Raw genomic sequence first — 230,686 nt, forward strand, 5'->3', positions numbered from 1 at the left:
AGAATCCCCAGAACCAGACGACCGGACAGGTTAGCGATAGAAATGACGGTGACCGCATTTGCCGCCGTTGCCACATCCATATGCGCCAGGCTTTGTGCAATATCTTTCGCCACGCCAATCACATACAGCCCACTCATACACGCCGTCAGGAACATCACTGCCAGCATCCAGTACTGCGGTTTACGCATGGACTGCGCCAGGGTGTAGTCATTCTCAACCACGCCATTTTTCGTTTTCACTTCCTGATTCGGCGCGTCTTTCATCAGCGTGGAGCCAAATACGATCATCACCAGCACAATCGCGCCCCAAATCATGAAGGTTTTTTCCAGACCCACAGTGCTCAACAGTTGGCTGTCGATGAATTTAAAACCGAGGCTGCCAAGACCGTAAGAACCGATGGCAAAGGCGGAAATCAGCCCTTTACGCTCAGGGAACCATTTTACACAGTTGGAAAGTGTTAACAGGTAGCCTGCTCCATCCGCCAGACCGACCAATACACCGGCGCTCAGCCACAGCATAATCAGGCTGTCAGAGTGGGCGGTTAAGAAGAAGCCGACACCCAGTAAAATACCGGAGGCCATGGTGACGCGTTTCACGCCAAAACGTTCCTGCAGTTTCCCGGCGACGGAAGAAGAAATTGCCAGCCCGAGGCTCAGCAGGCCAAAGGAAAAGGCAACCTGACTCACTGGCGCATCAAGCTTAGAAGAGAGCGCACCGTTAAACAGGCTCCAGGTATAAACAGAACCTAAAGCAAATTGAGTAATGATGGTGCCGATCAGTGTCAGCCAGCGGGTACGCTGATAATCAGAAGTTTTCATGGCAGTCTTCCTGCATAAACAAAATGGGAAATTCTCTGCCAACAACCATACCGAAGCGCTTTTATGAGCAGGAGAAAACGGCATGAAATGCCGCCAGGACGGAATGAAATGCCTGGAATGTGGAATGAATGACGAGACAAAAAGTCGGGTTACTGAATTTTATCGCATGAGTTAGTACACGCTATCGCTGGAGTGCGTGTGATTGTTGATCTCAACATGTAATCAAGATGTTTATGTGCTGATTACTTACGTTAAAATTTGGCGCTCACTCCCATGGTGTACATATAGTCGCTGTTGTTGGTGCTGTTTTCAGCCTGCGAAAGCGCTGCGTAAGCCGCCATGTGCGGGTTCAACAGCATATCCGCACCGACGGTGACATCCACCCAGTTACCGTCCTGACCCGCTGCTGACATGCGGCTGAGACCCGACTGCGCCTTCCAGATATTCTCGCCAAACTGCTGGTTATAGCTGATTTGCGCCCACGGTCGCACATCACCGAACTGCGAATTGACTCGCCAGCCCAACGAGCTCACGCTGGCATGCCACAGCGGATCGTTCTGCGTTACCGAAGTCGCGCTGTCGCCAAATTCGTTGTAAGTAGATGTGGTTGAACCGTCATAATGCAGTGCGGCAACCGGACCGGTCGTTACCTGCCTGGACAGCGGGAAGTTCCAGCCCATACTCATGCCGCTGGTCGCATCCATAGGCGTCTCATCCGCAAGATTCACCACGGGACCCGCCACGTTCTGAGTGGAACGAATACGTTCTTCCAGAATGTCGTTATAACGTGGTTGGTGATCGCTGTCCCATGTATAACGTTCAGCCGTATGCCCTGACATAGCATCAACGATATATTCTTGTTGCCAGCCATATGCTGTATTGATGGACAGCGCACAAACTACGACGCTCGCCAGAGTTAACCTTTGGCGACCACTACTGTTTCTTATAATCATCAACGCGACTCCAGAAAAGAGCCGAATTCGGCGATATTATTGTCATTGTGTGAAGGATATCGGGCCCATCAGGCCCTGTATTAAATATTGTCTTTTTAGCTGGCGCGTCAAGGCGGGCCGAATGAAATTTTTACGCCAGTAAAAACAGCGAGGAAGAATATGCAGCGTTGCGGATGGGTCAGCCAGGATCCACTTTACATTGCCTACCACGACAAGGAATGGGGCGTCCCTGAAACTGATGGTAATAAACTGTTCGAAATGATCTGCCTGGAAGGTCAGCAGGCCGGGTTATCGTGGATTACCGTACTCAAGAAACGGGAAAATTATCGCCACGCTTTCCACCATTTTGATCCAGAAAAAGTGGCGGCCATGACCGAAGAGGATGTGGAAAGGCTGGTACTGGATGCCGGCATTATTCGTCATCGCGGAAAAATTCAGGCCATTATCGGCAACGCTCGCGCTTTTCTGACGATGGCGCAAAACGGAGAGTCGTTTAGCGAATTCGTCTGGTCATTTGTTGATAACCAACCGCAAGTGACTCGCGCCGCCAACCTGAGTGATATTCCCACCTCCACGCCTGCGTCAGACGCGCTGTCTAAAGCGTTAAAAAAACGCGGATTTAAGTTTGTCGGTACCACCATTTGTTACTCCTTTATGCAGGCGTGCGGCCTGGTCAACGACCATGTCACCAGCTGCATCTGTTATCCGGGAGAACAACATGATTCGTGAATCCAAGGCTGAAGATCTGCCGTCAATTCTGGCGCTGTGGATGGAAAGCACAATCCATGCCCATCCGTTTATCGAAGAGCGCTACTGGCGCGAAAGTGAATCCGTGGTGCGGGATGTTTATCTGCCAGCCGCGCAAACCTGGGTTTGGGAAGAAGAAGGCGAGCTCAAAGGCTTTGCCAGCGTGATTGATGACCGCTTTCTCGGCGCGCTGTTTGTCGCACCTGCCGCCATCAGAAGCGGGATCGGCAAAGCGCTGGTGCAGCATGTCCAGCAGCGCTTTTCGATACTCAGCCTTGAGGTCTACCAGAAGAATCAATCAGCGGTGAACTTCTACCATGCGCTGGGTTTTCGCATTGAAGACGGCGCATGGCAGGAAGAGACTCACCACCCCACGTGGATTATGGGCTGGCAGGCGGATCAAACGCCGTAAGCGCCAACATTGGTCCGCTATATTTTTCAAGCCACGCCAGCGCAGTATTGCCCGCGCAGCCATTCCCCAACTTCGAACTGGGGAGATCTTTGGTCAGCACGTTGACGGCGCCATTTTTACAAATACCGTTCACTGCGAGATCCAAATCAGGCCACGCGCCTTCATGAATACAGATGACGCCGGGTTTAATACCCGCCGTCACCACCGCGCCCGCCAGAACTTGCCCGCGCTGGTTCCACACCCTGACCGTATCGCCATCCGCAATGCCGCGCGCGTGGGCGTCCTGCGGATGAATCGTTATCGGCTCACGATCCGCTACCGCGTACTGCTCACGTAGCGCACTGTAGTTAAGCTGACTATGCAAACGGTGCGCCGGATGGGCGGAAAGCAGCTGTAGCTGGTCCGGTTCGGCGTTACCGAACCACTCATCCGGCTCCAGCCACATCGGGTGCCCCCCGCAGTCCGCGTAACCGTAACCTGCAATCCTCGCGGAGTAGATTTCAATTTTTCCGCTGTCCGTTTTCAGCGGATGCGCCTGCGGGTCGCGGCGAAAATCCGCAAAACGGATAAACTGTGCGCTGGCGGCGTTTTCCGGCATTTCGATCAGGGCGTTGCGCTGCCAAAACTCGGCGAAAGGCGGCAATGTCACCTGCTGACTGGCCCCACGTTGCCCGGCAATATTGTAAAAAGTCTCCAGCCACGCCAGTTCGCTTTTACCTTCGGTGAACCGTTCATATCCGCCCTTTTCCCAGCGCTCACTCAGCTCGGCAAAGACATCAAAATCATTTCGCGCTTCGTCCTGCGGCGGTACGACCTGCTTCATCGGCACCAGGTGCTGGTTGCTGTAATCGCCGGTCATGGTCAAATCATTACGCTCAAAGGAGGTGGTTGCTGGCAGCACGATATCGGCATGCTTTGCTGCTGCGGTCCAGAAACACTCCGAGATGACCACCAGCTCCGGTTTTTGCCAGGCGCGAATTAAACGGTTAGTGTCCTGATGATGGGTGAAGTTAGCGCCACCCGCCCACCACAACATGCGAATGTCCGGGAAATGACGGTCCATGCCGTTGTGCTGGTAAAAACCACCGGGGTTCTCCAGCGCTTCAACAATTCGTGCCACCGGAATTTTATCTACCGCGTCGGTGCCGCCTTTAACGCTGCCCTGCATTGAAGCCAGTACCGCAGCCCGGCGCGTTGGGTTGCCGCCGTTGGCAAAATGGTACGACAGCCCAAAACCGCCGCCTGGCGTCCCGATTTGTCCGAGCATGGCGGCCAGGGTGACAATCATCCAGTGTTTCTGCTCGCCATACTGTTGGCGCTGCATGCCCCATCCGGCCATCAGCATGGTGGTATTTTGGTGAAATATCGCCGCAAGTTCGCGTATCTTCGCCGCCGGAATGCCACAAATCTCTGCCGCCCATTCTGCCGTTTTTGCAACATCATCAGATTTACCCAGCAGATAGTCGGCAAAACGGTCATATCCGGTAGTACACCGAGCGAGAAAGTCCTCATCATGCCAGCCGTTTTCCACCAGCGTATGTGCGATGCCCAGCATCAGCGCTACGTCGGTCCCCATATGCGGGGCAATCCATTCCATCTTATCGCCAAAGAAATCGACGCTTTCCGATCGCATCGGATCGATACAGATCAACCGTTTACCGCTGTCGCGCAATGCCTCAAAGTACGCGAGGCCCTGCTCATCGGACGCGTTCCAGGCAATCTTGAGAGTGTTGAGCGGATTGGCGCTCCACAACACCACCACTTCGCTGTGCTCCAGCACCACCGGCCAGCTGGTTTGCTGCTGGTAAACTTCGTTCCCGCCCACCACGTACGGCATGATCGCCTGCGCAGCCCCCGTCGAGTAATCCCCCAGATGCCCGGTATAACCGCCCGCCAGCGCCATATAACGCTGTAACAGGGTCGCCGCTTTGTGTAACACGCCGTTGGAACGCCAGCCGTACGAACCGGCAAAAATTGAGGCCGGGCCGTAGCTGTCACGGATGCGTTTATGCTGCGTATGGATAAGATTCAGCGCGTCGTCCCAACTGACGCGAACAAACTCATCCTGCCCACGTACGCCCTGTGGGTTCTCCGGCGAGGCGAGAAACCCTTTACGCACCATCGGAAAACGTACCCGCGTTTTACTGTGAACCTGGTCGCGCACCACGGTTTGCAAAGAGTTGGGATGAGCGGTGGGCAGCGCGCCACGCGAGGAGAAAACCGTCTCACCATCAGTGTCGACGAGGATTGGTCCCCAGTGGGCGGCGGTTAACACCGAGTAATGTGCGGGTGAATTAGCCAAGATGGCGCTCCTGAATGCGATGTGACGGCTTATTTATTATGCCGTTCAATGTTACTTACAAATTTCAGAGTCTTCCCTGGAATTTTCTTCATGTTCACACGTCATAATCAACCGCCACGGTCGCTGTGGCAAAGAAGAAAAAGTCATTAAGGAATTAAGATGAAGAAACGTGTATTTGTTATTGCTGCCATCGTGAGCGGCGCCCTGGCGGTTTCTGGCTGCACAACAAACCCTTACACCGGCGAACGCGAAGCGGGTAAATCCGGCATTGGCGCAGGTATTGGCTCTCTGGTCGGCGCGGGCATTGGCGCACTCTCTTCTTCGAAGAAAGATCGCGGCAAAGGCGCACTGATTGGCGCAGCGGCTGGCGCGGCCGTTGGCGGTGGTATCGGCTATTACATGGACGTGCAGGAAGCGAAACTGCGCGAAAAAATGCAGGGAACGGGCGTCAGCGTGACGCGCAGTGGCGATAACATCATTCTGAACATGCCAAACAACGTCACCTTCGACAGCAGCAGTGCCAACCTGAAGCCTGCGGGTGCTAACACCCTGACCGGCGTGGCGATGGTACTGAAAGAGTATAATAAAACCGCCGTCAACGTGCTGGGCTTCACCGACAACACCGGTAGCCAGGATCTGAATATGCGTCTGTCGCAGCAGCGCGCAGACTCCGTTGCCAGCGCCTTGATCACTCAAGGGGTCGCAGCTAACCGCATCCGCACTCAGGGTATGGGCCCGGCAAATCCAATCGCCAGCAACAGCACAGCGGAAGGTAAAGCGCAAAACCGCCGCGTAGAAATTACCTTAAGCCCGATCCAGTAACGTTTTGTGCCGGATGGAGACAGTCCGCGTCCATCCGGCATGAAGCACTTGCCATCGTTGATTTTCGCGTTAAGGTGTTGTCACCAAATTCAGGGAAATCAGCGATGAGCAAATCAACACGGGCAACCATCAGCGATGTGGCGAAAGCTGCAAAAACCGGCAAGACCAGCATTTCACGTTATCTCAACGGTGAAAAGCACCTGCTTTCCGACGCGCTGCTGGCCCGCATTGAACAAGCCATTGCCGATCTCGACTACCGTCCCAGCCTGATGGCAAGAGGCCTGAAACACGGTCGTACCCGCCTGATTGGCCTGATCATCGCCGATATTACTAATCCCTACTCCGTCAACGTGCTAAGTGGTATTGAAGCCGCCTGCCGCGATAAAGGCTTTACTCCGCTGGTGTGTAACACCAACAACGAAGTGGATCAGGAACTGCATTATCTCGACCTGCTGCGCAGCTACCAGGTCGAAGGGATTGTGGTCAACGCCGTCGGGATGCGCGAAGAGGGGCTGAACCGCCTGCAACAGTCTGCGCTGCCGATGGTACTGATTGACCGTAAAATTCCCGATTTCGCCTGTGATATGGTCGGGCTGGATAACACCCAGGCGGCAACGGTTGCCACCGAACATCTGGTCGAACAAGGTTTTGAAGCCATCCTGTTCCTCAGCGAACCACTCGGCATGGTGAATACCCGCCGCGAACGCCTGAGCGCTTTTCGCACCACGCTCGCGCAATACCCCGGTGTTATCGCGCAAAATGCCGAAGTCCCGCTCACGGACAATACGCAACTGGACGACACCCTGCGCCAGTTTCACCAGCAGCATCGTGGCATGCGCAAAGCCGTTATCTCTGCCAACGGTGCCCTCACGCTACAAGTAGCCCGCGCCCTGAAACGCATTGGCCTCAACTGGGGGAGCGACATTGGCTTACTCGGCTTTGACGAACTGGAATGGGCAGAGCTGGCGGGCGTTGGTATTACCACGTTGAAACAACCCACCTGGCAGATTGGTTACACCGCCGTTGAGCAGGTTGTGCGCCGGATTGATGGCGGCTCCGCTGCCATTCAGGAACAGGTCTTCTCCGGCGAGCTGATCGTGCGAGGCTCTACCGCCCGTTAAATTACCTTCGTGATGGTGATCATAAATTCGACATCATGGGCTTTTCTTTGGAACCGGTTCCATCTAGCGTTATAACAAGAACGCTAGTTTGGAGTTTCCATGAAAAGAAAAATTATGGTGGTCACCGCCGCTTACGGCCACGACCAGGTACGGGCCGCAGGCGGGCAAACGGCAATGCTGCCCATCATCGCTGAAGCCGGTGCTGACGGCGTCGAAATCCGCCGCGAGCTATTAACCGACGCCGAGCTGAAGACACTGTCAACGATGGCTTCTGCGATCGAAATCTTCGGCCTGCTGGCCTGTTACTCAGCGCCTGAACCGTTGTTCCTTGAGGATGGTAACCTCAACCCCCGTCTTCCAGAACTACTTGAGGAAGCGCAGGCCTTGCAGGCACTGTGGTTAAAAGTCTCCCTCGGCCATTTTTCCCATACCGAACAGTTCGACGTTCTACGCCAATGGCTGGACAACAGCGGAATGGAGCTGGTTGTCGAGAACGATCAGACCGACTGCGGACGCCTGCAGCCAATGCAGCGCTTTAACGAAGCCTGTCAGGCGCAAAACCTGCCGATATCTCTGACCTTCGATATGGGCAACTGGCTGTGGGTGGGCGACTCCCCAGAAGAAGCAGCACAAAACCTGGCGTCAACCGTTGGCTATATCCATGTCAAAGCCGCAGTTGCATATCACGACAGCTACCGCGCCGTACCGCCTGATGAAGCCGATCCGCGCTGGCTGGCGCTGCTAAAAACGCTGCCCAACGATGTCCCACGCGGCATTGAGTTCCCCCTGGAAGGGCAGGATTTGGTGGCGGTTACCCGCCGCTACGTTGAGCTGTTACGCGAGGAGTAACGCATGAAAAATTCACTGGATGTGGTCACTATTGGTGAAGCGATGGCGATGTTTGTCGCCACGCAAACCGGCGAACTGGCGGATGTGGAGCAGTTTATCAAGCGCGTTGCAGGCGCTGAGCTTAACGTAGCGACCGGTCTTGCTCGTCTGGGCCTGAAGGTCGGTTGGGTGAGCCGCGTTGGCAACGACAGCTTTGGCCGTTTTATCGTTAAGTCGCTGGAAAAAGAAGGGATTGATGCGCAGGGAGTCACCCAGGACGGGCGTTACGCTACCGGCTTTCAGCTTAAATCTAAGGTTGAAAATGGAACCGATCCCATTGTGGAATATTTCCGTAAAGGTTCCGCTGCCAGCCACCTCAGCATTGAAGATTATCACGAGGCCTATTTCGCCAGCGCGCGCCACCTGCACCTGAGCGGCGTAGCAGCAGCACTTTCTGCCAGCTCTTATGAACTACTGGCGCATACCGCCCGCACCATGAAGGCCCAGGGGAAGACCATCTCGTTCGACCCGAACTTGCGCCCGGTATTGTGGAAAAGCGAAGCCGAAATGGTGGAAAAACTGAACCGCCTGGCATTTCAGGCAGACTGGGTTTTACCAGGGTTAAAAGAGGGCATGATTTTAACCGGTCAGCAAACGCCTGAAGCCATCGCCGACTTTTATCTGCGCCATGGCGTGAAGGCCGTGATCGTGAAAACCGGGGCTGATGGCGCCTGGTACAAAACCGCCAGCGGCGAACAAGGCTGCGTGGCACCGGTAAAAGTCGACAATGTGGTCGATACGGTCGGCGCAGGAGATGGCTTTGCCGTAGGCGTTATTAGCGCCCTGCTGGAAGGCCGCTCGCTGCATCAGGCGGTGACCCGCGGCAATAAAATTGGCGCACTGGCCATTCAGGTTCAGGGCGACAGCGAAGGATTACCCACACGTGAACAATTAGGGGAATAAACTCCCGGCCAACTCTGTACCCTACATACAGAGGCGGCGTATCAGCATAACCAGAGGGCAGTCTATGAATAGCTCAACTAATGCAGCAAAACGCTGGTGGTACATCATGCCAATCGTGTTTATCACGTATAGCCTGGCGTACCTTGACCGCGCGAACTTCAGCTTCGCCTCCGCCGCCGGTATCAACGAGGACCTCGGCATTACCAAGGGGATCTCTTCCCTGCTGGGCGCACTGTTTTTCCTCGGCTATTTCTTCTTTCAGATCCCGGGCGCAATTTACGCTGAACGCCGCAGCGTACGAAAACTGATTTTTGTCTGTCTGATCCTCTGGGGCGCATGCGCGTCGTTAACCGGCATGGTCAGCAATATTCCAATGCTTGCCGCCATCCGCTTTATTCTTGGCGTCGTTGAAGCCGCCGTGATGCCGGCAATGCTGATTTATATCAGCAACTGGTTTACGAAATCTGAACGCTCGCGCGCAAACACTTTCCTGATCCTCGGTAATCCGGTCACCGTCCTGTGGATGTCCGTGGTTTCCGGTTACCTGATTCAGGCGCTGGGCTGGCGGGAAATGTTCATCATCGAGGGCTTCCCGGCCATCATCTGGGCGTTCTGCTGGTGGGTGCTGGTAAAAGACAAACCGTCTCAGGTCGGTTGGCTGTCAGAATCTGAAAAAGCCGCCCTTCAGGCACAACTGGAAAAAGAGCAGCAAGGCATCAAAGCCGTACGTAACTATAGCGAGGCTTTCCGCTCACGTAACGTCATCCTGCTGTGTATGCAGTATTTCGCCTGGAGTATTGGCGTCTATGGTTTTGTCCTGTGGCTGCCGTCGATTATCCGCAACGGCGGCGCAAACCTGGGGATGGTGGAAGTTGGTTGGCTGTCATCCGTACCGTATCTGGCGGCAACGGCGGCGATGATCCTCGTTTCCTGGGCGTCCGATAAGCTGCAAAACCGTAAGCTGTTTGTCTGGCCACTGTTACTGATCGCGGCGTTCGCGTTTATCGGCTCCTGGGCCGTGGGCGCAGACCACTTCTGGATTTCTTACACGCTGTTGGTTATTGCAGGCGCGGCAATGTATGCCCCCTACGGTCCCTTCTTCGCCATCATCCCGGAAATGCTGCCGCGCAACGTCGCCGGCGGGGCCATGGCGCTGATTAACAGCATGGGCGCGCTAGGCTCATTCTTTGGTTCATGGTTTGTCGGCTACCTCAATGGCGCAACCGGCAGCCCGTCCGCCTCGTACATTTTTATGGGGGTAGCGCTTTTTGTCTCAGTATGGCTAACTCTAATTGTTAAGCCTGCTAATAATTCCCAAATTCCGGTTGGCGCACGCCACGCTTAAATTTTAACTTACGGAGATTCGCATGAAGCCGTCCATTATTCTCTATAAAGCGTTACCTGACGATTTACTGCATCGCCTGGAAGAGCATTTTACTGTGACTCAGGTGCCTAGCCTGCGCCCGGAAACGGTCACACAGCACGCCGACGCTTTTGCCAATGCAGAAGGTCTACTGGGCTCCAGTGAAGCCGTCAATACCGCTCTGCTGGAGAAAATGCCCAGGCTGCGTGCGACCTCCACGATTTCCGTAGGCTATGACAACTTCGACGTCGATGCCCTCAACGCACGTAAGGTGCTGCTGATGCACACGCCAACCGTGCTGACGGAAACCGTCGCCGATACGGTAATGGCGCTGGTGTTAAGCACCGCTCGCCGCGTAGTGGAAGTTGCCGAACGGGTAAAGGTCGGCGAATGGACCAAAAGTATCGGACCGGACTGGTTTGGTACCGATGTACACCACAAAACGCTGGGGATTGTCGGTATGGGCCGCATTGGGCTGGCGCTGGCACAACGTGCGCATTTCGGCTTTAGCATGCCGATTCTCTATAATGCGCGCCGTCATCATCAGGAAGCAGAAGAACGCTTTAATGCACGTTACTGCGACCTCGATACGCTGTTGCAGGAGTCTGATTTTGTCTGCCTGATCCTGCCGTTAACCGACGAAACGCATCATCTGTTCAGCACCGAGCAGTTTGCCAAAATGAAGTCTTCCGCCATTTTCATTAACGCCGGACGTGGCCCGGTGGTCGATGAAAAAGCGTTGATTGCCGCCCTGCAAAAAGGCGAAATTCATGCCGCTGGCCTGGATGTATTTGAGCAAGAGCCATTACCGGTAGACTCACCGCTGCTGTCACTGCCCAACGTGGTGGCCGTACCGCACATTGGTTCAGCCACGCACGAAACGCGCTACAACATGGCGGCCTGTGCGGTGGATAACTTAATCGATGCGCTGCAAGGACGCGTTGAGAAGAACTGCGTAAACCCGCAGGTCGCATCATAAACAAAAGGCCGGGTGCGCTTACGCTCACCCGGCCTTTCATGTATTACCGTATCTTAATTACTGAGCGGCATTCACCGCAGCAGTCCAGGCCTGATTAAATGCCTGATGCTGAGCAGCCAACGGGCCAATCAGCGTATTGTACTGACTTGCCTGCTGTGACGTTGGGAACTGGATACCGTTGGCGACAAAGCTCACCTGCGTATCCTGCTGCGCCACAAAATCACCAACCTGCACCAACTGCTGCGTGAAAATTTGCGCGGCAGGGATCAGCGGCTGTAAGGCCTCTGCTGGTGCAGTAACAACTTTGTTGTACACCTGATCAAAGACCGGCTTCAGATCTTCGCCCTGCTTCAGCGCGCCATGCGCAGCATCTGCCTGTAGTTTCGCATTCTGCAACTGTTGCCCTAATACACCTAGCGCACCATTTGCCTGACGCAGCGGTTCACGCTGAGTCACATAATCCTGAGGAACACGAATCGCATTTACGCTATCAACCACCGGGCGCAGACCGGAGTCCATCGCCTGATTAACCTGCTGCGAATAGCCATACAGAATCGCGTAATCGGACACAAACGGGCCAAACTGTTTTTTCTGATCGGCGGTCAGCGTTGGTAAACGCTCTCCGCTACGCATTGCAGTATTCTGCAGAAAATCGATAAACGCTTTGCGTTGATCGCCTTCTTTATCAAAACACCCACTCAGGCCAACTACCATTAAGAGCGCCAAAACAGGCGCAAACCAGCGAGAGCAGGACTTACCTGTCGCCATTTTAATACTCCTTTCACCCAAAAATGCGCACAACGACACCCGCGTGCCTGACGTTGACAAGGATAGTCCAGGTCAGCCCCGCAAGATACCCTTTCCGCGTAATCTTGTGGGGGAAAATAACCGTTCCCACCACCGTTCGTTTTGCTAAACAATGCTGCATTTACCACTCGGCGTCATATTTTAGTCATCTTTACAATCGGAATCGATCGTTCGGAGATCCCGACCTTTATCAGTTCGTTAGCCAGCAAAAGATTATCACCTGCGATCCGCTGAAACGAATCCATCACACAAACCTTAAATCCGGCTTCATTTTTTCCGACTACTCTTAATGAGCTTCGAAGAAATTCACGATCCCGCTGTGTGATTTGTAGGAGTTCTCAATGGAATACAAAGATCCTATGTTTGAACTGCTAAGCAGTCTGGAGCAGATTGTTTTTAAAGATGTATCGCAGACGGTCACTCTGCCGCAAAAAACCAACCCTTTCACCGAATTTGAACAGCTACGACGAGGGACAGGTTTAAAAACAGATGATTTTGCCCGAGTGATGGGCGTGACGGTCGCGATGGTTCATGAATGGGAGTCTAAACGCGTAAAGCCTTCCACTACCGAATTGAAGTTAATGCGCCTGATTCAGGCAGACCCTAGGTTAAGTAAGCAACTGATGGATTGAACTATTTTTCAATTTTGCTTAAGAACGGTCCTGTTACAGGGCCGTTCTCTTACGAAGGTTATCCACAAAAAAGAAAATAGTAGTTGCATCCACATGCGTAAAATGAGTTAATGCCCTCAACGGTTTGACGTACAGACCATTACAGCAGTTAGTAAGGCAAGTCCCTTCAAGAGTTATCGTTGATACCCTTCGTAGTGAGCATTTCCTTTACTGTTAAAAAATCTGTAAAGCACGCCATATCGCCGAAAGGCACACTTATTTTTTAAAAGGTAATACACTATGTCCGGTAAAATGACTGGTATCGTAAAATGGTTCAACGCTGACAAAGGTTTCGGCTTCATCACTCCTGACGATGGCTCTAAAGACGTGTTCGTACACTTCTCTGCTATCCAGAACGATGGCTACAAATCTCTGGACGAAGGTCAGAAAGTTTCCTTCACCATCGAAAGCGGCGCTAAAGGCCCGGCAGCTGGCAACGTAACCAGCCTGTAAGCTTAAAAAGCTCAAAAATTCTGAATCCCTGCCAAACGGCGGGGATTTTTTTTATCTGTACTTCGCAGCACATCCCACCTAAACGCTTCTTTGCATTACTTTACCCGTCGCCCCTTTGACCTTTCCCTAAGGGCAAGCTTTATAGTGAGCCAGTCTATATTCCACAATTTTCACAAGGAATTGAAGCTATGTCGAAATCCTCACTGCTGCTGATTTTAGGTTTGCTCACCACTGGTACTGCGTTCGCGGCAACGCCGGAAGCTACTTTTCTGGCCGAACACGGACTTAGCGGGAAATCCGTCGAACAAATCGTAGAAACGATCGATCAATCACCGCAGAGTCGCCCGCTGCCGTACTCAGCGTCCATCACCAGCACCGCGCTGAAGCTCTCTTCGGGCGATCAGGTTTATACCCTGCCGCTCGGTGACAAGTTCTATCTGTCGTTTGCCCCGTATGAATGGCAAACACATCCTTGCTTCAACCACAGCCTTTCTGGCTGCCAGGGCGAAATGCCGGAGAAGACATTCAATGTCAAAGTGACGGATAACAAGGGTGATGTGGTGGTACAAAAAGCGATGAAGAGCGGCCGTAATGGCTTTGTCGGGGTATGGCTACCGCGCAATATGGAAGGCACCATCGCAGTGAGCTACAACGGTAAAACGGCGAAGTATCCTATTAAGACGATGGAAGACAGCCAGACCTGTCTGACAAAATTGCAGTTGCGCTAATAACATAAAAAAATGCCGGATGGCGCAATGCTTATCCGGCCTACTGGTGTTTCTCTCGTAGGCCGGATAAGGCGAAGCCGCCATCCGGCATTTTCTAAGTCAGCGCAGGGCCGTTACTGCAGCAGAGAAATATCTGCCACGCGCAGGAACAGCTCGCGCAGTTTTTCGAGCATAGACAGACGGTTAATACGCAGATCTTTATCTTCTACGTTGACCATCACTTTCTCGAAGAACGCATCAACCGGTTCACGCAGTTCTGCCAACTCAACCAGCGCTTCCTGGTAACGACCGGCAGCGAAGACAGGCTCCAGCTTATCGCGCAGCACAACCACCTGCATTGCCAGCGCAATTTCTTCCGGCTCTTTCAGCGTCGCCGCATTCACGCGGTCATTCAGCGTCTCTTCAGACTTCGCAAGGATGTTCGATACACGCTTGTTCGCGGCAGCCAGCGCGGACGCGGCTTCCAGCGTACGGAAGTGCGAAACCGCCTTCATACGTGCGTCAAAATCAGCCGGACGAGTCGGACGACGTGCCAGTACGGCCTGAATGGTGTCGACGGTGTAACCTTCGTCCTGATACCAGGCGCGGAAGCGACCGAGCATAAAGTCGATAACGTCATCCACCACGTTGGCGTTGGTCAGCTTGTCACCATACAGACGAACCGCTTCTTCGGTCAGCGTTTGCAGATCCAGATTCAGGTTCTTCTCAACGATAATACGCAGCACACCCAGCGCAGCACGACGCAGCGCAAACGGGTCTTTGTCGCCTTTCGGATGCTGACCAATACCGAAGATACCAGCCAGGGTGTCCATCTTGTCAGCAATCGCCACGGCACAAGCTACCGGGTTCGACGGCAGATCATCACCGGCAAAACGCGGCTGATACTGTTCGTTCAGCGCCACGGCTACATCTTCCGCTTCGCCATCGTGACGCGCGTAGTGCATGCCCATCACACCCTGGGTGTCGGTGAACTCGAAGACCATGTTGGTCATCAGGTCACACTTGGACAGCAGGCCAGCACGCGTTGCGTGGTTAACATCAGCGCCAATCTGACCAGCAATCCAGCCCGCCAGAGCCTGGATACGGTCAGTCTTGTCGCGCAGCGTACCCAGTTGCTGTTGGAACAGCACGGTTTGCAGACGCGGCAGATGGTCTTCCAGACGTTTTTTACGGTCGGTATTGAAGAAGAACTCGGCATCCGCCAGGCGCGGACGAACGACTTTCTCGTTACCGGAGATAATCTGGATCGGATCTTTCGATTCGATGTTGGCAACGAAGATAAAGTTCGGCAGCAGTTTGCCGTCGTTCGCGTAAACCGGGAAGTACTTCTGGTCACCTTTCATGGTGTGTACCAGCGCTTCAGACGGAACTGCGAGGAATTTCTCTTCGAACTTCGCGGTCAGCACTACCGGCCATTCCACCAGCGAGGTGACTTCTTCCAGCAGGCTTTCGCTCAGATCAGCGTTACCGCCAATCTTACGCGCCGCTTCTTCAGCATCGGCTTTGATTTTCGCTTTACGCTCAGCGTAATCCGCAATTACTTTGCCGCGCTCACGCAGGATTTCCGGGTACTGATCGGCAGAATCGATGGTGAATTCCGGTTCGCCCATAAAGCGGTGCCCGCGGATCACGCGATCGGACTGAATGCCCAGAATCGTTGCCGGAATCACTTTGTCGCCCAGCAGCAGGGTCACGGTGTGAACCGGACGCACGAAGTGGACATCAGACGCGCCCCAGCGCATCAGTTTCGGGATAGGCAGCTTCGCCAGTGACGTGGCGATCATGTTTGGCAGCAGCGTTTCTGCGCTTTCGCCTTTTACATGCGCACGGTACAGCAACCATTCGCCTTTGTCGGTAGTCAGACGCTCAGCCTGATCAACCGTGATGCCGCAGCCACGTGCCCAACCTTCTGCCGCTTTGCTCGGTTTGCCTTCAGCGTCAAACGCCTGGGCAATGGCCGGACCGCGTTTTTCAACTTCGCGATCGGGTTGAGATTCCGCCAGATTCGCGACTTTCAGCGCCAGACGACGCGGCGCGGCGAACCACTCAACGTTGCCGTGCGCGATGCCAGCGTTATCCAGCTCCGCGGTAAAGTTTGCAGCAAAGGACTCAGCCAGGCTGCGCAGTGCTTTTGGTGGCAGCTCTTCAGTGCCGATTTCCACCAGAAAAGTTTTCTCAGACATGGCCGCCTCTTATTTGTCTTTGTTGCACATCGGGAAGCCAAGGGCTTCACGGGAAGCGTAGTAAGCTTCTGCCACTGCTTTAGTCAGGGTGCGAATGCGCAGGATATAGCGCTGACGCTCGGTGACGGAGATGGCTTTACGCGCATCCAGCAGGTTGAAGCTATGGGCGGCTTTCAGAATACGTTCATACGCAGGCAGCGGCAGCGGATTTTCCAGCGCCAGCAGCTGCTGCGCTTCTTTCTCGTACTGCTCGAAGCAGGTGAACAGGAAGTCCACGTCGGCGTATTCGAAGTTGTAGGTGGATTGCTCCACTTCGTTCTGATGGAACACGTCGCCGTAAGTGGTTTTACCCAGCGGGCCGTCGCTCCAGACCAGGTCGTAAACGCTGTCTACGCCCTGAATGTACATGGCCAGACGTTCCAGACCGTAGGTAATTTCCCCGGTTACTGGTTTACATTCCAGACCACCAACCTGCTGGAAGTAGGTGAACTGCGTCACTTCCATGCCGTTCAGCCACACTTCCCAACCCAGCCCCCAGGCACCCAGCGTCGGGTTTTCCCAGTTATCTTCCACGAAACGGATATCGTGAATGGTCGGGTCCATACCCAGTTCTTTCAGAGAACCCAGGTACAGCTCCTGAATGTTGTCCGGAGACGGCTTAATCACTACCTGGAACTGATAGTAGTGCTGTAAGCGGTTCGGGTTTTCGCCATAGCGGCCATCGGTCGGACGACGAGAAGGCTGCACATAAGCAGTCGCCATCGGCTCCGGCCCCAGCGCACGCAGGCAGGTCATTGGGTGAGATGTTCCCGCGCCGACTTCCATGTCCAATGGTTGAACGATGGTGCAGCCCTGGCGAGCCCAGTAATCCTGTAAGGTCAGGATCAAGCCCTGGAAGGTCCTGGTATCAAACTTTTGCATATTATTTCGTGCTGGATACGTGTGGATTTAAAGGAAGCGATCAGTATACCCGCTGGCTGCAAGATATACAGTACGAAACGGGAAAAAGGGGGAACTTAGCGCATGGAAAGGTGCAAAAACTGCCCGTCTGCATCAAAAGAACAGACAAAACTCTCTTTACGGAAGGTAGAACCACGCATCTCATAGCTGCCCTGGAATTGTTCCAGGCCGGAGATATCAATTTTCTGCGTGCCAGTGTTGTAGCGTTGCGCCGCCTCATTTTTGCACAATGACTCCATATCCAGCGAACGCGTGGCACTGACCTTAACCTTTTGCGCTTTCTGCGCAGGTGCAGACGGTTGAATGTCAGCGCACGCTACCAGCAAAAGGGTAGCGATCGCGGGAAAGAAATACTTCATCATCATTTTATTACCGCCTGGTTTGCTGGTCAGTCTTATTATTAGTGTCTGGAAACAGATCCTATTTTGAGAATCTCATCAGACCATCTCAAGCTTTAGCGTAAGAACTCGGATTATTCCAGTGAGCTACGTTCGCAAAATATCGGTCAGACTTTTTTTAATGGACACAGAGGAACTGATGCAGCCCAAAATTTTCTGGATTGATAACCTGCGCGGGATAGCCTGTTTAATGGTCGTGATGATCCACACCACAACCTGGTACATCACCAATGCGCAAAGCGTCAGCCCGTTGAATTGGGATCTGGCTAACGTGCTCAATTCAGCCTCTCGCGTCAGCGTTCCGCTGTTCTTTATGATTTCGGGCTATCTGTTCTTTGGTGAGCGTAGCGCCAAACCGCGCCATTTCCTGCGCATCGCGCTTTGCATTCTGTTTTACAGCAGCGTGGCGCTGGCCTATATCCTGCTGTTTACCTCGATCAACGCTGAGCTGTCGCTGAAGAACCTGCTGCAAAAGCCGGTGTTCTATCATCTGTGGTTTTTCTTCGCGATCGCCGTCATCTACCTGGTTTCTCCGCTGATACAGGTGAAAAATATCAGCGGCAAGATGCTACTGGCGCTCATGGTGGTGATTGGGGTGATTGCCAATCCCAACACCGTCTCGCAAAAAATCGGCGGCTTTGAGTGGCTCCCTGTCAACCTGTACATCAGTGGCGATACTTTCTATTACATCCTGTACGGCATGCTGGGCCGGGCGATTGGCATGATGGATACGCAAAAGCGTGCGCTCAGCTGGCTCTGTGCGACGGTATTTATTACCGCAGTATTTATTATTTCTCGTGGCACATTGCATGAACTGCGCTGGCGAGGCAATTTTGCCGATACCTGGTACCTCTACTGCGGCCCAGCGGTATTTATTTGCGCCGCCTCGCTCCTGACGCTGGTCAAAAATACGCTCAGCACACGTACTCTGCCGCTACTGGGCCTTATTTCTCGCCATTCATTGGGCATATATGGTTTTCATGCGCTGATCATTCACGCACTACGTACCAACGGAATTGAACTCAAAAACTGGCCACCGCTGGATATGCTGTGGATTTTCAGCGCCACGCTGGCGGGAAGCCTGCTGCTGTCCGTATTGTTGCAACGTATCGATACGCGCAGGCTGGTGAGTTAGGTGTCTCCAGGCAACGCCTGATTACGCGAACGCTGCAGTAAAAATTGCCCCATTAAACAGACGAAGAATGCTGCCGGGTATAACCCTATTTCAAAGGGCGCCAACGGGGCATTCCACACCCCCACCAGCAACAACCCTATCGTGATAAGCGCCACCATCTGACACACGGAAGCGAAGCGTTCATCAATTTGATTGAGATTTACTGCACGTTGATAGGCATACGTAACGAACATCCCCGTCATCAATGCCCCCAAAAAATACCCCTTGCCGCTCAGTAACGGGCATGCGCGCCATAAACCGATACTGTAAGTCAGTATGCCTGAGAGGAATAATATCCATGGCAACAGCCTGGTTGTCTTCATTGGGATCTCCTTATCCATCATGGATACAATATGAATAACCCGCTAAAGACAACACAGAAAAAAGCGACTACACAGGACTTTCAGAATACATCCATACGTGTAATTTATTATTTTTGTGGATATATGCATGCGGCAAATTCCCCTCTGCTAGCCAGAGGGGAAAGTGGTCAGGACATCAGCGGTTGTAATTGCTGATAGATACGACGGAAGGTTTCTCGACGCTGTTGATAACGAGCATGACGCTCCGCGTCAGGATAATGCGCCTGCTCCAGCGTAAGTTGAGGCAGTAACTCTGATAACGACGTTTGCGGATTCATGGCAACTTGCGCCAGGCGCGCCGCGCCGAGTGCAGGGCCAACGTCACCGCCGGTACGGTAATCCAGCTGCAATCCGCTGATGTCAGATAGCATCTGACGCCAGTATTCGCTACGTGCCCCGCCGCCGATCAGCGTAATGCTGGCGGGCTGAATGCCACAGGCATGTACCACGTCCATACCGTCAGCCAGCGCAAAACCCACACCTTCCAGCACCGCCTGTGCCAGTTCTGCCGGACCATGCTGATGCGTCAGACCGAAAAATACGCCCTTGGCCTGCGGATTGTTATGCGGCGTACGCTCGCCGGACAAATAAGGTAAAAACCAGACCGGCTCCGCGTGTTCATCCGCCTGTTGCGCAGCGTCAATCAACGCAGGAACGCTCACCAGTCCGGTTAATTTTGCCGCCCAGTCCAGACACGATGCCGCACTTAACATTACAGACATCAGATGCCATCGCTCAGGCAAAGCATGGCAAAAACTGTGAACCGCACTTTCCGGTTTGCTTAGGAAACCATCACTCACCGCAAAATAGACGCCGGATGTCCCCAGCGAAAGCATCGCCTGACCGGCATTCATCATGCCTACGCCAACCGCGCCCGCCGCGTTATCACCGCCTCCGGCAACCACCGCAACCTCCTCCATTCCCCAGGCTTTGGCGACGTCTGGCAATAAGGTTCCGGTAATCTCGCTGCCTTCATAGAGCGCAGGCATATGTGCGCGAGTCAGTTTACAGGCAGCCAGCATGACATCGCTCCAGTCACGCTTCGCGACATCCAGCCACATTGTCCCTGCCGCATCAGACATATCGCTGGCAAAATCACCGGTCATGCGCAAACGCAGGTAATCTTTCGGCAGCAGGACTTTATCAATCTGGTTGAAAATCTCCGGCTCGTGGCGTTGCACCCACAGCAGTTTTGGCGCGGTAAAGCCAGGCATCATCAGGTTGCCAGTGATCGCTCGAGACTGCGGAACCTGATTCTCCAGCATCACGCACTCTTCAGCACAGCGACCGTCGTTCCATAAGATAGCCGGACGCAATACCTTCTGTTGTTCATCCAGTAGCGTCGCACCGTGCATCTGCCCGGCAATCCCCAACGCTTTCACCTTGCGGAGTGAATGCTGCTGACCCAGTGCTTTTACCGCGCGATCCGTTGCCAGCCACCACTGCTCAGGGTCTTGTTCTGACCATAACGGATGCGGGCGCGAGACGGTGAGTTTCTCCGTTTGTGAAGCCACCACATCGCCCTGCTCATTGAGCAGAATGGCCTTTACGCCTGATGTGCCAAGATCTATCCCGATATACATAAGGCATCGTTCCTTAAAGAAAGGCCCGGTAGCGCTAGCTGACCGGGCTTACGGACGTTCTCAGAGACCCGTTATTTGTCGAACAAATAATGGTTTACCAGATTTTCCAGCAATTCCTGATGACCGCTCTGGTGCACTGGCGCCAGGTTGTGTTGTTCAGCGTACTGCGCAATTTCTGTCAGCGTCATCTGGCCTTTCAGAATTTGCTGGCCCAGCTCACCATTCCAACCGGCATAACGTTTAGCCACACGCTGATCCAGGCCACCGTCTTCAATCATACGGGCCGCAATTTTCAGCGACAGTGCCATGGTATCCATCGCGCCAATATGACCATAGAACAGATCGTATTTATCGGTGCTCTGACGACGTACTTTGGCATCAAAATTCAGGCCGCCGGTGGTGAAGCCACCCGCTTTCAGGATTTCGTACATCACCAAGGCATTCTCTTCTACGCTGTTCGGGAACTGGTCGGTATCCCAGCCCAGCTGTGCATCGCCGCGGTTGGCATCGACAGAGCCAAACAGACCCAGCGCGATAGCGGTGGCGATTTCGTGATGGAACGAATGGCCTGCAAGCGTAGCGTGGTTGGCTTCGATATTCAGTTTGATCTCTTTTTCCAGACCGAACTGCTTGAGGAATCCGTACACGGTCGCCGCATCGTAGTCGTACTGGTGCTTGGTCGGTTCCTGCGGTTTCGGCTCGATAAGCAAAGTGCCCTGGAAACCAGTTTTGTGTTTGTGTTCCACGACTAATTGCATGAAACGACCAATCTGCTCACGTTCCTGACGCAGATCGGTATTCAGCAGCGTTTCATAACCTTCACGACCGCCCCACAGAACGTAGTTTTCGCCGCCTAACTTATGCGTGGCATCCATGGCCGTAACCACCTGCGTGGCTGCCCAGCTGAACACTTCTGGATCTGGGTTTGTGGCCGCACCCGCACCGTAGCGTGGGTTAGTGAAGCAGTTTGCTGTACCCCACAGCAGCTTCACGCCGCTCTGTTCCTGTTTTGCCGCCAGCACATCAACCATCTGCGCAAAGTTGTTTTTGTACTCTTTCAAAGACGCACCTTCCGGCGAAACATCCACGTCATGGAAGCAGTAGTAAGGCACGTTCAGCTTGTGGAAAAACTCAAATGCCACATCCGCTTTGCGTTTCGCCAGCGCCAGAGCTTCACCAGGCTGCTGCCATGGACGATCGAAAGCGCCCATACCGAACATATCCGCCCCGTTCCAGCAGAAGGTATGCCAGTAGCAGGCAGCAAAACGCAGATGATCTTCCATGCGCTTGCCCAATACTATTTCGTCAGGGTTGTAATGGCGAAATGCGAGCGGGTTGGTGGATTGAGTGCCTTCAAAACGAACACGATCGAGTTGGTCAAAATAAGCCGGCATAATAAGCTCCATAATCAGGTAATACGGTAAGTAAACTGCGATGTAGCTATACTGGAATTTCCTGATTTATTGCTCAATTACGTTATTTCACACCGCTATTAAGAGAATACCCAAACGTGCGCTGGCTCCCAAAAAAACGCGCTGAAAAACGAAATAAAAAAGCGATCGCGATCGAAGGTTAGCCAATAAACAAAAAACCGTAATGCGCAGATAAAAAATGGCAATTGTCATCCCACTGGCAGTATGTGAATTTTGCGTAGCACCAGGCAAATAAGAAATTTGTCACGCTTCATCAAGCAGTCGTACCTGCGATTTTGCTAGTATCGACAGGCCCACGTTAACCTTTCCAGGACAGGTTATTATGTTTGATAAACGTCACCGCATCACTCTGTTATTTAATGCCAATAAAGCCTATGACCGCCAGGTGGTAGAAGGAGTGGGTGAATATTTACAGGCATCGCAATCCGAGTGGGATATATTCATTGAGGAAGATTTCCGCGCCCGTATCGATAATATTAAAGACTGGTTAGGCGACGGCGTTATTGCTGATTATGACGATGATGACATTGCACAATTACTTGCCGATGTGGAGGTTCCCATTATCGGCGTTGGAGGCTCCTACCATCTGGAGCAAGATTATCCCCCAGTTCATTACATCGCCACCGATAACCACGCGTTGGTAGAAAGCGCTTTCCTGCATCTGAAAGAGAAAGGGGTTAACCGCTTTGCGTTTTATGGTCTGCCTTCTTCAAGCGGCAAACGCTGGGCCGCGGAACGTGAATATGCGTTTTGCCAGCTGGTTGCCAAAGAGAAGTACCGCGGCGTTGTCTATCAGGGGCTGGAAACCGCACCGGAAAACTGGCAGCACGCGCAAAATCATCTGGCGGACTGGCTACAAACACTACCGCCGCAAACCGGTATTATCGCCGTTACCGACGCGCGGGCACGGCACGTCCTGCAAGTCTGCGAGCACCTACATATTCCAGTACCGGAAAAGCTGTGTGTGATTGGGATCGACAACGAAGAACTGACCCGCTATCTGTCGCGGGTGGCGCTGTCATCCGTGGCCCAGGGAGCCAGGCAGATGGGGTATCAGGCCGCTAAACTCTTACATCGTTTACTGGCAAATGAAGAGCTGCCGCTGCAACGTACACTGGTTCCTCCGGTGCGCGTCATTGAACGCCGCTCAACCGACTACCGTTCATTAACCGATCCGGCGGTGATTCAGGCGATGCACTTTATCCGCAACCATGCCTGTAAAGGTATTAAGGTTGAACAAGTGCTGGATTCAGTGGGGATTTCTCGTTCGAATCTGGAGAAGCGTTTTAAAGAAGAGGTCGGAGAGACTATCCACGCCGTGATTCATGCCGAAAAGCTGGAAAAAGCGCGCAGCCTGTTGATTTCTACCACGCTTTCAATCAACGAAATTTCACAGATGTGCGGCTATCCGTCTCTGCAATACTTTTATTCGGTCTTTAAGAAAGAGTATGACACGACGCCCAAAGAGTATCGCGATGTGAACAGCGAAGTGTTGCTGTGAGGAATATTGCCGGATGCGGCGAAGCCGCCATCCGGCACACAGAATTACATATGCGCGGCGATTAAACGCTGGTTATCCTGATACATTGCGAACAAATAGTTGTTGTAGCTCTGTCCTTTAGTGGAATAACCCTTCAGCTTATGAATCATCGCGGTAGCGGTGACTTCCTGATCGGCTTTACGCAGCTGCGCACGTGACTTACGGAAAGAAGAGTAAGCCGGATGCGTGTTCAGGTTAATGACGTAGGCATTCACCGACTCTTTCACCGATTCAAACTGTGAGTAGCCTTTCACTTTACCCGGTGCATTGTTACAACGACCTTTGCCACATTTCATGCCAAACAGGTTGTTGTTGCTACGCGCCAGCTTCGACGTACCCCAGCCACTTTCAGCCGCAGCCATGGTTGCCACCATACTGGTCGGGATAATGTCTACGCGCTCAAGCAGCGTATTCCACGGAATTTTACGCGTGTTGCCAGACCAGTTCACCTTGTAGCGCTTCGCGATGTCTTTCATACGCGTACGCTCAGTCGGTGACCAGCGGTTCTGGTACTGTTTTGAAATCAGCCAGTTACGGTCTGCCGTAATGGCAGCATTTTGACTGGTAATGTAAGGCATAACCGTCCGGAGAAACGCTTTTTTCCTTGGTGTTCCGGAAGGGTATTTTCGCAAATCAGGAAGTGAACTACTCTTTGCACTATTGCGAGAATACTCTTGTTTACTGCTTACCTGTGTATTACTTGTCTTGATTACCTGGGGCTTGTGACTCGTTGTCGCCGTGTGTGTCTTTGCCAGCACCTCACCCGAAAATGCAACGGTGAGTAACATAAGAATCATTGCCCCATATCGTCGAATGGGAGTCAATATCATTAGGTCTCCTGGTCGGATTTATACATTCCAACACCTTATATTTTTCACAAAAATGAGAGATGAATCTCAAATCATATCAAAAATAGCCGTCAAGAGCACCCAAAGGAATAGTCCAATTCTGAAACCATGTCACGCATTAACGGTTAAGGGTGCTATTAATTCGAAGAAAATGTGGAGGTTATCGCAAAATAAGTTCATTTTTTGCGCGCGATCGCTCACCCTCACTTCTCCTCCTGGCGGAATCGACTCAAAGGAGGAGTTTCCGGCCTGATTTCACTGGCAAACTGGCGAAAATCGCAGCACCAAGGACAGCATTATGAAACTTGCCGCCGTTGCGCTGGCGCTCATGCCCGGCATTGCCATCGCCTCATCATGGACTTCTCAGGGACTCCCCACCTTCGAAGCGGAAGGTACGGGTAAATTCGTCAGCCATGCAGCGTTGACGAAGGGTACTCGTCCTCTAATCCTGAATTTTGACCAACAGTGCTGGCAGCCTGCTGATGCAATAAAACTCAACCAGATGCTGTCGCTAAAACCGTGTGAAGGCGCCCCGCCGCAGTGGCGCTTATTCAAAGACGGCGATTACACGCTGGAAGTGGATACCCGCTCCGGAACGCCAACGTTGATGCTCTCGGTAAAAAGCGCCGCTGACCCTGTCACGACCCAGATTCGCCAGTGCCCGAAATGGGATGGTTCGCCGTTAACACTGGATGTGAGCCAGACCTTTCCGGAAGGTGCCGTGGTACGTGATTTCTACAGCCAGCAAACGGCAACGGTAAAAAATGGGTCGATTACCCTACAGCCTGCTGCAGCCAGTAACGGACTGTTGCTGCTGGAACGGGCGGAAACTGACGCCCCAGCCGCTTTCGACTGGCATAACGCTACGGTGTACTTCGTCCTGACGGATCGCTTTGTAAATGGTGACCCAAGCAACGACCACAGCTACGGGCGTCGCAACGACAACATGCAGGAAATTGGCACTTTCCACGGGGGCGATTTGCGCGGTCTGGCCAGCAAACTCGACTATCTACAACAGTTAGGCATCAACGCCCTGTGGATCAGCGCGCCGTTTGAGCAAATTCACGGCTGGGTCGGCGGTGGCACCAAAGGTGATTTCCCCCATTATGCTTACCACGGCTATTACACTCAGGACTGGACCACGCTCGACGCGAATATGGGTAATGAAGCTGACCTGCGTGCGCTGGTTGACGGTGCGCACCAGCGCGGCATTCGCATCCTGTTCGATGTCGTCATGAACCATACCGGCTACGCCACGCTGGCGGATATGCAGGAGTATCAGTTTGGGACCCTGTACTTGTCGGGCGATGAACTGAAAAACACGCTCGGTGAACACTGGACGGACTGGAAGCCAGCCGCCGGGCAAAGCTGGCACAGCTTTAATGATTACATCAACTTCAGCGATAAAGCAGGCTGGGAAAAATGGTGGGGGAAAAACTGGATCCGCACCGATATTGGCGATTACGACAATCCGGGTTTTGACGACCTGACCATGTCGCTGGCTTTCCTGCCCGATCTGAAAACCGAATCCACCACGCCTTCCGGGCTGCCAAACTTTTATCAACACAAACCGGATACGCACGCTAAAGCTATTGCTGGTTACACGCCCCGCGATTATCTGACCCACTGGCTCAGCCAGTGGGTGCGTGATTACGGGATTGACGGGTTTCGGGTCGATACCGCCAAACACGTCGAACTTCCCGCCTGGCAGCAGTTAAAAACACAGGCCAGCGCGGCACTGGTTGAATGGAAGAAAGCGAACCCGGATAAAGCGCTTGATGACAAACCTTTCTGGATGACCGGCGAGGCTTGGGGTCACGGCGTGATGCAAAGCGACTATTACCGTCACGGCTTTGATGCGATGATCAATTTCGACTATCAGGAACAGGCGGCAAAGGCCGTCGATTGTCTGGCGAGTATGGATGTCACCTGGCAACAGATGGCTGAAAAATTGCAGGATTTCAACGTTCTGAGCTATCTTTCCTCGCACGATACACGTCTGTTCCGCGAAGGTGGAGACAAAGCCGCCGAGCTATTGCTGCTGGCGCCAGGCGCGGTACAACTCTTTTACGGCGACGAGTCGGCCCGGCCCTTTGGACCAACAGGTTCAGACCCATTGCAGGGTACGCGCTCAGAAATGAACTGGCCGGATGTGACCGGGAAATCTGCCGCCAGCGTCGCTCACTGGCAACGCATCAGTCAGTTCCGGGCCAGACATCCCGCCATCGGTGCCGGTAAACAGACCACGCTGACATTGAAGCAGGGATACGGATTTATCCGCGAGCATGGCGACGATAAGGTGATGGTGGTGTGGGCCGGTCAGCCCTGATCCCAACAGGCTTCTCGCTGTGCATACAGCGGGAAGCTCAACACAAAATAAAAAACCAGCCAGGTAAACATCTGTAGCATAAAACATCAATCCAGCCCCTCCCCCCTGATTTGCACCCTGCCATAGGTAGCGCTATGGTTAGCCACTTTACTACTCAGTTCGACAGACCCCCTGCTATGACATTCTCACTTTTTGGCGACAAATTTACCCGCCATTCAGGCATCACCCGCCTGATGGAGGACCTCAACGACGGTTTACGCACCCCAGGCGCCATCATGCTCGGCGGTGGTAATCCGGCGCAAATTCCAGAGATGCAAAATTACTTCCAGTCTCTGCTGACAGATATGCTGGAAAACGGCAAAGCCACTGATGCGCTTTGCAATTATGACGGTCCGCAAGGGAAAACCGAGCTACTGTCTGAACTGGCGAAACTGCTACGTGAGAAGCAGGGTTGGGATATCGAACCACAAAATATTGCACTGACAAATGGCAGTCAGAGCGCGTTTTTCTACTTATTCAATCTGTTCGCCGGACGCCGCGCTGACGGAACAACGCAAAAAGTGTTATTCCCGTTAGCGCCGGAATACATTGGCTATGCCGATTCCGGGCTGGAAGAAGATCTCTTCGTCTCAGCACGTCCGAACATTGAGCTGCTACCGGAAGGCCAATTTAAGTATCACGTTGATTTTGAACACCTGCATATCGGTGAAGAAACGGGCATGATCTGCGTGTCGCGCCCCACTAACCCGACAGGCAACGTGATCACCGACGACGAGCTGATGAAGCTGGACCGGCTGGCCAACCAGCATGGGATCCCACTGGTGATTGATAACGCCTATGGCGTACCATTCCCAGGCATTATCTTTAGCGAAGCACGCCCGTTGTGGAACCCCAACATTGTGTTGTGCATGAGCCTTTCCAAGCTGGGTCTGCCAGGTTCCCGCTGCGGTATCATTATCGCGAATGAAAAAATCATCACTGCGATTACCAATATGAACGGCATCATCAGCCTTGCACCTGGCGGGATGGGACCGGCGATGATGTGCGAGATGATTAAACGTAACGATCTGCTGCGCCTGTCCGAAACGGTTATCAAGCCGTTTTACTATCAGCGCGTTCAGGAGACGATTGCGATTATTCGCCGCTACTTGTCTGAAGATCGCTGCCTTATCCATAAACCTGAAGGTGCGATTTTCCTGTGGCTATGGTTCAAAGATTTACCGATCACCACCGAACTGTTGTATCAGCGCCTGAAAGCGCGCGGCGTACTGATGGTTCCTGGTGACTACTTCTTCCCGGGGCTGGATAAACCCTGGCCGCATACCCATCAGTGCATGCGGATGAACTACGTGCCAGAGCCGGAGAAAATCGAAGCTGGCGTGAAGATTCTGGCGGAAGAGATCGAACGCGCCTGGCTGGAAGGCTAACGCAAACCCGACCCAAGTGCGGGTCGGGCTCACTTCACAGCGGCTGTGAACGCAGGCGCTGTCGCTGAATACTGACGGCATCAATACACTGCAACGCGCTGGTCGGGCAGGCCTCGACACACGCGGGCCCCGTCTCGCGATGCCAGCACAAATCGCATTTTATCGCCTGCGCCCGCGACGAACGGGCAACGACATTCATTGCCCCAAACGGGCAGGCCAGCATACAGCTTTTACAACCAATACAACGTGCCTGTTCAACGAAGATATGCCCATGTTCACGACGAATGGCGTGAGTTGGACAAACATTCGCACAGGGAGCGTCTTCGCATTGATGGCAGGCGACCGCCGTGGTAAAGGCGTCGTCTTTGATGACCCGAATCCGCGGTATAAACGCAGAAGAAGAGACCGAAGCACAGTCCTGGTTTTGCTGATGCGCGACGACGCAGGCAACTTCGCAGGTACGACACCCAATACATTTTGCCGCATCCGCCATAATAAACGCGTTCATTGCCCCCTCCCTCTGCGTGAAAACCACAGAGTGCCAGAGAGACCGCCCCTGACGCTTTGATCGGACAGGGGAAACGGTTAAATTTTATCAGGTGACTGAATAACCTTAATCGCGAACGGTAAAACCCAGCTCATTTGAAATCGCCTGCGCGGTTTCCCGTAGCGGCTTGAGTAGATTTTTTTCCCCTATCTGCTTAAGTCGCGAGGTAGATAGTGAAATTGACACCGCGTACGGCACCCGACCATGAATATCAAACACCGGCACGGCAATACAGGAAACGCCCAATTCGTTCTCTTCCCGATCCATCGCCATACTGCTTTCGCGGATCTGCGCCAATTCGTCGTACATCGCTGGTAAACCGGTAATGGTATTGCGGGTCAGCGGCTGAATAAGATCCTGATGGCTCTCCCAGTAAGATTTCACATAATCCGCATGCCCAAACGCCATATAAATTTTACCCATCGCGGAGCAATACAGTGGCATATGTTGACCGATATAAGCGCGAGTACGCAGCATGCCCGTCGTCGGTTCCAGCTTATAAATCAGAATCGCGTGGTCATCTTCACGGCTGGAGAAGTTGATTGTTTCACCAGTAGCAATATTCAACGCTTCGAGGTGCGGCGCGGCAACATGGATGATATTCAGTGACGACAGAGCCTTCTGCCCAACGGCGATAAATTTGGTGGTCAGCCTATAGCTACCCGCAGCAGGTGCAGGCGTGACATATCCGCAGGACTGCAGCCCTTGCAGGAGTCGATGCACAGTACTTTTGTTCAGCCCGGCCAGTTCAGACAGATGGGCCAGTGGGCACCCATTCGGATAGTTACTCAGAATCTCAATCAACATCAAACCACGGAACAGGCTCTGACTTCCGGCTGGCCTCTCTTTGTCTTGCGTCATTTCACTCTCTTTTGTGCCCATCGCTTCCGCTCCCCTTTTCGTCGCGCTCTGATGGTAGCGCAAAGTGTGTTTCAGTTCACGATCTGAACCGAAAAAACACAACTATTTGATTTTGATGATTTTAAAAAATAGACCACCCCGTTGATCTGTCAAAATTTGATCGCTATATTTGAAATCAGATTTCGCATAGTGAAATTTAGAGATAAAAAAGCGATCAAATTTAAACAAGGAAACAGGAATGAAAGTCACTTTTGAGCAGTTGAAAGATGCGTTCAATCGGGTACTGCTGGCACGCGGTATTGCCGTTGAAACCGCCGATGCCTGTGCCGAAATGTTTGCGCGCACTACCGAGTCCGGCGTTTATTCGCACGGTGTGAATCGTTTTCCTCGTTTTATTCAGCAATTGGATAACGGCGACATCATTCCTGAGGCCAAACCGCAACGCATTACCAGCCTGGGGGCGATTGAACAATGGGATGCTCAGCGTTCGATCGGCAATCTGACGGCGAAAAAGATGATGGACAGAGCCATTGAGCTGGCCTCCGATCACGGTATTGGCCTGGTCGCACTGCGTAACGCCAACCACTGGATGCGCGGTGGCAGCTATGGCTGGCAGGCGGCGGAGAAAGGTTACATCGGTATCTGCTGGACTAACTCGATTGCCGTCATGCCGCCGTGGGGTTCGAAAGAGTGCCGCATTGGCACTAACCCGCTGATCGTCGCGATCCCCTCATCGCCAATCACCATGGTTGATATGTCGATGTCCATGTTCTCCTACGGCATGTTGGAAGTGAATCGCCTGGCCGGTCGCGAACTGCCGGTAGATGGTGGCTTTGATGATGAAGGCAATCTCACCAAAGAGCCGGGCGTTATAGAAAAAAACCGCCGCATATTGCCAATGGGTTACTGGAAAGGTTCAGGTCTGTCGATTGTGCTGGATATGATTGCCACTCTGCTTTCTGATGGCTCTTCCGTTGCGGAAGTCACCCAGGATAATAGCGATGAATATGGCGTTTCACAGATATTTATCGCCATTGAAGTGGATAAGCTGATTGATGGCGCCACTCGTGATGCCAAGCTACAGCGGATTATGGATTTCATCACCACCGCCGAACGCGCAGATGAAAACACGCCTGTCCGTCTGCCGGGCCACGAGTTTACAAAGCTACTGGAAGAAAATCGCCGGAACGGTATCACCGTTGACGACAGCGTCTGGGCAAAAATTCAGGCCCTGTAAGGAGCAACACCATGATCTTCGGACATATTGCTCAACCTAACCCATGCCATTTGCCTGCTGCGATTGAAAGGGCGCTCGACTTTCTGCGCACCGCAGATTTTCGCAAACTGGAGCCGGGCGTGGTGGAGATCGACGGTAAAAATATCTTCGCGCAAATTATTGATTTAACCACGCGTGACGTTGCCGAAAATCGTCCTGAGGTGCATCGCCGCTATCTGGATATTCAGTTTCTGGCCTGGGGTGAAGAGAAAATCGGGATTGCCATTGATACCGGGAATAACCAAATCAGTGAATCGCTATTAGAACAGCGCGATATTATTTTTTATCACGCCAGCGAACATGAATCTTTTATTGAAATGATTCCGGGAAGTTACGCCATATTTTTCCCGCAGGATGTTCATCGTCCAGCATGTCATAAAACTGTCGCCACACCGATCCGCAAAATAGTCGTGAAGGTTGCTATTTCAGTTTTATAAAAGGAGCACAAAAAATGAAAGCTAACACTACCGGTTATATTATCGGTGCGTACCCCTGTGCACCCTCATTTCACCAAAAGAGTGAAGAGGAAGAGAAGGAATTCTGGCGACAACTCTCCGATACCCCGGATATTCGCGGACTGGAGCAGCCCTGTCTTGAACATCTGCACCCGTTAGGCGACGAATGGTTATTACGCCATACGCCGGGCGACTGGCAAATCGTGGTCACGGCCATTATGGAAACCATGCGCCGTCGCGGTATTAATGGTGGTTTCGGGCTGGCCTCCAGCGATGAAGAACAGCGTAAAGCCTGCGTGGCGTATTACCGTCATCTGCAGCAGAAAATCAACCATATCAATGCGGCCAACGGCGGAAAAGTGATTGCACTGGAGTTGCATGCTGCCCCGCTGGCGGGCAACCCGAACGTCGCTCAGGCCACCGACGCGTTTGCTCGTTCGCTGAAAGACATTACCCGCTGGGACTGGTCCTGTGATCTGGTGTTGGAACATTGCGATGCCATGACAGGCCCCGCGCCACGCAAAGGATTTTTACCGTTAGACAACGTGCTGGACGCGATAGCCGGATATGACATCAGCGTGTGCATTAACTGGGCGCGCTCGGCTATTGAAGGGCAGAGCCTCACTCTACCGCTGACCCACACGCAGCAGACCAAACGGGCTGGGAAACTGGGCGCACTGATGTTCTCCGGCACCACGCTTACGGGGGAATACGGCGAGTGGCAGGACTTACATGCACCGTTTGCCCCTTTCTGTCCAGAAGGTCTAATGACCACAGAGCATGCCCACGATTTATTCGCCTGCGCAGGAGCTGAGCCATTGCAATTTTCTGGCATTAAATTGCTGGAAATAAATGCCAGTGCAGATGTGAACCATCGTGTAGCGATATTGCGCGACGGTATCGCCGCATTAAATAAAGCAAAACTATAAAAATAAAATACTACTCTACGAGAATATTAATATGAACATGACCTCTCGCCTTACACTTCAAGACATACCCCGTCAGCGCTGGCTACGGATTATTCCACCTATTCTCATCGCCTGTATTATTTCTTATATGGACCGCGTCAATATCGCATTCGCGATGCCCGGCGGAATGGATGAGGAATTAGGTATTTCCGCCACCATGGCCGGTCTGGCCGGCGGTATTTTCTTTATCGGCTATCTGTTTTTGCAGGTTCCAGGCGGAAAAATTGCCGTTCACGGCAGCGGCAAGAAATTTATCGGCTGGTCCTTGGTTGCCTGGGCGGTCATTTCCGTTCTGACGGGCTTAATCACAAATCAGTATCAACTGCTGGTTTTGCGCTTCTTACTCGGCGTTGCCGAAGGCGGCATGCTGCCGGTCGTGCTGACGATGATCAGTAACTGGTTCCCCGATGCAGAACGCGGTCGCGCCAATGCGATTGTGATTATGTTTGTGCCGATTGCCGGGATCATCACCGCCCCGCTCTCGGGTTGGATCATTACCGTTCTCGACTGGCGTTGGCTGTTTATCATTGAAGGTTTATTGTCTGTCGTCGTCCTGGTGCTGTGGGCCTATACCGTTTACGACCGTCCACAGGAAGCGCGCTGGATCTCTGAGGCCGAGAAAAATTACCTCGTTGAGACGCTGGCCGCCGAGCAAAAAGCCATTGCCGGAACCGAAGTCAAAAATGCCTCTCTGAGTGCGGTGCTGTCCGATAAAACCATGTGGCAGCTAATCGCGCTGAACTTCTTCTATCAGACCGGGATTTACGGTTACACCCTGTGGCTGCCGACCATCCTCAAAGAGTTGACGCACAGCAGCATGGGACAGGTCGGCATGCTCGCCATTCTGCCATACGTCGGCGCAATTGCCGGGATGTTCCTGTTCTCTTCACTCTCTGACCGCACCGGTAAACGCAAGCTGTTCGTCTGCCTGCCGCTGATTGGCTTCGCCTTGTGCATGTTCCTCTCTGTGGCGCTGAAAAATAACGTCTGGCTGGCTTATGCCGCGCTGGTCGGCTGCGGATTCTTCCTGCAATCGGCTGCGGGCGTGTTTTGGACTATTCCGGCGCGTTTGTTCAGCGCAGAAATGGCCGGTGGCGCACGTGGGGTCATCAACGCTCTCGGCAACCTCGGTGGCTTCTGCGGCCCTTACGCGGTCGGCGTTCTCATCACCCTGTACAGCAAAGATGCGGGCGTTTACTGCCTGGCCATTTCACTGGCTCTGGCCGCGCTGATGGCGCTGCTGCTGCCAGCGAAATGCGATGCCGGCGCCGCGCCGCTAAAGACGCTGAATCCACATAAACGTACAGCTTAAAACAATGCCCGGTAGCGCTTCGCTTACCGGGCCTACAGCTAGCAACCGTCCCAGGCCGGATAAGCGCAGCGCCATCCGGCAAAAATGAGATAACAAAGATGAGTGAGAAAGCGACCTTCTGGCTGGGTATTGATTGCGGCGGTACATATCTGAAAGCAGGTTTGTATGATGCCAAAGGTCATGAACAGGGAATTAACCGGCAATCGCTGCAGACAATATCGCCATTACCAGGTTACGCCGAACGCGATATGCACCAACTGTGGCAACAGTGCGTCGCGACCATTGCCGGGCTGTTAAAGCGTACAGGCGTGTGCGGTGAGCAAATCAAAGGCGTCGGCATATCCGCTCAGGGCAAAGGTCTGTTCCTTCTCGATAAGCAAGATAAGCCGCTAGGCAATGCCATTCTCTCTTCTGACCGACGCGCGATGGACATCGTTCAGCGCTGGCAGCAGGATGGGATCCCTGAGCAGCTCTACCCGGTCACCCGCCAGACATTGTGGACCGGGCATCCGGCATCGCTCCTGCGCTGGGTGAAAGAGAACACCCCTCAGCGCTACGCGCAAATTGGAAGCGTCATGATGGGTCATGACTACCTGCGTTGGTGCTTAACCGGCGTCAAAGGCTGCGAAGAGAGCAATATCTCCGAGTCGAACCTCTACAACATGACCACGGGTCAGTACGACCCGAGGCTGACCCAGTGGCTGGGCATCAGTGAAATCGACAATGCCCTGCCCCCCATCGTTGGTTCAGCAGAAATATGCGGGGAAATCACCGCTCAGACAGCCGCCATCACCGGTCTGGCGGCGGGTACCCCCGTCGTCGGCGGACTGTTTGATGTGGTTTCCACCGCACTCTGCGCCGGTATCGAAGATGAACGCACCCTCAACGCGGTGATGGGTACCTGGGCCGTCACCAGCGGGATCGCTCACGGCCTGCGCGACCACGAGCCCCATCCCTATGTCTATGGTCGCTATGTAAATGACGGGCAGTACATCGTTCACGAAGCCAGCCCAACCTCTTCCGGCAATCTGGAATGGTTTACCGCCCAGTGGGGCGAACTCTCTTTTGATGAGATTAATCAGGCCGTTGCCAGCTTACCGAAAGCCGGTAGCGAGCTTTTCTTTCTGCCCTTTTTGTACGGCAGCAACGCCGGGCTGGAGATGACCAGCGGCTTTTATGGCATGCAGGCTATACACACTCGTGCCCACTTATTACAAGCCATCTACGAAGGCGTGGTTTTCAGCCATATGACCCACCTGAACCGCATGCGCGAACGTTTTCCGCAGGCACATACCCTGCGCGTTACTGGAGGTCCGGCCCACTCCGACATCTGGATGCAAATGCTGGCAGACGTCAGCGGTTTAAGTATCGAATTGCCACAGATTGAAGAGACCGGCTGCTTTGGCGCTGCGCTCGCCGCCCGCGTAGGCACCGGCGTTTATCACAATTTCAGCGACGCGCAGCGCAGCTTACAGCACCCGGTTCGCACACTGCTGCCAGACGCTACGGCGCATGCGAGCTACCTGCGTAAATACCGCCAATACCAGAATTTAATTACCGCACTACAGGGCTATCACGCCCGCATTAAGGAGCACGAATGATGAGTCGACCATTACTGCAACTGGCGCTCGACCACACCAACCTGCAGGCGGCCCAACACGATGTCGCACTGCTACAAGAGAGCGTCGATATCGTTGAGGCAGGGACGATTCTCTGCTTAACCGAAGGCCTGGCTGCCGTGAAAGCGCTGCGTACTCAGTGTCCAAATAAAATCATCGTTGCCGACTGGAAGGTGGCCGATGCGGGTGAAACCCTCGCACAGCAAGCATTTGGCGCTGGCGCTAACTGGATGACCATCATCTGCGCTGCCCCACTGGCGACGGTGGAGAAAGGCCATGGCGTCGCGCAGTCCTGCGGCGGCGAAATTCAGATGGAACTGTTCGGCAACTGGACGCTGGATGATGCCCGTGACTGGTATCGCGTTGGGGTTCGCCAGGCAATTTACCATCGTGGCCGCGATGCTCAGGCCAGCGGACAACAATGGGGAGAAGCGGATCTGGCGCGCATGAAAGCGCTTTCCGATATCGGTCTGGAGTTGTCGATTACCGGCGGGATTACGCCCGCCGACCTGCCGCTGTTTCGCGATATCAACGTTAAAGCCTTTATCGCCGGACGCGCGCTGGCTGGGGCACAAAACCCAACGCAGGTTGCCGCTGAATTCCATGCGCAAATCGACGCCATCTGGGGAGCACAGTATGCGTAATCATCCGTTAGGTATCTATGAAAAAGCGCTGGCGAAAGACCTCTCCTGGCCGGAGCGTCTGGTGCTGGCGAAAAGCTGCGGTTTTGATTTCGTCGAGATGTCGGTGGATGAAACCGATGAACGTCTGTCGCGTCTCGACTGGAGTCCTGCTCAGCGTGCATCGCTGGTGAGCGCAATGTTAGAAACCGGCGTGGCAATCCCTTCAATGTGCCTGTCCGCCCACCGTCGGTTTCCCTTTGGCAGCCGCGATGAATCAGTCCGTATTCGGGCACGCGACATCATGACCAAAGCCATTCGTCTCGCGCGCGATTTGGGTATCCGCACTATTCAACTGGCAGGTTACGACGTCTATTACGAGGAACATGACGAAGGTACGCAGCAGCGCTTTGCCGAAGGGCTGGCATGGGCAGTCGAGCAAGCCGCCGCCGCGCAGGTCATGCTGGCGGTAGAAATCATGGATACCGCTTTTATGAACTCAATTAGCAAGTGGAAAAAGTGGGATGAAATGCTGTCATCGCCGTGGTTCACCGTCTATCCGGACGTGGGCAACCTCAGCGCATGGGGTAATGACGTCACTGCCGAATTGACGCTGGGCATCGACCGTATCGCCGCTATCCACCTGAAAGACACGCTGCCGGTAACCGAAACCCATCCGGGCCAGTTTCGCGATGTGCCTTTTGGCGAAGGGTGCGTGGACTTTGTTGGTATCTTCAAAACGCTGCATGAGCTGAACTATCGCGGGTCGTTTCTGATTGAAATGTGGACTGAAAAAGCAAAAGAGCCGGTACTGGAAATTATCCAGGCACGACGTTGGATAGAAGCACGTATGCAGGAAGGAGGATTTCCATGTTAGAACAACTGAAAGCCGATGTGCTGGCGGCCAATCTGGCGCTTCCGGCTCATGGTTTAGTCACCTTTACCTGGGGTAACGTCAGCGCTGTGGATGAAACGCGTAAGCTGATGGTGATTAAGCCGTCCGGCGTGGAATATGACGTGATGACCGCCGACGATATGGTGGTGGTGGATATTGCCAGCGGCGACGTGGTTGAAGGCAGTAAAAAACCCTCATCTGACACGCCAACCCATCTGGCGCTATACCGTCGCTACCCTGAGATCGGTGGGATCGTCCATACTCACTCACGCCACGCGACGATCTGGTCGCAGGCGGGTCTTGATCTCCCGGCATGGGGCACCACGCATGCCGATTATTTCTATGGTTCAATTCCGTGTACCCGGCTGATGACCGTTGAGGAAATCAATGGTGAATATGAATATCAAACCGGTGAAGTGATCATTCAGACCTTTGAGCAACGCGATCTCAATCCGCTGCAGGTTCCGGCAGTGTTAGTACATTCACACGGTCCGTTTGCCTGGGGTAAAGATGCCGCAGACGCTGTACATAACGCAGTGGTACTCGAAGAATGCGCCTACATGGGGCTTTTCTCGCGCCAGTTAGCTCCGCAGTTGCCGGATATGCAGCCTGAGTTGCTGGATAAACACTATCTGCGTAAACACGGTGTGAATGCGTATTACGGGCAAAACTAACGTCCGGTGGCGCTGTGCTTGCACTGGTCTGTCATTTTGTAGGCCGGGTAAGCATAGCACCACCCGGCGATCCTCATTTACGCCGAATTAATATGCTCTTTGCAGTAGCGCCGTTTCCACGCCGCAGGCGTCAGGCTGGTATGTTTACGAAAGATTTTGCGAAAGTAACCCACATCATTAAACCCACATTTAATCGCCACTTCGGTAAGCGACAGCGAGTCACTGATCAACAGCTTTTCTGCCGCCCTTACCCGCTGGCGATGCAACGCTTCAGTTAGCGTCAGCCGGAAAACGCTCCGGAATACACGCCCCAGATAGTCGGCATTGCAATGCAGTTCTTTCGCCAGAGTTGAAGCACTAATCGGCAGGTGGAACTGGGTGTGGATTATTTGTTGCGCTTTCCATGCCAGCGCATTACCGGGGCTATCTGCGGGTTGCTCGCTAGCCGCCGCGGAGATTTGCTGCAAAATCAGCAGTAGGATCAGTTCCAACGCAACGCTGCGATGAATATTTTCCTGCTCGCGTAAGAACTGGCGAAACAGCGAAATAATATATTGTGGCTCGCTAACCCGGGCATGCTGAGGAATCGCAAGCAACGGTTCTGTAGGTGAAGCATCGTTTTCTGCTGTCACCTCAAAGTGTAGCCAGTAAAATTTCAAATCAGCCGGAAACTGTCCCACACCAATATGCGAACGCTGCGGCCATAGCAGCAAACTTTCTCCGGCATTCACGCAAAAAACGGTCTGGCCTTCGCGAATCGTTAATGTCCCTTTTTCGACAAAGATAATTTCCCAGGATTGCAATTGCCGCGCCGGATGGCTTCCCACACCTCGGGAAATAAATAGCCCACCATTTTGCACTTTAATCGGAAGAGACATGGATAATTCGAGCATATATATTCAAATTCCCGCTTATTTCATTATTTAAACCGATATTTATCATTGATTATTCACGATAAACTTGCTTTTCGCTGGATCGAAATCACATTTTTATAATGAAGTCGGAATTGTCATCTTTTTATACTTTTCTCTTCCCTTGTTGACCCAAACATTTCGTGCAGAATAAATAACGTACTTTGCAAATTACAAACAAATAACCCGCAACGTAGCGGGATACTTTCTGAACATCCTCTCCGGGAGTTATTTATGACTTCGGCTCCGATTACGACATCTGATTTGGCACAGCGTGCCCAGGACGACAAATTATCCCTGCGTGAAAAAATAGGTTATGGGTTAGGCGATGCTGGCGGGACGGTAATTACCTGTCTGATCATGAACTTCCTGACATTTTTCTACACCGATGTCTTCGGGTTAACGCCCGCGCTGGTCGGCACATTGTTTATTGCCCTGCGCGTATTTGATGCCATTTCCGATCCGATAATGGGCATACTTGCCGACCGCACGCAAAGCCGCTGGGGGCGTTTTCGCCCATGGCAGCTGTGGGTGGCAATTCCCATTGGCATCATTGGCGTACTCACGTTTACCGTCCCTGACGCCAGCATGAGCGTAAAAATCGCCTGGGCATTCGGCACCTATCTACTGCTTTCTGTCGGCTATACCGCCATCAACGTACCGTATTGTGCGCTGATCAACACCATGACGACCCGCCATAACGAGGTGATCGCCTGTCAGTCCTGGCGCTTTGTGCTGTGCGGCGTGGCGGGATTCCTTGTCTCCGTTGGTCTGCCGTGGATGGTGGATATTCTGGGTCAGGGCAATGCCGCGCAGGGTTATCAGTTCGGCGTGGGCATCCTGTGCGTCATCGCTGTGGTGATGTTCCTGTGCTGCTTCTTCTGGGTTCGCGAGCGTGTGCCGCTGGCGATGATGGGGAAATTTACCCTGCGTGAACACATTGGTGGGCTACGCAAAAATGACCAGTTGCTGCTGATGCTGGTGATGTCTTTCCTGCTGATTAACGTCTTCAATATTCGTGGCGGCGGGTACATGTATTTCATTACCTACGTGCTGGAAGGCAGTACAGCTTACACGTCGCTGTTTTTCACCATGGTGACCTTTGCGTCCATCATCGGTTCAGTGGTTGTCAGCCCGCTGACCCGCCGTATAGATACCGTCAAACTCTATTACTACACCAACCTGGTGCTGGCAGCCCTGGCAGTGATGATGTGGTTCCTGCCGACCGGTCCGGCTTATCAAACATTATGGCTGGCGGTGATCCTCGGCAACGGCATTATTCTGGGCTTCACGCTGCCACTGCACTTCTCGCTGATGGCCTTTGCCGACGACTACGGCGAGTGGAAAACCGGCGTGCGTTCTTCCGGCATGAATTTCGCCTTCAACCTGTTTTTCATCAAGCTGGCCTGGGCCTCGAGCGCGGGGATCATCAGCCTGCTGTTTATTTTTGTCGCCTATCAGCCAGGCGCTGGTAATCAAACCTCCAGTTCGCTGCAAGGAATTACCGCGATGGAAACGCTGCTGCCCGCACTGTTCCACCTGCTGCTGGCGCTGTCTGTCCGCATCTGCAAACTCAATAATCCGATGATGTCGCGCATTGCCACCGATCTGCGTCAGCGTCATGTACAGCCTTAAGGAGCACGAAATGAACGTACTGGAAGTCGACCTGCATAAGCTCACCGTCAGCGATCCGTTCCTCGGACAATACCAACAGTTGGTCCGTGATGTCGTGATCCCCTACCAATGGGATGCGCTCAATGACCGCATTGCAGAGGCGGAACCAAGTCATGCAATAGAGAACTTTCGTATCGCCGCAGGACTGCAGGATGGCGAATTTTACGGCATGGTTTTTCAGGATAGCGACGTAGCGAAATGGCTGGAGGCAGTCGCCTGGTCCCTGTGCCAGAAATCTGATGCGGAACTTGAGAAAACCGCAGATGAGGTCATCGAGTTGGTGGCCGCTGCGCAGTGTGAAGACGGCTATCTCAATACATACTTTACAGTAAAAGCCCCGGATGAACGCTGGACTAACCTTGCCGAGTGTCATGAGTTGTACTGTGCAGGTCATTTGATCGAAGCAGGCGTCGCGTTCTTTCAGGCGACGGGAAAACGTCGTCTTTTAGACGTAGTGTGCCGCCTGGCAGACCACATCGATAACGTTTTCGGGCCTGGAGAGAATCAAGTGCGCGGCTATCCGGGACACCCGGAAATTGAGCTGGCGTTAATGCGCTTATACGAAGTGACCCAGCAACCACGCTATATGGCGCTGGTAAATTACTTTGTGGAACAGCGCGGCGCGCAACCTCATTTCTATGATGAAGAGTACGAAAAGCGTGGCCAAACCTCTTACTGGCATACTTACGGCCCGGCATGGATGGTGAAGGATAAACCCTATAGCCAGGCTCATCAGCCCATTTCAGAACAGCAAACGGCGATCGGTCATGCAGTACGTTTTGTTTATCTGATGACCGGCGTGGCGCATCTGGCACGCTTGAGTCAGGACGAAGGCAAACGTCAGGATTGCCTGCGTCTGTGGAAAAACATGGCCCAGCGTCAGTTGTACATTACCGGCGGGATCGGTTCACAAAGCAGCGGCGAGGCGTTTAGCAGTGATTACGATCTGCCTAACGACTCCGTGTATGCGGAAAGCTGCGCCTCAATCGGTCTAATGATGTTCGCCCGCAGAATGCTGGAGATGGAGGCAGACAGCCAGTATGCCGACGTGATGGAGCGCGCCCTGTATAACACTGTATTGGGCGGGATGGCGCTCGATGGCAAGCACTTCTTCTATGTGAACCCGCTGGAAGTGCATCCTAAATCATTAAAATTCAATCATATTTATGACCACGTGAAACCCGTTCGTCAGCGCTGGTTTGGCTGCGCCTGTTGCCCGCCGAATATCGCCCGCGTGTTAACCTCAATTGGTCATTACATCTACACACCACGTCAGGACGCGCTGTATATCAATATGTACGTGGGCAATAGCATGGAAGTCCCCGTGGCGGATGGCTCGCTCAAGCTGCGCATTAGCGGGGATTATCCATGGCATGAGCAGGTGAAAATCGCCATCGAATCACCGCAGTCGATATATCACACCCTGGCCCTGCGCCTGCCAGACTGGTGCACCGCACCGCAGGTTTTACTGAATGGTCAGCCAGTTGAGCAGGATATTCGCAAAGGCTATTTGCACATCAGCCGAACCTGGCAGGAAGGCGATACGCTCAGTCTGACCCTGCCAATGCCGGTGCGTCGGGTGTACGGAAATCCATTAGTGCGCCATGTTGCTGGTAAGGTCGCTATTCAGCGTGGACCGCTGGTGTATTGCCTGGAGCAAGCCGACAACGGCGAGGAATTGCATAATATGTGGTTGCCAAAAGAGAGTGAGTTCAGAGTATTCGAGGGTAAGGGGCTGTTCAGCCATAAAATGTTAATTCAGGCTGAAGGCGTGAAGCAAAGTACAGCCGATGCAGCACAACAATCGTTGTGGCACTACGATGTTTCCCCAACTTCGCGTCAGGCGCATACATTGACGTTTATTCCGTGGTTTAGCTGGGCAAACCGTGGTGAAGGCGAAATGCGTATCTGGATAAACGAGCAGTAATTAAACCGTGCCGGATGGCGACGCTTCACGTCTTATCCGGCCTACAAAACCCATCCACGTAGGCCTGATAAGCAAAGCGCCATCAGGCACATATTTAAATCAGAAACGCCAGGTCAGACCGGACATAAAGGTGAAGCTGTCATCGCGATCAACCATTGGGCTATTTTTAATGTCATCCGGCAGTGCGCTATAGTTGGCGCTTGCCAGCAGCGTCAGGTTAGTGGTCAATGCGTATTTAGCGGACAGGCCAACATACGGTGTCCAACTATCGCCTGGGGAATAGCTTGATAAGCCACTACGACGGGACTCATTACCCGATATGCCGTAGTAGTATTCATTGAATTTTTCGTCATAGTAGAGCACGCCAATCGATGGCGTCAGCGTCAGCTTGCCCATCGGCATTGGACGGAACAGTGAAACTTCCCCTACCCAGCCATTACTGTTGTCCAGCACATCCGCAGCGGCGGAGACTTTCACGCTACCCCATCTTTCATGGTGATACCACGCGGCACCCGCCATTGCAGTTGCGTCACGCTTATCCAGCTTTTTCATCGCATGATCGTCATTATCGCCGGGATCAAACTCAAGCGGCATATAAGAGGCAGTAATACTAAATTCATTACTTTCACTCTTAGACAAAATATAACCTAGCGTTGTTTGCCTAAAATAAAATGATTCACTTTCGTAACTGACAAGCGGTACTGCGTGAACATTATCATTATATCCGCGATAAGGTGATTCATTATATACAGCACCAGCGCCAATAGAAAACTCTGCGGCAGTTGCACTCGCCATAAAAGAAAAGGCGAGCAGCGCCACAATATTGTGTTTAATTAACATGCCAACATTCCATTTTAAAATAAGCTACAAAGCTGGTGCATAATAATGCTTACAATTTCATCGGTGCAAGGTTCATATTTATATAGTAATATATAAAAAATTATATATATTGGGCTTGGCGATGAATAAATTACAACTTAAACACCGGGAGCTGAAGATTATTTCGGTAATCGCTGCCAGTGAAAATATCAGTCATGCCGCTACTGTTCTCGGCATCGCGCAGGCCAATGTCAGTAAATATCTTGCTGATTTTGAATCAAAAGTTGGATTAAAGGTGTTTGACCGCACCACCCGGCAGCTGACCCTCACGCCGTTTGGTATAGCGTTACTTCCTTACATCAATGACATGTTAGACAGAAACGAGCAGTTAAATAATTTCATTGCTGATTATAAGCACGAGAAACGTGGCAAAGTAACGGTATATGCCCCAACCGGTATTATTGCTTACTTATCGCAACATGTTATTGCAAAAATCCAGAATATCGGCGGCATTAGCCTCTCACTTAAAACATGTAACCTTGAACGAAAGGCATTTTATGAGGGTGTCGACTTTCCTGATGATTGTGATGTTTTAATCACCTATGCACACCCTAAAGATGAATCACTGGTCGCTAGTTTCATTACCAAATATGCAGTAACGGCTTTTGCCAGCCCTGAATATATCAAAGAACATCCTATTAAGAGTCCGGATGAACTGGAAGAACATTCCTGCATTCTTATTGATTCCATGATGATAGATGATGCCAATATTTGGCGCTTCACCTCCGCTGGCAGCAAGGAAATACACGATTATCGGGTGACCGGAAATTATGTCTGCGACAATACACAGTCTGCACTGGCGCTGGCACGTAACCATCTGGGCATTGTTTTTGCGCCGAATGCGAGTGTACAAAAAGACGTTCAATCAGGATTGCTGGTTCCATGTTTCTCAGAACAACATGAATGGTGGCTGGATTTGGTGGCGATTTTCCGCAAGCGCGAATATCAGCCATGGCGGGTACAGTTTATTCTTGATGAGATGCTGGCAGAGATCCGCCAGCAGCTTACTCAGTCGCTGGAGCAGCAGACTGAGCAAGCAAAATAGCCTGCGTCTAATGGTCGAGATACAGGTAATGCACCCAGCTGGTCATCCGTAGTAAGACCTTGCGCATGACCGACACATGTTCGAAGTGGTCAGAGTAAACGGCGACCTGGGCGTAAATCCCATCAGGTAACGCGTTCACATCCGCATTGTCGTTCAGCTCAATCGTGGCGATCACCCCTTCCGAACCGGGCGTAGAGTTTAAAGATTGCAGTGCCCCGTTCGACTGGTATGTACCACCCGGTACTGCCGGACTAATGGCGGCCAGTTTACCGCTAAACACCTTACCCGGCAGAGCGTTAAACACCACTTCCGCTTCATCGCCTGGCTCCAGCCGCAACAGCGAGTTTTGACGGAACTGGGCGATAATTTGTCTTTTTTGATCCGGGATGAATACCATTACCGGACGCATCGGCAGCGCGGCGGCATAGGTTCCTGGGCGCATCAGCACCTGCGTGACGTAACCATCGCTGGGCGCGCGAACCACGGTCTGGTCCAGGTTGAACTCTGCTTCCGCTAGCTGTGCTTTCAGGCTGGCAATTTGCGAATTCTCACCCAGTACCAGGCTGTCTAACTGACTCTGAATTTGCTGCTGTTCTGCAACGGAGGATTTCACCGAGGCTTCCTGCGCCAGGTAGTTTTGGCGCGCCGCATCGATATCGCGTTCAGAAAAAGGATTCACCTTCGCCTGACTCCCCTGCGCATAGCGCTGGTAATCTTTTGCCAGTTTGTCACGCGTGGCCTTTGCCCGCTGCGTGTTGGCTTTCATTTCGTCTAACTGCGCAACCAGAGCCTGCTCTTTATGCTGTGCGGTGACAATATCAGCCTTCAGGCGATCGACCCGCGCCTGATAACGCCCTGGATTAAGCTTAAACAGAACCTCGCCTTTTTTGATTAGCGTATTCTTCTTATCCGTCACTTCTGTCACTACACCCGTTACCTGCGGCACCACGGGAATAGAAATTACCGCTTTTTGTGCCTTAAATGTATACGGATGGTTATAATTCATCAGTAATATAAGTCCGCAAACAATGAATATACCGCCTAATGCCGCGGTAGGAACTGTCCATTTATTTACAGGAATTTTAAAAATTTTAAATATTGACCATGCACACGCCACATAGGTCAGAACAATCAGTAAATCCATCGATATTACTCCGCCGGAGAGGTCTTGGCCTCACCCAGTTTCTTTTCCAGATCCGCAACCCTTGCCTGAAGCTGGATCAGGGAAGAATCCGCGCTCTGCATACCCCATCCGCGCTCCGGGCGATAAAGCGTTGCCCAGATCCATAAAAAGGGCCAAATAACATGTAAGGTAAACAAACTAACCCAACCCGCAACATGTATTGCGTCGGCATGAGGATGGTTACGTTTCTTTGCAATTAGATAGGGAATATCATGCAGAATAATAATCCCGTAAAAAATGACCAGGAATACAAAAATAAGCACTCCTAATGCAAAATAATTAAGGAACATATTTGCCTCAGGGATTTAAATTAAGAATTTCGGATGCAATTTGATTTAAACAATAGAGTTGATAATAGTATTGGAATGACCAGATTGGATGCAATTATCTTATTTATATAACGATATATGGGTTTATATATACCCGTCGTCATTTGAGCTGCTTCTTTGTTGGCTGCGTTCGTTCACCCCAGCCACTTACCTGAGGACATAACTTGATGCCCGGTACGCTAAACGCGACCGGGCAGTAGGTGACGTGAAATTAAAACAGCCCCAGTGGTTTATCAGAGTAGCTCACCAGAAGGCATTTGGTTTGCTGATAATGCTCAAGCATCATCTTATGCGTCTCGCGCCCGATACCCGACTGCTTATAGCCACCAAACGCCGCATGAGCAGGGTAAGCATGGTAACAGTTGGTCCAAACTCGCCCCGCCTGAATCCCACGTCCCATTTTGTACGCCAGATTTCCATTACGACTCCAGACGCCAGCGCCAAGCCCATATTGGGTGTCATTAGCGATTTCCAGCGCCTCTTCCATGGTTTTAAACGTCGTGACAGCCAGCACCGGCCCGAAGATCTCCTCCTGGAAAACCCGCATGTTGTTCTTACCAAACAGAATGGTCGGTTCGAGGTAGTAACCCTCTTTTAACTCGCCATCCAGCTGCTTGCGCCGCCCGCCGGTGAGAACATCTGCTCCTTCTTTCTTACCAATGTCGATGTAATTCAGAATGGTTTCCAGTTGACCATGCGACACCTGCGCGCCCATTTGCGTCACGCTGTCTAACGGGTTGCCGCTACGGATACTTTCCACCCGACGAATGGCTCTTTCCATAAAACGTTCGTAAATGGATTCTTGTACCAGCGCACGACTCGGACAGGTACATACTTCGCCCTGGTTGAAGGCAAACAATGCAAAACCTTCCAGCGCTTTGTCAAAGAACGCATCTTCTTCATCCATCACGTCCGCAAAGAAGATATTGGGTGATTTCCCGCCCAGCTCCAGCGTGACAGGAATAATGTTCTGCGTGGCGTACTGCATGATCTGCTGCCCGACTTCCGTTGAGCCGGTAAACGCCACTTTCGCAATACGTTTTGACGTCGCCAGATACTCACCGATTTCCCCCCCTGCGCCGTTGACCACGTTCACCACGCCAGGCGGGAGCAGATCGCCGATGACTTCCATCAGCAACAGTACGGACAGTGGCGTCAGGCGCGCGGGTTTCAGCACCACGCAGTTACCGGCTGCCAGGGCGGGCGCCATCTTCCAGCTGGCCATCAATAGCGGGAAGTTCCACGGAATAATTTGCCCTACCACGCCAAGAGGTTCATGGAAGTGATAAGCCACGGTTTCGCTATCAACCTCGCTGATTCCCCCTTCCTGTGCACGAATACAGGACGCGAAATAGCGGAAATGGTCAATAGCCAGCGGCACATCTGCCGCGCTGGTTTCACGGATGGGTTTACCGTTATCCCAGGTTTCTGCCGTCGCCAGCAGTTCCAGGTTTTGCTCCATACGATCGGCGATTTTGAACAGAATCGCCGCTCTGTCCTGCACGGATGTCTGCGCCCACTTGTCTTTTACTTTGTGCGCGGCATCCAGTGCCAGATCGATGTCCTTTTTGCCGGAAGAGGCCACTTCGCACAGTAGTTGCCCGGTCACCGGTGTCAGGTTTTGGTAATACTCACCGTCCGCCGGGGCGACCCAGTCACCGCCGATAAAGTTATCGTATCGGGCTTTTAACTTCAGAGGGTAACCATACTCGCCGGGGTAAATACGCGTTGAAGGGGGGTTATTGGTCATGACCGTCTCCTTGCTGTAGGGGTACTACAAGGGTAGACGGGACTGGCGAATAATTCGCCAGCCTTTTACTGCTTTACGACAGGTATCACGAATTACATGGCAGCACGATAAATCGCCATGATTTCTTCATGTGTCGCCTGAATCGGGTTAGTGAAACCACATGCATCTTTCAGGGCGTTAGTCGCCAGAACGGCAAAATCTTCTTCTTTCACGTTCAGCTCACGCAACCCGGCTGGAATGTTCACTTTCTGCGCCAGTTCGCGGATCGCTGCGATGCAGGCTTCTGCCCCTTGCTCTTCGCTCAGACCAGCAACGTTCACACCCATTGCCGAGGCGCAATCGCGCAGGCGGGCGGCAGCCACTTTGCTATTAAATACCTGTACATGCGGCAGCAGTACGGCATTACATACTCCGTGTGGCAAATCGTAGAAGCCACCCAGCTGGTGCGCCATCGCATGCACGTATCCCAGAGAGGCATTGTTAAAGGCCATACCTGCGAGGAACTGCGCATAGGCCATGGCTTCGCGCGCCTGAGCATTGCTGCCCTCTTCCACGGCGACCGGCAGGTTTTCCGCAATCATGGTGACGGCTTTAAGCGCGCACGCATCGGTAATAGGGGTCGCGGCAATAGAAACATAGGCTTCAATAGCGTGAGTCAGCGCATCCATACCGGTAGCCGCCGTCAGAGACTTCGGCATACCGACCATCAGCGAGGAGTCATTGACGGACAGCAGCGGTGTAACATGCTTATCCACAATCGCCATTTTAATGTGGCGTACTTCATCGGTAATGATGCAGAAGCGGGTCATTTCAGATGCCGTACCCGCCGTGGTGTTGATGGCAATCATCGGCAGTTGCGGTTTTGCAGAGCGGTCAACGCCTTCGTAATCACTAATATCGCCGCCGTTAGCCGCCACCAGCGCAATCCCCTTCGCACAATCGTGCGGGGAACCGCCGCCGAGAGAAATAACACTATCACAGTCATTTTCTTTCAGCATTTTCAGGCCAGCAGCAACGTTACTGGTCGTAGGGTTAGGATGCGTACCATCATAAATTACGCTGAAAATATCACGTTCCTGCAGCGCTTTTTGAATTTCACTCGCCATACCTAATTTCGCCAGCATGGCGTCCGTGACAATCAGCGTACGGCGAAAACCATATTCCGCCATTGTATTCATTGCATCTTTTAATGAACCAGCGCCAATTACATTCACAGAAGGAATAAAAAATGTTGAAGCAGCCATTGTACGATCCTTAATTACTCAAAAGAGGTAGGAAGCATACGAGTGAAATTTCCAACAAAATATGATCGTGGTTGTTATTTTAATAACACTCACAATTAAAAAGCACATTAGGTTCATAATCTAATGTGCTTATTTCAATCAACATCTATTTTGTATTAATTCATTTAATCCATGAATTAATTGTTTCATTATTTTTCAGGGAACAGCAATGCATCGCGTAATAAATGATCATTTCCCCGACGACGAGTAAAACCAATGCGGTCAAAATATTCCAGAATCTGAATAGCCAATTTGCGCCCGACGTTAAGTCTGTCGCGAAAATCGGCTGCACAGGTCGATCCCCGTTCCTGATCCAGTTCGCGGATCATATTGGCAAAGGCCACAATTCGATCGTTACGGTAATAACGATCTTTCACGATCGCGGTGATGATGCCTTGCTGCGCCGCCTGACGTAATGACACACGCATCATCTGCTCATCCGTGCCCGTCTGTTTTGCCAAATCGCGCACCCACCACGGCTCATCGCCAAAAAGCGGTTCTACTTTTTGCCAGATTGCCAACTGCTCATCGCTGAAACCCGCCTTATGTTCCGGCAAATGCAACCAGCCATGATGGCTATGGATGGCGCCACTCTCGCGCATCTTTTCAATCAGCAGCAAGACCAGCGCTTCGTCTTCCATCGGCAAAGCCATACGGCGCAGGCGCTCGCGCCCGGGCCCTGGTTCATCACGGTGCTGCTCATGGTAGGTCGCCAGCGTATCGAGAACTTTCCGCTGCCAGCGCGCGGCAACGGGGGCATTCAACAGGCTGTATCCCGCCTGAATAAATCCATGTTGCTCAATCAACGGACGCATACCGTTGCCATTGAGCTGACGCGCCCAGGCAAAGTCAGGAATATTCACCGCCCCACGCGTCAGGTGCAGCGCCAGAGCGTCACCGTCAGTCTGCGCGTTTTCCAGCGCCGACAGCCACTGCAAATACTCCGGCTTACGTTTTCCGCGACGCGGCGGATTGAGCGTGACCACGCGCGCGCCAGCCAGCGTCGTACGGGCAGAAATATCGCGCAGCACCAGACGGTCGTTATCGGCGAGCCAGAGTGGTGTATCAAACACCAGTTCCGCCAGTGTCCCTTCAAGCAGCGAGATACGCCCGGTAACATGGCTAGCCGCGTGGTGAATATGCAGCGGTTGCCACTGCATCAGCGGCGCGGCATGTTCTAAAGAAACAATCACGCGGGTAAAAGCCTCTGGCGGCGCATCGGAAAGCAGCCAGTCGCCACGGTTTAGTTCTTCTTTTTGCGCATCGCCGGCAATATTCAGCGCAATACGTTGTCCCGCTTGCGCGCGGTCGGTGGCCTGATTTTGTGCATGCAGGCTACGTACGCGCATCGGTTTGTTGACGCCCGTGAGCCACAGCGTGTCACCGACATTCACTTCACCGCTGAGCGCCGTCCCGGTCACCACCAGCCCTGCGCCTTTGACCGTAAAGGCGCGGTCAATCGCCAGGCGGAAGCTGTGATCGCGGGCATGCTCGCGCGACGTTAATTGCAACAAATGGTCACGCAGTTCCTCGATGCCACGGCCTTCACTGGCCGCAGTGACGAAAAGCACCGACTCCGCGAAACCATAATTCCCCAGCGTGGCCTGAATCTCCGCACGCACCTCTTCAATTCTTGCTTCGTCTACGCGGTCGGCTTTCGTGAGCGCCACGGTGATCTGCGGATTGCCCGTCAGCTGCAGAATTTGCAAATGCTCACGGGTTTGCGCCATTACGCCATCATCACACGCCACCACCAGCAACGCGTGATCGATGCCGCCGACCCCCGCCAACATGTTGGACAGAAACTTTTCGTGTCCAGGAACGTCGATAAACCCCAGCACCCGCCCGTCCGGCTGCGGCCAGTAGGCATAACCGAGATCGATGGTCATGCCGCGCTTTTTTTCTTCCGGCAGACGGTCGGCATTTACGCCAGTAATCGCCTGTAATAACGTTGTTTTTCCGTGGTCAACGTGTCCGGCGGTTGCAATAATCATTTCAGCATCATCTCCATAAACCGGGTCTCGTCTTCAAGGCAGCGCAGATCCAGCCATAAGCGGCCATCATAAATTCGCCCAATAATCGGCACGGGCAGCGTACGCCAACGGGCTGCCAACGCTTCGAGGCGGCTCCCGCGCCCGTCATGTGGGGTAAAGGTTAGCGCCGCGCTGGGCAGCCTATCAACAGGTAGTGAGCCGCTGCCAATCTGCGACAGGCAAGGCATCACATTCAGGGCGAACTCATCACCGTAATGCTCTGCAAGCTGTGCCTGTAATTGCTGTGCCTGCGCGTGGATTGCCTCTTGTGAGCGGGTGAGCTGGCGCAACGTCGGCAACTTCGCCGCCAGTGCTTCAGGGTGCAGGTAGAGCCGTAGCGTCGCTTCCAGAGCAGCCAGCGTCATTTTATCTGCCCGTAATGCGCGTTTCAGCGGATGGCTCTGCAAACGAGCGATCATCTCTTTTTTACCGACAATTATCCCGGCCTGCGGCCCGCCCAGCAGTTTATCGCCGGAGAAACTCACCAGACTGACGCCAGCAGCAATCAGTTGCTGCGGCATCGGCTCCTGCGGCAAGCCATACTGGCTGAGATCGACCAGCGAACCGCTGCCCAAATCCGCCACCACCGGAACATCCAGCTCCTGGCCAATGACGGCCAGCTCCGCCTCATCCACCGACTTTGTGAAGCCTTCAATGCTGTAATTACTGGTATGCACTTTCATCAGCAGAGCGGTATTTTCATTCACCGCCTGGCGGTAATCTTTCGCATGCGTCCGGTTGGTGGTCCCCACCTCGCGTAGAATGCATCCGGCCTGACACATGACGTCCGGAATACGAAACGCGCCGCCTATTTCCACTAGCTCGCCGCGAGACACAACCACCTCTTTGCCGTTCGCCGTGGCAGCCAGCATAAGCAGAACAGCTGCCGCATTGTTATTGACGATACAGGCGTCTTCCGCCCCCGTCAGACGGCAGAGTAAATCCGCCAGGGCCCGATCCCGATGTCCCCGACCGGCATCATCCAGACTGTATTCCAGCGTCACCGGCGTGCGCATCGCCTGTACCACCGCCTCAATTGCTTCTTCGGCCTGCGACGCGCGACCAAGGTTGGTGTGCAGCACCGTTCCGGTCAGGTTAATCACTGGACGCAGTGCGCTTTGTGATTCTCGTTCCAGCCGGGCACTGGCTTCTTGCGCCCAGTCTTCACACCATGCCGGGAGCGCATGCGTGTCGCGAATAGCTTCTCTGGCTTCGTCGAGCATGTGACGCAGCAGGTCAACCACCCGGGTATGACCGTGAGATTCACGTAAGGCTGAGAAGGCGCTATCGCGCAATAAACGATCGATAGCAGGAAGCTGGCTGTAGAGTGAACGCAAGTCGCTTGTCATGAAAGGGCCTGGCTGTTGGTGACCCTCTCCACCGTAGAGAGGGATATCGATATAGGAAGGATTGTACCGTGACTTTGCTCAGGCGGACATAATACGCATCAAGCCTTTGGCGGTTCTGTACGGGCAAAACTCTCGCGTTGAAAGAGCGTTTCCACCAGTTTGACCAGACGCGGACGGTCCACACACCAGCCAGGTGCGACCCGACGGAAATTGAGATAACCGACGGCACAGGCAATCGCAATGGTTGCCAGGTTAACCGTATCCGTTTTCAGTGTACCGTCCGCCAGATAACCTTCCAGCACATCCAGACTACGGGTGATCTTCTCACGCTGACGTAACAATTCAGTTTCTGACTGCTGCGCTGCAGGGCGAGCCTGTTCGCGCACCGAAACTAAACCGGCATCCATAATACCGTCTGCCAACGCTTCCAACTGGCGTACCTTCAGCGCGGCCAACGGATCACGCGGCAGCATGGCTGGTGCAATATCCAGTAGCTCTATATATTCCGCGATGACAGGAGAGTCAAACCAGTACTCGCCCTCATCGGTGACCAACGCAGGTACTTTGCCTAACGGGTTATAGCGCGCCACGCCGCTATCCGCGTTGTAGGGGAGTTCATTCACAAATTCGAAAGTGATGCCCTTTTCCAGTAACAGAATCGAAATTTTACGCACAAAAGGGCTGGTATAGCTGCCAATGAGTTTCATGCCGGGTCCTTTTTGCCAACAAAAAAGCGGTGCCCAACGATAGTGGGACACCGCTTAGTATGGCTCAGGTCACTGAAAATGGCAGGTGATGGAAGTCTCAATGATCCAAATAAAGGTAATGCATCCAACTGGTCATGCGCAGCAGCACTTTACGCATTACCGACACGTGGGCGAAATGGTCAGAATAGACCGCGACCTGGGCATAGATACCGTCCGGCAGCGCATCCACATCGGCATTCGGATCCAGCTCAATTGTTGCCAGCACGCCATCGGTACCCGGCACCACCGTTAAGGACTGTAACGCCCCCTGCGCCTGATAAGAACCACCCGGAACGACCGGAAGAATACTGGTTAGCTTGCCGGTGAAAACCTGGCCAGGCAGCGCGTTAAACACCACTTCCGCTTCATCGCCTGGTTTAAGGCGCAGCAGCGAGTTCTGGCGGAATTGCGCCACGATTTGCCGTTTTTGTTCAGGAATAAACACCATTACCGGACGCAAAGGTAATGCTGCTGCGTAAGTCCCCGGACGAATTAAAATCTGCGTGGCATAACCGTTGCTGGGGGCACGAACTACCGTCTGTTCAAGATTATATTTAGCCTCGGCGAGCTGGGCACGCAGGGATGCAACCTGAGATTGCTCCCCGTTGACCATACTGTCTAATTGACTCTGAATCTGCGTCTGTTCTGCCACCGAGCCTTTGACCAGCGCATCCTGTGCCAGATAGTTTTGCCGGGCGTTATCGATATCGCTTTCAGAGAACGGGTTAACCTTCGCCTGGCTGCCTTTCAAATAACGTTGATAATCCTTATACAGGCGATCACGTTCCGCAGACACGCGGGTAGTATTAGCGACCGCTTCCGACAGTTGCGCTTTTAGGTTGTCGATATTATGCGTCGCGGTTACCAGGTCGGCCTGCAGTCTGTCTACACGCGCCTGATAACGTACCGGATCGAGCTTAAACAGCACATCGCCTTTTTTAATGAGCTGATTATTCTTATCCGTTACCTCACTAACAATTCCTGTGACTTGCGGAGTGACCGGAATTGAAATAACCGCTTTTTGCGCCGTAAAGGTATACGGGTGGTTATAGTTCATTAATAAAATCAATCCCGCAACAATGAACACCCCACCTAATGCAGCGGTAGCAAGCGTCCATTGGTTTACCGGAATACGGAATATTTTAAAGATGGCCCAGGCAAAGGCCACATAGGTCAGGACTATCAACAAATCCATGATTAAATCTCCGGAAAGGTGGAGTTATCGGTTTTTTTCTCCCCATCCAGTCTTTTTTCCAACTGGGTGATTCGCGCTGCCAGCGCGGCAATCTCAGGGTCTGACTCCTTTCCGGTCGGTGTGATGTGTGACTGCATTCCCCATCCCTTTTCAGGCTGGTAGAGCGTGGCCCAGATCCACAGGAACGGCCAAATAACATGAAGAGTGAACAAGCTCACCCATCCTGCAGTATGGATGGCATCGGCATGGGGATGGTTACGTTTTTTAGCCATGTTATAGGGAATATCATGAATGGCGATGATTCCGTAAAACAGAACCAGAAAAACGAAGATCAGCACGCCCAGTGCGAAATAATTTAGAAACATACCTGCCTCGAATTCACGCTAATTAGAGTTTTTTTATGCCGGCAGCCGTATGCACCCTGGCTGATGTTTTGAACATAACTGCAGTTAGGGGTTTTCGCCATATCACAAAAAAATATTTTTTCTGGCGAGAAGTTGCTTTGTTTTGCAATAAAAATGTCAGGAGTAGAATCTGCCGCAGATCACATCTGCTCAAATCCAGATAAAAATACTTTGCGATCCACATCACAAAGATTCAACAAACAGCAAAACCAAAAATGTGAATTAGTTCACATTTAATCCCCATTTTTCATTAAATCTAACCCTGTGATGTTTTTTTGTACCGTTAATTTGTGATGCAAATCACATTAACTAACGCCATACACCCTATATTTACGTGACGAATGTCACATAAAAGGCCGTCGACTGGACAGTTGAACGATTCAGTGCCAGATTTCGCAGTATCTACAGGGTCCGGCTACCTCCTGCCGCTACATTAACAAACCTCGGGCTTTCAGCCTGCGCGATAGCAAACATAAGAAGGGGTGTTTTTATGTCATCCGATATTAAGATCAAGGTGCAAAGCTTTGGTCGATTCCTCAGCAACATGGTGATGCCAAATATCGGCGCGTTTATCGCGTGGGGTATTATCACCGCATTATTCATTCCGACAGGGTGGTTGCCGAACGAAACGCTGGCGAAGCTAGTCGGCCCGATGATCACCTATCTGCTGCCGCTGCTGATCGGTTATACCGGTGGTAAGCTGGTTGGCGGCGAGCGTGGCGGCGTGGTTGGCGCTATCACCACCATGGGCGTTATCGTCGGTGCAGATATGCCAATGTTCCTCGGCGCGATGATCGCAGGTCCGCTGGGCGGCTGGGCTATCAAACATTTCGACAACTGGGTAGACGGTAAGATCAAATCCGGTTTTGAGATGCTGGTGAATAACTTCTCCGCTGGCATCATCGGTATGATCCTCGCCATTCTGGCATTCCTTGGCATTGGCCCATTGGTTGAAGCGCTGTCAAAAATTCTGGCGGCAGGCGTTAACTTCATGGTTGTCCATGACATGCTGCCGCTGGCATCTATCTTCGTTGAACCGGCGAAAATCCTGTTCCTCAACAACGCCATTAACCACGGTATTTTCTCACCGCTGGGTATTCAGCAGTCCCATGAGATGGGCAAATCCATCTTCTTCCTGATTGAAGCTAACCCGGGTCCGGGTATGGGCGTCCTGCTGGCGTACATGTTCTTCGGTCGCGGCAGCGCTAAGCAGTCTGCAGGCGGCGCGGCTATCATCCACTTCCTGGGTGGTATCCACGAAATTTACTTCCCGTACGTGCTGATGAACCCGCGCCTGATCCTGGCCGTTATTCTCGGCGGTATGACTGGCGTATTTACCCTGACTATCCTGAACGGCGGTCTGGTTTCTCCGGCGTCTCCGGGTTCTATCCTGGCCGTGCTGGCAATGACGCCGAAGGGTGCTTACTTCGCTAACATCGCTGCTATCTGCGCGGCTATGGCAGTCTCTTTTGTGGTCTCAGCCATTCTGCTGAAAACCAGCAAAGTGAAAGAAGATGATGACATTGATGCCGCAACCCGTCGTATGCACGACATGAAAGCGGAATCCAAAGGCGCATCTCCGCTGGCGGCTGGCGATGTAACCAACGACCTGAGCCATGTGCGTAAAATCATCGTTGCCTGCGATGCTGGTATGGGTTCCAGCGCCATGGGTGCGGGCGTACTGCGTAAGAAAGTGCAGGATGCGGGGCTGTCTCAGATTTCCGTCACTAACAGCGCGATTAACAATCTGCCGCCGGATGTGGATCTGGTCATTACCCACCGTGACCTGACCGAACGTGCGATGCGCCAGGTGCCTCAGGCACAGCACATTTCGCTGACCAACTTCCTCGACAGTGGCCTGTACTCCAACCTGACCGAACGTCTGGTCGCTGCGCAGCGCCACAACGTGAACGAGGAGAAAGTTCGCGACCACCTGAAAGACAGCTTTGAAGAGGGTGATACCCACCTGTTCAAACTGGGTGCGGAGAACATCTTCCTTGGCCGTAAAGCGGCTAACAAAGAAGAAGCGATTCGCTTTGCTGGTGAGCAACTGGTGAAAGGCGGTTACGTTGAGCCAGAATACGTTGAGGCGATGCTGGACCGTGAAAAACTGACCCCGACTTACCTGGGTGAGTCCATCGCAGTACCGCACGGTACGGTTGAAGCCAAAGACCGCGTGCTGAAAACCGGTGTGGTGTTCTGCCAGTACCCGGAAGGCGTTCGCTTCGGTGAAGAAGAAGACGATATTGCCCGCCTGGTGATTGGCATCGCAGCGCGTAACAACGAGCACATCCAGGTGATTACCAGCCTGACCAACGCTCTGGATGATGAATCCGTGATCGAACGTCTGGCCCATACCACCAGCGTGGATGAAGTTCTGGAACTGCTGGCGGGTAAAAAAGCTTAACGCTTAAGTATCTCCAAAATAGTTCGAGCTGCAGGAAGGCGGCAACGCAGTGAATCCCCAGGAGCGTACATAAGTACGTGACTGGGGTGAGCGAGGAGAGCCAACGCATCTGCAGTTCGAAATATGAAGGCGATATCCTCTCCCTTGTGGAGAGGGTTAGGTTGAGGGAAAAGCCTCACCCCAGCCCTCTTGGGTAAAAACATTAATGAAGGTTAATACTATGAAAGCATTACATTTTGGCGCAGGTAATATCGGTCGTGGCTTTATCGGCAAACTGCTGGCGGACGCGGGGATACAGCTGACGTTCGCGGATGTAAATCAGGTCGTGCTCGATGCCCTGAATGCCCGTCATAGCTATCAGGTTCATGTCGTGGGTGAAAACGAGCAGGTTGATACCGTCTCCGGTGTCAACGCCGTGAGCAGCATCGGCGATGATGTTGTTGAACTGATTGCCCACGTAGATTTAGTCACTACCGCCGTCGGTCCGGTCGTGCTTGAGCGTATCGCTCCGGCCATCGCCAAAGGGCTGGTTAAACGCAAGGCGCAGAGAATCACTACTCCACTAAATATCATCGCTTGTGAAAACATGGTGCGCGGAACGACTCAGTTGAAAGGCCATGTAATGAACGCGTTAGCAGATGAAGATAAAGCCTGGGTTGAAGAACATGTTGGCTTTGTCGATTCTGCCGTGGACCGCATTGTTCCGCCTTCGGCTTCAGCAACCAACGATCCGCTGGAAGTTACCGTAGAAACCTTCAGTGAGTGGATTGTCGACAAAACACAGTTCAAAGGTGAACTGCCAAATATCCCAGGAATGGAATTAACTGATAACCTGATGGCATTTGTCGAACGTAAACTCTTCACGCTGAACACCGGGCATGCTATAACCGCGTACCTCGGAAAATTGACCGGTCATCAGACCATCCGTGACGCGATTCTCGACGAGAAAATCCGCGCAGTGGTAAAAGGTGCGATGGAAGAGAGCGGCGCGGTACTGATCAAACGCTATGGCTTTGATGCAGCAAAACATGCGGCATACATTCAGAAAATCCTCGGCCGTTTTGAAAACCCGTATCTGAAAGATGACGTTGAGCGTGTGGGTCGTCAGCCGCTGCGTAAACTTAGCGCAGGCGACCGTCTGATTAAACCACTGCTGGGTACGCTGGAATATGGTTTGCCGCATGCGAATCTGGTTACCGGTATTGCGGCAGCGATGCACTATCGCAGCGAAGAAGATCCGCAGGCACAGGAACTGGCCGCACTGATTGACGAAAAAGGTCCACAGGCCGCGCTGGCGCAAGTTTCCGGGCTGGATGCCAACAGTGATGTCGTGCTTGAGGCTGTTAACGCGTATAACGCAAAGAAATGATGCAGGACCTGGCGCAGGATATCCTGCGCCTGAATAATAGATTGTCAGATATGCAGGCAATAATGGAACAAACGCAGGCCTTTGAAAATCGTGTGCTTGAGCGTCTGAATGCTGGCAAAACCGTACGCAGCTTCCTCATCACCGCCGTAGAACTGCTCACCGAGGCGGTGAATATCCTTGTGCTTCAGGTATTTCGCAAAGACGACTATGCGGTGAAATACGCCGTAGAACCGCTGCTCGACGGCGATGGTCCGTTGGGCGATCTTTCTGTTCGTCTGAAGTTAATCTACGGCCTGGGCGTACTCAGTCGCCCGGAGTACGAAGATGCGGAGCTCCTGATGGCGCTGCGGGAGGAGCTGAATCACGACGGCAACGAATACGCATTCACCGACGACGAAATTCTTGGACCGTTTGGTGAACTTCACTGCGTGACGGCACTCCCGCCGCCACCCCAGTTTGATACCTCAGACTCTGGTTTGCATGCCATGCAGATCCAGCGTTACCAGCAGATGGTACGATCCACCATGGTCCTTTCCCTGACCGAGCTGATTTCTAAAATCAGCTTAAAAAAAGCCTTTCAAAAATAAGACGATGTTTGCTTATTTCTCTTCCTGCTGCGGTCGATACAGCTGCCGATAGTACGCCAGACGTTGCAGATACAGCTGCGCGTTTTCCTGCGGTATTTCTGAAGGGACAACGTTGCGCGGCGGTGTTTTATTCAAATATTCGCGAAAAGCCTGGCTTGAAGCCATAAAATCGACAGTTTTATCAATCAGGACCGAAACGTTCTCACCTATTTTCGCCATAATCTTCCCTCCTCCATGTATTAACCGCGCTCAGCCTGTGCGGTTGATCATTTAAGTTTAGGATCAGTTGGGTGTTTATATTGAGGAAAACGTGCTTCACCACGAACACGCCAATAAAAAGCACCACGGCCGATCTTATCGCTTAAAACTCCTTGTTAATCAATGCAGTAACATTATCATTAGCTAATTAATACTTACGGTATTTGATTATTTATCTTCGAGCAGTTGTGAATAATCCCGCTCTGCGCGCATACTATAGGATATTCATCCTATTTTTATCAGAAGCTATCCTATGAAAGAAGTCGAAAAAAACGAAATTAAACGCCTGAGCGATCGTCTGGACGCTATTCGCCACCAGCAGGCAGACCTGTCCCTGGTTGAAGCCGCCGACAAATACGCCGAGCTGGAAAAAGAGAAAGAAACTCTGGAAGCCGAGATCGCACGCCTGCGTGAAGTTCACAGCCAGAAGCTGAGCAAAGAAGCGCAAAAGCTGACAAAACTTCCGTTCCGTCGGGCCATCACCAAAAAAGAGCAGGCTGACATGGGCAAACTGAAGAAGAGCGTGCGCGGCCTGATCGTCGTCCACCCGATGACCGAGCTTGGCCGTGAAATGGGCCTGAAAGAGATGACGGGCTTCGCGAAGAGCGAGTTCTAATCTCCCACCGGGCAACATCCGCTTGCCCGGTCCTTCATTTCCCCTCGCAATTGGCCCTACCAATTTTAACCAGATCCTACCAGCACCTCACATTTCATTAAAATGTGCGTACAATACCGTTGCCAATAAATAACATTTGATTAACCATTCATTGTCATTACCCCTACACAACAATATTGGCAGGGCCACTTTTACACATAATGTGACCTGGAGATGAGCACAGACTCATTCCATTATGTCGGCGGCCCCCAGGAGACCTGCAATGAATCTCTGGCAACAGAACTACGACCCGGCCGGTAACATCTGGCTTTCCAGTCTGATCGCATCGCTCCCTATCCTGTTCTTTTTCTTCGCCCTGATTAAGCTCAAGCTCAAAGGCTATGTTGCGGCGTCATGGACGGTGGTGATCGCTTTGTCGGTCGCCCTGCTGTTTTACAAAATGCCGGTCGATCACGCTCTGGCATCCGTAGTGTACGGTTTCTTCTATGGTCTGTGGCCGATTGCCTGGATCATTATCGCCGCGGTATTCGTCTATAAAATCTCGGTGAAGACCGGGCAGTTCGACATTATCCGCTCCTCGATACTCTCGATTACCCCAGACCAGCGTCTGCAAATGCTGATTGTCGGTTTCTCCTTTGGGGCATTCCTCGAAGGAGCGGCAGGCTTTGGCGCTCCGGTAGCGATTACCGCCGCACTGCTGGTTGGTCTTGGCTTTAACCCGCTGTATGCGGCAGGTTTGTGCCTGATCGTAAATACCGCGCCGGTCGCTTTTGGCGCAATGGGCATTCCGATTCTGGTTGCCGGTCAGGTTACCGGACTGGACAGCTTCGAGATTGGCCAGATGGTAGGGCGTCAGCTGCCGTTCCTGACCATTATCGTGCTGTTCTGGATTATGGCGATTATGGATGGCTGGCGCGGCGTCAAAGAAACCTGGCCTGCGGTGATGGTCGCTGGCGGCTCGTTTGCTATCGCACAGTACCTCAGCTCTAACTTTATCGGGCCGGAACTGCCGGACATTATCTCTTCTCTGGTCTCACTGGTGTGTCTGACGCTGTTCCTGAAACACTGGCAGCCGGTACGCATCTTCCGTTTTGGCGATATGGGCGCTTCGCAGGTCGATATGGACCTGTCGCGCACCCGCTACACCGCTGGGCAGGTGGTACGCGCCTGGTCACCGTTCCTGTTCCTGACCGCTACCGTCACGCTGTGGAGCATACCGCCGTTTAAAGCACTGTTTGCGCCCGGCGGCGCGATGTACCACTGGGTGGTCAATATTCCGGTTCCGTTCCTCGACAAGCTGGTTGCCCGTATGCCGCCGGTCGTACACGAAGCCACGGCCTACGCGGCGGTGTACAAATTTGACTGGTTCTCCGCGACCGGTACCGCAATACTGTTTGCCGCCCTGCTATCTATCGTCTGGCTGAAGATGAAGCCATCTGCTGCGCTGCAGACCTTTGGTAGCACGCTGAAAGATCTGGCGCTGCCTATCTACTCCATTGGGATGGTGCTGGCGTTCGCGTTTATCTCTAACTACTCCGGGCTTTCATCCACCCTGGCACTGGCCCTGGCACATACCGGCAGCGCATTTACCTTCTTCTCGCCGTTCCTTGGCTGGCTGGGGGTATTCCTGACCGGGTCCGACACCTCATCAAACGCATTGTTCGCCGCCCTGCAGGCCACGGCCGCTCAGCAAATCGGCGTTTCGGATGTGCTGATGGTGGCCGCAAATACCACCGGCGGCGTGACCGGCAAGATGATCTCTCCACAATCTATCGCTATCGCCTGTGCGGCAGTGGGATTAGTGGGGAAAGAGTCTGATCTGTTCCGCTTTACCGTGAAGCACAGCCTGATTTTCACCTGCATGGTGGGTGTGATTACCACGCTGCAGGCCTATGTCTTAACCTGGATGATTCCATGATAGTGATGCCCAGACGCCTGTCAGACGAAGTCGCATCTCGTGTGCGGGCGCTGATTGAAGAACAACAGCTGGAGGCGGGCATGAAGTTGCCCGCTGAGCGCCAGCTGGCCGTACAGCTCGGCGTATCGCGCAACTCGCTGCGCGAGGCGCTGGCGAAACTGGTGAGCGAAGGCGTGTTGATTAGCCGTCGTGGCGGCGGGACGTTTATCCGCTGGCAGCATGAGGCATGGTCTGAACAAAACATCGTTCAGCCGCTGAAAACTCTACTGGCAGACGACCCTGATTACAGTTTCGATATTCTGGAAGCCCGCCACGCCATCGAAGCCAGCACCGCCTGGCATGCAGCTATGCGTGCCACTGCTGCCGACAAAGAGAAGATCAGACTCTGTTTCGAGGCCACACAAAGCGAAGATCCAGATCTCGCCTCGCAGGCAGACGTTCGCTTTCACCTCGCCATTGCGGAAGCCTCGCACAACGTGGTGCTGTTACAGACCATGCGCGGTTTCTTCGACGTATTGCAGTCTTCGGTGAAACAGAGCCGCCAGCGTATGTACCTTGTGCCGCCCGTATTTTCGCAACTGACGGCGCAGCATCAGGCCGTCCTGGATGCGATTGTTGCCGGAGATGCCGACGGAGCGCGTAAAGCAATGATGGCGCACCTCAGTTTTGTCCACACTACGATTAAACGATTTGATGAAGATCAGGCCCGCCAGGCGCGTATCACCCGCCTGCCCGGTGACCCTGGTGAGAATAGCAGGGAGAACAACGCATGATTATTTCAGCAGCCAGCGACTATCGCGCCGCAGCCCAGCGCATCCTACCCCCCTTCTTGTTCCACTATATAGACGGTGGGGCGTATGCAGAGCACACTCTGCGCCGTAACGTGGCAGACCTGTCGGAGGTGGCGCTGCGCCAGCGCGTGCTGAAGAATATGTCCGACCTGAGCCTGGAGACAAAGCTGTTCAACGAAACGCTCTCCATGCCGGTGGCCCTTGCACCTGTCGGTCTGTGTGGCATGTACGCGCGCCGGGGCGAAGTTCAGGCCGCCGCCGCCGCTGATGCCAAAGGCATTCCGTTTACGCTTTCCACGGTATCCGTATGTCCGATTGAAGAGGTCGCTCCAACCATCAAACGTCCGATGTGGTTTCAGCTATATGTTCTGCGCGATCGCGGCTTTATGCGCAACGCGCTGGAGCGCGCCAAAGCGGCGGGTTGCTCCACGCTGGTCTTTACCGTCGATATGCCAACACCGGGCGCACGCTACCGTGACGCCCATTCCGGGATGAGCGGCCCAAATGCCGCACTACGCCGCTACTGGCAGGCAGTCACCCATCCACAGTGGGCATGGGACGTTGGCCTGAACGGTCGCCCACATGATTTAGGTAATATCTCGACTTATCTTGGTAAACCTACCGGTCTTGAGGATTACATCGGCTGGCTGGCGAATAACTTCGACCCGTCGATTTCCTGGAAAGACCTCGAGTGGATCCGCGAATTTTGGGATGGTCCGATGGTGATCAAAGGGATCCTCGATCCCGAAGATGCCCGAGACGCCGTACGCTTTGGCGCGGATGGTATTGTTGTCTCTAACCACGGTGGTCGCCAGTTAGACGGCGTGCTGTCTTCAGCTCGCGCGCTACCCGCCATTGCCGATGCGGTAAAAGGCGATATCACCATTCTGGCAGACAGTGGGATCCGCAACGGCCTGGACGTCGTACGTATGATTGCGCTGGGCGCGGATAGTGTTCTGCTGGGACGTGCTTATCTGTACGCGCTGGCCACCCACGGTCAGGCCGGGGTGGCGAATCTGCTAAATCTGATCGAGAAAGAGATGAGGGTGGCAATGACCCTGACCGGTGCAAAATCGATTAGCGAAATCAGCCGTGATTCACTGGTACAAGAACTGGGCAAACAGGTGGCTGACTACCAGATGCAGCCCAAACGTGGAAATGCGGCGTAAACGTTAATTTGCTATGCTGCCCCGTACTTAAGGGGGCAGCATGCTAAACATCGTATTATTCGAACCAGAAATCCCGCCAAATACCGGCAATATTATCCGTCTTTGCGCCAACACCGGCTTTCGTCTGCATATTATTGAGCCAATGGGCTTTACCTGGGACGACAAGCGCCTGCGCCGCGCGGGGCTGGATTACCATGAATTTGCCGCCGTGCAACGCCACCCTGATTACGCCGCCTTCGTCGCCGCAGAAAATCCGCAACGTCTGTTTGCCCTGACCACCAAAGGTACGCCAGCGCATAGCGCGGTAAGCTATCAGGATGGGGATTATCTGATGTTTGGCCCGGAAACTCGCGGTCTGCCAGCCAGCATCCTCGACGCACTGCCAGCTGAACAAAAAATTCGTATTCCGATGATGCCGGACAGTCGCAGCATGAACCTGTCGAATGCGGTGTCGGTGGTGGTGTATGAGGCCTGGCGCCAGTTAGGTTATCCCGGCGCGGTATTGCGTAGTTGATTTTTGTCGGATGGCGGCTGACGCCTTATCCGACCTACGAAAGAATTTACCATTATTTTTCGAGCGTTATCGGAGCAGTCAGGTTGGACACTGACTGCGCTTGCCGACCTTCGCGTACACGTAGTACGTGAGGATGGCGAGCACAGCCCGGGTTCAAGATGACAAGTAAGATAGCTCGAAATCAGATTCCATCGCCGTATTCGAACGTATGATGTATCCCGTTGAAATGCTGATCCATATCCATAGACGGTTTATCGCTGTCAGGCTTGCCGACGATGCGCGCCGGTACGCCTGCGGCGGTGGTATGCGGCGGTACGGGCTGTAGCACGACCGAACCTGCGCCAATCTTCGCGCCGCGCCCGACTTCAATGTTGCCGAGAATTTTTGCTCCCGCGCCGATCATCACGCCTTCACGAATTTTCGGGTGGCGGTCACCGCCGGCTTTACCGGTCCCGCCCAGCGTGACGGATTGCAGAATAGAGACGTCATTTTCAATCACCGCGGTTTCACCGACCACAATGCCGGTGGCGTGATCGAGCATAATCCCACGACCAATTTTTGCCGCCGGATGAATGTCTACCTGGAAGGTAACGGACACCTGATTTTGCAAGAATATCGCCAGCGCCTGACGCCCCTGATGCCACAGCCAGTGACCGATACGGTAGGCCTGAAGCGCATGAAAGCCCTTCAGATACAGCAGTGGAGTGGAATATTTATCGACAGCCGGGTCACGCGTGCGTACTGCCTGAATATCGCAGGCCGCTGAGGCAATCATTTCAGGATCGGCCGCGTAGGCCTCTTCTACGACTTCGCGAATCGCAATGGCGGGCATGATTGGAGAAGCGAGTTTATTCGCCAGCATATAGCTTAGCGCACTGCCGAGATTTTCATGCTTGAGCAGCGTTGCGTGGTAAAAACTGGCCAGCATTGGCTCACATTCCGCCAGTGCCCGGGCTTCCGCTTTAATGTTTTTCCAGACGATATCCAGTTCTTCACACGGCATTGCGTACTCCAGAAGGTAGCAAAACGACCGATCCGTTCTTCGCGGATCGGGTCGTTATATTCAACAGTTCCTTACAGCTAGTGGCGACTCAGCTCGTCCTTGCGTGCACGGCCTAATAACGTCAATGCTGCCTCGCGCGCGTTTTTTCCGCAATACAATACTTGATAAATTTCCTCGGTTATTGGCATCTCAACACCAAAACGGTGCGCCAATTCACGAACTTCTTTCGTATTGCGATAGCCTTCAACCACTTGGCCAATTTTGTCCTGCGCACCCTGCACGTCCATCCCCTGGCCGAGCATCATGCCAAAACGACGGTTGCGCGACTGGTTGTCGGTACAGGTCAGCACCAGATCGCCTAAACCCGCCATCCCCATAAAGGTGGCAGGATCGGCCCCCAGCGCCGCACCAAGACGAGACATTTCGGTCAGCCCACGGGTGATCAATGCGGTTCGTGCATTCGCGCCGAAACCGATGCCGTCAGACATCCCTGCGCCAATGGCAATGACGTTTTTCACCGCACCGCCAAGCTGTACGCCAATGAAATCCGGGTTGCTGTATACGCGGAAGCTTTTGCCGCAGTGCAGCAACTGCTGGAGATCGTCAGCAAAGGTGTCGTCCGTCGAGGCCAGAGAAATCGCCGTCGGCATGCCCGCAGCCAGCTCTTTGGCGAACGTCGGGCCGGAAATAACCGCCAGTGGAATTGAGTCCCCCAGCGCTTCACGCGCGACATCCTGCAGCAGACGCCCTGTTTCCGCTTCCAGACCTTTTGTCGCCCAGACCAGTCGTGCGTCAGAACGCATCAATGGTTTGATGTTACGCAGCACTTCGCCAAAGACGTGGCTCGGCACCACCACCAGAATATTACGACTGGCGGCCAGCGCTGTGGCTAAATCACTTTCCAGGCGCAGCGTGTCGGGAAAAGGCACATCAGGAAGGAACGCGACGTTGCAGCGATCGTGCTCGAGAGTCGCGATATGTTTAGGATCATGGCCCCACAGGACAACCTGATGGCCATTTCTTGCCAGGGTGATGGCAAGAGCGGTGCCGTACGAGCCGGCACCAATCACAGTCATTGAAGCATTACTTTGGTTCATCAGGCATCCTGATGTTCTTCAGTACCTTCGCCAGCCTGCTGCTGTAAATAGTTCATGAACAGCGCATCAAAGTTGACCGGCGCAAGGTTCAGTTGCGGGAACGTACCGCGTGAAACCAGGCTGGTGATGCATTCACGGGCATACGGGAACAGAATGTTCGGGCAGTATGCGCCCAGGCAATGCGCCATTTGAGTCCCTTCGATACCACTGATGGAGAAAATACCGCCCTGCTGAACTTCGCACAGGAACGCAGTTTCTTCACCCAAGGAAGCCGTTACGGTGACACGCAGCACTACTTCATACACGTCATCTGCCAGTTGGGTAGATGCGGTATCAAGATCCAGTTTAACCTCTGGCTGCCAATCTTTCTGGAAAACATGCGGTGCATTTGGCGCTTCGAAAGACACATCCTTGGTATAAATACGTTGGATCTGGAAAGCCATTTCAGTGTTATTTTGTTCTGACATGTTGAGAAAACCCTTTAGTGTTGTCCTTTAAATACTTCGGTACGCCTTAACGCAGCAGCGGATCCAGTCCACCACGCGCATCCAACGCATACAAGTCGTCACAACCACCAATGTGCTGTGCATCAATAAAAATCTGCGGAACCGTAGTACGGCCACTGCGCTTGATCATCTCTTCACGCTTCACGGCATCACCGTCAATCGGAAGCTCCTGGAAACTCACACCCTTGCTGTTTAACAGCGCCTTTGCGCGATGGCAAAACGGGCAGGTTGCTTTGGTATAGATCTCAATATTGGCCATGACTTATCTCCAGTGTTCTTTTTACCCTGCGGCATGAAAGAAGACGGGTAAATTACTTGCCGCGAACCAGTGGCAGATTCTCACCACTCCAGCCCGCTACGCCATCTTTCAGTACAGACACCTGCTCAAAACCGGCTTTGATCAGCGCAGTTGCTGAATCCTGGCACTGCATGCCTGAACCATCAACCACAATAACAGGTTTGTTTTTGTGTTTTTCCAGTTCGCCAAAGTTGTTGGCTTTGATTTCGCTCGGCAGCAGGTTAGTGGAGCCAGCGATATGACCTTTGCGGAAGTCGTCGCGCTGACGTAAATCCACGACAACGGCGTCTTCTTTATTGATGAGACGTGTGGCTTCTCCGCGCGTAATCACCTTCACTTTGGAAGTCAGGCTCTTAAACGTGGTAAATAATACAGCCGCCAGTAACGCAATCCAGGCGATACTCAATACAGGGTGGCGACTAACAAATTGCATAATTTCTTGCATGGGGGGTAACAACTCCCGACTCAGTGATTAAAAAAACCAGGAAAGGAGTATACCTGCGCGTTGGCGCAAATACAGCCAGAGCGTGCATTGGATTGCATTTTTGCGGGGCGCTACGGAAAAAAAAACCTAAAACCACGCCCTCTGCGGCGCGCTCTGGTCGATTATTTGATCTTCCGGGGCTACTTTATCGATTCAGCTGTAGTAAAATTACGCAATTATTTTTTATCTATTAAGTGTGAGGTTGTCGCAATGTCGGTTTCTAAAAAACCTATGGTACTGGTGATTCTGGATGGCTATGGCTATCGCGAAGACAGCCAGGATAACGCCATCTTTAATGCCAAAACCCCGGTAATGGATGCCCTGTGGGCAAAACGTCCGCATACCCTGATTGATGCGTCTGGCCTGGAAGTTGGCCTGCCCGATCGCCAGATGGGCAACTCCGAAGTCGGTCACGTCAACCTGGGCGCGGGCCGCATCGTGTATCAGGACCTGACCCGTCTGGATGTAGAAATTAAAGAGCGTACTTTCTTCGCTAACCCGGTGCTGACCAATGCGGTCGACCAGGCAAAAAATAGCGGCAAAGCGGTACACATCATGGGTCTGCTCTCTGCGGGCGGTGTTCACAGCCACGAAGATCACATCATGGCGATGGTAGAAATGGCTGCTGAACGCGGGGCTGAGAAAATCTATCTGCACGCTTTCCTTGATGGCCGTGATACTCCGCCACGCAGCGCTGAACATTCACTGCAAAAATTCGAAGAGAAATTTGCCGCGCTGGGCAAAGGCCGCGTAGCGTCCATCATCGGTCGTTACTACGCGATGGACCGCGACAACCGTTGGGATCGCGTTGAACAGGCTTATGACCTGATGACGTTGGCCAAAGGCGAGTTCCAGTTCGCTACGGCGGTTGAAGGCCTGCAGGCTGCTTATGCCCGCGACGAAAACGATGAATTCGTGAAAGCGACCGTGATCCGTGCTGAAGGCCAGGCTGAAGCCGCCATGGAAGACGGCGATACGCTGATTTTCATGAACTTCCGTGCTGACCGTGCGCGTGAAATCACTCGTGCGTTTGTTAACGCTGACTTCGACGGCTTCGCCCGTAAGAAAGTCGTTAACCTCAACTTTGTGATGCTGACCGAATACGCGGCCGACATCAAAACTGCGGTTGCTTACCCACCAGCATCTCTGGCTAACACCCTTGGCGAGTGGATGGCGAAGCACGACAAAACGCAGCTGCGTATTTCCGAAACCGAAAAATATGCGCACGTGACCTTCTTCTTCAACGGCGGCGTAGAAGAGCCGTTCAAAGGCGAAGATCGCATCCTGATCAACTCGCCGAAAGTTGCGACCTACGATCTGCAGCCAGAGATGAGCTCTGCTGAGCTGACCGAAAAACTGGTTGCGGCGATTGAGAGCGGAAAATACGACACCATCATTTGTAACTACCCGAACGGCGACATGGTTGGTCATACCGGGGTGATGGAAGCAGCGGTTAAAGCGGTTGAAGCGCTGGATCACTGCGTTGAACAGGTCGCGAAAGCGGTTGAATCCGTTGGGGGTCAGTTGCTGATCACCGCAGACCACGGTAACGCAGAGCAAATGCGCGATCCGTCCACCGGTCAGGCGCATACTGCGCACACCAACCTGCCCGTTCCGCTGATTTATGTCGGTGGCAAGAACGTTAAAGCAGTCGAAGGCGGCAAACTTTCTGATATCGCCCCGACGATGCTGACGCTGATGGGTATGGAAATCCCGCAAGAGATGACTGGTAAGCCGCTGTTCATCGTGGAATAATCCCTCCCCATGAGGGGAAAGGCGATTAATACCATCACTCGGGCCGTGAAACCGCGTAAGTTTTCAGTCAGGCCCTTGTTCTACGCCAGCGCGCTTAGCGCTGGCGTATTGCTGTGCGCCTTTTCCGCCCACGCGGACGAACGCGACCAGCTCAAATCTATTCAGGCCGATATCGCGGCAAAAGAACGCGCGGTACGTCAACAGCAACAACAACGCGCCACCCTCCTCGCTCAGCTTAAAGCTCAGGAACAAGCCATCGCCGTTGCCGCAAGGCAGTTGCGCGAAACGCAAAACTCACTGGCGCAGCTGAATGCACAAATCGCAGAGATGAACGCAGCACTCGCGAAGCTGGAAAAACAGCGGGCCGCACAAGAACGCAGCCTGGCAGCCCAACTCGACGCAGCTTTTCGCCAGGGCGAACACACCGGCATTCAGCTCATTCTTAGCGGTGAAGAAAGCCAGCGCGGGCAACGCCTGCAGGCCTATTTCGGCTATCTGAACCAGGCGCGACAGGAAACTATCGCGCAATTGAAACAAACCCGCGAAGAGGTCGACTCGCAAAAAGCCGAGCTGGAAGATAAGCAGAGCGAACAGCAGACGCTACTGTACGAACAGCGCGCTCAGCAGGCTAAGCTGGAACAGGCACGTAACGAACGCCAGAAAACGCTTTCGAGTCTGGAATCATCGATTCAACAGGGTCAACAGCAACTGGGCGAAATGCGCGCCAACGAATCCCGTCTGCGCAACAGCATTGCCCGCGCCGAAGCCGCAGCCAAAGCGCGTGCGGAACGTGAAGCACGCGAGGCGCAGGCAGTACGCGATAAGCAACAGGATGCGTCACGAAAAGGCTCAACCTATAAACCGACCGAAAGTGAAAAATCACTGATGTCGCGTACCGGCGGTTTGGGTTCGCCACGCGGTCAGGCATTTTGGCCCGTTCGTGGTCCAACTCTACATCGTTATGGCGAACAGCTGCAGGGTGAGCTACGTTGGAAGGGGATGGTTATTGGCGCATCCGAAGGCACCGAAGTTAAAGCCATTGCCGATGGTCGCGTCATTCTGGCGGACTGGCTGCAGGGCTATGGCCTGGTGGTCGTCGTTGAACACGGTAAAGGCGATATGAGCCTGTACGGTTATAACCAGAGCGCACTGGTCAGCGTCGGTACGCAGGTTCGCGCCGGGCAGCCTATAGCACTTGTGGGTAGCAGCGGCGGTCAGGGCAGGCCGGCACTCTATTTCGAAATTCGTCGCCAGGGTCAGGCGGTCAATCCACAGCCGTGGTTGGGAAGATAAGTTTTGCCACAACAATTTCGTCGTCTACTACTCTCTCTCGCCAGTCTGCTGGCCTTCGCAACACCTGTATTTGCTGGCAAACTCGCCATCGTCATTGATGATTTCGGCTATCGCCCACACACTGAAAACCAGGTACTGGCGATGCCTTCTACCATCTCCGTTGCCGTTCTGCCTAACGCCCCACATGCGCGTGAAATGGCAATCAAAGCGCATAACAGCGGGCATGAAGTCTTAATCCATCTGCCAATGGCACCGCTGAGCAAGCAGCCGTTAGAGAAAGACACGTTACGCCCTGAAATGAGCAGCGAAGAGATTGAGAGGATCATTCGCGACGCGGTAAGCAAAGTACCGAATGCGGTCGGTCTGAACAACCATATGGGCAGCGCGATGACCTCCAGTCTTTTCGGCATGCAGAAGGTGATGCAGGCGCTGGAACGCTACGACCTCTACTTCCTGGACAGCATGACCATCGGTAACAGCCAGGCAATGCGCGCAGCGTCAGGTACCGGTGTGAAGGTCATCAAACGCAAAGTCTTCCTGGATGACACGCAAAACGAAGCCGATATTCGCCGTCAGTTTAATCGTGCCGTCGAGCTTGCGCGCCGCAACGGTTCCGCAATCGCCATTGGCCACCCTCACCCGTCTACGGTTCGCGTCCTGCAGCAGATGCTGTATAGCCTGCCAGCCGACATCACGCTGGTTCGCCCAAGCAGCTTGCTCAATGAACCACAGGTGTATACGTCCAGACCAAACCTCACGCCACCGAAGAACGGTACGCCTGATGCACCGCGTAATCCTTTCCGCGGGGTGAAATTATGCAAACCGAAACAGCCGTTAGAGCCGGTGTACGCCAGCCGCTTCTTCAGCGTGCTCGGCGAAAGCATCACCCAAAGCACGCTGGTGCAGTATATGCGCCTGCAGTGGCAGGGCTGGCAATAATCAGTCTTTACTATCCAGCGTTAAATGGGCCAGGCGGCGCGGCGTCAATGATTTATCGCGCCACTGGCTAAAACGGATAGCCCACAACAGAACCTGATAACCCAGCTTAACGCTGCAGATATTACTCACCATACGCTTGAACATACCCGATACAAATACTTCAGCAATCATGCGCTGACGAATCTGTGGATCGGGTTCTTTACGAATGCAGTGGCATACTCGCAGTCCCTCATAAATCACTTGTTGCTTAAACTCAGGATAGATAGTGATGCGGTTAGCGTAGCTATGATTAAGTTCGTCCAGCAGGCGAGTGATCTTTATATAGTGCCGTTGATAGTTTAAATTCGCTTCACCCTGCCGCTTCATGTGACTAATTGAGCCATCGTGTTGGTAGTATTTATATAATGGTTTTTCCGTATATTTCGCACGAGTGGCATTAAACATAAACACCGTACTCCACATGACATCCTGATGATGTAACCCAGGGATAAATCTTATATTGTGTTCTTTAATGAGGTCATTTCTATATACCCCCATCCAGAGAACATGCGTCCAGCGGCGCGAAGCAAGCCCCATACGCAACCAGTCTGGGCCGGAGAGAATATCGGTAGAACGCAGACGATCTGTTGGAATGGATACCCAGACTCGGGATGTTTCCCGCGAACTCCAGTCTGCGTTGCTTTGTACAACGTCAAGGTTGTCCTGCAAGGCCATTCCCATCAATGTCTCATACATCTCCGGATAGACTTCATCATCGGCATCAACGAATGCGATGTAATCCCCCACAGCGACATCCAGGCCAAGGTTTCGCGCGACAGAGACACCCTGGTTGGCCTGATGCAGCAGCCGAACATGGGGATATTTTTCTGCATAGTATTGCGCAATATCGACTGAGCAGTCCGTAGAACCATCATTTACAATAATGATTTCAAGATCTTTCCAGGTCTGCGCAATTAACGACTCCATACAGTCACGAAAGTAACTACCGGCATTATATAACGGGATAATAACGCTTAATTTATATTTACTTTGCATCGTAGGGTAATCATCTAATCTATGGGATTGTCGTTACTCTATCACCTAATTATTAAGATATTATTAAGGCTTAACAAGAGGTACAATTTCCAGAGAAATAGGCCAGCATTCCTATAAATTTATATTAGCTAGATTGATAACCTATTTACTTACACGTCCGAGAAACAAAAAACAGCACGAATAGCCAACTTAGTTGTTACCTGTGTATGACAAAGGATTTTGTTATACTAACTTGATCTCTATCACAAAATGAACAGTGCAAATGTAATGATGACCAAAGCACTCTTGCTACATTGATGCTTTAAGTCATGAAATTTTCATAACGTAAAGCAATTAATCAATTACTTTCAATTAGATAGAGCATAACACTGTTGTTTATGTGTCTTTTACATAAAAGCATGTATTAACTAACCACCGTCGATACAATTTTGTATAATACAAAGCATAACTATCCACAACAGATTAATATACGAAGGCGAATTTAATGAACATTAGTAAGGTTGAATTAAATGACTTTAATGTTTATTTCAAGAAAGAAAAAATTAATTTCCCTTTGTTGATGAAAAAAATATCAAATAATGAAATAAAAGGGAAACAACTGAATGCTGAAAATGGTTTTCGCAGCGTCCATCTTGTCGAATATGAAAATAAAAAGTTTATTGTCAAGAACGATCGTGAAATAGACAATCGCTTTGAAAAAAAAGCGCTAAACTTTATTTCCGGGCCCTTTTATTCACATATGATTAAACGACTGGCACGCTTAACTCCAGAGCAACGCGCCTGTACTGCAGATCTGTACTACGTTGCCGAAAAATGTCACTTTCGTCAATGTGTTGAAGTGTCAACCGTGCATGAATACATTGATGGCAACCCCCTTGCCGAAATCAACGAAAGTAATGCCGAAGAGGTGAAAAGCTGTATTATTAAACTTCACAATGCAGGTCTTGCATCGAATGACATTCACCCTGGAAATTTTATTAGAACGCCATCTGGTGAACTTAAAGTTATCGATCTTTCATGCAAAGGCATTATGAAAATATGCCAGGCGAACGATATCCTCACGCTCCGGAATAAATACAATATCGATATTCAGGGTCATGGCTTCGTTTATAACCTGATTTTATTGAAAGAAAAGCTTCGCCGACTTTCACGAAAAATTCGCGGCAAGTAAAAAATAGCCAGATATTAATCATATCTGGCTATTCATTCTTACCGGCTTAATACTAATCCCAGCTCAGGATCACTTTCCCTGACTGGCCTGAACGCATCGCGTCAAAGCCCTGCTGGAATTCATCGATGGAGAATCGATGGGTGATGATCGGCGACAAATCCAGTCCAGACTGGATCAGTGCAGCCATTTTGTACCAGGTTTCAAACATCTCACGACCGTAGATACCTTTAATAAACAGCCCCTTAAAGATAACTTTGGTCCAGTCGATGGACATATCAGATGGCGGAATACCCAGCATAGCAATACGGCCACCGTGGTTCATGGTGTCCAGCATGGCGCGAAACGCTGGCGGCGCCCCGGACATCTCCAGGCCCACATCAAACCCTTCGGTCATACCCAGTTCAGCCATCACGTCGGTCAGATTCTCTTTCGACACGTTGACCGCGCGTGTGATACCCATTTTGCGTGCCAGCTCAAGGCGATACTCATTAACGTCGGTGATCACCACGTGGCGTGCGCCAACATGCTTCGCGACCGCCGCCGCCATAATACCGATTGGACCCGCACCGGAAACCAGCACATCTTCCCCAACCAGATCGAACGACAGCGCCGTGTGCACTGCATTACCGAACGGATCGAAGATAGACGCCAGGTCGTCGGAGATATTGTCCGGGATTTTAAATGCGTTAAATGCCGGGATCACCAGGTACTCCGCAAAGCAGCCAGGGCGGTTTACACCGACACCGGTCGTATTGCGGCACAGGTGAGTACGTCCACCGCGGCAGTTACGGCAATGCCCGCAGGTGATATGACCTTCGCCTGAAACGCGATCGCCGATTTTAAAGCCTTTAACTTCCTGACCGATGCCAACAACTTCGCCGACATATTCATGCCCAACGACCATCGGTACCGGGATGGTTTTTTGCGACCATTCATCCCAGTTATAAATGTGAACGTCAGTCCCGCAGATGGCTGTTTTACGGATTTTAATCAGCAAATCGTTATGACCGACTTCCGGTTCAGGAACGTCGGTCATCCAAATGCCCTCTTCCGCTTTCAGTTTGGATAACGCTTTCATTTCACATCCTCAGGCAATAACGCCCAGTTGTTTACCAATGCGTGTGAACGCCTCAACAGCACGCGTAATCTGCTCAGGGGTATGCGCCGCAGACATCTGGGTACGGATACGCGCCTGGCCTTTTGGAACCACCGGATAGAAGAATCCGGTAACGTAAATCCCCTCTTTTTGCAGCTCGCGGGCGAACGCCTGCGCCACTACTGCATCACCCAGCATGACCGGGATGATCGCGTGATCCGCACCGGCTAACGTAAAGCCTGCGGCAGACATTTGCTCACGGAACTGACGTGCATTCGCCCACAGACGATCGCGCAGGTCGCTGCCAGCTTCAACCATTTCCAGCACTTTAATGGAAGCCGCAACAATCGCCGGTGCCAGTGAGTTGGAGAACAAATAAGGACGGGAACGCTGACGCAGCCACTCAACAACTTCTTTGCGCGCTGCGGTGTAACCACCGGATGCGCCGCCGAGTGCTTTACCCAGCGTACCGGTGATGATGTCCACGCGACCCATCACGTCACAATATTCATGGGAGCCACGACCATTTTCGCCGACAAAACCGACGGCATGGGAATCATCAACCATGACCAGCGCGTCGTATTTATCCGCCAGATCGCAAACGCCTTTCAGATTAGCGATCACACCATCCATAGAGAACACGCCATCAGTGGCGATCAGGATATGGCGAGCGCCTGCTTCACGCGCTTCTTTCAGGCGAGCTTCCAGTTCCACCATATCGTTGTTGGCGTAACGGAAACGTTTTGCTTTACACAGACGCACGCCATCAATGATAGAAGCGTGGTTCAGGGCATCGGAAATAATTGCGTCTTCTGCGCCCAGCAGCGTTTCAAACAGACCGCCGTTGGCGTCGAAGCAGGAAGAGTAAAGGATGGCATCTTCCATTCCGAGGAATGCCGCCAGTTTTTGCTCCAGTTGCTTATGGCTGTCCTGGGTACCGCAAATAAAGCGAACCGAAGCCATACCAAATCCGTGAGAATCCATACCCGCTTTTGCCGCTGCAATCAGTTCCGGATGGTTAGCCAACCCCAGATAGTTGTTCGCACAAAAGTTAATAACGTGGCTTCCATCCGCCACGGTAATATCCGCCTGCTGGGCAGATGTAATAATGCGTTCTTCTTTAAACAATCCTTCCGCACGTGCGGTTTCGAGATCGTTCGTTAACTGTTTGTAAAAATCCCCACGCATTTCAATTCTCCAGACTGGGCAAATTTCAGCACATATTACCCAAAGCTATACGTTGATACGAGATGACGCATCATCACTTCTTCAAAATGAAGCATAAATCACGTGTACCCGCACGGCTTATCGGTGAATGGCTGAAGCCTAAGCCATGTAGTGATATGATAGAAGTATTCGTGTCTGAGATTGTCTCTGACTCCATAATTCAAAGGTTACATTTATGATCATCGTTACCGGCGGCGCGGGCTTTATCGGCAGCAACATCGTTAAGTCTCTGAATGATAAAGGTATCACCGACATTCTGGTGGTGGACAACCTGAAAGACGGCACCAAGTTTGTTAACCTGGTGGATCTGAATATTGCTGACTACATGGACAAGGAAGACTTCCTGATCCAGATTATGGCCGGGGAAGATTTCGGCGATATCGAAGCGATTTTCCACGAAGGCGCATGCTCTTCAACCACCGAGTGGGACGGCAAGTATATGATGGATAACAACTATCAATACTCCAAAGAGCTACTGCACTACTGCCTGGAACGTGAAATCCCGTTCCTGTACGCATCCTCTGCCGCCACCTACGGCGGTCGCACTTCTGATTTCATCGAGTCTCGTGAATATGAGAAACCGCTGAACGTCTACGGCTACTCAAAATTCCTGTTCGACGAGTACGTGCGTCAGATCCTGCCAGAAGCCAATTCTCAGATTGTTGGCTTCCGCTATTTCAACGTCTACGGACCGCGTGAAGGCCACAAAGGCAGCATGGCAAGCGTTGCTTTCCACCTCAACACCCAGCTTAACAATGGCGAAACACCAAAACTGTTCGAAGGCAGTGAAAACTTCAAACGTGATTTCGTTTACGTAGGCGATGTAGCTGCGGTAAACCTGTGGTTCCTGGAAAACGGGGTTTCCGGCATCTTTAACCTCGGTACAGGTCGTGCGGAATCTTTCCAGGCCGTTGCCGATGCTACACTGGCGTACCACAAAAAAGGCAGCATTGAGTACATTCCATTCCCGGAAAAACTGAAAGGCCGCTACCAGGCATTTACCCAGGCAGATCTGACGAACCTGCGCGCAGCGGGCTATGACAAGCCGTTTAAATCCGTCGCCGAAGGCGTCACGGAATATATGGCCTGGCTGAACCGCGACGCGTAAGTATGAAAATTTTGGTGGTTGGCCCGTCTTGGGTGGGCGACATGATGATGTCGCAAAGTCTCTATCGCACGCTCAAGGCGCGCTATCCCCAGGCGATAATCGACGTGATGGCACCTGCATGGTGCCGTCCGTTATTGTCGCGCATGCCAGAAGTCAACGAAGCTATCGCCATGCCGTTGGGGCACGGCGCGCTGGAGATCGGCGAGCGCCGTAAACTCGGCCACAGTCTGCGTGAGAAGCGCTATGACCGCGCTTATGTGCTGCCTAACTCGTTTAAATCCGCTCTGGTGCCGTTCTTTGCGGGTATTCCCCATCGTACAGGTTGGCGTGGCGAGATGCGCTACGGTCTGCTAAACGATGCGCGCGTACTGGATAAAGAAGCATGGCCACTGATGGTCGAGCGCTATGTGGCTCTGGCTTATGATAAAGGCGTGATGCTGACGGCCAAAGATTTGCCGCAGCCTCTGCTATGGCCACAGTTGCAGGTCAGCGAGGGTGAAAAATCGCTAACCTGTAGCCAGTTCTCCCTTTCAGCCGAACGCCCCATCATCGGTTTTTGCCCAGGTGCGGAATTTGGTCCAGCGAAACGCTGGCCACATTACCACTATGCAGAACTGGCAAAGCAGCTGATCGATGAAGGCCATCAGATTGTGCTGTTTGGCTCAGCAAAAGACCATGAAGCCGGCAATGAGATCCTGGCGACGCTGAGCGTTGAACAGCAGGCATGGTGCCGTAATCTGGCGGGCGAAACACAGCTGGAGCAGGCCGTCATCCTTCTCGCAGCCTGCAAAGCGGTGGTCACCAACGACTCTGGATTAATGCACGTGGCCGCGGCGCTGAACCGTCCACTGGTCGCATTGTATGGTCCAAGCAGCCCGGATTTTACGCCTCCGCTTTCCCACAAGGCGCGTGTCATTCGCCTGATTACGGGTTATCACAAAGTGCGTAAGGGCGATGCGGCAGAAGGCTATCATCAGAGCCTGATTGACATTACACCCCAGCACGTACTGGAAGAACTCAACGATCTGTTGTTACAAGAGGAAGCCTGACGGATGCGGGTTCTGATCGTTAAAACGTCGTCTATGGGCGATGTACTGCATACGTTGCCCGCATTAACCGATGCTCAGCAGGCTATTCCGGGTATTCAATTTGATTGGGTGGTGGAAGAAGGGTTCGCTCAAATCCCCTCCTGGCATTCAGCCGTTGACCGGGTTATTCCAGTGGCGATCCGTCGCTGGCGTAAAGCCTGGTTTTCAGCGCCGATTAAAGCCGAGCGTAAAGCGTTTCGTGATGCGGTGCGTTTACAGCAGTATGACGCGATAATCGATGCTCAGGGTTTGGTTAAAAGCGCGGCGTTGGTGACACGTCTGGCACGTGGCATCAAGCATGGTATGGACTGGAGCACAGCCCGCGAACCGCTGGCAAGTCTGTTTTATAATCGCAAACATCACATAGCCAAACAGCAGCACGCGGTAGAACGTACGCGTGAATTGTTCGCCAAAAGCTTGGGATATGTTAAACCGCAGTCGCAGGGTGATTACGCGATTGCGCAGCATTTTGTAAAACAGCAAACGTCCAATTTGCAGCCCTACGCTGTATTTTTACATGCGACCACGCGAGATGATAAGCATTGGACAGAAGCACACTGGCGGGACCTTATTACGCTGATACCGAAGACAGGGATTCGCATTAAACTTCCATGGGGAGCAGCGCATGAAGAGGAAAGAGCAAGAAGAATTGCGAAAGGATTTGATAATGTCGATGTATTGCCAAGGATGAGTCTTGAGGAAATTGCGCGTATCCTCGCCGGTGCTGAATTTGTAGTTTCGGTTGATACTGGCCTTAGTCATCTGACCGCCGCGCTCAATCGCCCAAACGTTACGCTGTATGGTCCCACCGACCCAGGGCTCATTGGTGGCTACGGTAAGAATCAGTTAACGTGCATTGCTCCGGAAGGAAAACTGTCGTTACTCACCGCTCAGCAAGTACTAACACACCTACCGTCCGACGTATAACCCCCCGACTCGGGACGGGGGCTCTGCACGCTTATCAGAACATGCAGAGCATCGGTAAGCTTACTACAGGAATGGTTTTACATGCGCCATGATCTCTTCGCAACTCACCTTCTCTAGCGCTGAACGATACTTAATTTCATCCAGCGTCGTATAGGCTTTGTAAACCACCTTGTGCAATTGAGGGTCCTGATAGGGGCCATAAAGATAAGGTGAGGTGATCACATACATACTCACCGTCGGTACCCGCATTGCCACGGCAAGGTGCATAGGTCCTGTATCAGATGTTACCAGCAGGTCCATATTCTTCACTTCCTGAATAAGCCCTTTAAGCGTCGTTTTACCGATAAGTGGCTTCACGCGGTCATGAAAGCGGCTATCCAGCTTTTGCAAAAATTCGTCCTGCAGAGGCACTTCATTCGGCGCACCAATCAGGACGACACGCACATCATCATGAGCAAAAAGTTGGTTTGCGAAAGTGACAAATCGCTCAACAGGCCAGCATTTCTTAAAGGATGATGCTCCCATTTGAAAACCAATCCAACGCAGCTTTGAATCTTCCTCGCTCACCGTACGTTCGACAGGAAACGGCAGGTGCATACTGTTGTCTGGCTTTTCATTCAGCAACGGCATGATAAGCTCCAGCTTTCGCTGAATAGTATGCCCAACGAATTTACTGATTCTGTTGGTTGCCCATTTACTTACGAGTGGGATGTCCTGCTTATCGTTATCCACAAAAACATACTTTGTGCCAGCAATAATGGCGCTAAGGAAATCATAAGGTGTATGTGAGTGAAGAATTACCGTCAGGTCTGGCGTTCCACGTTTCTTGATCTCTTTAACCAATGCCGGGAGGGTAGTGAGTTTATTATCCCATGAGATAAGATCGTCCCAGTCACTCCCCCCTTTGAGGAAGTCATACATCTTTTTGTGGCAAATCAGGGTGATTGTCGCAGAAGGATATGTCTGGCGGAGCGCATGAATTGCTGGAGAGTTCATCATGAAATCACCCAGCGCCGTTGAAGAATAAATCAGGATATTCTTCAGCTGATTTTTATCCTGATTTTCAAATTCTTGCTGACTAAAAGAAAAATCTTTCTTACGGGTGTATATCATTAAAAAAAGATTAACCAGTAATAGCTGAATTTTTTTTCTCAATGCTCTAATCATTAAATAAAACCTATTTAATCTATCGCCAGATAGAGATCAATATATCAACTTATCTATAGCAATAAGTAAACTTATGCTTCATCCATTGCCGTATTTTTACGCACTTGCTCCTGCAGACTTACAAACCGCGTAAATACATCATCGACGCTAATATTGCGAGCATCATAATCTTTTCCTTGCAGCATTTCGTACGGCACACCCCATGGCGTCCATAGCCATGCAGCCTTGTTGCCGAACAGCGCCACCACTGGTTTGCGCACCCCAGCAGCAATATGCAAGGCACCGCCGTCGCTGGTCACAATCTGATCGCATAGTGACATACCGGCCATCAGCTCACGAACGCTATTCGTTCTTACTGGAATAATCGGCAGATCGGCACATTGCGCGCTGATAAAATCAGCCTTATCATCATCACCGGGATGTAATTTATTATCTGATTTTCCTGGAGACCAGAATAACATAATATGGCACGCCTGTATGGCTGCAAGTTTATGAGCAAGCTCAACAAACTTTTCTTTTTGCCATTGTTGTTCTTCTCTTCGGGAACTTATCTGCAACCCATAAACAGGTAAATTATCCTGTGGAAATTCTATCTTTGCTTTTATATCAGCCAGTTCTTGTGGTGTGACATACAGCTCCAGCGGACCTGGTTTAGAAGTACAGCCTAGCGGTCCCGTTAATCTATTCAATAAATTGACCAGATGAAGCTGCTCCTGAGTTTCAGGAATAGCATCGGTGACAATATCCGGGCAGTCATTACCAATAGCGATAATTCTTTTAGCACCCGCTAATTTTGCCCACTGTAAAGGTCGTTTATCCCAATGCTCTTTGGCAATAATCGCGACATCATATTTAGCACGACGCAGATCGATAATCGTCTTCAGGCGCTGAAACAATACCTTGAGGCTAGATGTGCCTTTAGAACGGTGGTGCAGCTTGCTGTATAAGAAAACTTTACCTACATGAGGATTATTTTCGATAATCGATTGATTGTAGGTGTTAACCAACAAATCAACTTTGCAATTCATGTCTTTTGCAATAGTCGAGATCAGCGGCGTTGTCAGTATCAAGTCGCCAATGTTATCTCTACGAATAATTAAAACTTTCATTTTTTAGCCCGTGATATTTTATTACTCGTAAAGATCAGACCCAGCATTAAACCTGATAACGCAAGGTTTTGCTCAAGGTAGTGATCACGCATCATGTTATCTACACCACTACGGAACAAGAAGCTCACCGTTAAAAGAGACAAGTACAGACCCGGAATTATTAAATCACGAGAGAATGCACGCCAGCCAATAAGGATCATCAACATGACGAATACCAGCCAGTTGATAAGCCCAAGGACACCGTTCTGAAGCGCGACATCAATCAACCCGTAATGGCTGTTAGATTGCTGAATAATAGGGTCGTGATATTTTTCCTGCAGAAGCACTAAGAATGCATCTTTTCGCGGACCCGCACCAAACGGATATTCAGCGATCAGTTCGCTCCCCTGACGGAAGAACGATGCCCGGCAACTATTCGAGTCATCCATTATGCGGCCAGTGCTGTCCTGCATCAACGGGCCATCAAAACCGTTATAGCAACGACTGTGCATACCCAGATCCCAGCCAGCAACCATATCCATGCTTAGGCTTTTCCAGCGGGAGTCCTGATGCCAGGAAGTGTAGCCTATAATGCCTACTACTATCGTAACGACCAGTGCAGCCAGACAGAGCTTCGGCAAGTTCTTTCGGCTAATTGCTTTTAAGGCAATAAATACGCAGATAGAAATCGTACTACCAATCAGACCAATAGTGCCCCAGCGGGTCTTCGCTAATGCTGAACAGATGAAGCACAGCAAAATAAAGGCAGCCATCAATTTGTTGCTGAAAATAAGATACTTACGGCCCAGGAACAGTCGACAGGCAAGTTCTGCCAGTAAAATTCCCGTAACCATGTTTATCTGAAAGCTCATCTCGGTGCGAGTTGGTACAATCCACGTCTCACCCCAGAGTATCGTTCCCGTCTTGATATAAAAATAGATATTCTGCAGCAGGTGAATAAATATCACCCCTAGCGAACACAGAACAACTAAAGACAATACCTTATTGGCCGTTATATATTTAAAATGATACTTACAGATTGGATACAAAAAGAGTCCAACGAAGAATAATAGCCCCGCACGCAGGTATTGTCCCTGCCAACCGCGCAACATTTTCCCCACATCAATTGCAACAAATAACCCATTGACCAGTGTAAACACGAGAAAAATAAGAATTAAAGCGACAGCATATTTCGCCAGTCGACTAAGCTCAATAGATACATATTTTTTACGGACGTAAAAGTATAGCACTAATGCCGTACTTAAGTATATAAAGAGATTTCTATTAGTTGGTAAAATTGAGTTCTGGATAGGCCAGATAAAACATAGAACACAAAATGAAATTAACAACAAATAAACTGCAATACCTTTACACGAGGCTTGCATTTGTGTATTTGAATTCATATAAACCCTATTGAAACAAAACCCGACACATATTTATAAATAAAAAATGCAAGAAGAGACATAGTATGAATTCATTCCATGAAATACAAATTCCATTTACAACATATTTTTACAGTTAAAATCACAATGATTTTCGAATTGTTCTTTCGCGAATGGCTCTGGCTTTTCCTTCAACCTGTTCAATGAACACACCCTCATTCTTAATAATATCTTTCAGGTTACGGTTGAAATATACCTTTAAAAATCTATAATAATCTCGAGTCGTCAATCCAATATTATCGGATGAAAAATAAAGTCCAGTAAGATCCTTATTACGCCAACGTAATGGCACTTTATTTCTAATTTGTGCCCGATGCAGATCGATCACCGAAATTTTTAGACTATCTTCATTTTTATCATCAAATGGAAGATGAAGTAAGAAATGGCAAATATAACAATCACGATGGTTAACACCGCCAAGATGTATCGCGCGAACCATATCGGCTACGCGTTGAATCAGCATTCTTTTTACGTGCGGATGCGGGGGTTCAACACTCCAATTCGCACAATAATCTTCCAGGCTAATAGTTGGCGTTAAATCTTCGGTAATGATAAAAGAGGTTTTCTTTACCGGATTCCAACCCGTTTCGCCAAATGCAACGCCATGCATCGTATCAACGCCTAAGGAGGCTAAACGGTGTATGGCATTCCACTCACGGTCGGCACCCAGTACCGGCATACGAAGTGACAGTAGATTTTTAATGACTTCTTTATAAGTGGTACCTCGGTGCCACTTCAAAAAATAGCTCTTATCAGCAACGCTAAAACGAAGTGTGCGACGGGTTTCTAGTTCCCGAAAGACCTCACCCTGAAGCTTTCTAACCTCGATGAATGGGTCTTTTCCCTTCCACAATGTGGCAAAGGGTTCATTTAACTCAACCATGCAATTCACCTGTAATAATATCCGCTACATGTTCTGGCAAACTATAAAGATCCTGCGTATCCGCATAATGCCGCGCATTTTTCGCCCACTTTTCACGAAGAGAACTATCCGCCAGGACCTTATGCAAATCGTCATCAAACGCATGTTGCTCAAAAGGTTCACTCAATACAACACCGCATCCTGCCGCCGCTACGTGAGGTGCGTACCCGCAGACCTCCGTCACGAGCACAGGCAAACCCGCTGCGATAGCTTCAACCAGTACAATTCCCGCAGCTTCCTGCTTCGCCGGATGTAATAACACGTCCGCAGCCGCCATCAGATGTGCAACATCATCACGCCCAGCAAAGAAATGGACGTTCTCTTTCACACCCATTCTTTCTGCCTGCGCAGCGAATGCGCGAGGTTTATCCTGACCAACAACAAAGAGCTGGGTTTGACGACGGATACCCTCAGGCAGTGCGGCGACAGCGGCAATTGAGCGGCCGACTCCTTTTCGTGAAAAATCAGAACCAACCTGCAACAATAAGAAGTGATCCGGAGTGATGCCGATGGCTTCACGGTAGCGTTCACGGCTACCGGGGGCCTGGCTACTGTATTTTCTATCGGGATAGATGCCGGGCGGAAGAAGCTGAAAGCGCTCGTCTTCCGTATGGTAATACATTTTAAAATCAAGGATTTGTTTTGTAGTCAGCATCAGCAACTTTGTCTTCATCCCTGGTTTAAACACAGCTTGCTCAAAGGCTGCGTAGTGACGGTATCGCGCCGTTAAGCGATACAAGAACCCCTTTTCTTTCGCTACCTTCGCCGCATAACACACATCCGCTGCGTAGTAATAATCCAGCCCCGGCATTTTATTAAAACCCAGGACACGGTCTGCCGGGTACTGAGTTAAATGCTGCTGAACCCACGTCTGATACTGTTTATCTCGTCCATGGTTGGAATGTGCGGTAACCGGGACATCAACGCACTCAAATTCCGCCGGGCGCTCCCCTTGCCAGGCTCGTGTATAGACTCGGACATGATGCCCGCGCGCCGCGATCGTTTTAGCGATACGCATAAAGTCACGCTGTAGCCCACCATAGGGAAAATATTTGTACAGACAGAGGGCAACAATCATTGTGCATTCACCTCAATTTCTGGCGCGTCGCCATTGAGCACTTGCCAGGCGGCGTTAATAACATCCTCCGCAGGGATAACTGACGGATATTTATAACTGCGGTCCAGCTGCTCTCTTGGCGGTACTGGCTGATAGTTTCCAGCCCATAGCAACGTGACATTTTCCGCCCATGGCCGCCATGCGATATGATCCGTCGCGCCAAACAAACAAATGATAGGGGTCTTCACCGCTGCGGAAATATGCATAGGCGCGGAGTCAACACCGATAAACAACGCCGCATGATCAATGAGAGCAGCCAATTCAGGAAACGTCGTTTTACCCGCAAGCGCGGTGACGGGAGATAATTTGCATCCCTCAGCAATATCATGGATACATTCCTGGTCTTCCTTCCCAGGTCCAGAGGTCAGCACAACCGGATAACCTTGTTCCTGTAAGGCATCAATAACCTCACAAAATTTCTCGTTATCCCAACATTTAAAGATCTGACGTGCGGTTGGCTGAATAACCACATAGCGCTCACCCACGCTGAGCTGTTTTAGCTGTTCATGGATATTTTTCCAATGGGAAGGAGCGTAGTGCATGGACAGTTCGTGCTTGAGTGTTTTAAGCCCAAGTGGATTCAGAATCGACAGGTTACGCTCGACGATATGGTCGCCAGTAATCGGCACAAGATGCGTAAAGCTCTTCTGCCAGAAAGGCTTCTGACGGTGCGGGAAATCAGGAGAAAGTTTTGTATCAGCGGACAAAAAGCGGACCAATAGTGCAACCAGCCACTGATCGGTCAAGTTGATTACTAAATCATATTGGTTTTGGCGTAATTTTTTTATTAATGAAATGAAATTAGCGATTTTCTTTTTTGTCGTGGCGTTTTTCTTACTGATTCCATATAGCGCATTAATTTCCGGATTTTCAGATAAAATCGGCTTTGTGTCTTCGTAAAGGAGCACATCGATTTTGGCATCAGGATAGTTACGTTTTAATGTACTGATGACGGGGGTTGTCAGCAGCATATCGCCATGAAAACGCATTTTAATGACCAGGATATTTCTGAATAACTTTTCCACAAGCGGCTCTTTTGTTGAGAGTGTCCGATACCGTTAAGCAAAAAAAAGCACGCTACCGCCCCAAGCTCAACAGTTGCCTGATTACTGATATCGCACTAAAATTTTGCGCGCTAGTGTACCACTTCTTTAGTGGCAATCCGATACGAATAAAAGTTAAGCACATTTTTCTTTTCGTCTTTCCAATCAATTCATTAGCGCAGATTAATGTCAACTTTAAAACCAATTTTGTTATCCTCTCTAGCCCCTGACTTTAATTTCAAAGAGTTACGCCAGAATGTAACTTAATGGTCTATCACACGTCAGATTGACCACTTTAGCGTCTAATTGGTCCCTGAATGGCAAAAGTAATAGCAAAGCACCGGGTAAATACATAGAATCCACAGCACATCCATTAGCCAGCTAACGCCCATGCTTGAGTTGCTTTACACCACATTGCTCTACCTTATTCAGCCTTTGATCTGGATACGGCTTTGGGTGCGCGGACGTAAGGCTCCGGCCTACCGTAAACGCTGGGGCGAACGCTACGGCTTTTATCGCCGCCCGCTAAAACCCGGCGGCATCATGCTTCATTCGGTTTCTGTGGGCGAAACGCTGGCTGCAATCCCATTAGTCCGCGCTCTGCGCCACCGTTATCCCGACTTGCCGATCACGGTCACCACCATGACGCCAACCGGTTCCGAGCGGGTACAATCTGCTTTTGGCACTGACGTTCAGCATATTTATCTGCCTTACGATTTACCGGATGCCCTGAACCGTTTTCTGAATAAAGTTGACCCCAAACTGGTGTTAATTATGGAAACCGAGCTGTGGCCAAATCTGATCGCGGCACTCCATAAGCGCCACATTCCTCTGGTCATTGCCAACGCACGGCTTTCTGCTCGTTCAGCCGCTGGTTATGCGAAATTAGGTAAATTTGTTGGCAGACTACTGCGTCGAATTACGTTGATTGCCGCACAAAACGAAGAAGATGGCGCACGTTTTATTACGCTTGGCGCCAGAAGCAATCAAGTCACCGTTACTGGCAGCCTGAAGTTTGATATATCCGTCACACCGCAACTGGCCGCAAAAGCGGTGACATTACGTCGTCAATGGGCGCCTCACCGCCCGGTATGGATTGCAACCAGCACCCACGACGGTGAAGAAAGCATCATCATTGCCGCTCATCAGGCGTTATTAAATCAGTTCCCGAATCTTTTATTGATTCTGGTTCCCAGACATCCAGAACGGTTCCCGGATGCCATTAACCTTGTACGCCAGGCTGGACTAAGCTATACCACTCGTTCTTCGGGTGAAGTTCCATCATCAGGTACTCAGGTTGTGATCGGCGATACCATGGGTGAGCTGATGTTGCTGTATGGCATTGCCGACCTTGCTTTTGTCGGCGGTTCACTGGTTGAACGTGGTGGACACAACCCGCTGGAAGCGGCAGCGCATGCTATTCCGGTGTTGATGGGACCACATACGTTTAATTTTAAAGATATTTGCGCCCGTCTCGAACAGGCAAGCGGATTGATCACCGTCACCGACGCAACTACGCTGGTGAAAGAGGTCTCTTCCTTACTGACCGATGCAGATTATCGTAATTTTTATGGCCGTCACGCAGTTGAAGTTCTGTATCAAAATCAGGGCGCGCTACAGCGTCTGCTGCAACTGCTGGAACCTTACCTGCCACCCAAAACGCATTGAGGCAAGTCATGCAAAAACGGGCGATTTATCCAGGAACCTTTGATCCTATTACTAACGGCCACCTTGATATCGTGACGCGTGCTACAAGCATGTTTGATCACGTAATTCTGGCGATTGCCGCAAGCCCCAGTAAAAAGCCGATGTTTACTCTGGAAGAGCGCGTTGAGCTGGCACAACAGGCAACGGCGCATCTTGGCAATGTGGAAGTGCTGGGATTCAGCGATCTGATGGCAAACTTTGCCCGTGATAATCAGGCGAACATTCTGATCCGTGGCCTGCGCGCGGTAGCCGATTTTGAATATGAAATGCAGCTGGCCCATATGAACCGCCATCTTATGCCACAACTGGAAAGCGTTTTTCTGATGCCATCTAAAGAGTGGTCTTTTATCTCATCGTCACTGGTGAAAGAAGTTGCCCGCCACCAGGGTGACGTGACACACTTTTTGCCGGAAAACGTCCATCAGGCGTTAATGAGTAAACTGAAGTAATGCACCTGGCCGGATGCAGCATCCGGCCAGCAATGACACTATTTCTGACAGCGACGGCAATAGAACGTTGTACGCTGGGCGTGTTTTGTCGCAACAATCGGTGCGCCGCATGCACGACACGGTTCACCTTCTCTCCCATAGACCTGCAGCTCCTGGGCAAAATAGCCAGGCTTACCGTCACTTTGCAGAAAGTCTTTCAGCGTCGTCCCGCCCTGCTCGATAGAACGCAGCAACACCGCCTTGATAACGCGTACCAGCAATTCACACTCATCTTTCGACAGCGATGACGCAAGACGGTCAGGATGAATCCCAGCCGCAAATAGCGACTCGCTGGCGTAGATATTACCCACACCCACCACCAGCTTGTTATCCATCAACCAGGGTTTAATCGCCGTTTTCTTCTTTGCACATTTCTGCTGTAGATAATTGGCGTTGAAATCGTCGCTCAGCGGCTCAGGGCCAAGATGGGCGAGGACATTATGTCCATCCAGTTCTTTAGTCCACAGCCAGGCGCCAAAGCGACGGGGATCGGTATAACGCAGAACTTTGCCGTTGCTCATCACTAAGTCAACGTGGTCGTGCTTGTCTGCCGGAAGCTCTTCAGGAAGGATACGCAAGCTACCCGACATCCCCAGATGAATGATTATCCAGCCATCCGCCAGTTCTAGCAGCAGGTATTTCGCGCGCCGCTGTACGCTGAGGACAGGTTGATCACTCAGACGATAGATTTCCTCAGATACTGGCCAACGCAAACGACCGTTACGCACCGTCGCGTGCATAATCGTTGCTCCCACCAGATGCGGCTCAATACCACGGCGGCTGGTTTCGACTTCAGGTAATTCAGGCATAGTATCTCCGGCGGTATGTCAGGTCTCATTAATATGGGGACGGCCAGAAAACAAAAAACCCCGCCGAGGCAGGGTTTTTCTTTACATCAAAACGAAAATTATTTGATTTTCGCTTCTTTGTATAAAACGTGCTGACGAACAACTGGATCGAACTTTTTCAGTTCCAGTTTTTCCGGCTTAGTACGTTTGTTCTTCGTAGTGGTATAGAAGTGACCAGTACCAGCAGAAGAAACCAGCTTGATTTTCTCACGAATACCTTTAGCCATGATTTATTTCCTCTTAGTACTTAGTACTTTTCGCCACGGGCACGCAGTTCAGACAGAACTGTTTCGATGCCTTTCTTATCAATAACACGCATACCTTTAGCAGATACACGCAGGGTGACAAAACGCTTCTCGCTCTCAACCCAAAAACGGTGAGAGTGCAGGTTAGGCAGGAAACGGCGTTTAGTCGCGTTCAGTGCGTGGGAACGGTTGTTACCGGTCACCGGACGCTTGCCAGTAACTTGGCAGACTCGGGACATGTCTATTCTCCAAAAATCAAATTAGCTCGAGCTTCGTATGGGGTATTGGCGCCTCGTCAGGCTTCTCAGCCCGGTTATCGCAGTTCAATACACTTAATCTTTCAATGTTGCCTCGTCATTGGACGCAACAAGAATGATTTTGCGTATTTGCGAACTCTCGATTGCCAGGCCCAAATGCCAAACCCGAGATTCTCAAAGGTGGCGTAGTATACGCTGAGTCAGCGATGTGCTCAAGTCCCGAACAGACAAAGATCCCGATGGATCGCGTAAAGTGCGTTAAATCCAACCGCGTTCCGCAAAAGAAACGTACTCTCCGCGCCCAATGACCAGATGATCAAGCACCCGGATATCCATGAACTGACAGCATTTCACAACACGCTCGGTGATGAGTTTATCTGCTTTACTCGGCTCTGCACACCCCGAAGGGTGATTATGCGCAAGGATCACCGCAGAAGCATTCATTTTTATCGCTTCCCGGACAATTTCTCTCGGATGTACCTCGACATGGCTAAGCGTACCGGAAAAAAGTTTGCTGTGTTTAATCACGCGATGTTGAGAATCCATAAAGATCACCAGAAAGATCTCGCGTTCCTCTTGCGAAAGCTGGCTTTGCAGAAATTCTCGCGCCATTTCCGGACTAAGTAGAGCACGCTCCTCTATCACTCGCACTTTGTAGTAGCGTCTTGCCAGCTCCGCAATCCCCTTCAACTGTGCGTACTTCGCGATACCGATTCCCTGAACATAGCTAAAATCCATGTAATCAGCAGACAACAGGCCATACAGCGACTCAAAATGCTGAAGCATCTCTTTCGCCAGCGTAAGCACATCTTTACCCTGCATGCCGGTACGTAAAAAAAGAGCCAAAAGCTCAACATCGGTCAGAGAACTGGCCCCCTGCGCCAACAGCTTTTCCCGGGGCATCATACTTCCTGTATTTTCCATGCTTCTCCCTCCTCTCGCGTCCGCATAGTGGCATAACACCGACGGTGAATCGACGTGCTGTTTTCACTTCTTCGTAGCGCCTCGCAAAGTGGAGTACGGTCAAAAGCACGACAAATTGCGGATTGTGATAAAATATCCGCCTTCTGGTGAAACCCAACAGGAAAGATCATGATGAGCCTGGCCGGTAAAAAAATCGTACTTGGCGTCAGTGGCGGTATTGCTGCGTACAAGACCCCTGAGCTGGTGCGTCGTTTACGGGAACGCGGCGCTGATGTCCGCGTGGCGATGACCGAAGCGGCAAAAGCATTTATTACTCCCCTGAGTTTACAGGCGGTTTCAGGTTATCCCGTTTCCGACAGCCTGCTTGACCCCGCAGCCGAAGCCGCGATGGGCCACATTGAGCTGGGGAAATGGGCCGATTTGGTCATCCTGGCACCCGCTACAGCAGACCTGATTGCTCGTGTCGCCGCAGGTATGGCCAACGACCTGGTGTCAACGATTTGTCTGGCAACGCCTGCTCCTGTTGCTGTACTGCCAGCCATGAACCAGCAGATGTACCGCGCTGCCGCGACCCAGCACAATCTGGGTATTCTTGCCTCACGCGGTTTACTCATTTGGGGTCCTGACAGCGGTAGTCAGGCATGTGGTGATATCGGCCCTGGGCGCATGCTGGATCCGTTAACGATTGTGGATATGGCGGCAGAACATTTTTCACCTGTCAACGATCTGCAACATCTCAACATCATGATTACGGCAGGTCCGACGCGTGAACCACTTGATCCCGTGCGTTATATTTCCAACCACAGTTCCGGGAAGATGGGGTTTGCGATCGCGGCCGCTGCCGCAAAGCGCGGGGCAAACGTCACACTGGTATCGGGTCCGGTTTCGTTATCCACACCACCATTTGTTCAGCGGGTTGATGTGATGACCGCGCTGGAAATGGAAGCCGCTGTGCAATCTGCAGTGCAACAACAGCATATTTTTATCGGTTGCGCTGCAGTCGCTGATTATCGCGCTGAAACTGTCGCCCACGAAAAAATAAAAAAACAAGCGACGCAGGGTGATGAATTAACAGTAAAAATGGTCAAAAACCCGGACATTATCGCCGGTGTTGCCGCACTGGATGTTAACCGTCCTTTTGTCGTTGGGTTTGCCGCCGAAACAAATAATGTGGAAGAATATGCCCGGCAAAAACGCATCCGCAAAAACCTTGATGTGATCTGTGCGAACGACGTTTCGCTGTCAACTCAAGGGTTTAACAGCGATAGCAACGCATTACACCTTTTTTGGCAGGATGGAGACAAAGTCTTACCGCTTGAGCGTAAAGAACTCCTGGGCCAATTATTACTCGACGAGATCGTGACCCGTTATGATGAAAAAAATCGACGTTAAGATTCTGGACCCGCGCGTAGGGCAACAATTTCCGCTCCCGACGTACGCCACTTCTGGTTCTGCCGGACTTGACCTGCGTGCTTGTCTTGATGACGCCGTAGAGCTGGCGCCGGGCGCAACAACGCTGGTGCCAACCGGGTTAGCTATCCACATTGCCGATCCTTCTCTGGCAGCGGTAATGCTCCCGCGCTCCGGGCTGGGCCATAAGCACGGTATCGTGCTGGGCAATCTGGTTGGTTTGATTGATTCCGACTACCAGGGCCAACTGATGGTGTCCGTCTGGAACCGTGGTCAGGACAGCTTCACTATTGAGCCGGGCGAACGTATCGCGCAAATGGTATTTGTACCGGTCGTGCAGGCTGAATTTAATCTGGTGGAAGAGTTTGAAGCCACCGATCGTGGCGAAGGTGGCTTCGGCCATTCCGGGCGCAAGTAACCCGCAGAAAAGTATCCCATAGCGTAATAACGCAATAACACACCGCAAACATCAGTTTGCGGTCGCTGTGTGGATGCCTGCCTGGCAAGAGCTTATTTTCAGGGGTATTTTGTAACATGGTAGAAAAGCAAACTGCGAAAAGGAATCGTCGCGAAGAAATACTTCAGTCTCTGGCACTGATGCTTGAGTCCAGCGATGGTAGCCAACGCATCACCACAGCAAAGCTGGCAGCCTCAGTTGGCGTATCCGAAGCGGCATTGTATCGCCATTTCCCCAGCAAGACCCGTATGTTCGATAGCCTGATTGAGTTTATCGAAGATAGTTTGATTACGCGTATCAATCTGATTTTGAAAGATGAAAAGGACACCAACGCGCGTCTGCGCCTGATCGTTCTGCTGATTTTAGGGTTTGGTGAGCGTAATCCTGGCCTGACACGAATTCTGACCGGACACGCGTTGATGTTCGAGCAAGACCGTCTGCAAGGTCGCATTAACCAACTTTTTGAGCGCATTGAAGCGCAGTTGCGCCAGGTTCTGCGAGAAAAAAGAATGCGTGAAGGTGAAGGCTACACCGTGGATGAAACGCTGCTGGCCAGCCAGTTACTGGCTTTCTGCGAAGGTATGCTGTCCCGGTTTGTACGTAGCGAATTTAAATACCGCCCAACGGATGATTTTGACACCCGCTGGCCGTTGGTTGCCGCTCAATTGCAGTAGCGATTTCGTCTTGTCCGGCCTACGGGGTTACTTAGGCCGGATAAGCGCAGCGCCATCCGGCAGTTATTAAACGCCGTACGCTTCGCGATAGGCCCGTACTGCCACCAGATGTTCCGCCATCTCTGGTTTCTCTTCCAGATACGCAATCAGATCTTTCAGGGTAATGATAGAAATCACCTTGCAGCCATAATCACGTTCCACTTCCTGAATCGCGGAAATCTCGCCGCGACCGCGTTCCTGACGATCGAGAGAAATCAGTACCCCCGCCAGAGTGGCGCCATTCGCCTGGATAATTTCCATCGACTCACGAATCGCCGTACCTGCGGTGATAACATCATCCACTAGCATCACACGTCCCTCTAGTGCGCTACCGACCAGATTCCCGCCTTCACCGTGGGTCTTCGCCTCTTTACGGTTAAAGCAGTACGGCAAATCTTTATCGTGGTGTTCCGCCAGCGCAACGGCCGTTGTGGTCGCAATCGGAATACCTTTGTAGGCAGGACCAAACAGCAAATCGAACTCGATACCGGAATCCACCAGCGCTTCGGCATAAAAACGGCCTAACAGTGCCAGGTCGCGCCCGGTATTAAACAGCCCGGCGTTGAAGAAATAGGGGCTTTTGCGCCCGGATTTCAGCGTAAATTCGCCAAACTTTAGTACCTGCTTGCTAAGCGCAAACTCAATAAACTGGCGCTGATACGGTTTCATGGATTCGCTCCTCATCTCACTTTATTACAGACAAAAAAAAGGCGACTCATCAGTCGCCTTTAAAATCAATTTTCTAACGCCGCCTTCTGCGTCGCTACAATGGATTCGATTCCCCCTCGAGCCAATGCCAGTAGGGTGAGAAGTTCTTCATGGCTGAACGGTTCGCCTTCCGCCGTGCCCTGAACCTCTATAATGCGACCGTCCTCAGTCATCACTACGTTCATGTCGGTTTCAGCAGCAGAGTCTTCAACGTACTCAAGGTCACAGAGTGCTTCACCGTTCACAATGCCCACGGAAACCGCGGCGACCATCCCTTTCATCGGGTTAGTTTTCAGCTTACCGCTCGCCACCAGCTTGTTCAGCGCATCAGCCAACGCAACGCATGCGCCGGTAATTGATGCGGTGCGCGTACCGCCATCGGCCTGAATAACATCGCAGTCCAGCGTAATTGTGAATTCACCGAGCGTTTTCAGGTCAACGGCTGCGCGCAGCGCGCGGGCGATCAGACGCTGGATTTCCATGGTACGACCGCCCTGCTTACCTTTTGCCGCTTCACGGGCGTTACGGGTGTGCGTAGCGCGTGGCAGCATGCCATATTCTGCGGTGATCCAGCCCTGGCCCTGACCTTTCAGAAAACGCGGTACGCCTTCATCAATAGAGGCGGTACACAGCACTTTGGTATCACCAAATTCGACCAGCACGGAGCCTTCAGCATGTTTTGTATAATTACGGGTCAGGGTGACGGGACGCACCTGATTGGCACTACGACCTGCTGGACGCATGATAAAATCTCCGGCTTGAAACGAATGTGGCTGCGCATTATACGGACTTCCGACTGTTATTCCTATCCTGACAAGACGCTGATGGCTATAATCCTCCCATCTCATCTTTAAAAACAGGAACGTCTATGATCCGCAGCATGACCGCCTACGCCCGGCGTGAAATCAAGGGTGAATGGGGTAGCGCCACCTGGGAAATGCGCTCGGTAAACCAGCGTTATCTGGAAACTTATTTTCGCCTGCCGGAGCAGTTCCGTAGTCTCGAACCCGTTGTTCGCGAACGTATTCGCACGCGTCTGACGCGCGGTAAAGTCGAATGTACGCTGCGTTTTGAGCCTGATGCCAGCGCGCAAGGCGAGCTGATTCTGAATGAAAAACTCGCTAAACAGCTCGTTAGCGCTGCTAACTGGGTCAAAATGCAGAGCGATGAAGGTGAAATCAACCCGGTTGATATCCTGCGCTGGCCAGGCGTAATGGCTGCCCAGGAGCAGGATCTGGACGCCATTGCCGCCGAAATCCTCGCCGCGCTTGATGGTACGCTGGATGACTTCATCGTTGCGCGTGAAACCGAAGGTCAGGCGCTGAAAGCGCTGATCGAGCAGCGTCTGGAAGGCGTCAGTGCTGAAGTCACAAAAGTGCGTGCTCATATGCCGGAAATCCTGCAATGGCAGCGCGAGCGTCTGGTTGCCAAACTGGAAGACGCCCAGGTGCAGTTGGAGAATAACCGCCTTGAGCAAGAACTGGTGCTGATGGCGCAGCGTATCGATGTGGCAGAAGAATTAGATCGTCTGGAAGCCCACGTCAAAGAAACCTACAACATTCTGAAGAAAAAAGAGGCCGTTGGCCGTCGTCTGGACTTCATGATGCAGGAATTCAACCGTGAGTCGAACACTCTGGCATCCAAGTCTATCAATGCCGAAGTGACGAATTCCGCGATTGAACTGAAGGTACTGATCGAGCAAATGCGCGAGCAGATTCAGAATATCGAGTAATTTTGCGTACCATACCTATACTATCGTAAAGCACAGGATAGCCTGCTAAATGCGGGCTATCCCTACCGCCAATAAGTGCTGATTGATATAAAATTGGAGTAATTATTTATCTGGCATATATTTGTCGTTATAAAGACTCTTCAGAATATCAACCCGAACAGCGTTGCTGCTGTTCATATTCACAACTGTCAGTACTTCATCAGATCCCCTGAGGCGCCAGCATTCTGCCTCTATATCGCATTTTTCCTGTTTTTCATAGCCCGCTATTGAGAGATATTCACTAATTTTCCACGTATCCCTGGTATTATAGAACGTCACACTCCATACATCAGCCTTAGGGCCAGAAATGTTCGTATAATTAAAGTCATACACTTGGGATATTCTCGGCATTTTTTTTAAAACTTTGGGAGTGTAATAATCATATTTGGCTTTATCAAACTCTGTATATTGTGCGTTACCTGCAAGTCTCATTTTAATATTAGGCCAGAAATAAGAGCTGCATATAGCTATTACCATCAGCACTATTATGACTGCCTGTTTCATATGTTTCCCTTTTTTACCAGTTAACGACCGTTCCATCTCTGGAAACTATTTTAACGTTACCAGAACTGAAGTCGCTGTAAGGTATCACTGTTCTCATGAATGAGGGTAAAACACCTTTTACAGGAAGAGCTAAAGCTGATTTCATCGGATCGGGAAATAAAATCGGTTGGAATGAGGTGTTTTTAAAAGAGCCTATTGGACCATAATAATCCCAACGTCTGAGGGCTTCCTCTTTGCTGACGGGCTGCAATAGCGGGAATGGGTTACTATATGAGAAGACGCGGTAGAATCCCAGCAAATCGGATACTAAATCCTCACCACTGAAACCGCTGTCGGTGTAAAGATAAAAGGGGAAATTTGACTGTAAACCTTCAAAACGATGAGCAAGCGCCATCATCATGGAAAGCGCTATACTATATCGCTCAAATAAGCTGCGCCCTTTTCTAATTCTCCATCTGATAAACTTCCCAATTGTGAGGCCTCCTCTTCCCATGCTTTGAGTGTATTTTACATCGTAATAATCCTTTCCTGAATGCTCGCCTTGATGCATATCCGAGAGTAACTTTCTGACATCATCTCCTCGAGCGTGTCCCATATCTACCCACCCCAAAACTTCGGTGTAGATTATCCCGCTTCTTAAAATTCCAGCCTCTCTGCCATCCTGAATTTCCTCTCTTACGCTCATGTCTATCACTCCGACTCACTTAATGCTGAAAATTTTGCTGTAAATGCGCCTACACGCATAGAGGCGATAGCTGAGGGGAACCATTTTTCAGAATAGAAGCCGCTGCATATCAGAGTTTACTCAGGATGACGTCCCTAATGGCTTCTGGAGTGTCAACTTGTCCTATGGTCAGGGGGATAGTTTGATGAAATATCATACGTGGCTCGCCAGTAAACGGCGGCTCTACGCGTTTTTTCCGATGAGCATGTTTATAACCTCCCACTACGCATTATATTTTCTCATCATTTATCAACATCATTAATATCGTGATATCGCATATCATATGGTATTTTCGCCAAACCATCATTAGCTGTAGTTATTAAAATCACTTCACCTTAGAAAATCTCAATCGTGACAAGGCGCACAAATCGTTAACCTTAGCCCCCAGCAAATCAGGGGGAATACATGCTGTTACACGTTTTATATTTAATTGGTATTACTGCCGAAGCCATGACCGGTGCGCTTGCTGCTGGGCGTCGTCGTATGGATACATTTGGCGTCATCATCATTGCCACCGCGACGGCCATTGGCGGCGGATCGGTACGCGATATTCTTCTCGGCCACTATCCTCTTGGCTGGGTAAAGCACCCTGAATACGTCATTATCGTGGCGACCGCTGCGGTACTCACCACCATTATTGCTCCCGTCATGCCCTATCTGCGCAAAATATTCCTCGTACTGGATGCGCTGGGCCTGGTGGTCTTTTCTATTATCGGTGCTCAGGTGGCACTGGATATGGGCCATGGACCGATTATCGCCGTGGTCGCTGCGGTCACCACCGGCGTCTTCGGTGGCGTATTACGCGACATGTTCTGCAAACGCATCCCGTTAGTGTTCCAGAAAGAGCTGTATGCCGGAGTTTCATTCGCCGCTGCTGTGTTGTACATCGTGCTGCAACATTATGTCTCCAGTCACGATGTAGTGGTTATCTCTACCCTGCTCTTCGGCTTTACCGCCCGACTGCTGGCGCTGCGCCTGAAGTTAGGGCTACCGGTATTTTACTATCGCCATGAAGGCCATTAAGGCATAAAGCCCGCGATCCGCTGAGCAGCTAACCAGTTGCTCAGCGCAGTGATTTCTCTATTCTCCAGCCACTGCATCACCTGGCGTGCCCGCCGCTCCCCCATGAAAGGCAAGTGCCGCCAGCTTTGTTCACTGCGCGCCTGTAACTGCTGCCACGAACCATCCCGACTGGCATTCAGCGTTGCCTGTGTTAACGGTATTCCCATGGCAATCACCCAGCGCGTGAACGGGAGATGGCGCGACAGGTTGAACTGATGCCACAGCTTCTTCCCTTTGTTCACGCCGAAGGTGGACTGTAGCTGCGCCTGGGTTAATCCTAGCCAGGAAAAGATATGTTCAAAGCGATACGCCTGATGGAGCTTTCGCCATCCCGCCTCGCCGATCCCCTCCAGCCCCAGCACCTCTTTGCCACCCAGCCAGACCAGTCTGGCAACAAACTGTTCCTGGCACTCCGCTGTAGCATAAAAACAGGTTAATGAATTGAAGCGCCCCTCGGGGGGTATTGGCTTAGTACGCTGAGTGCTGCGCCAGACCACCTCGTCTATACGGGGTATCCCTTGTCCGGCCAGGCTCACCAGAATCTGATCGCCAGGCGCGATATCCCATTCATTCCAGCGTCGGACGGAGCCAATATTGACGCGCTGTACGCGTTTATCATCCAGCATGACGGGAGTCAGCAATGCAACCACCGCAATTTTCCCGCTTTTACCAACGGAGAACTGAATACCCGTTACCTCAGATACCCTCGTCACGGGAGGATGTTTCCACGCCGCCAGCCAGTCACCCTGTCCGGGTAGCCAATACTGTGCCCGTGGTTCTTTTGCCGTTCGCACCACGACACCATCCGTCACAAAAGGTAATGCTGAACTCCACCACCTGATGCGCGACTTTTCGACGTCATCCGCATTCTTCACGGCCTGAGTATAGCGTTGCGTGTAACTGAACCCGGCAGCCGTGAGCTGCTCCAGTCTTTCAGACATGACCGCCGGACCATCAGGCCAGGCCCAGATAAAAATTGCCAGCGAGCGTAACATTTCCGGATTGCCCTGGCGCATCATCAATCCAGCAACCTTCGAGCGGGCATTCATTCCCCCGCTCTGCTTCTGAATATGCCCCTCTTGCTGCAAAAATATCTCACCCTGCAACGTACTGTTAGCGAGTTTCCCCCTGGTGGAATGTGGTACGGAAGGGATCTGTAGAACCTTTTGCGTCCAGTCTTCGCCTTGCAGGCCATTACCACGGCTAATCGCCCGTACCAGATTGCCATTGCGATAGACTAACGTCACCGCCACGCCATCCACCTTCGGTTGCACCCAGAGATTGCTGCGAGCGTGCATCCATTGCTGTAGCGCTTGCTTATCAGCAAGTTTTCGAACGCCCGTATGGGGAACAGGATGCGAGACGGTGCCACTTATTGGGGGCGCAGAAAGATCTGATGGGGCTTCATCGCCAAAACAGCGCTGCCATTGAATTAGTTGCGCATTGAGCTGGTCATAAACGCCGTCGTCTACGGCACTTTCCCCTTGTTTCCAGTAACTGTCATTCCACTGTGTAATCTGCTGCTGTAGTCGTGAAATTTCCTCGTTTGCCCTGGCAGGCGACCAGACGGGGCATACCGCCCATGCGGGTAGATACCCCATTAGCAAAACCAGCCCTATGCATTTCCATAATCCCATGCTATCTCCGCTGAACGATACGTTTCCCGGCAGGTATAGCGCGAAGTGAAATAGAAACAGAGCGGCAAAAATTCATCCTGCGAACAGCTTTCCGGACATTTACATGTATTGCTGCAAATCATCGATAAAACAGGAAACTGGTACGCAAAACGCAATAAACATGCGCAAAAAGTGTGACAAGGGCTACGTCACATAGCGGCTACGTGTATAATAAGCCCGTATGTAGGCTCTCTTTCGACAATCACATACATTAAGATACTCATGGCTCAAGGCACGCTTTATATTGTTTCTGCCCCCAGTGGCGCGGGTAAATCCAGCCTGATTCAGGCTTTATTAAAGACCCAACCGTTGTATGACACCCAGGTTTCTGTTTCGCACACCACGCGCGCACCGCGCCCGGGGGAAGTGCACGGTGAACACTATTTCTTTGTGAACCATGATGAATTCAGAACCATGATTGGTAGAGACGCGTTCCTGGAACACGCGGAGGTTTTCGGTAATTACTACGGCACCTCGCGTGAAACCATTGAGCAAGTATTAGCATCCGGCGTAGACGTCTTTTTAGATATCGACTGGCAAGGTGCGCAGCAAATTCGTGAAAAAATGCCGCATGCGCGCAGTATTTTTATTTTGCCACCGTCTAAGATTGAGCTGGACCGCCGCCTGCGTGGCCGCGGTCAGGATAGCGAAGACGTGATCGCGAAACGTATGGCGCAAGCTGTTGCAGAAATGAGCCATTACGCCGAATATGATTATCTTATTGTGAATGATGATTTCGACACCGCCCTGGGCGATTTGAAAACCATCATTCGCGCCGAACGTCTGCGCATGAGCCGCCAAAAGCAGCGTCATGACGCTTTAATCAGCAAACTGTTGGCAGACTGAACCCACATTCAGTATCATGCCCAGTCATTTCTTCACCTGTGGAGCATTTTAAGTATGGCACGCGTAACTGTTCAGGACGCTGTAGAGAAAATTGGTAACCGTTTTGACCTGGTACTGGTCGCCGCGCGTCGCGCTCGTCAGATGCAGGTAGGCGGAAAGGATCCGCTCGTACCGGAAGAAAACGATAAAACTACCGTTATCGCGCTGCGCGAAATCGAAGAAGGTCTGATCAACAACCAGATCCTCGACGTGCGTGAGCGCCAGGAACAGCAAGAGCAGGAAGCCGCTGAATTACAAGCCGTTACCGCTATTGCTGAAGGTCGTCGTTAATCACAAAGCGGGTCGCCCTTGTATCTGTTTGAAAGCCTGAATCAACTGATTCAAAACTACCTGCCGGAAGACCAGATTAAGCGTCTTCGGCAGGCGTATCTCGTTGCACGTGACGCTCACGAGGGCCAGACACGTTCAAGCGGTGAACCCTATATCACGCACCCGGTAGCGGTAGCCTGCATTCTGGCCGAGATGAAACTCGACTACGAAACGCTGATGGCTGCGCTGCTGCATGACGTGATTGAAGATACCCCAGCCACCTATCAGGACATGGAACAGCTTTTTGGTAAAAGCGTTGCAGAGCTGGTAGAAGGGGTATCGAAGCTTGATAAGCTTAAGTTTCGCGATAAGAAAGAGGCGCAAGCTGAAAACTTTCGCAAGATGATTATGGCGATGGTGCAGGATATCCGCGTCATTCTCATCAAACTTGCCGACCGCACCCACAACATGCGCACGCTGGGCTCATTACGCCCGGACAAGCGTCGCCGCATCGCCCGCGAAACCCTCGAAATCTATAGTCCGCTGGCACACCGTTTAGGTATTCATCACATTAAAACCGAGCTGGAAGAGCTGGGTTTTGAAGCGCTGTACCCAAACCGCTATCGCGTGATTAAAGAAGTGGTTAAAGCCGCTCGCGGCAACCGCAAAGAGATGATCCAAAAAATCCTCTCGGAAATCGAAGGGCGTTTGCAGGAGGCTGGTATTCCGTGTCGCGTAAGCGGGCGTGAGAAGCACCTGTACTCTATTTACTGCAAAATGGTGCTCAAAGAGCAGCGTTTTCACTCCATCATGGATATCTACGCATTTCGCGTCATCGTTCATGATTCCGATACCTGCTATCGCGTACTCGGCCAGATGCACAGCCTGTACAAACCACGCCCTGGTCGCGTGAAAGACTATATCGCCATTCCGAAAGCGAACGGATATCAGTCTTTGCACACCTCAATGATCGGCCCTCATGGCGTCCCGGTTGAAGTACAGATTCGTACTGAAGACATGGACCAGATGGCAGAGATGGGTGTCGCAGCGCACTGGGCTTACAAAGAGCACGGCGGCGAAAGCAGCACCACTGCGCAAATCCGCGCTCAGCGCTGGATGCAAAGCTTGCTGGAACTGCAGCAGAGCGCCGGTAGCTCGTTTGAATTTATTGAAAGCGTTAAATCTGATCTCTTCCCGGATGAGATTTATGTTTTCACACCGGAAGGGCGCATTGTCGAACTGCCTGCCGGTGCAACACCTGTCGACTTCGCCTACGCTGTGCATACCGATATCGGTCACGCCTGCGTCGGCGCACGCGTAGACAGACAGCCTTACCCGCTTTCACAACCGCTCTTTAGCGGTCAGACAGTTGAGATTATTACCGCGCCGGGCGCACGTCCGAATGCCGCGTGGCTAAACTTCGTCGTCAGTTCGAAAGCGCGCGCCAAGATTCGCCAACTGTTGAAAAACCTCAAGCGCGATGATTCCGTCAGTCTGGGGCGTCGACTGCTCAACCATGCCCTGGGCGGTAGCCGTAAACTGGCTGAGATCCCGCCAGAGAGCATTCAGCGTGAGCTTGAGCGCATGAAGCTCGCCACGCTTGACGATCTGCTCGCAGAAATCGGTCTGGGTAACGCCATGAGCGTGGTGGTAGCGAAAAACCTCCAGCAGGGCGAAGCAACAGCGAACGTACCAGCACAATCCGGCCATGGTCATCTGCCGATCAAAGGCGCTGACGGCGTACTGATCACCTTCGCGAAATGCTGTCGTCCAATTCCAGGCGATCCAATCATTGCCCACGTCAGTCCGGGTAAAGGTCTGGTGATCCACCATGAGTCCTGCCGTAATATTCGTGGCTACCAGAAAGAGCCAGAGAAGTTTATGGCGGTGGAATGGGATAAAGAGACGGAGCAGGAATTCATCACCGAGATTAAGGTGGATATGTTTAACCACCAGGGTGCTCTGGCGAACCTGACGGCGGCAATCAACACGACCACCTCCAATATTCAAAGTCTGAATACGGAAGAGAAAGATGGCCGCGTTTATAGCGCCTTTATTCGCCTGACCGCTCGCGATCGTGTGCACCTGGCGAATATCATGCGCAAAATCCGCGTCATGCCGGACGTGATAAAAGTCACCCGTAACCGAAACTAGTCTTATGAATGAACAGCGCTATGCACGTATCCGCGAGATGCTCGCACGTCGTCAGCCCGATCTGACCGTCTGCATGGAGCAGGTTCACAAACCTCATAACGTTTCTGCGATTATTCGTACTGCAGATGCAGTCGGCGTGCATGAAGTCCACGCCGTCTGGCCGGGTAGCCGCATGCGCACTATGCTCTCTTCTGCCGCAGGCAGTAACAGTTGGGTGCAAGTCAAGACCCACCCGACTATTGGCGATGCGGTCACACATTTAAAAAGCCGGGGCATGCAGGTCCTGGCAACCCATCTGTCAGATAAAGCCGTGGATTTTCGCGAGATTGATTACACGCGCCCCACCTGCATCCTGATGGGCCAGGAGAAAACCGGCATCACTCAGGAAGCGTTGGATCTGGCTGATCAGGACATCATCATTCCCATGACTGGCATGGTGCAGTCGCTGAACGTTTCTGTCGCCTCTGCGCTGATTCTGTACGAAGCACAGCGCCAGCGGCAAAACGCAGGGATGTACCGCCGAGAAAACAGCATGCTGCCACAAGATGAGCAACAGCGCTTACTGTTTGAAGGCGGTTATCCGGTGCTGGCGAATGTCGCTAAGCGCAAAGGTCTTCCCTACCCTCACGTAAACACGCAGGGCGAAATTGAAGCCGATGCAACGTGGTGGGCCACTATGCAATCTGCGAGATAAACGCGATGAAAGGCCGTTTACTGGATGCCATCCCACTCAACTCTCTGACCGGCGTTGGCGCAGCGCAAAGCAGTAAACTGGCGAAAATTGGCCTGCACACCGTGCAGGACCTCCTGCTCCACCTTCCTCTGCGTTACGAAGACCGTACCCATCTGTACCCAATTGGCGAACTGCTGCCGGGTGTCTATGCCACCGTTGAAGGCGAAGTGCTGAACTGCAATATCACCTTCGGCGGCCGCCGGATGATGACCTGTCAAATCAGCGATGGCTCGGGGATTCTCACCATGCGCTTTTTCAACTTCAGTGCAGCGATGAAAAACAGCCTTGCTACCGGGCGTAGGGTTCTGGCCTACGGCGAAGCCAAACGCGGGAAATACGGCGCAGAGATGATTCACCCGGAATACCGGGTACAAGGCGATCTCAGCACGCCAGAATTGCAGGAAACACTCACACCAGTGTATCCAACCACCGAAGGTGTGAAGCAGGCCACGCTGCGCAAGCTGACCGATCAGGCACTGGATCTGCTCGATACCTGCGCCATTGCCGAACTGCTGCCGCCAGAGCTGTTACAGGGCATGATGAGCCTACCCGAAGCACTGCGCACATTGCACCGCCCCCCACCGTCGCTGCAACTCAGCGATCTGGAAACCGGACAACATCCGGCGCAGCGACGTCTGATTCTCGAAGAACTGCTGGCGCATAACCTCAGCATGCTGGCGCTACGCGCCGGGGCACAGCGTTTTCACGCCCAGCCGTTAAGTGCTAACAACGCGCTAAAAGATAAGCTGCTGGCAGCATTGCCGTTCAAACCTACTGGCGCGCAGGCCCGCGTTACCGCTGAGATTGAACGCGATATGGCTCTGGATGTGCCGATGATGCGCCTGGTGCAGGGTGATGTCGGCTCCGGTAAAACGCTGGTTGCCGCGCTGGCTGCGCTGCGGGCTATCGCACATGGTAAACAGGTTGCGCTAATGGCTCCTACCGAATTATTGGCTGAACAGCATGCAAATAACTTCCGCAACTGGTTCGCGCCACTGGGCGTTGAAGTGGGCTGGCTGGCGGGCAAGCAGAAAGGTAAAGCGCGTCTGGCGCAACAGGAAGCTATCGCCAGCGGTCAGGTGCAGATGATTGTCGGCACGCACGCGATTTTCCAGGAACAGGTGCAGTTCAACGGGTTGGCGCTGGTTATCATCGACGAACAGCACCGCTTCGGCGTACATCAGCGTCTGGCACTGTGGGAGAAAGGTCAGCAGCAGGGTTTCCATCCACACCAGCTAATCATGACCGCCACGCCGATTCCGCGCACCCTGGCGATGACAGCCTATGCTGACCTCGACACATCGGTTATCGATGAACTCCCTCCGGGGCGTACGCCGGTCACCACAGTCGCCATTCCGGATACCCGCCGCAGCGATATTATTGATCGCGTGCGCAACGCCTGTACCCACGAAGGACGTCAAGCATACTGGGTCTGTACGCTGATTGAAGAGTCTGACTTGTTGGAAGCTCAGGCGGCAGAAGCGACGTGGGAAGAGCTTAAACTTGCGCTGCCAGAACTCAATATTGGCCTGGTACACGGGCGCATGAAGCCCGCTGAGAAGCAGTCAGTAATGGCGGCCTTTAAGCAGGGTGAACTGCATCTGCTGGTTGCCACCACGGTGATTGAAGTGGGCGTGGACGTACCCAATGCCAGCTTGATGATTATTGAAAACCCGGAACGCTTAGGTCTGGCCCAGTTGCACCAGTTGCGTGGTCGCGTAGGCCGTGGCGCGGTGGCCTCCCACTGTGTCCTGCTCTACAAATCACCGCTGTCTAAAACCGCGCAGAAACGCCTGCAGGTTCTGCGAGACAGCAACGATGGATTCGTGATTGCGCAAAAAGATTTAGAGATTCGCGGCCCCGGCGAGCTGTTAGGTACTCGCCAGACCGGAACGGCAGAATTCAAGGTCGCAGATTTACTGCGCGATCAGGCGATTATCCCGGAAGTTCAGCGCATTGCCCGCCATATTCACGAACGTTATCCGCAACAGGCCTTGGCACTGATAGAGCGCTGGATGCCGGAAACCGAACGCTACTCCAACGCGTAGTTAATTCATAGCTGCGGCGGATGTTACCCCGCCGCACAGCCGTTATTGCGCGAAAATCGGTAACAGCAGATACAGCTTAATCACCAGCGCGTTGACGATATCGATAAAGAACGCCCCCACCATCGGCACCACCAGAAACGCCATATGGGATGGTCCAAAACGTTCGGTAATCGCCTGCATGTTGGCAATCGCCGTCGGCGTCGCGCCGAGGCCAAAACCACAGTGTCCGGCTGCCAGCACGGCGGCATCGTAGTTCTTACCCATCATGCGCCAGGTGACGAATATCGCGTACAGCGCCATGAAAATAGTCTGCACAACCAGGATTGCCAGCATCGGCAAGGCCAGTGAAGCCAGTTCCCACAACTTCAGGCTCATCAACGCCATCGCCAGGAACAGCGACAGACTTACGTTACCCAGCACCGAAACTGCACGTTCGAACACCCGATAAAAACCCAGTAGCGCCAGACCGTTACTGAGGATCACCCCAACAAACAACACGCAGACGAAAGTCGGCAATTCCAGCACTGTTCCAACCAGCATTTGCGCAACGATTTTACCCACCGTCAGACAGATAGCGATCAGAGCAATGGTTTCAATCAGCACCAGCGAGGTGATCATGCGCCCAACGTCCGGCTTTTCAAATGCGGTCGGCACGGCCTGATCGTCCGGCATACCGTCTGGCGTGGTGGAGTGTTTGACCAGATAGCGTGCCACCGGGCCGCCAATCAGTCCGCCCAACACCAGACCAAACGTTGCGCAAGCCATCGCCACTTCAGTCGCATTGGTGAAGCCATAACGTTCAATAAACAGCTTGCTCCACGCAGCCCCGGTTCCGTGTCCACCAGAGAGGGTGATCGAGCCAGCGATCAGACCCATCAGCGGGTCCAGACCCAGTAGGGTCGCCATACCAATACCGATGGCGTTTTGCATCAGCAACAAGCCAACAACCACAATCAGAAAGATACCCACCACGCGGCCACCAGCACGCAGACTGGCGATATTGGCGTTCAGGCCGATAGTGGCGAAAAAGGCCAGCATCAGCGGATCGCGCAGGGTCATATCGAAGTTCACTTCCCAACCCATGCTTTTTTTCAGCACCAGCAGCGCAATCGCCACCAGCAATCCACCTGCAACGGGTTCGGGAATGGTGTATTTTTTCAGGAAGGAAACAGACTGGACGAGCTTACGTCCCAGCAGCAACACAAGGGTTGCCGCAACCAGCGTTGATAACGTATCGAGATAAAACATTTACAGCTCCATTAGTGCGTTTAGCACAATCACGCACGATGCATTCCAGACCGATTTTTAGCTCTTATTGAGTTTTCGGAGTGGATTTTAAGCAGAAAATGATGAAAAGTTATATAAAAATGTTTGTTTATCCGTTTTAAATATTAAGAATACCTGCTGGCAAACGTTTGCTTTTCTGCCCTGGTCAGATAAAATCACCGCTTTTCCACCATGGGATTGCCTCTGATGTCCGTTAACGCCGTAGAGTCAACAAATGCGCAACCGGTTGCGCAGACTCACAACAGTGAACTGATTTACCGTCTTGAAGATCGCCCCCCGTTAGCCCAGACCCTGTTTGCCGCCTGTCAGCATCTGCTGGCCATGTTCGTCGCGGTGATCACCCCTGCTCTGTTAATTTGCCAGGCGCTTGGTTTACCGGCTCAGGATACTCAACACATTATCAGTATGTCGCTGTTCGCCTCCGGCGTAGCTTCTATCATTCAGATCAAAGCCTGGGGACCAGTAGGCTCAGGGCTGCTATCCATTCAGGGCACCAGCTTTAACTTTGTTGCGCCACTGATTATGGGCGGTACGGCGCTAAAAACCGGTGGCGCAGATGTCCCAACCATGATGGCGGCGCTGTTCGGTACACTGATGCTGGCAAGCTGCACCGAGATGGTTATCTCGCGTGTCCTGCACCTGGCGCGTCGTATTATTACTCCGCTGGTCTCAGGGGTGGTAGTGATGATTATCGGCCTGTCGTTGATTCAGGTGGGTCTGACATCGATTGGCGGTGGCTATGCCGCAATGAGCGACAACACCTTTGGTGCGCCGAAGAATTTACTGTTGGCAGGCGTGGTGCTGGCGCTAATCATCCTGCTTAACCGTCAACGCAACCCTTACCTGCGCGTTGCGTCATTGGTGATTGCGATGGCGGCAGGCTATCTGCTGGCCTGGTTTATGGACATGCTGCCGCAAAATACCGCACCGGTAAGTCAGGACCTGCTGATGGTGCCAACGCCGCTGTATTATGGCCTGGGCATCGACTGGAGTTTACTGCTGCCGCTGATGCTGGTCTTTATGATCACTTCACTGGAAACCATCGGCGATATTACGGCCACCTCTGATGTCTCCGAGCAGCCGGTTTCTGGTCCGCTGTATATGAAGCGCCTGAAAGGCGGCGTGCTGGCGAACGGTCTGAACTCGTTTGTTTCCGCCGTGTTCAACACCTTCCCGAACTCCTGTTTTGGCCAGAACAACGGGGTTATTCAGTTAACGGGCGTCGCCAGCCGCTACGTTGGTTTTGTGGTGGCGCTGATGCTGATCGCGCTGGGCCTGTTCCCGGCAGTCAGCGGTTTTGTACAGCATATTCCTGAGCCGGTACTGGGCGGCGCAACGCTGGTAATGTTCGGTACTATTGCAGCATCCGGTGTGCGTATTGTGTCCCGCGAGCCGCTGAACCGCCGCGCGATTCTGATTATCGCGCTGTCGCTGGCAGTTGGTCTGGGTGTTTCCCAGCAGCCGCTGATTCTCCAGTTCGCCCCGGATTGGGTGAAAAACCTGCTCTCTTCCGGTATCGCCGCTGGCGGTATTACCGCAATCGTTCTGAATCTGGTATTCCCGCCAGAAAAGCAATAAGCAAAATGCGGCGTTGGTTCTGAATCAACGCCGCTGTAACGCTCTTTCACCATTCCCGCCTTGAGCATTGCGCCTAAATCGTGCATAACTTGACTATGTGCACTTCGCGGGATGGAAGACCATGAAATTTATTGGAAAGCTGCTTCTTTACGTGCTGATCGCCCTTGCAGTGGCGATTCTCGGCCTTTATTTTCTACTGCAAACCCGCTGGGGGGCAGAGCACGTCAGCGCCTGGGTTTCGGAGAACAGCAGCTACCATCTGGCGTTTGATGCCATCGATCACCGGTTTTCTTCCCCTTCCCATATTCTGCTGGAAAACGTCACCTTTGGCCGGGATGGTCAGCCCGCAACGCTGGTCGCTAAAACGGTCGATATTGGGCTGAGTAGCCGCCAAATCACCGACCCGCTGCACGTAGACACCATTTTGTTGCAAAACGGCACGCTGAATCTTTCCCAGCAAACAGCGCCGTTGCCGTTCCAGGCCGATCGCCTGCAATTGCAGGATATGGCGCTTAACAGCCCCGGCAGCGAGTGGAACCTCAGCGCCCAGCGCGTTAACGGCGGCGTCATTCCCTGGAGCCCCGAGGCAGGTAAAATTCTCGGGAGCAAAGCGCAAATTCAGCTCAGCGCCAGTTCGTTGACGCTCAACGATGTTCCAACTACCAACGTCTTGATTGAAGGCAGCATCAACCATGACCGGGTGACGCTAAGCAATATTGGCGCTGACGTGGCGCGTGGGGCATTAACCGGCGTAGCGCAACGCAATGCAGACGGGAGCTGGGTTGTGGAGAATCTGCGCCTGAACGATATCCGGCTGCAAAGCGACAAATCGCTGGCCGACTTCTTTGCCCCGTTAAGCACTATTCCTTCCCTGCAAATTGGTCGTCTGGAAGTGACGGATGCCCGTCTGCAAGGCCCCGACTGGGCGGTGACGGATCTCGATCTGAGCTTGCGCAACATGACCTTCAGCAAGGACGACTGGCAAACTCAGGAAGGAAAATTGTCGATGAACGCCAGCGAGTTTATTTACGGCTCTCTGCACTTCTTCGATCCGATTCTGAACGCCGAGTTCTCACCTCAGGGCATTGCGCTGCGCCAGTTCACCACCCGCTGGGAAGGCGGTATGGTCAGAACATCCGGAAACTGGATGCGCAGCAACAAAGCACTGGTCCTTGACGATGCCGCTATTGCTGGTCTGGAATACACGCTGCCGGAAAACTGGAAGCAGCTGTGGATGAACCCCCTGCCAGCGTGGTTAAACAGCCTGACGCTGAAGAAATTTAGTGCCAGCCGTAATCTGGTGATAGATATCGACCCCAATTTCCCGTGGCAGCTCACCGCGCTGGACGGCTACGGTGCTAACCTCGGGCTGGTACAGAACAATCAGTGGGGGATCTGGAGCGGTAGCGCCACCCTCAACGCCGCTGCCGCTACCTTTAACCGTACCGACGTGCGTCGCCCTTCGCTGGCGCTGACGGCAAACAGCAGCACCATCAATATCAGCGAACTGAGCGCCTATACGGAAAAAGGACTGCTGGAGGCCACTGCCAGCATTTCGCAGCTACCTCAGCGCCAGACGCAGGTCAGCCTGAACGGGCGCGGCGTGCCAATGACGATCCTGCAGCAGTGGGGCTGGCCCGCACTGCCGCTTTCCGGCGATGGCAACATCCAGCTTACCGCCAGCGGCAATATTCAGGCCGATGTGCCGCTCAAGCCAACGGTCAACGGTCAGCTGCATGCGGTGAACGTGGAGAAACAGCAGGTAACGCAAACCATGCAGGCGGGCGTGGTTTCGGGGAGTGAAGTCACTGCACCACCACCTGCACAATGATTTATTGCCCGGTGGCGCTTCGCTTACCGGGCCTACTCACGCTCATAAGCGAATATATTCACTGCACAACAGCCATTTCACCGGCTCGTCTTCTTCAATCAACGGGAAGCGACCGCCAGGTTCCAAAAAGTGGTTGTCATGCTGGTCGTCATTGACCATCGAGATTTCCCAGCCCAGCACAAACGCCTTCTCCGCCCAAAAGCGATGATACAAGCGCGGTGGCAGGCACACTCCTTGTCCCGGTTTCAATACCAGCGTCTCGCCAGCGTTAACTGTACGCCGCTGACCATCCACGCTAACCTCAACAACGCGTCGGGCGTCATACTCATCATCAGGCGTGGCCCACGCCAGTTGCATACACAAATCACCGCCGCCGCGATTAACGATATCTTCCATTTTATGGCGATGAAAATGCCATGGCGTTTGCTGATCCTGCTGAATTTGCAACATCTTTTCGGCGTACGGTTTGGGGTAGTCCGCTGACCCCATCAAACCATTGCGCAACGTTAGTAACGTCAGCCCCGTTTGCGCAAAATCTCCGTGCCCGAAGTCGGTAATATCCCAGCCCAACTGGAGATCGCGCACTTCACGCCACAGAGTTTGATCCTGTTGCCGCCAGGCATCGACCGTAAAATACGCAAAATCAGGCAGACAGACCCGAAAAGTCTCAGCGATGGCATGCGCTTTATCGACGGCATAATTAATGTGTGAACGCTTCATTCCACTTTTCCTTGTTGCGAAAGAGGCGGGTCGCCCCGCCTGCATGCCGTTAGTAAAGTGATGCTTTGCCGGTTGAACCGAACAGTTTCATTTTGTGGCGGATAACGTCCCGCGCGGCGCTAATGGCTTCCGGATAGATTACGTTCGGGTCCCACCAGGTTTCTTTCGCCAGAATTTCGCGGACTTTCTGGAAGTAAGCGTATTTCATATCGCTGGAAATGTTGATTTTGCCAACGCCCAACGTCACGGATTCGGCAATTTCCGCATCCGGGTTCGCGGAACCGCCGTGCAGCACCAGCGGAATATCCACACGTCCGGCGATATCGCGCAGGATGTTCATTTGCAGCTCTGGCTGCATCCCTTTCGGGTAGATCCCGTGCGCGGTTCCAATCGCCACCGCCAGCGTGTCTGCACCGGTTCGGGCGATAAAATCCTCTGCCTGAGCAGGATCGGTATAAGTAACCTTCGACACGCCGCCTTCCACTGACGTCCCGGTCTGGCCAATCGTTCCCAACTCCCCTTCCACCGAAACACCTACCGCATGCGCCAGTTTGACCACTTCGCGGGTCAGCGCCACGTTCTCTTCATATGGCAGCAGCGAGCCATCAATCATCACCGAGGTAAACCCACACTGAATCGCCCGCAAGACATGCTCAACCGAAGCGCCGTGGTCCAGATGCAGAGTAAAGGGAACCGGGCTACGCATGGTGATATCACGGACGTAGCTAAAAAACGCATCGCCGACAAAATCATGTTCGCTGGGGTGAATGGAGATAATCGCCGGGGTGTTGGTCGCTTCCGCTTCTTCCACTACTGCGCGTACAAAGCAGCTGTCCGCCACGTTGAATGCGCCGATGGCAAAACCGTGCTGACGGGTAGGTTGCAGTAATTCTTTCATCGAAACTAACATGTTAATTCTCCAGTTTCAGGGTGTAGAAAGCCCTGCCAGTGCGTCATCGCAGAGGCATAGAAGGCGTTACAGAAAATGAATCAGGCTTTGCCGATAGCGCCGCTGGCCTGCAGGTACGGAATAATGGCTTCCTCGCAGGCCTGTTCCATCAGGGCCAGGGCATCAACGAGTTCACCGGATGTGTCGCGACACAGGGTATGCAGTAGCGCAGCCTTTCCGGCTTCGAAAACCGCCGCACCAACGTTTATCTTGGCGACACCAAACGTCGGGCAGCGCTGTAGCTGGTCAAACGGCGTTCCGCTGCCGCCATGCAGCGCCAGCGGCACCGTTGATAACCGGGCTATTTCCTCCAGCCGCAGGAAATCAATAGCAGGTGTGATACCCGGCGCGTACATGCCGTGTGCTGTACCCACCGACACCGCCAGCAAATCGATCCCGGTCTGTTGGATGAAGGGTTCCACGTCGGCGGCCTGGGTCATCAAATCAGCGTTAGCGGCGTGGTCATAGCACGGAGCATCGGCCAAATGACCCAGCTCGCCTTCCACGCACAGAGAAACGCTGGCTGCAAGCTCAACCACCGCCCGGGTCTGGCGAATGTTCTCCTCCAGCGCAAAGGCGGAGGCGTCGATCATTAAGCCGCTGAATCCGGCGCGAAAAGCCTGGCGAATGCGTACAGGATCCTTTCCATGATCCAGCGCCAGCGCGACCGGTACCGAGGCTTCCTCTGCCAGCGTTTTGACCACCGCTGCCGCTATCGGGGCCGGAAAATGCTCCAGATGCCCCTGATACAAATTCAGAATGATGGGCGCACGGTGTTTCTCCGCCACTCGCACCGCTGCGCGGGCGCTTTCCAGGTTCATACAGTTGATGGCCAACAGCGCGTACTGCTTGCGCCAGGCTTTGGTCACCATGCTTTTCATATCGGCAAACATACGGCCTCCGGTTATTCCAGGGTGAAGGTGATTTCTTCGTCTTTCAGCTTTTGATCGCTGAGTTCGTCAAACTCTTCATCACGCTCGGTTACCGGTTTCTTCCACAGCGACAGCATGACGCCGCAAATCACCGTACCGATCCCCAGCGCCAGGCAAAACAGCAGCGGATGCGTAAAGAGCGGAACCACAAACATGCCGCCGTGCGGTACCGGGCTTTCGACACCCCACACCATAATCAGGCCACCCGCAATCGCCGATGCCACCACGCAGGAGCCCACCACGCGCAGCAGGTCGCGTGCCGCAATCGGAATGACCCCTTCGGTAATCATGCAGATCCCCATTGGGAATGCGGCCTTCAGCGCCTCACGTTCCGCACGGGTGTACTTGTGACGCGTCAACAGGAAAGAGAGCGTAATGCCAAATGGAGGGATCATCGAACCGACAAACTTCACCGCTTCCGGACCGTACACGCCGCTGACCAGCATGCCGTCAGCAAACAGCGACATGGTTTTATTCACCGGCCCGCCGAAGTCGAATGTCGCCATCGCACCGAGGATAGCGCCCATCAGAAAGCGGGATCCGCCCTGCATAGACTCCAGCAGATGAATCAACGCGTCCTGCAGCCAGGCAATCGGCTTGCCAATCAGCGTCATCATCAACAGGCCGCCGATAACGGTACTCAGTACCGGCAGCACCATGATGGGCATCAACCCCTGCATCGACTGCGGCAAACGGATATAGCGCTTGAGCAGTAGGACGGTATAACCGACCAGAAATCCGCCCAGCATCCCGCCGATAAAACCGGTATGAATTTCTCCGCAGACGAAGCCGACAATCAGACCCGGCGCGAATCCCGGACGGTCAGCAATGGAGTACGCAATCGCCGCGCTAATCAGCGGTACGATTAACCCCATCCCCCAGCCGCCAATCTGGTTGAGCATCCAGGGAATGGTTCCTGTTTTTTCACCGACGTTAGTGCCGCCAAGTATTTGCCCGAGAGCAATACAGATCCCGGCGGCGACAATTAACGGGATCATCCACGAAATTCCCGTTAATAAATGTTTTTTTATTTCCTGAGATAGCGGAATTTTATTTTCACTCATGTGAAATCCCTCCAGAATGAGGATCGCTACTGGTTATTATTAACTAATGATTTTTCGACCTTTTCAAGAAACTGAATGGGCGACTTTATGACGATTTCAGTTTTTACTCGCACAATGCGTTTGTTTGAAAATCGCTCCTCCCCTTTTATTTTTACATCGACAGCAAGAATCACGACATCAGCCGCAGAAATATCTTCTGTCAGCAGTTCGTTTTCTGTGCCAATGGTGCCCTGGGTTTCAACTTTTATATTATGACCAAGCGCTTTGGCACCTTTAATTAACTTCTCACGGGCAATATAGGTGTGCGCAATACCCGCCGTACAGGCGGCAACACAAACAATATTCATAACATGCTCCACATTTTATTTAGCAGACATTGGATTCAGCATATTGGCTAAAAAGCTCAATAATTTTTTGTGGACTACTTTCAACTAATAGTTGTTCAATAATGTCGTCATCTGCCAACGCGCCAGCAACCTGCGAAAGCAGACGAATATGGGTGGTGTTTTGATCTTCAAGACGTACGGCAAACAGAATAATGCACCGTACATTGCTGCCGTCCAGGGTTTCCCAGGGAATCTCCTGGCGGGTACGCCCAATCGCCAGCGTGGTATTGACCACCGCCGAGGATTTCCCGTGCGGGATCGCAATATGGTTTTCGAAGCCGGTCGAGCCTTCTGACTCACGTTGCCAGACATCCTGAATAAACGTTTCGCGACAGCTAATTGCTCCATCTTTTTGCAGAATATCCGTCAGTTCCTCAATAGCCTCCGTTTTGCTTGTAGCCTTCATGTCCAAAATAACGCGATTTGTATTGAGTATTTTCGTGATGTCCATCAATCATACCTCATGGAGTTCAGACATTAATTTTCAACGACCAGCGACGTCGCCCGATGTAATTTTTCCGTAATAACCGTTTCTGTTACCCGCTTAATATCCGCATCATTGAAGAAGGCAGTGACATACACGACCGGCATGGCAACCGCGGGTAAATTAATCGTCGATACCACCAGTTCAATATCGTCCGTCAGTACAGAGGGCAGGCTGCCTGCCGACACCACGCCGACGATAGTCCAGTCCGGAAAGGCGCGTAGAATACGGCTTTTGAGTAAGTGAGAAGTGCCGATACCCGTTGAACAGACCAGTAGTACGCGTTTACGCGCTATCTGACGCTCCATTGCGGCCTGAAAATGCACGGTTAAATATCCCACTTCATCTTCCGACACGGCCCGCTCGCCCCAACCGCTAAACACCCGATTTACCGCACACTGGGTCAGACGCCACACGTCCTGCAACTCGCCTTTGATATCCTCCAGCAACGGATTACGAATGCGGATCTGGTAGTTCAGTCGGTTAATCAGCGGCTTAATGTGGATCAGCAATCCGTCATACAGCGCCGTGTCCTGGCTAAGATCGCTGTCGACCATCTCGGCGAAGGTGGCAATCAACCGATGGGTAATCAAACGCGCTTCGTCGCTGGAGTGCATATGACCAATCACACTCACGTCATTATGCTCTTCAATCACCACACCCGAGGAGATAATGTATTGATATATAAACCAGACTTCGTCTTCAGGCAGCGGGTGGGCAATGCGTCTTTCGATATGCTGAATCATGCGACTGGCAATGGAAAATATGTTCTCATCACAGGTAGTGATGCTCTCTTCTTTTCTCGGAAGCGCATTGCCCCGCGTGATGCGGTACATCATGATCAGAATATGGGTAAAGATATTGACGTAATAAGGCTCGCCGAGCGACCAGCACAGGTCGTTCTCCATTTCCTGTAATAACGTCTGGACAAATAAAACATCTTCTTCGCCAAAGTAATGCACTAAGGCTTTATAACTGCCCGGGTCAAGGCGTGAATAAACCACGTTACCAGGTTCATTATGGTTAATCACACCGTTAATCAGCGACGCCATCGCCTGGCGCACACCGCTCTCGCTACCTTCGATGTGCGTGCCGCTCTGACTGCGAATCAACGACAGGCCCAGTGGGGTAATCCAGGATTCAATTACTTTCAAATCGTTCACAATCGATGCGCTACTAATAAAATAACGTTCGGATAATTTACTGATCGACGTTTCATGCGGCGTTTCGCTTAATAATTGTGAAGCTATCTTTACTCGCCGTGAATTATTCATCATGCCGTCAGCATCATCACCCTCCGTTCCTAATAACTGGTCCATATATAAAAGGTCGGTAATATTATCGGCACTTAATATCACCCCAGCACCAGCACGTTTATCGATGGCTATTTTCCATTCTGATAACCATGGTTCCAGTAAGCGCAGATCGCGCTGCACAGTTTTCTCTGAAACAGATAAATACTCGGCAACTTTCAGCAGCGTGACATATTCCTTCTTAGACAGAAGAAATTTTAATAATCTGTTTTGTCGCGAGGTAATCATTTGCATTATTTACCCTTATTACATACCAGATTAAATATCTATACCCGTCATACTTCAAGCTGCATGTGCGTTGGCTTTCCTCGCTCACCCCAGTCACGTACTTATGTACGTTCAGGGGATTCGCTGCGTCGCCGCCTTCCTGCAACTCGAATTATTTAGGTTATAAAGAAGCATTTATGCTCCACGTGTAATCCGTGATGATAAATATAAGAGGACTACGATGCGCCAACAATACTAAATCGTGTCCTGTATTCCGGACAGAAATAAGACAAAAACGGGAAATAGTGAGATATTTACGGCGCAGATCACATTTTTCGTGGGATTCAGAGTGATATCGCTCGCAAATATGGGGAGATAAAAATTTAATTCAGGATGTTTTAGATTTTCAGATCTGGAATGCTGCTCGCAGCGTGGGCCGGATAAAACGCATTGCGTCGCCATCCAGCCCACGTTGAGATTTACTTACAGGGTAATCGTCAGCGCATCCGCATCCGGCGTGACAACCGTTCCCCACTCACTGCCCACAGACGAGCCGCCCTTCACGCCGCTAACCTGCGTAATATTACGCAGACACAGCGTCCAGTTACGCGCTTCGCCACTTCCTTGCACGGTGATGGTATTACCCGTGCGCGTCGCTTTCAGCGTGAAGATAACCGAACCGTCAGCCGCCGGGACTTCACAAATCGCCTCCCGCCCCTCCTGCAGATGGAACAGCTGGAACGCCGTCCCTTCGTGCCAGGCGTAGTCCGGCTTCTGGTTATTGCAGCCCAGCGCCAGCAGTGTATTGTCGCGCACATAAACAGGCAGACTCAGGAAGTCATGCTGCTGCTTATGCCAGCGGCTGCCCGCCACCTCGTCGTTACGCCACAGATGCGTCCAGCGTCCTTCCGGCAGATAGAACTGCACATCACCCGCCTCGCTAAACACCGGCGCAACCATCACGCTATCGCCCAGCATGTACTGGCGGTCGAGATAATCACATGCCGGATCGTCCGGGAACTCCAGCATCATTGCGCGCATCATCGGCGTTCCGAGTTCATTGGCGCGCGCCGCTTCGCGATACAGGTACGGCATCATGCGGCATTTCTGCTCAGTGAAGTAGCGCACCACGTCGCAGGATTCATCATCGTACGCCCATGGCACACGGTAGGATTTACTACCGTGCAGGCGGCTGTGGCTGGAGAGCAGCCCAAACGCACACCAGCGCTTGTAGACGTGCGCCGGGGCGGTATTCTCAAAGCCGCCAATATCGTGACTCCAGAAGCCAAAGCCGGACAGGCCGATGGACAACCCCCCACGCAGGCTTTCGGCCATTGATTCATAGTTGGCATAGCAGTCACCGCCCCAGTGCACCGGGAACTGTTGCGCGCCGACCGAGGCCGAACGGGCGAACAGCACTGCCTCTTCTTCACCGACGGTCTCTTTCAGCACGTTCCATACCAGTTCGTTGTAGATGTACGCATAATGGTTGTGCATTTTCTGCGGATCGGAACCGTCAAACCACTGCACGTCAGTAGGAATGCGTTCACCAAAGTCAGTTTTGAAGCAGTCAACGCCGATATCCACCAGACCTTTCAGCTTGTTGGCATACCACTCGCAGGCTTCAGGATTGGTGAAGTCATAAATCGCCAGGCCCGGCTGCCATTTATCCCATTGCCACAGGGAGCCGTCCGGGCGCTTGAGCAGATAACCTTTCTCTTTCAGTTCATTGAACAGCGGGGATTTCTGGCCGATATAGGGGTTTATCCATACGCAGACCTTCAGCCCTTTCTCTTTCAGGCGGCGGATCATGCCTTCCGGGTCAGGGAAGGTCACCGGATCCCACTCAAAGTCGCACCACTGGAAGGCTTTCATCCAGAAGCAGTCGAAATGGAAGACGTGCAGCGGCAGATTGCGCTCGGCCATCCCATCGATAAAACTGTTCACCGTCGCTTCATCGTAATTAGTGGTGAACGATGTAGTCAGCCACAAACCGAATGACCAGGCTGGCGGCAGCGCCGGACGACCGGTAAAGCGGGTATAGCGATCCAGCACCGCTTTCGGCGTAGGGCCGTCGATGACGAAATATTCCAGATACTCGCTTTCAACGCTGAACTGCACTTTTGACACTTTCTCAGAGCCGATTTCAAACGACACGCACTGCGGATGGTTTACCAGTACGCCGTAACCACGGTTGGTGAGATAAAACGGGATGTTCTTGTAAGACTGCTCGGTACTGGTGCCGCCATCGCGGTTCCATGTTTCCACCGTCTGGCCGTTACGTACCAGCGCAGTAAAGCGCTCACCCAGACCGTACACCGTTTCGCCAACGCCCAGATCCAGGCGTTCAAACATATAGTTTTTCCCGCTGTTGGTGTCCTGCACGTAGCCGTTATTTTTCAGCTGGCTGCCGGTAATACGTTCGCCGTTACGCAAGAAATCCAGCGACCAGAACTCGCCTTTAGTGACCCGCACGCTCAAATTACCGCTTTTCAGTTCGGCAAATTCAGCGGTGTTTTGTATCTCTACGTTGACGTCCTGCAGCACGTTCAGCGGATAATGTGGACCGTTATCCAACGCGCCCTGGAAGTGTTCCATACGCACCCCAACCACGCCTTCCTGCGGCGAGAAAAAGCGCAGGGTGAAGAGTGGAGTATCCAGTTGCCAGGTACGTTCACGCACATCGCGCGGCGCAACGTAGACAATCATCTCGTTACCCTGCTGTTCGACCTCGAACACCTGAATCGGGTGAGTTAAATTCAGGCCAGGCTGCGTCAGCCAGTTTCCGTCGCTAATTTTCATCGTTGGTTCCTTAGTTCTGTAATTCTTTCGTCGAAAAATCCTGCTGATTGCGGTGCGCACCGTGAGCCAGCTGACTCATGATTTCCGTCAGATACGGCGTTTTCAGGGTATAGAAGCGTTTGGCAATCACGGCACTCAACAGGTAACAAATAGCCGGGACAATCGTGAACAATGCGATAATGATGCTAATGGTGGCGCTGTTCTGGGTTTTCGCTGCGGCATCGTAACCGCCGCCCGCCAGCATCCAGCCGATCATCGCCCCGCCGAGCGCCAGACCCAGCTTGAGCACGAACAGCGTGCCCGCGAAGCTGATCCCCGTCAGACGTTTTCCGTTACACCACTCGCCGTAATCAACGGTATCGGACATCATCACCCACTGGATTGGCGTCACGAGCTGATGCAGTACGCCAATCACGAAGATGAAGGCAAACATGGTGAGGTTGGCATGCATCGGCACGAAGAACATTGCCAGACTGACGACCGCTAGCAGGGCGTTCGTCCACCAGAAGACGCTGACTTTGCATTTCCAGTCAGTCAGCGGTTTTGCCAGCGCAGAGCCGATAAGATTGCCGACGCAATAGGTGGTGAGGAAGGCGACAAACACTTCCGGGGTACCCAGAATCCAGGTGACGTAATACATCATCGCCCCGCCGCGAACGCAGACGGCCAGGATGTTGAGGATGGTCAGCAGGCCGACGATGCGCCATTGGTCGTTCTGCCAGATGTCGCGCAGGTCCTCACGCATTGAGTTGCTGCTCGGCGGCGCTTCCACACGTTCTTTGGTGGTGAAGAAGCAAAACGCCAGCATCAGGAACGCCACAACCGAGAGCACGGCAATCCCGCCCTGGAAGCCCAGCGCTTTATCTTCACCGCCAATCAGATTCACCAGCGGCATCATCAGCACGGTGGAGAGCATGCCGCCCGCCGTCGCCAGCACAAAGCGCCATGACTGCAGGGAGATACGCTGCGTTGGGTCATTGGTTATCACACCGCCCAGCGCGCAGTAGGGAATATTCACCACGGTATAAAGCAGGGTCAGCAGCGTGTAGGTGATTGCGGCATAAATCATTTTGCCGTGCAGGCTGAGATCCGGCGTGCTGTAGGCGAGCACACAGACCAGACCAAATGGCAGAGCGCCAAACAGCACCCACGGGCGGAATTTCCCCCAGCGCGAACGGGTGCGGTCGGCGAGCAGTCCCATGCAAGGGTCTGAGATAGCATCCAGCGCGCGAGCCAGTAAGAACATCGTGCCGACAAAACCGGCCGGGATACCAAAAATATCGGTATAGAAGAACATCATATATAACATAACGTTATCAAAAATGATGTGGCTGGCGGCATCGCCCATGCCGTAGCCAATCTTCTCTTTAACGGACAAAATCTCACTTTTCATTACGCATCCTTGTTAGCACTTTCACACGCACTGATACCGGTTACAGTTCTTGTAAACCATCCCTGTGAGCACGGGTATTCCGATATCTCGTTATCAAATTACGATTCTTGTTTTCTGTGATCAGGGTAGCGTCTGAAAATGTGTCTAAGTGTAAGCAATGGATTTTGCGGGGATTTATTTGAAACTGGTCATGGTATAGAGAAACGGAAGTTAAAAAAGTGAGTGAGGGGGTGTGGAAACGTTTGGAAGTAGCTATAATGCGCCCCGCCTCCATGTAGCAATCGAGGCGCGGAAGATCGTCATCTCCGGTGAGGTGGCTGGACTTCAAATCCAGTTGGGGCCGCCAGCGGTCCCGGGCAGGTTCGACTCCTGTGATCTTCCGCCAAAATGCTTATTACTTTGCAGTAATCCGTGTCATAACGAGTTCCCCGTTAGGCTGGATATTAAAAGGATTTGACCTGCTGTATTCACTGTAAATGCAGGTAACATTTTCAAAAAACAATCCAGCAAGGGTTGATGCAATAATATGTGGTTTAGGCCCAAATTGAATAATCGAAATGTTATATTCTTTTTTTAGAGGTTGAATAAGCTGGCATAAATTTTCAAATGTTACTGATAGACTTGAAATAGGTAATCTCAGTAAATTCCTTCCATCAGATAACTGATGCTCAATAAATTCTTTATTAATTGTTTCAGCCATTATCTCATAATCAGGTAATGAGCCAGGAGATGCAATTATTCCAAAAGTCAAATCTGGTTCAAGTAGATTGAAAAAGCTTTGAGGTCCAATTTTATCAAATCCCAACATAAAAATTGCACATTTTTTTTTCTTTGTGATTGAAGACCCTTCACATCCAGGCAATATTTTTACATCGCCCAACTCAAAGTTAAGAAAATCTTCATTTTTAGGATATTCAGCAGAAGAATAAATAAGATCAATTGTTATTTTTTTAGCACATACTTTTAAACAATAATTTAATATTGCAGCATACCAGTTTCTTGACATTGAACTATAGTCGACCATTAAACAAACTTCATCTTTATCTATTTTAGATAGTTTATTATTTAAAACAGTGTAAACTTCATGAATATGTGAATGCTCAAGATTTACAATAGATAGTTTAGAAGCCCATTTTTTCTGTAAGATATCATAACTAAATAATCTGCTATTATTTTGAGAACTCTCATTAAACGATAAGATTATTGCCTCGTGTACATTGCTCATATCGAGCAGTTTTGAAACATAAGTACAACGTGGTTCATAGCCTAAACCAAAAAACGCAATATCATATCTTGTATTCAGCATTTCAGCTCTTGATAAATCTTGTAATCTAATCTTCATTATCAAACAACTCCATTTGATCTTCTTCGCTCAATGGAGCGTTAGAATTAAAAATATTATGTAACCGAACAGAGCGACCCACTCGAGGGAACAAGTTGAAGTTTGGTGCAAGACAGTTTGCTAAAACAAATCTACCCTCCTTTGATGGAAATAGAGATTTTGTATTTCTATCTTTTTTAACATAAGGATATAGTAAACCAAGATCTACTGCAGCCTTAATACAACACCATTGTTCATCAGATATAGTATCATCAATCTTAAATGATTGAGGGGTATCACTACCAATTTTCTCTACTAAGCTTTTATCTTTAAAATAACTTCCAATTTTATTTATAAAATTAAAAGCCTTAATACCATCTTTTTCAAACTTTATAACCTCAAGCTCTCTATAAGAGTAACTTTTAATTCGTTCACTTTGGCTGGCATCTGGAATTCTTTTATATTGCTCCTTTAAGTTACCCAGTAAATGATTGAAAAGCCTGAATAAACGCCGAGGATTGCCATCCGAACAACGAGAAATAATTGCCACACCAGAATATAATGTAGTCGCCGAATTCCCTGATTTATTATTATATTCCTCACGTAAAAGAAGCAATCCACGTAATTTTCGGATAATAGCATCATCGAACTTTTCAATGTTACTAGCATATAATGCTTTAGCTCTGTTAATAGTATCCGTATTACAATGCTTTTCAATTAACTCAATGACATATGTGTTCTCTGCAATATCTGGCGTTGACTGAGTTAACACGGATTTACCGACCAATTGCTCTAACGTTAAAAAATTCTTTTGATGATATTTCAATCTATTAACAAAAAGTTTTTCTGCAAATTCTTGTATTATTTTATCAGAGCTTTGCTGATTAAAATGAGATGTCCCCAATTTATCAATGTAAACATATTCGAGATCATGACCAATATTGATATTTGCTGCTACATCAGTATCCAAGGTATGATGACGATAAGGCATTGTAGTTATTTTAAAAACCAAATCACTCGCGGAGCGCATAAAGGTATTTAATGTTTGATGGTGTGCTTTTGTGAGAAACTCTGCCTCATCAATACATACTACCCATCGATCATTTTCTTGAAGAGAAAGTTTACGCTTGATAATTCTAGATGCAAATTCAAAAGGTTTAAATAAAGTCGTATGAAATGCTTCGCCAATTCTAATTTCTTCCTCAGTCAAAGAAAAACCCATAGCTTCTTTATTAAAGGCTAAATTCTTCTTAAACTCAACTCTCTCTAATTCACTTCTAATATGATTCAAATTGTTTAATGCAAGATTGGAATCTGAAAACCATAAACCAGATATTTCCAAACATATTTCCCTCTCTATAAAAAGCTGTGCGATATCATCTTCAATATAAGAATCAATACAACTTCTTATTGTATCTAGCAGTTTTGCACATAGTGAAAGATTAAGGCTCCATACAAAATACTCTTCTTTTTTAGACTCATAGTTGTTTAATGAATTTACCCATTCAACCCTTAAAGGGACATAAGTCGCGATAAAACCTTTCGAATCAATAAGAGATTTTGCTTTAGGATAAAAAGCGGCTAGTTTACTCAAATTCTCATGAGCAAGCATTTTAACCAGAGCAGTTTTTCCTGACCCCCTGGAACCTAGGATTACTTGGTTTTGACTGGTGAAAAGAGCCTCGAATGATTCGGTCCAGATAAATTCATTTGCAAGTTGATTTGTATTTAATCCCCTAGCATTAGAATTTTCAAATATAGAACTTAATTCACTAAAATTCATTTTAGACCTCCGCCCACAATAAAACGAAGCTATCATTTTTGCTTGGCATTACTTCATACTTCAACTCATCAGATAGATCATCTATTGCATGAGATAATAACTGCTTATTACAATATGTCAATTTTGGCTCAACTTTTATTAGATCTTGCCATCTTGCATAATTATTTTGTTCTCTGCATCGATTAATAATATTTCTTAATTTATTTTTTAATTGATTTCTTGAAACCATATAGCCGTAATATTCCTCATGGCTTATACGATCTCTGTCATAAATAGACCGGGTCCATTTATGATTTGTAAAATATGACCACGATATCACTTTACCCCTAGAAAAATTATTTTCCGGACAGAAATCATGATGATCAATAAGATGAAAAAAATTAGCAACTCCATTATGCCAATCCTTTAACTGTGCGGCAAAACTACCTGCACTCAATATATTAACAAAAAAACCATCAGAATCCATTTGAAAATTATATCTTGGAATATGCTTATGCCCATGCACAATGAAGTCAAATTCATTTTGACTTGCAAAGCGCATAAAATCTTCTGCATTCTTCATTTGACTAAGGTCAGGTTCAGGAAATGTAGTATCCGTATAATTCTTAGGATGATGATGAGTAAGCAGTATTTTAAATTTACGTTCTTCCTTTTCTTTTAATTCATCCAATGATGATTGCAAAGTAGCCAGACACTTTAAGTCGACCTCACCAAATTTAATATCTTTATCATAACTATCTAAAGCAGAGGAATTTATACCAACTACAATCAGATCATCATGTTCCCAAATGGTAGAAAATGGGTCAGAGTAGTATGATGATAGTCTGGTATTATTCAATAAAGAAGAAAAAAAATCATTGTTTCTTATATGAGTATATTTCTCAAGTATTACTTTATCTTTACTACTGTTCCTTTCGCTAGCTGCTTTTTCTTGTTGCCAATTACCATCATGGTTGCCTGGTACAAAGAATACGTTATTAACATCTATATCTAATATTTTAATGATGTCTTTAATTCTCTGTGCAGCAACTTCAAATTCATACATTTCTGCTCGATTGGTTATATCGCCTGCAATCAGCAAGTGAGTAGCAGTAATACCTTCTAATTTGACCAAGTCTCTAAATTCGTCTATAAAATTTTCTGTAATAGCTGATGCACCACTAACTTCCGTGCAAAAGTCTTTAGCCCTTGCTGTTGTACCCACATGTAGATCACTAATTACCAGTATTTTCATAATTTATTCTTCATCATCATACTGTTGAGATAAAACATATAAAAGTTAGGCTCTACCCTTTGGGTATTTTACCTCTCAGTAATAATTCTTTTCTCGCCAGTTCCTTCAACCAACTGGCGAGACTTACCCCTTCTTCTGCCGCCACTGCATCCAATTGCTCCTTCAATGCCGGATCAATACGCATTTTGAACTGCGGTGATTGACCACCGCCTTTTGGTTTTTTTTCGCGCGATATGATTGACATGGAGCCACCTATCCAACTATCTTAATCATATAGGAGGCCACCTAAAAGCCTTCTACACTAGCAACGCCCCGATGTACGGGAACACAGCCGGAGCGTCTAACCTCACCAACTATCAAGGAGATGATTATGGCTGATTCGCATTCTACCTCAGACACCGACCAATCCGGAACCGAACGTTCGGTAATTGTGGGATATCGCCCGAATGTTTTCGACAAATCCACACCCAAAATTATTCTTTCCGGCAAGTGGCTACGCGAAGCGGGGTTTGATACCGGCCAACAGATTACCGTAAAAGTGATGAATGGCTGTATCGTCCTGATGGTCTATGGCGAGCAGGAACAACGGTTGCAGGATGAGCTGCAAGAAGCAAGTCAGAAGTTAAAAAGAATTGAGAGCACGCTGGCGACTCTTCAGTGAATTGCGAGTTAACATTTAAGTGGCGCTTACATGTTAACCTGATGCCGGATGGCGCTAACGCTTATCCGGCCTACATTCCTGTAAAATGAAGCCAAGGTGTAACGGGAACCCAAACAAATGAATCACCACGAAAAACCAGACACAATCTTTTCGATTGACGACGATGAAAAAGTCGAAGAAATAAAAATTCAGTTACTGAAAGCCAAGATTCAATGTGCAAAATGTGACATTCATTCTGACAATATTGTTAATGGGGATAATTTCTTTGATGAATTAATGGATCCAAATAAATAAAAATGCGTTATAAACTCATGGGGAAGAACAATAACTATGATAGTTGAATTTTAGTTTATTACCCATGAATAGGCAACGCATCAGGGTTCATTCAATCCCTACACGAAAAAACATAATGATAATACTATCCTGATGACATATGCCAAACGATAAATATGACAGGAAAATAAAAACCATATTATAATCCCGCTAAAAATACACAGGCATTTTTCTTTAATCTGGAAGAAACGACCTCGTTTCTAATAAATTAATTATTGGGTTACATATGAAAAAATTATTCATGGCAATGGTTATCGCTTTCGTCACAATCACCACCTCATCCGCCGCTTTTGCATGTCCAAAAGGCGAACATCCGCATGGTGGTACAGGTTCACATCATAAGGGTGGTTGGTGCTCGTATGATCAATAAAATTTCCATTCCTGTCGTGTTATTGTTCTGCCTTTCAACATCAGCACTGGCAAAATCGACCTTGAATATCGACGGCAACTCGCTTTATCACGGCTATCAATTGTATGAAAAAGGTTTTGATTATTTGAATGTTCAGGATGAACAGATTGCTGTGATGTATATGTCTTTTGTCGCAGGAGTGGCAGGCACATTATCACAAGAGAATATCATCTGCGGTGAGAGTATAACCATTGGGCAGGAGGCCGATATTGTCGGGAATTACCTCCAAACTCATCCTAAGGAACGAACAAAATACACACCTTCAGCCCTGGCTATGATTGCGTTAGGCAAAGAACTCTCTTGTAGTAAAAAAAGTAATAGTTAGCATAATTTACAGCTTTTGGTGCCGGATGGCGCTAACGCTTATCCGGCCTACGATTCCCCCAAAAAATAAAGCCGCTGATCGGTTAATCAGCGGCTCTCTATTACCTGTGATGCTTCAGAAGTTATATTTCACGCCGAGCATACCGCGGGTATCGCTGTAGCCTTTATCGCCGACCTGTTGGGCCACGTTGCTCCATACGTTAAGACGCGGAGTAATTTGACCTTCAACACCGATTTTCAGCTCGCCGATGTTTTTGGTGCCGCGCATGTCGTTGCTTACATCATCCATTTTCACGCTGGTTGTCTGTGTATTGTGGATCCAGTTGGCTTCAACAAACGGCTGGAACTCGCGAGATTTACCGTCGTCGATGGCGTTGTGACCGTTGATAAAGGCTTTCACACCCAGACGGGTCATCAGGTTGCCATCGGTATTATCCTTCACGCGGGTACCGTTCGCTTCGCGGTGACTGTCGGCTTGCACGTCCATCCATACCACCTGCGCTTTTGGTTGCAGCCAGTAGCTGTTGCGCTCGCTTTCACCCAGTTTAAAACTGTAACCGGCTTCAACCGAAGCGGTTATCCCGCTGGATTTGTATTTCTCTGCTGCCTGCTCCTGGCCCATCACTTTGTTATCAAACCAGTTGTACAGCGCCCAGGTATCCACGTAGGTACCGGTCTTGTCGGCGTCGTTGGCATACCATGTGCCGTACAGACCCACGCTGTAACCAGTGACCTGGCCACGTGAATGGTAGCCGGTCAGGCTGGACTGCGTGCGGTTCTGGCTGTTGGCATAACCTGCCATCGCGCCGAGGTGCCAGCGGTCGAGACCGTCGCTACTCCACTGCGCCAGGTCGCCGCCTAACTGCATCACATAACTGTTGCTTTGGGTTTTCAACTGCCCGCTACCGTCTTTGAAGCGGGTATGTGCCCCAACGTTACGCATCCACAGGCTGGTAACTTTCTTCTCACCTGTCAGCATATCGACGTACTGCGTTTCACCCAGACGATCGTGCAGTCGGGTCATAAACAGCGTGTTAGCCGCGTAGTTGTTCGCCAGATAACTGCCTGCTTCCGGACGGTATTGCTGCTCAGTGACAGGAGGCGCAACGGGTTCTTCCGGCTCAGGGATAATCGGGTCTACAGGATCGACCGGGTCTGGATCAATAGGGTCAACCGGGTCCGGATCAACAGGGTCAGGGTCTTCCGGATCCGGCGGAGCGGGAATGAAGCTGGTCAGATACCAGTTGCTGCCCTTCTGCACAACGTTATAGTCGTACGCTCCGGCAACAATACGGCCCGCTTTCTCAAAAGTACCGTCAGAATTACCGGCCACTTCGATGATCTCAATACCTTCAATGGTCTGCGCCCCGGTTCCACCAATGTTATTCACCGCCACGAACGCATTACCCGCGGTGTTGCCGAGCACTTTCAGCTTGTCGGTTTCCGAGGTATCGTCATTCAGGACGGTATTGAAAACCAGTTTGCCGCCGTTCCCGGTAAAATCCTCATTGATGGTAAGCGTCTGCCACGGTTCACCGTCAGCATGCCCAAAGTTCACCACTGACCCGCCGTTCAGCATCAGGTCGGTGAGCGTTGAGCTGTTGGTCATGTTCCAGGTCGCGTCGCTCATTTGCAGCGAGATAACGCCCGTCCCGGCAGTGGCGCTGGTGATGTATGACGCCCCGCTCCACAACGAGTTGTCGGTCATGTTGAGCTTAATGGTACTGTTTTGCTGCGGCAGACTGCTGGTTGCGGCAGTCGCGCCTGCGGCATGAAGATCGCCATCGATGAGGAAGCGCCCGCCAGTAGAACCGTCTACGATGCCACCCGTTTCGGTGCTGATGGCATAACTTTCGTTGCTGTGATCGCCCGCCATGGCAATGGCGGCACCGCCTGCCAGGTTTATCGCCCCGCGTGAAGTCGCATACAGGCCGCGTGGCGCTTTGCTGTATGACGCAGCTTTCGCCGAACTGTTCACGTTGATCGTTGCGTTTTCACCGAGATTCACGGTCGCGTTGGTGGAGTAAACCGCATGTGCACTGACGCCGTTGACCGTAATCGTCGCGTTGTTGCCTAGTTCCGTTTTGGACGATGAGGCGGCATAAATCCCTGTTGAAGAAGCACCCGAAGTCTCGATGGTGGCGTCATTGCCAAGCAGGATTGAGGAACCGCTCTGCCCGGTGCGAAGACCTTCTGAGCTATCACCGATCGTCACAATGTGTGCCCGGTCGCCGACCACAATTGTATTTTTGGCCTGCGTGGCGTCTTTCATCGCGTTGGCTGTGATACCACGTCCCTGGGAACCGGTGGTTTGAATATACAGATCGTCGCCGACGTAAATGCTGGCCGAGCCCTTCCAACCCTGGCTATAGGAGTTGTAACCGGCGTTAATACCGTCACCATCCTGACCATCAACATAAATGCTGGTGCGATCCCCGGTGATAATAAAGACCGGGTTATCCGGCGTATTGGCCCCGTGCGTGCGGATACCGTCAACATCTTTACCATTATTGGCGGCATTCTTCGACTGCGTGCGAATCGTCAGGTCATCCCCAAAAATAACGCCCGGACTACCCGTTGTACTGTTCTGAATAACGGTAACAGAGTGCTCAAAAGCTTCAGCACCGGGTCCATTAATCGTTAATCCATTGCCATAAACAGGAATCGTGCCCGCACTCCATTGATAAACATAATTCGGCATGGCGCTGGTTTTAGCGAAACTGGCATTTGCCTGCGCTGGAATTATTGCCTGCAATTCCGGAGGCAGACTGCTAACCAGTCCGCTGGAAGGTAGACTATCAACGTCAACCCATGCCGCATGAGCTGAAAATACCATAGAGGTTAATGCGGCTGAAACCGCTATGGCAATACGAGAATAAGATTTGGGATTTGGCATATTAGCCTCCTGCTTTCAGGCGTAGAGCGTCCACCACATCGCAAGGATGTGAAAATAATAAAACTCAAAAATACGTTATAAAATGTTCGACAATATTTGATGAATACTATGGCCTAACTTATCTTCAAGTCTGAGCTTGTAGACATATATTTTCTTAATATCGATATTATCTATTTTGGTAATTTGCTGAATACTTTTCCCTGACACAAAACGCTTCAGTAATATCATTTCTGTATAGTTAAGTGAGCGTCCACGTTTGCTGTTGGCGAGATGGCCAGTAAAGAGTCGCCTGATTTTCTGATGTTGAACTTCGTCATCATCATCGGAATATATAATCCCTTGTATTTTATTGCTTTTGGACAGCCAGTAGTTGGCTAATGGCGCCAGATTCCTGTCAGCTATCAACACAATATGCATACCGCTGTAGGCCAGCCGGTCAACCCATTGCGGGTCGGAAAACAGGCGTAGATTAGGGAAAGAAAAATCCACAAAAATAAACCCACGCGACAAATGGTTCTGATTATTAAGCAGAAGCTTTTCAATAATTCCTTTTTGCAGAAAGCCATTCCCCTCAGGCCAGATAGCAAAAGCGGCACGGTGACAGTAACTGGCGCGAACCGCAGTATCTGGAAATAATTGACAGGATAATTCACAGCTTATGCAACGAACAGTCTGTGACGGTGATCTCTTCATCAAAAATGACTCCTGTTATTTTTCCATAAATATTTCATTGGTAAATAAATGTGTCAATCCAACACGTAGTACGTTCCTTGTCAGTTAATAACAGTGGCGCTAATAAAATGTAATAAACTCCTGATGCACTAATATGTATGGGCTGTGAGTAATACGATTGCGCTAAGCTTATTTACGCTTTATCTCAGAATAACAACCTATGCTTTAGGAATTTTATGCATAAATTCAGATTCTAAGATAAACAGTAAAAAAGCACTATTTGCTAAAAAATAACCTGCATAAAGGTTGCTTACTAATTACGTAATTCTGATAACTCAATCACCCTTGTCATGTTGTGGACAAATATAAAGATAATTCAGATAAAACTGTAATGAATTCTCATTATTTAACCTTAGGTAATTTTAACCTAAGAAATAAGATTTCTAACATGTTGTATTTAAAGGATTTTTAATAATTAAGCAAAATTCTTATCTTCAATCATGAACAAAGAGTGAGGCGTATTATCGATTTGGATGTAAAATTTAAAGGATGCGTTAGCACACGCTGTGATTCGTTTTGGTTACTGAGGGCTGGGCAATTGTACCTTATCAATCAGTTGGTCGAATTTAATCCTGATAGCAAAAGTCTGGTCAATCGTCAGACCGGGCGAGCAATTCAGCTCCAGCTCCCTGCCTCGCTCTGTTTTCTCTATTTAATTACTCACGCAAGTGACATTGTTTCCCAGAACACGTTGATGACAATTGGTTGGGGTGAAAGAAATAATGTGACCACCACCAACACATTTTACCAGGCTATTCTGACACTACGTAACGCGCTGGCGGACGTGGGGTTGCCTCGTGATACGGTGAAAACTATTTCCCGACGCGGGCTCAGATTAAATGAGAATACGCAAGTAGAGACAATAACGCTTCAACAGAGTGAAGTTTCCCCGCCGCCGGTTATTGAAGAAATCACCCCCGCAAAGATAATTCCTTCGACACCACAACAAACTACGCAGATACCCTGGTTTGAGGTTTTATTTAGCGCCAGTGTCGTGATTGCCACGTTGATCATCTGGTTGGTGTGGTATCAAACGCGCCCTGTTATGCCGTTTAGTAAATTTGTCCAGGCTTCCATGCAGACCCCATCACGGCAAAATTGCAAAATCTATTACTCACCAAATGAACACGACCAGCAAGGCTATTTCAATCTGATGCAGTTACATCCCTATCTCTGTGAAAACAACAAGCACGTGTTTCTTACCGGTTACAGCAAAGCGGAAAGGATCGTGGCATTTGTCTGTGATAAAGATGCACGGGTGGATGCTAACGCATTTTGTACTACTCATTATTACTGGATGCGCGGGCAATGAAAAAAACACGCCACCTTATAGTGCTCGTGGCCGGGCTGGTTACTGTGCTCGGTTCAGGGGGATGGTTATGGCATTCACGCTATGCCGACAAACCGCTGAATTGCATCGGTAACATGGAATGGAATATTGGCAGCAACCGCTTTACCGGTACGTTATCGTTTCGGATGTACAACAGTGAAGGCCTGGCCACTATTACCGGCAAACTGTACGGGCGTAATACCTCCGACATTAGCAGGAACATCTATTTTAACTACACCCAAAAGCGCGATGCCCGAGTGCTACAGGCGATGCAGGTCGTCAAAACCTTCGCTGACACCGCTGATGAAGCGGATATTAACGACACATTACCTGGATTTTACCGCCAAAGCGGACGAAGCCTGAGCCTGGTCATGGAGGAGTATAAAGGTGCATGGATTTTTGCCAGCTCCAATGTGCCCTCGCTGTATTGCCGCAAAAGGTAACGTCATATCCGGAAACAAAAAGTACGGCCCCTCAATGAAATTCACATTTGTCATCATTAACTTACGCGACATGGGTCACTGAATCCACACATAACCCATTGCTATTCTTCATCGCGAATCAGGAAACATCCTGAATATCATAATATCCGTTGCGTAATAATTAAGCGAAATGGGCGTTATATTTTGCCCAGAAGACTTCAACCTACGGATGGATATTTGGAGAAGACGTGGGCAGGGGCGTTTATCTCTCTCGCGAGCAATGTCTGAGCATTCAGGCGTTATCGCATTTCAGGAAACGGTGTGTTTCCGGTGTATTTTTGGCGTACATATGAGGGATACGTAATGTTTACTTTTAAAAAGTGCCTGATTGCACTTTCTATAAATTTGGCCATTGTTTCATCAGGTTTTGCTTGTACGACCCTGCTGGTCGGCAACGAAGCATCAGCGGACGGCTCCATGCTGGTCGCCCGTAGCGCAGACAGCGATGCTCTGAAAGCACAGCATTTTGTCATTCATCCGGCAAAGCAAAATCAGACCGGTGTATACAGCACCAAAGCACATAATGGTGCGAATGATTTTACCTGGCCACTGCCGAAAAACTCTCTGCGTTATACCACTGTCCCAAACTGGAAAACCCAACTGCACGGCGCGACCGGGTTTAACGAGCTGGGTGTCGGCGTGAGCGGTACAGAATCCATTTTTGCCTCACCGAAAGCACTGGCCGCCGACCCGTACGTTGAGGATAAAGGGATCACCGAAGACGATATCCCGGATATTCTGCTGTCACAAAGTAAAACCGCACGTGAAGCTGTGGCGCTATTGGGCCATATCGTTGAGACCGTCGGCGCAGGCGAAGGTTTTGGCGTTGCCGTCGTCGACGATAACGAGATCTGGTACCTGGAAACCGGTAGCGGCCACCAGTGGATGGCGCAGCGTCTGCCGAATAACCAGTATTTTGCCACCGGTAATCAGGGCCGCTTACAGGATTACGATCCTAAAAATCCGGACATGATGGCGTCAAAAAACCTGATTCAATTTGCGACTGAAAAAGGACTGTACGATCCGGCGAAAGACGGTAAATTCAACTTCTCCAAAGCCTATACCCGTGATGACGAGCGTGACCGCACGTATAACGACCCTCGTGTATGGACCATCCAGAAAGAGTTCAATCCTTCCGTAAATCAGGATATGGCCAAAGGGCGCGAATTCCCGGTCTTCATGACGCCAGAGAAGAAAATGACGCTGGACGATGTGAAGGCCGTGTTGCGTAGTCACTATGAAGGGACCAGCCATGACCCGTACACCAACGGTCTGAACGGCAAAGAGCCATGGCGTCCGGTAAGCGTTTTCCGTACCTATGAAGCGCACGTTATGCAGGTCCGTCCGTGGTTGCCAAAAGAGATTGGTGAAACGACCTACATTGGCCTGGGCATGGCTGACCTCACCGCCTTTGTTCCGTACTACAGCGGCCTGAAAGCGTATCCGGCTAACTACACGATGGGTACCGATAAAGCGGACGATCAGTCTATCTACTGGAAATATCGTAAATTACAAACGCTGACGATGACCGATTATCCGAAGCTCGCGCCAATCGTCAAAAAAGCCTACAAAGCGTGGGAAGACAAAGTGGCGAAGGAGCAAAAAGAGGTCGAAGCAGAGTATCTGAAGATGGCGAAAACCGATAAACCCGCCGCGGATAAGATGCTGAATGACTTCAACCTGCGCATCATGGCTGACGCCGAGAAGCTGACGGAAGATCTAACCAATCAGCTATTTACCATCCGCACTAAAGACATTCAGTCTGATATTTTCTTTGCGAATGCAACGAAAAAAGACTGAGTAACGACGCGATAGTATTCTGGCGTAAAGCGCTTATTAGCTTTGCGCCAGCATTTCACACCGCGCCTTCACCGCCTCGTGCAGAAGGCGTACCGCGGTTGAAAGCTGCTTCCGATGCGGGCAAATCATATTCAGCGGGACTTTCTCTCCCTGATAATCCGACATCAGCAGTTGTAATCGACCGTCACGCACATCATCGCTGACATCCAGCCACGACTTGTACGCCACACCTTCTCCGGCAATCGCCAGGCGCCGGATCACTTCCGCATCGTCACTCATAATGGTGCCGTTAACCTGCACACTACTGACCTCGCCGTTGCGCGTAAATGTCCAGCGATCGTGCAGGCGGCCGCGTAATACGAAAGTCATGGCGTTGAGCTGTGTTAAATCATCCAGTTTTTGCGGCGCGCCGTTTTGCTCAACCCATTCCGGTGATGCCACCAGCACGCGTCGGTTACCCGGTGCAACCGGCAGCGCAATGTAAGACGCGTCTTCGGTGTTGCCATAGCGAAACGCAACATCGACGGGGTCTTTAAAGACATCCGTTACCTGGTCGGAGAAAAAAATCCGCAGGCGCAGCGCGGGATAGCGGCGTCGAAACGACTGAAAGACCGGTAGCAGCAGGTTACGACCGAGATCGGAAGGCACGGCGATTTGCAGCGTGCCTGATACTTCATCTTCCGGGGTCTGAATTTTTTGCAACCCGGCATGCATTACATCCAGCATCTGGCGGGCATAGGGTAACCAGACTTCACCTTCTGGCGTCAGGCGCAGGCTGCGCGTGGAGCGGGCGAACAAGCGGATAGCCAACGTAGACTCCAGGCGCTTGATAGCTGAACTGACCTGAGCAGGCTGAACGCCGACTTCGCGCGCGGCATCGCTAAAACTATTCAGCGCCGCGGCGCGGACAAACAACGTGAGATCTTCAAGCCGGAACATTTTCACTCCCCGAGTATAAGTCCTGTCGCCATAGGGCTATTTTTCCCGTTCTGTTACCGGTTTACCATCGAATTATTCAACTGATTCCTGTAACCGGAGAGACCATGAAAGCCATCGCCATCACCCGCGCCGCGACCGACGGCAATAACATTGAATTTTTACAAGAGATTGACCTGCCCATGCCAGTCGCTACCGGGCACGATCTGCAGGTTGAAGTGAAAGCCATTTCCGTCAACCCCGTCGATACCAAGGTCCGCGAAGGTTTTAACGCTGATGTGCCGCGCGTACTGGGCTGGGACGCCGTTGGCGTGGTGAAGTCCGTGGGTGAAGCCGTCACCCTATTTTCACCCGGCGATGAAGTCTGGTACGCCGGAGCGCTCGGCCGCGCTGGCAGTAATAGTGAATTTCAGCTGGTTGATGAACGTATTACCGCGCTGAAGCCAAAAACACTGGATAATGCTTCTGCTGCGGCGCTGCCACTAACCGCTATCACCGCCTGGGAAATGCTGTTCGACCGTCTGGGCGTTGAGGAAAATGGCAATGAAGATGATGTGTTATTGATTGTTGGCGCGGCTGGCGGCGTCGGTTCTATTCTGACGCAACTGGCCAGTAAGCTGACCAAAATGATCGTCATCGGTACCGCATCACGTCCGCAGAGCCAGAAATGGGTACGTGAAGCGGGCGCTCATCATGTGATTGACCACAGCAAGCCGTTGACGGAAGAGCTGGCACGGATAGGCATTAAAGAGGTGACGCACGTTGCCAGCCTGAACAATACCGAGCAGCACTATTCGCAAATTATTGCCGCACTGGCGCCGCAGGGCAAACTGGCGCTGATTGACGATCCGCAAACTCTCGATGCGCGCCCGCTGAAGGCCAAAAGCATTTCGCTGCACTGGGAGTTTATGTTTACCCGTTCGATGTTTACCACCCACGACATCATTGCGCAGCATCAGTTACTGACCCGTGTGGCGCAGCTGATCGACGACAGCACCCTCCGTACCACGCTGGGCGAACATTTTGGCGCGATTACCGCGGCAAATCTGCAAAAAGCCCACACACAAATTGAAACCGGTCGCTCGGTCGGCAAGATTGTGCTGGAGGGGTTTTAACATGTCTGATTCTGACGTGATTTCAATTATTGCGGTACTGAAAGCCAAACCGGGGAAAAACGACGCACTGAAACAGGCGCTACAAGCACTGCTGCTGCCCACGCGCCGGGAGCCGGGCAATATTGAATATGCCCTGTTCCAGTTACGCGACACGCCGGATGTGTTCTACGTACGCGAATCCTGGCGCGGTCAGGCCGGTCTGGATGAGCATATCGCTCTGCCACATTTCCAGGCGTTCATTCTACAAATGAACGATCTGCTAGCCGAACCGCTACGGCTGGATTATCTGACGCCGATTGAGGCGTAATATTAATACCGTGCTCCTCTGATGTTCGGGGAGCACAACAAATATCAACATGAGAATTTACCTAACTCAATAATAACTTGGAAAATAAAATAGACATGATCATTATCCTCTAGAAAACCGTAGTATTAGTCACAAAATTAACATTGAAGATATATCGTTAATATTCATTATATTTCACAATAATAATAACAATATAAAAATAAGTCAGTCAGAAACATCAACTGAATTTTTACCCCTTACTTCCAGTACACACCATAAAACAATATGAATGCAGAAATATAATTTCATAATAACAGGCATTGTTATTTTAATGCGGTGGGAAGAAACTAAGCTCACTAAGGAAATTCTTATGAGAATAACTTTAGTCTCCCCCTGAAATTAACCATGATGATGTCAATAATGGTTAATTAGCTGTAACTCAAAAATGGATATCGCCCAGGCGATTATAGACTTTACTGCGGGTTAGATAACCCGCAAAAAGCAACAACAAGGAATGGATCATGTCTACACCCGCTAATTTTAATGGCCAACGCCCAGTGATTGATGTCAATGACGCAGTTATGTTGCTTATCGATCATCAAAGCGGCCTGTTCCAGACCGTTGGCGATATGCCAATGACTGAACTGCGTGCAAGAGCAATAGCGCTGGCAAAAATCGCCACCTTATGCAAAATGCCGGTGATTACCACCGCCTCTGTGCCGCAGGGGCCAAACGGTCCGCTTATCCCGGAAATTCATGAAAATGCCCCTCATGCACATTATGTCGCGCGCAAAGGTGAAATTAACGCCTGGGATAACAAAGAGTTTGTTGCTGCGGTAAAAGCGACAGGCCGTAAGACCCTGATTATTGCTGGTACCATCACCAGTGTATGCATGGCATTCCCGGCCATCAGCGCGGTAGCAGAAGGATTTAAAGTCTTTGCCGTCATCGATGCTTCCGGTACTTACAGCAAAATGGCACAGGAGATCACCATGGCCCGCGTCGTACAGGCTGGTGTCGTGCCGATGGATACTGCCGCGGTTGCGTCTGAACTGCAGAAAACCTGGAATCGGGAAGACGCAGCGGAATGGGCTGAAGTCTATACCAAAATCTTCCCGACTTATCAGTTACTGATTGAAAGCTATACCAAAGCCCAGGATGTTGTGAAAAATAACGAGCAGTTGGACTCTCAGCGCGCTTAACTTTTCCAATCTTTCACAAACGCCTGTTTAGTATAAGCAGGCGTTTTGTAATACGCAGCATCAGCCTCTGTCAGCCATTACGTCCGGCCATTACACCGCCATCCACATCCCAGATGGCGCCAGTTACCCATTGCGCTTTATCTGACAACAGGAACGCGACGGATTCAGCCACATCACACGGCGTACCGACCCGACCAATCGGATGGAAGCTGTCAAAGCTGCTCATCACACCTTGTACGTCTTCTTTCGGGATAAATCCTTCGTAGATAGGTGTATGCACGACTGCTGGCGAAACGGCATTGACGCGGATCCCATTCGCCCCCAGCTCGATGGCCAGATTTTTAGTTAATGCATGCAGTCCCGCTTTTGCCATTGAGTACGCTGAAGAAGGTGTTGCGCCAATTGCTTGTTGTGCCCACATCGAACCAATATTCACAATGGCACCCTGGATGTTAGCCGCCACCATATTACGCACGACATCGCGGGTGATAAAAAACGTCGCGCGGTTGAGGCTCATGTACAGTTCATAATCTTCAACTTCATGATCAGTGAAAGGTTTTGGGAAGAAAACCCCAGCTGCATTTACTAACAGGTTGATGTCTTTGTGCTCAGCATTCACCGTTGCCATCACCTGCTTAACGCCCGCTTCTGACATCAGATCCGCCACAATGACAGAGACGTCACCCAGCTCCGCCAATGCCTGACGGGCCCGTTCTGCTTTCTCGGCACGATTGCCAACCAGCACCACTCGACCACCACCCTGGAGGATCAGTTTTGCGGTTTCAAATCCGATACCACTGGTACCGCCCACCACTAACAGTTTTTTGCCGACAAATAATGTGTTCATCGTTAGCCTCGTTTCACGTATTCGTTAATGCGCTAACAATGCCACTCCCCTGAGGTGCTGACGAATGAGAAGAAATAGCGAACCGAGAAAGAAAATCTATCTCGATGGCATATACTGAAGATATTCACAAAACGGGAAATGACCTGATGCGCTCGCTTAATCGGCTTAAATGGTTACACGCTTTTGAGGCCACAGCCCGCCACGGCAGTTTTACTGGTGCGGCGCAAGAACTGGGGGTCACTCCGGCTGCCGTTGGGCAATTGGTTCGTGCGCTGGAAGACTGGGTTGGCCACCCGCTGCTGCATCGTACCCGTTCAGGCAAAGAGCGTCTCACGCTGGTCAGCGAAGCACAGGACGCGTTGCGTGAGATAACCCAGGGACTGGATAGTCTGGAATCCGGGCTGAACAAGTTACGCGGTCGGAGGGCACGCTCGGTGGTGATTATCACGGCCTCTCAGGTACTGGTGATGAACTGGCTGATGAGCCGCCTCAATCGTTTCTCACAAGCGCATGAAAACATAGAATTATGCCTGAACGTGACGGAAAAGCTGATGGATGTTGCTCATGGCGAAGCGGATTTGGGCGTGCGTTGCGGCAAAGGCGACTGGCCTGGGGTAAATAAAACCTGGCTGATGGATGAAGAAGCGGTTCTGGTTTGTAGCCCACGTATTGTGCCAGTAGATAAAATATCCTGTAGAGAATGGTTGGCCGCACAGAAGCTTATACATGATGACACCCCCCACCCCGGCGCCAATTTCCCGGACTGGAATGATGTCCTGACCGCCACCCAGGCACCTGTCGTTCGCGACAGTGGATTGCACATCAACTCTACCTCTGCGGTGATTCTGGCGGCGCTCAGTGGTCAAGGTGTCGCCATTGTGCGTAGGGCATTGGTGCAGCAGCTACTGACAGACGGGCAACTGGTTCAGCTTCATCCCAACACCCGCTGGCCTCTGGCGTGGTCTTACTACATTGTTACGCCACAGCACGCGGTAATGCGTCCGGAGGTAAAAGTCTTTAATGACTGGCTGATTGCGGATGTGCTGGCAGAAATCACAACCATCTCTGCTATGATGCCTGCACACAAATAAAACAAAACAACATGCCGAGGGAAAGATGAGTTCCACCAGAAGAGGGATGATGAACGTCCTGATTGCCGCCGTATTGTGGGGAAGTTCAGGCGTTTGCGCGCAATACATCATGGAGCAAAGCCAGATGTCGTCGCAGTTTCTGACCATGACGCGCCTGATTTTCGCCGGGCTCATTCTGCTGATGCTCTCTTTCGTTCACGGCGACAAAGTGTTCTCCATTATCAAAAACCGCAAAGACGCCATCAGCCTGCTGATTTTTTCCGTGGTTGGGGCGCTCACCGTACAGCTAACCTTTCTGCTGACTATTGAAAAATCCAACGCCGCCACCGCGACGGTGCTGCAATTTTTGTCACCGACCATAATCGTGGCGTGGTTTTCCGTGGTGCGCAAAGCACGACCGGGGATTTTAGTACTGACTGCGATCTTCACATCGCTTATCGGCACCTTCTTGCTGGTCACCCACGGTAACCCGACGTCGCTGTCTATCTCACCTGCCGCGCTGTTCTGGGGAATTGCCTCGGCGTTTGCCGCCGCGTTCTACACCACCTACCCCTCAACGCTTATCGCGCGCTACGGCACGCTGCCGGCCGTCGGCTGGAGTATGTTGATCGGCGGCATGATCCTGCTGCCGTTTTATGCCGGACAGGGCACTAATTTCGTGGTGAATGGCAGTTTGATTCTGGCGTTTTTCTATCTGGTGGTCATCGGCACATCGCTGACGTTTAGCCTGTACCTGAAAGGCGCGCAGATGATTGGCGGACCGAAAGCGAGCATTTTAAGCTGCGCGGAACCGTTGAGCAGCGCGTTGCTGTCCCTGCTGCTGTTAGGTATTACCTTTACCCTGCCAGACTGGCTGGGCACGCTTTTGATCCTCTCTTCGGTAATACTTATCTCAATGGACTCACGTCGCCGCGCCAGAGCGGTTTAACACCAACCGGCGCGGCAAAAGGTCATGATTACCAGCCCGGAACCGCGCCACCGTTAAAGATAGTTTCGGCCGCCTTCGCCACTTCAGGTGACTGATAAGATTGCAGGAACTCTTTCACATTCTCGGCATCTTTGTTGTCTTCTCGCGCCACCAGAATGTTCACGTACGGTGAGTTTTTGTCTTCAATAAATACGCTGTCATGTACCGGGGAAAGCCCGGTTTGCTGGATGTAGGTGGTACTGATAATCGCCACATCCACTTTCTGATCGTCCAATACGCGCGGCAACTGTGCGCCTTCCAGTTCCATAATTTTCAGATGCCGCGGATTATCAGTGATATCCAACGCTGTTGGCAGCAGGCCGGTATCCGCTTTCAACGTAATTAACTTCTCTTTTTGCAGCAGCAACAGCGCCCGACCCAGGTTGGTCGGGTCGCTAGGTATCGCAATCGTTGCACCGTCTTTTAGTTCAGCAACAGTTTTGATTTTCTTCGAATACCCTGCCATCGGGAACACAAAGGTATTGCCCACCGCAACCAGCTTATAGCCGTGTGCTTTATTATCTTGTTCGAGGAACGGACGATGCTGGAAGACGTTGGCATCCAGCTCACCATGATTGGTGGCATCGTTGGGCAGCAGAGAACCGCTAAACCCCACCAGCTCCACCTCAAGGCCATATTTTTCTTTAGCAACTTTCTTCGCGACCTCCGCCACATCCTGCTCAGCACCGTTAATTACACCCACTTTGATGTGCTTTGCATCACTGCTCTGTTGATCGCATCCTGCCAGCAATAATCCCGCCAGTAATACCGCCGCCCCGGTCCCGAAATAAGGTATCTTCAGCTTCACGTTTTATCCTTTTGCAATAACCGCCTGATGAGTAATGAAATGACTATAGCGGGAAGGTCGCTGCGGTTTAAAAAACGAAAAAGCATCAGCAAGAAGAAAAAAGCATAATGGGGCTAAGATAAATTAGTCGGAAGATACCGTTAGTTCATCAATTGCAAGCCCGGTAATAATTAGCACCAGTTCACGATCGATCCCCTTCTCAAGCATGGCATGGGCTATCCGCAACGCTTCGTCCTTCTTGCCTTCTAGCAAACCCTTTTGCAGTCCCTCCTGCAGGCCACTGCGATGACCCGACTCACGTAAGCATTCTGCAATCGTCATTAATCTCTCCTTATGTTGGGGAACGCGCAGGGCAACCTGTCGAATAAACGCCTCAAAACGCGGTGCGCTGCCAGACTGCACCAGGTAATTAAATAGCGTTTCTACCTGACTGTCATTAGCGTGTCCCTTAATCAACAGGGCAACCAGTTTATCGACCAGCACCATCAAATCGCGCTCGCGTATATGCTTCTGGACAAGTTCCAGTAGTGCCACTCGCCGGTGCTGCATAATCTCATCATCAGACACCACCGTGATATCGACCAGCGGGAAGTCAGCTCCATAAAGCTGTCGCGCAGTCTCTGGATCGTCAAATTCATCCAGCCAGCACAGTGAAAAAGGGTACGGGCTGGCGATGCCATGATAAAAAAGTATCGGAACCACCAGCGGCAACGTTTTGTGGCCGGCATCAAGGTGATTCTGCATAGCGGCAATGGCGTAACGCATCATCCGAAATGCCATATGGGCATCCGGTGAACTCTGGTGTTCAATCAACGCGTAGATATAGCCTTTACCAGTTCTCGTTTTTAGCGACCACAGAACATCGGAATAACTGGCGCGCAGGTCTTCCTCAATAAAACTTCCGGACTCCAGCTTCAGTGTGTTCAGATCGCAAAGTTCACGTAATGGTGCGGGGAGATAGCTATCAAGAAAATCCCGTGCCGTTTCTGGATGGCTTAAGAATTTTTTAAATACGGCATCATGCGGCGTAGAAGTTGTTGGTTTTTTCATGGCGGTCCGTCACCAGAAGAACAAGATGACGGAACCTTACTCGCCAGTCGCACACACAACATCTGGGAACTTTTCTATCTACGAGGCGGCTTGGCGGATAAATACATGCTTTTGCAATGTATTCATTTTCAGGGAATAACGCTCGCAAAAATGCCCGGTAAGCGTGATCACCTCCGGGCATTTTTTGTTTGCCATCCTACGATGGCGACATCACACCAGGGCTTTGACTATCTCCATCAGCCTGATGACATCTGCAGGCCGGGTATTACCGGTCTGTGGGTCGATAATCGAGCTGTAAACATGCGGCATGACGCGCGGTACTCCCGCCTCCAGACAGGATTGCAGGATAACGCCGAAGTTATCGAGATCGATACCGCCGGTCGGTTCAATCAGCGTCATGCCGTTTCGCGCCGCTGTCGTCGCCAGTGCGTATAGCTCAGGCAGTGACTGCTCACCGCCCATTGGGAAGAACTTCGCCGCATGGGCTCCTGAATCCAACATCATACGGACCGCTGCATCGCAGGAAACGCGGGCTGGCGTGCCCTGGCTGCTGCTGACGCCGGTCGAGATCAACACGTCCCCCGGCGTGCCAGTGGGACTGACTAACGCGTTGATATGGGTCTGTTCACCGCCCGTTGCCGCCAAGGCGCCTGCCGCAAACCCGCAACCGGTAAAGGTCTGGTTGACGTGTGCTGGATGTACCTGCGAGGCAATCATCGCCGCTTTGTAATACTGCGCCGGGTCACCGGCCCCCAACCCCACAGAAATCGACGGCACGTCGTTCATCCAACGTTTTACTTCCAGAACCCCTTCCTCAACCGAGGAAAACTGCGCAGAAAGAATGCCAATCACCGCGTGGCCTTCGGCAGCATCATAGATTTCCCGCGCATTGGCGATATCCTTCGCCAGCACGTTAATAGCCACTTTATTACGATAAAAATTAATGTGCTGCATGTTCTGCAATCTCCTTTAATCGGGCCACGATCAGCGCCATTTCCCCTTCTGCGACCGTGCGCGGGTCAAGGCTAAAGACACCCTGATGAAGGTTGTAACGGCGAGCATAGATCGCGATATCACCCTCTCGCAGTTGCGCTTCTACGGCGTAGGCATCCATTCCCAGCACCTGCGCATTCACCCGAATTCGAATCCGCCAGATGGCGCGCCCGGCTTCGTCCTGCTCAATATCCGCATCCAGTCCGCGAATCTCTGAAATCGCCTGCACTACGGGGCGGAGCGCTTCGGCAGTGACCACGGTTTGTCCCTGATGGTAGTTTTCCAGGGCATACACCAGTCCGACCATATTCTCTTTGCCGATTTTCATCGCCCGGGCAATGCCGTGGTGCTGCGCTTTACACGCGGCAATCCACTGTTTCTTCCCGGTGATAAATCCGGAGGTCGGCGCGTTAAAGGCTTTTGCCCCGCTGTAGACCACCATATCCGCCCCGCTCGCCACCCAGGCGTGTAAATCTTCCTCGGCGGCGGCATCGACAATTAGCGGCAGGTTGTGAACCTGCGCGACCTGCACAAAATCAGCAATGCTCAACATGCCTTTCTGCACACAGTGGTGCGATTTCACGTACAGAAGCGCGGCGGTGTTGTCGGTAATCGCGCTTTCCAGTTGCCAGCGGGCCGCCAGATTACTCGAGCCAACCTCCACCACCCGCCCGCCGCCCAGGCGGATGGCGCTGGTGATGGGCGCACCATAGTCAACGTTATGTCCGCGCAGCATAACCACTTCATTAGCCATACCTGCACTGTCCGGCATCAGCGTGACTCTTGCCTGGTCACCGCGGGTAATGGCGGCGGCAACAGCGATAGCAATACCCGCCGATGCACAGGAGGTGACGTAGCTGTCTTCGGCCCCGGTGTAGCGGGAAACCAGTTCTCCAGTTCTGTCCACCAGCCGATCAATTTCAACAAAGGCTGAAGCAGCCCGTGCGGTGGCCTGCATTACTTCCGGCGCTACGCTGGAAACACCCAGAATCGTCATCTTGCCGCAGGCGTTAATGACCTGTTTTAGCCCCAATTGTTGGTAGATATTCTGTGTCATGGCTTACAGCACTCCCAGCAGCGAACAGACCACGCTGAGCGCGACAATCGACAGTAAAATCGTGGTGTAACGCGGCCCTTTCTTCACCAGATAGAAATAGATGGCGAACACCGCCGCCAGCGGCAACAGGCCGGGTGCAATAGAGTCGAGGATTTGCTGGACCACCACTTCAGAGCCTTTCAGGGCGCTAAGTTTTAACGGCGTGGTGATCTTGACGTAGCTTGCAGAAAGCGCGCCCATCATGATCAAACCCAGCACGTTAGCGCCGTAGATAAGTTCCTTTATTCGCCCTCCCTGCAGCAGGCCAATTATCGAGTCACGCCCCAGCGTATAGCCTTTGTGAACCATGCCATAGCTGATTGCCAGCGTAATAGCAGGATAGAGAATTAACGGTACAATTCCGCCCATCGCGCTGCCATTCGCCGCAAACGGGATGAATATAGCAATTAACAGCGGCATCACGGCGGCCCAGATGATGGAGTCCCCCATCCCGGCCAGTGGTCCCATCAACCCGGTTTTAATCCCGGTAATTGAGGCGTCGCTGATCGGCTCGCCGCGGGTTTTCTGTTCCTCCATCGCAATGGAGATCCCCTGAATCACCGCCCCGAACGTCTGCTCCGAGTTGAAGAAGTTCAAATGGCGTTTCAGCGCTTCAACCTGCTCCTCTTTTTGCGGGTAGAGTTTTTTGATGATCGGCGTCATTGAGGCGCAGAAAATAAGGCTTTGCAAACGCTCATAGGAGCTGGAAACTTCCGCGCCTAGCCAGTAGATAAACCATGCTTTGGTGATGTCTGCTTTGGTCAACGTGCCGCTTTCACGCGCGCGCTCCACCAGTTCATGCTGCATTACGTCGCTGCTCATCATGCTGCTCCTTCATTTTTCGCCAGACCTTTAATGAGGAAGGCCACGCAGGTACCAAAGATTGCCATCGCCATGATGTCTACCTTCAGGTACAGCACCGCAAAGAAACCGCCGATAAACCATGGCAGCAGGCTCTTTTTACCGATCACCATAATGGTGATGGCGAAGCCCAGCGCCGGCAGAATGCCGCCCATAATTTCAAAGGAGTGCGTCAGCCAGTGCGGCATCAGCTTAAGGAAGCTTTCCACAACGTCCTGACCAAAATAGTTGGCGGCGAAGACCACCGGGAAACGCAGTACCAGTCCGAGCAACGCCGGGTAGAGGAACGCACAGCGCATAATGCCCGCCATGTTTGCCGTTTCCGCATGCTTGTCGGCCATATGTACCCACGCCGCGTTTAGCGTGCGGCGCAACTGGTCGAGGAACACGCCGATAACGCCAAAAGGGATCGCCAGTGCGATAGCCAGGTTCGGATCCATTCCGGCCTTCACGGCGATCGGAATTGAAATGCAGGCAGCCAGCGCCGGATCCGACGGGACGTTGCCGCCTGGCGTGGAGGTCACGCCGAGATAAACCAACTGCATACCTGCACCGATGATCATCGCCGTTTCCATGTTGCCTAACAGCAGACCAACGAATACGGCAATCACCACTGGCTGTAGCAGCATGGCGGAGAAGGTGTAGCCAAGGCGTAATCGGGCAAACCAGTAATACAACCCCATCAGGCTTGCGAAGACTAAAGTATCCATAATTAAGTACCCTGTTATCAAAGAATTAGAATTTTTTCAGGATATCGTCCAGCGACTGCGGCTTATCTTCCGGGATAGTCTGGAAGAACACCTGAATCCCACGATTTTTCAGGTCGCTCAGAATGCCGACGTCTTTTTCATCCAGCGTAATGTTCTGGAATACCGCTTTGCGGTTTGGCCCACCGCCCAGCCCACCAACCTGAATGGTGGTGACATCAAAACCCAACTGGACCGCTTCCTGAACCGCCGCCAGAGAGGGGAACAGCACCAGCACTTTGCCGTCACCAAGCTGGTTTTCTTTCCAGGCAGCCGCAAAACTTTGGTTACCGAAACAATCCACTTTGATGTTCGGCGGCGCGGCCATCAGGTAGATATTTTTCATAAACGGATCGGCATCCAGCTCATCGCTGACCACTGCAATCCGATTTGCCTGAGATTGCCCAACCCATTTGGTCACCACTTGTCCATGAATCAGACGGCTATCGATACGACATAAAACGATGTTTGCCATGATGTTTATTCCTTATTGTGATTGTTGTAATTGACGTACGTGGGCAACAACGTCCAGGCAGCTACTACGCCCGGCCTCGACCAGATCGGCCACGCAGGTGGTCAGTTGGCCATGCTCGCGTTTGTCGAGCGCCTCCAGTAACAAAGAGGCGTTGAGCCCGGAAATCACTGCCACCGGGTAATCGGCGCTCAGCCGTGCCGCCACGTTAGACGTGGTGCCGCCAATAAAATCAGTCAGGATCAGTGAGCCTTCCGGCATAGCTTTCACTACGGCTTCGACGCGCTGATAAAATTCGCCGAGCGTATCAACGGGCATTAGCGGAATTTCCGTCACGCCTTTGATTTCACCCATCACCATGCGCAGGCTGTTGCAAAGCTGTTGCCCCCAGCCGCCATGGGTCAGCAGCAGGATCTGGGGCAAGGATTCAGTGGTAGTCAAAATGGCCTCCTGGCTCGATTACATAGACATAGGTAAACAGAGCAAAGGCTGTGCCAGAATTTGTGTCACGCGGGGGAATTGTGGGTGTTGGCGGGGCGCAAATCCCCACCAGACAAGGGATTAGCTATACAACAGTTCGTAGATATAAAAATATTCCGCGTCCGATAACCGAATGGCATAGGCCTCTTCGATCGGCAGGAAAGCCGATTTAATGACACTAAACGCACGAATATCCAGATCCGGCTTGTTCTCCAGCGCCATCTGTAACGGTTTGCGGTTAATCACGATACGCTCGACCATACAGCAGCAGTGGATCAGGAAGCGCAGTGTCACCTGGCGGCTCGGTTTCAGCGAAAGCGCAGTGGTCAGATGATTCAACACACCTTCCATCTCTTTCAGAATACGCTGTGGGTTGAGCACCGAAATATGGTTAATGATGCTCTCCATGGTCAACGCGCTGATAAAGCGCATCGCGCTGCGCTCCATCTCCAGTCGGCGTTCGCTGCTGGAGAGATCTGGCGTCAGCAGGCTGAGCACCAGCTCGGGGCCTTGCTCAGAAAACAATTCTTCGAGCGAGATAAACGGAATATCCGGCAGTCCCGGCTGGAAAGTACCCACGATTCCCGCCAGACGTTCACTGGCGTTAATCGCCTGCTGAACACGTTCCAGGCTGCGAACTTCGTTGTAATCGAGGATCACCATCCGCGTATCCTGCGACATCAGTTCGCCGAAGCTCTCTTCCAGCACCTTTTTGATTTTTTCTGCCGTTCCCATCCCGGTGATGCAGGAGATAACCAGCACTTTACCGCTGTTTTCCTGCTGCGGCGTACAGAGCTGACAGGGAATATTTTTGCTCTGCATCAACGCCGCCAGCTGCGGTAAGTCACTGGTTTCGTAGCTTAAATCCAGCCCTATCTCCAGCAGACTGGTGAGCGTGATATTGGGCATCAGCAGAACGTCTATCTGGAATAATTTGCTGATCGTACTGCCAAAATGGACCAGTGAGCCAATATCCACCATCAGGATCAATCGGCGATATTGCCGGGTCTGGATCATCTGCGTCAGGGCCTCCAGCGTGTCATGCACCGACTGCTCGAAAGGCATATCAATAGCGCTGAACACCTCGCGCTCCAGCACGCGATTCACGTACTGCGCCTGGCTTGTGGCGGTCGTCGCGCCGTGGGCAATCAAAATCACCCCGCAGTCAGGACTGGCATCAATCCGTTGGCGGTAATGGCGGCACTCTTTGAGGAACAGGCACAGCCAGACCACCTCCGTCGCCGGACACTGAATATGCAGCAGTTCATTGATTTTTCGGCATAACAGCGTGGCGTTTTCATATTCATCTTTGCAGCGATCGAGGATCAGGCTGGAAGAATAAAGTTGCGGAATAAGGCCGCGCTGCACGTAGCCAATCAGCGCCAGAAAGTGTTTGCGCAGCGGGTTAACCAGATTTTCCGGCAGCGTGAAGCCAAGCACCTGCTCAACGCAACCGATCAGCAGCGTGACCCGCTCTTCAATCTGATCGCCATAGCGCGGGGGATGCGCCACGCTGTCGCGGCTGTAGAGACCATATTCAAAAATCGAGCTGAGCTTGTTTTTGAGGATTGCCAGCGTTTCGGCCGGCGGTACGTTGCTGTTACGAAGGTTGATGTATTCCCGGGTCAGGAAGCTGTAAAAGAGATCGCTCTCTTCAATTTCGGCTCCGGTGGCCAGCGAATTTTTCAGTGCCGGCAACGTGCGGGCATCGATGCTCAGGTGTTCTTTGCCTTCGAACAGCGCCCCAACCAGCAGACGTTGTTCCGGCGTGGCGTTAAAGGGGATCTCGGTCAGACGTTTATCCAACTGTAGCGTATCGCTGTGCTCCGTCATCCCCGAGGCCCAGGCCTGGGCGCAGAGAAACTGAATGTCGCTCTTGAGCTGACCAATATTGCCTTCCAGCGGCTTGTTCAGCAGCCAGAGCAGCAGGGTACGGTCGATGCTTATCGTACGCTCGATTTTGCGGCTCTCACGCTGTAAGAAACCAACGATCAGCTCAACCTGCTCTTCCACCGAACGCTGGCGAATGCCGGGGAGATCGATACATACCTGAATACGTCGCTGGAAAGTGCGCAGCAACGCCGAACTTACCGGTTCGGTGGTCGCACATATCAGGCGAACCGAGATTGAACGCGCCACGGCGCTTGAACCCAGCGGCCGGTATTCACCTTTGTCGAGAATAGAGAACAGCTTTTCCTGACCTTCATACGGCAGACGATGCACTTCATCGAGCAGGAGATAGCCGCCATCAGCCTGTTCGACCAGACCGGGTTTATTCTCGTTTGCACCGGTAAACGCTCCCTGTCGATGACCAAACAGGTGCGATGAGAGCAGTTCCGGGTTATGCGCGTATTCCGCGCAGTTGAAATAGACCAGAGGTGGAGGCGGTCCCGCTGCACGTTCGCAGGCGAAACGGTGCATCAGTTCGGCAAAAAAGGTTTTACCCACGCCGGAGGGACCGGTCAGCAGAACATGTAGCCCGTGGGGATACAGCACCGCCGCGCGGCCTTTTTCCACCGCATCGCGCAGGCTGCGATCGTAACCAATCAGGCTGGAAAAGGGATCGTCTGTCGCCTGGTTTTCCTGAACAGGCAACAGGTCGGCAACGGTTTGCACTTCACGCTCGGACTCATCCAGTTTGCGCCCCAGCAGTGTTTCAATCGCCTGACGATGCAGAAAGAATACCGGGCGCCCGCGGCTTTTAATCGCCAGGCCGTCGTTCCAGAGCTGATTGAGATCTTTACTGACTGAGTTGCGCGCCAGCCCGAGGTTAAAGCCGATGGCCTCCGCTGTGAACGCGGTTTCCTGCGCCAGATGGGCAAGATTCAGGCCTCGCGTCAGCCGTTCCAGCTCTCCCAGTATTATCTCAATCCGTCTCATCTCTTTACCGCTTAAGAAATAAATGATTGTTCAGAACATACACTATTCTGCTGCTCAAGAAAGTGAGGCGGCATCCAGACCTTCCGGTCATCAAAACGTTTTCGACAAATAATGGCGCGCGGAACCGGTTTCCGGGAAATTATCGAGGGTCATTTGCAGCTGATAGCCGTTTTTCTGATAAAACGGCAGCGCCTGGAAACTCATGGTATCCACCAGCGCATGCAGGCATCCTCTCTCACGCGCCGTCTGTTCTGCGGCCTGCATCAATTTTGTGCCGTAACCGCCTTTGCGCAGCGAGTCATTCATCCACAGAAAATCAATGCACAGCCATTCGCCTTTGATTTTGCCGATCAGCCCACCCAGAATGTCATTGCGCTCATCGCGCCAGTACACCGCCAGGTCGCCAAAATTGGTGGTTCTAAGAAACTGCCGGTTGTAAGCGCGCAATCCGGCAAGTAGGGCATTTTGATCGTCTTCGGTAATCGTATCTGTAATCTGTATTTGCATCCTATCCTCCTGAAATAACTACAACTTCTGGCTGATTTATTTTTAGACATTAACACAGGGTGATGAGTGAGTCGTATGCCGTCTACACTTACTCTTGAGATGATGCGCATAGACAACAAGGATTATTATCATGAAACGAGTCATTTTTCCGATTATTGCCGTCCTTTTCACGCTACCCGGTCTGGCGCAAGCCGACTCGGCTTATGGCAGTCTGCAGGCTGTACACGAAAAGAATACCGTTATGAAGGATTTACGTAAGATTTGCACCCCGCAAGGGTCGCCATCGGATGAGGTGTGGGAAAAAACGATTATGGCTGATACGCGTAATCAGCAGCACATCCGCGAAGCCATTCTGGCAATTCAAAGAAACAATCAAAACAACTACTGGGAAGCGCTTGGCAAAGTTGAATGCCCGGATTTATAGGCATTTGGTTGAGAAATGAGTACTGTAACCGGTTTCTGTATCGCAAAAACACGTATTGTTGCCAGAACGTATAAATAGCAATGGAGCAACAACAATGCGATACCGTTTTCCAGAAAACTTCTGGTGGGGCAGTGCCTGCTCGGCACTGCAAACCGAAGGGGATAGCCTGAACGGCGGCAAAAGCCAGACCACGTGGGACGTGTGGTTCGATCGTCAGCCAGGTCGTTTCCATCAGGGCGTTGGCCCGGCAACTACCTCGACCTTTTATAAGCACTGGAAACAGGACATCGCACTGCTCAAACAGCTGAAGCACAACAGCTTCCGTACGTCTCTGAGCTGGTCGCGCCTGATCCCGGACGGTACCGGCGAGGTTAATCCTGAAGCCGTCGAGTTCTATAACAACGTCATCGACGAGCTGCTGGCACAAGGCATTACGCCATTTATCACCCTGTTCCACTTCGACATGCCGATGGTGATGCAGGAAAAAGGCGGCTGGGAAAACCGTGAAGTGGTCGAGGCGTTTGGCCGCTATGCACAAACGTGTTTTACATTGTTCGGCAACCGGGTTAAGCACTGGTTTACCTTTAACGAGCCCATTGTCCCGGTTGAAGGCGGCTATCTGTATGACTTCCATTACCCTAATGTGGTGGATTTCAAACGTGCAGCTACCGTGGCGTATCACACCATACTGGCGCATTCGACGGCGGTTCGGGCATATCGTGCCGCAAACCATGACGGTGAAATCGGCGTGGTACTGAATTTAACGCCTTCCTACCCGCGCTCACAAAATCCGGCGGATGTGAAAGCCGCACACTATGCGGATCTGCTGTTTAACCGCAGTTTCCTTGACCCGGTGCTGAAGGGTGAATATCCGGCGGATCTGGTTGAACTGCTGAAAGGGTACGATCAATTACCGGCATGCCAGCCAGGCGACAGCCTGTTAATCGCCGAGGGCAAAATCGACCTGCTCGGCATCAACTACTATCAGCCGCGTCGCGTGAAATGCCGCGATAGCGCCGTCAACCCGGATGCACCGTTTATGCCGGAGTGGCTGTTTGATTATTACGAAATGCCGGGGCGGAAAATGAACCCCTACCGTGGCTGGGAAATTTATGAGCCGGGTATTTACGATATTATTACCAATCTGCGTGATAATTATGGCAACCCGCGCTGTTTTATTTCTGAAAACGGTATGGGTGTCGAGAATGAGCAGCGTTTTATTCAGCAAGAGCAAATCAACGACAGCTACCGTATTGAATTTGTTTCTGAGCATCTTAAATGGCTACATAAAGGCATTAGCGAAGGCTGTAATTGTCTTGGCTACCATATGTGGACCTTTATTGATAACTGGTCATGGCTAAACGGATATAAAAACCGCTACGGTTTTGTTCAGTTAGATTTAGCAACGCAAAAACGCACGGTGAAAAAGAGCGGCGAATGGTTTGCCCAGACCACCGAAAATAATGGTTTTAATTAAAACCTACCAGGATGCCGGATAGCGATCCGGCATACCGTGTTTTAGTTTATTGCATATCTTTTATGCGAACTTTTGCTGCCACCAGAAGCGCCGTCAGCAGCATCAGGCTGCCGGAAATCATCAGAGGTGACAGCAGTCCGAGGGTATCGAGCGCATAGCCTCCCACCGCAGCCCCGCAGGTATTGGCAAGTTGGATCACGGCGACCTGGACGGATCCGGCTTTTTCTGCCTGATCGGCAAGCGAACGGGTGATCCACGTCGACCAGCCGACCGGTACCAGCGCAAACAACAGGCCCCAGATAATCGCAATACCCGCCGCCACCACTTTGTCGCTGCCCCACAGGATCAGGACCAGCGCACTGAGCGCCAGCACCAGTGGCGCACCGGCTAACGCCAGTTTGACCGAACGCTTCAGAATCATCGACGAGAACGACGTACCAACAAAACTGGCAATGCCGAAGCTCAGCAGCACCAGCGTCAAGCCATCAACGTCAAAGCCCGCCAGATTCATATAGATCGGGCGAATATAGGTAAAGAAGGCGAACTGCCCGGCAAAGGACATGAAGATGGCAATCATCCCGGCCATCACCCCTGGACGCTGCAACAGGCTGAACATGTTTTGTTTCTGATGCGAAGGTTCACCAGGCAGCGAAGGCAACGCTCTCACCACCCAAATCGTGCACAGCACGCCCATTACCGCCGCCGCATTAAACACGTTACGCCAGCCGATAATACCGCCCAAAAAGCTCCCCAGCGGCGCGGCAATTACCAGCGCAATAGAGACCGCGCCAAAAATAACCGACAGCGCTTTCGGCACCGTACGTGCAGGAACCAGACGCATGGTCAGCGACGCCGACATCGCCCAGAAGCCGCCAAGCGCCAGACCGAGGCAGGCGCGGCCAACGAGCAGCAGCGAAAAAGAATTGGCAAAGGAAACCAGCAGACAGGAAAGCGTCAGTAGCACCGAAAACAGGATCACCACATAGCGACGATCGGTCGCCTGAATAATTTGCGTCACAAACAGGCTGGCGAACATGGCGACAAATGCCGTCACGGTCACCGATTGTCCGGCCACGCCTTCAGAAATCCCCAAATCCTGCGCCATCGGCGTTAACAGGCTAACGGGGAGAAATTCAACGGTTATCAGGCAGGCAACGCAGAACGCCACGGCAAATACCGCCGACCAGTTCGGGCGGGAATTTGCCTCAGCGCGGGATTTTTGTTCAACAGCTTCACTCATTTTGTTACCTGCGTGGGGTTATTGTAGAAAAGTTACGCAGTGTAACATTAAATTTGTGACGTATTTAACGTTTTGACAACTATTCACCAGAGATCGGCTGCGCCTTATCCGGCCCAGGACAGAGAGCCCTTTCTGGCTCAATTAAGCGTCACGCGCAGCCCGGGCCAGGCCGGTTATCAACTCCTGGTGACCGTTGATCATCGGATTGGGCAGCGTACGTGCCAGTTCTTGTGCCGGAACGCCAATTTGTGATTCCTGGGTCAGAATACGTACGCGTCCGCCGGGTAAATCCTCAAAGAGCCAGGCGTGGATCACATCCAGACGTGTAGTGGCATCGCCTTCCGCCCAGCCATGCCAGGCAACACGCGCGGCCTGGCCGTCAACCGGCGGCACATACTCGGTGATTTGCGCTTCGATGGGGAAACCAAAAGTCGTAAAACGAAAACGGGCATCCATGCTTAACAATGGACCGGAACCGTCGTGAAAACGGATATCCGCCACGTTGCTGTAATACGTCGGCCAGCGCGTTGTGTCATTAAGCTGTGCCCAGACGGCACGGGCGCTCAGTCCGGCAACGATAATTTCATTTGAGGCAAAGTTATCAGTCGTCCCCGGCAGATACGCTGCAGGCCAGATAATTGCACGTTGTTGAGTCGCTTGATTCATGATGTACCTCGTCGTGTGAGTTAACGAGGTACATCATGCTTTCGCGTAAGATATAAAGATAATGACGATTCAAAATAGTCGTCATCATAAATCTTGATATCAGTGCAGCCAGTGCACGCCATCCTCGGGCTGGAAAAAGGCGTTATAGCGCATCTGGAACGCATTAAGCTCCTGCATATCCGGCTCCATCTCGCGCAGAAAACCGAGCGCCAGACGCACCTGCGCGTCGGTAATCGGTGCAGCCAGCCGGGCTTTTTGCAGCCAGCGGTGCCATTGCAACAAATTCTGCTCACTGCCGTCGACAATAACGATTTGCCAGATCAACAGCACCTGGGCAGCATTTTGTAGATGCGATTCATCAGGACGGTGGAGGTACTGTAAAAAAGCCTCACCCTGTACTTTTCCCATCTGATCGATCATCGATTCTACCGGCACGACATCAATGTTCAGCCGCTCGCTCAGACGGCGAATTGCCCGCCGCGACCCGGACGTTAGCACCCGAAATCCCACCACAAAAACAACCACCAGCGTGGCCAGCATTATCCAAATCATGCGCACATCCATTACCAGACAGGACGCCCATCATAGCGGCAAATTCACCTCTGTCGACGACTGAACGTGTCATAATGTGACTTATCGAACTCGCAGGCAGACATCATGAAATCTGATATCAGAACGCTCGATCTCAATCTGTTAAAAACGCTGGATGCCCTGCTGGATGAACGCAGCGTAACCCGGGCGGCGCAGCGGCTGTCGCTCACCCAGCCTGCGGTAAGCGGTATGCTCAACCGCCTGCGCGACTATTTTGACGATCCGCTGTTTAGTCGCACACCGCATGGCATTGTTCCGACGCTGCGTGCCCAACAGTTGGCCGCCCCGGTCAAACAGATCCTCAGCGACATCGATATCCTGCTTAAACCGACACAATTTGACCCGCTCACCGCAGCGCTCACCTTTACCGTCGCCGCTACGGATTACGCGCTCAAAGCGGTTATCGTGCCATTTATTGCCGCGCTTCGCGTGCGCGCACCGGGCATTCGTGTACGAGTGATCCCGGTTGAGCCAGTGCTGCTCACCACACAGTTTGAGAAGGGGAAAATCGACCTGGCATTGCTGACGCCGGATTCCACGCCCGACAACCTGCACAGCCGGGCGTTATATGATGAAGAGTACGTTTGTCTCATGCGTCATGCGCATCCTGATGCGGGGCAACCGCTGACGCTCGATCGCTTCTGCGCGCTGGAGCATGTGCTGGTTTCTTATGAGGGTGAAAGTTTCTGGGGCGTCACCGATGAGGCACTGGCAAGCGTCGGACGCCAACGGCAGATTGGTTTGTCGGTTAGCAGCTTCCTGGTATTGCCGGACATCCTCGCCATCAGCGATATGATTGCCGTTGTTCCTGCCCGTCTGGCGTATGACGACACCCGTATGCACGTATTACCGCCCCCGCTGCCCATAACCGGTTTTACAAAAAGCATGGCCTGGCATGAACGCACGCACCGCGATGCCGCTCATCAGTGGCTGCGCAATCTGGTACATGAAACCAGCCAGTTTAGAGCATAAAAAAGCCCGCCATTAAGGCGGGCAAAAGTTACCAATGCACACTTAACTTAAGCTACTTTCAACTGTTGAATCTTTTTCTCGCGGCGAATTTTACGTTCTTCAAACACAGCCACGATGGCCATCAAACAGATACAACCGATAGCAGCAGCATCCAGCGCGGCGAAAGTGCCTGCCCAGCCGGTCAGCCCGAAAATCGGCGTGCCGTCGGCAATCATCCCCAGACCGAGCTTGGCGAAGCTGTCACCAATCAGATAAGCGAAAGTGCCTTTAATCCCATCGGCTGCGCCGATCGCTTTTTTCGGCACAAATCCGACTGCCGCAACGCCGATTAACAGCTGTGGACCAAACACCAGGAAGCCCAGCGCAAACAGCGAAGCCAGATAAACGTACTGGTTGCTGGCGTGCTGATAAATGCCCAGGGTGGCGATAATCAACGCCAGCGCTACACAGGCCACCAGCGCACGACGACCGTTAGCCAGGTCGGAGAGCCAACCCCACATCAGCGTGCCAACCAGCGCGCCCACTTCAAACAGGGTAAAGCCCTGAATCGCCACTTCTTTGGAGAGCTTCAGCTCCTGGAAAGCGTAGACGGTGGACCACTGGTCGATACCGATACGCACTACGTACAGGAAGATGTTCGAGAAACATAACAGCCAGATCACTTTGTTTTTCAGCACGTACTCAACAAAGATCTGCCATTTGGTCATCTCGTTTTCTTCGGTTTCTTTGTCTTCTTCGCTGATCTCCTCACCGAACAGCTCTTCGGCTTTACCGAGGCCATAAGATTCCGGGGAGTCGCTGCCGTAGCGCAGGCCGATAAAGCCAACAATCAGAGCAATAATCGACGGGAAGATAAACATACCGATGACGTGACCGTCGAACAGATAGTTAGCGCCAAACAGCGCCACGCCCGCTGCACCCGCACCGCCGAGGTTGTGGGAGATATTCCACATGCCGAGGTAAGAACCCCGCTTGCGACGCGGCGTCCATTTAGTAATGGTGGAATAGCTACATGAGCCGCCAGTACTCTGGAAGAAACCGCTCAGAGCGTAGAAAGCGATCATCAAAAACAGGCTGGTTGAACCCGCGCCCATGCTGGCGCTGAAGCCAAGCATACAGATGGCGGAGAGGATCAGCATAAACGGCAGGAACTGCTTGGTGTTTTTGCCGTCCGCGTAGTAGGAAACCAGCGTTTTACCCACGCCGTAGGTGATGGAGAAGCCCAGGCCAATCATCCCCAGCTGCGTCATGCTCAGCCCGTAGGTGGAGATCATGTCGTTCTGCGCGATGTTGAAGTTTTTGCGGATCAGGTACATGGTCAGGTAGCCGATAAAGACCACCAGATAGGACTGCATGAACGGTTTGAACCACATTTTGCGCCGCACATCGAGCGGCAGATCCAGGGTCGGCTTGCGCACCTGGTTTAGAAAGGCCAGCATTTGACACTCCCGAGCTAATTTTTATACCTGCGAATGGCAGGCATTGTAAAAATCAGCCGGAAGACGCGCCTGAGACAGCGTCCAGGTGAAACCGGGAAAATTTCTTAGTTTTGCTCCACTCGGGGCAAAAAGGTGAGGTACATCACGCTTCGTTGAGTTCGCGCGGAGCCTGGGCGTTTAAAAACGGCAGCAGCAGCAGCGCGGAAATTCCCGCCGCAATAGCGATCACCACAAAGAATCCGGTCCAGTGCCAGACCTCCATCACCTTCGCCAGCGGCCAGCCGGAGAGCGATGCCCCCAGATAAGCAAACAGCCCGACAAATCCGGTTGCCGCGCCCGCAGCTTCTTTGTGCGAACACTCCGCCGCCGCCATGCCGATCAGCATCTGCGGGCCGAAGACGAAGAATCCGGTGGTGAAGAAGCACGCGGCCTGCATCACATAGCTGGCGAACGGCATCAGCCACAGCGAGCCAACGGAGAGCAAAATTCCGGCGGCGAAAATCAGGTTCATTGGACCGCGGTTGCCGTTAAACAGCTTGTCCGAACCCCAACCCGCCACCAGCGCGCCAACAAATCCGCCCAGCTCAAACATTGTCACGGCGGTATTGGCGGTCACCAGATCCACGCCGAGCGTCTCCGACATGTACAGATTGCCCCAGTCGTTAATCGCGGCACGGACCACGTACACCAGCACATAACACAGTGACAGCAGCCAGATATAAGGATTCAGCAACACATAGCGGGTGAGGATCTCTTTGCGGCTCAGCCCAGCACCTTCCTGCTGTTGGGCAATTTCCAGTTCGTCATGCCGCCAGTCGCCAATCGGCGGCAGACCAATCGCCTGCGGCCTGTCTCGCAGCCGCCAGCAGAGAAAAATCCCCACCACAATCGCCAGCAGCCCAGCGATCATCATCCCGGCGCGCCAGCCGTAGTGCAGCGCTGTTGCCGCCATCACGATAGGGATCAGCGCCCCGCCGACGTTGTGCGCGGTGTTCCATAGCGCCCACCAGCCGCCGCGCTCGGTACGCGAATACCACGCGGTCAATAAACGCGCGCAGACCGGCGATCCCCAGCCCTGGAAAAAGGCGTTCAGCGCCCACAGCACCGCAAAGGCCCATAGCGAGGTGGAAAATCCAAACAGAATGTTTACCACGCCGGTGGCAATCAGTCCGATGCCCATAAAATAGCGAGCGTTGGATCGGTCGCTGACGATACCGGAAACAAACTTCGACAGGCCGTAGGTGATGTAAAACAGCGTCGCCAGCAGCCCAATGTCGCTGCGAGTCAGCACGCCGCTGGTCAGAATATCCGGCACCGCAGCGTTGAAGCTTTTGCGTGTGAAATAGAACAGCGCGTAGCCGAGCCAGATGGTGGTCAGGATATGCCGCCGCCAGTAGCGGTAGCGGGCATCCACTTCGCGCTTATCAGTAATGAGCGGCGCACTGGCCGGAGCTTTTAAAAACGAAAACATGACCGCGCCTTACACATATCGCTGGGGTAACGACACGTTGACCCGCGTGCCGTGCGTACAGGAAATCGAGAGCGACCCACCGAGGGCGCTAATCCGTTCACGCATCCCCGTAAGGCCAAATCCCTGTTGATTCGACCCCGGCGGCAGGCCGCTGCCGTCGTCCTCAATCACCAGCATTAGCCGTTCATCCTGTTGCCAGCCCTGAAGCGTCACCGCGCTGGCGTTGGCGTGCTTAACGATGTTGTTCAGCCCTTCCTGACAGACGCGAAACAGCGTCACCCGCTGGCTTTCGCTAAGTGCAGATTCATCAATTCGCCAGTCGAGATGGCTGACGATACCGCGACTTTCCAGCTCCATTTCGCGCATCAGTGAGCGGATGGCCTGCTCCAGCGTAAGATCGTCCAGCTGGCGTGGTCGCAGGCGGCCTAACAGGCGACGCACCGAATCGTACACACCGAGAGAAAGTTGTTCGATGTGCGCCCCGCTGCGCTTCACTCCTGCGTTTTCCGGCGCCAGCCGCTGGACAATACCCGCCTGGGTGCGAATGGCGGTGATGGTCTGGCCGATATCATCGTGCAGTTCGCGCGCCACATCCCGGCGCACGCTCTCCTCGGTCTCCAGCAGGCGTTCCGCCAGACGATGGTTGCGCGCTAATTCATTTTGCAGCGACTGGTTAAGTTCGCGCAGACGCTGAATACCCGCGCCGAGCAGCAGCCCGGTCAGGCTTTGCACCAGCAGCGAGAGCAACAGATCGACGGGATGATCGTGCCAGGTCTGGCTGGCAATCAGCGCGATGGCGTTCATCAGCGTCGCAATCAGTGCCCCCTGCCAGCCGTAGTGCCAGGCCAGCGCAATGATCGGCAACGCGAGGCAAAACGGCGTGAAGCGCGAAAGCTCGGCGGGTAACCCGAGCTGTAGCCACAGGCTGACGCTAAACAGCAGCAGGTACCAGACCAGATGCCGCCCGCGCCAGTTCACCGGCTGCGACACCACCGCCGGGCCCAGCGGCAGCCAGGTCGTGCTGGTCAGATAGTGCCAGAACACCAGGCAGATCGGCGCCAGCGTTAATCCGCCGGTGAGCGTCAGCAGCAGCGCGTTCCACGCCTCTTCGCCTTGCCCAAGCCAGGGCAGCGATTGCAGCAACGCCGCCGCCGTAAGCGCCGCGCCCTGCAACAGCAGCGTGCGCCAGTCGCGCTGATGGCGGTATCGCGAAATCAACATCACCGGGAGTAACGTGAGGAAGCTGCCGATCATCAAAAGTGGTAAATGGGCCAGCGCCACTTCCTGCGCCAGCCAGAAAAGAAGCAGCCATTCCGCGCCCAGCAGCACCGGCCAGTAGCCGCGCGGACATTGCAGCATCAACCCCAGACGCAGACCAAACGGAAACAGCAGTACCGCCAGCTCCGGGCGCTCAACCAGATGCAGGCTGATGCTCCACAGGCAAAACCACGCGGCAGAGAAGATAAAGAAGCAGGCAACAACGGTGATTAACCGGGAACAGAGCGTGTTCATTGCCAGCCGTCAAACATCCGGCGGGCCAGTTCGACGTCGTTGCTGACCCCCAGCTTTTCCATCAGGTTGGCGCGATGCACGTGCACCGTTTTCGGCGACAGACCCAGTTCAGCGGCAATCTCTTTGACCGCCATACCTTGCGCCAGTTTTTCCGCCACCTGACGTTCGCGTTTGGTGAGCGGATCCTGACGACCGGCCGCCAGTTTGACGGCGATGTCCGGCGTCAGGTAACAGCCGCCGGTCGCTACGGTATGCACCGCCGCGATCAGCTCATCCGGGCTACAACGTTTAGAAAGGAAACCACGCGCGCCCGCGTTGAGCGCCTGCTCCACCAGTGCCGGGCTGTCGTGGACAGAGAGCATGATAATCGCCATTCCTTTTGGCAACTGGCCTAACAGTTCAAGACCGGAGATATCAGGCATAGAGATGTCGCAGATACACACCTGCACGCCGCGTCCCGGTAATCCCGCCAGCGCCTCACTGCCTGAGCCAAACTCAGCGACCACCTGCAAATCAGGTTCCAGCCCCAGCAGTTGGGCAAAGCCGGAGCGGACGATGAGGTGGTCGTCAATAAGGGCAACGGTAATCATGGGTTCATCCTGGCGCTAAGGCATGCCTGATGGCGCTACGCTTATCAGGCCTACGGGCGGGTGCCGTTGTAGGCCGGATAAGGCATTAATGCCGCCACCCAGCAAAAGCGCTTACCTTAACGATAAGTGCTTTGGTGTTCAAGCCTTGAGCGATCAGGCTATGCCAGTTGTGACTGTAAATGTCCGGGTGTGCTGCGGTTCTATTTCAATCAAGGTGCCATTGCGTTGTGCTGCCAGGAATCCTTCAGGTCGACAGGTTGCAGGCAAGGCGAATGCCGCAACCTGCTGATCGCCGTTGTAGAGGATCCAACGCGTCACATAATTCAGCTCCGTGCTGGAGAAACGCGTAACGAATGTGGTGCCATCAGGCGCGATCATGCTAAATTCTGGCTTATCGGTGTACCTGTCCAATTGGTCAGCAAAGAAGACAATTTCCGGATCGTAAAAATGGGGTTCATTGAGCCGCGCCAGAGAAGCCTCGCCCTGTACAATCCGCTGATTAAACGCCAGCCACTGCTCAGTCGGTTTAACATGCGCGGGTATCGACTCACGCAGCTTCATGGCCTCATCCGGAATATTCTGGCTGAAGGTGGCTTCCGGTACGTAGGCATAGTTCATATGGCACATGTACTGCAACGGCATTGCCACTGAGGCAAGGTTGGTAACCGCCATCTGAATATCAAACAGCGCGCTCGCTTTGTGCATTACCACCGCAGGATGTGCCTGATAATGATGACCGAACCCCATCACATACTCATAGCGTCCGCCCACGCGCAAATTCTCACCCTCCAGCTCCAGCCAGGCTTCATCCATCGCGGCACAAGCCATTTCACCGTGCAAAGGATGTGAATCCTCTGGTGATGGGCAGCCATTTGCCAACAGACCTGAGTGGAAGGCAAAACAGCCGTAGGTCGCCACCACTTCCGCCGCCGGTTTCGGCTGACTGAACATGTTACGCATGGTCAGGTCATGGCCATCAAACTGAGCATCCCAGATCATCTGCCCCATCCAGGGCAGAATAACCAGATGTCCACGACTGTTTTCTACCTTCAGCCCTTCCACTCCACTGGCGTAACGAAATGCGGTAACCGTGAAGTCGCTATTCTTCAGTAAGATTCGCGGATGCTCTGCAAAGAGTTCCCGCCACAGCGTTAAACGTGTTGTCATGATCGCTCTCCTCAGGAAACTGTCGCTTCAGCCAGGTTGTTGCGCACTTTGCTTTCACGCCAGAAGTAGATACCGACGTACACAAAGCACAGCATGGAGACCAGGAACGAAAGTTGCAATGAATGGAACATATCGGCCACATAGCCCTGAATCGCCGGAACTACCGCCGCACCGACAATCGCCATGACAATGACGGCACCTGCCATTTCGGTATGCTCGTTATCCACGGTATCAAGCGTACCCGCATAGATTGTCGCCCAGCAGGGTCCAAACAGGACACTCACCAGCACTGCGACATACACAGCGCTGAAGCTTGGCGCCAGTGCAACATAGACGAGGAACAGCGCACCAATAATGGAATAGAGAATCAGCACTTTTTCCGGATTGAAGCGCGTCATCAAAATGTTGGCGATAAACTTGCCGATAAAGAAGCAGGCGAAGCTATAGACCATGAAGGTTGAGGCGTCGCGCTCGTTGATATCACCTAATTCCAGTGCCAGACGGATGGTGAATGACCACACCGCGACCTGCATCCCCACATAAAGAAATTGCGCCACAATTCCACGACGGAAACGGGCATTGCTGGCCAGATAACGCAGTGTATCCATCGCTGACGGGCGTTTATGACTCGTGGTTTGCGCGACTTTACATGTCGGGAAGCGAGTCAGGAGGAATAACACCATCACCACAACCAGTACCATAATCATGTACTTGTATGGCTCAAGGGTATTTTCCAGCATCAACACTTTAAAGTTATGGATCTGCTCAGCGTTCATCCCGGCCATCTGTTTTTCCAGGCTTTCGCCCTCAGAGAAGACCAGATATTTACCTAGCAGAATGCCAGCAGCCGCACCAATAGGATAAAAAGTCTGACTGATGTTCAGGCGTAAAGTGGCATACGCTTTTGGGCCGATCATTGAGCTGTAGGTGTTGGCTGCTGTTTCCAGGAAGCTCAGACCAATCGCAATCGCGAAAATCGCCGCAAGGAACATGGTGTAGGTGGCCATGTGCGATGCCGGGAAGAAGAGCGTACACCCAACGATATAAAGGGTCAGCCCCATTAAGATGGCGACTTTATAACTGGTCTTTTTAATCACCAGAGATGCTGGAATCGCAATTAAAAAATAACCGCCATAAAAGGCACTCTGAACTAATGCCGAGGCAAAGTTGCTGAGTGAAAATACGCTTTTGAATTGCGTAATCAGAATATCATTTAATGCGGCTGCGCATCCCCATAACGGGAATAAACAGGATAACAAAATAAACTGGAACAGAGGGGTCTTATTCAAATAGCCGTCAGGCATCTGAATGATGTTTTTATCGTTCATAGTGCTACCTTTTACAGTGCAGGAGTATTATTCGTTTAAGGTAAGAAACTCATTAAATTGTTCGATGCTTGGATAAGATGATTGAGTGCCTTTCCCGGTAACGCTGAAAGCAGCGAAGAGAGCGGCTTTTTTCATGGCGGCTTCCACATCACCGCTTTGAACGTAATAGTGAGCAAAACAACCGATGAAAGCGTCGCCTGCGCCACTGGTATCGACAGCGTTCACTTTAAACGCTGGAACATGGACTTCCTGGTCACGCGTCATCCACAGCGCACCTTTCTCACCCATGGTGACGATAATATTGTTCAGACCTTTATCAACCAGAGAACGTGCCGCTGCGCGAATATGGTCATAAGTATCCACTGGCATACCGGTTAATATTTCCAACTCGGTTTCATTCGGCACAAAAAAATCACATTTACAGGCATAAGACATATCTAATTCCCGTAATGCAGGGGCGGGATTTAGTAACACTTCAATACCGTGTTTTTTGCCAAATTCAATCGCGTGATAAACGGTTTCCAGCTGCACTTCCAGTTGCAGGACAATAAGCTGACATTTTTTCAGATCTTCCGCCGCACGATCGATATCTTCCGGGGAGAGAAATTTGTTCGCTCCTTTAATAATCAGAATACTGTTGCTGGAGTTCGCATTAACAAAGATCGGTGCGACACCGCTGCTGGTGCAGGGTACCTTTTCGACATAGGTGGTATTAATTCCCCAGGATTCAAGATTGCGAATAGTGTTATCCGCAAAAATATCATCACCGACTTTTGTCAGCATCAGCACTTTAGAATTGAGCTTAGCGGCCGCAACGGCCTGATTTGCGCCTTTGCCCCCGCAGCCAATTTTGAACGCCGGTGCTTCCAGCGTTTCCCCTTCTTTGGGCATCTGGTTGATGTAGGTGATGAGATCCACCATGTTGGAGCCAATAACCGCGATATCCATTTTACTACCTCTCAGAAACAATCACACAACAATGATATTAAAATAACATTATCATGTTACTTTCGTATCATTTGTGACTAGGATCGCGATTGGAAGATCATTTTATTGTTTATTTATTGCGCTAAATGTTGCATCCACATCACACTACAAATGATGAAGTTGCTTACAATTGACTGAAAGTTAACTGGATATAATCAATAAAACGTGAAAAAACACGCTTTTATTTCCGAATAGTCAGAAGTATAGTAATGCGGCAATGCCATGTTCTCAGAAACACAAAAATGTTACTGAAGGAACATGGGAACATGATTCGTGGAGAAGCACATGGAAACTAAGCAAAAAGAACGTATTCGACGTCTGATGGAATTGTTGAAGAAGACCGACCGAATCCATCTGAAAGAGGCGGCACGAATGCTGGAAGTTTCCGTGATGACTATTCGTCGGGATCTCAGTCAGGATGACGAGCCGTTACCGCTCACGCTGCTCGGTGGTTACATTGTGATGGTGAACAAACCTGCCGCCATCGTTAACGCGCCACTCCCCGCGCAAAAACAGTATCACCGCGACGATTTACCGGTTGCCATTCTGGCTGCGGGACTGGTAAGTGAAAATGATCTGGTCTTTTTTGATAATGGTGCGGAAATGCCGTTGGTGGTCAGCATGATCCCGGACGATATTTCCTTTACCGGGATTTGCTACTCGCACCGGGTGTTCGTAGCGCTAAATGAAAAGCCCAACGCCACAGCGATTCTTTGCGGGGGGACCTACCGGGCGAAAAGTGACGCCTTTTACGACACCAGCAATCCCTCCCCGCTGGATGCACTCAACCCACGGAAAGTCTTTATCTCCGCCAGCGGAGTCCATGAGCATTTCGGCGTTAGCTGGTTCAATCCGGACGATCTGGCCACAAAACGCAAAGCGATGGAACGCGGATTACGCAAAATTCTGCTGACGCGCCACGCCCTGTTCGATGAGGTCGCCCCCGCCAGCATTGGTCCACTCTCCACCTTTGACGTACTGATAAGCGACCGTCCGTTACCGGCAGATTACGCAACCCACTGCCGGAACGGCTCTGTCAAAGTGATCACCCCGGATTCAGACGGCGACTAACTTACTCAAAGAACACGGTGATTTTGTTAAACATCGACGGATCGGACTGGTTGCGGGCCACTTTCACCACATCTTCCAGCTTGTCGATCTGGCTTATCATCTGCTCAAGACGTTGATCGTCGTTGACCAGTAGCCAGATGCGGCTCTTATCGCTGTCCTGAATCGGTAGACAGAGAATGCCTTCTACGTTGAACGCGCGGCGGGCGAACAGCCCGCAAACGTGAGTCATTACGCCCGGATGGTTGCGTACGGTGAGTTCCAGGATTACGTTGTCATGAGTCTGCTGTTGCATGGCTTATTCCCCCACCATTTCTGTGTTTGCCGCACCCGGCGGCACCATCGGGTACACTTTCTGTTCGGCATCGATGCGCACGTGGATCAGCGCAGGTCCAGGGCGATTAATAATCTCCTGCAACGCTGCCTGTGGGTCCGCTTCGTTATTCAGATCGCAGGTTTCGAGACCAAACCCGGCGGCTATCTGCATAAAGTTAATCATCCCCGGATAGGTCGCGGCAAAAACACCCTGCTTATAGAACAGACTCTGCTGCTGATATACAAGACCCAACGCTTCGTTATTCATCAGGATGATTTTAATATCCAGCTGATTTTCGCTGGCTGTCGCCATTTCCTGAATATTCATCATCAGGCTGCCGTCGCCGGAGAAGCACAGCACTTTTTTGTCTGGATTGGCCAGCGCTGCACCAATTGCCGCTGGCAGGCCAAAGCCCATGGTCCCCAGACCGCCGGAGGTCAGCCACTGACGCGGACGGTTCAGCGGATAAGCCTGTGCCGCCCACATCTGATGCTGGCCTACGTCGGTGGTGATAATGGCGCTGTCGTCTACGCAGGCAGCCACGGCGTTGATCAATCCATAATGGCTGAGCGGGTCGCTTTCCTGCGGAATAGTGCAAGGGAATTCACGTTGTAAATCGGCCACCGTCTGATGCCACGACTCTCGCGGCTGCGCGTCAATTAATGGGATCAATTGCGCCAGCACCTCATCGACATCCGCCTGAATCGCCACGTGCGGTTGTTTGATTTTACCCAGCTCCGCGCGGTCGATATCCACGTGAATGATTTTGGCGTTCGGGCAGAACTGCTCGGTTTTACCAATCGCCCGGTCATCAAAACGTGCGCCCAGAACAATCAATAAATCCGCTTCTTGCAGAATAAAGTTAGTGCTGCGAGCGCCGTGCATGCCCAGCATGCCTAACGACAGCGGATGCGCTTTCGGCAGCATACCGAGCGCCATTAAGGTCATGGTGGTGGGCAGCGTCGCTTTTTCTGCCAGTTCGCGCACGCGCTCAGGTGCGTTAATCACGCCGCCGCCGAGGTACAGCACCGGACGCTGTGCGGCGTTAATCATGGCTGCGGCATCGCGAATGCTGTCCTGGCTGAACGCTGGTGCCGCCATTTTCTGCGCGGGCTCCGGCATCTCTTCAATGTCAAAAACAGCGGTTTGAATATCCTTAGGAATGTCTATCCACACCGGGCCTGGACGTCCGGACTGCGCAATGCGGAACGCATCGCTCATGACCTGCGGTAATTCACTGATATGGCGGACCAGATAGTTGTGCTTAGTGATGGGGATAGAGATGCCGTAGGTGTCGACTTCCTGGAAGGCGTCGGTGCCGATCATTGAAGCCGGAACCTGCCCGGTGATACACACCAGCGGGATGGAATCCAGACGCGCATCGGCAATGGCGGTCACCAGATTGGTTGCACCCGGTCCGCTGCAGGCCATACAGACGGCGGGTTTGCCATCAGTTCTCGCCATTCCCTGCGCGATAAACCCTGCTCCTTGCTCGTGGCGCGCCAGGATATGACGGATTTGCGTGCTTTGACTTAAGGCGTCATAGACGGGAAGAATCGATCCGCCGGGAATACCGGTAACAACCTGAATACCCTGGCGTTCCAGGAAATGAACGATGAATTCTGCGCCCGTAAAACGCGTACGCTTGGATGTTATGCCCGAACTTGCCATGCTCCAGTCCTTTTATTCTGGGCCTTTGCTCCGGGCAGGTCTCTGAAACGAAAAACCCCGCCCGGTTTGCGCCGGCGGGGTTTTGGAATCGTGTGTTGATTCGGACCCTACGGCGCATTGCCGACGACCACCACCACACGCACGACGACCGCTGCGCGAGATGGCGCAGTTTTTAGTAGGGTCGCAGTCAGCATGGAAGGGTTCATTAGGGACCTGTCTGTTTGTTGATTAACTGGATTTATACAAACACAGGTTTTTCAGCGTGACAATGGAAAAATTTTCATCTGCATAAAAATGCGTCAATGATCACATTTCGTTGTGCATTGCTGAAAAACAAAAAACCCCGCCGGAGCGAGGTTTTTTTCAGTGCTGTGCGGTTGGTAGCCGCCGAACACACTGTGTTATGTCAACGAAAAAAGTATACGCGTTCTGCGAAGAACACGCAATTTCGGCACGAATTTTGATGGTTTTGAGTATGGAACATGAATAGCGTAACATCCATAAAATACTGTTAATTTATACAGTATTTATCTATAATGTCTCGGTACGCAAGGTGTTATGCGGGGGCCGCATCGTAAACCGGCGCATCAAAGTCCTGGCTGAAACGGGTGGTGCCGTCAGCGCCTTAACCCCCGTGTGAGCACACTGTGTTATGTCAACAAAGGTGCTGGCAACAGGCAGCGGCGAGGTACGTCAGCACCGTGCTCCTTGTACCAAAAGGAGAGCGTATGAGCCTCGTGGATATCGCTATTCTTATCCTCAAACTCATTGTTGCAGTACTGCAACTACTTGATGCCGTTCTGAAATACGTTAAGTAATTCAGATTCAAGTCGCACCTAAGGGGGGCGGGTAACACTCCGCTCCCCTTTCACCTTCTCCCTGGTGCTTGTGTCGCGCCAATATGTTACGTTTTTATGACATTCTCAGGGAAGAATTCCACCATGACGCTTTCTGTTTTCTGCATTTTGCTGTTCGCCGCGCTGCTGCATGCCAGCTGGAATGCCATTGTTAAAGCTGGAAACGATAAACTGTACTCAGCGATCGGTGTCAGCGGTTCTGCTGCAATTATGGCATTGATTTTCTTACCCTTTGCGCCTCAACCTTCCGCCGCCAGCCTGCCGTTTTTAGCCGTCTCAACTGCGTTGCAAATTGTATATACCGTCCTGGTCGCCAAAACCTATCAGGTTTCGGATATGAGCCAGACCTATCCGTTAATGCGCGGCACAGCGCCGCTGCTGGTCGCAATTATCAGCGTCCTGTTTCTTGGCGATAGCCTCTCTATTCTAGCCTGGGTGGGGATTGCCACGATCTGTCTGGCGATCCTCGGCATGGCGTTTAACGGACGCAGCAGCTCGCAAAGCGGGATCGTGCTGGCGCTCATTAACGCCTGCTTTATCGCCGGATATACGCTGGTTGATGGCACCGGCGTACGTTTATCAGAAACCGCGCTGGGTTATACGCTGTGGACCTTCTTTCTGAACGGCTCCTGCCTGCTGGGCTGGGCGATGATTGCCCGACGCCGGGAAGCGTCACGCTATCTGGTACAGCAGTGGAAGAAAGGTATTCTTGGCGGAATTGGCACAATGGGTTCTTACGGTCTGGCGCTGTGGGCCATGACTCAGGCTCCGTTGGCGGTAGTCGCTGCGCTGCGTGAAACTTCCATCCTGTTTGGCGCGCTGCTCGCGTGGCTGCTACTGAAAGAGAAGGTTGCCGGAATACGTCTTGTTGCGGCTGGAGGCATTGCCATAGGCGCAGTTTTGCTACGCTTATCATGACCTCTGTAAACCCGATGCAATCCGGCAACATTTGTTGCCGCTTTTTGTTTACATTTCCTGCCGTTCATCGTTTAAACATTCCAGCCCACTATCTGGCCTTCTTTTTCTGTTGTGGTAGATTCCACGCGCATTTACGGGAAAGTGCAGCACCTTATTCTTATTTTTTCACTTTTTGAAAAGTAATCAGCGAAATGAAAAGGCATAGAAGCGTCAATTTGTTGTTGATGTTGGTATTACTGGTGGCGGTAGGTCAGATGGCGCAAACCATTTATATCCCCGCGATTGCTGATATGGCACGTGAACTGAACGTTCGCGAAGGGGCGGTGCAAAGCGTGATGGCCGCCTATCTGTTGACCTACGGTCTGTCACAACTGATTTACGGCCCACTTTCCGATCGCGTTGGCCGCCGCCCGGTGATCCTCGCCGGGATGTCCATTTTTATGCTGGCTACGCTGGTCGCCATAACCACCCACAGCCTGACGGTATTGATTATCGCCAGCGCAATACAGGGGATGGGAACGGGCGTCGGCGGTGTGATGGCGCGAACGTTACCGCGCGACCTGTACGAAGGCACGCAGTTACGCCACGCTAATAGCCTGTTAAACATGGGGATTCTTGTCAGCCCACTGCTGGCACCATTGATTGGCGGTATGCTGGATACCCTGTGGAACTGGCGTGCCTGTTACATCTTCCTGCTGGTGCTGTGCGCAGGCGTCACGTTTAGCATGGCGCGTTGGATGCCGGAAACGCGCCCCGCAGGTGCTCCGCGTCCACGGCTTATCGCCAGCTACAAAACGCTGTTTGGCAACAGCTCTTTCACCTGTTACGTGCTGATGCTGATCGGCGGCCTGGCGGGCGTTGCGGTCTTCGAAGCCTGTTCCGGTGTGTTGTTAGGCGCGCGTCTCGGCTTAAGCAGCATGGTGGTCAGTATCCTGTTTATTCTACCCATTCCGGCGGCGTTTTTTGGTGCCTGGTTCGCCGGTCGCCCGAATAAGCGTTTCTCGACGCTAATGTGGCAGTCGGTTATCTGCTGTCTGGTCGCCGGTTTGATGATGTGGATCCCTGGTCTGTTCGACGTGATGAACGTCTGGACGCTGCTGGTTCCCGCCGCACTGTTTTTCTTCGGCGCCGGGATGCTGTTTCCGCTGGCAACCAGCGGCGCAATGGAGCCTTTCCCGTTCCTGGCCGGTACTGCTGGTGCGCTGGTTGGTGGATTACAAAACATTGGTTCCGGCGTGCTGGCGTGGTTCTCCGCCATGCTGCCGCAGACCGGGCAAGCCAGTCTGGGCCTGCTGATGACCCTTATGGGGCTGTTGATTTTTGTTTGCTGGCTTCCGCTGGCGTCACGCGTGTCGCATCAGGGACAGGCGGTTTAAGCGTATGATGGCCCGGCTTCTCGCCGGGCTTTTCACACTCAGGGGCAATCATGGTATTCAACAACGGCTCCAGCGCCGGACGCCATGCCCCTTCCTCACCATCATAGAACTGCGTATCCGCATTGATAGCATAGGGAATTTTCGCTTTCTTCAGCTCGCAAGCCATAAAGCGGGCAAACGCCATTTGCGAGGCAGAAGGCGCGTTCCTGATGGTTTCTCCCGGCGACCAGCCTCCTACCCAACTAACATGACCGGTTTTCTGCTGCCAGTGAATGGCGGTATTGATACGGGCGCGAATGGCGGCCTTTTCTGCCGCTGTCCCTGAGGTCCACGGGTATTTACCGTTATTTTTCAGCGGCCCCCACGGGAAGATATGCCATTGAGCCAACACGGTATTCTGACTTTGCGGCGGCAACTTTAGGTTGGGCAAATCTTCCGGAGCGGCATGCAGTTTCGGCGCGATAAATATCATTCGCTGTGGATCGATGGCATGGATGGTACGGATGGTTTTGTCATACACCCTATTGAGCGACGCCTGATTATGGTTGAGCTTATCAGAGGGTTCATATATCAGGTCGAAACCCAGCAACGGCGAACTTTGACCAAAGTAATGCGCCACCGCCACCCACCAGTTAACCACCTCTTTTTCGTTACTGGCACTGGGGTCTTTTTTATACTCGTCAGCCTGATAGGCGATTATCGGGATCACGCCATACTGCTCGCAGGCTTCCACCAGCTTGCGCAGATGAATGAGCCGCGCCTCCGTAGGCTCACCCGCCACGCGAATGCGCACGTGGGTCAACCCTTTCGCCTTATAATCCCTCACCACCAGCGGATCGAATTCACGGATGCCCCGATCGGTACGCGCCCAATCTACGTCCATCCCAACCCCAAGCTGCTGCACATACTGCGCCGCCGTCAACGCAGGTTGCGCGGCACACACGGTGGCGCTGGCCAACAGTAAAAGGGAAACAATCGGCTTTAACACGGTCGTCCTTACGCAAATCATCAGGAGTGATATCACGTATTTAGCACGCTTTTTCACTTTCCGTGTAGAGCGAAAGCGTAAAAAATATTCGCGACCCGCTTATTTAACCTGCTCCTGTAGCCAGCCAATAAACGCCTCGATTTTCGGCCACTGCCTGCCGGGCAGCGTAGTGATGTAGTAATGTTGATGGCATTTCAGCGCCATATCGCCAAAAGGCGCAATCAATTCTCCGCTGTCGAGGCGTTTTTGCACCAGCCGTTTTCGGCCCATCGCCACGCCGATATGGTTCATTGCCGCAATCACTGCTAAATCAGAACGATCAAAACCAATCCCCGACGATGTCGGCAAATTCGCCGCAAAATGCTGCGCCCAACTGTGCCACTCATCGGTCCCGGAATCGTTACTCCACGCCTGTCTGTCGTGCAGCAACGTACAGTGCGGCAAATTCACCAGCGAACCGGTAAGGTCATGGCGGCGGGCGTAGTCCGGGCTGCACACCGGCAGGATCTCTTCATCCATCAGGAAGTGATGCGTGAGTTGCGCGGAGGGTGCATCGTCAAAATAGATGGCGAGATCGATACCCGCACGCTGTAGATTGACGTTGTCGTTCCCGGTCAACATGGTTAGCGAAATTGACGGATAGCGACGGGTAAAGTCGCCGAGCGCCGGAACCAGCCAGCACTGGGCGATAGAAGGCCGTGAGTAGACGGTGAGCGTCCCCGAGAGCTCCTGATTCTTAATATCAAGAATCTCCTGGTTGAGCGTGTCCAGTGACGATTTCAGCGCCCAAAATACCCGCTTACCCTCATGAGTGAGTTCCACTTTGCGATGAGAACGAACAAATAATTGGATGCCAAGCTCATCTTCAAGCTGATTTATGCGATGGCTGACGGCGCTGGGACTCAATGACAGCTCGTCTGCTGCCAGCGCAAACGACTGATGCCGGGCCGCCACTTCAAAAGTATACAGCTTTGACAGCTGCCAGCCGTTGAGCAGCCGGTTTCTGACTTTGCGTAGGGGATCCATTCTCACCTCCTTTCCTTCTGATTCATGCGCTGGAGTGTAAAAAAGTTCGCTGCAAAAATCAGCTCAAAGGTGAATCAAAGTGAACCATATCGCATAAGCAAAGCGCAATTAGACATAAATCACTCATTTGATGCAATCTGGCTCATGTGAAGGGGGATTCATATCGTTTGTCAGACCATGCCTTATTTTTGTCCAATAACCCTATATTAATCACAGGGCAAGGTGAGTTATGCACTCTCAAATCTGGGTTGTGAGCACGCTGCTGATAAGCATCGTGTTAATCGTTTTGACCATCGTGAAGTTCAAATTCCACCCGTTTCTGGCGCTGCTGCTAGCCAGCTTCTTCGTGGGTACAATGATGGGCATGGGGCCGCTGGATATGGTCAATGCCATTGAGAGTGGCATCGGCGGTACGCTGGGCTTCCTCGCCGCGGTTATCGGCCTTGGGACCATTCTGGGCAAAATGATGGAAGTATCCGGCGCGGCTGAACGCATTGGCCTGACGCTCCAGCGCTGCCGTTGGCTATCCGCCGACGTCATAATGGTACTGGTTGGGTTGATTTGCGGGATCACGCTGTTTGTGGAAGTCGGCGTGGTGCTGTTGATTCCGCTGGCTTTTTCGATTGCCAAAAAGACCAATACCTCACTGCTGAAGCTGGCGATCCCGCTGTGTACGGCGCTGATGGCGGTGCACTGCGTCGTCCCGCCGCATCCGGCTGCCCTGTTCGTGGCGAACAAGCTGGGCGCGGACATTGGCACGGTGATTGTCTACGGCTTACTGGTCGGCTTGATGGCCTCGCTGATCGGTGGTCCTCTGTACCTGAAATTCCTGGGTAACCGTCTGCCGTTTAAACCGGTTCCGGCTGAGTTTTCTGACCTTAAAGTGCGTGACGAAAGTACGCTACCGTCGCTGGGTGCTACGCTGTTTACCGTTCTGCTGCCGATTGGCCTGATGCTGGTAAAAACCGTCGCTGAGCTGAACATGGCGAAAGGCAGCACGGTGTATACGCTGCTGGAGTTTATTGGTAACCCGATCACCGCGATGTTTATTGCCGTTTTCGTGGCCTATTACATCCTCGGCCTGCGTCAGCACATCGGTATGGGTACGTTGCTGACTCACACTGAAAACGGTTTTGGCTCCATTGCTAACATTTTGCTGATTATCGGTGCAGGCGGCGCGTTCAACGCTATCCTCAAGAGCAGCGGGCTGGCGGATACTCTTGCACTGATCCTCTCGAACATGCATATGCACCCGATTCTGCTGGCGTGGCTGGTGGCGTTAATCCTGCATGCCGCGGTGGGTTCCGCCACGGTGGCAATGATGGGCGCCACGGCAATCGTTGCACCGATGCTGCCGCTCTATCCCAACGTCAGCCCGGAGATCATCGCCATTGCTATCGGTTCCGGCGCTATTGGCTGCACGATCGTTACCGATTCCCTCTTCTGGCTGGTGAAGCAGTACTGCGGCGCCACCCTGAATGAGACGTTCAAATACTATACGACCGCGACATTTATCGCGTCCGTGATTGCACTGGTTTGCACATTCCTGCTTTCCTTTATTATTTAAGCGCAAAGAGACTGACTATGGAAAATATTCAAACACTTATCGCCCAGTATCCTTTAGTGGAAGACCTGGTCGCTCTCAAGGAGACGACCTGGTTTAACCCTGGCACCACCTCTCTTGCGGAAGGTTTACCGTACGTTGGCCTGACCGAGCACGATGTTCAGGATGCCCACGCCCGTCTGACGCGCTTTGCTCCGTACCTGGCAAAGGCATTCCCGGAAACCGCGGCCACCGGCGGTATTATTGAATCTGAGCTGGCCGCGATTCCGGCCATGCAAAAGCGGCTGGAGAAAGAGTATGGGCAGCGCATCAATGGCGAAATTCTGCTGAAGAAAGACAGTCACCTGCCAATTTCTGGCTCGATTAAAGCCCGTGGTGGCATTTATGAAGTACTTACCCACGCGGAAAAACTGGCGCTGGAAGCCGGTCTGCTGACCACACAAGACGATTACAGCGTTCTGCTTTCGCCCGAGTTCAAACAGTTCTTCAGCCAGTACAGCATCGCGGTAGGCTCCACCGGTAACCTCGGCATGTCGATTGGCATTATGAGCGCCCGTATCGGCTTTAAGGTGACGGTGCATATGTCTGCCGACGCTCGCGCATGGAAAAAAGCCAAACTGCGCAGCCACGGTGTGACGGTCGTGGAGTATGAAGAAGATTACGGCGTGGCGGTTGAACAGGGCCGTAAGGCGGCAGAGTCTGATCCAAACTGCTTCTTTATCGATGATGAAAACTCGCGCACGCTGTTTTTAGGCTATGCGGTGGCCGGACAGCGCTTAAAGGCGCAGTTTGCCCAGCAGGGGCGCGTGGTGGATGCAGACCATCCACTGTTTGTTTACCTGCCATGCGGCGTCGGCGGTGGCCCTGGCGGCGTGGCGTTTGGCCTGAAGCTGGCGTTTGGCGATAACGTGCACTGCTTCTTCGCAGAACCAACCCATTCACCGTGCATGCTGCTGGGGATTTATACCGGACTGCACGATACGATTTCCGTGCAGGATATTGGCATCGACAACCTGACGGCGGCTGATGGGCTGGCTGTCGGCCGTGCGTCTGGCTTTGTTGGCCGGGCAATGGAACGTCTGCTCGACGGTCTGTACACCCTGGACGATCAGACTATGTACGACATGCTGGGCTGGCTGGCGCAGGAAGAAGGTATTCGCCTCGAACCGTCAGCGCTGGCAGGGATGGCCGGTCCGCAACACGTTTGCGCCTCTGCTGACTATCAGCACATGCACGGCTTCAGCGCGGATCAGCTCAATAACGCTACCCATCTGGTGTGGGCGACCGGCGGCGGAATGGTCCCGGAAGATGAAATGGCGCAATATCTGGCCAAAGGACGTTAAATACCGCTGAGCTTAACGCAGCATCGCCATCAGCTCCATCGGTGAGCGATGCTGCTTAAGCAGATCACGCATCACGCGCATATGCGGTGCGGTATGGCTGAAGAAAGCCTGATAGCCTGCACACAGCACGCCCTTTCCATTGTCCTCGCAGTACGCAGGACAATCACCGTGGTAATACTGAAACAATGAGCATGTCTGGCAACGCGTATTCATTGATGACATGGTCTGTCGTTCAATCTGTGCCGTCAGACCACACCACTGGCGAAGCGTTTTATCGAAAAGCTGGATAGATATCTGATTAATATCTTCACGTACCCAGATATCAAATATCGTAATTAAAAATCGGCCCCACGCCTCAGACGTAACCGATTCGTCTGTCAGATGACCTGAACCATCGTGCTTAACCAGCGGAATAAATTGTACCAGGCGAACATTTCCTTGTTGCAAACCACGGTACACTTCAACCGGTTGTAAACACTTCTGATGGTCAATCACCACGTTTAAAACATCATCACTAACATCCATGTTCTCACATCCTGTCATGCAAAATTCCCGATAAATACGATAAGTTGGCGAACATGCGTTACAGCAAACAGCATTGCGAGGGATAACACCGCGAGGGAGATCATAAATTTGTCACGCACCGCGCGAGATTCAGAAAAATCGCTATGACTCACATCCATCAGATTACGGCTGCGGGTGTAGCGCCAGAGGATAATCGCCACTATCACCAGCACAACTACCGATATCCAGAACAGCACTCCCGCCTGGTGCCAGTTGTGCTTAATCGCCAGCGCCATTAACGCGCCATAGCCCAACAACGTGCGAAACCAGGCAAGTGAAGTCCGCTCCGGTTGTAACCCCGGGTCAGCGATGCGTCGCGATTTGCGGCTATCCGGCATACAGCACCAGCGTCATGACAATCACCGCCACAATAGTCAGCATGACGCTGATAATCAGCAGGCTGTGGGTGTAGGGCAAGTCCTCTTTCAGTCGCATCGCCTTTTCATTACGTAGCCAGCGCAGGTAGCCGTAGATCGCCAGACCGCCGGCAAACAGACACAGCAACAAGGCAAGCGCCTCACGGATGACCGGCGTGGCAAAATCCGGGGCCAGTTGATCAAGGCCAACCCCCGCCGCCAGAAATCCGAGCGCGGTGCGGATCCACGCCAGAAAAGTACGCTCATTTGCCAGTGAGAAGCGATAATCCGGTGCTTCTCCAAGGCGAGAAATCTTCATGACAGCTCCTTAAATATTGTTGTCTGGTCGTTATACCGGAACAGTTAAGGAGTATGAACCTGATTCTCAAACGAGAGGGCGAGTCGGGTGATGAGACAATGGGAAAGAGAGAGGGTGTTTGTAATGCCGGATGGTGAGTTGCGTTTTATCCGGCCTACAGGAGATGCAGGCCGGATAAGTCAGTTTTAACCTAATCCCCAGAAGATCACCGCCAGCAGCTGTGGCGTGATAATCCTCAGGAACATAACCAGCGGATAAACGGTGGCGTAGGAGAGCGCTGCCGCCCCGCTGGTAGCATGCAGGTTATTAGCAAACGCCAGAGCCGGGGGATCGGTCATTGAGCCAGCCAGCATGCCGCACAGCGTCAGATAGTTCATTTTGACAAATAGACGAGCTAACAAACCCACGGTAATCAGCGGAATCGCAGTAATGAAAATACCGTAACCCACCCAGCTCAGGCCATCGCCCTGCGTCAGAGTATCGACAAAATCACCGCCTGACTTCAGACCAACTACCGCGAGAAACAGCACGATACCCAACTCTCGCAGCGCCAGGTTAGCACTGGGAGGCATAAACCAGTACAGCTTACCAATGCTGCCAATACGCCCCAGGATCAAGGCCATAATCAGCGGCCCACCGGCCAGACCCAGTTTTAACGCCACCGGAAACCCTGGGATGAACAGCGGGATTGAACCCAGTAGAACACCCAGCCCGATACCGATAAATACCGGCAGCATCTGCACTTGCTGCAGTTTTTGCTGCGCGTTACCCACAACATTGGCAACGGCATCAATAGACGAAGGGCGCCCCACCAGATTGAGGATATCCCCGAATTGCAGGCTGGCGTCGCTGCTGGCTACCAGCTCAACACCCGCACGGTTCAGGCGGGAAATCACCACGTCGTAACGTTCTTTAAAGTGCAGGTCACGGATACGTTTACCCAGCACCTGCTCGTTAGTCACCACCACGCGTTCGACGCGTAAATCGGTACCTCGCGTAGACAGCGATGTATCCACCTCCTGCCCAATCACCACCTGCGCGTTATGCAGGTCAGCAGGCTGCCCGACCAGGTGGAGCAGGTCGCCCAACTGGATAACTGTCCCTGGCGACGGCACCATCAATGTCTCGTCACGTTTCAGACGCGAGCAGATAATTTTGTCGCTGTTCAGAATCGGGACATCCTGAATCGCCATATTGTTGATGTTTGGGTTTTCCACGCGGATGTTCATCGTCTGAATCAGCGCGTGTCCGTTGGTTAACGTGGATTCATGCTGCTGGGCTTCAGCATCGACGTTAACGCGGAAAATAAGGCGCATCAGCCACATGGTGAGTAAAATTCCGCAAATGCCGAAAGGATAAGCCATGGCATAGCTCATCCCCATCTGGTCAACCACATCGCCAGGCGTACCCAAATCGCGCAGAATTTGCTGCCCCGCACCTAACGCCGGGGTATTGGTGACCGCTCCAGAGAATATTCCCAGCACCACAGGGAGAGGAATGGCAAAAATCTTATGCAGGATCGCGGTGACCAGGCCACCCATGATGACAATCAGCACAGCAAACAGATTCAGCCGCAGGCCCGAAACGCGCAGAGAAGCAAAAAAGCCCGGCCCCACCTGAATACCAATGGTGTAGACGAAAAGAATCAGGCCAAATTCCTGAATAAAATGCAGCATGTCGCCGCTCAGGGTCATCCCTGCCTGATCGACAAAATGCCCGACAATAATGCCGCCGAACAGCACACCTCCAATGCCAAAACCCACACCACGTATTTTTATGTTGCCGATCCATAACCCGACAACTGCCACCAATGCCAGAACGCTGACCGTCAATGCTATATCACTCATATCCTGTTCCCTGTGAATAACATCATTAAGTAAATGGATTCTCGCAGAGTACAGTCGCAATGTATGGGTGGTAAAGCACAAAAAAGCCCCGTCATTTCTGGCGGGGCAAAGGCATGGAGCTATTTAACTATCTAATGCGGGACGTTCGCTGATGGCGATACGTTGTGGAGCAATGGTTTCAGGTTCATTCCGGGTCAAATCAATATGCAGCAAGCCGTTAGTGAAGCTTGCGCCGGAGACCTCCATATTTTCAGCCAGCGTAAAGCTCAGGCTGAACGGCTGAGTGACCAGCCCCTGATGCAACCATTTGGTCTCTTTTTCCGGCTGCTGCGGCGTACCTTTCACTGTCAGGCGCGTGCCTTCCAGTTGAATATCCAGATCTTCCTGGCGGAAACCGGCTAACGCAAGGGTAATGCGGTAGTGGTTATCATCGCTCTTTTCGATGTTATAAGGCGGGAAGCTCTGGCTTTCACCGGTGTTTTGCAAGGCATTGGCCAGTTTGTCAAAACCGATCCATTGACGCAGCAGTGGGGATAAATCGTAGTTACGCATAATAATCTCCTTCTAAGAAGCGAGTAGGTACCTTTCGGCTCCCTGACGGCAAGCCGATGACTTAGCAAGGCCGCCTGAAGCGGCCTACAGAATTAGTTGATTTCGATGCGGCGCGGTTTGTTCGCTTCAGGAATCACGCGCTCAAGATCGATATACAGCAGACCATTTACCAGGTTTGCGCCGCGAACATGAATGTTCTCCGCTAACTGGAACTTGCGTTCAAAGTTGCGCTCGGCAATACCCTGATACAGGTAAGTACGTTCTTTTTGATCGTCCGCATGGGCGCCTTTTACCACCAGCAGATTGTCCTGGGCAGTAATTTCCAGTTCGCTTTCAGCAAAACCGGCAACGGCAATTGCAATGCGGTAATGGTTTTCGTCTACCAGCTCAACGTTGTATGGAGGGTAGCCGCCATTGCTCTGGCCCTGATTGTTTTCCAGCAGGTTAAACAGACGGTCAAAACCAATAGCAGAACGGTACAGCGGGGATAAATCAAAGTTACGCATAATCAATAGCTCCTGAAATCAGCGAGAATATTGACCTTCCATCATGGACAGGTCAGGTAGCCAGGACACCCATCAGGCATGCCCTTCATTTGTCTACACTCTAAAAATGGGTCTTAATACAAACTTTTCAAGCGTATTCATCTGACTTTTTTTGCAGTTTGTTGTCTATTGCATACACTGGGGGGAGCAGTTGTTCTCGTTAAATCGCGATGGCCGCCACAGTGCGACGAAATGGTGATGTTATTTTCGCAACGGATCGCTTTAACTCACCATGCAAACACGATAAATACAGATGAATAAATGATGATTAAAAAAATGTTGGTAACACTGACGATGTGTAGTGGGATGGTGTTTGTAAGCGGCTGTTCCAGCATCATGTCACATACAGGTGGCAAAGAAGGGACGTATCCTGGCACTCGAGCCAGTGCCACAATGATTAGCGAAAGTGATACGAACTGGGGAACCAAGTCGCTGGCGATTCTGGATATGCCTTTTACCGCGGTGCTCGATACGGTATTGCTACCTTGGGATCTCTTTCGCAAAGATAACTCGGTGAGATCCCGCGTAGAAAAGAGCGAGGAGAGAACCCAGGCCACGAACGCCGTTATTCCCCCGGCAGAAATGTCTGCTCCATAAATTAACGCCCGGTTTCAGTCACCCACAGCTGGCGGAAACCCTCGACGTCTTCCATCCACGCAACCTGTCGACCATCAGGGGAGAAGACGATTGCATCGGCCGACGGCGGGTTATCATGACGTTCCGTTAAAAAATCAATTTCGCCCGTTTGAACATCACAACAGGCAATTCTGTTCTCCAGTACAAATCCCAGCCATTTCCCCGATGGGTGCCAGTTAAAGGCTGACTGAATATTCGTAGCGCACTGGGTAAGCTGACGCAGCGATCCGCCCTGTGGGGAAATCAGCCATAGCTGCACAATACCGTTGTCATCACGCATTAAAAACGCAATCTCAGATGCCTTTGGATTACTGCGTACCCAGTGGCGAGGCTGATTCACCAGCCCCGGAAAGGCGCGCTCATGGGTAAACGTCAGACGGCGTTGGCGAATACCGGATGGCGGCGCAGGCATGGTCATGTCAGTCCCCTCCAGAGGCGCGTCCCCCGGCTGTTTCCAGCCGCTTTCATCCTGTGGCAAATCAACAATAAACAGCTCCGGTACTTTCTCGCCAGTGGCTGATAGCGTATCACCGATAAACGCCAGCCTGTTTTCTCCAACCCAGCCCTCTTCATAGGCGCGGTTAATCTCATCGCTACCCGGTTTTGGCGTTGGTGTCGTCTGGCTCACCAGCACACACCAGTAGCTACCGCTGTATTCACGGGGATGCTGCGCGGAGACATTCACCGGACCATACGGTGCAGCCACGCCGACGTTGCGTAAATCGAGCGCCGGAGAGCGCTCATGCAGAACATGGTCGTTATAGGTGAAACTGACAAACTCACCGTTCGGGCTAAAGACATGCACATGACTCCCGCCGCGCAGCGCACCTGGCGTATAGGGCGCAGTAATATCCATTGCATCCAGATTCTCCACCCCAGCCTGCGTAACAATCACCCCACGGCGATGATGGAAGTCGTAATACCATGTTTCATCAGGATTTTCAGGCCCGTGAATGAATACATATTTTTCCGACTTTGGATGAACGGTCACCACGCCAACGTGCGATCCCTGAGTAGCCCGGTAAATCACCTCCAGCTCGCCAGTATGGATATTGACGCGCTCAATTGTTTCACCGGTAAAGGAAGCGCCGGAAGGGCGCACATCAAAGACCAGCCACTGGCTGTCCGGTGTCCAGGTGTTGATATTGGTAAGCTGATGATTACGCGGCGTAAAGGTGATTTGCTTCATGGGATGCCCTGATACAAGACGATTAAAACAATCATACTTCACAAGCACTTCACTTTCAGGCTTTAGCGTATCGCCATCTTCATTTTTGCGGACAGAAAGATGGAACATTTTGACGTAGCGATTATCGGTTTAGGTCCGGCAGGCGCAGCGCTGGCGCGACAGTTAAGCGGAAAAATGCGCGTGATTGCGTTGGATAAAAAACGCCAGTGCGGTAACGAAGGTTTCACTAAACCCTGCGGCGGTCTGCTGGCCCCGGACGCCCAGCGTTCGTTTATCCGCGACGGGATAACCTTACCTGTTGATGTTATCGCCAACCCGCAGATTTTTAGCGTTAAAACGGTTGATATTGCCGCTTCTTTGACGCGTAACTACCAGCGCAGCTACATTAATATCAACCGCCATGCTTTTGATTTATGGCTTAAATCTCTCATCCCTGATGATGTGCAGGTGTATCACGACAGCCTGTGCCGGAAAATCTGGCGCGAGGGCGATAAATGGCACGTTATCTTCCGCGCCGACGGTTGGGAGCAGCAGATCACCGCGCGTTATCTGGTGGGGGCAGACGGTGCGAATTCACTGGTACGCCGTCATCTTTATCCCCAGCACCAAATCCGTAAATATGTCGCGATTCAACAATGGTTTGCGGAAAAACATCCCGTTCCGTTCTAGGGGTCTGAAGGCCAATAGAACGAAAACGTACGTTAGTGAAGTAACTGTCTGATATATCGAAACATAATGTACATTGGAAAACGCCATCAAAACGGTGTCTTTTTAATCGAAAATTGGCACTTAACGGACTTTCTTGTCTACTAATCGATTTTTCAGACGATAATTTTCCTCTTACCGTACGTTTTCGTACGGTTGGATCTCAAACCCCAACAATGTGATGACGCTAAAATTTTCAACGTGACACAGAATGCTGAACGCTCGCGGAGCACCTTTATCAAGGTGCTCCGCAAGGTAAGCATTAACATGGATTTTGCGTATTAATCATCAAAAATTGGGCTGTCAGCATCATCAATGTTACATGTATCACAGTTTTGTTGAGATAATTCTGGACGTTTAAAATTTTGAGCTGATTCACATGCATTTAGCATTATTACCATGAGAAACAGCATGATATATTTCATCGCCACTCCTTAAATTATTTAATAATGGCCAATAGTTACCAGTATAAACTGACCCCTGTTGTTCCCTGCCAGGTCTTTTCGGATCGTTCACTAAGACCGTTTTGATAATCAACCTTGATATAATAATTTGTATAATCATTCAGCTTTACGGTCACGCCGCCGCTTATTTTTGCAGCAGAACCATTATAGGATGTAAGTAATGAATCCTGGTATCCCGTACTGCCTACGCTAACATTATTTCTGTCTCTGGCGGTCAGTTGATTATTCAGCTCTGCATCAAGGAAGGGGGACCACTGGACCCCGGATATCGTCATAGTATTCCAGTACAAACGAGCTCCAGCGGAGGCGGTTAACTGATTATCCAGATCGTTATTAACGTTTAAATCATCATAACGATAGTCATCTAATTTAACTTTCTGCCAGGATACAGAAATTCGTGGCACCAGTGTCAGCGCCTCATTTAGTACTCGCGGATAGCCCGCTTCAAAAGCCAGAATCTGCCCACGACCATGAATATCAGGTTTACGTGTACTGTTATTCGATTCTACCTGTCCAGAATACCGGGCCAGTTGTAAAGTGGTGTTTGTGTACCAGCCCTGGGTTGCTGTATAACGCCAGTATAAACCTGTAGCGTAAGTATTGAGCTGGTAGCTTCCAAGCTGGGCATTCGAGGTGTAAATGGTTTTGCCCGATACATTAGCATTACTGTCGAGAAAACCCACATAAACACCCAGTTTATGACTGCTGTCTTCATCAGCAGGCCATAAATCAGCCCCAATTTGGATACCTTTTACGTGGCCATTCCATGCCGCATTTGTGGCTCCGTCACCTTGATTTTCCTGTTGTCCGTAAAGGGTACGTACCCAGATCCCTTGGCCATTTTGGGCCATTCCACTGGGTTCCGGAACGAGTCTGTCAGCAAACTGTGGTATGAGCGCCAGTCCAGCCTGACGGGTAATATCTCCCAATGCGCTGCTGACGACAGCATCTGCACGCATCGCGCCACGCTGTAGAAAAGAATCATATTGGTAACTTTGCCCGGCAAACACACCATAATCATACAAACCGGTAGTCAGAATGGCATCCTGAGCACTACTATTTTTGATTACCGCATTGGTATCATTACCACTGATACTACCAATGGTTAGGGAGTGTCCGTTAACATCCAGTATACTGCCTGTTGTAGTGTCATACGTTTTTGAAAAAACGATATGGTCAGTATAATTCAAAGCATTATCGGCGTTTATATTGACACTGGCATTTCCTTCTAGTTTCAATGTTGTATTATATAACGAGTTTTCATGATTCAGATTTATCAGTGAATTCCCTTTAAAACGCTGCTCGCCACCATTAATGGTATCCGCAGTATTAATGTTTAATGTCGAATTACCATCAAATAATAAATTTCCGCCATCCACAGCATGCTGTGCTGAAATGTTCATGACAGCATCGTCTTTAAATGTGGTAGATGTGCCACCAGTAACTGCCTGGCTGACATTGGCGTTAAATATAGCATTATTACTAAATATTTGTTTGCTGTTACCAGAAATCGCCCCTTTACTGTTGCCATTCAGGATGCTGTTTCCACTAAAATTCTGGCTGCCTCCAGACAGGGTATTTTCGCCATTGGCATTTAATATACTATTATCGTTAAAATTTTGTATCCCCCCGGTAATTGTTGATTTACCGTTAGCATTAAATACTGCATTATCCTGTAATTTTATTTGTCCTCCAATAATAGCCTGATCTGCTTCTGTATTCAGGACTGAGCTTTTTGCCAGGATCTGATATCCACCACTTATACCTTGACTGGCATTGACATTTAATGTTGCATCGTTAAATGTTTGATTGCCACCACTGAGTGCCGTGGCTGCATTCACATTCATTGTCGTACCAGATTGAAATATCTGTTTATTCGTATTATTCGTTTCTCCCGCAATAGCATTAGCGGTATCCGCATTTAATACTGAACTCCCAGTGAACAGTAACGTGCCTCCAGTGACACTACCGTTTCCAGTCACATTGACCTCGCTGGAATCCTGAATGTTTAACTGCCCACCAGACATTCCCCCCGTGGCATTGATATTAACCGTTGACGTTCCTTTAACACTGCCAACATTACCAGAGGACATCGAATTTTTACTAAAGGCATCGGATGCGTTTAAATTAAGTGTCGCATCTGTGAATGTCAGTCCCGTGCTGTTAAATACGCCATCGGCTGCATTGATGTTTAGTGTTGTTCCAGCATTGAATATCTGACTACCGCCATTAATTGCTTTTTCAGTATTGGCATTGACTACGCCATTACTACCAGCGAGAGCAGTTAACTTGGCATTGTTTATACCAGAACTGGCATTGATATCGATTTCAACTTTCCCTGGTGTACTTCCGCCTCTTAGCGTGTATGTACCGCCATTTAATCCTGACTCGGCGTTGACTTTTACATGCGTATTCTCTCTGAACTCATAGGTACCTTTGTTATTATTAAAGGCCTGGCTGGCAGAAACAGTAAGATCTGTATTCCCTAAAAAATAAACAGGAGATTTATCGATATATCCAGCAGTATTGGCATCTATTGTTTTATTAGTGCAATAAGATGATCCCGAACAATCAGAAGAAATAGCCGCATTCACTGAGCTGGAAATAAAAGATAATGAAAACACCGCCAATAGCAGGGAAGAACCATATCCAGCAGAGCGATGACAGAAAATTATTTTATCCATGGCTGCATCCTATTTATTTTTAGATAATTCAAAAGAATAACTACTGCCGCGTAGATTGGTCATATTCACGCTGACGATGTCCCCGTTAAGAGATACGCGCTTATCAGGGTCACTGGAAATATGGAATGGGATTGCATTATCGGGCAGTTGGAATGACACCCGACTATCACGACGTGGTGAAGATACTGCTATCTGAAAACCTTGTGTTGTTGGCGTCATAATCAGGGACATTGGCGTCAATGCATGAATGCCTCCCACAGTTGCAGAACGCCAGAAATTAGCATAAATAACCTGCTGACCTGGTAGCGACACAGCCTGGACTTTTGCATCATTCGCAAGGAGCGTTATGTCAGCATTTACGGAAGGGGATGCGGACCCCGAGGGGAAGACAACCCAGGCATAATGATTATCTGATTCTGCGCTATGAGGCTGGATAATGGTTAAAAATTGTGCCGAAACTTTACCGGATGAGGTGCCGATATCGGCCCAGTTACCCTGACGTTGTTTCACACTAACTTGTGCGCTTGAGCCAGCTAATGGCTTCCAGATAATGTTATTACCTTTATCGTTTAAAACGACAGATTGGGTTGCTTTTCTCTCTTCTCCGGGCAGCAAGACGATGCCATCAACAAGCACTTTTGCCGAGCCACTGATTTTCTGATTAGCAATGGTCGTTACCGCCGGGCTACTACTGGATATCTGGCTCCCAAGCATGATCATTTCATGCGGTGCCATGAACCAGGATTTTTTCGCCTTGAGTGAATAAGTCGGCACTTTTAAATGCATACTCGCGCTTGCCCATTTATTCAGAGTATTGCCACCCGCCCAGGCGATATTTGCCCGACCTAACTGAGTCACACGGTATTGCTCATCACACCAACCCTGCTCGCCAGCAGAGGTGGTGCCTGGTAAAAACCGACTGTCGACCACAGGCCAGTAATCACGATATTGATCGTCATTGGGCAAATACAGCCAGGTCATCCCATCAGATGTTCTCTGCCCTTTTAGATTCTCGTTATTAATACATTCGTAGCTACCAGTACGATTGGAATGCATCGCTACAACAGCCAGATAGTTTGTACCCTGATAAATCAGACGATCCATATCTGCATACAGTTTACCGCCCGCTGTTCGGGGGGCCGGTGGCAAATGGCTATGCTGTTGAATACGCGTAATAACCTGCCAGGAGGTTAAGTTTTCTGGCAAGTGAGTGTGATAATATTCCGTTGTTTTTGAATTTAGCTGGGCTTTTAATACCTGTTCAATGTGGCGCTTTTCTCCTGGTGGCGCACCATTAACAAACAATGCAATGGCATTCATAACTGATGCGCCAACATCCTGATCCTGCCCATTTTTACGTGAAATACTGCGCCCATTGACGGCATCGGGCATTTTTCCCTCATGAAGTAAAGGTAAAAAAGCTTGTCTGATCACGTCATAAATACGGCGATTATCTTCAACTGAGAAATCCCATGGTGTACCTGCGACGCTGTTTTTAATTAATCCCAGACCATTCAGCAAAACCTGGCCATAGGTTCCGCTATAAGGTAAATCTTTATGCTGGATAAACGATCCGTCTTTGTAGAAACCATCTCCGGACTGAACGGTGTTAAGCACTTCAGGTACTGAAGTTACTGCAGCGCTAATTTCTCCAGGATCGTTAGCCAGGAGACCCCGAACAAAAACGACCATTGCGCTGTCAATGCGGTTTCCGCCAGTCGACGTAAAGGCATTTTTTGTTGTGGAGTAGGGGGCTCCGCTTCCTTCAGCTAAATAACGAGGGTCGCGAACAAAATGTCGGGTCGCGAGATTATATTTATCAATCAGCGTGGAAGGGAGATCATCATAAAGTATCACCAGAGTATTGTTAACACTGCGTGAAATGCCTAACTCCCAGTTCCACCAGTTTCCCCATTCTGGGGTCTGATCGTTATAATAGTCCTGGTTCAGATTGATCAGCGCTGATTTAAGTACAGTATTCAACTGAGCATTTTTATAAAGATCTGTCCCCGGCGTAGCCCAGGCTTTTGCCAGGGTGAACAGGCGTTGGTATACCGTATAAAGAGTAGTGCCCAGTTTCAGGCGTCCTGATGTGCTTTCACTATCCAGTACGGTATCTGCCCATAACTGGCCTGCGGGGGTATTTTTATCTATTCCTTTCCAGAATATATTGGCCGTTTTGTTTAAACTTGCCACATACTCTGCTGATAATTCTGGCGCCGCTGGGCCTGAAGGCACAAAATTCTGCCGCCAGGTATCACGCATACGCTCAATAATATGCTGTTGCTGGGTTGACGTTGTGGTAGTTGATTTTACTACTGGCAGATTTACATTTTCGGTAGCGATCTGTGCATGTACGCTGCCCATACTTAAGCACAATAGCGAAAATGCTAAATTTGTCTTTTTCATTGATGTCACCCTCTATAATCAGAAATTATACTGAACGTTCAGCTTATAAAACCATTTCTGCCGCGACTGCATATCGTTGCCAGACTGATCCTGCATTTTCTCTTCCTGATAATAGGTTTCGGCACCCATAGACCAACGTCCGTTAAAGGAATAATTTGCGCGTAAGCCATAGCGGTTATAAGGTTGTTTTAAAGTAATATTTGAAGCAGGGTTCTTTTCTGATTTCAGTTTAATACTGCGATCAAGAGCAATACGGACATATGGCCCTAACGTTAATTTTCCTGTTCGATATTGGTAATCCAGTGTTCCCTGAATTAGCTGATCATCATAGTTATTCGTAACGTCATCAAACTCCGTATGAACCCCCAATGCTACACTATTCGTGCTGTTAATGTTATGGCGGACTCCTGCGTCGAACTCATATCCCCAGTCACTGTATTTTTTAGAACAAAAACCAAAGGCATTGGCATCACTGGCTTTACATTCGCCATTGTTATAAGGGTCGGTAGTTCTGTCGTTCTTACGGCTTCCTTTTGAGTCGGCGATATAAAAGAATCCATTCAGGTAAAAGCGGGAGTCCTGCGTCAGCAGATAATCGAATTGAGGCAGTATTCTGAGTTGTCGCTCATATCGCTCACCATAGTAGTTTGCTTTATCATAAGGAATGATCCGAAAACCAATCCCCGGTCTGAAGATAAAATTACCACTTTTAATATAGTTAGTGGCGTATAGTTCATACAACCCAGATTGAGAGGTGCTTACTTTATTATTATAATCATTCTTATATGGATACTCTTTTAAAAGAATACGGCCGGAGTACGTCCAGTCAGAGTCTTGCGGTCGATAACTGAAGCGAATATACGGGTTGTAAGACGTCAGTCGATGATAGGCAATGTTTTCTTTTTGTGGATAGTATTCGTACTCACTACCGAATTGGATATATCCCCCGGCAAACGCGGGAAACGCACTTATCATCATTAATGCTGTAAAAAACAGAATACAGGGCCGTTGATAGTTTTTCATAAGCTACCTTTATTAATATTAGATTTATTTATGTCGTTATATTCTCAGAGGTATAAATTTAATCGGGAACTAAAAGTCGTAACCCCCTTACGTAATAAGTTGTTTTTAGGACGTGTTGAGCGCCCGGAGACACTTTCAAGAACAATTGGCCACCATCCTTGCTTTATTAATTTGCCATCCTTGAAAGGAGCATCAGGATACTGATCATGAGCAAATGTTACAATGACCTCTTGCGTTTCTTTAATTCCCGTGACGCGAGCTGAAATGGCGTCGATAGTAAAATCAAATGATGCAGTTTCAATTTCCAGAGGTGCTTCATCAGTATCCCACAAGCCACATTCTGTTCCAGAATAAAGCATCAATATTAATGTCCGCAGTGACCATAAACTGCTGCCGCTACCGCTGTAGCCATCCATCAACCGACGATCGGCTTGAAACAATCCTTGGGTGATGACGCCATGTTGTTCCGCGCCATGTAGTATGAAGAAATGGGTTAGCGTAGAAATGATCCGCTTTAATTGCCCATCAGCCCGACCCGATTGAATGGCATTCGCCATGAGCGCTACAGGTGCTGCAAGCCGATAACTAATACTTCTCCCAAAAAAAGGAAATCCGCATGGTGTAAAGAAATAGCGAAATGTTTTGGCAAATTCGGCGCAACTTTGTGTAATAAATTGATGATCAAAATCAGGGTTTATACGATCGATCCAAAATAAAAGATAGTGAAATGCCCACGAATTATAGTAATCGAAGTTTCCATTCTCCCCATCACGGAACCAGCCCTCACCGACGTAGAACTCTTTCACCCGTGCATAGCGCTGCTCGCTGTTTTCTCCTTTACCGGAAAGCGCCAGTACGACCTGCTGGGTTAACACAATAAATAAATGCCAGTTGTTATCAACGGTTTTACAGTTATTTACCCCTTGAAGCCAGCAAAGAATACGTTCTTGCTCAGATGCGCTATAGCTTTTCCAGACGGTATTGCGTACCAGCCATAACGCCAGAGCAATATCGCAGCATTCACAAATACGCTGATCATAATCTTTGATTTTTCCCCAATATCCTGGATGTTCAGGGTCGGTTCCACAAATAAAAGCTTGTCTTAGCGCCTGACGGACACATTTTCCATAGCTGTCTAACTTACCTTGATTTGTCATTTGATAATGGAGCCAGGCGGCCATCAGCGGTAAGGTTCGGGCCGTTGCTTCAATCGCATCGGACTCGGAACCTTGCTCACTGGGCCAGCCGGGTAAATATGCCCGGCAAAACTGAAAACGGGAGTAATAGAAAAATGAATCAATAAAATACACGGCCATCTGTTCGCATTTTTCCTTAAACGAAAGGTGGTTTTTCGCAAACAACTCAGCCATTTCACTGTTATGTGAAATTAAGGGTTTACGTAATAACACATCACGCTTTAATTTTTGCAGGAACAAAAGGGTATAATCCTTCCATCCGGGATGCTCATGGGGTAACCAGGGGCGTTGTGTCGGTGATATCATTTCTCTCATCACTCCTCATATTCCCGGACAGGTTTAAATCAGATTCAACATTTCAGTCCCGGCAAGCAAAAAGACACCTGCGCCATAATCAATGTTATGGCTGGCGTCCACTCTTCGGGGGTTATAAGCCGGAAGTTGTACCCATCCTAACTTCCCCTGTTCGTCGACACATTCTGTCAGTCCCTGCCAGGCCCGTAGCACGACAGGACGGTATTTATCATCCAGCACGCCATGATTAATTCCCCATGCCAGCGCATAGCAGAACAACGCACTGGCGCTGCTTTCAGGCTCAGGAAAATGTTCAGGATCAAGTAAGCTAGTACGCCATAAGCCATCCGCAGACTGGTACTTCACGACCTGTTCAGCTAGCAGTAGATACTGCGCCAGATAGCGTTCACGGGAAGGGAAGTTCTGGGGTAACCAGGCCAGGAGCCGTGGTATTGCCGCCAAGACCCAGCCGATGCCCCTCGCCCAGAATACTTTCTGCCCGTTCTGTTCACGGACGTCTTCGCCCTCTGGTAAAGGCATATATCGCTTGTCACGATAGTAAAGTCCCGTTTCTGGGTCGTGAAGAAAATCCACGGCATCCCACCAGAAGCGATCCATCTGCTCCCAATAAGCGGGTTGCTGAGAATGAGCGCCGAATGCAGCTAATGTTGGTGCCGCCATAAATAAAGCATCGGCCCACCACCAGATCTCTCTACCTTTTTTCTCGCTTGTCAGCATTGGCTCAAGAGCTTTTTGCGCGTACTGAATGGCGTCATCACAACCTAATGTTTGATAGACCTCCAGATAGCTTTGAAGACAGACCTGATCGTCAGCAAAATTCACCAGCGGTCCAGCCCGAAAACCCGTATTAAGGGTATATTCCGCAAGCCCATTTAAGTACATGTCATCCTGCGTTTCTCGCCATGCTGCGGCAACGCAACTCCAGAAAACACCGCGTTCCCAGTCGGTTGATTTTAAATAGCGGCGTTGTCCCTGGCTCCTGATTACCCAGCGAACCTGGTGTTCTTTTTGCCAGAGATAGACCTTACGCATTAATTGCGTAATTGATTGATGCTGCATAAAATAACCCGTTTGTAGATGCCAGATTTTGTCTGGCAGAATATTAATAATTAAAATCTTTCCAGAGATTGAAATTCAGTCAGAGACCATCATTCATATCATTTGGCTTATCTTCGGTCACAAAATTGTTGATATCAATCAGTCCAATGGAATGATGCCCTAGTTCTACAATGAGTGATGCAAGTTCATCAAGATTTGTAGCATCACGCTCAAGACAGGCATTGGCAATCATGGGTAAATTACTGCCAGTAATCACTCGCATATCAGAGTAATCAGACATGACGGCTGTCGCTCGGTTACAAGGGGAACCTCCAGCAACGTCTGTGAATACCAGAACGCCTTCTCCTGTCTGGCATTTTTCAACTGCCTGTCGGATATGTATTTCTAATTGTTCTGTACTCATGCCCGGAATAAAATCGATATATTCGACACAGGATTGCTCCCCGGCAATAGCTTCAACGGCAGAACGTAACCCTGAGGCAAAATTTATATGGCCTACAACAATTATCCCAATCATTTTTCTACCTTAGAAAATACCAATAACGTGTCCCACGACACCAAGAGCTAGCGTGCCAAATATCAGCGCACTGGGCGATTTACCTTTTTGTACCAGCCAGAACATGATCCAGACCAGCGCCAGCGGTAGCGCATTTGGCAATATCCTGTCCAGAAGGTCGGTTTGAACATTCACATGAGCAGCACCCGCCGTGACCACTAATGGTGTCGATACTTTAACAAAGGCGGCAGTCATAGAACCCAGCACCCCCAGGCCAATGATATTGGCCGCACGTCCCAGTTTATCTGCCTGCTCGGATAATTTTCCGAGAGCCGCAACACCAGATTTATAGCCAAAAAAGAGCAGCCAGAAATAAACAAAAAAGTGGTAAATCTGGTACAAAATAAAAAATACGAATGGCCCGGCAATGCTACCTTGCAGAGAGATCGCAGCGCCAATACCTAACGTCAAAGGCATCATGGTCATATGGTCAATGGCGTCGCCGATCCCTCCTGTCGGCCCCATTGTCGCTGCTTTGATTGCGTTAATTGTTTCTGGTTTTTCTTTATTCTCTTCCATCGCAATTGCCAGCCCAAGTGGAAATGTAAAAAGCTTGGGGTGCGCATTATAAAATGAAAGGTTATTCTTGAGCGCCAGTGAGAAATCATGTGGATTACGATGAATCTTTTTCAGCGCCGGGATAATGCTAAAACAAAAACCACCTGCCTGCATACGTTCATAATTGAAATTTCCTTCCATAAAAAGCCCCCGGAAACCAACTTTCCACAGGTCTCTTTTTGTTATAGCCGAACTAATTTCTTTATCCTGATACTCGGTATCAGGTGATACAGTCAGCTCTTCAGTGGTATCTGTGTCTACGGTTGCTTTAGAGATCATCATGAATATCCTCTAATACTCCTTCCTGATTTTTTCCGGTAGCGCTTCCTGACTGGAAATAATCAAGGATGGCCACGCAAAGAAACGCTATCGCGACAGCAATAATAGGTAATTTAAAATACGTTGTTAAAATGAAACCGATGAAAAAATGTGGCAGTAATTTGACATTAAACATCGTACGTAACAACATGGCAAAGCCCACGGCTGGCATCATTTTCCCTGCGATAGCCATTCCGGCAATAACTTTTTCCGGTAAATAGCTGATAATAAAATCGGCTGCCTGGGTTCCGTAGTAAACTGCCGCAAAAGCAACAACGCCATATAACACGGCTCTGGTAGCCAACCCAAAGTAAAGCATGCGATCAATACCAGAGGCATTTCCCTGCTCAGCATAGCGATCACATTTCTGCATCACCGGTGAAAATGATGTAAATAAGAAAATTACAAGCGCTTGCATTGCCATAGCAAACGGAATCGCCATACCAATCGACGCTTCAGGTGTGATACCCAGTTTAATAGCAAAAGCTGTTCCGACAATAGCTCCGATGGTAACATCTGGTGGTTGTGAACCGGCGTTTGGCACCAGCCCTAACCAGGCTAATTCCATTGCAGCTCCCGCAATTAATCCTGTCTGGACATCGCCTAAAATAAAACCAATCACAGGTCCTGTAATTAAAGGTCGATGAAAGTTTAAGGCAACATCATACTTATCTATTCCGCACAGGGCAGCCCATAAGGCGACCAAAAAAGCCTCATACATAATGACTCCTAAAAATTAATCAGATACAGTCGAAAATGTTTTTCCGTGAGCTTTCTGGCATATGCTGTATTATCGATTCAACGCCTTTTAGCTGAATGCGTTTGAAGGCCTGAATATCAGCCGGGCTAACGGAAACATTTTTGTCAATTTGTCTCCGCTCGGCATTATGATGCATATTACCGACGTTGACCTCATTAAACTTGACTCCTCCCTCAATAAGTTTGGCGACATCTTCTGGTGTTTTACACAGAATGAGTATACGTCTGCGTTCATCAGCTTTATTGATACTACCAATCAAATGCTCGATTGTTCTGAAAAGTACTACATACTCACCGCCGGCAGCGCCTTTAAAAGGTGCCTGTAATACAGGGTTGGCTGCTATTTCATCATTGGCGACAATAATGGTATTTGCACCAGAATACTTTCCCCATGTAATTCGAATTTGTCCATGTAAAAGACGTTCATCAATTCTAACCAGAACAATATTAGCCATTACTTAAATTTTCTCCAAAAGATAACGTACCATCAATGATGGTATTAAATGATAAAGCTATAGCTACAGTATGAAATAATTCATATTACTCCATAGTGTATTTATCTGAAAATCAGAGACTCTTTATTTTTGAGGCGTGAATAAAGTGTTCAGCGAAGTCTGCATCGCCAATCCAGAAATTGGCGATTTGTGACAGATTCTCATTTCGTACAATAAGTATAAGTTTTTTCGCAATAGTACGTAATGTTCTTAAGAACCTTACATCATTTTCATGGGCCGCAAAAAAACCTTCTTCGGGAACAAAATTATCAACCTCGATAATTGCATTTTCTACCCGGTATTCTTTTAAATTTTCTTCTGTTTTGCCACCCTCAAACATCATTTCTTCACTGTTAACAATGCCTCCAGGCATAATCACCGTCATTCTAGACGTAGGGAATAACCGAGAGGTTACTAACTGGATATCATTTGTCAGTATTAACCCAGAATCCCATTTTTGAATTTGTGCCCAATGTCGGGTTAACGCTCCGGCACCAATGAATAATGATTGTTCCAGGCTGCCTATTATTTCCGTCAGCTTCTGCTCCCATCCGTCGCCATTTGAATAAGATAGGGCTTTATTACTATCTTCTGCCGATACGGCAACATCCTGTTCATGCCCTACCGTTACAGATTCTTTACGATTTCGGGATTCCGCTGAAAAGTTGGCAATGACTCCTTTGTTTAAAATGACATAACCGTTAGAGCGGACAATGTGCCCCATAGACTCCAGGAAACGTAAGTCAGTACGGATAGTCGCTCCGGATACTCCAAAATATTCGGTAAGATCCCCAACACTGACCTTACCTCTCACTCCAACCAGATTCGCGATTTCCATGCGACGTTCAATCGCGCTTTTCATAAGCTCTCCATTGAACGCTGTTAAAACCTTTCATCATTTTTCATTCTCTTTCATTGTCTACAATATGAACCTAAACCAGTGTTTTAAAAACCACCATCGTTACTAATTGTGGAACATGTCACAAAAAATGTTAACTTTAGTCATATTTTACAACTTAAATATTAAAAATCAGTAAGTTATGAAAATATAATGACTAAGAGGCTATTCTCGGGCAAACTGGGGACAATGTACTATCTCAGTGATCCTACCCGCGTAATAGGGGTCAGTTTGGATATCGAAAATTATTGTACGTTAAGGCTGTTTTTTGACCTTCCGACTTGAGCAGCTGCCAGGCTGTTATTAACGACCCATGCCCACGGCTCGATGCCAGCTCGGCGTAGATCCTGCTGCAGGTTAGCGGCTTCCAGTACAGGTGTCGTTTCGGCAAGCGTCACGATAATCACCTTCGTCTTCTCCGGGTCTGCTGCTTTTTCGCTATCACCTGTCTTCGATGTCAGAAAGCGAGAGAATTCGGCTTCATGCTGTCGCCAGAACACACTCATGCAATTGTTGAATGCCTTTACATCACTCATGTTCGTCCTCAAATTTTGCTCAGATTAACCCGGCTCTCATCTTCCAGAATTTTATAAACAGTGGAACGGGCAATACTGAGCCGGCGGGCAATATCTGTTGCACCAGTTCCCTGCTGATGAAGTGCCAGTACACTATTTCTGTCGATGATGCGCTTTCGGCCAAACCGGATACCTTTCAGCCTGGCCTCCTGCCGTCCTTCGTTCGTACGCTCCAGAATCCTCCTGCGTTCGGCCTGGGCTACAGCTGAAAGAATGGTCACAACCATTTTCCCCATTTCACCGTCGGTGCTGATCCCGTCGTCTATGAATCGGACCGCGACTCCCTGAGCGTCGAATTCTTTTATCAGTTGGATCATATCGGCAGTGTCGCGGCCAAGCCGGTCGAGTTTCTTCACCAGGATGACGTCACCTTCCTCCACCTTCATTCGCAGCAGATCCAGTCCTTTCCTGTCGGTAGAACTGCCGGATGCTTTGTCGGTAAATATGCGACTGGCTTTCACCCCCGCCTCTTTAAGCCCCTTGATCTGAATATCGAGGGACTGCTGGCTTGTTGATACCCGTGCGTAACCAAAAAGTCGCATAAAAATGTATCCTAAATCAAATATCGGACAGTGGGTGTCTGTTATAACAAAAAATCGATTTAATAGACACCTAGACAACACCATTTTAGTGTGTCCGAGAATTTATAATATTTCGGACGGTTGCGAAATTGTTAATTCATGACCATCAGGCAGGGAGGCCGGTATGCCCGTCGATTTTCTGACCACTGAGCAGGAACTGAATTATGGTCGCTATGTTGCAGAACCCAATGACGTGCAGCTGGCGCGCTATTTTCATCTTGATGAGCGGGATCTTGCCTTCATTAACCAGCGGCGGGGAAGGCATAACCGGCTGGGAATTGCGCTTCAGCTCACCACCGCCCGTTTTCTGGGCACCTTTCTGACAGACTTAACCCGGGTTCTGCCAGGTGTTCAGCAATTTGTCGCGGTGCAGCTTAATATTCGCCGTCCGGAAGTCCTTACCCGCTACGCAGAACGGGTTACCACCCTCAGAGAGCATACTGCGCTGATTAAGGAATATTACGGTTACCATGAATTTGGCGATTTCCCCTGGTCTTTCCGCCTGAAGCGCCTGCTGTACACCCGCGCATGGCTCAGTAATGAGCGACCCGGCCTTATGTTTGATTTTGCCACCGCGTGGCTGCTTCAGAATAAGGTCCTGCTGCCCGGAGCAACCACACTTGTACGTCTCGTCAGTGAAATACGCGAACGGGCAAATCAGCGGCTGTGGAAGAAACTGGCCGCGTTGCCGGACAGCTGGCAGACCACCCGCGTGACGGAGCTTCTGGACATTCCTGAGGGGCAGCGTACTTCACCGCTGGAGCAACTGAAAAAGGGACCGGTCACCGTCAGCGGCCCGGCATTTACCGAAGCGCTGGAGCGGTATATCCGGCTGCGAAACCTGGAATTTTCCCGACTGAATTTTACCGGTCTGCCTGCTATACAACTGCGTAATTTGGCCCGTTACGCAGGCATGGCGTCGGTAAAATATATCGCGCGAATGCCACAGCAGAGAAAACTGGCCGTACTCACAGCATTCGTTAAAGCGCAGGAGACTGCGGCGCTGGATGAGGCCGTTGATGTGCTCGATATGCTGATACTGGATATCACTCGTGCGGCGAAGAAAACGGGGCAGAAAAAACGGCTCAGGACGCTTAAAGATCTTGATCGTGCTGCGCTAATATTGGCGCGGGCATGTTCATTGTTGCTGGATGAACAGGCTGACGATGCTGAACTGAGGGAGACCATATTCAACAGCATACCGAAAAGCAGGCTGGCAGAATCCGTCAGCAAGGTAAATGAGCTGGCCCGGCCTCAGAACAACAATTTCCATGACGAAATGGTGGAGCAGTACGGGCGGGTAAAGCGCTTTCTTCCGGCGGTATTGCGCGACCTGCATTTCCAGGCAGCGCCAGCCGGAGAACATACGTTGTCCGCCATTCATTATCTGACCGAACTGAACGGCTCGAAAAAGCGCATCCTGGACAATGCGCCTGAACATATTATTACCGGCCCCTGGAAACGCCTGGTATACGATGCGGAGGGCCGGATACAGCGTGCCGGTTACTCGCTTTGTCTGCTGGAGCGCCTTCAGGATGCACTACGTCGAAGGGACATCTGGCTCGAAAACAGCGATCGCTGGGGAAATCCCCGCGAGAAGCTGTTGCAGGGGGAAGAATGGCAGGCTCAGCGGGTCCCCGTTTGCCGGGCGCTGGGACATCCCACTGATGGACATAAAGGCGTGCAACAGTTGGCGGTCCAGCTAGATGAAACCTGGAAAACCGTCGCATCCCGCTTTGAAGGAAATGCGGAGGTTCATATTTGCCATGACGGTAAACATCCTTCCCTGACTATCAGCAGCCTGGAGAAACTGGAGGAGCCACCATCGTTGCATCGTCTCAACAGTCGGGTAAGGCTGCTACTCCCGCCAGTAGATTTGACGGAACTGTTGCTTGAAATAGATGCCAGAACGGGATTTACACGTGAGTTTACGCATGTCAGTGAATCCGGGGCCCGGGCACAGGATCTGCACATCAGCCTGTGCGCGGCCCTGATGGCAGAGGCCTGCAATATCGGGCTGGAACCGCTGATAAAGCACAATATACCGGCGCTGACGCGCCACCGGCTTAGCTGGGTAAAACAGAATTACCTCCGGGCAGAAACGCTGGTCAGCGCCAATGCCCGCCTGGTTGATTTTCAGTCCACACTGGAGCTTGCTGGCCGCTGGGGTGGTGGCGAAGTGGCTTCAGCTGATGGCATGCGCTTTGTCACGCCGGTGAAAACCGTCAATTCAGGACCTAACAGAAAATATTTTGGTTCCGGACGTGGCATCACCTGGTACAACTTCGTCTCTGATCAGTACTCTGGATTCCACGGCATCGTTGTCCCCGGCACATTACGAGATTCCATTTTTGTGCTGGAAGGCCTTCTGGAGCAGCAGACAGGGCTGAATCCGGTTGAGATCATGACAGACACAGCCGGTACCAGCGACATTATTTTTGGCCTCTTCTGGCTGCTGGGATACCAGTTTTCCCCCCGGCTTGCCGATGCCGGTGAAGCGGTATTCTGGCGAGTGGATAAATCGGCAAATTACGGTGCACTGGACGAACTGGCACGTGGTTGTGCCGATCTGTCGAAAGCCGAGGATCAGTGGGATGAGATGATGCGAACCGCCGGTTCGCTGAAACTGGGCACCATTCATGCTTCAGAACTCATTCGCTCTTTGCTGAAAAGCTCGCGCCCATCAGGGCTGGCACAGGCGATCATGGAAGTGGGGCGCGTCAACAAGACGCTGTACCTTCTTAATTATATTGATGATGAGGATTATCGTCGGCGGATCCTGACGCAGCTAAACCGGGGGGAAGGCCGCCATGCTGTGGCGAGGGCGATCTGCTACGGGCAGCGCGGTGAGATCAGAAAGCGCTATCGTGAAGGTCAGGAAGATCAGCTGGGGGCACTGGGCCTGGTCACTAACGCAGTGGTACTGTGGAACACACTTTATATGCAGGAAGCCCTGAGCTGGATACGCAGTAATGGAGAAGAAATCGGGGTTGAAGATATCGCCCGGTTGTCCCCACTGATGCACGGGCATATCAATATGCTGGGGCATTATACGTTTACGCTACCGGAGGATATTTTGAAGGGGGAACTGAGAGAACTAAATTTCAATTTAAACAATGAATTAACTTCTTAGCGTACGTTTTCGTTCCATTGGCCCTCAAACCCCGTATACAGCGTATTGCGATCGAGGGCGTGGAAATGCGAGCCGACTTCCCGGGAGAGCTGCTCCAGGTAACGATAATCATCATAGCTCAGCGCGGTTTGCGCCACGGTACTGCCATCCCCTGCTTTCTGCACCAGCGCACCGTTGTAGGTAATGCAGTAGTCACCGGGTTGTTCCATATGTAGTTCTTTCAGATAGCTGTGAACGCCGGCATACGGGCGTCCCGTGGTCAGCACCACATTCACGCCACGCGCGCGTGCCGCGGCAATTGCCGTTTTGACCGCTGGTGAAATGGTGTGATCGGGCAGCAGAAGTGTGCCATCCATGTCGATAGCAATAAGTTTGATAGCCATGAGTTCCCCGGATTAAATGAGTCCGTCCTCATGCTAACGCGATTCCGCTCAAAAAACAGCTACGAAAAGGGGGATAGAAAGGGGAATCGAGATTCCCCTTTTGTAGATTGGTTGTCGTTTGTAGGCCTGATAAGCAACGCGCCATCAGGCACAATACAACGTCTTGTCGGATAGCGGCGTAAACCGCCTTATCCGGCCTACAGATTGGCTTAAATATCGATGTTCGCCGCTTTCAGGGCGTTTTCTTCGATAAATGCGCGACGCGGTTCAACGGCATCGCCCATCAGCGTGGTGAACAGCTGGTCGGCAGCAATCGCATCCTTCACGGTAACGCGCAGCATACGACGGCTTTCCGGATCCATGGTGGTTTCCCACAGCTGTTCCGGGTTCATCTCGCCAAGACCTTTATATCGCTGGATAGCGAGGCCACGACGAGACTCTTTCTGCAGCCATTCCAGCGCCTGCTCAAAGCTGGCAACCGGCTGGCGACGCTCGCCACGTTCGATAAACGCATCGTCTTCGATCAGCCCACGCAGCTTCTCGCCAAGCGTACAAATACGATGGTACTCGCCACCGGTCACAAATTCATGCTCCAATGGATAGTCAGTATCGACACCGTGGGTACGCACCCGGATCACCGGTTCGAACAGGTTCAGTTCAGCGTCTTTACGCACGAAGCTATTCCAGGTGCTGCCGTGCATTTCGTTTTCATTAAGCACGTTAACCAACTGGGAAACCCAGGCAGTGACTTTCGCTTCATCAGCGAGATCGGCTTCAGCCAGCGTCGGTTGATAAACCAGTTCTTTCAGCAGCGCTTTCGGGAAACGACGTTCCATACGGCCGATCATTTTCTGCGTTGCGTTGTATTCAGAAACCAGTTTTTCTAATGCTTCACCCGCCAGGGCTGGCGCGCTGGCATTGGTGTGCAGCGTTGCGCCATCCAGAGCGATAGAAATTTGGTACTGATCCATCGCTTCGTCATCTTTAATGTACTGTTCCTGCTTGCCTTTTTTCACTTTGTACAGCGGTGGCTGTGCAATGTAGACGTGGCCGCGTTCAACGATTTCCGGCATCTGACGATAGAAGAAGGTCAACAGCAGCGTACGGATGTGCGAGCCGTCGACGTCCGCATCGGTCATGATGATGATGCTGTGATAACGCAGTTTGTCCGGGTTGTACTCGTCACGACCGATGCCACAGCCGAGCGCGGTGATCAGCGTCGCAACTTCCTGAGAGGAGAGCATCTTGTCAAAGCGCGCTTTCTCGACGTTGAGGATTTTACCCTTCAGCGGCAGAATCGCCTGGTTCTTACGGTTACGTCCCTGCTTCGCAGAGCCACCCGCGGAGTCCCCTTCCACCAGATACAGTTCAGAGTGAGCTGGGTCGCGTTCCTGACAGTCCGCCAGCTTGCCCGGCAGACCGGCTAAGTCCAGCGCGCCTTTACGACGGGTCATTTCACGCGCACGACGTGCAGCTTCACGAGCACGCGCAGCATCAATAATTTTGCCGACAACGATTTTCGCGTCAGACGGGTTTTCCAGCAGATATTCGCTCAGCAGTTCGTTCATCTGCTGTTCTACCGCCGATTTCACCTCAGAGGAGACCAGCTTGTCTTTGGTCTGTGAGGAGAACTTCGGATCCGGTACTTTCACGGAAACAACGGCAATCAGGCCTTCACGGGCATCGTCACCGGTAGCGCTGACTTTCGCTTTTTTACTGTAGCCTTCTTTGTCCATGTAGGCGTTCAGGGTACGGGTCATCGCCGCACGGAAGCCTGCAAGGTGAGTACCGCCGTCACGCTGTGGAATGTTGTTGGTGAAGCAGTAGATGTTTTCCTGGAAACCATCGTTCCACTGCAGCGCAACTTCAACGCCGATACCGTCTTTTTCGGTGGAGAAGTAGAAGATATTCGGGTGGATCGGCGTTTTGTTTTTGTTGAGGTATTCAACAAACGCCTTGATGCCACCTTCGTAGTGGAAATGGTCTTCTTTGCCGTCACGCTTGTCGCGCAGACGAATAGAGACGCCGGAGTTCAGGAATGACAGCTCACGCAGACGTTTCGCCAGAATGTCGTATTCAAATTCAACAACATTGGTAAAGGTTTCGTGGCTTGGCCAGAAACGGACCTGAGTTCCCGTCAGTTCTGTTTCGCCAGTTACTGCCAGCGGCGCCTGCGGCACACCGTGCACGTAAGTTTGCTGATGCACTTTGCCTTCACGACGAATCACCAGTTCCAGCTTCTGTGACAGGGCGTTAACGACGGAAACACCCACGCCGTGCAGACCGCCGGAAACTTTATAGGAGTTATCATCGAATTTACCGCCTGCGTGCAAAACGGTCATGATAACTTCCGCTGCCGAAACGCCCTCTTCCGGGTGAATACCGGTTGGGATACCACGGCCATCATCGGTAACGGACACGGAGTTGTCAGCGTGAATCGTTACCACGATATCTTTACAGTGACCCGCGAGCGCTTCGTCGATAGCGTTATCTACCACCTCGAATACCATGTGGTGCAGACCGGTGCCGTCATCCGTGTCGCCGATATACATACCCGGGCGCTTACGCACCGCATCCAGTCCTTTCAGGACTTTGATACTGGAGGAGTCATAAGAATTCGACATCAACGTTTCTCGCTCATTTTATCTTGGGTTAATCCGTTATTTTACCCTTTTCCACGGTAAACATCTTCGAATTTTCATCGGACATGTCTATAACGTGTTCAGCGCTTATTGCGCTGACAAAGACCTGAGATTGCGTGGCTTTTAAGCGGCTGGCCAGCAGTCCGCGACGCGCGTCATCCAGTTCAGAGGCAAAATCATCTATCAGGTACAGGCAGCGCCGCCCGCTTTCACGGGTCAGGAACTCCCCTTGCGCCAGACGTAAGGCGCACATCAGCAGCTTTAGCTGCCCACGCGACAACGTATCTTCCACCGGCGCACCGTCGGCGCGAATGCGGAAATCCGCCTTATGCGGGCCGTGCGCAGTGTAGGTCAACATGCGATCGCGTTCAAAACTGCGTTCCAGCACTTCGGCATAATCAGTCTCTTTCTCCCAGCCGCGCTGGAATGAGAAGGAGAGCGAAAACTCGGGAAGAAACTGCTGGCAGGTATCCGCCATATCCTGCGCGATACCGGCGCTGTACTCCGCGCGCCAGGTGCTGATTTGTTCCGCCAGTGGGATCAGTTCTTTATCCCACGGGCGCAGTTGCTCATAACGACTCACCTGGCGCAGCGCTGCATTGCGCTGCTTGAGCAGTCGCTTCAGGTTGCTCCAGGCGGTGAAAAAACCGACTTCATTGTGAAAGCATCCCCAGTCAAGGAATGCTCTTCTGTATTTGGGGCCGCCGTTGAGTAAAGTAAACCCCTCAGGCGTGATCAGCTGCATCGGCATCAGGTGCGCCAGTTCTGCGACCTTGTGCCCGTCAGTGCCGTCAATGCGCACTTTGCTGTCGCCCAGTTTGTCTTTCGTCAGGCCAATCGACGTCTCACGTTCTTCACCCTGCAAACGCCCGTGTAAAACAAACGACTCCTGCTCGTGGCGAATCACGCGACCAATCTGCAAACTGCGAAACGCCCGACCGTGGCCGAGCGTATAGATAGCTTCCAGTACGCTGGTTTTGCCGCTGCCATTCGCGCCAACCAGGAAGTTAAAGCCGGGGGATAAAGCGAGATCCGCGCTTTCAATATTGCGGAAATCTTTGATTAGCAGTCGGGATAGCGACATATCAACTCATAACCTGGGCGTAATCGTCGCAGTTAGTCTGGTTACGGCCAGCGCACAGCAACCGGAGCGTACTGAAGTACGTGAGGATTGCGAGCACTGCCCGGAGCCAGAATAACAAGTAAGATAGCCCGATATTCTTTACAAGCGCATAGGCATGACGACATAGGCTGCGGATTGGCTGGCCGCATCTTCAATCTGTACGCTCGATACGGAATCGGTCAGCAGAATACGCACGTTCTCGCACTTCAGCGCGTTCAGAACGTCCAGTACGTAGCTCACGTTAAAGCCGATTTCCAGTTCTGTACCAGGATAGGAGACATCCAGAATTTCTTCTGCTTCTTCCTGTTCCGGGTTGTTGGCGGTGATTTTGAGCTGGTTTTCGCTGACATACAGACGCACGCCGCGGAATTTCTCGTTCGAGAGGATCGCCGCACGCGCAAACGCCTGTTTGAGGATATCGCAACCGGCTTCCAGATGTTTGTCCGGGTTCTTCGGCAATACGCGGCGATAATCCGGGAAACGGCCATCAACCAGCTTGGAGGTGAAGATGAAATCACCAACGTGCGCACGAATGTTGTTGCTGCCAATCTGCACGCGCAGCGGGTTATCGCCGCCGTCGAGCATACGCATCAGTTCAATCACGCCTTTACGCGGTACGATCACCGAATGGCTTGGCAACGGCTGACCAACAGGCATTGAACAGACCGCCAGGCGGTGGCCGTCGGTCGCCACGGTACGCAGCTCTTCCCCTTCGGTTTCAAACAGCATGCCGTTTAAGTAGTAACGTACGTCCTGATGCGCCATCGAAAACTGCGTGGCTTCAATCAGGCGCTTCATCGTCGCCTGCGGCAGGGTGAATTCGACTTCGCTCTGCCAGTCGTCCAGATTCGGGAAGTCGGCGGCAGGCAGCGTAGACAGCGAGAAACGGCTGCGGCCAGAACGCACCAGCATACGGTCGCCTTCCAGTTGAACGGCAATTTCCGCGCCTTCCGGCAATCCACGGCAAATATCGAAGAATTTACGCGCCGGAACGGTGGTAGCACCAGGTTCATGAGGCTGGATCAGCGCCACGCGCGCCACCATCTCCATTTCGAGATCGGTACCGGTCAGCGAAAGCGTGCCGTCAGCAACCTGCAGCAGCAGGTTTCCGAGAATAGGCAGTGTAGGACGTCCACCCAGCGGGCCGCTGACCTGCTGAAGCGGTTTTAATAAATGTTCACGTTCAACGGTAAATTTCATAGCGTCACGAAGATAATGTTCTGATTAAATTGGAGAAATCTTCTTTAATATCATGGCTTTCTTCACGCAACTGCTCAATCTTGCGGCAGGCATGAAGCACGGTAGTATGGTCACGCCCACCAAACGCGTCGCCGATTTCCGGCAAACTGTGGTTAGTGAGCTCTTTTGCCAGCGCCATCGCCATCTGGCGCGGGCGAGCTACCGAGCGAGATCGACGCTTAGAAAGCAGATCCGCAATTTTGATTTTGTAATACTCCGCCACCGTCTTCTGAATATTGTCGATGGTGACCAGCTTTTCCTGCAAAGCCAGCAGATCGCGCAGCGCTTCGCGCACGAAATCGATAGTAATCGCCCGGCCGGTAAAATTGGCGTTGGCGATCACGCGGTTCAGTGCGCCTTCCAGCTCACGTACGTTAGAGCGTAGACGCTTGGCAATAAAGAACGCTACTTCACCTGGCAGACGAATGTCGTTTTCGTCGGCTTTTTTCATCAGGATCGCAACACGCGTTTCCAGTTCAGGCGGTTCGATCGCGACAGTCAGTCCCCAGCCAAAGCGGGATTTCAGACGATCTTCAACGCCGTTGATCTCCTTCGGATAGCGATCCGAGGTCAGGATGATCTGCTGATTGCCTTCCAGCAGGGCGTTAAAGGTGTGGAAAAACTCTTCCTGCGATCGCTCTTTATTCGCGAAGAACTGGATATCGTCAATCAGCAGCGCGTCAACGGAACGGTAGTAGCGTTTAAACTCTTCGATCGCGTTGTTTTGCAGGGCTTTGACCATATCCTGCACAAATCGCTCGGAGTGCATATACACCACTTTGGCGTTTGGCTTACGCGCCATAATGCCGTTACCGACAGCGTGCAGCAGGTGGGTTTTACCCAGACCCGTACCGCCATAAAGGAATAACGGATTGTAGGCGCCGCCAGGATTGTCCGCCACCTGACGTGCCGCCGCGCGCGCCAATTGGTTAGATTTACCTTCAACGAAGTTATCAAACGTGTGTTTGACGTTGACGTTAGAACGATAGGTAGGTTCTGCCGGAGCCGGGACGTTATCCCAGCCTGGACGCGCCGCCGGAGCAGCACGTTGCGGTTGCACTTGCTGAGCCACGTGGGCGGGCGCAACAACGTTGTTGACCGGCGTTTTCAGCGTTTGCGTGACGGGTTTAGTGCCGACTTCAAAGCGCAGCTGTGGGGCATCCGCGCCACAGAAATTATTGAGTAATCCATTAATATTATTAAGGTATTTATCCCTTACCCAATCGAGCACGAAACGGTTTGGCGCATACAAAGCCAGCGTGTTATCGCTCAGTTCCGCCTGCAACGGGCGTATCCACATACTGAACTCTGTGGCTGGTAACTCATCCTGCAATCGGGCAAGACACTGCTGCCAAAGCGAAAGTGACACGGCGGACTCCACTCGAACAAAAGTCGATAAATGACAAAGGCTGAAACATTCATGATTGTTGACGCACATCGACAAGACCCTATGCAAAGGGTGACGTGCGAATTGCTATCTGCAATTTTTACCCGATCAGGATCCATTGAAACGATCAGGACCGCGGATCATAGCGTAAACTGAGAAAGAGATCTTCTGTTTCTCACAGATTCTTCCCGATTTATCCACAGGATGATCCAGAATCGGCTAAGTGTAAACGATCCTGGAGAAGTGCTGCAGGTTTTAGCGCGCATATTGAAAAAATTAATGAGTAAAGATGCTTTACTGCTTAAACGATCTAATAAAGATCCCGAGCGATCCTTGCGCTTTATCCACCAGCCCGTATAATTCTTACCCCCAGCGAGTAACGGTCGCCTTACGGCGTCAACGCTGCCTGTTTTTTACGCGAAACCATGCGGAAAAAAGCGGGAAATAAGGAAAGAGAATTGACTCCGGAGTGTACAATTATTACAATCCGGCCTCTTTAATCACCCACACTGTGGCGTAAGTCGTTCGAAATTCGTTCGGGTATACGCAAAAGTCAGTGAATTTATTCAAGTTTAGGTAGAAATCGCCATGAAACGCACTTTTCAACCGTCTGTACTGAAGCGCAACCGTTCTCACGGCTTCCGTGCTCGTATGGCTAATAAAAATGGTCGTCAGGTTCTGGCACGTCGTCGTGCTAAAGGCCGTTCTCGTCTGACCGTTTCTAAGTAATAAAAGCTAGCCCCTGAGTGGTTAAGCTCGCATTTCCCAGGGAGTTACGTTTGTTAACTCCCACTCATTTCACATTCGTCTTCCAGCAGCCACAACGGGCTGGCACGCCGCAAATCACCATCCTCGGCCGCCTGAATTCGCTGGGGCATCCCCGTATCGGTCTTACAGTCGCCAAGAAAAATGTTAAGCGTGCGCATGAACGCAATCGGATTAAACGTCTGACGCGTGAAAGCTTCCGTTTACGTCAGCACGAGCTTCCAGCAATGGATTTCGTGGTGGTGGCGAAAAAAGGGGTTGCTGACCTCGATAACCGTGCTCTCTCGGAAGCGTTGGAAAAATTATGGCGTCGCCATTGTCGCCTGGCTCGCGGGTCCTGATAGCCCTCATTCGGGTCTATCAACGCCTGATCAGTCCGCTGCTTGGGCCGCATTGCCGTTTCACTCCAACCTGTTCGAGCTACGGAATTGAGGCATTGCGCAGGTTTGGAGTGATAAAAGGCAGTTGGTTGACGGTGAAACGCGTATTAAAATGCCACCCTTTACACCCTGGTGGTGACGATCCCGTCCCGCCCGGACCATTTGATACCAGAGAACACTAACGATGGATTCGCAACGCAATCTTTTAGTCATCGCTTTGCTGTTCGTGTCTTTCATGATCTGGCAAGCCTGGGAGCAGGATAAAAACCCGCAACCTCAGGCCCAACAGACCACGCAGACAACGACCACCGCAGCGGGTAGCGCCGCAGACCAGGGCGTACCGGCCAGTGGCCAGGGGAAACTGATTACGGTTAAAACTGACGTGCTTGATCTGACCATCAACACCCGTGGTGGTGATGTGGAACAGGCTTCACTGCCAGCTTACCCGAAAGAACTCGGTTCTACCGAACCGTTCCAGTTACTGGAAACTACGCCACAGTTCATCTACCAGGCACAAAGTGGCCTGACAGGTCGTGACGGCCCGGATAACCCGGCTAACGGCCCGCGTCCGCTGTACAACGTCGATAAAGACGCGTTTGTACTGGCTGACGGTCAGAACGAACTGCAGATCCCGATGACCTATACTGACGCAGCGGGTAACACATTCACTAAAACGTTTGTTCTTAAGCGTGGTGAATATGCTGTCAACGTTAACTACAGCGTGCAGAACGCCGGCGAAAAACCGCTGGAAATCTCCACCTTTGGTCAGCTGAAGCAATCCATCAATCTGCCATCTCATCGTGACACCGGTAGCAGCAACTTTGCGCTGCACACCTTCCGTGGCGCGGCGTACTCCACGCCGGATGAGAAGTATGAGAAATACAAATTCGACACCATTGCTGAAAACGAAAACCTGAACGTCAATGCTAAAGACGGCTGGGTCGCAATGCTGCAACAGTATTTCGCAACGGCATGGGTTCCGCGTAACGACGGCACCAACAACTTCTATACCGCTAACTTGGGTAACGGCATTGCCGCTATCGGCTATAAATCACAGCCGGTACTGGTACAGCCTGGCCAGACTGGCGCGATGACCAGCACCCTGTGGGTCGGCCCGGAAATTCAGGATAAAATGGCGGCCGTTGCACCGCACCTGGATCTGACCGTGGATTACGGCTGGTTGTGGTTCATTTCTCAGCCGCTGTTTAAACTGCTGAAGTGGATCCATAGCTTCCTGGGTAACTGGGGCTTCTCCATCATCGTTATCACCTTTATCGTTCGTGGCATCATGTACCCGCTGACCAAAGCGCAGTACACATCCATGGCGAAGATGCGTATGCTGCAGCCGAAGATTCAGGCTATGCGTGAACGTCTGGGCGATGACAAACAGCGTCAGAGCCAGGAAATGATGGCCCTGTACAAAGCTGAGAAGGTAAACCCGCTGGGCGGCTGCTTCCCGCTGATCATCCAGATGCCAATCTTCCTGGCGTTGTACTACATGCTGATGGGCTCCATTGAACTGCGTCATGCGCCGTTCGCCCTGTGGATCCATGACCTGTCTGCACAGGACCCATACTACATCCTGCCGATTCTGATGGGCGTGACGATGTTCTTCATTCAGAAGATGTCTCCGACCACCGTAACCGACCCGATGCAGCAGAAGATCATGACCTTCATGCCGGTCATCTTCACCGTGTTCTTCCTGTGGTTCCCGTCAGGTCTGGTGCTGTACTATATCGTCAGCAACCTGGTAACCATTATTCAGCAGCAGCTGATTTACCGTGGTCTGGAGAAACGTGGCCTGCATAGCCGCGAGAAGAAAAACTCCTGATTCGGTGTAGGCCGGATTAGGCGAAGCCGCCATCCGGCAAACGGAACATAAAGTAAAGGGCGGTCATTAGACCGCCTTTTTTATTGCATTAAGAAGAGACAAACCATGAGCCATAACGACACCATCGTCGCTCAGGCCACCCCACCGGGACGTGGTGGCGTGGGTATCCTGCGTATCTCCGGCCTGAAAGCGCGTGAGGTCGCAGAAACCGTACTTGGGAAACTGCCCAAACCGCGTTATGCCGATTATCTGCCGTTCAAAGACGCGGATGGCAGCGCGCTGGATCAGGGGATTGCCTTGTGGTTCCCCGGCCCAAACTCCTTTACCGGTGAAGACGTTTTAGAGCTTCAGGGCCACGGCGGTCCGGTGATTCTTGACCTGCTGCTCAAACGTATTCTGACCATTCCCGGGCTGCGCATTGCCAGACCGGGTGAATTCTCCGAGCGAGCGTTTCTCAATGATAAGCTCGATTTAACCCAGGCAGAGGCGATTGCCGACCTGATCGATGCCAGCTCAGAGCAAGCCGCTCGCTCGGCGCTGAACTCGTTGCAGGGCGCATTTTCCGCACGGGTAAATCATCTTGTGGAAGCGCTCACTCACCTGCGCATCTATGTTGAAGCAGCGATCGACTTCCCGGATGAAGAAATCGACTTCCTGTCTGACGGCAAGATTGAAGCGCAACTCAACAGCGTTATCAGCGATCTTGATGCCGTGCGTGCGGAAGCGCGTCAGGGCAGCCTGCTGCGCGAAGGGATGAAGGTGGTGATTGCCGGTCGGCCAAATGCCGGGAAATCAAGCCTGCTGAACGCGCTGGCTGGCCGTGAGGCGGCCATTGTCACCGATATCGCCGGGACTACCCGCGACGTGCTGCGTGAGCATATTCATATCGACGGCATGCCGCTACACATCATCGACACCGCCGGTTTGCGCGATGCCAGCGACGAAGTTGAACGCATCGGTATCGAACGTGCCTGGCAGGAAATTGAACAGGCCGACCGCGTGCTGTTTATGGTGGATGGCACCACCACCGACGCCGTGGACCCGGCAGATATCTGGCCAGACTTTATTGCCCGTCTGCCAGCCAAACTGCCGATCACCGTGGTGCGTAACAAAGCGGATATTACCGGTGAGACGCTGGGCCTTAGCGAAGTAAATGGCCACTCACTGGTTCGCCTCTCCGCGCGTACCGGTGAAGGCGTTGACGTGCTGCGTAACCATCTCAAACAGAGCATGGGCTTTGAAACCAATATGGAAGGCGGCTTCCTGGCCCGTCGTCGTCACCTGCAGGCGCTGGCAGAAGCGGCGGAGCATCTCGAGCAGGGTAAAGCCCAACTGCTCGGAGCATGGGCCGGAGAATTGCTGGCTGAGGAGCTACGCCTGGCGCAGCAGAACCTCAGTGAGATCACCGGAGAATTTACCTCCGACGATCTGCTGGGACGGATTTTCTCCAGCTTCTGTATTGGTAAGTAACGTTGTGTTGCCCGGTGACGCGATGCTAACCGGGCCTACAGGCCCCGTAGGCCGGGAGAAGGCGTTTACGCCGCCACCCGGCAACAACAATTTCCCATGTGGAAATCACTGTTGTCCAAATGGCAACTCGTGCAGTTGACTCTCTGACCGTATGCTTAGCGCCACATTTCTTATGAGGTCGCTATGACACGCTTTCTAATCTGCAGTTTCGCCCTGGTTCTTCTTTATCCTGCCGGTATTGATATGTATCTGGTGGGGCTGCCCCGTATTGCTGCCGATTTACAGGCCAGCGAGGCACAACTGCATATCGCGTTTTCGGTTTATCTGGCGGGAATGGCGACGGCGATGCTGTTCGCCGGTAAAATTGCCGACCAGTCAGGTCGCAAACCGGTCGCCATAGTCGGCGCACTCATCTTTATTTTCGCCTCTGCACTATGTTCTTTCGCCGAAAGCGGTACGCCATTCCTCATAGGTCGTTTTATTCAGGGCGTAGGTGCGGGCTGTTGCTACGTGGTGGCTTTCGCTATCCTGCGCGACACACTCGACGATCGCCGTCGGGCGAAGGTACTGTCGTTGTTGAACGGTATTACCTGTATCGTGCCGGTGCTGGCTCCGGTGATGGGGCATCTGATTATGCTCAAATTCCCGTGGCAGAGCCTGTTCTACACGATGATGGGTATGGGCGTTGCCGTTTGCCTGCTGTCGGTATTTGTCCTGCGAGAATCGCGCCCAGCAACGCTTATGGCGACGACGGAAAAGAACCACACAACCGAATCACTGGTAAACCGTTTTTTCTTAAGCCGTCTGGCCATTACCACCCTCAGCGTGTCGGTGATCCTGACCTTCGTGAACACATCTCCGGTGCTGCTGATGGAAGTGATGGGCTTCGACCGTGGTGAGTACGCTACCACGATGGCCATGACCGCAGGCATCAGTATGGCGGTCTCTTTCTCTACGCCATTTGCTCTGAGCGTATTTAAGCCTCGCGTTCTGATGCTGACCTCACAGGTGCTGTTTCTGTGTGCCGGCGTGGTGTTAACCCTTGCCACTTCACACGCAGTAACGCTTTTCGGGCTGACGTTAATCTGCGCTGGATTCTCGGTCGGCTTCGGTGTTGCGATGAGCCAGGCGCTTGGGCCGTTCTCGCTGCGCGCGGGCGTCGCCAGCTCGGCATTAGGTATTGCGCAGGTTTGCGGTTCCTCGCTGTGGATTTGGCTGGCGGCGGTTCTTGGCCTTGATGCGCTGAATATGCTGATCGGGATTCTGATTGGCTGTAGCATAGTGAGTATCATGCTGATTATCACTGTTGCACCTAACCGGTCCGCGCCAACTCATGAAGAAATCCCTCAGCAGTCTCGATCTTAATTTATTGCTCTGCCTGCAGCTGTTAATGCAGGAACGCAGCGTCACTAAAACCGCCAAACGGATGAACGTCACGCCGTCGGCGGTCAGTAAGTCGCTGTCGAAGCTGCGGACCTGGTTTGATGATCCCTTGTTTGTGAACACCCCGCTGGGGCTATCGCCGACGCCGCTGATGGTCAGCATGGAGCAGAGCCTTGCTGAATGGATGCAGATGGGCAATCAGTTGCTCGATAAGCCGCACCATGAGTCTCCACGCGGGCTGAAGTTTGATCTGGCGGCCGAGACGCCGTTGGTGATGATCATGTTCAATGCGCTCTCCCAGCAGATTTATCTGCGCTATCCCCAGGCGACAATCAAAATACGCAACTGGGACTATGACTCGCTGGATGCCATTATTCGCGGTGAAGTGGATATTGGCTTTACCGGGCGCGAAAGCCATCCGCGTTCGCGCGAACTGCTGAGTTTGTTGCCATTGTCGATCGACCATGAAGTGCTGTTTTCCGATCTGCCTTGCGTCTGGCTACGTGAAGATCATCCCGCACTGCAGGAAGAGTGGAATCTGGACACCTTTCTGCGCTATCCGCACATCAGCATTAGCTGGGAGCAAAGCGATACATGGGCGCTGGATGAAGTCCTGCAAGAAATGGGACGCGCACGCAATATCGCGTTATGTCTGCCCGGTTTTGAGCAATCGCTGTTTATGGCCGCGCAGCCGGATCACGCGCTGATAGCCACCGCACCGGTCTATTGCCAGCGTTATAACCAACTCCACCAGCTTCCACTCGTTGCACGGCCGATGCCATTTGATACGGCGCAACTGGAAAAAATGCGCGTACCGTTCACTCTTCTTTGGCATAAACGCAACAGCCACAATCCTAAGATCGTCTGGCTAAAAGACACGATCAAGGCGCTTTATCGCGATATCTCCTGACGATCCTTCATTTTGGTGTTGCTAAATCGACCATTCTGGCAACAGAAATGTAAATATCGCGTAATGTCTCCCATTTTCGCTTAGTTTTTGGGCAGCAAAGCCTGCCCGGAGGCCGTGTAAATGTTACTCTGGTAATAATCACGGACCATTAATCACGGAGCGACAAATGGCGACACATTTTGCCAGAGGGATTCTTACGGAGGGACACCTGGTTTCAGCTCGCCTCCCTTCTCCATGTCATATCGAAGCAAGAGATCTACCCGCTCATCGCCGGACACGTTTCCTGGCTTCCCGAAGTCTTCTCGCTGAACTGATGTTTATGCTTTACGGCACCAGCACGCTGCCCGAAATTGTTACTCAGGCCAAAGGTAAGCCCGTTTTTCGCGATAAGAACCTGCCGGGTTTTTCGATTTCCTATGCCGGGAATATCGTCGGCGTTGTGCTAACAACTGAAGGAACGTGCGGCCTGGATATGGAACTTCAGCGGGCCACCCGCGGGTTTCACAATCCAAATTCAGCGGAAACGTGGCGCTTCTCCAGTAACGAAAACCTGTGGATCAATAACCAAAACGACCCCAACGAAGCACGCGCGCAGCTCATTACATTGCGCCAGAGCGTACTCAAACTCACTGGCGATGTGTGCAATGACGATCCACGTGAGCTCCAGCTTTTACCCGGCGCAGGGCGTCTGAAATGTGCCCATATGGCGCAGGTTGAAGCCATTTGCGATGCGGAAGATGTACTGGTGTGGTCAGTTGCGGTTACGCCAACCATTGAAAAACTCAAGGTTTGGGAGTTTGATGGTAAACAGGACTGGAAAAGTTTGCCTGATATCCAGACTCGCGCCAATGAGCCAACGGGTCGTCTGATCCGGTTCTCTCAATTATGTGCAGCGAAGAGCCATACGCTTTGATTTAACCTTCATGATGAAACAGGAGCCACCATGTCTGAAACATTGAATGTTGTTACGTTACTGGGAAGTCTGCGCAAAGGTTCGTTTAATGGAATGGTTGCCCGTACGCTGCCCAAGATTGCTCCAGCGGGAATGGAAGTGAACGCGCTGCCGTCGATTGGTGATATCCCTCTGTACGATGCCGACCTCCAACAGGAAGAAGGTTTTCCGGCCAGCGTAGAAGCACTGGCTGAGCAAATCAGAAAGGCTGACGGTGTCGTCATCGTCACACCTGAATATAACTATTCTGTTCCGGGCGGACTGAAGAACGCCATCGACTGGCTGTCCCGACTGCCCGATCAGCCATTATCGGGTAAGCCGGTGCTGATCCAGACCAGTTCTATGGGCGCTATTGGCGGCGCGCGCTGCCAGTATCATCTGCGTCAGATCCTGGTATTCCTCGACGCCATGGTAATGAACAAGCCAGAATTTATGGGCGGCGTCATTCAGAACAAAGTAGACCCGCAGACAGGTGAAGTGATCGACCAAAGCACGCTGGACCATCTGACCGGTCAATTGACCGCATTTGGCGACTACATTCAGCGCGTGAAAGCGTAAAAGAAAAAGCCCGGCGATATGCCGGGCTTGTTTACATATGGGCAAATAAACAGCGATTAGTGCGCGTCGATAAACACAATCTTCAGCACAAACAGCAGCGCGACAATGATGACGCACGGGCTGAGATCGCGGAAACGTCCGGTACCAATCTTCATCACGCAATAAGAAATAAAGCCCAGTGCAATACCTTCGGTAATTGAGAAGCTAAAGGGCATCATCACGGCAGTAATAAACGCCGGAACCGCTTCTGTCAGGTCATCCCACTTCACGCGCGACAGGCTTGATGTCATCAGGACGCCAACGTAAATCAGCGCACCAGCGGCTGCATAACCCGGTACCATCCCCGCCAGCGGCGACAGGAAGATAACCAGCAGGAACAGCAGACCAACGACCACAGCGGTCAGACCGGTACGTCCACCGACCGAAACCCCGGAAGAAGATTCGATATACGCAGTAACGGAAGAAGTCCCGATAAACGCCCCGGTAACCGACGACACGCTATCCACATACAGCGCTTGCTTCATGCGCGGGAACTTGCCCTTCGCATCCGCCAGACCGGCTTTATCCGTAACGCCAATCAGCGTACCGGAGGAGTCGAACAGGTTAACCAGCATGAACGAGAAAATCACACCCGCCAGGCCAATGTTAAACGAACCGGCCAGGTCGACATGTCCGATAACAGACATCACGCTCGGTGGCGCAGAAACGATACCGTTGTAATGGACATCGCCCAGCATCCAGCCCAGTAGCGTGGTTACAATGATAGAAATCAGCACCGCCGCGTGAATGTTACGTGACGCCAGAATCGCGATGATAAAGAAGCCCAGGATACCGAGCAGTACACTGTGGGACGTCAGGTTACCGATAGACACCAGCGTGTCTTTGTTGGCGACGATAACACCGGCGTTTTTCAGCCCCATCATGCCGATGAACAGACCAATACCGCTGGTGATCCCCACACGCAGGCTAACCGGGATATTGGCAATCATCCAGTAACGAACGCGGAAAATCGTCAGCAGCAGCAGACCAACAGCGCCCCAGAAGATAGCGCCCATACCAATCTGCCATGACAGCCCCATCGCGCCAACGACCACGAAAGCGAAGAATGCGTTCAGGCCCATAGCAGGCGCAAGTGCGACCGGCAGGTTGGCAAACAGGCCCATCAGGATGCTACCAAATGCAGCAATAAGGCAGGTGGTAACAAAGACAGCGCTGGTATCCATGCCAGCCACGCCAAGAATTTGCGGGTTAACAAAAACGATATACACCATCGTCAGGAAGGTCGTTAAACCGGCGATCACTTCGGTCCGTGCCGTCGTGCCATGTTCGCGCAGTTTGAACACGCGTTCCAGCATCCCCTGGCCAGAAGCCTGGGTTGTGTGTTGTTGACTCATTATCAATTTCCGAACAAGGAGGGAAAATTCGTCGCTATCCTATACCAAAATGCGACAATAGGGTTGGGTTATGAGCAACTTTTTTCATTGATTTTGCTTATACGGCAACGATTGCGTCGCCCAATAATGCATTACGAAAACGTTAAACTTGTTAAAACGGAAATGACATGTCCCAGATAGAAGCCGTATTTTTTGACTGTGACGGTACCCTTGTCGACAGTGAAGTGATTTGTTCTCGCGCGTATGTCAGCATGTTCCAGGCGTTTGGCATTACGCTCGATCTTGAAGAAATTTTCAAACGCTTCAAGGGGGTAAAGCTGTACGAGATCATCGACATTATCAACGAAGAGCACGGTGTCGAACTGGCAAAAGCCGATTTAGAACCGGTTTACCGCGCTGAGGTCGCACGTCTGTTCGATACGGAACTGGAGGTGATTGCCGGTGCCAATGCGCTACTGGACAGCATGGCCGTACCAATGTGTGTGGTCTCTAACGGTCCAGTCAGCAAAATGCAGCATTCGCTGGGTAAGCTGGGCATGTTGCACCATTTCCCTGATTTACTGTTCAGCGGCTACGATATTCAGCGTTGGAAGCCCGATCCGGCCCTGATGTTCCATGCGGCGAAAGCGATGGACGTTAACGTTGAGAACTGCATTCTGGTTGATGATTCCAGCGCAGGTGCGCAGGCGGGGATTGCCGCCGGGATGGAAGTGTTCTACTTCTGCGCCGATCCGCATAACAAACCGATCGATCATCCAAAAGTGACGACGTTTACCGATCTGGCACAGTTGCCGGAATTGTGGAAGGCGCGGGGTTGGAATATCGTCGAATAAACAGTAGGCCCGATAAGCAAAGCGCCATCAGGCGAATGGCGCAGAATGCCGGATGCGGCGTAACACCTTATCCGGCCTACAATAGCGACGCCGGGGGAACCCGGCGAACGCAACAAGCTGCTTATTCCTTCGGATCTTTGCCCGCCAGCAGCTTATCCAGCTCATCGCCGCCCACGTGACGGAAGTCTTGTCCCTTCACGAAGTAGAAGATGTATTCGCAGATATTCTGGCAGCGGTCACCGATACGTTCGATGGAACGTGCGCAGAACAGCGCGGTCAGCACGCTTGGAATGGTACGTGGGTCTTCCATCATATAAGTCATCAGCTGACGCACGATGCCTTCATATTCCTGGTCAACTTTCTTATCTTCGCGATAAATACGCACTGCTTCGTCCAGATCCATACGTGCAAACGCATCCAGAACGTCATGCAGCATTTGTACGGTATGGCGGCCCAGTGATTCCAGGCTTACCAGCAGCGGCTGGTGCTGTTGCGAGAACTTCTCCAGCGCGGTACGGCAAATTTTGTCCGCCACGTCGCCAATACGTTCCAGCTCAGCGATGGTTTTGATAATCGCCATCACCAGACGCAGGTCGCTCGCTGTCGGTTGACGCTTGGCGATGATACGCACGCAGGCTTCGTCGATCGCCACTTCCATCATGTTGACGTTCTTATCGCCTTCAATGACGCGCTTCGCCAGCTCGCTGTCCTGGTTGTGCATCGCCGTGATTGCATCAGAAAGCTGCTGCTCGACCATGCCGCCCATGGTCATCACCTGGGTACGGATGCTTTCCAGCTCTGCATTGAACTGGCCGGAAATATGTTTATTAAGGTTAAGGTTATCCACAACAAGCTCCTGAATCAGCCGTAACGACCGGTGATGTAATCTTCAGTTTGTTTCTTCGCGGGCTTGGTGAACAGATCGTCCGTGTTGCTGAACTCAATCAACTCGCCCAGGTACATAAATGCCGTGTGATCGGAACAACGCGCAGCCTGCTGCATGTTGTGGGTAACGATAACAACGGTGTAATCCTCTTTCAGCTCAGTGATCAGCTCTTCGATACGCCCGGTAGAAATAGGGTCGAGCGCTGAACATGGCTCATCGAGCAGAAGCACTTCCGGGCGAATGGCGATACCACGCGCAATACACAGACGCTGCTGCTGACCACCCGAGAGAGAGTACCCGCTCTGGTGTAATTTATCTTTGGTTTCGTTCCACAATGCGGCCTTGGTCAATGCCCACTGCACACGCTCGTCCATATCCGCACGCGAGAGTTTCTCAAACAGACGCACGCCAAAAGCGATGTTGTCGTAGATGGACATCGGGAACGGCGTTGGCTTCTGGAAAACCATGCCCACTTTGGCACGCAGCAGAGCGATATCCTGGGTATTGGTGAGAATATTGTCGCCATCCAGCAGGATTTCACCTTCCGCACGCTGCTCTGGGTACAGTTCAAACATTTTGTTGAACGTACGCAGCAGCGTCGATTTACCACAGCCTGACGGCCCGATAAACGCCGTTACCTGGTTTTTAGCAATATCCAGGTTGATGTTCTTCAGGGCATGGAATTTGCCATAGTAGAAGTTCAAATCACGAACCTGAATCTTACCCGGGGCAGTATCAACCATACTCATTTCAATCTCTTCCTCATTCGGCGCCGCATCAGCCACGCCGTAAAAATTAACCGTGTTTCTTCTTCGCGAAAATGACGCGCGCCAGAATGTTCAGCAGCAGTACGCACAGGGTAATAATCAGTACCCCGGCCCAGGCCAGTTGCTGCCACTCAGCAAACGGGCTCATCGCAAACTTAAAGATAGTGACCGGCAGGTTGGCGATAGGCTGCATCATGTCGGTGCTCCAGAACTGGTTGGAGAGCGACGTAAACAGCAACGGAGCCGTTTCACCTGCGATACGAGCAATTGCTAACAGAACGCCTGTAATGATCCCCGAGACAGACGCCTTCAGGGTGATCGCAGAAATCATTTTCCACTTCGGCGTACCCAGTGCATAGGCGGCTTCACGCAGGCTATCCGGCACCAGCTTGAGCATGTTCTCCGTGGTACGGATAACAATGGGCACCTGCAGCAGCGCCAGCGCGATAACGCCCGCCCAGCCAGAGAAGTGTTCCATTTTTGCTACCACGATGGTGTAAACGAACAGACCGACCACGATTGATGGTGCAGACAGCAGAATGTCGTTGATAAAGCGGATAACTTCAGCCAGCCAGGACTTACGTCCGTACTCTGCCAGGTAGATACCCGCCATAATGCCAAGCGGTGTACCAAACACGGTCGCCCACAGAATTAACAGTCCGCTACCGGCCAGGGCGTTCGCCAGACCACCACCCGCTGTATTCGGCGGAGGCGTCATTTCTGTGAACAGCGCCAGCGACATACCGTCAATACCACGGGTGATCGTGGACATCAGGATCCAAATGAGCCAGAACAGACCGAACGCCATGGTCGCCATAGAGAGCGTCAGCGCGATGCGGTTTTTCAGACGGCGACGTGCCTGCATTTTACGGCGGGACTCCGCCAGAGCAGTGGTGTTTTGCATTTCAAGCGTAGCCATTAGCGTGCCCCCTCGTTCTTCGCAAGGCGCATGATCATGAACTTAGACGCCGCCAGTACGATGAAGGTGATCACAAACAGAATCAGACCCAGTTCCATCAACGCAGCAACGTGCAGGCCAGATTCCGCTTCGGCAAATTCATTCGCCAGCGCAGAGGTAATACTGTTGCCCGGCATGTACAGCGAGGCGCTATCGAGCTGGTAGGTGTTACCAATGATAAAGGTCACCGCCATGGTTTCACCCAGCGCGCGGCCCAGACCCAGCATCACACCGCCGATCACACCATTTTTGGTGAACGGCAGGACGATACGCCAGATAACTTCCCAGGTGGTACAGCCGATGCCGTAGGCTGACTCTTTCATAAGCACCGGCGTTTGTTCGAACACATCACGCATAACCGCAGCAATGTACGGAATGATCATGATAGCGAGGATCACACCAGCCGCCAGAATACCGATACCAAACGCCGGGCCGGCAAACAATGCGCCAACAAACGGAATGTTGGAAAGGATGTTCCCGACCGGCTCCTGGAAGTAAGTCGCAAACAGCGGGGCAAAGATAAACAGGCCCCACATGCCGTATACGATACTCGGAATTGCTGCCAGCAGTTCAATAGCGATACCCAACGGGCGACGCAGCCAGCCAGGTGCAAGTTCAGTCAGGAACAGCGCAATGCCGAAACTCACCGGAACGGCAATCAGCAATGCAATAAACGAGGTGACCAGCGTACCGTAAATAGGTACCAGCGCGCCGTAGATATCGTTCGGCGCATCCCAGTCTTTGGTCCACAAAAAGGAGAAACCAAATTTCTGAATGCTTGGCCAGGAGGAGATAACCAGAGAGACAATAATGCCACCCAACATCAATAGCACAATCAGCGCAGCCAGTTTTACCAGCACGCTGAATATCATGTCACCCTTTTTACCCGGTGGGTTAAAAGCAGGCTTGGTTGCAGCCATAAATCACTCTTTAAGTTAAACGCGTTTACGAAATTGCCCTGCCGGATGGCGCTACGCTTATCCGGCCTACAAATTGGGCCTACAGTCGGAACTGTAGGGCGGATAAGCGTAGCGCCATCCGCCAACTCGTTAAAGATATTCTATTAGTACAGCGCTTTACCGCTGCTGTCTTTCACGTTGGTCTTCCATGCAGCACGAATCTGCTCAACCACGCTGTCCGGCAGGCTGGCGTAATCCAGGTCATTAGCCTGTTTGCCACCATTTTTGTATGCCCAGTCGAAGAATTTCAGCACTTCAACGCCCTGCTCAGGCTTCTTCTGCTCTTTATGGACCAGGATGAAGGTGGTGGAAGTGATTGGCCACGCATCGTCACCTTTCTGGTTAGTCAGATCCTGAGCGAAGGTTTTGCTCCAGTCAGCGCCTTTAGCGGCGTTGGCAAAGTTTTCTTCGGTCGGGCTTACCGGTTTGCCATCAGCAGAGACCAGCTTGGTGTACGCCAGGTTGTTCTGCTTAGCGTAAGCGTACTCAACGTAACCGATAGAACCCGGCAGACGCTGTACGAACGCGGCGATACCGTCGTTACCTTTACCGCCCAGACCGGTCGGCCAGTTAACGGTAGAGCCGGAACCAATTTTAGATTTCCACTCTTCGTTCACTTTCGCCAGGTAGCTAGTGAAGACAAAGGAAGTACCAGAACCATCAGCGCGACGCACAACGGCGATATTTTGCGAAGGCAGCTTCAGACCTGGGTTCAGTTTGGTGATGGCTTCGTCATCCCACTTCTTAATTTTACCGAGGTAGATGTCGCCCAGCGTTTTACCGTCAAGCACCAGCTCGCCGGATTTCAGTCCTGGGATATTCACCGCCAGCACCACACCGCCGATAACGGTCGGGAACTGGAACAGGCCTTCTTGTGCCAGTTTCTCGTCAGATAGCGGTGCATCAGAAGCGCCGAAATCAACGGTATTGGCCGTAATTTGTTTTACACCACCGGAGGAGCCGATACCCTGGTAGTTTACTTTGCTACCGGTCTCTTTCTGATAGGTATCTGCCCATTTGGCATACACTGGCGCAGGGAAGGTTGCACCTGCACCTGTCAGGCTCGCTGCTGCAAACGCAGAGAACGCGCTCATGGATAAGGTCGCGGCGACAACAGTTGCGACAGTGGTACGCATAACTTTCATAATGTCTCCTGCACGGTTTTCGTAAATTGTTGTTTGAGTTGCTACTGTGAGCAAAATAGGACAAACAGGTGACAGTTAAATGTACGAAATATGACAGTTTTATGACAATGAAAAATACGGAAAGCTATTTATCTAAAAATACATTTAAAACAAAACGTTAACTATTACCATGACAATAATATTTCGCTAAAATTTTCTTTTTATGACACTGCAAACAGTAGCTGAAGATGACGGTTTGTCACATAAAACAGGCGGGATAATTGATTAAAAACAGAACAAGTTTAAAAAAATGCCCCGCTTATAGCAGGGCATTTTCAGTTCAGTAAGGTACGGATTACTCTACGGTAACCGACTTAGCCAGGTTACGCGGCTGATCCACATCGGTGCCTTTAATCAGCGCCACATGATACGCCAGCAGCTGCAGCGGAACGGTGTAGAAGATCGGTGCAATAACCTCTTCCACATGCGGCATCTCAATGATGTGCATGTTTTCGCTGCTGGTAAAGCCAGCATCCTGGTCAGCAAAGACGTACAGCTGACCGCCACGGGCGCGAACTTCTTCAATGTTGGACTTCAGTTTTTCCAGCAGTTCGTTGTTCGGCGCGACTACGATAACCGGCATATCGGCATCAATCAGCGCCAGCGGACCGTGTTTCAGTTCGCCTGCGGCATAAGCTTCAGCGTGAATATAAGAGATCTCTTTCAGCTTCAGCGCGCCTTCCAGCGCAATCGGGTACTGATCGCCACGGCCCAGGAACAGCGCATGGTGTTTATCAGAGAAACCTTCAGCCAGAGCGGCAATGCGTTTGTCCTGAGACAGCATCTGCTCAATACGGCTCGGCAGCGCCTGCAGACCGTGAACGATTTCCTGCTCAATAGCCACATCCAGGCCTTTCAGACGAGACAGTTTCGCCACCAGCATCAGCAGAACGGTCAGCTGAGTGGTAAATGCTTTCGTGGAGGCCACGCCGATTTCGGTACCAGCATTGGTCATCATCGCCAGGTCGGATTCGCGCACCAGAGAAGAGCCCGGTACGTTACAAATAGCCAACGAGCCCAGATAGCCCAACTCTTTGGATAAGCGCAGACCCGCCAGGGTATCTGCCGTTTCACCTGACTGGGAAAGGGTGATCATCAGGCTGTTACGACGCACGGCGGATTTGCGATAGCGGAATTCGGAAGCAATTTCGACATCACAAGGAATGCCAGCCAGCGATTCAAACCAGTAGCGGGACACCATACCGGAGTTGTACGACGTACCACAGGCGATAATCTGGATATGCTCAACCTGAGACAGCAGCTCGTTGGCATGCGAACCCAGCTCGCTTAAATCCACTTCACCGTGGCTGATACGGCCGGTCAGCGTGTTTTTAATTGCGTTCGGCTGTTCGTAGATCTCTTTCTGCATGTAGTGGCGATAAATACCTTTTTCGCCCGCATCGTATTGCAGATTAGATTCGATATCCTGACGTTTCACTTCCGCGCCAGACTTGTCGAAAATAGAGACCGAACGACGGGTCACTTCCGCGATATCACCCTCTTCCAGGAAGATGAAGCGACGGGTTACCGGCAGCAGTGCCAGCTGATCGGAAGCGATAAAGTTCTCACCCATACCCAGACCAATCACCAGCGGGCTGCCAGAACGGGCCGCCAGCAGGGTTTCCGGGTTACGGGTATCCATGATCACCGTGCCGTAGGCACCGCGCAGCTGCGGAATAGTACGCAGCACGGCTTCACGCAGCGTACCACCCTGTTCCAGCTCCCAGTGCACCAGGTGAGCAATCACTTCGGTGTCGGTTTCAGAAACAAAGGTGTAGCCACGCGTTTTCAACAGCTCACGCAGTGGTTCATGGTTTTCAATGATGCCGTTATGCACCACAACAATGTGTTCAGAAACATGGGGATGCGCGTTCGCTTCTGAAGGTTCACCGTGTGTCGCCCAGCGGGTGTGAGCAATACCAGTACCACCATGCAGCGGATGTTCTTCCGCAGCAGCAGTCAGCATCTGCACTTTACCCAGACGACGCAGACGGGTCATGTTGCCTTCAGCATCGACAACGGCCAGACCAGCAGAGTCATAACCACGATATTCCAGACGACGTAAACCTTCGAGAAGGATTTCAGCTACATCACGCTGCGCGATAGCGCCAACAATTCCACACATATTTTTTGATTCCGAATTTAGGCATTGTGCCTGTCGTTGTCGGTCAACCTGATACCCGTATTCCGGGCGCCCCGAGCCTTGTAGAGAGTGGGGTTATTTTTATAGGTACTGCTTGTTGAGCGGAGGATTATATTATCCCCTCATCTCTTGTCTGCCTGATGGCGCTCACGCTTATCAGGCCTACAGAACGTCACCGCACGTAGGCCGGATAAGGCAAAGCCGCCATCCGGCAAAAATAAATTACTTCTTCTTCACCGGACGCTGCCAGCCCTGTTTATGAACCTGAGGTACACGGCTTAATACCAGTTCGTTATCGGCGACATTACGCGTTACGGTGGTTCCGGCGGCAATCGTCGCACCTTTACCCACGGTGACAGGTGCCACCAGCTGAGTATCAGAACCCACAAACACATCATCACCAATAATGGTTTTAAACTTATTGGCACCATCGTAGTTGCAGGTGATCGTACCCGCGCCGATATTCACGTTATCGCCAATTTCCGCATCGCCCAGATAGGTCAAATGACCAGCTTTAGAGCCTTTACCCAGACGCGCTTTTTTCATTTCGACGAAGTTACCCACGTGTGCGCCTTCCTGCAGCTCAGCACCCGGGCGCAGACGCGCGAATGGACCGATGGTGCAAGCGGCTTCCAGATGGGCATCTTCAACCACACTGTACGGGCTAAGCTCACAACCCTCACCAATCACGCTGTTTTTGATGATGCAGCCAGCGCCAATCTTGACGCGATCCCCAACGGTTACGTTACCTTCAATGATAACGTTAGTATCAATTTCAACATCGCGCCCGTGAATCAGCGTACCGCGAAGATCAAAACGTGCAGGATCGCGCAGCATCACGCCCGCCAGCAGCAGTTTTTCTGCCTGCTCGGACTGATACACACGTTCCAGACGGGATAACTGAAGGCGGTTATTTACCCCTTCCGTTTCACTGATTCGCGCCGGATGTACCGCAGCAATTTCACGTCCTTCCTGATACGCCATCGCGATGATATCGGTGATGTAGTATTCACCCTGCACGTTGTTGTTTGTCAGTTTAGACAGCCAACGCTTCATGTCAGCGCCGTTGGCAATCAGAATGCCTGTGTTGATTTCCTGGATTTGACGCTGCTCGTCAGTTGCATCTTTGTGCTCGACGATCCCTGTGACGTTACCGTTTTCGCGCGTAATACGCCCATAGCCGGAAGGGTCGTCCAGTTTTACCGTTAACAAACCGATACCACCCTGCGGTTTGGCTTCACGCAGGCGACGTAAGGTATCGGTAGAGATCAGCGGCACATCGCCATAGAGCATTAAAATGTCTTCGTCATCACTAAAGAATGGCGCCGCCTGCTGCATTGCATGGCCGGTACCCAACTGCTCAGCCTGCAGAACCCAATTCAGATTGCCATCTTTCAGCGTTTGCTTAAGCAGATCGCCACCGTGTCCGTAGACAAGATGTACATGAGTCGCACCTAATTCATTAGCTGCATCAATGACATGCTGAACCATCGGCTTTCCTGCGAGGGTGTGCAGCACTTTAGGAAGATCGGAATACATACGCGTGCCTTTGCCTGCGGCAAGGATCACAACGCTCATAGCATTATTCAACATACACGTCCTGACTGTAATTTGAGAACGAATTTATACCGTTTCACATTGAAAATACTACATTTTTTTCAGCGTGAAATGGACCGAGGATAAAACGTTCAACAGGGGGGATTCCCCATCTGATAACTCACTATTTTCGTCTATATCTGCGTCTTTTGTCTCCCAAAAACCAGGAGTCTGCTCTTATTAAAGCCTTAGGTTAATGTTTTTGCTATTTTTTTACCGCATGAATAAAGCATTACATCAGCATAGAACGATTTTATTTATGTGATTCAGTGAGAAGCAGAAAAATGGATTGGGAAAATTGAGGGGAGGAATGATAGAAAACGAATGATACAGCGAAGGAGGGGGGATTTAATAACGATGGCGCTAGCTGATAACCGTATTAAGCATCGCGCCACAGAACAGGTAGGGAACGACTAAACGCCCATGCTGCTGAAAAGGGCGATGATTTTGTTAAACAATTTCATGTTGGTATCCTGTTTTTATCTGAATTAATTTTGTGACGCACATCACATAAAAAGAGTCTACGCCTCATTTTTTAACCGATCAACATTTTTTGTGATGTAAATCACAAAATAATAAAACAGCTTTTTAGTTCCACTTTTACTGAAACAAATCCATAAAAAAAGCCAGCCTGGAAACCAGACTGGCCTTTGTGCTTTTCAAGCCGGTGTTACATCGCTTTTTTGGTCAACTCGATAACGCGCAGTTTCGCGATCGCTTTGGCCAGTTCCGCAGATGCCTGAGCGTAATCCACGTCACCATGAGAGCTCTTAATATGCTCTTCAGCCTTACGCTTCGCTTCCAGGGCTCTCGCTTCATCGAGATCCTGTCCGCGAATCGCGGTATCAGCCAGTACGGTCACACTGCCAGGCTGCACTTCGAGAATGCCGCCGGACAGATAGATAAACTCTTCATGACCGAACTGTTTAACGATGCGGATCATACCAGGCTTAATGGCGGTGAGCAGCGGTGCGTGACCCGGGAAAATACCCAGTTCACCTTCACTACCCGTTACCTGGATTTTCTCGACCAGACCAGAGAACATTTGTTGCTCTGCGCTGACGACGTCCAGGTGGTAAGTCATTGCCATATCACCCTCCGATTAAGGCGTTAAAGTTTTTTGGCTTTTTCCACGGCTTCGTCGATAGAACCAACCATGTAGAACGCCTGCTCTGGCAAGTGGTCGTATTCGCCTTCCATGATGCCTTTAAAGCCACGGATGGTGTCTTTCAGGGAAACGTATTTACCCGGAGAACCGGTGAATACTTCCGCAACGAAGAACGGCTGGGACAGGAAGCGCTGGATCTTACGCGCACGTGCTACCACCAGTTTATCTTCTTCAGACAGTTCATCCATACCCAGGATGGCGATGATGTCTTTCAGTTCCTGATAACGCTGCAGCAGGGACTGTACGCCACGCGCGGTGTCGTAGTGTTCCTGACCAACAACCAGCGGATCCAACTGACGGCTGGTGGAGTCCAGCGGGTCAACTGCCGGGTAGATACCCAGAGAAGCGATCTGACGGCTCAGTACCACGGTTGCATCCAAGTGAGCAAAGGTGGTTGCTGGGGACGGGTCAGTCAAGTCATCCGCAGGTACGTATACCGCCTGAACGGAGGTGATAGAACCGGTTTTGGTAGAGGTGATACGTTCCTGAAGAACACCCATCTCTTCCGCCAGGGTCGGCTGGTAGCCTACCGCTGATGGCATACGACCCAGCAGTGCAGATACTTCTGTACCGGCCAGGGTGTAACGGTAGATGTTATCAACGAACAGCAGAACGTCACGACCTTCGTCACGGAACTTCTCAGCCATGGTCAGACCGGTCAGTGCAACGCGCAGACGGTTTCCCGGCGGCTCGTTCATCTGGCCATATACCAGGGATACTTTGTCCAGTACGTTGGAGTCGGTCATTTCGTGGTAGAAGTCGTTACCCTCACGAGTACGTTCACCTACGCCCGCAAACACGGAGTAACCGGAGTGTTCGATCGCGATGTTACGGATCAGCTCCATCATGTTTACGGTTTTACCTACACCCGCACCACCGAACAGACCGACTTTACCGCCCTTAGCGAACGGACACATCAGGTCGATAACTTTGATGCCGGTTTCCAGCAGTTCCTGAGAGCTGGACAGCTCTTCGTAGGAAGGTGCTGCGCGGTGGATAGCCCAACGCTCTTCTTCACCGATATCGCCTTTCATGTCGATCGGGTGACCCAGGACGTTCATGATACGACCCAGGGTTGCTTTACCTACCGGGACTTCGATCGGGTGTTCGAGGTCTTTAACTTCCAGACCACGACGCAGACCGTCGGAAGAACCCATGGCGATGGTACGTACGATACCGCCGCCGAGCTGCTGCTGAACTTCCAGCACCAGGCTCTCATTACCATTCATAACCTCAAGAGCATCGTACACGCGCGGTACGGCATCCTGAGGGAATTCGACGTCAACCACGGCGCCGATTACCTGGACAATTTTTCCAGTAGCCATCTTGAATCCTCTACGAATTAACCTGGTTATACCGCGGATGCACCACCGACGATTTCGGTGAGTTCCTGAGTAATGCTGGCCTGACGAGCTTTGTTGTATACCAACTGCAGCTCTTTAATCAGGCTGCCGCCATTGTCGGTCGCGGCTTTCATCGCCACCATACGTGCGGCCTGCTCGCTGGCCAGGTTTTCTACCACGCCCTGATAAACCTGAGACTCGACATAACGACGCAGCAGGGTATCCAGCAGCGCTTTCGGGTCTGGTTCATACAGGTAATCCCAGGATTTACGCTTCAATTCATCATCATCTGATGCCGGCAGAGGCAGCAGTTGGGTGATGGTTGGCGTCTGAGACATGGTGTTAATAAATTTGTTGCTGACAACGTACAGTCTGTCCAGACGACCTTCATCGTAGGCTTGCAGCATCACTTTAACCGGACCGATCAGTTCGGACAGGGAAGGGTTATCCCCCATACCGGTTACCTGAGCGATCACGTTACCACCAACGGAGTTAAAGAAAGACACGCCCTTAGAGCCGATCATTGCGATATCGCACTGAACGCCTTTATCGGACCATGTTTTCATATCCGCCAGCAGCTTTTTGAACAGGTTAATGTTCAAGCCACCGCACAGACCACGGTCGGTCGACACCACCAGGTAGCCCACGCGTTTAACGTCGCGTTCTTCCAGGTAAGGGTGCTTATATTCCAGATTACCATTCGCAAGGTGACCAATCACTTTGCGCATGGTCTCTGCATAAGGACGGCTGGCCGCCATGCGATCCTGCGATTTACGCATTTTGGAAGCGGCGACCATCTCCATCGCTTTAGTGATCTTCTGCGTGTTCTGGACGCTTGCGATCTTACTACGTATCTCTTTTGCGCCGGCCATGAGCTTCTCCTCAATGCCTTGCGGTCCGCCCTAAAGCAGACCGCCAGACGTTACCAGGACTGGGTTGCCTTGAAGGAATCGAGGATAGCTTTCAGCTTGCCTTCGATTTCATCGTTATAGCCACCGGACTGGTTGATCTCTTGCATCAGCGGAGCGTGGTCACGGTCAACGTAAGCCAGCAGAGCGGCTTCGAAGCTACCGATTTTCGCCAGTTCCACATCTTCGAGGTAACCGCGTTCAGCCGCAAACAGCACCACACCCTGCTGTGCAACAGACATTGGCGCATACTGTTTCTGCTTCAGCAGTTCAGTTACTTTCTGACCATGGCTCAGCTGCTTACGAGTAGCTTCATCCAGGTCGGAAGCGAACTGAGAAAACGCTGCCAGTTCACGATACTGTGCCAGAGCGGTACGAATACCACCGGACAGTTTCTTGATGATCTTGGTCTGCGCTGCACCACCAACACGAGATACGGAGATACCCGGGTTAACTGCCGGACGAATACCGGAGTTAAACAGGTTGGTTTCCAGGAAGATCTGACCATCGGTAATGGAAATTACGTTGGTCGGAACGAACGCAGAAACGTCACCCGCCTGGGTTTCGATAATCGGCAGAGCGGTCAGGGAGCCGGTTTTACCTTTAACTTCACCATTGGTGAACTTCTCAACGTATTCCGCGTTTACGCGGGATGCGCGTTCCAGCAGACGGGAGTGGAGGTAAAATACGTCGCCCGGGAATGCTTCGCGTCCTGGTGGACGACGCAGCAGCAGGGAAACCTGACGGTACGCAACGGCCTGTTTAGACAGGTCATCGTAAACGATCAGTGCATCTTCACCGCGGTCACGGAAGTATTCGCCCATTGCGCAACCGGCATATGGTGCCAGGTATTGCAGTGCAGCAGATTCAGACGCGGTCGCCACAACAACGATGGTGTTGGACAGTGCGCCGTGTTCTTCCAGTTTACGAACCACGTTGGAAATGGTGGACGCTTTCTGGCCGATAGCCACGTACACACATTTGATGCCGGAATCACGCTGGTTGATGATGGCATCGATTGCCATCGCAGTTTTACCTGTCTGACGGTCACCGATGATCAGCTCACGCTGGCCACGACCGATTGGGATCATGGCATCAACAGATTTATAACCGGTCTGGACTGGCTGGTCGACGGACTGACGTTCGATTACGCCTGGTGCGATAACTTCGATTGGCGAGAAGCCATCGTTATCAACCGGACCTTTACCGTCAATCGGGGAACCCAGAGTGTTCACCACACGACCCAGCAGGCCACGGCCAACCGGAACTTCCAGAATACGACCCGTACACTTAACCTTCATGCCTTCGGCGAGGTCGGCGTATGGACCCATCACAACTGCACCTACGGAGTCGCGCTCCAGGTTCAGTGCGATAGCGTAACGGTTACCCGGCAGGGAAATCATCTCACCCTGCATACAATCGGCCAGGCCGTGAATGCGGATAACACCGTCACTTACAGAAACAATAGTACCTTCGTTATGAGCTTCGCTCACAACACTGAACTGAGCAATGCGCTGCTTGATCAGTTCGCTGATTTCGGTGGAATTCAGTTGCATGCTCCAGTCCCCTTAAGACTGCAAGACGTCTGCAAGGCGCTCAAGACGGCCGCGTACGCTGCCATCAATGACCATATCACCCGCTCGGATGATTACGCCAGCCATTACAGACTTATCGATTTTGCAATTCAGCTTAACTTTGCGTGACAGACGTTTTTCCATCGCAGCACTAATCTTCGTAAGCTGTTCATCACTCAGTGCATTGGCAGAAGTGACTTCTACCTCAGAGATAGCCTCACTGGCTGCACGCAGGTGAATAAACTGCTCAAGAACATCCGGGAGCGCATTCAGACGGTTATTTTCAGCCATAACCCTAATCAGGTTTTGGCCGCTTTCGTCCAGCTGCTCACCGCACACGGCGATAAACGACTCAGCGAGCGTTTCCGGCGCCAGCGCGCCAGAGAGAAGCTCTGCCATTTGTTCGTTTTTTGTCACCTCAGCGGCGAACGTCAACATATCCTGCCAACGGTCAATGCTTTGGTGCTCAACGGCAAAGTCAAAAGCTGCTTTGGCGTAGGGGCGAGCTACCGTAATAAATTCAGACATCAGCCCCTCCCTCCTTACAGTTCAGCGACAAGTTTGTCCACGATGTCGCTATTAGCAGCTTCATCCACGGAACGTTCGATGATCTTCTCGGCGCCAGCAACAGCCAGGATAGCAACTTGCTTACGCAGCTCTTCGCGAGCACGTTTACGCTCGGCGTCAATTTCCGCCTGCGCCTGTGCCACGATTTTAGTACGTTCCTGCTCTGCTTCAGTTTTAGCTTCGTCCAGGATCTGAGCACGGCGTTTGTTCGCCTGCTCGATGATTACCTGAGCTTCCGCCTTCGCTTTTTTCAGCTGGTCGGTCGCGCTGGCCTTTGCAAGGTCAAGATCCTTATGTGCTCGTTCTGCAGAAGCAAGGCCGTCAGCAATTTCTTTTTGACGTTTTTCGATGGCAGCCATTAAAGGCGGCCATACGTACTTCATGCAGAACAGAACGAACAGGACAAACGCGATGGCCTGGCCGAGGATTGTTGCGTTAAGATTCACAGCACAATGCCTCTATCTAGTTAACGTTCTGATATTGCTCTTAATTCAAGCAACGCTTACTACGCGACAGCAAACATCACGTACAGACCCAGACCTACAGCGATCATTGGGATTGCATCCACCAGACCCATAACGATAAAGAACTGAGTACGCAGCAGAGGAATCAGATCCGGTTGACGCGCTGCGCCTTCCAGGAATTTACCCCCGAGGATGCCGATACCGATCGCAGCACCGATTGCCGCCAGACCCATCATCACAGCGGCAGCAATGTACAGCAGATCCATATTCAGGTTTTCCATGACAGTCTCCAGTTTGTTTCAGTTAAAACGTAGTAGTGTTGGTAAATTAATGCTCTTCAGATGCCATCGACAGATAGACAATCGTCAGAACCATAAATATGAAGGCTTGCAGCGTGATAATCAGTATGTGGAAAATGGCCCAAGGCACATTCAGGATCCACTGTGA

The 230,686-nt window shown here is 51.5% G+C and carries 218 protein-coding genes, 1 tRNA gene, 3 pseudogenes and 1 other annotated feature (2 of these 223 cut by a window edge); of the genes and pseudogenes, 90 read left to right on the plus strand and 132 right to left on the minus strand.

Annotated features, from left to right (window positions below):
• Together OGX89_RS13735 and OGX89_RS13740 are read right to left on the minus strand one after the other, a co-directional pair.
• Window positions 1–818: the 5' portion of an L-lactate MFS transporter gene (locus OGX89_RS13735; RefSeq protein ID WP_063941883.1), read on the minus strand. Its footprint begins 385 nt before the window's first position; only the first 818 of its 1,203 coding nucleotides appear in the window; its start codon is at window positions 816–818; its stop codon lies off the left edge, out of view.
• Between the two features lie 251 nt (window positions 819–1,069).
• Entirely contained in the window at window positions 1,070–1,771 is a 702-nt protein-coding gene (locus OGX89_RS13740) for an autotransporter outer membrane beta-barrel domain-containing protein (RefSeq protein WP_003827405.1), read from the minus strand.
• A 159-nt stretch (window positions 1,772–1,930) separates the two neighbouring features.
• Here OGX89_RS13740 and tag point away from each other — a divergent pair, with 159 nt between their 5' ends.
• Window positions 1,931–2,500 carry a DNA-3-methyladenine glycosylase I gene (tag, locus tag OGX89_RS13745; RefSeq protein WP_003827403.1) on the plus strand — a complete coding sequence of 190 codons (570 nt, stop codon included), beginning with the start codon at window positions 1,931–1,933 and terminating at the stop codon, window positions 2,498–2,500.
• A complete protein-coding gene (locus tag OGX89_RS13750; RefSeq protein WP_003827401.1) occupies window positions 2,490–2,930 on the plus strand; it encodes an N-acetyltransferase in 441 nt (146 codons plus the stop codon). The genes tag and OGX89_RS13750 overlap by 11 nt, the downstream gene beginning before the upstream one ends.
• On the opposite strand, the gene OGX89_RS13755 is transcribed toward OGX89_RS13750, so the two are convergent.
• Window positions 2,899–5,232: a molybdopterin guanine dinucleotide-containing S/N-oxide reductase gene (locus tag OGX89_RS13755; protein WP_126956455.1), complete on the minus strand. Its 2,334-nt coding sequence runs from the start codon at window positions 5,230–5,232 to the stop codon at window positions 2,899–2,901. The genes OGX89_RS13750 and OGX89_RS13755 overlap by 32 nt on opposite strands.
• 159 nt (window positions 5,233–5,391) lie before the next feature.
• Here OGX89_RS13755 and OGX89_RS13760 point away from each other — a divergent pair, with 159 nt between their 5' ends.
• The 6 genes from OGX89_RS13760 to ghrB all read left to right on the plus strand — a co-directional run bounded on the left by OGX89_RS13760 (window position 5,392) and on the right by ghrB (window position 11,308).
• The gene (locus OGX89_RS13760; RefSeq protein ID WP_126956457.1) at window positions 5,392–6,054 is read left to right on the plus strand and encodes an OmpA family lipoprotein; all 663 of its coding nucleotides are present in this window, start codon (window positions 5,392–5,394) and stop codon (window positions 6,052–6,054) included.
• Window positions 6,055–6,158: 104 nt separating this feature from the next.
• Window positions 6,159–7,175, plus strand: coding sequence for a LacI family DNA-binding transcriptional regulator (locus tag OGX89_RS13765; RefSeq protein ID WP_100271779.1), 1,017 nt, complete (start codon window positions 6,159–6,161; stop codon window positions 7,173–7,175).
• Window positions 7,176–7,274: 99 nt separating this feature from the next.
• The gene (locus tag OGX89_RS13770; protein ID WP_126956459.1) at window positions 7,275–8,024 is read left to right on the plus strand and encodes a sugar phosphate isomerase/epimerase family protein; all 750 of its coding nucleotides are present in this window, start codon (window positions 7,275–7,277) and stop codon (window positions 8,022–8,024) included.
• Window positions 8,025–8,027: 3 nt separating this feature from the next.
• Window positions 8,028–8,966, plus strand: a complete 939-nt coding sequence (locus OGX89_RS13775; RefSeq protein WP_071446719.1) for a sugar kinase — start codon at window positions 8,028–8,030, stop codon at window positions 8,964–8,966.
• 64 nt (window positions 8,967–9,030) lie between these two features.
• Window positions 9,031–10,311 carry an MFS transporter gene (locus OGX89_RS13780; protein WP_048215328.1) on the plus strand — a complete coding sequence of 427 codons (1,281 nt, stop codon included), beginning with the start codon at window positions 9,031–9,033 and terminating at the stop codon, window positions 10,309–10,311.
• A 22-nt stretch (window positions 10,312–10,333) separates the two neighbouring features.
• Complete coding sequence (gene ghrB, locus OGX89_RS13785; protein ID WP_126956460.1) at window positions 10,334–11,308, plus strand: glyoxylate/hydroxypyruvate reductase GhrB; 975 nt, start codon at window positions 10,334–10,336, stop codon at window positions 11,306–11,308.
• A gap of 57 nt (window positions 11,309–11,365) precedes the next feature.
• On the opposite strand, the gene OGX89_RS13790 is transcribed toward ghrB, so the two are convergent.
• Complete coding sequence (locus OGX89_RS13790) at window positions 11,366–12,076, minus strand: DUF3053 domain-containing protein (protein WP_003827386.1); 711 nt, start codon at window positions 12,074–12,076, stop codon at window positions 11,366–11,368.
• Window positions 12,077–12,456: 380 nt separating this feature from the next.
• Here OGX89_RS13790 and OGX89_RS13795 point away from each other — a divergent pair, with 380 nt between their 5' ends.
• The 3 genes from OGX89_RS13795 (at window position 12,457) to cueP (ending at window position 13,967) form a co-directional block, all read left to right on the plus strand.
• Window positions 12,457–12,747, plus strand: coding sequence for an HTH-type transcriptional regulator (locus OGX89_RS13795; protein ID WP_003827383.1), 291 nt, complete (start codon window positions 12,457–12,459; stop codon window positions 12,745–12,747).
• A gap of 279 nt (window positions 12,748–13,026) precedes the next feature.
• A complete protein-coding gene (cspE, locus tag OGX89_RS13800) occupies window positions 13,027–13,239 on the plus strand; it encodes a transcription antiterminator/RNA stability regulator CspE (RefSeq protein ID WP_000014594.1) in 213 nt (70 codons plus the stop codon).
• A 188-nt stretch (window positions 13,240–13,427) separates the two neighbouring features.
• Window positions 13,428–13,967: a copper-binding periplasmic metallochaperone CueP gene (cueP, locus tag OGX89_RS13805; protein ID WP_003827382.1), complete on the plus strand. Its 540-nt coding sequence runs from the start codon at window positions 13,428–13,430 to the stop codon at window positions 13,965–13,967.
• Between the two features lie 113 nt (window positions 13,968–14,080).
• Here the strand turns inward: cueP and glyS are convergent, their stop codons facing one another.
• The 3 genes from glyS to OGX89_RS13820 form a co-directional block, all read right to left on the minus strand.
• Window positions 14,081–16,150 (minus strand): glycine--tRNA ligase subunit beta, encoded by a 2,070-nt coding sequence (gene glyS, locus OGX89_RS13810; RefSeq protein ID WP_008786433.1) that lies wholly within the window; start codon window positions 16,148–16,150, stop codon window positions 14,081–14,083.
• Window positions 16,151–16,159: 9 nt separating this feature from the next.
• On the minus strand, window positions 16,160–17,071 hold the full coding sequence (gene glyQ / locus OGX89_RS13815) for a glycine--tRNA ligase subunit alpha (protein WP_001168551.1): 912 nt from the start codon (window positions 17,069–17,071) through the stop codon (window positions 16,160–16,162).
• Window positions 17,072–17,166: 95 nt separating this feature from the next.
• A complete protein-coding gene (locus tag OGX89_RS13820) occupies window positions 17,167–17,475 on the minus strand; it encodes a YsaB family lipoprotein (RefSeq protein WP_126956462.1) in 309 nt (102 codons plus the stop codon).
• Window positions 17,476–17,647: 172 nt separating this feature from the next.
• Here OGX89_RS13820 and OGX89_RS13825 point away from each other — a divergent pair, with 172 nt between their 5' ends.
• Entirely contained in the window at window positions 17,648–18,643 is a 996-nt protein-coding gene (locus OGX89_RS13825) for an acyltransferase (RefSeq protein ID WP_003827371.1), read from the plus strand.
• Here the strand turns inward: OGX89_RS13825 and yiaB are convergent.
• From yiaB to xylA, 3 genes are all read right to left on the minus strand, one after another.
• On the minus strand, window positions 18,640–19,005 hold the full coding sequence (gene yiaB, locus OGX89_RS13830) for an inner membrane protein YiaB (protein WP_003827369.1): 366 nt from the start codon (window positions 19,003–19,005) through the stop codon (window positions 18,640–18,642). The genes OGX89_RS13825 and yiaB overlap by 4 nt on opposite strands.
• Window positions 19,006–19,172: 167 nt before the next feature.
• Window positions 19,173–20,627: a xylulokinase gene (gene xylB, locus OGX89_RS13835; RefSeq protein ID WP_003827367.1), complete on the minus strand. Its 1,455-nt coding sequence runs from the start codon at window positions 20,625–20,627 to the stop codon at window positions 19,173–19,175.
• A gap of 71 nt (window positions 20,628–20,698) precedes the next feature.
• Window positions 20,699–22,021: a xylose isomerase gene (gene xylA / locus OGX89_RS13840; protein WP_003024252.1), complete on the minus strand. Its 1,323-nt coding sequence runs from the start codon at window positions 22,019–22,021 to the stop codon at window positions 20,699–20,701.
• A 361-nt stretch (window positions 22,022–22,382) separates the two neighbouring features.
• Here xylA and xylR point away from each other — a divergent pair, with 361 nt between their 5' ends.
• Window positions 22,383–23,561, plus strand: a complete 1,179-nt coding sequence (gene xylR, locus OGX89_RS13845; protein ID WP_286560647.1) for a D-xylose utilization transcriptional activator XylR — start codon at window positions 22,383–22,385, stop codon at window positions 23,559–23,561.
• Window positions 23,562–23,605: 44 nt separating this feature from the next.
• Here the strand turns inward: xylR and OGX89_RS13850 are convergent, their stop codons facing one another.
• On the minus strand, window positions 23,606–24,430 hold the full coding sequence (locus OGX89_RS13850; protein WP_003827364.1) for a protein bax: 825 nt from the start codon (window positions 24,428–24,430) through the stop codon (window positions 23,606–23,608).
• 316 nt (window positions 24,431–24,746) lie between these two features.
• Between OGX89_RS13850 and malS the strand changes: the two genes are divergently transcribed.
• Together malS and avtA are read left to right on the plus strand one after the other, a co-directional pair.
• Window positions 24,747–26,777 (plus strand): alpha-amylase, encoded by a 2,031-nt coding sequence (gene malS, locus OGX89_RS13855; protein WP_126956464.1) that lies wholly within the window; start codon window positions 24,747–24,749, stop codon window positions 26,775–26,777.
• Between the two features lie 176 nt (window positions 26,778–26,953).
• Window positions 26,954–28,204: a valine--pyruvate transaminase gene (gene avtA, locus OGX89_RS13860; protein ID WP_126956466.1), complete on the plus strand. Its 1,251-nt coding sequence runs from the start codon at window positions 26,954–26,956 to the stop codon at window positions 28,202–28,204.
• Between the two features lie 34 nt (window positions 28,205–28,238).
• On the opposite strand, the gene OGX89_RS13865 is transcribed toward avtA, so the two are convergent.
• Entirely contained in the window at window positions 28,239–28,712 is a 474-nt protein-coding gene (locus OGX89_RS13865; protein ID WP_048227301.1) for a 4Fe-4S dicluster domain-containing protein, read from the minus strand.
• Window positions 28,713–28,817: 105 nt separating this feature from the next.
• Window positions 28,818–29,633 (minus strand): IclR family transcriptional regulator YiaJ, encoded by an 816-nt coding sequence (gene yiaJ / locus OGX89_RS13870; protein WP_003827359.1) that lies wholly within the window; start codon window positions 29,631–29,633, stop codon window positions 28,818–28,820.
• Window positions 29,634–29,850: 217 nt separating this feature from the next.
• Between yiaJ and yiaK the strand changes: the two genes are divergently transcribed.
• From yiaK to araD, 8 genes are all read left to right on the plus strand, one after another.
• Entirely contained in the window at window positions 29,851–30,849 is a 999-nt protein-coding gene (gene yiaK / locus OGX89_RS13875; RefSeq protein WP_003827358.1) for a 3-dehydro-L-gulonate 2-dehydrogenase, read from the plus strand.
• Window positions 30,850–30,860: 11 nt separating this feature from the next.
• The gene (locus tag OGX89_RS13880; RefSeq protein ID WP_003827357.1) at window positions 30,861–31,325 is read left to right on the plus strand and encodes a YhcH/YjgK/YiaL family protein; all 465 of its coding nucleotides are present in this window, start codon (window positions 30,861–30,863) and stop codon (window positions 31,323–31,325) included.
• 14 nt (window positions 31,326–31,339) lie between these two features.
• The gene (locus OGX89_RS13885) at window positions 31,340–32,272 is read left to right on the plus strand and encodes a DUF4862 family protein (RefSeq protein WP_126956468.1); all 933 of its coding nucleotides are present in this window, start codon (window positions 31,340–31,342) and stop codon (window positions 32,270–32,272) included.
• A gap of 31 nt (window positions 32,273–32,303) precedes the next feature.
• Window positions 32,304–33,623 carry an MFS transporter gene (locus tag OGX89_RS13890; protein WP_126956470.1) on the plus strand — a complete coding sequence of 440 codons (1,320 nt, stop codon included), beginning with the start codon at window positions 32,304–32,306 and terminating at the stop codon, window positions 33,621–33,623.
• 98 nt (window positions 33,624–33,721) lie between these two features.
• Window positions 33,722–35,224 carry an FGGY-family carbohydrate kinase gene (locus OGX89_RS13895; protein WP_126956472.1) on the plus strand — a complete coding sequence of 501 codons (1,503 nt, stop codon included), beginning with the start codon at window positions 33,722–33,724 and terminating at the stop codon, window positions 35,222–35,224.
• Window positions 35,224–35,886, plus strand: a complete 663-nt coding sequence (ulaD, locus tag OGX89_RS13900) for a 3-keto-L-gulonate-6-phosphate decarboxylase UlaD (RefSeq protein WP_126956584.1) — start codon at window positions 35,224–35,226, stop codon at window positions 35,884–35,886. Before OGX89_RS13895 ends, ulaD begins: the two co-directional genes overlap by 1 nt.
• Window positions 35,879–36,739 (plus strand): L-ribulose-5-phosphate 3-epimerase, encoded by an 861-nt coding sequence (locus OGX89_RS13905; RefSeq protein ID WP_003827352.1) that lies wholly within the window; start codon window positions 35,879–35,881, stop codon window positions 36,737–36,739. Before ulaD ends, OGX89_RS13905 begins: the two co-directional genes overlap by 8 nt.
• Window positions 36,733–37,431, plus strand: coding sequence for an L-ribulose-5-phosphate 4-epimerase (gene araD / locus OGX89_RS13910; RefSeq protein WP_003827351.1), 699 nt, complete (start codon window positions 36,733–36,735; stop codon window positions 37,429–37,431). The genes OGX89_RS13905 and araD overlap by 7 nt, the downstream gene beginning before the upstream one ends.
• Window positions 37,432–37,508: 77 nt before the next feature.
• Here the strand turns inward: araD and OGX89_RS13915 are convergent, their stop codons facing one another.
• Window positions 37,509–38,324, minus strand: a complete 816-nt coding sequence (locus OGX89_RS13915; RefSeq protein ID WP_126956474.1) for a helix-turn-helix domain-containing protein — start codon at window positions 38,322–38,324, stop codon at window positions 37,509–37,511.
• A gap of 252 nt (window positions 38,325–38,576) precedes the next feature.
• On the opposite strand from OGX89_RS13915, the gene OGX89_RS13920 reads away from it, so the two are divergent.
• Both OGX89_RS13920 and OGX89_RS13925 read left to right on the plus strand, forming a co-directional pair.
• Entirely contained in the window at window positions 38,577–39,977 is a 1,401-nt protein-coding gene (locus OGX89_RS13920; RefSeq protein WP_126956476.1) for an MFS transporter, read from the plus strand.
• Between the two features lie 10 nt (window positions 39,978–39,987).
• On the plus strand, window positions 39,988–41,943 hold the full coding sequence (locus OGX89_RS13925; RefSeq protein WP_126956478.1) for a glycoside hydrolase family 127 protein: 1,956 nt from the start codon (window positions 39,988–39,990) through the stop codon (window positions 41,941–41,943).
• A 99-nt stretch (window positions 41,944–42,042) separates the two neighbouring features.
• Here OGX89_RS13925 and OGX89_RS13930 read toward each other — a convergent pair whose 3' ends face one another.
• A complete protein-coding gene (locus tag OGX89_RS13930) occupies window positions 42,043–42,783 on the minus strand; it encodes a MipA/OmpV family protein (RefSeq protein ID WP_003827347.1) in 741 nt (246 codons plus the stop codon).
• A 121-nt stretch (window positions 42,784–42,904) separates the two neighbouring features.
• Here OGX89_RS13930 and OGX89_RS13935 point away from each other — a divergent pair, with 121 nt between their 5' ends.
• Window positions 42,905–43,867 carry a LysR family transcriptional regulator gene (locus tag OGX89_RS13935; RefSeq protein ID WP_126956480.1) on the plus strand — a complete coding sequence of 321 codons (963 nt, stop codon included), beginning with the start codon at window positions 42,905–42,907 and terminating at the stop codon, window positions 43,865–43,867.
• A gap of 7 nt (window positions 43,868–43,874) precedes the next feature.
• On the opposite strand, the gene OGX89_RS13940 is transcribed toward OGX89_RS13935, so the two are convergent.
• From OGX89_RS13940 to OGX89_RS13980, 9 genes are all read right to left on the minus strand, one after another.
• Window positions 43,875–45,011 carry an HlyD family secretion protein gene (locus tag OGX89_RS13940; protein ID WP_003827345.1) on the minus strand — a complete coding sequence of 379 codons (1,137 nt, stop codon included), beginning with the start codon at window positions 45,009–45,011 and terminating at the stop codon, window positions 43,875–43,877.
• 5 nt (window positions 45,012–45,016) lie between these two features.
• Window positions 45,017–45,340, minus strand: a complete 324-nt coding sequence (locus OGX89_RS13945) for a DUF3302 domain-containing protein (RefSeq protein ID WP_003024200.1) — start codon at window positions 45,338–45,340, stop codon at window positions 45,017–45,019.
• 250 nt (window positions 45,341–45,590) lie between these two features.
• Window positions 45,591–47,129 (minus strand): aldehyde dehydrogenase AldB, encoded by a 1,539-nt coding sequence (aldB, locus tag OGX89_RS13950; RefSeq protein WP_003827344.1) that lies wholly within the window; start codon window positions 47,127–47,129, stop codon window positions 45,591–45,593.
• A gap of 92 nt (window positions 47,130–47,221) precedes the next feature.
• A complete protein-coding gene (yiaY, locus tag OGX89_RS13955; protein ID WP_003827343.1) occupies window positions 47,222–48,373 on the minus strand; it encodes an L-threonine dehydrogenase in 1,152 nt (383 codons plus the stop codon).
• 188 nt (window positions 48,374–48,561) lie between these two features.
• Entirely contained in the window at window positions 48,562–50,406 is a 1,845-nt protein-coding gene (gene selB, locus OGX89_RS13960; RefSeq protein WP_126956482.1) for a selenocysteine-specific translation elongation factor, read from the minus strand.
• Window positions 50,403–51,794: an L-seryl-tRNA(Sec) selenium transferase gene (selA, locus tag OGX89_RS13965; RefSeq protein WP_003827341.1), complete on the minus strand. Its 1,392-nt coding sequence runs from the start codon at window positions 51,792–51,794 to the stop codon at window positions 50,403–50,405. The genes selB and selA overlap by 4 nt, the downstream gene beginning before the upstream one ends.
• A 98-nt stretch (window positions 51,795–51,892) precedes the next feature.
• Complete coding sequence (locus OGX89_RS13970; protein WP_003827340.1) at window positions 51,893–52,501, minus strand: glutathione S-transferase; 609 nt, start codon at window positions 52,499–52,501, stop codon at window positions 51,893–51,895.
• A gap of 97 nt (window positions 52,502–52,598) precedes the next feature.
• A complete protein-coding gene (locus OGX89_RS13975) occupies window positions 52,599–53,735 on the minus strand; it encodes an HlyD family secretion protein (protein WP_003827339.1) in 1,137 nt (378 codons plus the stop codon).
• 2 nt (window positions 53,736–53,737) lie between these two features.
• Window positions 53,738–54,100 carry a DUF3302 domain-containing protein gene (locus OGX89_RS13980; RefSeq protein ID WP_003827338.1) on the minus strand — a complete coding sequence of 121 codons (363 nt, stop codon included), beginning with the start codon at window positions 54,098–54,100 and terminating at the stop codon, window positions 53,738–53,740.
• A gap of 529 nt (window positions 54,101–54,629) precedes the next feature.
• Between OGX89_RS13980 and mtlA the strand changes: the two genes are divergently transcribed.
• The 3 genes from mtlA to mtlR all read left to right on the plus strand — a co-directional run bounded on the left by mtlA (window position 54,630) and on the right by mtlR (window position 58,502).
• Complete coding sequence (mtlA, locus tag OGX89_RS13985) at window positions 54,630–56,546, plus strand: PTS mannitol transporter subunit IICBA (protein WP_003827337.1); 1,917 nt, start codon at window positions 54,630–54,632, stop codon at window positions 56,544–56,546.
• Between the two features lie 220 nt (window positions 56,547–56,766).
• Window positions 56,767–57,915: a mannitol-1-phosphate 5-dehydrogenase gene (gene mtlD, locus OGX89_RS13990; protein WP_003827336.1), complete on the plus strand. Its 1,149-nt coding sequence runs from the start codon at window positions 56,767–56,769 to the stop codon at window positions 57,913–57,915.
• On the plus strand, window positions 57,915–58,502 hold the full coding sequence (gene mtlR, locus OGX89_RS13995; RefSeq protein WP_003024179.1) for a mannitol operon repressor MtlR: 588 nt from the start codon (window positions 57,915–57,917) through the stop codon (window positions 58,500–58,502). Before mtlD ends, mtlR begins: the two co-directional genes overlap by 1 nt.
• A gap of 12 nt (window positions 58,503–58,514) precedes the next feature.
• On the opposite strand, the gene OGX89_RS14000 is transcribed toward mtlR, so the two are convergent.
• A complete protein-coding gene (locus tag OGX89_RS14000) occupies window positions 58,515–58,721 on the minus strand; it encodes a hypothetical protein (RefSeq protein WP_003827334.1) in 207 nt (68 codons plus the stop codon).
• A 292-nt stretch (window positions 58,722–59,013) separates the two neighbouring features.
• Here OGX89_RS14000 and OGX89_RS14005 point away from each other — a divergent pair, with 292 nt between their 5' ends.
• The 5 genes from OGX89_RS14005 (at window position 59,014) to trmL (ending at window position 63,768) form a co-directional block, all read left to right on the plus strand.
• A complete protein-coding gene (locus OGX89_RS14005; protein ID WP_003827333.1) occupies window positions 59,014–59,376 on the plus strand; it encodes a YibL family ribosome-associated protein in 363 nt (120 codons plus the stop codon).
• 262 nt (window positions 59,377–59,638) lie between these two features.
• Window positions 59,639–61,294 carry an L-lactate permease gene (gene lldP / locus OGX89_RS14010; protein WP_126956484.1) on the plus strand — a complete coding sequence of 552 codons (1,656 nt, stop codon included), beginning with the start codon at window positions 59,639–59,641 and terminating at the stop codon, window positions 61,292–61,294.
• Window positions 61,291–62,067 carry a transcriptional regulator LldR gene (gene lldR, locus OGX89_RS14015; protein WP_003827331.1) on the plus strand — a complete coding sequence of 259 codons (777 nt, stop codon included), beginning with the start codon at window positions 61,291–61,293 and terminating at the stop codon, window positions 62,065–62,067. Before lldP ends, lldR begins: the two co-directional genes overlap by 4 nt.
• Window positions 62,064–63,254, plus strand: coding sequence for an FMN-dependent L-lactate dehydrogenase LldD (gene lldD / locus OGX89_RS14020; protein WP_126956486.1), 1,191 nt, complete (start codon window positions 62,064–62,066; stop codon window positions 63,252–63,254). Before lldR ends, lldD begins: the two co-directional genes overlap by 4 nt.
• Before the next feature lie 40 nt (window positions 63,255–63,294).
• Window positions 63,295–63,768 (plus strand): tRNA (uridine(34)/cytosine(34)/5-carboxymethylaminomethyluridine(34)-2'-O)-methyltransferase TrmL, encoded by a 474-nt coding sequence (gene trmL / locus OGX89_RS14025; protein ID WP_032945354.1) that lies wholly within the window; start codon window positions 63,295–63,297, stop codon window positions 63,766–63,768.
• 181 nt (window positions 63,769–63,949) lie between these two features.
• Here trmL and cysE read toward each other — a convergent pair whose 3' ends face one another.
• The 5 genes from cysE to OGX89_RS14050 form a co-directional block, all read right to left on the minus strand.
• The gene (gene cysE / locus OGX89_RS14030) at window positions 63,950–64,771 is read right to left on the minus strand and encodes a serine O-acetyltransferase (RefSeq protein WP_003024160.1); all 822 of its coding nucleotides are present in this window, start codon (window positions 64,769–64,771) and stop codon (window positions 63,950–63,952) included.
• 77 nt (window positions 64,772–64,848) lie between these two features.
• Complete coding sequence (gene gpsA / locus OGX89_RS14035; protein WP_003827328.1) at window positions 64,849–65,868, minus strand: NAD(P)H-dependent glycerol-3-phosphate dehydrogenase; 1,020 nt, start codon at window positions 65,866–65,868, stop codon at window positions 64,849–64,851.
• Window positions 65,868–66,335, minus strand: coding sequence for a protein-export chaperone SecB (gene secB, locus OGX89_RS14040; RefSeq protein ID WP_003024155.1), 468 nt, complete (start codon window positions 66,333–66,335; stop codon window positions 65,868–65,870). The genes gpsA and secB overlap by 1 nt, the downstream gene beginning before the upstream one ends.
• 46 nt (window positions 66,336–66,381) lie before the next feature.
• On the minus strand, window positions 66,382–66,633 hold the full coding sequence (gene grxC / locus OGX89_RS14045; RefSeq protein ID WP_003024152.1) for a glutaredoxin 3: 252 nt from the start codon (window positions 66,631–66,633) through the stop codon (window positions 66,382–66,384).
• 52 nt (window positions 66,634–66,685) lie between these two features.
• Window positions 66,686–67,117, minus strand: coding sequence for a rhodanese-like domain-containing protein (locus OGX89_RS14050; protein WP_003024148.1), 432 nt, complete (start codon window positions 67,115–67,117; stop codon window positions 66,686–66,688).
• A 249-nt stretch (window positions 67,118–67,366) separates the two neighbouring features.
• Here OGX89_RS14050 and gpmM point away from each other — a divergent pair, with 249 nt between their 5' ends.
• From gpmM to OGX89_RS14065, 3 genes are read left to right on the plus strand one after another with little or no spacing between them, the layout of a single operon-like run.
• The gene (gene gpmM, locus OGX89_RS14055) at window positions 67,367–68,911 is read left to right on the plus strand and encodes a 2,3-bisphosphoglycerate-independent phosphoglycerate mutase (RefSeq protein ID WP_003827325.1); all 1,545 of its coding nucleotides are present in this window, start codon (window positions 67,367–67,369) and stop codon (window positions 68,909–68,911) included.
• A 33-nt stretch (window positions 68,912–68,944) separates the two neighbouring features.
• On the plus strand, window positions 68,945–70,204 hold the full coding sequence (gene envC, locus OGX89_RS14060; protein WP_231504629.1) for a murein hydrolase activator EnvC: 1,260 nt from the start codon (window positions 68,945–68,947) through the stop codon (window positions 70,202–70,204).
• A gap of 3 nt (window positions 70,205–70,207) precedes the next feature.
• Complete coding sequence (locus OGX89_RS14065) at window positions 70,208–71,143, plus strand: divergent polysaccharide deacetylase family protein (protein ID WP_126956488.1); 936 nt, start codon at window positions 70,208–70,210, stop codon at window positions 71,141–71,143.
• On the opposite strand, the gene OGX89_RS14070 is transcribed toward OGX89_RS14065, so the two are convergent.
• Window positions 71,144–72,178, minus strand: coding sequence for a glycosyltransferase (locus OGX89_RS14070; protein WP_126956490.1), 1,035 nt, complete (start codon window positions 72,176–72,178; stop codon window positions 71,144–71,146).
• A 484-nt stretch (window positions 72,179–72,662) separates the two neighbouring features.
• Between OGX89_RS14070 and OGX89_RS14075 the strand changes: the two genes are divergently transcribed.
• Complete coding sequence (locus OGX89_RS14075; RefSeq protein ID WP_126956492.1) at window positions 72,663–73,349, plus strand: lipopolysaccharide core heptose(II) kinase RfaY; 687 nt, start codon at window positions 72,663–72,665, stop codon at window positions 73,347–73,349.
• A gap of 52 nt (window positions 73,350–73,401) precedes the next feature.
• Here the strand turns inward: OGX89_RS14075 and tdh are convergent, their stop codons facing one another.
• The gene (gene tdh, locus OGX89_RS14080; protein WP_003024132.1) at window positions 73,402–74,427 is read right to left on the minus strand and encodes an L-threonine 3-dehydrogenase; all 1,026 of its coding nucleotides are present in this window, start codon (window positions 74,425–74,427) and stop codon (window positions 73,402–73,404) included.
• A gap of 9 nt (window positions 74,428–74,436) precedes the next feature.
• Window positions 74,437–75,633: a glycine C-acetyltransferase gene (gene kbl, locus OGX89_RS14085; protein WP_003827313.1), complete on the minus strand. Its 1,197-nt coding sequence runs from the start codon at window positions 75,631–75,633 to the stop codon at window positions 74,437–74,439.
• Between the two features lie 214 nt (window positions 75,634–75,847).
• Here kbl and rfaD point away from each other — a divergent pair, with 214 nt between their 5' ends.
• The 3 genes from rfaD to rfaC are packed head-to-tail and all read left to right on the plus strand — an operon-like array spanning window position 75,848 to window position 78,795.
• Entirely contained in the window at window positions 75,848–76,780 is a 933-nt protein-coding gene (gene rfaD, locus OGX89_RS14090; protein ID WP_126956494.1) for an ADP-glyceromanno-heptose 6-epimerase, read from the plus strand.
• Between the two features lie 2 nt (window positions 76,781–76,782).
• On the plus strand, window positions 76,783–77,829 hold the full coding sequence (gene rfaF, locus OGX89_RS14095) for an ADP-heptose--LPS heptosyltransferase RfaF (protein WP_003827310.1): 1,047 nt from the start codon (window positions 76,783–76,785) through the stop codon (window positions 77,827–77,829).
• A 3-nt stretch (window positions 77,830–77,832) separates the two neighbouring features.
• Window positions 77,833–78,795, plus strand: a complete 963-nt coding sequence (gene rfaC, locus OGX89_RS14100; protein WP_126956496.1) for a lipopolysaccharide heptosyltransferase RfaC — start codon at window positions 77,833–77,835, stop codon at window positions 78,793–78,795.
• 63 nt (window positions 78,796–78,858) lie between these two features.
• On the opposite strand, the gene OGX89_RS14105 is transcribed toward rfaC, so the two are convergent.
• The 6 genes from OGX89_RS14105 to rfaQ all read right to left on the minus strand — a co-directional run bounded on the left by OGX89_RS14105 (window position 78,859) and on the right by rfaQ (window position 85,556).
• Window positions 78,859–79,962: a glycosyltransferase family 9 protein gene (locus OGX89_RS14105; protein WP_003827305.1), complete on the minus strand. Its 1,104-nt coding sequence runs from the start codon at window positions 79,960–79,962 to the stop codon at window positions 78,859–78,861.
• Between the two features lie 71 nt (window positions 79,963–80,033).
• On the minus strand, window positions 80,034–81,071 hold the full coding sequence (locus OGX89_RS14110) for a glycosyltransferase family 9 protein (RefSeq protein WP_003827303.1): 1,038 nt from the start codon (window positions 81,069–81,071) through the stop codon (window positions 80,034–80,036).
• Window positions 81,068–82,453 carry an O-antigen ligase family protein gene (locus OGX89_RS14115; protein WP_126956498.1) on the minus strand — a complete coding sequence of 462 codons (1,386 nt, stop codon included), beginning with the start codon at window positions 82,451–82,453 and terminating at the stop codon, window positions 81,068–81,070. The genes OGX89_RS14110 and OGX89_RS14115 overlap by 4 nt, the downstream gene beginning before the upstream one ends.
• A 121-nt stretch (window positions 82,454–82,574) precedes the next feature.
• Window positions 82,575–83,375 (minus strand): lipopolysaccharide core heptose(I) kinase RfaP, encoded by an 801-nt coding sequence (gene rfaP, locus OGX89_RS14120; RefSeq protein ID WP_126956500.1) that lies wholly within the window; start codon window positions 83,373–83,375, stop codon window positions 82,575–82,577.
• Entirely contained in the window at window positions 83,368–84,492 is a 1,125-nt protein-coding gene (locus OGX89_RS14125) for a glycosyltransferase family 4 protein (RefSeq protein WP_126956502.1), read from the minus strand. Before OGX89_RS14125 ends, rfaP begins: the two co-directional genes overlap by 8 nt.
• Window positions 84,489–85,556 carry a lipopolysaccharide core heptosyltransferase RfaQ gene (rfaQ, locus tag OGX89_RS14130; protein ID WP_074170599.1) on the minus strand — a complete coding sequence of 356 codons (1,068 nt, stop codon included), beginning with the start codon at window positions 85,554–85,556 and terminating at the stop codon, window positions 84,489–84,491. The genes OGX89_RS14125 and rfaQ overlap by 4 nt, the downstream gene beginning before the upstream one ends.
• Before the next feature lie 408 nt (window positions 85,557–85,964).
• Here rfaQ and waaA point away from each other — a divergent pair, with 408 nt between their 5' ends.
• Window positions 85,965–87,242, plus strand: a complete 1,278-nt coding sequence (gene waaA, locus OGX89_RS14135; protein WP_003827291.1) for a lipid IV(A) 3-deoxy-D-manno-octulosonic acid transferase — start codon at window positions 85,965–85,967, stop codon at window positions 87,240–87,242.
• A gap of 8 nt (window positions 87,243–87,250) precedes the next feature.
• Entirely contained in the window at window positions 87,251–87,730 is a 480-nt protein-coding gene (coaD, locus tag OGX89_RS14140) for a pantetheine-phosphate adenylyltransferase (protein ID WP_003024099.1), read from the plus strand.
• Window positions 87,731–87,768: 38 nt separating this feature from the next.
• Here coaD and mutM read toward each other — a convergent pair whose 3' ends face one another.
• From mutM to radC, 4 genes are all read right to left on the minus strand, one after another.
• Window positions 87,769–88,578, minus strand: coding sequence for a bifunctional DNA-formamidopyrimidine glycosylase/DNA-(apurinic or apyrimidinic site) lyase (mutM, locus tag OGX89_RS14145; protein WP_003827288.1), 810 nt, complete (start codon window positions 88,576–88,578; stop codon window positions 87,769–87,771).
• Window positions 88,579–88,676: 98 nt separating this feature from the next.
• A complete protein-coding gene (gene rpmG / locus OGX89_RS14150) occupies window positions 88,677–88,844 on the minus strand; it encodes a 50S ribosomal protein L33 (RefSeq protein WP_003024094.1) in 168 nt (55 codons plus the stop codon).
• A 20-nt stretch (window positions 88,845–88,864) separates the two neighbouring features.
• On the minus strand, window positions 88,865–89,101 hold the full coding sequence (rpmB, locus tag OGX89_RS14155) for a 50S ribosomal protein L28 (protein WP_003024071.1): 237 nt from the start codon (window positions 89,099–89,101) through the stop codon (window positions 88,865–88,867).
• A 276-nt stretch (window positions 89,102–89,377) separates the two neighbouring features.
• Entirely contained in the window at window positions 89,378–90,043 is a 666-nt protein-coding gene (gene radC / locus OGX89_RS14160) for a RadC family protein (RefSeq protein WP_063941160.1), read from the minus strand.
• 171 nt (window positions 90,044–90,214) lie between these two features.
• Here radC and coaBC point away from each other — a divergent pair, with 171 nt between their 5' ends.
• From coaBC to slmA, 3 genes are all read left to right on the plus strand, one after another.
• The gene (coaBC, locus tag OGX89_RS14165; protein ID WP_122973903.1) at window positions 90,215–91,435 is read left to right on the plus strand and encodes a bifunctional phosphopantothenoylcysteine decarboxylase/phosphopantothenate--cysteine ligase CoaBC; all 1,221 of its coding nucleotides are present in this window, start codon (window positions 90,215–90,217) and stop codon (window positions 91,433–91,435) included.
• Window positions 91,413–91,871: a dUTP diphosphatase gene (gene dut, locus OGX89_RS14170; protein ID WP_003827259.1), complete on the plus strand. Its 459-nt coding sequence runs from the start codon at window positions 91,413–91,415 to the stop codon at window positions 91,869–91,871. The genes coaBC and dut overlap by 23 nt, the downstream gene beginning before the upstream one ends.
• A gap of 116 nt (window positions 91,872–91,987) precedes the next feature.
• The gene (slmA, locus tag OGX89_RS14175) at window positions 91,988–92,584 is read left to right on the plus strand and encodes a nucleoid occlusion factor SlmA (RefSeq protein ID WP_003827257.1); all 597 of its coding nucleotides are present in this window, start codon (window positions 91,988–91,990) and stop codon (window positions 92,582–92,584) included.
• Window positions 92,585–92,650: 66 nt separating this feature from the next.
• Here the strand turns inward: slmA and pyrE are convergent, their stop codons facing one another.
• Entirely contained in the window at window positions 92,651–93,292 is a 642-nt protein-coding gene (gene pyrE / locus OGX89_RS14180; protein WP_003837602.1) for an orotate phosphoribosyltransferase, read from the minus strand.
• A 65-nt stretch (window positions 93,293–93,357) separates the two neighbouring features.
• Entirely contained in the window at window positions 93,358–94,074 is a 717-nt protein-coding gene (gene rph / locus OGX89_RS14185) for a ribonuclease PH (protein ID WP_003024054.1), read from the minus strand.
• Between the two features lie 125 nt (window positions 94,075–94,199).
• Between rph and OGX89_RS14190 the strand changes: the two genes are divergently transcribed.
• Window positions 94,200–95,063: a YicC/YloC family endoribonuclease gene (locus OGX89_RS14190; protein ID WP_003024052.1), complete on the plus strand. Its 864-nt coding sequence runs from the start codon at window positions 94,200–94,202 to the stop codon at window positions 95,061–95,063.
• Between the two features lie 102 nt (window positions 95,064–95,165).
• Here OGX89_RS14190 and OGX89_RS14195 read toward each other — a convergent pair whose 3' ends face one another.
• Window positions 95,166–95,606, minus strand: a complete 441-nt coding sequence (locus tag OGX89_RS14195; protein ID WP_126956506.1) for a hypothetical protein — start codon at window positions 95,604–95,606, stop codon at window positions 95,166–95,168.
• Window positions 95,607–95,619: 13 nt separating this feature from the next.
• Window positions 95,620–96,291, minus strand: a complete 672-nt coding sequence (locus tag OGX89_RS14200; RefSeq protein ID WP_126956508.1) for a hypothetical protein — start codon at window positions 96,289–96,291, stop codon at window positions 95,620–95,622.
• Between the two features lie 444 nt (window positions 96,292–96,735).
• Between OGX89_RS14200 and OGX89_RS14205 the strand changes: the two genes are divergently transcribed.
• Window positions 96,736–97,353, plus strand: a complete 618-nt coding sequence (locus OGX89_RS14205; protein WP_003024049.1) for a trimeric intracellular cation channel family protein — start codon at window positions 96,736–96,738, stop codon at window positions 97,351–97,353.
• On the opposite strand, the gene ligB is transcribed toward OGX89_RS14205, so the two are convergent.
• Window positions 97,350–99,029, minus strand: a complete 1,680-nt coding sequence (gene ligB, locus OGX89_RS14210; RefSeq protein ID WP_126956510.1) for an NAD-dependent DNA ligase LigB — start codon at window positions 99,027–99,029, stop codon at window positions 97,350–97,352. The genes OGX89_RS14205 and ligB overlap by 4 nt on opposite strands.
• Before the next feature lie 261 nt (window positions 99,030–99,290).
• On the opposite strand from ligB, the gene gmk reads away from it, so the two are divergent.
• The 5 genes from gmk to recG are packed head-to-tail and all read left to right on the plus strand — an operon-like array spanning window position 99,291 to window position 105,158.
• On the plus strand, window positions 99,291–99,914 hold the full coding sequence (gmk, locus tag OGX89_RS14215; protein WP_003024042.1) for a guanylate kinase: 624 nt from the start codon (window positions 99,291–99,293) through the stop codon (window positions 99,912–99,914).
• A gap of 54 nt (window positions 99,915–99,968) precedes the next feature.
• Complete coding sequence (gene rpoZ / locus OGX89_RS14220) at window positions 99,969–100,244, plus strand: DNA-directed RNA polymerase subunit omega (protein WP_000135058.1); 276 nt, start codon at window positions 99,969–99,971, stop codon at window positions 100,242–100,244.
• A gap of 18 nt (window positions 100,245–100,262) precedes the next feature.
• The gene (gene spoT / locus OGX89_RS14225; RefSeq protein WP_003024038.1) at window positions 100,263–102,377 is read left to right on the plus strand and encodes a bifunctional GTP diphosphokinase/guanosine-3',5'-bis pyrophosphate 3'-pyrophosphohydrolase; all 2,115 of its coding nucleotides are present in this window, start codon (window positions 100,263–100,265) and stop codon (window positions 102,375–102,377) included.
• 4 nt (window positions 102,378–102,381) lie between these two features.
• The gene (gene trmH / locus OGX89_RS14230; protein WP_003827247.1) at window positions 102,382–103,071 is read left to right on the plus strand and encodes a tRNA (guanosine(18)-2'-O)-methyltransferase TrmH; all 690 of its coding nucleotides are present in this window, start codon (window positions 102,382–102,384) and stop codon (window positions 103,069–103,071) included.
• 5 nt (window positions 103,072–103,076) lie between these two features.
• Window positions 103,077–105,158, plus strand: a complete 2,082-nt coding sequence (gene recG / locus OGX89_RS14235) for an ATP-dependent DNA helicase RecG (protein WP_003827244.1) — start codon at window positions 103,077–103,079, stop codon at window positions 105,156–105,158.
• A gap of 42 nt (window positions 105,159–105,200) precedes the next feature.
• On the opposite strand, the gene gltS is transcribed toward recG, so the two are convergent.
• Entirely contained in the window at window positions 105,201–106,406 is a 1,206-nt protein-coding gene (gltS, locus tag OGX89_RS14240) for a sodium/glutamate symporter (protein ID WP_003024029.1), read from the minus strand.
• A gap of 225 nt (window positions 106,407–106,631) precedes the next feature.
• On the opposite strand from gltS, the gene xanP reads away from it, so the two are divergent.
• Window positions 106,632–108,023: a xanthine/proton symporter XanP gene (gene xanP, locus OGX89_RS14245; protein WP_003024026.1), complete on the plus strand. Its 1,392-nt coding sequence runs from the start codon at window positions 106,632–106,634 to the stop codon at window positions 108,021–108,023.
• A gap of 121 nt (window positions 108,024–108,144) precedes the next feature.
• Window positions 108,145–109,854 (plus strand): AsmA family protein, encoded by a 1,710-nt coding sequence (locus OGX89_RS14250; protein ID WP_126956512.1) that lies wholly within the window; start codon window positions 108,145–108,147, stop codon window positions 109,852–109,854.
• A 42-nt stretch (window positions 109,855–109,896) separates the two neighbouring features.
• Here the strand turns inward: OGX89_RS14250 and OGX89_RS14255 are convergent, their stop codons facing one another.
• The 9 genes from OGX89_RS14255 to OGX89_RS14295 form a co-directional block, all read right to left on the minus strand.
• The gene (locus OGX89_RS14255; protein ID WP_003827238.1) at window positions 109,897–110,574 is read right to left on the minus strand and encodes a D-lyxose/D-mannose family sugar isomerase; all 678 of its coding nucleotides are present in this window, start codon (window positions 110,572–110,574) and stop codon (window positions 109,897–109,899) included.
• Between the two features lie 49 nt (window positions 110,575–110,623).
• The gene (locus OGX89_RS14260; RefSeq protein WP_003827236.1) at window positions 110,624–111,484 is read right to left on the minus strand and encodes a ketose-bisphosphate aldolase; all 861 of its coding nucleotides are present in this window, start codon (window positions 111,482–111,484) and stop codon (window positions 110,624–110,626) included.
• Window positions 111,485–111,564: 80 nt separating this feature from the next.
• The gene (locus OGX89_RS14265) at window positions 111,565–112,416 is read right to left on the minus strand and encodes a class II fructose-bisphosphate aldolase (RefSeq protein WP_126956514.1); all 852 of its coding nucleotides are present in this window, start codon (window positions 112,414–112,416) and stop codon (window positions 111,565–111,567) included.
• Between the two features lie 11 nt (window positions 112,417–112,427).
• Window positions 112,428–113,519: a PTS fructose transporter subunit IIC gene (locus OGX89_RS14270; protein WP_003827232.1), complete on the minus strand. Its 1,092-nt coding sequence runs from the start codon at window positions 113,517–113,519 to the stop codon at window positions 112,428–112,430.
• A 26-nt stretch (window positions 113,520–113,545) separates the two neighbouring features.
• Complete coding sequence (locus OGX89_RS14275) at window positions 113,546–113,866, minus strand: PTS fructose transporter subunit IIB (protein WP_003827230.1); 321 nt, start codon at window positions 113,864–113,866, stop codon at window positions 113,546–113,548.
• Between the two features lie 19 nt (window positions 113,867–113,885).
• The gene (locus OGX89_RS14280) at window positions 113,886–114,356 is read right to left on the minus strand and encodes a PTS sugar transporter subunit IIA (RefSeq protein ID WP_063941167.1); all 471 of its coding nucleotides are present in this window, start codon (window positions 114,354–114,356) and stop codon (window positions 113,886–113,888) included.
• A gap of 26 nt (window positions 114,357–114,382) precedes the next feature.
• Window positions 114,383–115,936, minus strand: a complete 1,554-nt coding sequence (locus OGX89_RS14285) for a BglG family transcription antiterminator (protein ID WP_126956516.1) — start codon at window positions 115,934–115,936, stop codon at window positions 114,383–114,385.
• Window positions 115,937–116,392: 456 nt separating this feature from the next.
• Window positions 116,393–118,711, minus strand: coding sequence for an alpha-xylosidase (gene yicI / locus OGX89_RS14290; RefSeq protein WP_126956518.1), 2,319 nt, complete (start codon window positions 118,709–118,711; stop codon window positions 116,393–116,395).
• A 10-nt stretch (window positions 118,712–118,721) separates the two neighbouring features.
• Window positions 118,722–120,104: a glycoside-pentoside-hexuronide family transporter gene (locus OGX89_RS14295; RefSeq protein WP_003827223.1), complete on the minus strand. Its 1,383-nt coding sequence runs from the start codon at window positions 120,102–120,104 to the stop codon at window positions 118,722–118,724.
• Window positions 120,105–120,394: 290 nt separating this feature from the next.
• Between OGX89_RS14295 and OGX89_RS14300 the strand changes: the two genes are divergently transcribed.
• Window positions 120,395–120,489 (plus strand) — tRNA-Sec (locus OGX89_RS14300).
• Between the two features lie 9 nt (window positions 120,490–120,498).
• On the opposite strand, the gene OGX89_RS14305 is transcribed toward OGX89_RS14300, so the two are convergent.
• From OGX89_RS14305 to OGX89_RS14320, 4 genes are read right to left on the minus strand one after another with little or no spacing between them, the layout of a single operon-like run.
• On the minus strand, window positions 120,499–121,446 hold the full coding sequence (locus tag OGX89_RS14305) for a hypothetical protein (RefSeq protein ID WP_126956520.1): 948 nt from the start codon (window positions 121,444–121,446) through the stop codon (window positions 120,499–120,501).
• A complete protein-coding gene (locus tag OGX89_RS14310) occupies window positions 121,436–123,208 on the minus strand; it encodes an ORC-CDC6 family AAA ATPase (RefSeq protein ID WP_126956522.1) in 1,773 nt (590 codons plus the stop codon). Before OGX89_RS14310 ends, OGX89_RS14305 begins: the two co-directional genes overlap by 11 nt.
• Window position 123,209: 1 nt before the next feature.
• Window positions 123,210–124,442, minus strand: a complete 1,233-nt coding sequence (locus OGX89_RS14315; RefSeq protein WP_126317214.1) for a metallophosphoesterase family protein — start codon at window positions 124,440–124,442, stop codon at window positions 123,210–123,212.
• Between the two features lie 52 nt (window positions 124,443–124,494).
• Complete coding sequence (locus OGX89_RS14320; RefSeq protein WP_063136779.1) at window positions 124,495–124,686, minus strand: toxin-antitoxin system HicB family antitoxin; 192 nt, start codon at window positions 124,684–124,686, stop codon at window positions 124,495–124,497.
• A gap of 126 nt (window positions 124,687–124,812) precedes the next feature.
• Here OGX89_RS14320 and OGX89_RS14325 point away from each other — a divergent pair, with 126 nt between their 5' ends.
• From OGX89_RS14325 to OGX89_RS14335, 3 genes are all read left to right on the plus strand, one after another.
• Window positions 124,813–125,103 (plus strand): SymE family type I addiction module toxin, encoded by a 291-nt coding sequence (locus OGX89_RS14325; RefSeq protein ID WP_126317213.1) that lies wholly within the window; start codon window positions 124,813–124,815, stop codon window positions 125,101–125,103.
• A gap of 117 nt (window positions 125,104–125,220) precedes the next feature.
• Entirely contained in the window at window positions 125,221–125,397 is a 177-nt protein-coding gene (locus tag OGX89_RS14330) for a prevent-host-death protein (RefSeq protein ID WP_126317212.1), read from the plus strand.
• A gap of 356 nt (window positions 125,398–125,753) precedes the next feature.
• Complete coding sequence (locus OGX89_RS14335) at window positions 125,754–126,170, plus strand: Rap1a family protein (RefSeq protein ID WP_232397753.1); 417 nt, start codon at window positions 125,754–125,756, stop codon at window positions 126,168–126,170.
• A 114-nt stretch (window positions 126,171–126,284) separates the two neighbouring features.
• Here OGX89_RS14335 and misL read toward each other — a convergent pair whose 3' ends face one another.
• On the minus strand, window positions 126,285–129,065 hold the full coding sequence (gene misL / locus OGX89_RS14340; protein ID WP_126956526.1) for an intestinal colonization autotransporter adhesin MisL: 2,781 nt from the start codon (window positions 129,063–129,065) through the stop codon (window positions 126,285–126,287).
• A gap of 75 nt (window positions 129,066–129,140) precedes the next feature.
• Window positions 129,141–129,758, minus strand: a complete 618-nt coding sequence (locus tag OGX89_RS14345; protein WP_003827187.1) for a helix-turn-helix transcriptional regulator — start codon at window positions 129,756–129,758, stop codon at window positions 129,141–129,143.
• A gap of 577 nt (window positions 129,759–130,335) precedes the next feature.
• Here OGX89_RS14345 and OGX89_RS14350 point away from each other — a divergent pair.
• The 3 genes from OGX89_RS14350 to OGX89_RS14360 all read left to right on the plus strand — a co-directional run bounded on the left by OGX89_RS14350 (window position 130,336) and on the right by OGX89_RS14360 (window position 133,409).
• Window positions 130,336–131,109: a winged helix-turn-helix domain-containing protein gene (locus OGX89_RS14350; RefSeq protein ID WP_063941178.1), complete on the plus strand. Its 774-nt coding sequence runs from the start codon at window positions 130,336–130,338 to the stop codon at window positions 131,107–131,109.
• The gene (locus OGX89_RS14355) at window positions 131,106–131,570 is read left to right on the plus strand and encodes a YqeJ family protein (protein ID WP_003827183.1); all 465 of its coding nucleotides are present in this window, start codon (window positions 131,106–131,108) and stop codon (window positions 131,568–131,570) included. The genes OGX89_RS14350 and OGX89_RS14355 overlap by 4 nt, the downstream gene beginning before the upstream one ends.
• Before the next feature lie 342 nt (window positions 131,571–131,912).
• Window positions 131,913–133,409, plus strand: coding sequence for a C69 family dipeptidase (locus OGX89_RS14360; protein WP_126956528.1), 1,497 nt, complete (start codon window positions 131,913–131,915; stop codon window positions 133,407–133,409).
• Window positions 133,410–133,445: 36 nt separating this feature from the next.
• On the opposite strand, the gene OGX89_RS14365 is transcribed toward OGX89_RS14360, so the two are convergent.
• The gene (locus tag OGX89_RS14365; protein WP_126956530.1) at window positions 133,446–134,348 is read right to left on the minus strand and encodes a LysR family transcriptional regulator; all 903 of its coding nucleotides are present in this window, start codon (window positions 134,346–134,348) and stop codon (window positions 133,446–133,448) included.
• A gap of 104 nt (window positions 134,349–134,452) precedes the next feature.
• On the opposite strand from OGX89_RS14365, the gene OGX89_RS14370 reads away from it, so the two are divergent.
• From OGX89_RS14370 to OGX89_RS14380, 3 genes are all read left to right on the plus strand, one after another.
• Window positions 134,453–135,460 carry a zinc-binding alcohol dehydrogenase family protein gene (locus OGX89_RS14370; RefSeq protein WP_126956532.1) on the plus strand — a complete coding sequence of 336 codons (1,008 nt, stop codon included), beginning with the start codon at window positions 134,453–134,455 and terminating at the stop codon, window positions 135,458–135,460.
• 16 nt (window positions 135,461–135,476) lie between these two features.
• Complete coding sequence (locus OGX89_RS14375) at window positions 135,477–135,767, plus strand: putative quinol monooxygenase (RefSeq protein WP_231133702.1); 291 nt, start codon at window positions 135,477–135,479, stop codon at window positions 135,765–135,767.
• A gap of 500 nt (window positions 135,768–136,267) precedes the next feature.
• A complete protein-coding gene (locus OGX89_RS14380) occupies window positions 136,268–136,948 on the plus strand; it encodes a hydrolase (RefSeq protein WP_126956534.1) in 681 nt (226 codons plus the stop codon).
• Window positions 136,949–137,018: 70 nt separating this feature from the next.
• On the opposite strand, the gene OGX89_RS14385 is transcribed toward OGX89_RS14380, so the two are convergent.
• Window positions 137,019–137,795, minus strand: coding sequence for an SDR family NAD(P)-dependent oxidoreductase (locus OGX89_RS14385; protein ID WP_003827170.1), 777 nt, complete (start codon window positions 137,793–137,795; stop codon window positions 137,019–137,021).
• Between the two features lie 146 nt (window positions 137,796–137,941).
• Between OGX89_RS14385 and OGX89_RS14390 the strand changes: the two genes are divergently transcribed.
• Both OGX89_RS14390 and OGX89_RS14395 read left to right on the plus strand, forming a co-directional pair.
• Window positions 137,942–138,886, plus strand: coding sequence for a LysR substrate-binding domain-containing protein (locus OGX89_RS14390; RefSeq protein WP_126956586.1), 945 nt, complete (start codon window positions 137,942–137,944; stop codon window positions 138,884–138,886).
• A 25-nt stretch (window positions 138,887–138,911) separates the two neighbouring features.
• Entirely contained in the window at window positions 138,912–139,814 is a 903-nt protein-coding gene (locus tag OGX89_RS14395; protein WP_126956536.1) for a carboxylate/amino acid/amine transporter, read from the plus strand.
• A gap of 28 nt (window positions 139,815–139,842) precedes the next feature.
• On the opposite strand, the gene nlpA is transcribed toward OGX89_RS14395, so the two are convergent.
• From nlpA to OGX89_RS14445, 10 genes are all read right to left on the minus strand, one after another.
• Window positions 139,843–140,661: a lipoprotein NlpA gene (gene nlpA, locus OGX89_RS14400; RefSeq protein ID WP_126956538.1), complete on the minus strand. Its 819-nt coding sequence runs from the start codon at window positions 140,659–140,661 to the stop codon at window positions 139,843–139,845.
• 123 nt (window positions 140,662–140,784) lie between these two features.
• Entirely contained in the window at window positions 140,785–141,711 is a 927-nt protein-coding gene (locus OGX89_RS14405) for an Rpn family recombination-promoting nuclease/putative transposase (protein WP_126956540.1), read from the minus strand.
• A 210-nt stretch (window positions 141,712–141,921) separates the two neighbouring features.
• Window positions 141,922–142,665 (minus strand): 2-dehydro-3-deoxy-phosphogluconate aldolase, encoded by a 744-nt coding sequence (dagF, locus tag OGX89_RS14410; RefSeq protein ID WP_003827160.1) that lies wholly within the window; start codon window positions 142,663–142,665, stop codon window positions 141,922–141,924.
• Window positions 142,652–143,761 (minus strand): D-glucosaminate-6-phosphate ammonia lyase, encoded by a 1,110-nt coding sequence (gene dgaE, locus OGX89_RS14415; protein WP_063941184.1) that lies wholly within the window; start codon window positions 143,759–143,761, stop codon window positions 142,652–142,654. The genes dagF and dgaE overlap by 14 nt, the downstream gene beginning before the upstream one ends.
• A 3-nt stretch (window positions 143,762–143,764) precedes the next feature.
• Window positions 143,765–144,625: a PTS system mannose/fructose/sorbose family transporter subunit IID gene (locus OGX89_RS14420; protein WP_005121522.1), complete on the minus strand. Its 861-nt coding sequence runs from the start codon at window positions 144,623–144,625 to the stop codon at window positions 143,765–143,767.
• A complete protein-coding gene (locus OGX89_RS14425) occupies window positions 144,622–145,371 on the minus strand; it encodes a PTS mannose/fructose/sorbose/N-acetylgalactosamine transporter subunit IIC (protein WP_003023960.1) in 750 nt (249 codons plus the stop codon). The genes OGX89_RS14420 and OGX89_RS14425 overlap by 4 nt, the downstream gene beginning before the upstream one ends.
• A gap of 25 nt (window positions 145,372–145,396) precedes the next feature.
• Window positions 145,397–145,882 (minus strand): PTS sugar transporter subunit IIB, encoded by a 486-nt coding sequence (locus OGX89_RS14430; protein WP_003023959.1) that lies wholly within the window; start codon window positions 145,880–145,882, stop codon window positions 145,397–145,399.
• A 12-nt stretch (window positions 145,883–145,894) separates the two neighbouring features.
• On the minus strand, window positions 145,895–146,320 hold the full coding sequence (locus OGX89_RS14435; protein WP_003827155.1) for a PTS sugar transporter subunit IIA: 426 nt from the start codon (window positions 146,318–146,320) through the stop codon (window positions 145,895–145,897).
• A 120-nt stretch (window positions 146,321–146,440) separates the two neighbouring features.
• Window positions 146,441–149,239: a transcriptional regulator DagR gene (gene dagR / locus OGX89_RS14440; RefSeq protein WP_126956542.1), complete on the minus strand. Its 2,799-nt coding sequence runs from the start codon at window positions 149,237–149,239 to the stop codon at window positions 146,441–146,443.
• Between the two features lie 90 nt (window positions 149,240–149,329).
• A complete protein-coding gene (locus OGX89_RS14445; protein ID WP_126956544.1) occupies window positions 149,330–149,746 on the minus strand; it encodes a GNAT family N-acetyltransferase in 417 nt (138 codons plus the stop codon).
• Window positions 149,747–149,876: 130 nt separating this feature from the next.
• On the opposite strand from OGX89_RS14445, the gene OGX89_RS14450 reads away from it, so the two are divergent.
• Both OGX89_RS14450 and gmuD read left to right on the plus strand, forming a co-directional pair.
• Entirely contained in the window at window positions 149,877–150,170 is a 294-nt protein-coding gene (locus tag OGX89_RS14450; protein ID WP_003827149.1) for a YicS family protein, read from the plus strand.
• A gap of 94 nt (window positions 150,171–150,264) precedes the next feature.
• The gene (gene gmuD, locus OGX89_RS14455) at window positions 150,265–151,647 is read left to right on the plus strand and encodes a 6-phospho-beta-glucosidase GmuD (RefSeq protein WP_126956546.1); all 1,383 of its coding nucleotides are present in this window, start codon (window positions 150,265–150,267) and stop codon (window positions 151,645–151,647) included.
• A gap of 46 nt (window positions 151,648–151,693) precedes the next feature.
• Here gmuD and nepI read toward each other — a convergent pair whose 3' ends face one another.
• The 3 genes from nepI to OGX89_RS14470 all read right to left on the minus strand — a co-directional run bounded on the left by nepI (window position 151,694) and on the right by OGX89_RS14470 (window position 154,105).
• Window positions 151,694–152,887, minus strand: coding sequence for a purine ribonucleoside efflux pump NepI (gene nepI / locus OGX89_RS14460; protein ID WP_003827145.1), 1,194 nt, complete (start codon window positions 152,885–152,887; stop codon window positions 151,694–151,696).
• A gap of 141 nt (window positions 152,888–153,028) precedes the next feature.
• Window positions 153,029–153,553 carry an SRPBCC family protein gene (locus OGX89_RS14465; RefSeq protein WP_126956548.1) on the minus strand — a complete coding sequence of 175 codons (525 nt, stop codon included), beginning with the start codon at window positions 153,551–153,553 and terminating at the stop codon, window positions 153,029–153,031.
• 99 nt (window positions 153,554–153,652) lie between these two features.
• Entirely contained in the window at window positions 153,653–154,105 is a 453-nt protein-coding gene (locus OGX89_RS14470) for a DUF1198 family protein (protein ID WP_003827141.1), read from the minus strand.
• Window positions 154,106–154,210: 105 nt separating this feature from the next.
• Between OGX89_RS14470 and OGX89_RS14475 the strand changes: the two genes are divergently transcribed.
• A complete protein-coding gene (locus OGX89_RS14475) occupies window positions 154,211–155,116 on the plus strand; it encodes a LysR family transcriptional regulator (RefSeq protein WP_126956550.1) in 906 nt (301 codons plus the stop codon).
• A gap of 47 nt (window positions 155,117–155,163) precedes the next feature.
• Here the strand turns inward: OGX89_RS14475 and uhpT are convergent, their stop codons facing one another.
• The 7 genes from uhpT to rbsK form a co-directional block, all read right to left on the minus strand.
• Window positions 155,164–156,555 carry a hexose-6-phosphate:phosphate antiporter UhpT gene (gene uhpT, locus OGX89_RS14480; RefSeq protein WP_003827137.1) on the minus strand — a complete coding sequence of 464 codons (1,392 nt, stop codon included), beginning with the start codon at window positions 156,553–156,555 and terminating at the stop codon, window positions 155,164–155,166.
• A 142-nt stretch (window positions 156,556–156,697) separates the two neighbouring features.
• The gene (locus OGX89_RS14485; protein WP_003827135.1) at window positions 156,698–158,026 is read right to left on the minus strand and encodes an MFS transporter; all 1,329 of its coding nucleotides are present in this window, start codon (window positions 158,024–158,026) and stop codon (window positions 156,698–156,700) included.
• A 9-nt stretch (window positions 158,027–158,035) separates the two neighbouring features.
• Window positions 158,036–159,538, minus strand: coding sequence for a signal transduction histidine-protein kinase/phosphatase UhpB (uhpB, locus tag OGX89_RS14490; RefSeq protein ID WP_003827132.1), 1,503 nt, complete (start codon window positions 159,536–159,538; stop codon window positions 158,036–158,038).
• Entirely contained in the window at window positions 159,535–160,128 is a 594-nt protein-coding gene (gene uhpA, locus OGX89_RS14495; RefSeq protein ID WP_126317196.1) for a response regulator transcription factor UhpA, read from the minus strand. Before uhpA ends, uhpB begins: the two co-directional genes overlap by 4 nt.
• A gap of 153 nt (window positions 160,129–160,281) precedes the next feature.
• On the minus strand, window positions 160,282–161,295 hold the full coding sequence (locus OGX89_RS14500) for an aldose 1-epimerase family protein (protein WP_003827128.1): 1,014 nt from the start codon (window positions 161,293–161,295) through the stop codon (window positions 160,282–160,284).
• Window positions 161,296–161,306: 11 nt separating this feature from the next.
• Window positions 161,307–162,623: an L-fucose:H+ symporter permease gene (gene fucP, locus OGX89_RS14505; RefSeq protein ID WP_003827126.1), complete on the minus strand. Its 1,317-nt coding sequence runs from the start codon at window positions 162,621–162,623 to the stop codon at window positions 161,307–161,309.
• A gap of 27 nt (window positions 162,624–162,650) precedes the next feature.
• Window positions 162,651–163,571, minus strand: a complete 921-nt coding sequence (gene rbsK, locus OGX89_RS14510) for a ribokinase (RefSeq protein ID WP_003827124.1) — start codon at window positions 163,569–163,571, stop codon at window positions 162,651–162,653.
• A gap of 324 nt (window positions 163,572–163,895) precedes the next feature.
• On the opposite strand from rbsK, the gene OGX89_RS14515 reads away from it, so the two are divergent.
• Window positions 163,896–164,681 carry a DeoR family transcriptional regulator gene (locus OGX89_RS14515; protein ID WP_003827122.1) on the plus strand — a complete coding sequence of 262 codons (786 nt, stop codon included), beginning with the start codon at window positions 163,896–163,898 and terminating at the stop codon, window positions 164,679–164,681.
• Window position 164,682: 1 nt separating this feature from the next.
• On the opposite strand, the gene ilvN is transcribed toward OGX89_RS14515, so the two are convergent.
• From ilvN to ivbL, 3 genes are all read right to left on the minus strand, one after another.
• Window positions 164,683–164,973 (minus strand): acetolactate synthase small subunit, encoded by a 291-nt coding sequence (ilvN, locus tag OGX89_RS14520; protein ID WP_003023914.1) that lies wholly within the window; start codon window positions 164,971–164,973, stop codon window positions 164,683–164,685.
• A 3-nt stretch (window positions 164,974–164,976) separates the two neighbouring features.
• Window positions 164,977–166,665, minus strand: coding sequence for an acetolactate synthase large subunit (gene ilvB / locus OGX89_RS14525; protein ID WP_126956552.1), 1,689 nt, complete (start codon window positions 166,663–166,665; stop codon window positions 164,977–164,979).
• Between the two features lie 107 nt (window positions 166,666–166,772).
• Window positions 166,773–166,871, minus strand: coding sequence for an ilvB operon leader peptide IvbL (gene ivbL, locus OGX89_RS14530; RefSeq protein WP_003827118.1), 99 nt, complete (start codon window positions 166,869–166,871; stop codon window positions 166,773–166,775).
• Window positions 166,872–167,393: 522 nt separating this feature from the next.
• Between ivbL and tisB the strand changes: the two genes are divergently transcribed.
• The 3 genes from tisB to emrD all read left to right on the plus strand — a co-directional run bounded on the left by tisB (window position 167,394) and on the right by emrD (window position 169,816).
• Window positions 167,394–167,483: a type I toxin-antitoxin system toxin TisB gene (gene tisB / locus OGX89_RS14535; protein WP_126956554.1), complete on the plus strand. Its 90-nt coding sequence runs from the start codon at window positions 167,394–167,396 to the stop codon at window positions 167,481–167,483.
• A 123-nt stretch (window positions 167,484–167,606) separates the two neighbouring features.
• Window positions 167,607–168,440, plus strand: coding sequence for an EamA family transporter (locus tag OGX89_RS14540; RefSeq protein ID WP_126956556.1), 834 nt, complete (start codon window positions 167,607–167,609; stop codon window positions 168,438–168,440).
• Between the two features lie 191 nt (window positions 168,441–168,631).
• The gene (gene emrD / locus OGX89_RS14545; protein WP_032934162.1) at window positions 168,632–169,816 is read left to right on the plus strand and encodes a multidrug efflux MFS transporter EmrD; all 1,185 of its coding nucleotides are present in this window, start codon (window positions 168,632–168,634) and stop codon (window positions 169,814–169,816) included.
• On the opposite strand, the gene OGX89_RS14550 is transcribed toward emrD, so the two are convergent.
• Together OGX89_RS14550 and dsdC are read right to left on the minus strand one after the other, a co-directional pair.
• The gene (locus OGX89_RS14550) at window positions 169,743–170,825 is read right to left on the minus strand and encodes a cellulase family glycosylhydrolase (protein ID WP_032934161.1); all 1,083 of its coding nucleotides are present in this window, start codon (window positions 170,823–170,825) and stop codon (window positions 169,743–169,745) included. The genes emrD and OGX89_RS14550 overlap by 74 nt on opposite strands.
• Window positions 170,826–170,903: 78 nt before the next feature.
• Complete coding sequence (gene dsdC, locus OGX89_RS14555) at window positions 170,904–171,830, minus strand: DNA-binding transcriptional regulator DsdC (protein WP_126956558.1); 927 nt, start codon at window positions 171,828–171,830, stop codon at window positions 170,904–170,906.
• 229 nt (window positions 171,831–172,059) lie between these two features.
• Between dsdC and dsdX the strand changes: the two genes are divergently transcribed.
• Entirely contained in the window at window positions 172,060–173,397 is a 1,338-nt protein-coding gene (gene dsdX / locus OGX89_RS14560; RefSeq protein ID WP_126956560.1) for a D-serine transporter DsdX, read from the plus strand.
• A gap of 17 nt (window positions 173,398–173,414) precedes the next feature.
• Window positions 173,415–174,737 carry a D-serine ammonia-lyase gene (gene dsdA / locus OGX89_RS14565; RefSeq protein ID WP_003827105.1) on the plus strand — a complete coding sequence of 441 codons (1,323 nt, stop codon included), beginning with the start codon at window positions 173,415–173,417 and terminating at the stop codon, window positions 174,735–174,737.
• A gap of 12 nt (window positions 174,738–174,749) precedes the next feature.
• Here the strand turns inward: dsdA and OGX89_RS14570 are convergent, their stop codons facing one another.
• The 6 genes from OGX89_RS14570 to ibpA form a co-directional block, all read right to left on the minus strand.
• The gene (locus OGX89_RS14570) at window positions 174,750–175,262 is read right to left on the minus strand and encodes a radical SAM protein (RefSeq protein WP_126956562.1); all 513 of its coding nucleotides are present in this window, start codon (window positions 175,260–175,262) and stop codon (window positions 174,750–174,752) included.
• 14 nt (window positions 175,263–175,276) lie between these two features.
• Window positions 175,277–175,639, minus strand: coding sequence for a DUF202 domain-containing protein (locus OGX89_RS14575; protein WP_003827101.1), 363 nt, complete (start codon window positions 175,637–175,639; stop codon window positions 175,277–175,279).
• Window positions 175,629–175,976, minus strand: a complete 348-nt coding sequence (locus tag OGX89_RS14580; protein WP_003023888.1) for a YidH family protein — start codon at window positions 175,974–175,976, stop codon at window positions 175,629–175,631. The genes OGX89_RS14575 and OGX89_RS14580 overlap by 11 nt, the downstream gene beginning before the upstream one ends.
• A gap of 185 nt (window positions 175,977–176,161) precedes the next feature.
• Window positions 176,162–177,823 carry a putative transporter gene (locus OGX89_RS14585; protein ID WP_003827099.1) on the minus strand — a complete coding sequence of 554 codons (1,662 nt, stop codon included), beginning with the start codon at window positions 177,821–177,823 and terminating at the stop codon, window positions 176,162–176,164.
• A 123-nt stretch (window positions 177,824–177,946) separates the two neighbouring features.
• Window positions 177,947–178,375 (minus strand): small heat shock chaperone IbpB, encoded by a 429-nt coding sequence (gene ibpB / locus OGX89_RS14590; RefSeq protein WP_003827096.1) that lies wholly within the window; start codon window positions 178,373–178,375, stop codon window positions 177,947–177,949.
• A 92-nt stretch (window positions 178,376–178,467) separates the two neighbouring features.
• Entirely contained in the window at window positions 178,468–178,881 is a 414-nt protein-coding gene (ibpA, locus tag OGX89_RS14595; RefSeq protein ID WP_003023882.1) for a small heat shock chaperone IbpA, read from the minus strand.
• Window positions 178,875–178,946: a sequence feature (ROSE (Repression Of Heat Shock gene Expression) occurs in the 5'-region of heat shock genes and acts as an RNA thermometer to modulate expression.), on the minus strand. Its footprint overlaps the gene before it by 7 nt.
• Window positions 178,947–179,184: 238 nt before the next feature.
• Here ibpA and OGX89_RS14600 point away from each other — a divergent pair.
• On the plus strand, window positions 179,185–179,517 hold the full coding sequence (locus tag OGX89_RS14600; protein WP_164084788.1) for a YceK/YidQ family lipoprotein: 333 nt from the start codon (window positions 179,185–179,187) through the stop codon (window positions 179,515–179,517).
• A 1-nt stretch (window position 179,518) separates the two neighbouring features.
• Here the strand turns inward: OGX89_RS14600 and OGX89_RS14605 are convergent, their stop codons facing one another.
• Window positions 179,519–180,745 carry a YidR family protein gene (locus OGX89_RS14605; RefSeq protein WP_063941193.1) on the minus strand — a complete coding sequence of 409 codons (1,227 nt, stop codon included), beginning with the start codon at window positions 180,743–180,745 and terminating at the stop codon, window positions 179,519–179,521.
• Between the two features lie 99 nt (window positions 180,746–180,844).
• Here OGX89_RS14605 and cbrA point away from each other — a divergent pair.
• Window positions 180,845–181,411: pseudogene (cbrA, locus tag OGX89_RS14610) on the plus strand (colicin M resistance lipid reductase CbrA); the annotation flags it as partial.
• Window positions 181,412–181,731: 320 nt separating this feature from the next.
• On the opposite strand, the gene OGX89_RS14615 reads toward cbrA, so the two are convergent.
• The 13 genes and pseudogenes from OGX89_RS14615 to OGX89_RS14675 all read right to left on the minus strand — a co-directional run bounded on the left by OGX89_RS14615 (window position 181,732) and on the right by OGX89_RS14675 (window position 195,300).
• Entirely contained in the window at window positions 181,732–181,875 is a 144-nt protein-coding gene (locus OGX89_RS14615) for a hypothetical protein (protein ID WP_001767846.1), read from the minus strand.
• A gap of 35 nt (window positions 181,876–181,910) precedes the next feature.
• Window positions 181,911–184,598, minus strand: a complete 2,688-nt coding sequence (locus OGX89_RS14620; protein ID WP_046695748.1) for an autotransporter domain-containing protein — start codon at window positions 184,596–184,598, stop codon at window positions 181,911–181,913.
• Window positions 184,599–184,607: 9 nt separating this feature from the next.
• Window positions 184,608–187,007 carry a polysaccharide lyase 8 family protein gene (locus OGX89_RS14625; protein WP_232397754.1) on the minus strand — a complete coding sequence of 800 codons (2,400 nt, stop codon included), beginning with the start codon at window positions 187,005–187,007 and terminating at the stop codon, window positions 184,608–184,610.
• A gap of 18 nt (window positions 187,008–187,025) precedes the next feature.
• Window positions 187,026–188,030 carry a hypothetical protein gene (locus OGX89_RS14630; protein WP_012291304.1) on the minus strand — a complete coding sequence of 335 codons (1,005 nt, stop codon included), beginning with the start codon at window positions 188,028–188,030 and terminating at the stop codon, window positions 187,026–187,028.
• A gap of 44 nt (window positions 188,031–188,074) precedes the next feature.
• Window positions 188,075–189,541, minus strand: a complete 1,467-nt coding sequence (locus OGX89_RS14635) for a DUF2264 domain-containing protein (RefSeq protein ID WP_012291309.1) — start codon at window positions 189,539–189,541, stop codon at window positions 188,075–188,077.
• A gap of 24 nt (window positions 189,542–189,565) precedes the next feature.
• Entirely contained in the window at window positions 189,566–190,600 is a 1,035-nt protein-coding gene (locus tag OGX89_RS14640; protein WP_012291312.1) for a glycoside hydrolase family 88/105 protein, read from the minus strand.
• A 79-nt stretch (window positions 190,601–190,679) separates the two neighbouring features.
• Window positions 190,680–191,117: a PTS galactosamine/N-acetylgalactosamine transporter subunit IIA gene (gene agaF, locus OGX89_RS14645; RefSeq protein WP_012291315.1), complete on the minus strand. Its 438-nt coding sequence runs from the start codon at window positions 191,115–191,117 to the stop codon at window positions 190,680–190,682.
• Window positions 191,118–191,126: 9 nt separating this feature from the next.
• The gene (locus tag OGX89_RS14650) at window positions 191,127–191,993 is read right to left on the minus strand and encodes a PTS system mannose/fructose/sorbose family transporter subunit IID (protein ID WP_023247564.1); all 867 of its coding nucleotides are present in this window, start codon (window positions 191,991–191,993) and stop codon (window positions 191,127–191,129) included.
• On the minus strand, window positions 191,983–192,756 hold the full coding sequence (gene agaW / locus OGX89_RS14655; RefSeq protein ID WP_024149626.1) for a PTS N-acetylgalactosamine transporter subunit IIC: 774 nt from the start codon (window positions 192,754–192,756) through the stop codon (window positions 191,983–191,985). The genes OGX89_RS14650 and agaW overlap by 11 nt, the downstream gene beginning before the upstream one ends.
• 16 nt (window positions 192,757–192,772) lie before the next feature.
• Window positions 192,773–193,246, minus strand: a complete 474-nt coding sequence (locus OGX89_RS14660; RefSeq protein ID WP_023247562.1) for a PTS sugar transporter subunit IIB — start codon at window positions 193,244–193,246, stop codon at window positions 192,773–192,775.
• Between the two features lie 112 nt (window positions 193,247–193,358).
• Window positions 193,359–194,147, minus strand: coding sequence for a DeoR family transcriptional regulator (locus tag OGX89_RS14665; protein ID WP_012291328.1), 789 nt, complete (start codon window positions 194,145–194,147; stop codon window positions 193,359–193,361).
• Window positions 194,148–194,605: 458 nt separating this feature from the next.
• Window positions 194,606–194,719: pseudogene (locus tag OGX89_RS14670) on the minus strand (sigma-70 family RNA polymerase sigma factor); the annotation flags it as partial.
• Window positions 194,720–194,727: 8 nt separating this feature from the next.
• Entirely contained in the window at window positions 194,728–195,300 is a 573-nt protein-coding gene (locus tag OGX89_RS14675) for a recombinase family protein (protein WP_001556711.1), read from the minus strand.
• A 163-nt stretch (window positions 195,301–195,463) separates the two neighbouring features.
• Between OGX89_RS14675 and OGX89_RS14680 the strand changes: the two genes are divergently transcribed.
• Entirely contained in the window at window positions 195,464–198,472 is a 3,009-nt protein-coding gene (locus OGX89_RS14680) for a Tn3 family transposase (protein WP_126956566.1), read from the plus strand.
• Window positions 198,473–198,504: 32 nt separating this feature from the next.
• On the opposite strand, the pseudogene OGX89_RS14685 reads toward OGX89_RS14680, so the two are convergent.
• The 5 genes and pseudogenes from OGX89_RS14685 to dnaA all read right to left on the minus strand — a co-directional run.
• Window positions 198,505–198,855 (minus strand): annotated as a pseudogene (locus OGX89_RS14685) (HAD-IIB family hydrolase); the annotation flags it as partial.
• Window positions 198,856–199,064: 209 nt separating this feature from the next.
• On the minus strand, window positions 199,065–201,479 hold the full coding sequence (gyrB, locus tag OGX89_RS14690) for a DNA topoisomerase (ATP-hydrolyzing) subunit B (protein ID WP_126956568.1): 2,415 nt from the start codon (window positions 201,477–201,479) through the stop codon (window positions 199,065–199,067).
• 28 nt (window positions 201,480–201,507) lie between these two features.
• On the minus strand, window positions 201,508–202,581 hold the full coding sequence (gene recF / locus OGX89_RS14695) for a DNA replication/repair protein RecF (RefSeq protein ID WP_063941195.1): 1,074 nt from the start codon (window positions 202,579–202,581) through the stop codon (window positions 201,508–201,510).
• Window positions 202,582–202,719: 138 nt separating this feature from the next.
• Window positions 202,720–203,820, minus strand: a complete 1,101-nt coding sequence (dnaN, locus tag OGX89_RS14700) for a DNA polymerase III subunit beta (protein WP_003023863.1) — start codon at window positions 203,818–203,820, stop codon at window positions 202,720–202,722.
• A gap of 4 nt (window positions 203,821–203,824) precedes the next feature.
• Window positions 203,825–205,228: a chromosomal replication initiator protein DnaA gene (gene dnaA / locus OGX89_RS14705; RefSeq protein ID WP_003827078.1), complete on the minus strand. Its 1,404-nt coding sequence runs from the start codon at window positions 205,226–205,228 to the stop codon at window positions 203,825–203,827.
• Between the two features lie 297 nt (window positions 205,229–205,525).
• Here dnaA and OGX89_RS23890 point away from each other — a divergent pair, with 297 nt between their 5' ends.
• From OGX89_RS23890 to OGX89_RS14750, 10 genes are all read left to right on the plus strand, one after another.
• Window positions 205,526–205,606 (plus strand): hypothetical protein, encoded by an 81-nt coding sequence (locus OGX89_RS23890; protein WP_418222139.1) that lies wholly within the window; start codon window positions 205,526–205,528, stop codon window positions 205,604–205,606.
• A gap of 228 nt (window positions 205,607–205,834) precedes the next feature.
• Complete coding sequence (rpmH, locus tag OGX89_RS14710) at window positions 205,835–205,975, plus strand: 50S ribosomal protein L34 (RefSeq protein WP_003023858.1); 141 nt, start codon at window positions 205,835–205,837, stop codon at window positions 205,973–205,975.
• A 17-nt stretch (window positions 205,976–205,992) separates the two neighbouring features.
• Window positions 205,993–206,352 (plus strand): ribonuclease P protein component, encoded by a 360-nt coding sequence (gene rnpA / locus OGX89_RS14715; RefSeq protein WP_003844432.1) that lies wholly within the window; start codon window positions 205,993–205,995, stop codon window positions 206,350–206,352.
• Window positions 206,316–206,573, plus strand: coding sequence for a membrane protein insertion efficiency factor YidD (gene yidD / locus OGX89_RS14720; protein ID WP_003023846.1), 258 nt, complete (start codon window positions 206,316–206,318; stop codon window positions 206,571–206,573). The genes rnpA and yidD overlap by 37 nt, the downstream gene beginning before the upstream one ends.
• A 2-nt stretch (window positions 206,574–206,575) precedes the next feature.
• Window positions 206,576–208,222, plus strand: a complete 1,647-nt coding sequence (yidC, locus tag OGX89_RS14725; protein WP_003827058.1) for a membrane protein insertase YidC — start codon at window positions 206,576–206,578, stop codon at window positions 208,220–208,222.
• Window positions 208,223–208,327: 105 nt separating this feature from the next.
• Window positions 208,328–209,692: a tRNA uridine-5-carboxymethylaminomethyl(34) synthesis GTPase MnmE gene (gene mnmE / locus OGX89_RS14730; RefSeq protein WP_126956570.1), complete on the plus strand. Its 1,365-nt coding sequence runs from the start codon at window positions 208,328–208,330 to the stop codon at window positions 209,690–209,692.
• 183 nt (window positions 209,693–209,875) lie between these two features.
• A complete protein-coding gene (locus OGX89_RS14735; protein ID WP_003827053.1) occupies window positions 209,876–211,057 on the plus strand; it encodes an MFS transporter in 1,182 nt (393 codons plus the stop codon).
• On the plus strand, window positions 211,026–211,985 hold the full coding sequence (yidZ, locus tag OGX89_RS14740) for an HTH-type transcriptional regulator YidZ (RefSeq protein WP_126956572.1): 960 nt from the start codon (window positions 211,026–211,028) through the stop codon (window positions 211,983–211,985). The genes OGX89_RS14735 and yidZ overlap by 32 nt, the downstream gene beginning before the upstream one ends.
• A 166-nt stretch (window positions 211,986–212,151) precedes the next feature.
• Window positions 212,152–212,898, plus strand: a complete 747-nt coding sequence (locus tag OGX89_RS14745; protein ID WP_126956574.1) for a 4'-phosphopantetheinyl transferase family protein — start codon at window positions 212,152–212,154, stop codon at window positions 212,896–212,898.
• Window positions 212,899–212,928: 30 nt separating this feature from the next.
• A complete protein-coding gene (locus OGX89_RS14750) occupies window positions 212,929–213,495 on the plus strand; it encodes an NADPH-dependent FMN reductase (RefSeq protein WP_003827046.1) in 567 nt (188 codons plus the stop codon).
• Window positions 213,496–213,551: 56 nt separating this feature from the next.
• Here OGX89_RS14750 and adeP read toward each other — a convergent pair whose 3' ends face one another.
• Window positions 213,552–214,889, minus strand: coding sequence for an adenine permease AdeP (gene adeP / locus OGX89_RS14755; RefSeq protein WP_003827042.1), 1,338 nt, complete (start codon window positions 214,887–214,889; stop codon window positions 213,552–213,554).
• A gap of 167 nt (window positions 214,890–215,056) precedes the next feature.
• On the opposite strand from adeP, the gene yieH reads away from it, so the two are divergent.
• Window positions 215,057–215,722 carry a 6-phosphogluconate phosphatase gene (gene yieH / locus OGX89_RS14760; protein WP_003827040.1) on the plus strand — a complete coding sequence of 222 codons (666 nt, stop codon included), beginning with the start codon at window positions 215,057–215,059 and terminating at the stop codon, window positions 215,720–215,722.
• Window positions 215,723–215,843: 121 nt separating this feature from the next.
• On the opposite strand, the gene phoU is transcribed toward yieH, so the two are convergent.
• The 15 genes from phoU to atpB form a co-directional block, all read right to left on the minus strand.
• Window positions 215,844–216,569 carry a phosphate signaling complex protein PhoU gene (gene phoU / locus OGX89_RS14765; RefSeq protein ID WP_003023824.1) on the minus strand — a complete coding sequence of 242 codons (726 nt, stop codon included), beginning with the start codon at window positions 216,567–216,569 and terminating at the stop codon, window positions 215,844–215,846.
• 14 nt (window positions 216,570–216,583) lie between these two features.
• Window positions 216,584–217,357, minus strand: a complete 774-nt coding sequence (pstB, locus tag OGX89_RS14770; RefSeq protein ID WP_003023821.1) for a phosphate ABC transporter ATP-binding protein PstB — start codon at window positions 217,355–217,357, stop codon at window positions 216,584–216,586.
• 46 nt (window positions 217,358–217,403) lie between these two features.
• Entirely contained in the window at window positions 217,404–218,294 is an 891-nt protein-coding gene (gene pstA, locus OGX89_RS14775; protein ID WP_003827037.1) for a phosphate ABC transporter permease PstA, read from the minus strand.
• Window positions 218,294–219,253 (minus strand): phosphate ABC transporter permease PstC, encoded by a 960-nt coding sequence (gene pstC, locus OGX89_RS14780; protein WP_003827035.1) that lies wholly within the window; start codon window positions 219,251–219,253, stop codon window positions 218,294–218,296. The genes pstA and pstC overlap by 1 nt, the downstream gene beginning before the upstream one ends.
• A 143-nt stretch (window positions 219,254–219,396) precedes the next feature.
• On the minus strand, window positions 219,397–220,437 hold the full coding sequence (gene pstS / locus OGX89_RS14785; protein WP_003827033.1) for a phosphate ABC transporter substrate-binding protein PstS: 1,041 nt from the start codon (window positions 220,435–220,437) through the stop codon (window positions 219,397–219,399).
• A 334-nt stretch (window positions 220,438–220,771) separates the two neighbouring features.
• Complete coding sequence (glmS, locus tag OGX89_RS14790) at window positions 220,772–222,601, minus strand: glutamine--fructose-6-phosphate transaminase (isomerizing) (RefSeq protein ID WP_003827031.1); 1,830 nt, start codon at window positions 222,599–222,601, stop codon at window positions 220,772–220,774.
• A gap of 240 nt (window positions 222,602–222,841) precedes the next feature.
• Window positions 222,842–224,212, minus strand: coding sequence for a bifunctional UDP-N-acetylglucosamine diphosphorylase/glucosamine-1-phosphate N-acetyltransferase GlmU (glmU, locus tag OGX89_RS14795; protein ID WP_003827028.1), 1,371 nt, complete (start codon window positions 224,210–224,212; stop codon window positions 222,842–222,844).
• A 673-nt stretch (window positions 224,213–224,885) separates the two neighbouring features.
• On the minus strand, window positions 224,886–225,305 hold the full coding sequence (locus OGX89_RS14800; RefSeq protein ID WP_003023809.1) for a F0F1 ATP synthase subunit epsilon: 420 nt from the start codon (window positions 225,303–225,305) through the stop codon (window positions 224,886–224,888).
• A 20-nt stretch (window positions 225,306–225,325) separates the two neighbouring features.
• Window positions 225,326–226,708 carry a F0F1 ATP synthase subunit beta gene (atpD, locus tag OGX89_RS14805; RefSeq protein WP_045448998.1) on the minus strand — a complete coding sequence of 461 codons (1,383 nt, stop codon included), beginning with the start codon at window positions 226,706–226,708 and terminating at the stop codon, window positions 225,326–225,328.
• Between the two features lie 26 nt (window positions 226,709–226,734).
• Window positions 226,735–227,598 carry a F0F1 ATP synthase subunit gamma gene (gene atpG / locus OGX89_RS14810; protein WP_003023804.1) on the minus strand — a complete coding sequence of 288 codons (864 nt, stop codon included), beginning with the start codon at window positions 227,596–227,598 and terminating at the stop codon, window positions 226,735–226,737.
• A gap of 50 nt (window positions 227,599–227,648) precedes the next feature.
• Complete coding sequence (gene atpA, locus OGX89_RS14815; protein ID WP_003827026.1) at window positions 227,649–229,190, minus strand: F0F1 ATP synthase subunit alpha; 1,542 nt, start codon at window positions 229,188–229,190, stop codon at window positions 227,649–227,651.
• 12 nt (window positions 229,191–229,202) lie between these two features.
• On the minus strand, window positions 229,203–229,736 hold the full coding sequence (atpH, locus tag OGX89_RS14820) for a F0F1 ATP synthase subunit delta (RefSeq protein WP_003827024.1): 534 nt from the start codon (window positions 229,734–229,736) through the stop codon (window positions 229,203–229,205).
• A 14-nt stretch (window positions 229,737–229,750) separates the two neighbouring features.
• The gene (atpF, locus tag OGX89_RS14825) at window positions 229,751–230,221 is read right to left on the minus strand and encodes a F0F1 ATP synthase subunit B (RefSeq protein ID WP_003827022.1); all 471 of its coding nucleotides are present in this window, start codon (window positions 230,219–230,221) and stop codon (window positions 229,751–229,753) included.
• Between the two features lie 59 nt (window positions 230,222–230,280).
• A complete protein-coding gene (atpE, locus tag OGX89_RS14830) occupies window positions 230,281–230,520 on the minus strand; it encodes a F0F1 ATP synthase subunit C (protein ID WP_003023794.1) in 240 nt (79 codons plus the stop codon).
• Between the two features lie 46 nt (window positions 230,521–230,566).
• A protein-coding gene (gene atpB, locus OGX89_RS14835) for a F0F1 ATP synthase subunit A (RefSeq protein ID WP_003023792.1) crosses the window boundary here: on the minus strand, window positions 230,567–230,686 show its end. The gene runs 696 nt beyond the window's last position; the window shows 120 of its 816 coding nt (coding positions 697–816); the start codon falls outside the window, past its right edge — the gene reads right to left on this strand; its stop codon occupies window positions 230,567–230,569.

The organism is Citrobacter sp. Cpo103 (assembly GCF_030332605.1).
Lineage (GTDB): Bacteria > Pseudomonadota > Gammaproteobacteria > Enterobacterales > Enterobacteriaceae > Citrobacter > Citrobacter portucalensis.

What these genes read in the sequence shown, in the direction of transcription:
- OGX89_RS13740 (WP_003827405.1), bottom strand. Translation starts at nt 1,771, where the DNA reads ATGATTATAAGAAACAGTAGTGGTCGCCAAAGGTTAACTCTGGCGAGC.
- tag (WP_003827403.1), top strand. Translation starts at nt 1,931, where the DNA reads ATGCAGCGTTGCGGATGGGTCAGCCAGGATCCACTTTACATTGCCTAC.
- OGX89_RS13750 (WP_003827401.1), top strand. Translation starts at nt 2,490, where the DNA reads ATGATTCGTGAATCCAAGGCTGAAGATCTGCCGTCAATTCTGGCGCTG.
- OGX89_RS13760 (WP_126956457.1), top strand. Translation starts at nt 5,392, where the DNA reads ATGAAGAAACGTGTATTTGTTATTGCTGCCATCGTGAGCGGCGCCCTG.
- OGX89_RS13765 (WP_100271779.1), top strand. Translation starts at nt 6,159, where the DNA reads ATGAGCAAATCAACACGGGCAACCATCAGCGATGTGGCGAAAGCTGCA.
- OGX89_RS13770 (WP_126956459.1), top strand. Translation starts at nt 7,275, where the DNA reads ATGAAAAGAAAAATTATGGTGGTCACCGCCGCTTACGGCCACGACCAG.
- OGX89_RS13775 (WP_071446719.1), top strand. Translation starts at nt 8,028, where the DNA reads ATGAAAAATTCACTGGATGTGGTCACTATTGGTGAAGCGATGGCGATG.
- OGX89_RS13780 (WP_048215328.1), top strand. Translation starts at nt 9,031, where the DNA reads ATGAATAGCTCAACTAATGCAGCAAAACGCTGGTGGTACATCATGCCA.
- ghrB (WP_126956460.1), top strand. Translation starts at nt 10,334, where the DNA reads ATGAAGCCGTCCATTATTCTCTATAAAGCGTTACCTGACGATTTACTG.
- OGX89_RS13790 (WP_003827386.1), bottom strand. Translation starts at nt 12,076, where the DNA reads ATGGCGACAGGTAAGTCCTGCTCTCGCTGGTTTGCGCCTGTTTTGGCG.
- OGX89_RS13795 (WP_003827383.1), top strand. Translation starts at nt 12,457, where the DNA reads ATGGAATACAAAGATCCTATGTTTGAACTGCTAAGCAGTCTGGAGCAG.
- cspE (WP_000014594.1), top strand. Translation starts at nt 13,027, where the DNA reads ATGTCCGGTAAAATGACTGGTATCGTAAAATGGTTCAACGCTGACAAA.
- cueP (WP_003827382.1), top strand. Translation starts at nt 13,428, where the DNA reads ATGTCGAAATCCTCACTGCTGCTGATTTTAGGTTTGCTCACCACTGGT.
- glyS (WP_008786433.1), bottom strand. Translation starts at nt 16,150, where the DNA reads ATGTCTGAGAAAACTTTTCTGGTGGAAATCGGCACTGAAGAGCTGCCA.
- glyQ (WP_001168551.1), bottom strand. Translation starts at nt 17,071, where the DNA reads ATGCAAAAGTTTGATACCAGGACCTTCCAGGGCTTGATCCTGACCTTA.
- OGX89_RS13820 (WP_126956462.1), bottom strand. Translation starts at nt 17,475, where the DNA reads ATGATGATGAAGTATTTCTTTCCCGCGATCGCTACCCTTTTGCTGGTA.
- OGX89_RS13825 (WP_003827371.1), top strand. Translation starts at nt 17,648, where the DNA reads ATGCAGCCCAAAATTTTCTGGATTGATAACCTGCGCGGGATAGCCTGT.
- yiaB (WP_003827369.1), bottom strand. Translation starts at nt 19,005, where the DNA reads ATGAAGACAACCAGGCTGTTGCCATGGATATTATTCCTCTCAGGCATA.
- xylB (WP_003827367.1), bottom strand. Translation starts at nt 20,627, where the DNA reads ATGTATATCGGGATAGATCTTGGCACATCAGGCGTAAAGGCCATTCTG.
- xylA (WP_003024252.1), bottom strand. Translation starts at nt 22,021, where the DNA reads ATGCCGGCTTATTTTGACCAACTCGATCGTGTTCGTTTTGAAGGCACT.
- xylR (WP_286560647.1), top strand. Translation starts at nt 22,383, where the DNA reads ATGTTTGATAAACGTCACCGCATCACTCTGTTATTTAATGCCAATAAA.
- OGX89_RS13850 (WP_003827364.1), bottom strand. Translation starts at nt 24,430, where the DNA reads ATGATATTGACTCCCATTCGACGATATGGGGCAATGATTCTTATGTTA.
- malS (WP_126956464.1), top strand. Translation starts at nt 24,747, where the DNA reads ATGAAACTTGCCGCCGTTGCGCTGGCGCTCATGCCCGGCATTGCCATC.
- avtA (WP_126956466.1), top strand. Translation starts at nt 26,954, where the DNA reads ATGACATTCTCACTTTTTGGCGACAAATTTACCCGCCATTCAGGCATC.
- OGX89_RS13865 (WP_048227301.1), bottom strand. Translation starts at nt 28,712, where the DNA reads ATGAACGCGTTTATTATGGCGGATGCGGCAAAATGTATTGGGTGTCGT.
- yiaJ (WP_003827359.1), bottom strand. Translation starts at nt 29,633, where the DNA reads ATGGGCACAAAAGAGAGTGAAATGACGCAAGACAAAGAGAGGCCAGCC.
- yiaK (WP_003827358.1), top strand. Translation starts at nt 29,851, where the DNA reads ATGAAAGTCACTTTTGAGCAGTTGAAAGATGCGTTCAATCGGGTACTG.
- OGX89_RS13880 (WP_003827357.1), top strand. Translation starts at nt 30,861, where the DNA reads ATGATCTTCGGACATATTGCTCAACCTAACCCATGCCATTTGCCTGCT.
- OGX89_RS13885 (WP_126956468.1), top strand. Translation starts at nt 31,340, where the DNA reads ATGAAAGCTAACACTACCGGTTATATTATCGGTGCGTACCCCTGTGCA.
- OGX89_RS13890 (WP_126956470.1), top strand. Translation starts at nt 32,304, where the DNA reads ATGAACATGACCTCTCGCCTTACACTTCAAGACATACCCCGTCAGCGC.
- OGX89_RS13895 (WP_126956472.1), top strand. Translation starts at nt 33,722, where the DNA reads ATGAGTGAGAAAGCGACCTTCTGGCTGGGTATTGATTGCGGCGGTACA.
- ulaD (WP_126956584.1), top strand. Translation starts at nt 35,224, where the DNA reads ATGAGTCGACCATTACTGCAACTGGCGCTCGACCACACCAACCTGCAG.
- OGX89_RS13905 (WP_003827352.1), top strand. Translation starts at nt 35,879, where the DNA reads ATGCGTAATCATCCGTTAGGTATCTATGAAAAAGCGCTGGCGAAAGAC.
- araD (WP_003827351.1), top strand. Translation starts at nt 36,733, where the DNA reads ATGTTAGAACAACTGAAAGCCGATGTGCTGGCGGCCAATCTGGCGCTT.
- OGX89_RS13915 (WP_126956474.1), bottom strand. Translation starts at nt 38,324, where the DNA reads ATGCTCGAATTATCCATGTCTCTTCCGATTAAAGTGCAAAATGGTGGG.
- OGX89_RS13920 (WP_126956476.1), top strand. Translation starts at nt 38,577, where the DNA reads ATGACTTCGGCTCCGATTACGACATCTGATTTGGCACAGCGTGCCCAG.
- OGX89_RS13925 (WP_126956478.1), top strand. Translation starts at nt 39,988, where the DNA reads ATGAACGTACTGGAAGTCGACCTGCATAAGCTCACCGTCAGCGATCCG.
- OGX89_RS13930 (WP_003827347.1), bottom strand. Translation starts at nt 42,783, where the DNA reads ATGTTAATTAAACACAATATTGTGGCGCTGCTCGCCTTTTCTTTTATG.
- OGX89_RS13935 (WP_126956480.1), top strand. Translation starts at nt 42,905, where the DNA reads ATGAATAAATTACAACTTAAACACCGGGAGCTGAAGATTATTTCGGTA.
- OGX89_RS13940 (WP_003827345.1), bottom strand. Translation starts at nt 45,011, where the DNA reads ATGGATTTACTGATTGTTCTGACCTATGTGGCGTGTGCATGGTCAATA.
- OGX89_RS13945 (WP_003024200.1), bottom strand. Translation starts at nt 45,340, where the DNA reads ATGTTCCTTAATTATTTTGCATTAGGAGTGCTTATTTTTGTATTCCTG.
- aldB (WP_003827344.1), bottom strand. Translation starts at nt 47,129, where the DNA reads ATGACCAATAACCCCCCTTCAACGCGTATTTACCCCGGCGAGTATGGT.
- yiaY (WP_003827343.1), bottom strand. Translation starts at nt 48,373, where the DNA reads ATGGCTGCTTCAACATTTTTTATTCCTTCTGTGAATGTAATTGGCGCT.
- selB (WP_126956482.1), bottom strand. Translation starts at nt 50,406, where the DNA reads ATGATTATTGCAACCGCCGGACACGTTGACCACGGAAAAACAACGTTA.
- selA (WP_003827341.1), bottom strand. Translation starts at nt 51,794, where the DNA reads ATGACAAGCGACTTGCGTTCACTCTACAGCCAGCTTCCTGCTATCGAT.
- OGX89_RS13970 (WP_003827340.1), bottom strand. Translation starts at nt 52,501, where the DNA reads ATGAAACTCATTGGCAGCTATACCAGCCCTTTTGTGCGTAAAATTTCG.
- OGX89_RS13975 (WP_003827339.1), bottom strand. Translation starts at nt 53,735, where the DNA reads ATGGATTTGTTGATAGTCCTGACCTATGTGGCCTTTGCCTGGGCCATC.
- OGX89_RS13980 (WP_003827338.1), bottom strand. Translation starts at nt 54,100, where the DNA reads ATGTTTCTAAATTATTTCGCACTGGGCGTGCTGATCTTCGTTTTTCTG.
- mtlA (WP_003827337.1), top strand. Translation starts at nt 54,630, where the DNA reads ATGTCATCCGATATTAAGATCAAGGTGCAAAGCTTTGGTCGATTCCTC.
- mtlD (WP_003827336.1), top strand. Translation starts at nt 56,767, where the DNA reads ATGAAAGCATTACATTTTGGCGCAGGTAATATCGGTCGTGGCTTTATC.
- mtlR (WP_003024179.1), top strand. Translation starts at nt 57,915, where the DNA reads ATGCAGGACCTGGCGCAGGATATCCTGCGCCTGAATAATAGATTGTCA.
- OGX89_RS14000 (WP_003827334.1), bottom strand. Translation starts at nt 58,721, where the DNA reads ATGGCGAAAATAGGTGAGAACGTTTCGGTCCTGATTGATAAAACTGTC.
- OGX89_RS14005 (WP_003827333.1), top strand. Translation starts at nt 59,014, where the DNA reads ATGAAAGAAGTCGAAAAAAACGAAATTAAACGCCTGAGCGATCGTCTG.
- lldP (WP_126956484.1), top strand. Translation starts at nt 59,639, where the DNA reads ATGAATCTCTGGCAACAGAACTACGACCCGGCCGGTAACATCTGGCTT.
- lldR (WP_003827331.1), top strand. Translation starts at nt 61,291, where the DNA reads ATGATAGTGATGCCCAGACGCCTGTCAGACGAAGTCGCATCTCGTGTG.
- lldD (WP_126956486.1), top strand. Translation starts at nt 62,064, where the DNA reads ATGATTATTTCAGCAGCCAGCGACTATCGCGCCGCAGCCCAGCGCATC.
- trmL (WP_032945354.1), top strand. Translation starts at nt 63,295, where the DNA reads ATGCTAAACATCGTATTATTCGAACCAGAAATCCCGCCAAATACCGGC.
- cysE (WP_003024160.1), bottom strand. Translation starts at nt 64,771, where the DNA reads ATGCCGTGTGAAGAACTGGATATCGTCTGGAAAAACATTAAAGCGGAA.
- gpsA (WP_003827328.1), bottom strand. Translation starts at nt 65,868, where the DNA reads ATGAACCAAAGTAATGCTTCAATGACTGTGATTGGTGCCGGCTCGTAC.
- secB (WP_003024155.1), bottom strand. Translation starts at nt 66,335, where the DNA reads ATGTCAGAACAAAATAACACTGAAATGGCTTTCCAGATCCAACGTATT.
- grxC (WP_003024152.1), bottom strand. Translation starts at nt 66,633, where the DNA reads ATGGCCAATATTGAGATCTATACCAAAGCAACCTGCCCGTTTTGCCAT.
- OGX89_RS14050 (WP_003024148.1), bottom strand. Translation starts at nt 67,117, where the DNA reads ATGCAAGAAATTATGCAATTTGTTAGTCGCCACCCTGTATTGAGTATC.
- gpmM (WP_003827325.1), top strand. Translation starts at nt 67,367, where the DNA reads ATGTCGGTTTCTAAAAAACCTATGGTACTGGTGATTCTGGATGGCTAT.
- OGX89_RS14070 (WP_126956490.1), bottom strand. Translation starts at nt 72,178, where the DNA reads ATGCAAAGTAAATATAAATTAAGCGTTATTATCCCGTTATATAATGCC.
- OGX89_RS14075 (WP_126956492.1), top strand. Translation starts at nt 72,663, where the DNA reads ATGAACATTAGTAAGGTTGAATTAAATGACTTTAATGTTTATTTCAAG.
- tdh (WP_003024132.1), bottom strand. Translation starts at nt 74,427, where the DNA reads ATGAAAGCGTTATCCAAACTGAAAGCGGAAGAGGGCATTTGGATGACC.
- kbl (WP_003827313.1), bottom strand. Translation starts at nt 75,633, where the DNA reads ATGCGTGGGGATTTTTACAAACAGTTAACGAACGATCTCGAAACCGCA.
- rfaD (WP_126956494.1), top strand. Translation starts at nt 75,848, where the DNA reads ATGATCATCGTTACCGGCGGCGCGGGCTTTATCGGCAGCAACATCGTT.
- rfaF (WP_003827310.1), top strand. Translation starts at nt 76,783, where the DNA reads ATGAAAATTTTGGTGGTTGGCCCGTCTTGGGTGGGCGACATGATGATG.
- rfaC (WP_126956496.1), top strand. Translation starts at nt 77,833, where the DNA reads ATGCGGGTTCTGATCGTTAAAACGTCGTCTATGGGCGATGTACTGCAT.
- OGX89_RS14105 (WP_003827305.1), bottom strand. Translation starts at nt 79,962, where the DNA reads ATGATTAGAGCATTGAGAAAAAAAATTCAGCTATTACTGGTTAATCTT.
- OGX89_RS14110 (WP_003827303.1), bottom strand. Translation starts at nt 81,071, where the DNA reads ATGAAAGTTTTAATTATTCGTAGAGATAACATTGGCGACTTGATACTG.
- OGX89_RS14115 (WP_126956498.1), bottom strand. Translation starts at nt 82,453, where the DNA reads ATGAATTCAAATACACAAATGCAAGCCTCGTGTAAAGGTATTGCAGTT.
- rfaP (WP_126956500.1), bottom strand. Translation starts at nt 83,375, where the DNA reads ATGGTTGAGTTAAATGAACCCTTTGCCACATTGTGGAAGGGAAAAGAC.
- OGX89_RS14125 (WP_126956502.1), bottom strand. Translation starts at nt 84,492, where the DNA reads ATGATTGTTGCCCTCTGTCTGTACAAATATTTTCCCTATGGTGGGCTA.
- waaA (WP_003827291.1), top strand. Translation starts at nt 85,965, where the DNA reads ATGCTTGAGTTGCTTTACACCACATTGCTCTACCTTATTCAGCCTTTG.
- coaD (WP_003024099.1), top strand. Translation starts at nt 87,251, where the DNA reads ATGCAAAAACGGGCGATTTATCCAGGAACCTTTGATCCTATTACTAAC.
- mutM (WP_003827288.1), bottom strand. Translation starts at nt 88,578, where the DNA reads ATGCCTGAATTACCTGAAGTCGAAACCAGCCGCCGTGGTATTGAGCCG.
- rpmG (WP_003024094.1), bottom strand. Translation starts at nt 88,844, where the DNA reads ATGGCTAAAGGTATTCGTGAGAAAATCAAGCTGGTTTCTTCTGCTGGT.
- rpmB (WP_003024071.1), bottom strand. Translation starts at nt 89,101, where the DNA reads ATGTCCCGAGTCTGCCAAGTTACTGGCAAGCGTCCGGTGACCGGTAAC.
- radC (WP_063941160.1), bottom strand. Translation starts at nt 90,043, where the DNA reads ATGGAAAATACAGGAAGTATGATGCCCCGGGAAAAGCTGTTGGCGCAG.
- coaBC (WP_122973903.1), top strand. Translation starts at nt 90,215, where the DNA reads ATGAGCCTGGCCGGTAAAAAAATCGTACTTGGCGTCAGTGGCGGTATT.
- dut (WP_003827259.1), top strand. Translation starts at nt 91,413, where the DNA reads ATGATGAAAAAAATCGACGTTAAGATTCTGGACCCGCGCGTAGGGCAA.
- slmA (WP_003827257.1), top strand. Translation starts at nt 91,988, where the DNA reads ATGGTAGAAAAGCAAACTGCGAAAAGGAATCGTCGCGAAGAAATACTT.
- pyrE (WP_003837602.1), bottom strand. Translation starts at nt 93,292, where the DNA reads ATGAAACCGTATCAGCGCCAGTTTATTGAGTTTGCGCTTAGCAAGCAG.
- rph (WP_003024054.1), bottom strand. Translation starts at nt 94,074, where the DNA reads ATGCGTCCAGCAGGTCGTAGTGCCAATCAGGTGCGTCCCGTCACCCTG.
- OGX89_RS14190 (WP_003024052.1), top strand. Translation starts at nt 94,200, where the DNA reads ATGATCCGCAGCATGACCGCCTACGCCCGGCGTGAAATCAAGGGTGAA.
- OGX89_RS14195 (WP_126956506.1), bottom strand. Translation starts at nt 95,606, where the DNA reads ATGAAACAGGCAGTCATAATAGTGCTGATGGTAATAGCTATATGCAGC.
- OGX89_RS14200 (WP_126956508.1), bottom strand. Translation starts at nt 96,291, where the DNA reads ATGAGCGTAAGAGAGGAAATTCAGGATGGCAGAGAGGCTGGAATTTTA.
- OGX89_RS14205 (WP_003024049.1), top strand. Translation starts at nt 96,736, where the DNA reads ATGCTGTTACACGTTTTATATTTAATTGGTATTACTGCCGAAGCCATG.
- ligB (WP_126956510.1), bottom strand. Translation starts at nt 99,029, where the DNA reads ATGGGATTATGGAAATGCATAGGGCTGGTTTTGCTAATGGGGTATCTA.
- gmk (WP_003024042.1), top strand. Translation starts at nt 99,291, where the DNA reads ATGGCTCAAGGCACGCTTTATATTGTTTCTGCCCCCAGTGGCGCGGGT.
- rpoZ (WP_000135058.1), top strand. Translation starts at nt 99,969, where the DNA reads ATGGCACGCGTAACTGTTCAGGACGCTGTAGAGAAAATTGGTAACCGT.
- trmH (WP_003827247.1), top strand. Translation starts at nt 102,382, where the DNA reads ATGAATGAACAGCGCTATGCACGTATCCGCGAGATGCTCGCACGTCGT.
- recG (WP_003827244.1), top strand. Translation starts at nt 103,077, where the DNA reads ATGAAAGGCCGTTTACTGGATGCCATCCCACTCAACTCTCTGACCGGC.
- gltS (WP_003024029.1), bottom strand. Translation starts at nt 106,406, where the DNA reads ATGTTTTATCTCGATACGTTATCAACGCTGGTTGCGGCAACCCTTGTG.
- xanP (WP_003024026.1), top strand. Translation starts at nt 106,632, where the DNA reads ATGTCCGTTAACGCCGTAGAGTCAACAAATGCGCAACCGGTTGCGCAG.
- OGX89_RS14250 (WP_126956512.1), top strand. Translation starts at nt 108,145, where the DNA reads ATGAAATTTATTGGAAAGCTGCTTCTTTACGTGCTGATCGCCCTTGCA.
- OGX89_RS14255 (WP_003827238.1), bottom strand. Translation starts at nt 110,574, where the DNA reads ATGAAGCGTTCACACATTAATTATGCCGTCGATAAAGCGCATGCCATC.
- OGX89_RS14260 (WP_003827236.1), bottom strand. Translation starts at nt 111,484, where the DNA reads ATGTTAGTTTCGATGAAAGAATTACTGCAACCTACCCGTCAGCACGGT.
- OGX89_RS14265 (WP_126956514.1), bottom strand. Translation starts at nt 112,416, where the DNA reads ATGTTTGCCGATATGAAAAGCATGGTGACCAAAGCCTGGCGCAAGCAG.
- OGX89_RS14270 (WP_003827232.1), bottom strand. Translation starts at nt 113,519, where the DNA reads ATGAGTGAAAATAAAATTCCGCTATCTCAGGAAATAAAAAAACATTTA.
- OGX89_RS14275 (WP_003827230.1), bottom strand. Translation starts at nt 113,866, where the DNA reads ATGAATATTGTTTGTGTTGCCGCCTGTACGGCGGGTATTGCGCACACC.
- OGX89_RS14280 (WP_063941167.1), bottom strand. Translation starts at nt 114,356, where the DNA reads ATGGACATCACGAAAATACTCAATACAAATCGCGTTATTTTGGACATG.
- OGX89_RS14285 (WP_126956516.1), bottom strand. Translation starts at nt 115,936, where the DNA reads ATGCAAATGATTACCTCGCGACAAAACAGATTATTAAAATTTCTTCTG.
- yicI (WP_126956518.1), bottom strand. Translation starts at nt 118,711, where the DNA reads ATGAAAATTAGCGACGGAAACTGGCTGACGCAGCCTGGCCTGAATTTA.
- OGX89_RS14295 (WP_003827223.1), bottom strand. Translation starts at nt 120,104, where the DNA reads ATGAAAAGTGAGATTTTGTCCGTTAAAGAGAAGATTGGCTACGGCATG.
- OGX89_RS14305 (WP_126956520.1), bottom strand. Translation starts at nt 121,446, where the DNA reads ATGAAGATTAGATTACAAGATTTATCAAGAGCTGAAATGCTGAATACA.
- OGX89_RS14310 (WP_126956522.1), bottom strand. Translation starts at nt 123,208, where the DNA reads ATGAATTTTAGTGAATTAAGTTCTATATTTGAAAATTCTAATGCTAGG.
- OGX89_RS14315 (WP_126317214.1), bottom strand. Translation starts at nt 124,442, where the DNA reads ATGAAAATACTGGTAATTAGTGATCTACATGTGGGTACAACAGCAAGG.
- OGX89_RS14320 (WP_063136779.1), bottom strand. Translation starts at nt 124,686, where the DNA reads ATGTCAATCATATCGCGCGAAAAAAAACCAAAAGGCGGTGGTCAATCA.
- OGX89_RS14325 (WP_126317213.1), top strand. Translation starts at nt 124,813, where the DNA reads ATGGCTGATTCGCATTCTACCTCAGACACCGACCAATCCGGAACCGAA.
- OGX89_RS14330 (WP_126317212.1), top strand. Translation starts at nt 125,221, where the DNA reads ATGAATCACCACGAAAAACCAGACACAATCTTTTCGATTGACGACGAT.
- OGX89_RS14335 (WP_232397753.1), top strand. Translation starts at nt 125,754, where the DNA reads ATGGTGGTACAGGTTCACATCATAAGGGTGGTTGGTGCTCGTATGATC.
- misL (WP_126956526.1), bottom strand. Translation starts at nt 129,065, where the DNA reads ATGCCAAATCCCAAATCTTATTCTCGTATTGCCATAGCGGTTTCAGCC.
- OGX89_RS14345 (WP_003827187.1), bottom strand. Translation starts at nt 129,758, where the DNA reads ATGAAGAGATCACCGTCACAGACTGTTCGTTGCATAAGCTGTGAATTA.
- OGX89_RS14355 (WP_003827183.1), top strand. Translation starts at nt 131,106, where the DNA reads ATGAAAAAAACACGCCACCTTATAGTGCTCGTGGCCGGGCTGGTTACT.
- OGX89_RS14360 (WP_126956528.1), top strand. Translation starts at nt 131,913, where the DNA reads ATGTTTACTTTTAAAAAGTGCCTGATTGCACTTTCTATAAATTTGGCC.
- OGX89_RS14365 (WP_126956530.1), bottom strand. Translation starts at nt 134,348, where the DNA reads ATGTTCCGGCTTGAAGATCTCACGTTGTTTGTCCGCGCCGCGGCGCTG.
- OGX89_RS14370 (WP_126956532.1), top strand. Translation starts at nt 134,453, where the DNA reads ATGAAAGCCATCGCCATCACCCGCGCCGCGACCGACGGCAATAACATT.
- OGX89_RS14380 (WP_126956534.1), top strand. Translation starts at nt 136,268, where the DNA reads ATGTCTACACCCGCTAATTTTAATGGCCAACGCCCAGTGATTGATGTC.
- OGX89_RS14385 (WP_003827170.1), bottom strand. Translation starts at nt 137,795, where the DNA reads ATGAACACATTATTTGTCGGCAAAAAACTGTTAGTGGTGGGCGGTACC.
- OGX89_RS14390 (WP_126956586.1), top strand. Translation starts at nt 137,942, where the DNA reads ATGCGCTCGCTTAATCGGCTTAAATGGTTACACGCTTTTGAGGCCACA.
- OGX89_RS14395 (WP_126956536.1), top strand. Translation starts at nt 138,912, where the DNA reads ATGAGTTCCACCAGAAGAGGGATGATGAACGTCCTGATTGCCGCCGTA.
- OGX89_RS14405 (WP_126956540.1), bottom strand. Translation starts at nt 141,711, where the DNA reads ATGAAAAAACCAACAACTTCTACGCCGCATGATGCCGTATTTAAAAAA.
- dagF (WP_003827160.1), bottom strand. Translation starts at nt 142,665, where the DNA reads ATGCAGCACATTAATTTTTATCGTAATAAAGTGGCTATTAACGTGCTG.
- dgaE (WP_063941184.1), bottom strand. Translation starts at nt 143,761, where the DNA reads ATGACACAGAATATCTACCAACAATTGGGGCTAAAACAGGTCATTAAC.
- OGX89_RS14420 (WP_005121522.1), bottom strand. Translation starts at nt 144,625, where the DNA reads ATGATGAGCAGCGACGTAATGCAGCATGAACTGGTGGAGCGCGCGCGT.
- OGX89_RS14425 (WP_003023960.1), bottom strand. Translation starts at nt 145,371, where the DNA reads ATGGATACTTTAGTCTTCGCAAGCCTGATGGGGTTGTATTACTGGTTT.
- OGX89_RS14430 (WP_003023959.1), bottom strand. Translation starts at nt 145,882, where the DNA reads ATGGCAAACATCGTTTTATGTCGTATCGATAGCCGTCTGATTCATGGA.
- dagR (WP_126956542.1), bottom strand. Translation starts at nt 149,239, where the DNA reads ATGAGACGGATTGAGATAATACTGGGAGAGCTGGAACGGCTGACGCGA.
- OGX89_RS14445 (WP_126956544.1), bottom strand. Translation starts at nt 149,746, where the DNA reads ATGCAAATACAGATTACAGATACGATTACCGAAGACGATCAAAATGCC.
- OGX89_RS14450 (WP_003827149.1), top strand. Translation starts at nt 149,877, where the DNA reads ATGAAACGAGTCATTTTTCCGATTATTGCCGTCCTTTTCACGCTACCC.
- gmuD (WP_126956546.1), top strand. Translation starts at nt 150,265, where the DNA reads ATGCGATACCGTTTTCCAGAAAACTTCTGGTGGGGCAGTGCCTGCTCG.
- nepI (WP_003827145.1), bottom strand. Translation starts at nt 152,887, where the DNA reads ATGAGTGAAGCTGTTGAACAAAAATCCCGCGCTGAGGCAAATTCCCGC.
- OGX89_RS14465 (WP_126956548.1), bottom strand. Translation starts at nt 153,553, where the DNA reads ATGAATCAAGCGACTCAACAACGTGCAATTATCTGGCCTGCAGCGTAT.
- OGX89_RS14470 (WP_003827141.1), bottom strand. Translation starts at nt 154,105, where the DNA reads ATGATTTGGATAATGCTGGCCACGCTGGTGGTTGTTTTTGTGGTGGGA.
- OGX89_RS14475 (WP_126956550.1), top strand. Translation starts at nt 154,211, where the DNA reads ATGAAATCTGATATCAGAACGCTCGATCTCAATCTGTTAAAAACGCTG.
- uhpT (WP_003827137.1), bottom strand. Translation starts at nt 156,555, where the DNA reads ATGCTGGCCTTTCTAAACCAGGTGCGCAAGCCGACCCTGGATCTGCCG.
- OGX89_RS14485 (WP_003827135.1), bottom strand. Translation starts at nt 158,026, where the DNA reads ATGTTTTCGTTTTTAAAAGCTCCGGCCAGTGCGCCGCTCATTACTGAT.
- uhpB (WP_003827132.1), bottom strand. Translation starts at nt 159,538, where the DNA reads ATGAACACGCTCTGTTCCCGGTTAATCACCGTTGTTGCCTGCTTCTTT.
- uhpA (WP_126317196.1), bottom strand. Translation starts at nt 160,128, where the DNA reads ATGATTACCGTTGCCCTTATTGACGACCACCTCATCGTCCGCTCCGGC.
- OGX89_RS14500 (WP_003827128.1), bottom strand. Translation starts at nt 161,295, where the DNA reads ATGACAACACGTTTAACGCTGTGGCGGGAACTCTTTGCAGAGCATCCG.
- fucP (WP_003827126.1), bottom strand. Translation starts at nt 162,623, where the DNA reads ATGAACGATAAAAACATCATTCAGATGCCTGACGGCTATTTGAATAAG.
- rbsK (WP_003827124.1), bottom strand. Translation starts at nt 163,571, where the DNA reads ATGGATATCGCGGTTATTGGCTCCAACATGGTGGATCTCATCACCTAC.
- OGX89_RS14515 (WP_003827122.1), top strand. Translation starts at nt 163,896, where the DNA reads ATGGAAACTAAGCAAAAAGAACGTATTCGACGTCTGATGGAATTGTTG.
- ilvN (WP_003023914.1), bottom strand. Translation starts at nt 164,973, where the DNA reads ATGCAACAGCAGACTCATGACAACGTAATCCTGGAACTCACCGTACGC.
- ilvB (WP_126956552.1), bottom strand. Translation starts at nt 166,665, where the DNA reads ATGGCAAGTTCGGGCATAACATCCAAGCGTACGCGTTTTACGGGCGCA.
- ivbL (WP_003827118.1), bottom strand. Translation starts at nt 166,871, where the DNA reads ATGAACCCTTCCATGCTGACTGCGACCCTACTAAAAACTGCGCCATCT.
- tisB (WP_126956554.1), top strand. Translation starts at nt 167,394, where the DNA reads ATGAGCCTCGTGGATATCGCTATTCTTATCCTCAAACTCATTGTTGCA.
- OGX89_RS14540 (WP_126956556.1), top strand. Translation starts at nt 167,607, where the DNA reads ATGACGCTTTCTGTTTTCTGCATTTTGCTGTTCGCCGCGCTGCTGCAT.
- emrD (WP_032934162.1), top strand. Translation starts at nt 168,632, where the DNA reads ATGAAAAGGCATAGAAGCGTCAATTTGTTGTTGATGTTGGTATTACTG.
- OGX89_RS14550 (WP_032934161.1), bottom strand. Translation starts at nt 170,825, where the DNA reads ATGATTTGCGTAAGGACGACCGTGTTAAAGCCGATTGTTTCCCTTTTA.
- dsdC (WP_126956558.1), bottom strand. Translation starts at nt 171,830, where the DNA reads ATGGATCCCCTACGCAAAGTCAGAAACCGGCTGCTCAACGGCTGGCAG.
- dsdX (WP_126956560.1), top strand. Translation starts at nt 172,060, where the DNA reads ATGCACTCTCAAATCTGGGTTGTGAGCACGCTGCTGATAAGCATCGTG.
- dsdA (WP_003827105.1), top strand. Translation starts at nt 173,415, where the DNA reads ATGGAAAATATTCAAACACTTATCGCCCAGTATCCTTTAGTGGAAGAC.
- OGX89_RS14570 (WP_126956562.1), bottom strand. Translation starts at nt 175,262, where the DNA reads ATGGATGTTAGTGATGATGTTTTAAACGTGGTGATTGACCATCAGAAG.
- OGX89_RS14575 (WP_003827101.1), bottom strand. Translation starts at nt 175,639, where the DNA reads ATGCCGGATAGCCGCAAATCGCGACGCATCGCTGACCCGGGGTTACAA.
- OGX89_RS14580 (WP_003023888.1), bottom strand. Translation starts at nt 175,976, where the DNA reads ATGAAGATTTCTCGCCTTGGAGAAGCACCGGATTATCGCTTCTCACTG.
- OGX89_RS14585 (WP_003827099.1), bottom strand. Translation starts at nt 177,823, where the DNA reads ATGAGTGATATAGCATTGACGGTCAGCGTTCTGGCATTGGTGGCAGTT.
- ibpB (WP_003827096.1), bottom strand. Translation starts at nt 178,375, where the DNA reads ATGCGTAACTACGATTTATCCCCACTGCTGCGTCAATGGATCGGTTTT.
- ibpA (WP_003023882.1), bottom strand. Translation starts at nt 178,881, where the DNA reads ATGCGTAACTTTGATTTATCCCCGCTGTACCGTTCTGCTATTGGTTTT.
- OGX89_RS14600 (WP_164084788.1), top strand. Translation starts at nt 179,185, where the DNA reads ATGATTAAAAAAATGTTGGTAACACTGACGATGTGTAGTGGGATGGTG.
- OGX89_RS14605 (WP_063941193.1), bottom strand. Translation starts at nt 180,745, where the DNA reads ATGAAGCAAATCACCTTTACGCCGCGTAATCATCAGCTTACCAATATC.
- OGX89_RS14615 (WP_001767846.1), bottom strand. Translation starts at nt 181,875, where the DNA reads ATGAAATATATCATGCTGTTTCTCATGGTAATAATGCTAAATGCATGT.
- OGX89_RS14620 (WP_046695748.1), bottom strand. Translation starts at nt 184,598, where the DNA reads ATGGATAAAATAATTTTCTGTCATCGCTCTGCTGGATATGGTTCTTCC.
- OGX89_RS14625 (WP_232397754.1), bottom strand. Translation starts at nt 187,007, where the DNA reads ATGAAAAAGACAAATTTAGCATTTTCGCTATTGTGCTTAAGTATGGGC.
- OGX89_RS14630 (WP_012291304.1), bottom strand. Translation starts at nt 188,030, where the DNA reads ATGAAAAACTATCAACGGCCCTGTATTCTGTTTTTTACAGCATTAATG.
- OGX89_RS14635 (WP_012291309.1), bottom strand. Translation starts at nt 189,541, where the DNA reads ATGAGAGAAATGATATCACCGACACAACGCCCCTGGTTACCCCATGAG.
- OGX89_RS14640 (WP_012291312.1), bottom strand. Translation starts at nt 190,600, where the DNA reads ATGCAGCATCAATCAATTACGCAATTAATGCGTAAGGTCTATCTCTGG.
- agaF (WP_012291315.1), bottom strand. Translation starts at nt 191,117, where the DNA reads ATGATTGGGATAATTGTTGTAGGCCATATAAATTTTGCCTCAGGGTTA.
- OGX89_RS14650 (WP_023247564.1), bottom strand. Translation starts at nt 191,993, where the DNA reads ATGATCTCTAAAGCAACCGTAGACACAGATACCACTGAAGAGCTGACT.
- OGX89_RS14660 (WP_023247562.1), bottom strand. Translation starts at nt 193,246, where the DNA reads ATGGCTAATATTGTTCTGGTTAGAATTGATGAACGTCTTTTACATGGA.
- OGX89_RS14665 (WP_012291328.1), bottom strand. Translation starts at nt 194,147, where the DNA reads ATGAAAAGCGCGATTGAACGTCGCATGGAAATCGCGAATCTGGTTGGA.
- OGX89_RS14675 (WP_001556711.1), bottom strand. Translation starts at nt 195,300, where the DNA reads ATGCGACTTTTTGGTTACGCACGGGTATCAACAAGCCAGCAGTCCCTC.
- OGX89_RS14680 (WP_126956566.1), top strand. Translation starts at nt 195,464, where the DNA reads ATGCCCGTCGATTTTCTGACCACTGAGCAGGAACTGAATTATGGTCGC.
- gyrB (WP_126956568.1), bottom strand. Translation starts at nt 201,479, where the DNA reads ATGTCGAATTCTTATGACTCCTCCAGTATCAAAGTCCTGAAAGGACTG.
- recF (WP_063941195.1), bottom strand. Translation starts at nt 202,581, where the DNA reads ATGTCGCTATCCCGACTGCTAATCAAAGATTTCCGCAATATTGAAAGC.
- dnaN (WP_003023863.1), bottom strand. Translation starts at nt 203,820, where the DNA reads ATGAAATTTACCGTTGAACGTGAACATTTATTAAAACCGCTTCAGCAG.
- OGX89_RS23890 (WP_418222139.1), top strand. Translation starts at nt 205,526, where the DNA reads ATGAGTAAAGATGCTTTACTGCTTAAACGATCTAATAAAGATCCCGAG.
- rpmH (WP_003023858.1), top strand. Translation starts at nt 205,835, where the DNA reads ATGAAACGCACTTTTCAACCGTCTGTACTGAAGCGCAACCGTTCTCAC.
- yidD (WP_003023846.1), top strand. Translation starts at nt 206,316, where the DNA reads ATGGCGTCGCCATTGTCGCCTGGCTCGCGGGTCCTGATAGCCCTCATT.
- yidC (WP_003827058.1), top strand. Translation starts at nt 206,576, where the DNA reads ATGGATTCGCAACGCAATCTTTTAGTCATCGCTTTGCTGTTCGTGTCT.
- mnmE (WP_126956570.1), top strand. Translation starts at nt 208,328, where the DNA reads ATGAGCCATAACGACACCATCGTCGCTCAGGCCACCCCACCGGGACGT.
- OGX89_RS14735 (WP_003827053.1), top strand. Translation starts at nt 209,876, where the DNA reads ATGACACGCTTTCTAATCTGCAGTTTCGCCCTGGTTCTTCTTTATCCT.
- yidZ (WP_126956572.1), top strand. Translation starts at nt 211,026, where the DNA reads ATGAAGAAATCCCTCAGCAGTCTCGATCTTAATTTATTGCTCTGCCTG.
- OGX89_RS14745 (WP_126956574.1), top strand. Translation starts at nt 212,152, where the DNA reads ATGGCGACACATTTTGCCAGAGGGATTCTTACGGAGGGACACCTGGTT.
- OGX89_RS14750 (WP_003827046.1), top strand. Translation starts at nt 212,929, where the DNA reads ATGTCTGAAACATTGAATGTTGTTACGTTACTGGGAAGTCTGCGCAAA.
- adeP (WP_003827042.1), bottom strand. Translation starts at nt 214,889, where the DNA reads ATGAGTCAACAACACACAACCCAGGCTTCTGGCCAGGGGATGCTGGAA.
- yieH (WP_003827040.1), top strand. Translation starts at nt 215,057, where the DNA reads ATGTCCCAGATAGAAGCCGTATTTTTTGACTGTGACGGTACCCTTGTC.
- pstB (WP_003023821.1), bottom strand. Translation starts at nt 217,357, where the DNA reads ATGAGTATGGTTGATACTGCCCCGGGTAAGATTCAGGTTCGTGATTTG.
- pstA (WP_003827037.1), bottom strand. Translation starts at nt 218,294, where the DNA reads ATGGCTACGCTTGAAATGCAAAACACCACTGCTCTGGCGGAGTCCCGC.
- pstC (WP_003827035.1), bottom strand. Translation starts at nt 219,253, where the DNA reads ATGGCTGCAACCAAGCCTGCTTTTAACCCACCGGGTAAAAAGGGTGAC.
- pstS (WP_003827033.1), bottom strand. Translation starts at nt 220,437, where the DNA reads ATGAAAGTTATGCGTACCACTGTCGCAACTGTTGTCGCCGCGACCTTA.
- glmS (WP_003827031.1), bottom strand. Translation starts at nt 222,601, where the DNA reads ATGTGTGGAATTGTTGGCGCTATCGCGCAGCGTGATGTAGCTGAAATC.
- glmU (WP_003827028.1), bottom strand. Translation starts at nt 224,212, where the DNA reads ATGTTGAATAATGCTATGAGCGTTGTGATCCTTGCCGCAGGCAAAGGC.
- OGX89_RS14800 (WP_003023809.1), bottom strand. Translation starts at nt 225,305, where the DNA reads ATGGCAATGACTTACCACCTGGACGTCGTCAGCGCAGAGCAACAAATG.
- atpD (WP_045448998.1), bottom strand. Translation starts at nt 226,708, where the DNA reads ATGGCTACTGGAAAAATTGTCCAGGTAATCGGCGCCGTGGTTGACGTC.
- atpG (WP_003023804.1), bottom strand. Translation starts at nt 227,598, where the DNA reads ATGGCCGGCGCAAAAGAGATACGTAGTAAGATCGCAAGCGTCCAGAAC.
- atpA (WP_003827026.1), bottom strand. Translation starts at nt 229,190, where the DNA reads ATGCAACTGAATTCCACCGAAATCAGCGAACTGATCAAGCAGCGCATT.
- atpH (WP_003827024.1), bottom strand. Translation starts at nt 229,736, where the DNA reads ATGTCTGAATTTATTACGGTAGCTCGCCCCTACGCCAAAGCAGCTTTT.
- atpE (WP_003023794.1), bottom strand. Translation starts at nt 230,520, where the DNA reads ATGGAAAACCTGAATATGGATCTGCTGTACATTGCTGCCGCTGTGATG.